Raw genomic sequence first — 230,686 nt, 5'->3', positions numbered from 1 at the left:
TGCGGGTCGATGTCTTCGGGTCGCAGGCCGATGATTTCGCCCAGTTGCCCGGCCAGCCAGGCCTGCGTTCTGGCCTTCAGGGCTGCGGGCTGAATCCCGGCGCCATCCGGTGACGGCAGGGTAGCGGCAGGGGCGCCGCGCTCCGCTTCCGTCGGCGTCTGCAACAGGCGACGCAGCCGCCCGGCTTCGCCGTCGAGCACCAGGACCTGGTCCTGCTCCACCGCCCAGGCCAGATCGAGGGCTTGCATGGCCCGCCCGGTACTGAGCGGCAGCAGCCCGCTGGCGGCGGTCATCGCCTCGATCTGCCCGGCGCTCAGACGCATGCCACCATCCTGCCAATAGGGCCAGTCGATGGCCAGGGTCCGTCCCTGGCGCAAGCCTTGCCGGCAAAGTTCGTTGCGCTGGCTGGCGAAGGCATCGAGCCAGGCGTTGGCGCAGGCGTAGTCGGCTTGCCCGGGATTGCCCAGGGCGCCGGTCGCCGAGGCGAACAGCAGCATGAAGTCGAGGGCGCAGCCGGCACTCGCCTGGTCGAGGTAATGCAGGCCGGCGACCTTGGGCGCCAGCACTTCGCGCATTTCCCCGGCGTTCTTGCGCAGCAGCAGTTTGTCCCGATTCAGGCCGGCCGCATGGACGATGCCGTTGAGCCGGCCGTAGGTTCGCTCGAGTTCGGCAATCAGCCCAGCCACCGCCGCAGCGTCGCCAACATCGACGGCCCGATGGATGACGTGGGCCGGCAAGTTTGACAGGCGGGCCGCCAGGACCTCGTTCGGCGCCTGCCGGCTGACCAGGCAGAGCACCGTGTCGCGCGCCCGGCGGGCAATTTCCTCGGCCAGGAGCAGGCCGACGCCGCCGCTGCCGCCGGTGATCAGGTAAACGCCACCCGCTTTCCAGGGCACACCTGCGCCGCCGGAAGGCAGCACTTCCTGCCATTGCCGCACCCAGCGCTGGCCGGCCGGACGCCGAACCTGGAGATCGTCGCTGCTTGATTCCTGATCCAGTATCCCGAGCAGTTCATCGCCGCTTGCCGAGCAGGCGAGCAGTTGGCAGCGCAACGCCGGGTGCTCCAGTTGGGCGCTGCGCAACAGTCCGGCCAGTCCCTCGAAGAGGCGCCCTTCCCCGCTTTCCGGCACCACCACCTGGAGCAAAGCCCGCGCCGGACGCTCGCGCAACAGATCCTGCAGCAAGCCAAGCAGCGCCACGGCGTAGCCGGTATAGCGCACATCCACCGGCGCCGGGCGTTGATCGAGAAGATGGCAGTCCGCCGGCGCCAGGGCAGCCAGCGCGCCGGCGTCCAATGCCGCCAGCGGTTCGCAAAAGACGAGCCGTCAACGTTCGGCCGGCGGCTGGCTGGCCGAACATGGCCGCGACTGCCAGTGCGGGGCAAACAGCAAGGGCGGCGTCGCCGACCCGCTTTCCGTCTCGGGCAGAATGCTGCGCCTTGCCGCCGGCGGCTCGATCGTGCTGGCCACGGCGCGAGCCGTCGTCGCCTCCGCTGCGCCCGGAATCCAGCAGCGCTGGCGGGCAAAAGGATAGGTCGGCAGGCTGATCTTGGGCGGCCGAGGCCCGGCCGGCCACAATACCGCCCAATCGACCGGCTGCCCCGCCGCCCACTGGCGGGCCAGGGCTGGCGCCGCGCCGGCCTGCGCGAGCGCTGGCGGACAATGGACGCGACCGGCCAGCCCACCGTCGGCGAGCAGTTGGGCATCCAGGCCGGCCAGCAAGTCCTGACGATCAGCGGCCAACAGCACGAGGCGTTGTTCAAAAGCCTCGCGCCCGGCTTGCAGCCCATTGGCCAACGCCGGCAGGGCAGCGTCGTCAAGCCGGGCAAGCGCCTCGCGCATCCGCCGCAGCACTTCCCGCAGCCCCTGCTCATCGCGCGCCGAGAAGGGAAAGACGCCGGGGTTGGCCAGGCTGAAGGTCGGCAACGGCGCGGCAAGCGGCGCGACATATTCCTCGATCAGCAGATGGGCATTGCTGCCGCCGGCGCCGAAGGACGACAAGCCGGCCAGCCGGGCGCCACCGACCGGGCGCGGCCAGGGCGCGAGTTGCTGCTGGACGACGAAAGGCGTGGCGGCGAAATCGATCCCCGGATTAAGCCGGGCGCTGTGCAGCGAAGGCACCAACTGGCCATGCTGCATCTGCAACAGCACCTTGCTCAGGCCGGCGATGCCGGCGGCGCTTTCGGCGTGGCCGATGTTCGATTTGACCGAACCGATGGCGCAATAGCCCCTGGCCTCGGTCCGGCTGCGGAAGGCCCGGGTCAGCGCGGCGATTTCAATCGGATCGCCGAGCCGGGTGCCGGTGCCGTGCGCCTCGATATAACTGATCGCTTCCGGCTCGATCTGGGCCCGGGCCAGCGCCCGCTCGATCACCGCGGTCTGGGCCTGCGGATTGGGCACCGCGTAGCCGTTGGTCTTGCCGCCGTGATTGAGCGCCGAGGCGCGGATCACCCCGTAAATCCGGTCGCCGTCAGCCACCGCCCGCGACAGCGGCTTGAGCAGCGCGGCGCCGACGCCTTCGCCCGGCACATAGCCGTCACCACCTTCACCGAAACTCTCGCAACGCCCCTGGCTCAACGTGAACCGCCCCTGGGCAAGGGCCAGGTATTTGTTCGGATGCAGGGTCAGATTGACCCCACCGGCCAGCGCCACGTCGCAACTGCCGGCGCGCAGGCTTTCGCAGGCCAGGTGGATGGCGGTCAGCGAGGACGAACACATGCTGTCCACGGCCAGACTGGGACCGTGAAAATTGCAGAAGTAGGAGACCCGGTTGGCAATCGACGCGGCGCTGCCGGAAAGGGCCAGCGGCTCGCCGCGCTGCGTGCTCTCGGCGCCGTACAACTGGTATTCCTCGTACATCACGCCGACAAAGACACCGACACTGGCGCCGGCCATCGGCGGCGCAGCGCGGCCCAGGCTGGCGCGGGTATAACCGGCATCCTCGAGGGTTTCCCAGGCACATTGCAGGAACAGGCGCTCCTGCGGATCGAGGTAGCCGGCTTCACGCGGCGCCATGTTGAAGAACAGCGGATCGAAACAGTCGTGATCGGCGATGAAACCGCCCCATTTGCTGTTGGTCTTGCCCGGCGTACCGCGCTGCGGATCGTAATAGCGGCTGTGATCCCAGCGGCTGAGCGGCACTTCGCTGATGGCGTCGTGCCCGGCCGCCAGATTGGCCCAGAATTCCTCGAGGTTGTCGGCGCCCGGGTAACGGCCGGCCAGACCGATGATGGCAATGCCTTCATCGGCGGCAAGGCTGGCCGAAGAACTGGCCGGCGCCGCCGCCCGGGCAATGTCGGTGGCTAGTGTTCCCGGCGGGCTGCCGCACAGCGTCGCCAGGCGTCCGGCATGGTTGGCCAGGAAATATTCAGCCAGCGCCGCCAGCGTCTGGTACTCGAAGAACAGGGTCTTCGGCAGGCTGCCGAAATCCTGCTCCAGACGTTCGGTCAGGCGGGTGATCATGATCGAATCGATGCCATAGGCTTCGAGCGCCGCCTCCGGCTCGATGGCTTCCACCGCCAGCGCCGCTTCGGCCGCCACCAGGCCGGCCAGGTAAGCCTGGGCCGCAGCCGCCAGGGGCGCCCCGGCCGGCACGCTCAGCGGCTGCGGGGCGAGCAGGCGCAGCGAAAAGCCGCGGACTTCGAGACAGATCCGGCCCTCGGCATCCGCCAGATCGAGATCGATCCGGCGAACCGCGCCCTGCCCCGGCAACAGGCGACCATGAACCCACATTTCCGCGCACGTCGGGCAATAGGAATGCAGCTGTTCGAGCACGAAAGGCAAGGCGGCGCGGGCCGCGCCGGGCCCATCGCCGGGCGCCGCGAAAAGCCCCAGGCAGGCCTGGAAGGCGCCATCGAGCAACACCGGGTGGATGCCGAAAATTTCGCTGCTTGCCGCCGCGGCCGGCAATTCGAGGTGGGCGAGGAACTCGTCGGCACCGAGGTGCAGTTCGCTGATCACCCGGAAAGCCGGACCGTAATCGAGACCGAGCGCCGCATAGCGCTCATACAACCAGTCCCGTCCCGCCGGATTCGGACAACGTTGACGCAAGCTGTCGATGGCCAGCGGCTGCGGCGCCGGCGCGCCGGTCAGCGGCCCGATCAGGCCCTGGACATGGACGACACCGCCCGGCGCGCTGCCGGCGCGAAGCTGGAAGCGGCTCGGCGCGCCGTCGCCGGCTGGTTCGTCGAGCAGGTCGAGGCGCATGACCAGCGCCCCGTCCCCCGCCGTCACCGCTTGCTGCCAGACGACCTGGGTCAGCGTCAGCGGCGCCGGGCCGTGTTGCAAAACATGGGCCTGGCGGGCGAGTTCGACGCTCAGCGCGCCCGGCAGGACGCGCTGGCCCTGGACCCGGTGGTCGCGCAGATAGAAAGCCTGGGCATCAAGCGTCACCAGCATCGCCCCCTCCGCCGTCCGGCGCACGAGCGCGGCGCTGGCCGGGAGCTGCGATGGCGTGGACGGGGTCGGGACCGACCCGATCCGGTAGGTATCGCGGGCAAACGGGTAGCTCGGCAGACTGAGTCGGCGGCGCGGCCCCCCGGCCAGCCCCGGCCAATCGACTTCGGCGCCGCGCACCCATTGCGCCGCCACTGCCGGCAAGGACCCGACGGCCGCGGGCAGGCCGCTTTCGACCCGGGCGCTGCATACCGAACACGCCTGCCCTGCCTGCCAGGCCTGCAACTCGGCGGCCAGTTCCGAGAGGCTGGAAACAACGACGGCCAAGCGATATTTCATCGCTTCCCGACCGACTTGCAGGGTCCACGCCAGGTCGGCCAGGTCGGCCTCGCCATGGCGGCCGCTCTGCACGGCGGCCAGCAATTGTTCGACCTGCTCGCCCAGTCGCACCTCATCGCGCGCCGACAGGGGCACGATGAGCGGCCGACCAAACTCGGGCTGGGGCTCGGCGGCGGCCGCCGGCAAATATTCCTCAAGTACGACGTGGGCATTCACCCCACCGAAGCCGAAACTGCTGACCCCGGCGCGGCGCGGCATTTCCTGCCCGGATTCATCGCGCAGCGCCGGCCACGGCTGGTTTTCACCGACGATGAAAAATGGGCTGCCGCCAAGATCGATGTAGGGATTCAGCGGGGTGCAATGCAGGCTGCGCACCAGCGTGCGGTGCCGCATCTGTAGCAGCACCTTGATGATGCCGGCCATGCCGGCCGCCAGTTCGAGATGGCCGATACTGCTCTTGACGGCGCCGATGCCGCAATGCGCGGTCGTCCCGGCCGGCACACCGAGGTCGCGGAAAGCCGACTTCAGGGCGTTGATTTCGACCGGGTCGCCGAGCGGCGTGCCGGTGCCGTGCGCTTCGATGTAGCCGACGCTGGCGGCCGCTACCCCGGCCCGTTGATAGGCCGCCTTGAGCACCGCCGACTGGGCGGCGGTATTCGGCGCGGTCAGCGAATTGGCCCGCCCGCCGTGATTGATGGCCGTCCCCCGGACCAGGCCGTAGATGTGGTCCCCGTCGCGCTGTGCGTCGGCCAGCCGGCGCAGGACGATCATGCCTATCCCCTCGCCCCGCGCGTAACCGTTGGCCTCGGCCGAAAAAGTATGGCAATGACCGTCCGGCGACAGCATGCCGGCCTTGGCGAAATTGATATGGGCTTCCGGCGTGACGATGGTATTGACGCCGCCGACCAGGGCCATTTCGCAATCGCCGTTGCGCATTGCCTGCAGGGCGCGGTGCAGCGCCACCAGGGAACTTGAGCAGGCGGTTTCGACCGGCTCGCTGGGACCGTGCCAATCGAGGAAATAGCTGACCCGGTTGGGGCCGACCGAAGGGACGGCACCGGTCGCGACATAGCCTTCGCCGCCGGTATCGGCACCGATCATTTCGCGGTAGCCGCTCGACGAGGTCGCCACGAACAGCCCGACCGCCCGGCCGGCCAGCGAGCGCGGCGCGTGCCCGGCGTCTTCCAATGCCTTCCAGGCGTGAGTGAGCAGCAGGCGCTGCTGCGGATCCATGAGCTTGGCTTCGCGCGGCGAAATGCCGAAAAACAGCGGATCGAACTCGAACACGCCGTCGATGAAGCCGGCCCAGCGGATGTTGGTCTTGGTCGGCTCCTTTTTCGGGTCGCCGTAGACTTCGCGCCAGTCCCAGCGCTCGGCCGGGATTTCGCTGATGCAGTCGCGGCCGTCCACCAGGTTCTGCCAGAAAGTCTCGAGATCGTCCGCCATCGGCAGGCGGCAACTGATACCAACGATGGCCACCGCAGCATCGGCGGCATCGCTCATCGGCTCGGGCAAGGGCAGCTCGCGCCGGGCCGGCGCCGGCCCGGCCGGGCGCGCGGCCGGCACGGCACGGAGTGGCGCCGGTTTTGCCGCGCTTGCCGCGGCTGGTGAACTGCTGGCGTTCTCCACGGAAACCGCCGCGAAGGCCGGGCTATCGGCGATATGCCGGGCCAGGCGGGCCAGCGTGGCGAATTCGAAAAAGTCCGCCGGGCTCAGGGCAAGGCCCAGTTCGGCATTGGTCCGGCTGGCAAAACCGGTCATGGTGATCGAATCGAAACCGTATTCGCCGAGTTCGGTATCGGCTTCGAGGACAGAAGGATCAACCTCCAGCACGCGGGCGGCGATATCGACCAGCGCGGCGAGCGCCCGGGCGACCCGATCCCGTGAGGCATCCGCGGGAAGTTCGGCAAGCGGCAGCACTGCCGGGGTGACAAGCGGCGCAATTTCAACGACCACCGCCGCCTTCGGCGCCGGCGCCGCGTCCGCCACCGTGCTGCTGGCGGGCTGAGCTGCCCCCTCGCCCGGCCAGTAACGGGTCCGCGCCAAGGGATAACCGGGCAGCGTGAGCCGCGCCGGGCGGCGGGCACCGTTCAGCAGGCTGGGCCAATCGACCAGCAAGCCGCGCACCCAGAGTTGCAGCAGGCTGTCGTGCTTGCCACGGGCCGGCAGGCTGGCCACGGCCCGGCGCATTTCCTCGTCGCCGTCGATGATGGCCAGGGTGTCGCGGTTGGCCTTGACCTGGCCGAGATGCATCCCCGGCTCGCTGCGCCCTTCGGCAAAAGCCAGCAGACGCTGGCGCAACTCGGCGTGACTGCTCGCCGCGAAGGCCAGCCGGTGTTCCATGGCGTTGCGCCCGACCTGCAGGGTCCAGGCGATTTCGGCCAACGCCATGCGGTCGTCGATGCCGGCCGCCAGTTGCCGCGCCGACTGCACCAATTGCTCGGCATTGCGCGCCGACAGCAGGATCAGCGCCGGCGTCACCGGATATTCGGCCGCCGCGGCCGGCGGCGGCAGGTATTCCTCGACCACCAGGTGGGCGTTGCTGCCGCCGAAGCCGAAACTGCTGACCCCGGCCCGGCGCGGCAATTCGCGCCCGGCGGCATCGCGCGGGCGAAGCCAGGGGCGGTTTTCGCGCACCACCTGGAAACGGCCGCCGGCCAGTTTCAGATAGGGATTGAGCGTCGTGCAATGCAGGGTGGACACCAGCGTGCCGTGCGCCATCTGCAGCAGCACCTTGCTCAGGCCGGCGACGCCGGCCGCCAGTTCGAGGTGGCCGATATTCGACTTCACCGAACCGATGCCGCAGGGCACCGTCGGCTGCGGCCCGTACACGGCCTCGGCCTCGCGATCGAGGTCGGCGAAAGCGGCGCCCAGCGCTTCCATCTCGATGGGATCGCCCAACGGCGTACCGGTGCCATGGGCTTCGATATAGCTCACCGTGCGCGGATCGACCCCGGCTCGCCGCCAGGTCTGGCGCAACAGTTCGGCCTGCGCCCGGGGATTGGGCGCGGTCAGCGAAGCGGCCCGGCCGCCATGGTTTTCCAGGCTGGCGCGGATGACGCCGAGGATACGATCGCCGTCGCGCTCGGCGGCGGCCAGCGGCTTCAGGAAAACCAGGCCGACGCCCTCGCCGCGCGCATAGCCATCGGCCTCCGCCGAAAAGGGTTTGCACCGCCCGTCCGGCGCCAGCATGCCGGCCTTGCTGAAACCGACGAAGGCCTCGGCCGACAACAGGGCATTGACGCCGCCGGCAATGGCGGTATCGCAACTGCCGCCGCGGATCGCCTCGATCGCCCGGTGAATGGCGACCAGGGCACTGGAACAGGCGGTTTCGACGGCGACGCTGGGACCGTGAAAGTCAAAGAAATAACTGATCCGGTTGGGCCCCAGCGAGGGCGCCAGACCGGTCATCGAATAGCCTTCGACGCCCATCCCGGCGGCAGCGGCGAGCCGCCCGTAACCGGTATCGGCGGTGCCGATGAAGACCCCGGTGCGCGAGCCGGCCAGGCTGCGCGGCGCGTAGCCGGCACCTTCGAGCAAACGCCAGGTCTGGGTCAGCAACAGGCGCTGCTGCGGGTCCATGGCGCGGGCTTCCGGGCCGGAGAGGCCGAAGAACCCCGGGTCGAATTCCGCCAGGCCGTCGATGAAGCCGCCCCACTTGATCATGCAGCGATTCGCCTGGGTCGCCGGGTCGCCCCACCAGTCGCGCCAGTCCCAACGCTCGGCCGGCACTTCGCTGATGCAGTCGCGACCGGCCAGCAGGTTTTCCCAGAACTGTTCGAGATCGGGCGCCTGCGGGAAGATGCCGCTCAGGCCGATGATGGCGATCGGCTCCGTGACGCCGGGCGGCACTGCCGTCGGCCGTGGCAGATCCGGCGCCGCGGGCGGCGGCGTCTCGAGCCGGGGTGGCAGCGGTGTTTCTGGCGGCGACACTTCCGGCAACGGCATTTGCCGCCCTGGCGCGGCGATCCCCAGACTTGCCGCGATGGCTACCCCGTGATCGGCGATCAGGCAAGCGCCAAGCCCGGCCAGGGTCGGATATTCGAAAAACAGGGTCGGCGTCAGTTCGAGCCCGAAGCGTTCGTTGAGGTCGTTGGCCAACTGGGTGAAGCTGATCGAATCGAAACCGTATTCGGTCAGTTCGACATCGGGGTCGAGATCGCTCTCGGCGACTTTGAGTTGCAGGCTGACACGCTGCATCAGGACGGCGAGCAGCGGCCCGCTCAGGGCCAGCCCGGCCGGCGGCGAAATGGCGGGGGCTGCTGCCGGCTGGTGGAGCGCCGCGACACGTTGGCGAAGCCGCGACGGATCGCCGGCCAGCACCATCCAGCGGGAATTGTCGCCGGCCAGTGCCCGGGCCAGGAGATCGAGGCCGGCAGCGCTATCGAGTTCGCCGAGTCCCGTGCTCTGGCGCATCAGCCGCAGGCTCGCAGCCGGCATGCGCATGCCGCCCTCGCGCCACAGCGGCCAGGCGATGGCGACGCTCCGCCCCTGGCACAAACCCGCCGCCCGGCGCGCTTCGCGGGCTTCGGCAAAACGCTCGAGACCGGCATTGGCCGTGGCGTAACCGGCTTGCCCGGGATTGCCGAAGACGCCGCTGAGCGAACTGAACAGGACCAGGAAATCGAGTTCGTCGTTGCCCAGGGCGCGATCCAGATTCAGCGCCCCTGCCAGTTTCGGCGCCAGGACGCGCGCCAGGTCGGCCTGACTTGTCTGGCGCAGGTTCTCGTCGCAAACGATACCGGCCGCGTGCACGATACCGTGCAGACGACCGTATTGCTGGCGCAAGTCGCCGATCAGCGCGCTCACGGCGGCGCCGTCGGTCAGGTCGGCAAGGCGGTAGTCGAGTTTCGCCCCGGCGGCTTGCCGGGTCGCCAGCCAGTCCGCTCGTTCGCCGGCCAGGGCAGAACGCCCGACCAGAATGACCCGGGCGGTCGGCGCGTGTTGAAGGATGTCGCCGACCAGCAGACGACCGAGGCCGCCCGCCCCGCCGGTGATCAGATAAACGCCATCGGCCCGCCAGGGCTGCGGTGGCGGGCCGGAGTCCGGCCCGGCCAGCGCCAGTTCGCGCCAGGCCGGCCGCAGCAGTCGCCCCGACTGCTGGCGAAACTCGCCGACATCGGGGTAGTCGGCGGCCCGCCGGAGCAGTGCCGCCAGCGCCTCGTTGTCCCCCGTGCTTTCGCTTTCGACAAGCTGGCCGCACAACCATGGATATTCCAGCCGTGCCGTCTGCAGCATGCCGCTCAAGCCACTCAGCAGGTCTTGGCCGGTGGCTTCGACGACGACTTGCAGCAAGATCGGCGACGCCGGGCGCGGCGCGCTGACGAGGTCCTGCAAGACTTGCAGCAGATGCCCGGCGGCGGCACCGAAGCGCTGTTCCGGGCTCGCCCCGGCGGTCGATAAAGCCTGGCATTGCCAGGCCGGCAGCAGGCTCGTCAGCGCCGCTGGATCAGCTGCCGTGCCAAGCAGGGCAAGACGTTGGGCAAAACTCGCCGCTGTCGGGCCGGCCGGCGGCAGTTCCTGCCAGTCGGCGGCGAACGGCAGCGTGCTGTCCGGCACTTCGCTCGCCGGCGCCAGACGGCGTGTGCTGAAGCCGTGCAGGCTGACCCGGCAAAGCCCGGCCGCGTCGAACAAATCGAGATCCAGCGAGCGCACCGGCCCGTGCTCGGTCGATGCTTCAGCATGCCGCACCTCGACCCACATGCGCGCCGTGCACGGGCCATGGATATCGACCCGGTCGAGGGCGAAAGGCAAGGCCGTTTCCGCTGCGGCCTGGCCCAGGCTGAGACCGATGGTCGCCTGGAAAGCGCCATCGAGCAGACTGGGGTGCAGCCCGAACTCGTCCAGGCTGGCGCCCAGGCTGTCGGGCAGGTGCAATTCGCCGAGCAATGTCGGCCGCCCCGCCGCATCGCGGCCGAGGCGCAGCGATTGCAGGACGCGATGGGCCGGCCCGTAGTCGATGCCGATGGCGGAGAAGGCCTGATAGATCTGGCTTGGCTCGAAGAGCTGCGACTCTGCCGGGTGCTGGCTGTCGATGCGGCGCACCGGTCGCTCGGAAATCTCCCGTGCCGCCAGGCGGGCCTGGGCGTGCACCTGGCGCTGACCGGCGGCATCCCGGCTGCTGATCTCGGCCCGCGGCCAGGCATCGCCCTCGGCCGGCAAACGGATTTCCAGGGTGACCGGCGCCGTCACCGCCAACGGCTTTTGCCAGATCATCTGGCGGATGCAGAAATCGCCCAGGCCCTGCGCTTTCGCCGCTCGGCGGACCAGCTCCAGGTAGGCGACGCCGGGCAGGACCGGGACGCCGTTAACCCGGTGGTCGGCGAGAAAGCACTCCTTGCCGGTCAATTCCAGATAATAACTACCGGCCTCGCCCGGGCGCAGATCCAGTCCGCCAGCCTGGGCGACGGGCTGCCCTGCCGGCAGCCAGAAACGCTGGCGCTGGAAGGGATAGGTCGGCAGAGCCAGACGTTGCGGCGGGGTCGGCCAGGCGGCCAGCCAATCGACGGCAGCGCCATCGACCCACTGGCGGGCCAGGTCGAGCGGCGGCAACTGGCCGGCGAGCAGCGTGTCCCGGGCGCTGGCGGTCGCCCGCGCCACCTCACCGAGGACGACCAGGCGCGCATCGCCGGCCAGATAGGCGGCCAGTTGCCCGGCCAGTTCGCCGGCATCGCTCGCCACGCAGGCCAGGCGCTGGCGCAAGGCATCGCGGCCGGTCTGCAACGTGAACACCAGGCTGGCGAATTGTTCCGCGCCCAACTCGGGCTGCTGGCGCAGCCAGGCCAACAGATTGGCCGCCACGGCCCGCAGCCCGGCTTGATTACGGGCCGACAGCGGGATCAGCGCCGGACCGGCGAGGCGCACCGCCGGCCGGCTGGCCGGACGATACTCTTCCAGCACCAGGTGGGCGTTGGCGCCGCCCGCCCCGAAGGAACTGACGGCAGCCCGCCGCGGCAGTTCCTGGCCGTCGATCTGCGGCCGCGGCCACGGCCGGGCCGCCGCCAACAACTCGAAAGGCGTGCCGGCCAGCTCGATCAGGGGATTCGGCTCGGCGCAATGCAGGCTCTGGTAACGCCGGCCATCCCCCATGCCGAGCACGACCTTGATCAGGCCGGCAATGCCGGCCGCCGTTTCGGCATGACCGATGTTCGACTTGACCGAACCGAGGCCGCAATGGGGCTGGCTGGGCGGCGGCAGGCCGCGTTCCCGGTAGAGTTCGGCAAAGGCCATTTTCAGGCCGGCGATTTCGATCGGATCGCCGAGCCGGGTGCCGGTACCGTGGCATTCGATCAAACCGACGCTGCGCGGGTCGATCGCCGCCTGGCGATGGGCCTCGATAATCAGTTCGGCCTGCGCCCGCGGATTCGGCGCGGTCAGCGAACTTGCCGCCCCGCCATGGTTCTCGGCCGAGCCACGGATCACCGCCAGGATGGGGTCGCCATCGCGCTCGGCGAGATCGAGGCGTTTCAACAAGATGGCGCCGACCCCGTCGGCCCGGGCATAACCGTCGGCACTGGCGGCAAAGCTCCGGCAACGCCCGCCCGGACTGAGCATGCCGACCTTGGCGAACATCAGGTGCTGGGTCGCCGTCAGCATCAGGTTGGCGCCGCCGGCGATGGCCATTTCGCAGCCTTCGTGGCGGATGCTCATGAGCGCCCGGTGTACCGCCACCAGGGAGCTTGAACAGGCGGTGTCGATGACCTGGCTGGGACCATGGATGTCGAGCAGGAAGGACAGCCGGTTGGGACAGAAAACATGGCCGAGGCCGGTCATCTGCACCGCCTCCATCAATCCCTGGCGATTCGCCAGATCAACGTAATCCTGCAGGTTGATGCCGAGGAAAACACCGACTTTGCGCCCGGCCAGCGCGCCCGGCGCGTAGCCGGCACTTTCGATCAGTTGCCAGACGCATTCGATGAACAGCCGGTGCTGAGGGTCCATCAGCTCGGCTTCCTTCGGCGAAATATTGAAGAAGGCGGCGTCGAACTGATCGTACCCGGGCACGAAACCGCCGTATTTCACATTGCTGTACGGCCCCTTTTTCGGATCGCCCCAGACGGCTCGCCAATCCCAGCGGCTGGCGGGGATTTCCTCGATACAGTCGCTACCCTGGCGCAGGTGCTCGCGGAAAGTCTCGAGATCGGGACTCATCGGGAATTTCCCGGCCATCGCGATGATCGCCACGGGGGCCGCGATGGGAACCTCCGCAGGAGCCGGCGCGTCGGCCGGCCGGGTATCAAGCGCCGCCTTGGCCGAAACCGCCCGTACCCCGTGACGCTGCAGCCAGGTGTCGATATGCGGCGGGCGCTGCGCCGCCATGGCCGACGGCTCAAGACGCGCTTCGTCCGGCCGGATGCGCGGAACGGGAGCGGCGGTCCCGGCCGCCATGGCCGGCATGGACGGGATGGCCGGCGCCTGGCCATAGTGGGCGGCAATCGCCGGGCCGTAGCGGCGGCGCAGGATGGCGCACAGTTCGTTGAGATGTTTGGCTTCGAAGAAGGTGGTGGGCGCAATCGAGATGCTGAGAAAACGCGAAATCCGGGCCATCAGTTCGGTGATGGCGATCGAATCCACGCCGTAATTGGCCAGGTTCTCCTGTGCATTGAAGCGCTCGGCCGGAACGCCCAGGGCGGCGATGGCCAGGCGCTCGACATCCTGTTCCAGACGCCGGTCGGCCGCCGTTGAACGGGGCAGCGGCAGGCTCGACGGGCGCCGCCGGGACGGCCGGACGCCTGGCCTTGACCTTGGCCCGCAGTTCCTGCTCGATCAGGTTGCGCATACCGTCGCGCAAGTCCTGCCCTGCTTTTTTGTCAGCGTCCATGTTCCAGTTCCAATTTCAATCGTTCAAAACCGCCAGATCGCCCGTCCATTAACGCCGGCAGTTAGGCAAAAACACCAATTGGGGCTTGCGGTCTCTCGTTATCTAAAGGTGGATGTAGGTACTTCTGCAGGGGTTTATCGACCGATGTACCCAAAATATATTCGATTGCGTCCTTGATATTCTTCGCCGCATTTGGCGCATCAGCTAAGCCACTAGTAATTGCAGCAACAATTACTAGTGCGCCAACAATGTTTGACCATGACGGACTCGGCGATAAAATTTCTTTCTTTGCTTCATGCAAATAGCCTTCGATTCGTGCTCGATCAGTCGGGGAGATCGAAGTCAGATTTCCTACGTCGGAGAGGGCGCTATCAATTAAATCGAGAACACGATCTGACTTTATATTTGACGGTTTAAAAACCTCATTGTCAGAATTTTCATGATTTGAAAGAAGTTCCCAGCAAATATTGGTCAGACCACGCAACCTCCCCAGATTAATGATTGTTTTGTGGAGAGATACGGGCTCTTCTCCAAAAAGCCCTTTGCTCTTTATGAGCCTTGAAAAATACGGAAGATAAAAGAGCACCTGGTTCGCTAGCGAAAGAGAGGTAGTCAGCGGCTTCCGAACACCTGCCATTCGTACCCGAAGCGCGATTAATGAAACCTGCTCGATCAGTTTCCCATCTGAATCCAAACGTTCCAAATCATGCCCAATTGCGCTATCCATCCTAAACATATACCTCTTGAGCGTAGCAAAATCTTCATCAAACGTTTTCAACGCTTCAAGTGCTCTTTCAGCAGTTGGCAAGGTCAGTGCACGCTGAAAGCCAAAGGTAAGAAGCTGCTCTTCATTGGCAGCTATCTCGATGAAAAACTGCTCAATATTTTCCAGGCGCTCTTTAAACGTATGAACTGTGTACCAATGCATAAAAATATCCTTAATGTCACTCAAATCAGTCGCGACAAGAAGAGCTTTCTAAAGTCCAAAAACTGTCACAACTGACTTTTCGGGAGTTTTTCGGGCCTCGCCCGATTACTTCTCTTGCCTGCCGGCCGCTTACTGCTCGAGCATGTCCCGATATTTGCGCATCTGGCCAAGCAGTTTCCAGAGATCCGCCTCCCACTGGTGGCGATAGGACTGGACGAAATACGCCTGGCCGATATCCGGCTGGTCGTTTTTCTTGGCCTGCAGGAAAGCCTGCAAACCCGGCGTCCGCCCGGCCAGTGCCCGGGCATAGGCGCGCACGAAGGAGCCCTGGTTCTTCAGGCCATCGCCCAAGCCGGCGGCGGTATTGATGAAGCCCATGAAAAGCAGGTTGTCGTGATTGCGCGGCACCGAGTGCAGGAAGAAATCGGGAATTTCGCCCTTCCATTCGAGCAACTGGCGATCGATGAAACCCAGATCCCGTTCGTAGCCGGTGGCGTAGATGATCATGTCGACCTCGACCGTGCTGCCATCCAGGAAGCGCACCTGCTTGCCCTCAAAAGCGGCGACATCACCCTTGGCGACGATGTCGCCATGGCCGACGTAATACAGCAACTGGGAATTCATCACCGGATGCGCGCCATCGAGCGGATAGTCGGGCTGCGGCAGGCCGTAGTCGGTACCGTCGAAACCGGCCAGCTGGAACACCTGTTCGATGTAGGCCAGGGTTTCTTCCTTGCTGCCGAACTTGCTGCCCAGTTCCATCATCCATTGCGGCGTCGGCTTGCCGGCGATGAACTTGGGCTGATAGTAGTAGCCGCGCCGGGTGCTGTGCCAGACGCCACTGGCGTGATGCACGGCATCGACCGCCAGGTCGCAGCCGGTGTTGCCGCCACCGATCACCAGCACGCGCTTGCCGCGCAACTGGTCGGGCGACTTGTAGGCGCCGGCATGGATGATTTCCCCGGTGAATTCGCCGGGATAGGGAATTTCCGGGTAACGCGGTTTGTTCTGCAAACCGTTGCAGACCACCACCAGCGAATAGCAGGCGCTCTGGCTCTCCCCCCAATACAGGCGCCAGCCACCATCCGCCGGTTCCAGACGGGTGATCTCGGCATTGAAGCGGGCATGCTCATAGACCCCGGCATGGCGCGCGAAGGCGCGGATGTAATCGAGCATCTGGCGGTGATTGGGATAGACCGGGTAGTCCTCGGGCATGGGAAAGTCCGGGACCTGGGTGTTGAACTTGGGCGAAATCAGGTGCAGGGACGGATAGGTCTTGCCGCAGGCGGCCGTGCCGTGCCAGACGCCGCCGAAATCGTCGGCGGCCTCGTAGAGATCGAAGTCGATGCCGCCCTCGATCAATTCACGACCGATACCAATGCCGGTCGGCCCGCCGCCGATGATGGCGATCTTGATGGGTAATGTCATACCGATTCCTCCACTGTGATGAACAAATCCGACAAGGCCTCAAGCTGTTCGCTGATCAGGCCCTCCAGGTACAGGCGCGGCCTGCCTTCCAGATCGACCACCTGGACCTGCACCGCCGGGCTCCCCTGCCCGACGGGTGCCAGCCAGATCCACACCTCATTCGCGGCCGGAGCCGCCAGCGCATGCCGCAAGCGTTCCAGGGCCAGCGGCAGACGCAGCCCGGTCCGGCCCTGTTGCTGATCATGGAAGGAGACCAGTTGCCAGACCGCTGCCAGCAAGCGCGGATCGATCGGCAATGCCGGCTCGCCGCCGGGATGGCGCCAGTGCCCACCGAGCCAGGCACCGCAACGGACCACCTGAAGCAGGCCGGAAGCGGGTACAGCCTGCCGGAAGGCGGCGCTGCAATCCTCCGGCGCACTCATCGCCGGCAGCACCGGCCAGCTTTCCTCGGCCCCGCTCGCCTCGCCGAACAGCAACTCGCCGACCTGACAGAGTTCGTCCCCGGCACCGTCAGCGCAAATCCGGTACAGCCAGTCGCCACCTTCCTGCCTCGGCAATACCGTCAGTTGGCGCGCGGTGCCGTTGAGCCGCAGAGGCCGGCCCCAGACCAGGTGACGCAGGCCGGTCACTGGCCGGCCGCTGGCCAGCTCGCCAGCCGCCCGCGCCATTTCCGGGTAGAAGAATCCCGGCGACAGGCGTTCGCCGGCGACCAGAAGCGGATTCAGCCAGGCCTCATCGCCCTGGAAGCTGCCGCTGAAACCGAATTCCGGCCGCTTCTCCAGCAGCGGATGGCTCGGCTGGGCCAGCGGCGCCGGGGCCGTCGCCTTCACCCAATGCCGGTCGCGGGCAAAGGGATAGCTGGGCAAGCGCAGGCGGCGGCGCTGGCCCGCCTGCGGCAGGCGCGCCCAGTCGATGTTGACGCCCTGGCACCAGACTTCCGCCAGGCGTTCGAGGCGACCGGCGGCCAGCCATTTGTCGAGCAGTTCGCGGGCATCGCCATCGCTGGCGAATACCGTCGCCGCCGGGTTTTCGCTGGCGCTGCGGAACACGCCCGACGCCGGCTCGCCGCTGGCCACCGCCCGCAACTGGCGAAGCAGCGCGGCGCGGTCGGCACAGACAAAGGCGGCCCGGAATTCGAAAGCGCTGCGGCCGAGTTGCAGGGTCGAGCAGAAATCGGCCACATCAAGCTCCGGCGCCGCCTCGACGAAAGCTGCCAGAGAAGCCGCCTGGGCCGCTAACTGGGCCTTGCCGCGGGCCGACAGAAGGCACAGGCTGGCCGTCGGCGAGCCGCTCGGCGGCGGTCGGCGCAGCGGATATTCCTCAAGCACCAGGTGGGCATTGGTGCCGCTGAAGCCGAAGGCGCTGACCGCCGCCCGCCGTGGCGTGCCGGGCGGCGCCGGCCAGGGGCGACGGGCGGTATTGACGTAGAAGGGCGAACCGGCCAGCGCCAGGTGTTCGTTCTGCTGCTGGAAATGGATGCTCGGCGGCAGTTCGCCGTGCTCGAGCGCCAGCATCGCCTTGATCGCCCCGGCCACGCCGGCCGCCGCCAGCAGATGGCCGACATTGCTTTTCACCGAACCGATGGCGACCTGGCCGACAGCTTCGAAGGGCGCGAAACCGGCGCGCAGGCCTTCAATTTCGATCGGATCGCCGAGCGGCGTGCCGGTGCCGTGTGTCTCGACCAGGCCAATGCTGGCCGGCGCAATCGCGAAGCGGCGATAGACGGCCTGCAGCAATTCGCCTTGGGCGACTGGATTGGGCGCCGTGATGCCATTGGTGCGGCCGTCCTGGTTCATGCCCCAGCCGCGGATCACCGCCCGGATCGGGTCGCCGTCGCGCTCGGCGTCGGCCAGCCGCTTGAGCAGCAGGACGCCGACCCCTTCACCGGGGACGAAACCGTTGGCCCGCTGGTCGAAGCTGTAGCAACGCCCGTCCGGCGACAGCATGCCGACCTTGCTGGTATCGATGTGCATTTTCGCGCCGAGCATGACGCAGGCGCCGCCCGCCAGCGCCAGGTCGCTGTTGCCCAGCAGCAGGCTGTTGCAGGCTTCGGCGATGGCGACCAGCGAAGTCGAGCAGGCGGTGTCGAGGGCGATGCAGGGGCCGCGCAGATCGAGCAGGTAGGCGATGCGCGCCGCCAGGATGGAAGAAGCGCTGCCGATCAGGCTATAGGCGTTGGTTTCGCTGATCAGCTCGCCATAGCCGCTATTGCCGCTGCCGACGAAAACGCCGCAACGGACGCCGGCCAGCCGCCGGGGATCGATCGCCGCATCCTCGATGGCCTGCCAGGCATGTTGCAGGAAAAGGCGTTGCTGCGGGTCCATCAACTCCGCTTCGCGGGCGGTGATGTTGAAGAAGGCGGCATCGAACAAGTCAATGTCGTCGATTGCCCCCATCCACTTGCTGTTGCTCTTGCCCGGCGCCTGCGGATCGGCGTCGTAATGGCGCGCGATATCCCAGCGGCTGGGCGGAATTTCACTGATGCAATCGCGCCCGTTGGCGATGTTCTCCCAGAACGCCGGCAGATCGCCGGCCATCGGGAAACGCCCGGCGGCGCCGATGATGGCGATCGCCTCCTGATTTGCCGGCCGGGCGGTTACGGCAATTTCAGGCGCCGCGGCGGGCGCTGGCGCGCTTTGCTCAACAGACGGCGCAGTGACCGGCGGCGTGGCCGGCAACAAAGCGCACACCGCGTCGAGCAAGGCGCCGACCGTCGGCTGGGCGTATACGCAGGTCGCCGGCAAGGCGATGCCGAGTTGCTGATTGAGTTTGCGGACCCAGGTCAGGGCCAGGATGGAATCCAGACCCAGTTCGAGGAAACCGTTGGCGTCACGGATCTCGCTGGCCGGCAGCAGCAGTTCTTCGGCCAGCGTACTCACCATGATCTGGCGCAGCGCCTGCCGTTGCTCGACGATGCTCGCTGCGCCAGGCGGCGGAACAGGCTCCACCAGCGGCGCAACGACGGCCTGCGGATTCGCCTCGCTTGCCGGCGTCGGCAACAGGCTCAGCACCCGTTCGAGCAGGCTGCCGACCGTCGGCTGGGCGTAGACGCTGGTCGCCGGCAGTTCGATGCCCAGTTCCCGGTTGAGCCGGCGGATCCAGGTCAGGGCCAGGATGGAATCGAGCCCCAGTTCGAGGAAGCCGGCAGAATCGCCGATCTCGCCCGGGGCAATCAGCAATTCCTCGGCCAGCGTCGTCACCAGCCGCTGCCGAATCGCCGCCCGATGCTCTGGCGCCTCGGGCGCTGGTCGCGGCGCGCTGGCCCCCGGCACTGCGCCAAAACTGCTGGCAATCCGCTCGAGGACGCGGGGATTGCCGATGAAGGTGGTTTCATGCATGGCCAGTTCCCTTGCCAGAACGGCTTCCAGTAGCTCACGCCAGGCGGCCGTGCTGGCGGCCTTGTCGGCCAGCAGTTGGGCGCGGCTGGCGCGGGCCAGACGGCGGGCCGCGGCCAGGGCCCGGGGCAGCACTTCGGCGGCGGGAAAAACCGGCAATGTCGGCAGGCGTTGGGCGAGCTCGCGGCCCTTGTACTGGCGCGCCGAGAACAGCACCTCGCGCCCCAGGTCGTCGCCCAGCCGCAGAGGAAAGACCAGTGTCGCGCCGGCCCCCGGGGTGAAGCCGTACCACAGGTAATTGCTGTGATAGACGCTGTCGGCCGCATACACGGCGCCATCGCAGAACATCCCGAGCGACCAGCCGGCACCGATGGCATGGCCCTGCATGGCGGCGATCACCGGCAGCGGGCAGGCGAAAGGCAGGCTGTAGATGCGTTGATCGGTAAAGTGGCTGTCGCCGCGCTGCAGGCTTTCCAGACCGTCGCGGGTGCCGCCGCAGGCGAAATAGCCGGCATGACCGGTGAGCACCACGACCTTGCAGGCCGGCGTCCGCTCGATCAGGCTGAAGGCTTCCTGCAGGCCGGCCATGAAGGCCGGGGTGAAGGTGTTCTTGTCCTGGCGCTCCAGCATCTGCAGCACGGCGACGCCGTCGGCGAACAAGTCGAGTTGCATCACCGGCGAGCTCAGGGCCAGGCGCTGCCCCGCCCCGGGCGTGAGCGGCGCGGCCAACTCGGCCGCACTGGCGGCAGTGAAATCGAGCTCCCAGGGCGCGGCTGGCGGCAAATCCCTTGGCGCCTGGGGCCCCTGGCGCATGTGCCGTTTCAGTTCGAGCAGGGCCGGCCGCGGCGCGGCGGCGAGTTGCTGCGCCAATTCCCGGGCCGCCGCCAGCACTTGGTCGGCGGCCAGCCGCAGCGGACCGCCGTTCAATTCGCGACCGCTCGCGCCGCGGCCATCGCCCACCAGCCGGTCGGCCGCCGCCTGGCCGAAGCGTCGGCGCAGCAGGTCCGCCGCCACGGGAGGCGCGGCACCGTAGTGAGCGTTTTCGGCGAGCACGAGGAAATCGGCATGGGCCGCCAGCCCGAGCCCGACACCCTGGGCAGCGGACAGCGCCGCAACCACCGGCAAGGGGCAAGTCAAGGGCGCGCTCAGCGCGGCGCTCACCGTCATCGTCAGCGGCGCCTGCCAGTCGCCACTCAACAAGACGACGCGCAACGTCGGGTCAGCGCCAGCGGCATCGAGTGCTTCGGCCAGTTCGCCGAGCAAACCCTGATTCCAGGGACCGATGATCCGCCAGTGCCGCACGCCGTCCTCCGTCCCCAGGCAAAGCAGAGCGGAAGGAGCGGGCGATGCAATAGGCGCGGGCGTGCCGGCGAGGGGCGCCAGAACCACCCGCGCCGCCGGCCGGGAGGTGGCGCCGTCGCGGCAGGCCAGACTGGCCGGGTCGCCCAGGCGGATTGAGCGGCGCCGGCTGTCGATGGCGTCCGGCGCCGCGGTGGCTGGCGCGGGGATGCGCGGGGCGACTGAGGTTTCGCTGCTGGCCGGCGGCGTCACCCAATAGCGCTGACGGGCAAAAGGATAGGTCGGCAAGGCGACTCGCCGGCCGCGGCCGCTCGGGAATTGTTCGACCAGCAGTTCGTCGCAACCGGCCAGGAAGAGCCGGCCCAGTTCGTCGAGGAGCGTCCGGTAACTTGCCGCAGCCGCCTGCCGGGCGTTGGCCAGGCGCGCCGCCAGCGTCTGCGCCGCGGCCTGTTCGGCGGCGCCCGGTGCCCCGGCCCGCTCGCCGCCGAGCGCACCGGAATCGGCCTGACCAGCCAGCCAGCCGGCCAGACGGGTTTGCAGCTCGGCCGGCTCAGCGGCGACCACGACCAGGCGCTGGGCGAAATGCCGACGGCCGACGCAGAGGGTGTAGGCGATGGCCGCGCAGTCTGCCTTTGGCTCACTCGTCAGGTAAGCCAATAAGGCCTCGGCCTGTTGCCGCAACTGCGTGGCGGAACGCGCGGAAAGTGGCAGCAGCCAGGCCGGGGCGGTATCCGGCACGGCGGCAGGCAGCGGTGCTTCCTCGACCACCAGGTGGGCGTTGGTGCCGCCGAAGCCGAAGGCGCTGATCGCCGCTTGCCGGGGCCGGCCCGGCGCCAGCGGCCAGGGCTGCGGCTGGCGGTTGAGGAAGAAGGGACTGGCGGCCAGCGGCAGTTCCGGATGGGCCGGCTCGGCATGCAGGGTGGGCGGAATCTTCTCGTGCTGCAGGGCGAGCAAGACCTTGATCAGACCGGCCACCCCGGCCGCCGTCGTGGCGTGGCCGAGATTGGATTTGATCGAGCCCAGGGCGCACTGCCCAGGCGGCGGATTTGCGCTCTGGAAGACCCGGCTCAGGGCGGCAAATTCGATCGGGTCGCCGAGCGAGGTGCCCGTGCCGTGGGCTTCGACCAGGCCGATTCGGCTCGGATCGATGCCGTATTGCCGGTAGACGTCGCGGATCAATTGTTCCTGCGACAAGGCGCTGGGCGCCGTAATGCCGTTGGTCGCCCCATCCTGGTTGATGCCGGTTGCCACGATCAGGCCGTGGATGCTGTCGCCGTCGGCCAGCGCCTGCGACAAGGGACGGAGCAGCACGGCACCGACCGCCTCACCGGGAACAATGCCGTCCGCATCGGCACCGAAAGCGGCGCAACGGCCGCTCGGCGAGAGCATCCGGGCCTGGTTGGCGTAGCGATAGAAACGCGGCGACGACTGGATGAAGACGCCGCCCGCCAGGGCCATTTCGGAGTCGCCCTGCCACAGGCTGTGACAGGCCAGGTGCACCGCCACCAGCGAACTCGAGCAGGCGGTATCGACAGCGATGGCCGGCCCTTTGAGATTGAGGTGATAGGCAATGCGGGCCGGAATCAGCGAGCAGGTATTGCCCCAGAACGCCTGGCCCGGCGGCTGGTCCTGGAACAGTTCCTGGTAATCGCCATGGGCGCAGCCGACGAAGACGCCGCAGCGCCGCCCCTCGATCGCCGCCCCGGCATGCCCGGCATGTTCCAGGGTGTGCCAGGCCTCTTCGAGGAAAAGGCGCTGCTGCGGGTCCATGTAGGTGGCTTCGAGGCCGGAGATATTGAAGAAGCGGGCGTCGAACTGCTCGATACCATCGATGAAACTGCCGTGATTGCACCAACTGTCCGGCGCCGCATCGCGGTAGAACGCCGCCAGGTCGAAACGGCTGACCGGGCGCACCAGATCGTCGCCGGCCAGCAGGTGTTGCCACAACTGCTGGGCGTCGTCGGAAGCGGCAAAACGACCGCTGAAGCCGACGATGGCAATCGGCTCGCGGCTGACCGGGGCCGAGTGTTCGAGCCGCGCCGGCGCGGCAGCAATCGGCGGGAGCGGACTGAGCGAACGTCGATCAGCGACCAGCGCGGCGGCCAGTGCCGCGCCGCCCTGGCGCTCGAGAAAGGCGGCCAGTTGCTGCACGCTCGGGTAATCGAAAAGATCGGTTTGCGCCAGGCGCACGCCGAGGCCCTGGCGCAGGCGGTCGACCAGCTCGGCGCCGAGAATCGAATCAAGGCCGTAATCGGCAAAGGGCTGCGTCGCATCGATGCTGCCGGGTGCGACATTGAGGGTCGCCGCCAAGGCTTCGATAATCCAGCGACCCGCGCCTTCGCCGCCGATCTCGGCCGGGCTCGCCGCTACTTGCCGGGGTGCTGACGGTGCCAGCTCGCTGGCGCCCGGCGCCGGCCGGGCAAATGCTGCGCCGGGCCGTTCCGCCGCCAGCACCTGCTGCCCGAGCGCGTGCTCGGCCGCACTGCTGCCGCCGACCCAGCGCAGGCCGACAGTTTCAATCAGGCGCCGCCAACTGGCCGGGGTCAGGGCCGGCGAACCGGAAATGCGCCATTCGGGATCGGTAAACCGCCACCAGCCGTCGAGCAGCCCGAAAGTCAGATGGGTGAACAGGGTCGCGCAACTGGTTTCATTGACCAGCAACAGGCCGCCGGGCGCCAGCAAGTCGCGCACGTTGGCCAGGGTCTGGCGCATCTCGCGGGTCGCGTGCAGGACATTGGCGGCAATCACCAGGTCGTAGGCGCCGGGCTCGACATCCTGGCCGGCCAGCGGTTTTTCGACGTCGAACAGGGCGGTGCGCAGTTCCGGATGGCTCGCCCGGAAATGGCGCTCGCCATGAATCAGGAAGGCCCGCGAAAGGTCGGTGTAACGGTATTCGGCAATCGCTTCCCGGTACGGCGCCAGGGCCGCCAGCACGGCCTGGCTGGTGGCGCCGGTGCCGGCACCGATTTCCAGGAGGCGCAGGCCGCTGCCCGCCTTGGCGGCGCGGCGCTGACTGACGAAAGCCGCCGCGGCCTGGGCCAGGGTCGCGTTGAAGCGGGCAGCGACGGCATTCTGTTTGTAGACCGCTTCGACCCGTTCCATGCGCCCGGCCGGGAACATGACGCTGGTCGCGGCTTGACGGTTGGCGAGGATGTCCGGCAAGGCGCGCAGCACCGTGTCGACCAGGCGAATCTGGGCGAGCGGTCCGCCGGTCGTTGCGACGCGCGCCTGATAGGCGGCCCATTCGGCCCAGGCGGCCGGGGCATCGCCAACCGGAAGCTTGCCGTGCGAGGCCAGCAGCGCATTGAGCGCCGACTGCCAGCGCTGCCAGTCGGTGCCGACCTCGATGCCCGGCAAACAGGCGGCGAGCAGGCGGGCCAGCTGTTGCTCGAGTTCGTCATGCGCCTGCTGCAGCGCTTCCCGGCCGGGCGGCTCGGCAGCCAGGGCGCGGACCAGCGAGGAACCGGCCTCGTCCAGCGACGGCAACCAGTAGCGCTGGCGGGCAAAAGGATAGGTCGGCGCGCTGATGATGCGGCTTGGCCGCGAGCGCGGCAGACGTCGCCAGTCGATATCCAGCCCCTGCACCCAGAGGCCGAGTACGCGTTCGATCTGGCCGGTGGCCAGCCAGCGTTCGATCATCTCGAGCAAACCGGGTTCGCCCGCCAGCAGGCCGAGGGTGGCGCGCTGGGCACTCGCCGATCCCCGGCAGACACCGGCCACCGCTTCGCCCTGCCCGGCCTGCAGCCAGGCTTGCAGGGCGGCGAGCAATTCGGCCGTACTGCTGGCCGGGATCGCCAGACGCTGCTCCATGGCCTCGCGACCGATTTGCAGGGTCCAGGCCAGATCGGCCAGCTCCAGCCCGCTCGCGGCGGCCGGGGTTGGCGCGCGAATCCCGGCCGCCACCGGCTCGTCGAGCGCCTCGGCAATCTGGCCGATGCTCGCCAGGCCGGCAAAGTCGGCGATGCTCAAGGGCTGCCTGAAACGCTGTTCCAGCGCCCGGTACAGGGCATGGCGGTGGATCGGCTCGAAGCCGTAGGCGTCCAGCGCTTCATCGACATCGAGTTCGCTGGCATCGACGGCGAGAATCTCAGCGACCAGGCCCCGGACCTCGTGCCTCGCCGACGACGCCCGGTCCTGCGGCGCTTGACTGGTGGCGAGCAGGAAATCGTGCAGGCCCTGGGCGATTTCCCGCAGGCGCTCGTCGTCGCGGGCCGAAAGAATGATCGCCTGCGGCATCGACGCGGCCGCTGCGAGCGGCTCGGCCGGCTGCGGGAAGGACGGTGTCGGCCATTCCTCGACGATCAGATGCGCGTTGGCGCCGCCCGCCCCGAAGGACGAGACGCCGGCCAGCCGCGGCGCCCCGGCAAGCGGCGGCAGCCAGGCGGAAAGCTCGCGCTGCAGGCGGAACGGCGTCGCGGAGAAATCGAGATTGGGATTGATGGTTTCGGCGTGCAGGCTGGGCACCAACTGCCGATGCCGCATTTGCAGCAGCACCTTGGTCAGGCCGGCGATGCCGGCGGCGGCTTCGAGATGGCCGATCCCCGATTTCACCGAACCGAGCGCGCACTGCCCGGCCGGCAGCCCGGCGCCGAAAGCCTGGACCAGGCCGTTGAACTCGATCGGATCGCCCAGTTCGGTCCCCGTGCCGTGGGCCTCGAGATAGCTGATCGCCCGGCTGTCGACCCCGGCCTGGCGCAGCGCGGCCTGCACCACGGCAGCCTGGGCGAGCGGGTCGGGCACCGTGTAGCCGGCGGTCCGTCCGCCATGGTTGACGGCGCTGCCGCGAATCAGCCCATGGATGCGGTCGCCGTCGGCGAGCGCCCGCGACAGCGGCTTCAAGAGCAGGCAACCGACCCCCTCGCCCGGCACGAAACCCTTGCCGGCCGCGCCGAAACTGCGGCAATGGCCGTCCGGGCTGAGCATGCGCGCGGCACACAGGGCGGCGTAATTGTCCGGGTGCAGATAAAGATTGACGCCGCCGGCCAGCGCCACTTCGCACTCGCCGCGGCGCAGATGGGCGCAGGCCTCGTGAATGGCGGTCAGGGACGAGGAGCACATGGTATCGACCGGCAGGCTGGGGCCCTTCAGGTCCAGGCAATAGGAGACCCGGTTGGCGACGCTGGCGAAGGATGTCGTCGGCCGGACCCGGGCGCCGTTCTCGCTTTCCCAGGCCCCATGCAACTCGTAACCGGTCTTGCTGACACCGACGAAGACACCGACCTTCGACGCATGCTGGCTGGCGAAACGGTGCCGGGTGTAGCCGGCATCCTCGCAAGCCGCCCAGGCCTGCATCAGGAACAGGCGTTCCTGCGGGTCCATGGCCGCCGCCTCGCGTGCCGAGATGCGGAAAAAGGCCGGATCGAAATCGGCAAAGCCGTCGAGGAAGCCGCCCCGCCGGGCATAGCTCAGGCCACGGGCGACTGCGCGGTCCGGGTCGGGATCGTGAAAATCGTCCACCGCCCAGCGCTCGGCCGGTATCTCGCCAATGCTCTCCCGCCCGGCCACCAGGTTGGCCCAGAATTGCGTCAGGGTCGGCGCTTCCGGATAAGCCCCGCTGATGCCGATCACGGCGATGGGTTCAGACGGCCCGAGGCCGGCCACGGCGGTATCCACGGGGACGCTGGCCGGCGCTGGGCTACCCTCTACCAGGGTGTCGACTTCGCTCAGCCCGAGCCAGCGCCGGCAAGCCGCGTCGTGCCGTTCGGCAAGGTGCGCGGCAACCTGGGCCAGGGTCCGGTATTCGAAGAACAGGGTTTTCGACAGGCTGCCGAAATGCTCGCCCAGGGCCTGGTTGAGCTTGTTGATCATGAGCGAGTCGATGCCGTAATTTTCCAGCGGCTCATCCAGCAGGATCTGCGCCGCCGACAAACCGGCGATCTGCCCGAGCAAGCCGCCAAGGGCCACGCCTACGCGATGCCGCAGGAGATCGGCGGCGTGATTTCCGGCTTCCGCTAACCGAGCCGGCGGTGTTGGCACGCTGGCGCCAGCGGCGATCCCGGCAGCCTGCTCGAAAAACGCCCGAATTCGCCGGCCATCCCCGGCCACCACGGCGACTTCGGGCAAGCCGCTGTGCCAGCAGGCGTCGAGCGCCGCCAGGCCGGCCGCCGTGGTCAGCGGCCGTTGCCCCATGCGTTCGAAAAAGGCCTGCTCGCCGGCCGCACTGACGCGCATCCCGCCGTCCCGCCAGAGCGGCCAGTCGATGGCCTGCACCGGGGCGCCGCGCCAGTGGGCGAAGGCATCGAGAAAGCCGTTGGCCGCCGCATAGTCGGTCTGGCCGGCATTACCGACCGCCCCGGCCAGCGAGGAATAAAGGAGAAAACAGTCGAGGCTCAGGCCCCGGCAAGCGCTGTCCAGGGCGAGAACTCCCGCCACCTTGGGCGCCAGGACGGCCGCCAGTTCCTGCGGGGTCTTGCGGATTAAGGCGCTGTCACGGTGAATTCCGGCACAGTGGATGACCCCGTGCAGCGCCCCGTGCTGGTGCAGGATATCCTGCACCACGGCAGCGACCGCCGCGCCATCGCTGATCTCGACTTGCCGGTAATCGACGACCGCGCCGGATTGGCGCAAATCATCCAGCGCCTGTTGGCGGGCGCTATCGAGCCCCCCGCTGCCCAGCAGAATCAAAGTCGCGCCCGGTGCCTGGGTGACGATCTCGGCCGCCAGCAGCCGGCCGAGCGCGCCCAGGCCGCCGCTGATCAGATAGACTCCAGCGGCCCGCCAAGCCCGGCGGCCCGCCAAGCCCGGCGGCAACTCACGCCATCCCCGGACCTCTCGCCGGCCCGCCCGATAGCGAACCTGGCACGCCTGCGCCTGACCGGCTTCGGCCGCCAGATGCGCCAGCACTTCGTTGGCCGCCATGGCGCCGGGCAGCGCGACGACCTGCCCGACCAGGCGCGGATTTTCCGCCGAGGCGCTGGCCAGCAAGGCGCCCAGACCGGCATGAACACTGCGTTCGTCGTCGGCCGGCACGAGCAATTGCAGCAGCAATGGAGCATCCAGGCCGGCCCGCATTTCGCCTTGCAGGGTTTGCAGCAGCAGATTGGCCAGCGCCTGGTAGCGTTCTCCCAGATCGCCGTTCAGGCGTGGCACGGCGATCAGGCCGGGGGTGCCTTCCGGCAACGCGAATTCGCAGGGCATGATCAGGCGCCGGGCGACGGCCGAAGCGGCAGCGCCGACCGGCAAGGGTATTTCCTGCCAGTCGGGCGTCAGCAGCACGGTCTCGTCAGGCGCGGCGGCGGCCGGCTCCGCCCCCATGGGCAACCAATAACGGGTTGCCGCGAAATCTTGCGCCGCCAGGGGCTGACGCCGCGGCGGGAGCGTCCCGGTGACGTATTCCTCGAGCACGACGTGGGCATTGCTGCCGCCGAAACCGAAGCTGCTGACCCCGGCCCGCCGCGGCAGACGCTGGCCCTGCGCGTCGACCGGCGACGGCCAGGGCTGGCGTTCGCGCACCAGGTAGAAGGGACTTCCCGACAACTCGATATAGGGATTGATTTCGGCGCAATGCAGGCTGGGCGGCAAGGTTTCGGCCCGCAGGGCAAGCAGCACCTTGAGGACGCCGGCCAGGCCGGCCGCGGCTTCGAGGTGGCCGATATTCGATTTGACCGAGCCCAGCCCGATATGCGGCGTCGAAACGCCCTCTTCGAGCTGGGCATAGGCCAGGCGCAGGCCGTTGATTTCGACGGGATCGCCGAGGCTGGTGCCCGTGCCATGGGCTTCGATGTAACCGATCGAAGCCGGCGGGATACCGGCCATCGCCTGGCAGATCAGCGCGGCCTGGGCCTTGGTGTTGGGCGCAGTCAGCGAACCGGCATGACCGCCGTGATTCTCGGCGCCGCTGGCCAGCAGGCCGAGAATCCGGTCACCGTCCGCTTCGGCTGCGCTGCGTCCCTTGAGCAGCAACGCGATGACGCCCTCGCCCCGGACATAGCCGTCCGCCTCCCGGGAAAAGGTCTTGCAGCGCCCGCTCGGGCTCAGCATGCCGGCCTGCCAGGGGCCGGTGTAGCCTTCGATGGCCAGCGCCAGATTGACCCCGGCAACCAGCGCCATACGACAACGGCCGCTGCGGATGGCCTCGGCGGCACGCAACAGGGCGACCAGCGAACTGGAACAGGCGGTATCGATCGCCTCGCTCGGGCCATGCAGGTCGAGCTGCCAGGATATCCGGTTGGCGACCATGGCCAGGGAGTTGCCGGTCGCCACATAGCCGTCGCTGTCGACCCCATGGGCCTGCAACAGGCTGCCATAGTCGCGACCGCTGACGCCGACGAAAACGCCGGTTTCCGGCGGCAGTTCGTCAGGCCGGTAACCGGCGTTTTCGAGGGTCCGCCAGACGGTTTCCAGGAGCAGGCGTTGTTGCGGGTCCATGCGCTCGGCCTCGTGCGGCGAGGTCTTGAAAAAGGCCGCATCGAAACAGTCGATATCGCGCAGGAAACCGCCCTGCAGCGGGAAGCCGGCGGCCAGCAGGCGTTGCCGATAAGCCGCGGGATAGCGTTCGAGCGGCAGCTCGCCGACCAGGTCGTCGCCGGCCAGCAAATGCGCGAAGAAATCCGCCGCATCGCGGCAACCCGGCAAGCGCGCCGCCAGACCGATCACGGCAATGCCGGCGGACGGCTGGCTGGGCGAAACCGCCGGAACGGCGAGGCTGGCCGGTAACGATTGCCGGAATGCCGGAGCGGCCGACGGCGAATCCGCAAGCGCGGACGCCGCGCCAGGCGCGACGCCGGCTTCGTCCAAGGGCGGCAGGCGCAGGGCCAGCCAGCCGGCCAGGGCCTCGATATGCTCGCATTCGTAGAAAATCGCCGGAGTCAGGCTGCAGCCGTAGCGGCCATTGATTTCATTGGCCAGGCGAGTCAGCGAAATCGAGTCGAAGCCCAGATCGTAGAAAGGCGAACGGGGGCTGATGTCGTCGATCCCGAATTTCAGCAGTTGCCCGACCAATTGCCGCAGATCGAGGCAATAGCCTGCCTTGGCCACCGCGTTTTTCGCCGAATCTGCAGCAGACTCTGCCGCCATAGTGTCCGATGCCTCGAGCGCCAATGTCCGGCGCGATGCCGGCACCATGACTGCGGCGATGGCCTGGCCGACTGGCGCCTGCGCCGGCTGGCGCCGCTGCAGGCGGCTGGCCGAAGCCAAAGCCAGACCGAGCAAGGCGGCCACCAGCCGGCCGCCGGCATCGAGGAAGAAGGCATCCCACTGGCCGGGCAGCGCCGCCGGTCGCAACAGCAACTGGCTGGCCTCACCCTCGGCCAGATGGAGCCGACCGAGGCCCGCCAGCGTCCCTCGGCTGGCCGACGTTTCGCACAGCAGCAAGGCCTGCCAGAGGGCGCCGAGCAGGCGCGGCGGCAACAGCAGTTCGCGCTTGAACCAGTCCTGCTGCGGATGATGCTCGCGCAACTGGCAGAGCACCCCGCCCTGCGGCAGATGGCGTACCGTTTCCACGACCTCGAGATAAGGCGAGAAGCGCCATTGGGAAGCAGCCAATTGCGCGTAAAACTGTTCGCCGCTCAGTGCCTCGCCGGCCACCCGCAGCGCCTCCGGCCCGGGCCCGGCAGGAAGCGCGCCCCCCGGCGCCTGCACGCGGCAACCGGCAAAAGGCTGACTGAGGCCGGAAGCCAGTTCCACCGTCAGCTCGATTTGCCCTCCTTCTTCCGGCGCCACGAGCGTCGCCGATAGCGTGCTTACCGCCGACCAATCGACCGCCTCGCCGACTTCCAGGTTGACCAGGCAAAAACCCGGCGCGCAACCGGCCAGACGAGCCACCGCCGCCATCATTTCGATCACCGCGGTCGGCAGCAAGCGGGGCTGGCGGGCCTCGGTGTAGACGTAATCGAGCAATTCGTTGAGGTAGATCGGCGTCCGGTAACGCAGCCCCTGCAAGTCGGAATGGTTGCTGCCGACGAAGGGATGCAGTTTCCGGGCGGCGCCGAGCGGATGGACGACCGACGGCGCATCCGGGTACTCCTGGTACCAGCAGCGCTGTTTCTCGAAGGGATAGGCCGGCAGCGACAGGCGACGCGGCCGCTCGGTGCCGTACAGTGCCGGCCAGGCGATGCTGACGCCCTGACTCCACCACGCCGCCAACTGCGCCAACTGAGCCTGGGCCAGGGCTTGTGCGAGTTGCGCCGGCTCGACCTGCGGGTCGCAATCGAGAATGCTCGGCGTATGGAACAGGGGCGCCTCGCTGACACCCGCCTCGGCCGTCAGGAAAGCGCGCAGGCGCTGCAGCAGTTGCGCCTGGTCGGTGGCGACCAGTGCCAGGCGACAGGGCAGTTCGTTGCGCCCGACCTGCAGGGTCCACGCCAGATCGGCCAGCGGCAGGCCCGGCTGCGCTTCGAGATGGGCACAGAAACGCTCGACCACGGCCCGCAGCCGGTCGACATTCATCGCCGAGAAAACGAACAAGGCCGCTTCGCCGGCCCGCGCCGGCGAAGGCGCCGGCCGGTATTCCTCGAGGATGATATGGGCGTTCATGCCGCCCGCGCCAATCGAGGTGACCCCGGCCCGTCGTGGCCATTCCTGCCCGGCGGCATCCTTCTTGCGCGGCCAGTCGCTCAATTCCCGCTGCACGTAGAACGGCGTCCGGGCGAAGGGGATGTTGGGATTCAGGGTCGCCGCGTGCAGCGACGGCACCAGTTTGCCGTGCTGCATCTGCAACAGCACCTTGACGATGCCTGGCAAGGCGGCGGCACCGAGCAGATGGGCGACGTTCGACTTGACGGTACCGAGCGGGCAGACCTGGGGCTGGCTGAAGTAAGGGCCATAGGCCTCGCTCAGGGCCTTGACCTCGATCGGGTCGCCGAGCGCCGTGCCGGAACCATGGCCCTCGATGTAGCCGATGCTGGCCGGCTCGATACCGCTGTCCTGCAGGGCCTTTTCGATGGCCACCGCCTGCTGGCGGGGATTCGGCACGGTGAAGCCGTTGCGCACCCCGGCATTGCTCACGGCGCTGCCCTTGATCACGCCATAGATGTGGTCGCCATCGCGCTCGGCATCGGCCAGCCGCTTCATGACCAGGGCGCCGACGCCTTCGCCGAGAATCGTTCCTTCGGCGCCGACGCCATAACCCCGGATCACTTCCGCGCTCTTGCTGGTGAAATGTTCCTGCGAGGTGGCAATCAGTTTCTGCGGGTGGAGCAGCAGGCTGATGCCGCCGGCCAGCGCCATCCGGCTGCGCCCGCTGCGCAGCATGTGCACGGCTTCATGGACGCAGGTGGCGGCGGCCGAACACATGGTGTCGAGGAAATACGACGGTCCGGTGAAGCCGTAGTAATACGACACCATGTTCGGCACCGTGCCGGTGTAACTGCCGCTGGCCAGCGAACCCCGCTGCAGCATGTTCTGGAAGCCGTACAGGTTGTAGTCGTTGGTCATCGAACCGACGATCACCGCGACATCGCCGCCGTAATCGCGCTGCAGGGTTTCCCGCGAATAGCCGGCATCCTCGAAGGCCTCGACGCAGGATTGCAGGAAAAGCCGGACCTCGGGCGACATCAGTTCGGCTTCGGCCTGGGAAATGCGGAAATAGCGGGGATCGAAGAGATCGATGCCATTCATGAAGGCGCCGGTCTGGACCACCGTCTTGCCCAGCACGTCGCGTTCCGGATGAACCAGCGCCTCGTGGTTCCAGCGTTCCGCCGGGTAGCGCCGGAAGCCGTGCAAGCCCTGCTCCAGCATCTGCCAGAAACTTTCCTGGTCGTCGGCCCCGGCGACATGCAGGGAAAGCCCGACGATGGCGACGTCGTGCTCGCCGAGCGCCGAGGATTCGACCGGGCTGGCGGCGGCGCTTTCGGGGATTTCGTCGATCGTGCCGGCCGGCGCGTCATGCCCGCCGAGCAGCGCGCTGAGCGCCGGACCGTGGCTTTCCAGCAAATGACCGGCGACGCCGTCGAGATCGACATATTCGAAAAACAGGGTTTTCGCCAGCGGACCGAGGGAAGCCTCCATCCGGTTGGTCATTTCGACGATCACGATGGAATCCAGGCCGTACTCCGCCAGTTGGCGATTGGCCCGGATGCGCGCCGGGTCCATCTGGATCAGTTCGCCCAACAGGTCTTTCAGCCAGTCGATGACCTGCGGGCGCAGCGACTCCAGGGCAAGGACCCGACGATCCTGCCCCTCGGCGGTCTGCGCCTTTGCCGCGGGCGCCGGTTCCGGCAAAGCGGCGCCATAGTCGGCAAGAACCTGGTGCAGGCGGGCCGGTAGCCCGTATTGCAGGGTCACCCGGGCCGGCGCCGGCGCATTGAGCAGGCGCCCGAAAGCCGCCAGGGCAAGATCCGTAGGCAAGGGCAAGCTGCCGAAACGGCGCTGCAGGGCCGCGCCCGTCACCGCGTTGACGCTCATTCCGCCTTCCGCCCACAGCGGCCAGGCCACGGCCAGCGTCCGCCCGTGGCCTTGACCGAGCGCGACCTGGCGCTGGCGCCTGGCGGCCCAGGCATCCATCAATGCATTGGCCGCGGCATAGCCGCTCTGTCCGGGGTTGCCGAAGGTGGCGGCGATGGAAGAACAGACGACGAAGAAATCGAGTTGGCAATCCCGGGTGGCCGCATCGATATTGAGCAGGCCCGCCACCTTGGGCGCGAATACCGCATCGACATCCGCTGCCTGCTGCTGCAGCACATAAGCGTCACGCAGGACGCCGGCGGCATGAATGATGCCGCGCAAGGGTCCGATTTCACGCTCGATCCAGTCCACCGTTTGCGCCACCTGTCCGGCCTCGGCGACGTCGCAGCGACGATAATGGACGCTCGCCCCGACCGGCAGTTCCGGCCCGGCTTCCGCCTTTCGGCCGGAAACAACAATCCGGCGCACACCGCGGGCCGCCAGCCAGGCCGCGAAATGCCGACCGAGCCCGCCCTGCCCGCCGCTGATCCAGACGACGCCATCGGCGGCTGGCAGGTGACCAGGCTCTTCCGCTAGCGCGATGGCCTGCGGACGGCAAACGCTGCGCTGGTCGGCGGCGTCGTAACGCAGCTCGCTGAAGCTGTCCGCGCGCCCGGCTTCGCCACCGACGATCCTGGCCAGGCGTTCGGCGGTGAGCGGCCCATCGATACTGAGCACCGCCCCGGAAAATTTCGGCTGCTCGGCGGCCATGCTGCGCAACAGGGCGGCCAGGGCCGCGCCGGGCAATTCGTCGGTCCCGGCCGGCAGGAGCAGCAGCCACTGCTGGCGGGTCTTGCCGCGTTCGGCCAGGCGCGCCTGCAAGTCGTCGTGGAGTACGCCGAACCAGACCCGGGCAGCCTTGCCGGGATCGTCCAGGGCCGGCAGCACGCTGACCGGCAGAGCACTCAGGGCGGCGAGTTGATCGGCCAGCCCGGCCAGGGACGGTGCCAGCAGCAAGCGCGTCTGGCAGGTCGCTCGCGGTGTCGCCGCCGGCAATGGGCAGGCGACCCACTGTGGCGTCGACAGCAGCAGTTCGGGAACATCGGCTTGGGCCGACATCAGGCGCAACGCCAGTTCATGAAAGCGCAGACAGACCTTGCCGGCGCCGTCGCAGAGCGCAATGTCGAAGCGGCGCAGGCTGCCGTCGCCATTTCCGGGAATCGGGGTGAGCAAAGCCCACATCGATTCCGTACATGCCGCGCGCACGTCAACCCGGCGACAGGCAAAGGGCACGGCCGCGCCGGCCAAGACCTGGCCGTCTTCCTCAAGCCCGATCCAGGCCTGGATGGCGCCATCGAGCAGAAGCGGATGCAGCAGGAAACTGCCCAGACTGGCGCGCAACAGGCGCGGCAATTTGAGGCTGACCAGCAGATAGCCGGCACCACGGTAAATGCCGGTGACAGTATGGAAGTTGGGCCCGTGCTGCATGCCGGTGGCCTGCAGACGGGCGTAAAGCGCCTCGGGCGCCAGGCGGCGGCTTGCCCGCTCCCGCCAGTCGGTGAGATCGAGAATCTCGCTTGCGCCCGAGGTCGCCGGCTCGATATGGCCCTGGGCATTGATGCCCGAGCCGCCCTGGTTTTCGATGGCAAAAGCCAGTTGCTCGGGGGCCGATGCCGGCGGCTGCAGACGGATGCCCACTATCACGGGCGATTCGCCAGCCGGCAACGGCCGGCTCCAGACCAGATTGTCGATATGCAGACAACAGGCGCTTTCGCCTTCCCGGCCCGTGGCCAGGGCCCAGGCGGCGCGCGCCATTTCGAGACAGGCCACGCCAGGCAGGATCTGCACGCCGCCGACCCGATGACCGGCCCAGAAAAACTCGCTGCCGGTGAAACTCGCCTGATAGGCCTGGCGGCCCAGTTGCGAGACATTGCGCTGCACCAGCGGATGCATGAAGGGTTCCGGATCCTTGGCGCCGAGCGAGAGATCCATCCAGTGCCGCTCGCGGGCAAAGACATAGCTCGGCGCGTGGATGCGCCGGGGCAAGGCCGCCGCGTAGAGCGAGCGCCAATCCACCGCGGCACCGGCCAACCACTGTTCGGCTAGCGGCTCAGCCGGGGACTCGGCGGCGTCTTCAGTCCTTGCCGTGGCGCGCCAGACCCTGGGGTCACCGATGCCCGCGAGGCAAGCGGCCAGCGCGGCGACCAGATCGGCGCGATCATCGACCCGCAACAGCAGGCGACAAGCCATCGCCTCGCGGGCACTTTGCAAGGTCCAGGCGAGATCGGCCAGACGGACGTCATGGGCGGCGACAAAATCGGCCAAGGCCGCCACATTGGCCAGCAGGCGCGACTCGTCGCGGGCCGACAGTGGCAGCCAGAAGGGACCGTCGAACTCGCCGGATGCGGGAAGCGGCGGCGCTTCTTCGAGCAGGACATGGGCGTTGCTGCCGCCGAAACCGAAAGCGCTGATCCCGGCCCGGCGGGGCTGCGCCGCCTGCTGTGGCCAGGCCCTCAGCGTGCTCTGGATGTGGAAGGGACTGCCGGCCAGATCGATCAGCGAATTCAACCGGGCAAAATTGGCATTGGCCGGCAAGGCCTGATGGCCCAGGGCGGCGATCACCTTGACCAGGCCGGCGACGCCGGCGGCCCCTTCAAGATGGCCGATATTGGTTTTCACCGAGCCGATGCCACAACTGGCGGCGATCGGCGCCCGGCCCGCTTCGCGGTAAAGCTCGGCGAAGGCCTGCTTGAGACCGGCGATTTCGATCGGATCGCCGAGCGGCGTTCCCGTGCCGTGGGCTTCGATATAACTGATGCTGTCCGGCGCCACGCCGGCTTCGCGGATCACCCCGGCAATCAGTTCGGCCTGGGCCTGCGGATTGGTCACGGTCAGGGAGTTGGTCCGCCCGCCGTGATTGACGCCGATACCGCGAATGACGCCGTGAATCGGATCGCCATCGGCCTGGGCTTGCGCCAGGGGCTTGAGCAGCAGCATGGCGCCGCCCTCGCCGCGCACATAGCCGTCCGCTCCCTCGTCGAAGGCCTGGCTCTGACCGCTGCGCGACAACATGCCGTTTTTCGAGAAGGCGACGAAATGGTTGGGCGACCAGATCAGGTTCACCCCGCCGGCCAGGGCCAGCTCGCATTCGCCGCTCTGCAACGCACGTACCGCCTCGTAGACGGAGGTCAGCGAAGCGGCGCAGGCCGTGTCATTGGCGATGCTCGGACCGCGCAGGTCGAAAAAATGGGAAACCCGGTTGGCGATGATCGAGAAGGCAATCCCGGTCGGCGTATAGGCATCGACCTGGGCCAGGTGCTTTTCCAGCAACTCGGCGTAATCCCAGTGGCAGACGCCCATATAGACGCCGGTCCGGGAACCGGCCAGGGCACTGGCTCGGTAGCCGCCATCCTCGATCGCCTGCCAGGCGAGTTCGAGGGCGAAGCGTTGCTGCGGGTCCATCCAGGCGGCTTCGCGCGGCGAGATATTGAAGAAGGCGGCATCGAAGCAATCGGCGTCCTCGACGAAACCGCCCCAGATGCTGCTCGTCTTGTTGCCCTGGGCCGGATTGCCGCGCAGTGCCGCCTTATCCCAGCGCCGGGCCGGCACTTCGCTGATCAGCGAGCGGCCGGCCGCCAGATGCGACCAGAATTCGTCAAGCGATCCGGCGCCCGGCAAGCGTAGCCCGACGCCGATAATGGCGATGGCTTCCCGAGCGACCGCAAGGCTCATGTCTTCACCGCCCGGGCGCCTGCAGCAGGGCGAAACGGCGACGCAACAGGGCGGCCGTCTCGCTCATCAGGTGCTTGGCCAGACGATCGACATGACGCGCCCGCCAGGAGGCCAGTTCGCCGCCGGCCACCCATTGATTGAAGGCGCCGAGCGCCGGGCCGCAATGAATCTGGAAATCGACCTTGTGGGCGAGATCGCCGGTCAGCGCCCAGCGACTGGCGTCGCGGAAGTAACGGCGGAAGATGATCGCCATCCGGTGCTTCGGGCTGCGTTCGGCGCGCTCCAGCTCGGCGGCGGGCGCCTCCGCCCGCCATTCTTCGAAGACCGCTTCCAGGCTGCGCTGGAAATAGCGCTCTTCGAGCTGCTGGCGGGTCCTGGCATCGAGTTCGTCAATCGACTCGTGCTGCCGATAGAGGGCGACCAGCTTGTTGGCGCGGGCGGGAAAGAAAATTCCCTTCTTCAGCACCTGGACCTGGGAGCCCATTTCAAACATTTCGCCGGAGGGCGCGTAATCGGTGTCGTAGACCTGCATGTCCTGCAGCAGATCCTTGACCACCTCGCTGGTCCCTGCCTCGACGGTACATTGGTTGATCGAACCGGTCAGGATGAAATCGACTCCCATGACGAAAGCCGCCGCCGCTGCTTCCGGCGTACCGATGCCGCCGGCGGCGCCAACGTGCAGGGGATGAGCCGGATAATTCGGCTGCAGCGCATCGCGCACCCGCAGAACGGCCGGAATCAGCGTAAACGGCATGCCCTGGTCGGTATGCCCGCCCGAATCCGCCTCGACACAAAGCGCATCGGCCATCGGCACCCGCCCCAGCAAGGCGGCTTCCTCGGGAGTGATGGCGCCGCTGAGCAGCAATTTGTCGACCAGACGCGCTGGGGCCGGCGCGAAGAACAGGGCGCCGACATCGGGCCGGGAAACCTTGGCAATGATCCGGTTGCGCGCCACCACCCGGCCATCGCCCTCGTCCACCAGGCCCTTGGCGCGATAGCGCACGAGCGCCGGCGTCACCTCCATGAAGGCCGAGGCCTCGATGGTGCGCACGCCATGGATCAGCAAGAGCTCGGCCAACTGATCCTCGAGCGCCGGGTAATGGGTGTGGGCGATGAAATTGACGCCATAGGGCGCGCCGGGCGGGATACTTTCCTGGATACGGACGATGGCATCCTCGATGTCGCGCAAGGGCAGGCCACCGACGCCAAAGAAACCGAGCAGGCCGCTGCGGGCCAATGCCACCACCATCTCGACCGAGGAAATGCCGCGGTACATGCCACCGGCCAGGTAGGCATATTTCAGATTGAAACGTTCGCAGAAAGCGGCGGAACCCAGTGAGGCAGCGGTAAATGGCGTTTCCGCCGAGACCGCCGGGATGTCGGGCGAAGCCGGCGCGAGGGCTGCGCCGATCAGTGACGGTGCGTCCCTGTCCTGCGTATCATCGACAGACAACGGCCCACCCTCGCTCAGGGTGCGGCGTACCATCGGTTTGACCACCGCAACGCCGGCCGGTCCGATTTCCTCGAAATCGTTGATCTCCAGGCCCTTGCCGAGCAGGTAGCGCAGACTCGCCGCCCAGCGGACCGGCGCCGTGATCTGCTCGACCATGGCCTCGCGGATCCGGGCCGGGTCATGCGGGCGACCGCTGACATTGGCAATCACCGGAATCTGCGGCGCCGCGAAATCGACGTCGCGGACAAATTCGCGAAATTCCGCCTGGGCCGCTGCCATGAACGGGGTGTGAAAAGCCCCGCTGACCTGCAGGACTTTGTAGAAACCTGCCCCGGCGGCCATGAACAGCGGCTCGGCCTCGACCACCGCCGCCCGCCGTCCGGAAAGCACGATCTGCAAGGGCGTATTGACGTTGGCGGCATAGACATCGGCGATCCCATGCTGCGCCAGGACCGCCTGTACCTGCGCCTCACTGAGGCCAAGCACCGCTGCCATGCCGCCGCCGCTGGCCTCGCTCATCAATTGGCCGCGTTTATTGACCAGGCGCAATGCGCTTTCGAAATCGAGCACGCCGGCCGCGAACAGCGCGACATATTCGGCGACGCTATGACCGAGCAGGAAATCCGGTCGAGTCCCGTCGGCAGTACGCTGCAGATAGCCCAGCGCATTGACCACGAACAGCGCCGGCTGGGTGAATTCGGTCTGGGTCAGGCGTTCGATCGGGCCATTCAGACAAAGCTCGGCCAGCGAATAACCGAGAACCGCATCGGCGCTGCGCAACAGTGCCGGGTAGGCGCCGAACAGTTCGGCCCCCATGCCGATGCGCTGGGCGCCCTGACCGGGGAACATGAAGGCCTTCATGATCTTTCCTCCAGGTCACGGCCCTGGCGTTCCCATTCCACCCGGCCGAGATCGAGCTTGATGACGCGATCCGCCAGGTGCCAGAAACGATCATCGTGGGTCACCGCAACCACGGTTTTCCCCCTCGCCTTCAGTTCGGGCAGGATGCGGGTATAGAAGTAACGGCGGAAATGAATGTCCTGTTCGGCCGACCATTCATCGAAGATGTAAATCGGCCGGTCTTCGAGCAGTGCCGCGATGAGCGCCAGACGCTTGCGCTGGCCGGTCGACAGGTTGAGGTCGGAAAAACGGCCATCGACGTAGCGCACCTTGCCGGCCAGTCCCATTTCCCCGATCAGCCGCTCGACTTCCCCGACATCGACCTGTTCCAGACCATAGAGCCGGTCGAAGAGATGGAAATCGGCAAAGATGGCTGAAAACAGTTCGCGGAAACCGCCTATCGCCTCGCCTTGCAGGGCCACGCCATCGACCAGGATGTCGCCCCGATCAGCCGGGTAGAGCGCGGTCATCAGGCGTAGCGTGGTGGATTTTCCGCTGCCATTGCCTCCCACCAGGAAAAGGATTTCCCCCTGATTGATGGTCATGTCCAGGGGACCGGCGGTAAACACCGGCTGCCCGGCCTTGTCGCGATAACTGAAAGACAAATCGCGGTAAACAATGCGCTGAAAGTCGCGGTATTGGGAAACCAGAGCCTGCGCCCGGCACGGCTCGATGGTCGGTCCGGCATCAAGCTGCTGCTCGATCGCGAAAATGGCGTTCAAGCCGACATCGGCCCGCACGAACATCGGCGACTGAGCGACGATTCTGGTCAGCGGCCCCATGCAGAACAACAGGGTTGGCACCAGTTGGAAAACGATGGTGTTGTGGTGCTCGATGAACATCGGGAAAATGAAACCGACAACCCCAAGCATGAAATAGACGACAAAACCGCCGAGCAGGATCATCTCCGCCCAGTGCTCGCCGGAACGGGTCAGCAGCGCCTGCCCGGCCTGGGATATCTGGCGATAGGCCAGAAAGACCGCATTGCTGCGCCGGTTGTTGAGGCGCAACTCCTTGCTGCCGTCGATGATGTCGACGATGGCGTCGAGCATCTGGGCCTGGCGCCCGGACAAGCGCTTCAAGGTTTGACGGAAATTCTCGTTGATCCGCAAGTAGCCGAAAATCCCCAGCATCACGGCAACACCGAACACCCCCAGGGCAGGCAGCGATAGATAGCCGAGATAGATCAGCGAAACACTCATCAGGACGGCCTGCTGAAAACTCTCGATCAAGAGCGGAAAGGTCACCGACAGATGATTCGTTTCCTGCGACACCATGGTGTACAGATGGCCGCGCCCCAGCTTGTCGATGGTCGGCAGTTCGGTACGCCGCAACTTGGCCACGACACTCAAGCGCAAGTCACGCAACAAGCCTTCGATGATGCCGTTGGAGAGTAGCAGCGAGCGCTTGTCACACAGGTAATAAAGAGCGAATGCCAGGACGAAGGCGACCCACAACCAGATTCCCGGACGTTCGCCGTCGGCCACCAAGCCGGCCACCTGATTGACGACGACAACCAGAAAGGCATTGGCGAAGCCGGCTACCGTGGTCATCAGCGCCATGCGGCGCAAATCCCGATGGCTGGCACGTTTGATGAACTCGACCAAGACCATGCTAGGCCGCCCCTGCCCCGAGATCCGTCGGCATCACCCGGCCCAGGTCAAGACTGACACTACGGTCGCACATGTGCCAGAAACGGTCGTCATGGGTGACCACGACAACCGTTTTGCCACGTTGTTTCAGCTCCGGCAGGATCTCGGTATAGAAGGCGGTGCGGAAGTATGCATCCTGATCGGCAGCCCACTCGTCGAAAAAATAAATTTCCCGGTCCTCAAGCAGGGCGACGATCATCGCCAGACGCTTGCGCTGGCCGGTGGACAGATCCTGGGTGGAAAAACGTCCCGCCTCGTAAGCGACCTTGTCGCTCAATTCCATCCGTTCGATCAAGGCCAGCACCTGCTCGGGAGCGACGTGCTCCATGCCATGCAGACGGTCGAACAGGTGAAAATCGGGAAAAACACAGGCAAACAGTTCGCGGTAAGCCTGCATGGCCGAGGGTTCGACTGGCGTCCCGTCAACCAGAATGCGGCCGCTATCGACCGGATACAGCCCGCACATCAGCTTCAGCGCCGTCGATTTTCCGCTGCCGTTACCGCCGAGTAGAAAAAGCAGTTCCCCCCGCTGCAGTTGCAGATCCCAGGGGCCAGTGCAAAAACTCGCCGCGCCATCGGCATCACGGTAGGCAAAGCCGATGCCGGCGAAGTCGATGCGCTTGAAGCCGCTGAAGCGCGATGGCAAACCGGCTTGCTGGCGGGGCTGGCGAACAATGCTGTTATCCAGCATTTCCTCCAGCCGGAAAGCATGACCGAGCCCGATGCTGGCCCGCGAAAACAGCGGCGCCGCCGAAGTCAGCGCGGTCACCGGACCGACGCAGAAAATCGCGGCAGCGGCAATCTTGTAGATGACATCCGTATACCCGGCAAAAAAGCCGGGCAGCACGAAGATCACCACCCCGAGCAAGCCATACAGGAAGGCGTTGCTGAACAACAGGAGGACCACCCACTTGCCGCCGATACCGACCACCAAATGCCGCAGTTCATCGACGATCTGGGTATAACGGGCAAACAATGCCTCGTTCTTGCTCCCATTGAGCCGGATTTCCTGGAAGCCTTCGGTGAAATGGGTCAGCGATTCGAGCATCGCCCCCTCCTGGGCGTGCACTGAAGTCATCGCCCGATTCAATGCCTCGCGCCGGGTATAGAAAAAAAGCAGGGACATTGCCGTTACCAAACTGACGACAACGAATGAAATCATTGACAGCGTGGCGATATAAAACAGGCAGAAAACCAGCAAGAACAAGCTTTGCGAGGCAGAAACCAGCAAGGGAAAATTCTGCGAAAGATGATTGGTTTCCTGAGCGACAATGGCATATAACTGCCCTCGTCCCAGCCCCTCCAAAGTCCGCAACTCGGAACGCCGGATCTTGTCGGCCAGACGTAGACGCAACTCCCCCAGCCGCTGCTGCATGAAATCGTTGGCCCGGCGCAAGGAAGCACGGTTGGTCAGGGTATAGATGGCAAAAGCAAGCACGTAAAGAATCAGCAGGCGCGCCCCGACGCCCTCGCCAAGAGCGGCCTCCTCGGCTGCCGTATTGATCAGGCCGATCAATGCGGCATTAGCCAAACCGGCCAGGCAGGTTACATAGAGCGCCCCTGTCAGCCCTCCCGGCCGACCCGTCTGAAGCAAACGCAGGATGTTCAGTTTATGTCCTTCTTATATTGGGAACCCGACCAGAACCGAGGAACCGAACGCCACTCGAATTCCGGTCAGAGTATAAATGACTTGGCACGCCAAATTCATACAGTTCGATGAAACGCCAGGCAATCCCAAATCACTGCTGCCAGCCAGGAAATCCGGAAAACATTTCAGGGACAAGTGGAAACGATCTCATGAATTTCCGGCCATCGAGGTAAAGTCGCTCACCTCTCGTTGCCTCCACTGCCCGCATGCTTGCAATGCCCTTCCGATGAACACGCCCCAAACTTCCGAAATTGTCTCCGTCCTGCATCAGAGCACGCTCGCCTGGGAAAAAATCGGGCAAAACGCCCCCCCATTGCTTGCCGGGGAATGCCATGTCTGGTCATTCGCCCTATCCCAGTCTCAAGAACGGCAACAGCAGCTCGAGCAGATACTGTCGGCGGCGGAAAAACAACGGGCGGCGGCCTTCCTTCGCCAGCCGCCACGACAGCAGTTCATCATCTGCCGCAGTGTCTTGCGCCTGTTGCTCGGCGCCTATCTGGCCCAGCCTCCCGCCAACTTTCAGTTCAAGCAGAACCAATTTGGCAAGCCGTCGCTGCAGGAGCCTGGCGCCAACTTGCACTTCAATATCAGCCACTCCGGCGAACGCGGCTTGATTGCCATTGCGCGCAATTTTGAAGTCGGCGTCGACATCGAATGTCAGCGGACGCCACATGATGCCAGCGGAATCGCCCGCATGATTTTTTCGCAGCAGGACTTGGGAGAATGGTTGTGTCTGCCTGAAGAAGCAAAGACAGGGGCCTTCTACCGCGCCTGGACGCGAAAGGAAGCGCTTTCCAAGGCGATGGGCCATGGTCTCGCACTCGACTTCCCCGGCCTTGGCGTCAGCTTTTTGCCGAACCACTCGCCAGCCATACTGGCAATGAACCCGGATCGGGGATCTCTCCAGGACTGGTGCCTGGCAGATATTCCGACAGACCCCGGCTACTTTGCAGCATTGGCCGGAGCGACACGCGAGTTGCGGCTGGCACTCTGGACCTTGGTGGATTGATGACGACTATTTTATGGATTTCATTGAGGGCGAAGAGGATGGCGCCTCAGGAACCGCAGCGCCTGCCGACTCCAGATTCAGCAATAAAGGCAACCCATTCTGCCCCCCCCCCACGAAAATCATTTTCGTATTGGGTGATTTGGCCAATTCCTCCGTCGCTTCGATGCCCCGCCATTTCAGAATCGACATCCTGGCGACCCGCTCGAAATCCTTGATTCCCTGAGCTTCGATCAACTTGCGTTTTTTTTCCTCTTCCTCGCCCTGCAAACGGAAACTGTACGATAACAACTGCTGCTCGTAGAGCTGCTTTTCGACGATTCCCCTGGACATTTCCTCAGGCAATTCAAGTCGCAGCAATAGAATGACCTCGAACAGAATAGGATGAAATAGCTCAACCCTTTCCTTGACCTGTTTATCGATTTCGCTGACTAGCGAAAGCTCGTCCTTGGCATAAATTTGGTCAGCAGAATAGCGACCGAGGACTTTTCGCAACGATGAAACCACCTCCGGCACCACTACCTTATCGGCATATTGCGGCCCCAGATTGCGATGAAGTTCCGGTAAACGTTCTGGATCAACGTGGTAACGCACCGACCAGCCAACACGAACGGGCATGCCATCGATGGTCAATAATTCGGTCGTCCCATGGCTTTCCTGAACCCGGGTGCTGTAGATGAATATTCTGTCCCAGGGAAATTTCAGATGCGTTCCCTCGCCAAGCTTCAAATCCAAAGTGCCACCGAAGAAACGGGACCAATAAACCCCCTGCTCCCCTGCGTGTTTGGACACAAAGATCTCACGCCACATGACGACAAACAGGAAAGTCACGATGAGCAAGCCCAGGACCAACCGGAAGCTGTGCGGCATAAATCTGCCGGCGACGGCTACCCGGCACGCGGTCACCTTGTTCAACAAAACGGTCAACAGCGGTGAGCGCGTGACTTGGTTCATGAATTTCCCGGGGATGCTATAGATTGCTGCAGAGCGCCATGGCAAATGATGAATGAGCGGCGCCCCCCTTCCGGACACCGGCGCAGGCGCAGCCCTCGATCAAGGGATGCTCAGTTGTGGCCATCATCACTTGCCGGAAAAGTATTCTTCAATGTACTTGCGATGTATGGCTTTATCGCGCCCGCTGGAGCGCAAGGCAGCCAGACCGCGATTGAAGGCGTCACGCACTTTGGCATCGATGAAGGCTGCCTTGAAGGAAGTGAGCGGAAAAAGTGGAAATACATCCACCTCGACCGAGCGATCCACTTTACCTTCCGAGATCAGCTTTTCCCGGTAAAAACGAAAAATGTTCTCGTCCATCACGGCCACATCGATCTGCCCCTGCAGCAGCATCAGGACCTGTTTCTCCTGATTGGAAAACTCCTGATAATGCCGGTTTTCATTTGCCACACGGGAAAAACCATCGCCCAGGTACTTATGTGCATTCTGAAAGGCAACGACGCTTTTATCCTTCAGATCATCGACGCTTTTAATTGAAAGTCTGCGATCTTTCAGGGCAAACGCCCGGTTCGGATACAGCATGAAGGTGTCTGAATAATTGGTTACGAGGTGCGAGTCCTCACGAATGATGGTCGTCCCATCCACCCGTTTCTTGGCAAATAGATCGGCCCCCTTCCCCATCGGAAGATAGACCGGGGTGATCTGGTAACCGGCTGGTTCCAGGGCAGCACGAACGATATCGACCACGATCCCCTGACCATTTTCGAAAACATAGGGCGGCGTGTATTGGAAGAAAACAATCTTGAGTTCGCCGGAAAACGCTTGCCCCCAAAACAGGGAAAGGCCGACCAGAGCATAAATACGGAGTAGGTAAGACATCACGTTAGACCTTCGCAAGCAATCAGAAAAAAACACCGACTCTGGCCAAATCGACTATTGAGCTTTCCCGGCGGGCGGTGTCTTCTGCGGCGCAGCAAGTGGCGCCGCTCCATCCCCATTTAACAGCAGCGGCAAACTGTTCTGCCCCGTCCCCATCATGATGATCTTGGCATTTTGAGACTTGGCCAATTCCATGGTGGCGTCAATACCTCGCCATTTCAACATCGAAATCTTGCTGGTTTCTTCAAAATCCCGAATACCCTCAGCCTCGATCAGCTTACGCTTTTTCTCCTGCTCTTCAGCCCTGACACGAAAATTGTAGGAAAGCAGGCGCTGTTCGTAGAGCAATTTCTCGACGATGCCTTTTTGCATTTCACCAGGCAAGTCAAGGCGCAACAGAAGAACGGTTTCGAAGAGGATCGGGTGAAACATCTCGATCCTTGATTTGACCCGGTCTTCGATCTCTTCAATCAGATCAACTTCAGCCTTGGCGTAAATCTGATCGGCCGAATAGCCACCAATCACCTGACGCAAGGCAGAAATCACTTCAGGAACAACGACTCGATCGGCGTAACCAGGTCCCAGGGTTCGATGCAGCTCCGGTAAGCGCGTCGGGTCAACCCGATAACGCACCGCCCATTCGAGATCGATAGCCATCCCATCCTTGGTCAACAGGATGGTTTTCCGAGTGCTCATCATCACCCGGGTGCTATAGATGAAAATCTCATCCCAAGGAAACTTGAGATGCGTCCCCTCACCGAGAACGATATCGGAGGTGCCCCCAAAAAAACGTGACCAGTACACGCCCTGCTCTCCCGGGTACTTGGAAACCAAGATTTCCCGCCAAAATACAACCAGAATGAAGGCGGCAATGAGCAGGGAGAGCGTCAAGCCAAAACGGTAGCCGTGTGGATGTCGCGGACTATCCCCCTCGACAAGCTCGGACTCGGAAACCAGCTCTTCGGGTTCCAACGCGTGATCGGCCTTGATCATGGCAAAACCCAGTACAAGAAGGAAGATCGCTGGCCGTCATGCTGCGAAAAATCAAGCAGACTCACTTTGCCGCGGAAGCTCGCCCGAAAAGGATAACCAACATGAGGGAGACGACCGGGGTCAGGAACACACCAGCCACCAGCACCCCCCAAAACCCAAGCCGGGAGGTTTTCCCCTGGTAGGCGGCAATCACGCACAGCAGAAAATATGCAATCCAGAACACTGCCCCCTCCCTGCTTGGCGATCTATGTCGAAATATCGGCGATCAGGCTGCCGCACCGCTCTTTTCGGAACCGGGGGCGATCGTTGCCTTCGCCACTCTGATACCGTTGGCGAATTCACTGCGAAAATACTCGCGCACCTTGACGGAATCAAAGTCGAGAAGAGAGCCACCAGCCTCGAAATGGGCCACGAATACCTTGCCAATGGCGTAAGTAACAGCTGCCGACAAGGCTGGCACCGAGGCTACCGCCACCGCATGACCAAAAACGGGAATCGCCCGCAGACTACTCATGGCGATCATCTTGCCCAATGTCACGCTACCCAGACTACCGATCAGGGAGAGCACCGCGGCCTTCGCCAGATCCTTGCGGTAACCTGCACCGTAAAGGTCAGCCAGTTCCTTGACCAGTTTGAGTTCTACCGTGGTAATCGCCACCAGCTCAAGCATTGGTATCGGCAAGACACCGGCGCCAGTGGCCCAGAGCATGTTGCGCTTGACGATTTCCGAAGCCTTGGCGAACCTTACCTCGATTGCATAGTTCTCATCGCCTGACTGACAGGAAGCGTTCTCGTTCAAGCCATTCGCATCAACTACGACATCATCACTTTGAGCGGGGAACTGATCAGACATATTTCCTCCAGTAGACAGGGATTATCGCGGCAGACTATATCAACTAACACCAATGCAGGCAACGGAAGTTTGGTTCAATTCCGGCGGCCTGAAATTTCTCAAAAAATGCGCTTGAATTAGCCAAGCGCCAACCAAGAATCCCGCCCCCGATTCAACTGCCATCTGATCGGTGAGCCGCGGAGCTTCTGGGCGCGAGAAGGAACGCACAGTGGTACCTCCAAACCGCCTAGATCTTCAGGTATCCATTTAGTGAGCGGGCGATAAAAGCCATGACCGGTTCGCGACCGAACATGAAATGCTCTTCATCCACGTCGATGGCGACCGGCGAACTACCAAGCAATGCCTCCCAAGCATGGGGCGGGTCGCGCTGAGCGTCGGGCAACGACGGCAAATGCAGAGCAGACTGCCGGGCAATCAGTCCACGCGTATTTCGATAGAGCAGGGTTCTGACTGGCTGTAGCAGAGTGTGCGCCTGGTAGTCAGCGAGCAACTGGGCATGTACGCGCATCATCGTCTGGCAACGGCGCAAATAGGACTGCAGCGGACGAAATCCATGTGGAGCTTTGCAATGCGCCAGCAAATGACGGGCGGCAAATTCGCTGTGCTCGCTGAACGGCACTTTGCCGAACGCATCGGCTGGTAGCAGCATTTCAGCTTGCCACTGCAATGCCAGCAGGTTGGTGACGACCTGCATCAGCAGACCATTACGACTCCAAGTTGCAATATCGGAAAAGCGCTCGCGCGTGGGAGCAAAAGCATCCAACATGATGAGCAGGTCGACCTGCTCATCGGCTCGCTGCAACTGATGGGCCATTTCAAAGGCGACAACCCCACCCATTGAATAACCGCCGAGTCGATAGGGCCCCTGGGGCTGTACTTGGCGCAAATCACGCAAATAGGCTGCCGCCATGCTCTCCAAGCGGAAGAAGAATGGGCCTTCAGCATTGAGGCCCGGCGCGCCGAATCCGTAAAGCGCTTGCTCCGGGCTTAGCGCCTGAGCAAGGTGTTGCAGCCAGGTCAGCTCACCTGCCACGCTATGCACCAAAAACAGGGGAACGTGCTGCCCGGTGCTCCGAATGGGTAGCAGATATCGGTATGGGATGGTCAAGTCTTGGGAAAAATAACGGGAGTCGGTCGATATCTTAGATCGATTCCGATCGAATGACATTCATTTTTCCCGAACCTGGCGTTGGAACCCGTTCTGGACAAACCCGCAGAACCAGGACAAATTCACCAATTGCAAGGCAAAAATGAAAAAGGCCACTCAAAGTGGCCTTTTTCATTGAATCTCATGGTCGGGGCGGCGGGATTCGAACTCGCGACCCCTTGCACCCCATGCAAGTGCGCTACCAGGCTGCGCTACGCCCCGACAAGCTGAGCATTATACCGCAATATCGTTAATTCAAACAGCCAACATGGCGATAATTGCCTGCAATTCTCCGCGCAAACTGCTTGCGGAGCTTGCCGAGGTTTGATTTTCAGTCGTTTCAACCAACTCGACCGGCGCCCCCTCATCCAGGCGATTACGCGCACCACTTATCGTAAACCCCTGGTTATAAAGCAACTCCCGGATGCGTCGAACCAAAAGGACTTCGTGATGCTGGTAATAGCGTCGATTTCCCCGCCGCTTGACCGGCTTGAGTTGATTGAACTCCTGCTCCCAATAGCGCAGCACATGTGGCTTGACGCCGCAAAGTTCGCTGACTTCACCGATGGTGAAATAGCGTTTTGCTGGAATCGGCGGTAGTTCGTCCTTGCCTGACATCTTAGGCGGTAACTCCATCGAAAGCTTCTTCAACATCGGACTTCAGCTTCTGGCTGGCATGGAAGGTAACGACTCGCCGCGCGGTGATCGGAATTTCTTCCCCGGTCTTCGGATTGCGTCCGGGACGCTGCGGCTTGTCGCGCAACTGGAAATTGCCGAAGCCGGAGAGCTTGACCCCGTCACCGGTTTCCAGAGCATTGCGGATTTCTTCGAAAAAGGCCTCGACCATGTCTTTGGCCTCGCGCTTGTTGAGACCCACTTTCTCGAAAAGCAGGTCTGCGAGTTCGGCTTTGGTCAGCGTCATCGTTATCTATTCTTACTCAAGCTCGCAGTTGGGCAGCAAAGTTCTGCTCCAGACTTGCGATCAGTTTCTGCATCGCTGCATCAACGTCCGAATCTTGCAAAGTGCGTTGAGTATCTTGCATAACTATCCGTAACGCAAGACTTTTCTTGTTTTCCGGGACACCCTTTCCGGCGTACACATCGAACAACTGGAGGTCGGTAATCAGGGCCGGAAGATCCTTTTTCACCCCGTCGATCAAGGCCTGTAACGCCAGCTCCCGATCGACGACAACCGCCAGATCGCGGACCACGGCCGGGAACTTGGAAACCTCGGCATAAGCCGGCACGCTTGCCGTCTTCAGAACGTCGAATTCGAGTTCGAAGAGCACCGGTGCTGCCGTCAATTCGTATTTCTGCACCCACTCCGGATGCAACTCGCCCAGACAGCCGATTTCGCGACCATCAATCAGAATACGGGCAGCACGACCGGGATGCAGCGCCGGGTGATCGAGCCGTTCAAAACGCAGCGCGGCGGGCGCCAGCAGTGCTTCAAGGTCGCCCTTGACGTCGAAGAAATCGACCTTGCGCGCGCCACTTGCCCACCCCTCAGGCAAGGCACCGCCGAAAGCGAGGCCGGAGAGACGCCAGGGCTGCCGATAACCGGCGACCGGTTGGGCGGCGGCATCGCGATGGAAGGTGCGACCGACTTCGAACAGGCGAACACGGGTCTGCTTGCGTTTGAGGTTGGTCACCAGATTGGCCACCAGGCCGCCGATCAGGGTCGAACGCATGACCGCCATCTGGCTGGCAATCGGATTGGCCAGGCGGATCAGTTCGGCTTCGCCTCGCTTGCCAGCGAAGTCGGCTTCCCAGGCGGCCTCGACGAAGGCGAAATTGACCACCTCCTGGTAGCCGCGGTCGGCGAGCATCTGCCGGATACGCGCCGCAGGACGAAGGGCTTCCGGCTGGCGCAGCATGGCCATGCGCGCGCGCGGCGCCGGCGACGGAATGTTGTCGTAACCGTAGAGACGAGCGATTTCCTCGATCAGGTCTTCTTCGATTTCCATGTCGAAGCGCCAGGACGGCGGCGTAACGAGGAATTCATCGCCCTGTTGCGTGAAACTCAGGGCCAGCCCCTTGAACAGGGCGGCGATGCGCTCGGCACCAAGCGGCAGGCCAAGCACCTTTTCGGCGCGCGCGGTGCGCAAGCGCACCGGCGGGCGGGCGGGCAGTTCGGCCTTGGCTTCGACCACCGGACCAGCCTGACCGCCGCAGATGTCGAGGATCAGTTGCGTGGCACGCTCGATGGCGCGGCGCGTACCGCCGAAATCGACACCGCGCTCGAAGCGGTGCGAAGCGTCCGACGCGAAACCGTAGCGACGGGCACGACCGGCGATGGCTTCCGGGATGAAGAAGGCGGATTCCAGGAAGAGCTCGCTCGTTTCCAGCGTGATGCCGCTCTCCTCGCCGCCCATGATGCCAGCCATGGCGAGCGGCTTGGCGTCGTCGGCGATCATCAGTATGTCGGCGTCGACGGCAATGGTCTGCTCGTTGAGCAGGAGCAGCTTTTCTTCCGGCAGCGCCATGCGGGCATGCACCGCACCTTCGAGATGGGTGTTGTCGAAGGCGTGCAGCGGCTGGCCGAGTTCGAGCATGACGTAGTTCGTGATGTCGACCAACACGGAAATCGAGCGGATGCCGCTGCGTTCCAGGCGGCGCTTCATCCATTCCGGCGTCGGCGCCTTGGCGTCGACGTCCTTGACGATGCGACCGCAGTAGAGCGGGCAGGCAGCCGGGGCGTCGAGCACGATGGCGCGCGTGTCGGCGATAGTGGACGACACCTCGGCCACTTGCGGCAGCGTCGTCGCGGCGCCGGTGATGGCACCGACCTCGCGCGCCACGCCGAGCAAGGACAGGCAGTCGGCACGATTGGGCGTCAGCTTGATCTCGAAAACCTGTTCGTCGAGATCGAGGTACTGGCGGATCGACTGGCCGACTGGTGCATCGGCGGGCAGGACGAGCAGGCCGGAAGCATCCTCGACGATGCCGAGTTCCCTGGCCGAGCAGAGCATGCCTGAGGATTCGACGCCGCGCACCTTGGCCACCTTGATGCGGAAATCGCCGGGCAGCTCGGCGCCGGGCAGCGCGCACGGCACCTTGAGACCGGCGGCAACATTGGGCGCCCCGCAAACGATCTGCTGCGGCGTAGCGCTACCGATATCCACCTGGCAGACGTTGAGGCGATCAGCATCGGGATGCTTGACGACTTCGAGCACCCGGGCCACGACCACCTGATCGAAGGCTGGCGCAACCGGCGACAGGTCCTCGACCTCGAGGCCGGCCATGGTCAGCAGATGGGAAAGCTCGTCGCTCGACAGCGCCGGATCGACGAAGGTACGCAACCAGGATTCGGAGAATTTCATGGACGTATTCCGAAAAAGGGGATCAGGCGAACTGGCGCAGGAAGCGCAGATCGCCTTCGAAGAACAGACGCAGGTCATTGACGCCGTAGCGCAGCATGGTCAGCCGGTCCGGCCCGAAGCCGAAGGCAAAACCGGTGTACTTTTCCGGGTCGATGCCGGCGTGGCGCAGGACGTTCGGATGGACCATGCCGCAACCGGCGATTTCCAGCCAGCGGCCCTTCAGCGCGCCGCTCATGAAGGCGACGTCGATTTCCGCCGACGGTTCGGTGAACGGGAAGAAGGACGGACGGAAACGCACGGTCAGGTCGTCGGTCTCGAAGAAACTCTTGAGGAAATCGGCAATGACGCCCTTGAGATCGGCGAAGGAAACGTTCTCGCCGACCCACAGGCCTTCGACCTGATGGAACATCGGCGAGTGCGTCGCATCGGAATCGACGCGATAGACGCGGCCCGGCGCGATGATGCGGATTTCCGGCATGGTTTCCAGCTCGCCGTAACGGGCGACGTGCGCCTGCATGTAGCGCGCCTGGATCGGACTGGTATGCGTGCGCAGCAACACCTTGTCGGCCAGCGAGCCGTCCGGGTTCTGCAGATAGAAAGTGTCGTGCATCGAACGCGCCGGGTGATCCTCGGGCGTGTTCAAGGCGGTGAAGTTGAAGAAATCTTCTTCGATCTCCGGACCGTCGGCGACTTCGAAACCGATCGAGGCAAACAGCGATTCGATTCGCTCGAGCGTGCGCGTCACCGGGTGCAAGCCACCGCGCGACTCGCTACGGCCGGGCAAGGTGACGTCGAGCGCTTCCTCGGCCAAGCGGGCGCTGAGCGCGGCCTTGCGAATTGCTTCACGGCGTTCGTTGAGCGCCGTCTCGACGGCAGTCTTGGCGACGTTGATCGCGGCACCGGCGGTCTTCTTGACCTCGGGCGGCAACTTGCCCAGCTCTTTCAGAAGCTCGGTAATCCGCCCGCTCTTGCCAAGGAAACGAGCCTTGACCTGCTCCAGGGCATCCGGGTCGGAAATGGTGGCGAAGGCGGCCTTCGCTTCGCTAACGATCTGTTTGAGGTTGTCCATGGACTTCTACCAACGATTACACCGTGAGGAAACAAAAAAGGAGGCTTGCGCCTCCTTTTTTCTCAAGAGCTTAAGCTCAGGCGCCGAGCTTGGCCTTGGCTTGCGCAGCCAGGGCTGCAAAAGCCGGCTGATCGAAGACGGCCAGATCGGCCAGGACCTTGCGGTCGACTTCGATGTTGGCCTTCTTCAGACCGTTCATGAAGGTGCTGTACTTCATGCCCAGCTCGCGAGCGGCGGCATTGATACGGGCGATCCACAGCGAACGGAACTGACGCTTGCGCTGACGACGGTCACGGTACTGGTACTGACCGGCCTTCATCACCGCCTGCTTGGCGATGCGATAGACGTTCTTGCGACGACCGCGATAGCCCTTGGCCTGGGCCAGGACCTTCTTGTGGCGGGCGCGGGCGGTTACACCACGTTTGACTCGGGACATGTGCTATCTCCTTACGCGTAGGGCATCATGGCGCGAACGGATGCGACATCACGCTCGTTCACCGCTGCGGCACCGCGGAGGTGACGCTTAACTTTGGTGGTCTTCTTCGTCAGGATGTGACGCTTGAAGGCCTGACCACGCTTGATGGAACCACCAGCGCGGACCGAAAAGCGCTTCTTGGCGCTGCTCTTGGTCTTCATCTTGGGCATTTTGATGCTCCTTAATGTCATGCCGTCAGGTGGTTCCCGGCGGGAACGCTTGCACTACCCGAAAGCACTAATAACTGCCTGTTACTGCACTTACTTCTTCTTGGCCGGCGCGATGATCATGATCATCTGCCGCCCTTCCATCTTCGGCATCTGCTCGACCGCACCGATGGCGTCGACGTCTGCCTTGATCCGTTCCAGCTGGCGCATGCCAAATTCCTGGTGCGCCATTTCGCGGCCCCGGAAGCGCAAGGTCACCTTGACCTTATCGCCCTCTTCCAGGAAACGCGTCATGTTCCTGAGCTTGATCTGGTAATCGTTTTCGTCGGTACCCGGGCGCAGTTTGATTTCCTTGACCTGCACCTGCTTCTGCTTCAGCTTGGCTTCGTGGGCGCGCTTCTGTTCCTGGTACTTGAACTTGCCGTAATCCATGATGCGGCAGACCGGCGGTTTCGCCGTCGGCGCGATCTCGACCAAGTCCACGCCAGCCTCTTCGGCCATCTGCAGCGCGGAGCGGATGCTGACGATCCCTAGCTGTTCACCTTCCAAACCCTGGAGACGAATCTCCGGCACCGTAATCTCATCGTTTAAACGATGGGCCTTGTTCTGAGCGATGGTAAAACCCCCGAAATATCAATAATTAAGCCGTGCCACTCCGCGCCGCGACTTCCCCTTGGAGTCGCTCGATCAGAGCCTCGACCGTCATTTGACCGAGATCCTGACCGCCGCGTGTACGCACGGCCACCAGCCCGGCTTCCTTTTCCTTGTCGCCGACGACAAGCTGATAAGGCAGCCGGTTCAAGCTATGTTCGCGGATTTTATAGGTAATTTTCTCGTTGCGCAAATCCGCCTCAGCGCGGAAGCCGGCCTGATGGAGCTTTTGCGCAATTTCGGCAGCGTAATCAGCCTGCTTTTCCGAAATATTGAGCACTGCGGCTTGCACTGGCGCAAGCCACAGCGGCAGCGCGCCGGCATAATTTTCGATCAGGATGCCGATGAAACGTTCGAGCGAACCGAGAATCGCCCGGTGCAACATCACCGGCACCCGGCGCTCGTCGTTGCCAGCGACGTATTCGGCACCGAGTCGGCCAGGCATCGAGAAGTCCACCTGCATCGTGCCACACTGCCAGGAACGACCAATCGCATCCTTGATATGGAATTCGATCTTCGGGCCGTAAAAAGCGCCCTCCCCCGGCAATTCGGTCCACTCCAGCCCGGAAGCGCGCAAGCCCTGGCGCAGCGCATCCTCAGCCTTGTCCCAGACCGCGTCGGAGCCGACCCGGCTATCCGGACGCAGCGCCAACTTGACGGCGACGTCGTTGAAGCCGAAATCGCCATAGACCTTCTTGACCAGCGCATTGAAGGCGGTCACTTCGGACTCGATCTGATCTTCGGTGCAGAAGATGTGTCCGTCATCCTGAACGAAACCGCGCACACGCATCAGGCCATGCAGGGCACCGGTCGGTTCGTTACGATGGCAAGAGCCGAATTCGCCGTAGCGCAGCGGCAGTTCGCGATAGGAACGCAAGTCGGAGTTGAACACCTGCACATGCCCCGGGCAGTTCATCGGCTTGACCGCGTAATCGCGGTTTTCCGACGAGGTCGTGAACATGTTGTCCTTGTAATGCTCCCAGTGCCCCGATTTTTCCCACAGGGACTTATCGAGGATCTGCGGGCAGCGGACCTCCTGGTAGCCGTTGTTGCGATAGACGGCGCGCATGTATTGCTCGATTTCCTGCCAGATCGCCCAGCCCTTCGGGTGCCAGAAGACCAGACCCGGCGCCTCGTCCTGCATGTGGAAAAGGTCGTATTGCTTGCCCAGACGGCGGTGGTCGCGCTTCTCTGCCTCTTCCAGCATGTGCAGGTAGGCATCGAGATCTTCTTTTTTCGCCCAGGCCGTTCCGTAGATGCGCTGCAACTGCTCGTTGCGATGATCGCCGCGCCAGTAGGCGCCGGCCACCTTCATCAGCTTGAAGACCTTGAGCTTGCCGGTCGACGGCACGTGCGGGCCGCGACAGAGGTCAACGAACTCGCCTTCACGGTAGAGCGAAACCTGCTGATCGGCCGGAATTGCCTCAATCAGTTCGGCCTTGTACTTTTCGCCGAGATCGAGGAAAAACTTGACCGCATCGTCGCGCGCCCAGACTTCACGGGTCACCGGAACGTCTTTTTTGGCCAGTTCACCCATGCGCTTCTCGATCGCCACCAGATCTTCCGGGGTAAACGGGCGCTTGTAGGCAAAGTCGTAGTAGAAGCCGTTTTCGATGACCGGACCAATGGTCACCTGCGCTTCCGGGAACAACTCCTTGACCGCATAGGCCAGCAGATGCGCCGTCGAGTGACGGATCAGCTCCAGCCCCTCGGCATCGCGCTCGGTGATGATTGCCAACTCGGCATCGCGCTCGATCAGGAAAGAGGTATCGACCAAACTGCCGTCAACCTTGCCAGCCAGTGCGGCGCGGGCAAGCCCGGCACCGATGCTGGCCGCGACCTCGGCAATCGTCACCGGCTGCGCGAAAGAGCGAATGGAACCATCGGGAAGTTTGATTTCAGGCATGACAGGATTCTCTGGACGAAAAAAAAGTGCGGTCTGAGCCGCACTTTTTTTGAATGAACGAAGCCGACTCGATTAGAGTTTCTGAACTGCAGTGCAAGTTCGGAAAGTGATCAAAACAGCTCCGTCAGGTATTTGGTAGGCGGTATTGGAATCGAACCAACGACCTCCACGATGTCAACGTGGCGCTCTAACCAACTGAGCTAACCGCCTGGAGAAGCGCGCATTATAGACACCCCACGGGATATGTCAACATTTCGCCCGGAGATTTTCGATCCACAGTAACATGCACAGGTCAGCGACCTCACCCTCGACACCATGAACACCGGCTGGATTGTTTTCGGACTCTGCGTTCTGACATTGATCGGCGCTACTCTGCCCCTGCTGCACGAACACCGCCGCTCGCTGCGCAATGGCGCCAGCCCCTCCCCCTTAAAGAATGATGGAACATCGCATGGAATCCCGGATCACCGAACTGGAAATCAAGATCAGCTTCAATGAAGACCAGATCGAGGAATTGAACAAGGTCGTCTACCAACAGCAGCGACAGATCGAACTGCTCGCCGCCGAGCTGCGCAACCTGCGCGAACAGGTCAACAACGCCCAACCGCAGGAAGGGCGCAGCCTGCGCGACGAAATCCCGCCGCATTACTGAGATGGCCACACCTCTCATCGCCTACCATGCCGATTGTCTGGACGGCTTCGGCGCCGCCTGGAGCGCATGGCGCGTGTTCGGCGACGCAGCGCTCTACCGCCCGCTGCACCACGGCGAGCACCTTACCGCCGACGAGATTGCCGGGCGCGACGTATATATCCTCGATTTCTCATTCGCTCCCACCGAACTGGAAGCCATGGCGGAACAGGCACGTTCGCTCACCCAGCTCGACCATCACGCCACCGCCCACGGCGAGTGGCGCGGGCGTTTGCAAGACCAGGACGACGGCCGCGAAATTTTCCGCGACCCGCAGCGCCCCTTGACCGTGATTTTCGCCCTCGACCGCGCGGGTGCGGTGCTCGCCTGGCAGCATTTTCACGGCGCCTTGCCGCCACCGCTGCTGCTGCGCCATGTCGAGGATCTCGACCTGTGGCGCTTCGCCCTGCCCGGTACGCGGAACTTCTGCCGGGCGCTGCGCCTGCAGCCGTTTGCTTTCGCGGCCTGGGAACGCCTGGCCGACGAACTGGCTTCGCCGCAAACCCCCGCTTACCTTGCCTTCCTTGACCGCGGCGCGGCGGTCGAGCAGTTCTATCAGAACGAAGTCGCCCGCCTCGCCGACCCGACACTGAGCATGCCCGCTCATTTGCGCGGCGAACCGGTTGACGCCGTGCAGGCACGCCGGCACGCCATGCCGATTGTTGCCGACGACAGCGGGCACTGGCGAGCCATCGACGGCCTCGCGGTCAATGCCGGCGCCCTCTTCGCGTCCGAACTGGGGCATCGCCTGGCCGAGCGAAGCGGCAGCTTCGGCCTGACCTGGCAATTGGTGGCGGACGGCCAGGTGAAAGTCTCGCTACGTTCGCAGGCGCCGTTCAATGTCGGTGAGATCGCCCGTCGCTACGGGGGTGGCGGACACCCGCAGGCGGCCGGATTCCGCTTGCCGGCGGCGCAGTTTTTTGCCGAAATACTCGGCTTGCCGCAGTAAGACTCAGGTCAGCACGAAGCCCCTGACCGCCGGCGCCTGGCTCAGAGGCGCCAGTCCCGCCAATTCGCAGGTCGTGGTTTCGATGGTGTGGCATAGGGCGTCGAGCGCCAGATCGTTGGCTTCGGTGCCGAAAGGCTCCTCCAGTTGCTCGCCGACCGTTTCCAGCGCCAGGAAGGTATAGGCGACAAAGGTCGCGATCAGCGGCGTCACCCAGCCCAGCGTGGTGGTCAGACCGACCGGCAGCAACAGACAGTAGATGACGATGGTCCGATTCAACAGGACGCGGTAGGTGTAGGGAATCGGCGTATTGGCGATGCGCTCGCCGGCACCGGCCACCTCGCCCAGGCGATCAAGGTCGCCAGCGAGCGCCAGCCACTCCATCTCGGCCAGCGCACCGTCGCGGCGCAGCGCTGCCAGGCGCCGGGCCAGCGCGGCCAGAATCAGTTGCGCCGGGAAACGGCCGGCCAGCGCCGCGTCGCGTAACTCGGGCGACAGCCGTTCGCCCAGGTCGGCTGCCGGATCGCTGCCGCGCAACTGGTGCTTGAGGGCGAAGGCAAAGGCGGCGATGGCCCGCGTCAGCTCGTGGCGCAGCGCTTCATGCTCGCTCCCCAGGAGCAGCGCGCACAGCTTGATGACCAGGTTGCGGGCGACGATCAGCAGCAAGCCCCACTGTTTGCGCGCCTCCCAGAAGCGCTCGTAGCTGACCGAATTGCGGAACCCCAGGAAGATCGCCAGGGCGATCCCCATCAGCGTAAACGGCGGGATGCTCAGTGCCGAATCGGGGTAATGCTGCATCCACCAGTCGCGCCCGAGGACACTGCTGACGGAGACCGCGAAAATCAGCAACAGGCGCCCGGCAATCTGCGGCAGAACCGAACCGCGCCAGACGAAAAGCAGGGGAAACCAATGGAGACGCGGGCGTACGATCATCTTTGACTACCAGCATCCGGCGCGCACGAAGTGCGACCGGCGCATGAAACATGGTGCCCAGGAAGGGACTCGAACCCCCACGCCTTGCGGCGCCAGAACCTAAATCTGGTGCGTCTACCAATTTCGCCACCTGGGCAGGCGGGCCGCATTCTAGCACTTAGTCGCCCCGCCCCCTATACTTGCCGCCCCATGCCCGTCGATCACTACGAAAACTTCCCGGTCGCTTCCTTCCTCGTGCCGGCGCCGCTGCGCCGGCCGATCGAGGTGATCTACCGCTTCGCGCGCAGCGCCGACGACATTGCGGACGAGGGCGAGGCGACGCCGGAACAGCGCCTGGCCGAGCTGGCCGCCTATCAGGCCGAACTCGACCGCATCGCCGCCGGCACGCCGCCGCAGACAGCGCTGTTCGTCGACCTGGCCGAAGTCGTCGCCGCCCACGCCCTGCCGATCCAGTTGTTCCGCGACCTGCTCGACGCCTTCGCCCAGGACGTGGTCAAGACACGCTACGCCGACTATCCGGAGCTGATCGATTACTGCCGGCGCTCGGCCAACCCGGTCGGCCGGCTGGTGCTGGCCTTGTTCAAGCGTACCGGCGACACGCAACTGATGCAGTCCGACTGCATCTGCACCGCGCTGCAGTTGATCAACTTCTGGCAGGACATCGCCATCGACTGGCAGAAGGACCGGATTTACCTGCCGCAGATCGAGATGCAGCGCTTCGGCGTCAGCGAGGACGACATCGCCGCCGGCCGTTGCGGCGAGGCTTGGGAAAAACTGGTCGCTTTCCAGGTCGACCGGGCGCGCACCCTGATGCTGCGCGGCGCGCCGCTGGTCCATGCGCTGCCCGGGCGGATCGGCTGGGAAATCCGCCTCACCGTGCAGGGTGGCCTGCGCATCCTGGAGCGCATAGCACGCGTGCGCGGCGACGTCTTCCGCCACCGGCCCAAGCTGGGCAAGGCCGACTGGTTCGTGCTGCTCGCCCGTTCCATTAGAATGTGAGCCCATGAGCCCCGACCAATACTGCCAGGAGAAGTGCGCCAAGAGCGGCTCCTCCTTCTATTACAGCTTCCTCTTCCTGCCGCCTGAACGCCGCCAGGCGATCATGGCGCTGTACGCCTTCTGCCGCGAGGTCGACGACGTCGTCGACGAATGCTCCGACCTCTCGCTCGCCTCGACCAAGCTGGTCTGGTGGCGGATGGAGGTGCAGCGCATCGCCGAGAAACAGGCCACCCACCCGGTCGGCTTGGCGCTGCAGGCGGTCGCCCCCGGTATCAACCTGCCGAGCGAGCAGTTGCTGGAAATCATTGACGGCATGGAGATGGACCTGCAGCAGTCGCGCTATCTCGACTTCAAGGGGCTGTCGCTCTACTGCTACCGCGTCGCCAGCGTCGTCGGCCTGCTCGCCGCCGAGATCTTCGGCTACCAGGACCGGCAGACGCAGAAGTACGCGCACGACCTGGGCATGGCCTTCCAGCTCACCAACATCATCCGCGACGTCGGCGAGGACGCGCGGCGCGGCCGCATCTACCTGCCGATGGATGAACTCAAGCAGTTCAACGTCCCCGCCGCCGACATCCTCAACGGCAAGTATTCGGACAACTTCACGGCGCTGATGCAGTTCCAGTACGAGCGCGCCCAGCGCTACTACGAACAGGCATTCGCGCTACTGCCGGCCATCGACCGCAAGAACCAGCGCCCCGGCCTGATCATGGCGGCGATCTACCGCACCCTGCTCGAGGAAATCCGCGGCGAGAACTTCCAGGTGCTGCACCAGCGCATTTCGCTGCCGGCGACGCGCAAGCTGTGGCTGGCGGCGAAGACCTGGATCAAGGGCTGAGCGGGTGAAGGTCGCCGTCGTCGGCGCCGGCTGGGCTGGCCTTGCCGCCGCCGTCGACCTGACCCGACGCGGCGCCGCCGTCACCCTCTACGAAGCCGGTCGCGTCGCCGGTGGGCGCGGCCGTTCGGTCAATATCGACGGGCGCACGCTCGACAACGGCCAGCACCTGCTGCTTGGCGCCTACCGTGAAACGCTGGCGCTGATGCGCAGCGTCGGCGCCGATCCGGACGCGCTGTTCGAGCGCCGCCCATTGCAGGTCGTCGACCGCGACGGTTTCCGCCTGGCGCTACCGCGCTGGCCGGCGCCGTTCAACGTCGCCTGGGGGCTGCTCACGGCGGCCACGGTCAACCTGCCGGAAAAGCTGAAAACCGCCCTCTGGATGCAGCGCGTCAAATGGCGCGGCTTTCGCCTGACGCGCGACGAAAGCGTCGCCGACTGGCTCGACGCCGCCGGCCAGACCGGCGTCCTGCGTAAAAAGCTGTGGGAGCCGCTCTGCCTGGCCGCGCTCAACACCCCGGCCGAACGCGCGTCGGCGCAATTGTTTGCGAACGTCCTGCGCGACAGCCTGGGCAGCCCGCGCCGCGCCGACACCGACCTTCTGCTGCCGCGCGTACCCTTCGGCGAACTGCTGCCGGAACCGGCCTGCCGCTGGCTCACGGCAAACGGCGCGACGCTGCGCTTCGGCCAGCGGGTGCGCAGCGTGTCCGATGCCTGCATCGATGGCGAAACCTTCGACGCGGTCGTCGTCGCCGTCGCGCCACAGCACCTACAAGCGCTACTCCCGGAAATCGATGCCCGCTTCGCTTACGAACCGATTGCCACGGTCTACCTGCAATTTGCGCCAACAAGCGCGCTGCCCTTCCCGCTCCTGCACCTCGGCGGCGCCACCGGCGCCTGGGCAATCGACCGCGGCAACGGCCTGTTCGGCTGCGCGATCAGCGGCCACGGCGACTGGGAAGCCCTGTCCGACGAGGCGCTGGCAGGGGAAATCGAAAGCGCGTTGGGCCTCGGAGCGGCCGACTGGCGGCGCGTCATCCGCGAAAAACGGGCGACTTTTTCCTGCCTCCCGCAACAGGCGCGACCGTCCCATATCACCGCCGACCCGCGCCTCATCCTAGCCGGCGACTACACCTGGACCGACTACCCGGCAACGCTCGAAGGCGCCGTCAGGAGCGGCCGGCGGGCGGCCAGCGAAACGCTCGCCTGACCGGCTCAGGCGAGCGGCAGCCGGTTCCCCGACGGGAAGGCGGCGGTCGCCGCAAAGCAATCCAGTGCAGCGCGGGTCGCCTCTTGCATTGGCGCCGCAAACGGATCGTGACCGACACCGGCGATGGCATCCCAGGAAGCGTGCGGCAGACGCGCCAGCAACAAACGCGTCGCCGCTGCCGGACAAACGTCGTCGGCCAGGCCCTGCACGACATGAACCGGCAGCGCCGCCGCAGCCAGCGCCGGGCTCGCGTCCAGAATGCCGTTCTCCGCCAGGAAACAATTCTGGCGAAAATAGTGACACTGCAGCCGATAGCGGCGCCGCAGTCCTTCGCGCTCACGCGCCGATAGCGGGCGCGCCGGCGTGCCGGCAAGCGCGCCTTCCCAGCCATGCCAGGCGGCGACCAGGGCCGCCTGCCGCGCTTCGCTGGCCGCGTGCAGGTCGGCGTCCAGCCACGGCAACATGGCGCCCGGCGCAGCCGGCACGCCCAGTGCCGCCCAGGCAAGCCAGGCCGCCGGATGTTTCGCTTTCGCCCCACCGAAAAACCACTCGAGATCGGCGGCCCGTGCCAGAAAGGGATTGCGCAACAGCAGCCCGCGCACGGATTCAGGGCGCGCCGCCGCATACAGCACCGCCAGCGTCGCCCCCCAGGAGCCACCGACCACCAGCCAGCGCGCAATACCAAGATGGACGCGCAAGCGGTCGAGGTCGGCCAGCAGGTCGGCCGTGGTGTTGTTCTCCAGCCGGCCGGCCGGCTCGCTGCGGCCGGCCCCGCGCTGATCGGCCAGGATGACGCGGTAGCGGTCGGCGGCAAAGAAAGCGGCGTGCGCCGCCGAGTTCCCCGACCCCGGCCCGCCATGCACGACGACGACCGGGATGCCATCGGCCGCCCCGCGCTGCTCGTAGTACAGACGATGCCCGCCGTCGACCGGCAGATAGCCGCTCGCCCAGGGATCGTCGGCCGGTGACAGGTAGCGCATGGCGGCATTCTAACCAGCTTGGGCAAGGCATCCGTCATGAAAATCTGGAGATGCAAATCATGTTTCTCTGGGCGCGCGTCGGGCGACGGCTTGCGATAGTTGATCCCAGCCGGTCACCTGTTTTGACTGGCCAATCGCGACAACAACGTCACCCTATCCACCGACCAAGGAGACCAACTCATGAAATGGGAAACCCCGACCGCCTGTGATTTCCGCTTCGGCTTCGAAATCACCATGTACATCGCCGCCCGCTAAGCGCGCTGCCGTCGCCTGCTCCCGGCGGGCGACGGCTTTTTCCGGACCTCGATCATGAAACTCATCGTTCTCGGCGCCTCGGCCGGCGGCGGCTTTCCGCAGTGGAACTGCAACTGCCGCAACTGTGCCGGCGTGCGCGACGGCAGCATGCGCGCCAAGCCGCGTACCCAGTCGTCGATCTGCGTTGCCGCCGACGACAGTCCGGACTGGGCGCTACTCAACGCCTCGCCAGACATCCTGCAGCAGATCAAGGCGACGCCCGCCCTGCAACCCGCTCGTGCGCTGCGCGATACCGGCATCGGCGGCGTCCTGCTGGTCGATGGCCAGATCGACCACGCCACCGGTCTCTTCATGCTGCGCGAGCAGAAGACGCCGATGGCGCTGTGGTGCACCGACCCGGTCCATGAAGACCTGCGCAGCGGCAACCCGGTGCTGCGCGTGCTCGAACACTATTGCGGCGTCGACCGCCAGCATATCCCGCTCGACGGCACGCCTTTCCGCATGCCCAAGGTGCCGGGCATCGAATTCTCGGCGCTGCCACTCTCCAGCAAGGCAGCGCCCTACTCGCCGCACCGCGAGGCGTCGGTGGCCGGCGACAACGTCGGCGTCACCATCACCGACCTGGGCAGCGGCAGGAAGCTCTTCTACGCCCCGGGCCTCGGCGCCCGCACACCGGAAGTCCACGCCCGCCTGCTGGCAGCCGATTGCGTGATGGTCGACGGCACCTTCTGGACCGACGACGAGATGATCGCTGCCGGCCTGTCGACCCGGACTGCGCGCGACATCGGCCACCTGCCGCAGTCCGGCCCCGGCGGCATGATGGAATGGCTGGACGAACTGCCGCGCCATGTCCGCAAGATCCTCATCCACATCAACAACACCAACCCGATCCTCGACGAAGCTTCCGCCGAACGCGCCGAACTGACGCGCCGTGGCATCGAAGTCGCCGAGGACGGTTGGCTGATCCACATCTGACAACCGGAGAGACGAACCATGATCCGAGCCGACCTTCTGGCCGAACTGCACGACGCCGACGACGGCCGCCCCGCCTGGAGCCGCGAGGAATTCGAACGGCAATTGCGCGAAAACGGCAAGGCCTACCATATCCACCACCCGTTCAACGTCATGCTGAACACCGGCCGCGCGACGCCTGAACAAATCCGCGGCTGGGTAGCCAACCGCTACTATTACCAGATCGCCATTCCGGTCAAGGATGCGGCGATCATGGCCAACTGTCCGGACCGCGAGGTAAGGCGCGGCTGGGTGCAGCGCATCCTCGACCACGACGGTTTCGAGTACGGCCTGCCCGACGGCGAAAAATTGCGCGACGCCGGCGGCATCGAAGCCTGGATCCGCCTCGGCGAAGCCGTCGGCCTCTCCCGCGAGGAAATCACCGACCTGCGCCACGTCCTGCCCGGCGTGCGTTTCGCCGTCAACGCCTACATCAACTTCGCCCGCCGCGCGCCGTGGCAGGAGGCCGTCTGCTCGTCGCTGACCGAGCTGTTCGCCCCGGTGATCCACCGCCAGCGCCTGGCCACCTGGCCGGAGCACTATCCGTGGATCGAATCGTCCGGACTGCAATACTTCCGCAACCGGACCAGCCAGGCACCGCGCGACGTGATCCAGGGGCTCAACGTCACCCTCGACCATTTCCGCAGCCGCGCCCAGCAGGAAAGGGCGATCCAGATTCTCAGGTTCAAGCTCGACATCCTTTGGGTCATGAACGACGTCATGGCCCAGCACTACGGCACCAACGGCGTCACCGACGAACGGCGGGCGGCATGAACGACGGCACGCCCCGCCTCGGCCACGGCTTCCGCTTCCAGTGGGAGCCGGCGCAGGACTGTCATGTGCTGCTCTATCCGGAGGGCATGATCAAACTCAACCGCAGCGCCGGCGAAATCCTCGCCCGCTGCGACGGCACGCGCAGCGTGCGCGGGATCGTCGCCGAACTCGAACAGACTTTCGCCACCGCCGGCCTGGCCGGCGAGGTCGAAAACTTCATCGCCATCGCCGTCGAGAAGCGCTGGCTGCGCCTGGCCCAGGAGACAAGATGAACGCACCGCGCCAACCCGGCCCGCCGATGTGGCTGCTCGCCGAGGTCACCTACCGCTGTCCGCTGCATTGCGTGTTCTGCTACAACCCGGTCAACTTCGCCAGCCACGAGCAAGAGCTATCCACCGACGACTGGCTGCGCGTGCTGCGCGAAGGCCGCGAACTCGGCGCCGTGCAATGCGGTTTCTCCGGCGGCGAGCCGCTGCTCCGCGACGATCTCGAAATCCTCGTCGGCGAGGCCCGCCGGCTCGGCTACTACACCAACCTGATCACCTCCGGCGTCGGCCTCACCGAAGCCCGGCTCGATGCTTTCAAGGCCGCCGGGCTCGACCACATCCAGCTTTCCTTCCAGGATTCGACCCGCGAGATCAACGACTTCCTCAGCCACACCCGCACTTTCGACCTCAAGCAGAAGGTTGCCAGGATGATCCGCGAGCGCGGCTGGCCGATGGTGATGAATGTCGTCATCCACCGCCTGAACATCGGGCAGATCGGCCGCATCATCGAGATGGCCGACGAACTCGGCGCCGAATACCTGGAACTGGCGAACGCCCAGTACTACTCCTGGGCGCTGCTCAACCGCGAGCAACTGATGCCCAGCCGCGAACAGCTCCGGGCGGCCGAGGCCATCACCGACGAATGGAAGGCCAGACTGGCCGACCGCATGCGCATCCTCTTCGTGGTGCCGGATTACCACGAAGGCAAACCGAAGAAATGCATGAACGGCTGGGGCAACGTCTTCCTGACCGTGACCCCGGACGGCACCGCGCTGCCCTGCCACACCGCCCGCATGCTGCCCGGCCTGAGCTTCCCGAACGTCGGCGACAGCAGCCTGCGCGACATCTGGTACGACTCGCCGGGTTTCAACCGCTATCGCGGTACCGGCTGGATGAAACAGCCCTGCCGCGACTGCGAGCACAAGGAAGAAGACCTCGGCGGCTGCCGCTGCCAGGCTTATCTGCTCGCCGGCGATGCCGAGGCCGCCGACCCGGTGTGTCCGAAAAGCCCCAAGCACGAGCGCGTGCTCGAAGCGCTGGCGGCCGCCGAAAGGCCGGGCGCCACGCAACGCCCGCTGATCTTTCGCGACCCGCAGGAAAGCCGGCGCCGCTGCGCCGAGAGCGCCTGAGCAGCGCCGCAAGCGGCGCTCAGTCGGCCAGCCGCCCCGCCTGGATGCGCAGCACGCGACCGCAACGGGCGGCGATCGCCTCGTCGTGGGTGACCAGCACCAGCGTCGTCCCCTGTTTGGCGTTGAGGTCGAACATCAGCTCGATGACCTGCTGGCCGGTCGCCGCGTCGAGGTTGCCGGTCGGCTCGTCGGCCAGCACCAGTCGCGGTGCCGGCGAAAAGGCGCGGGCCAGGGCGACGCGCTGCTGCTCCCCGCCGGAGAGGTGCTTCGGGTAGTGCTTGAGGCGATGGCCGAGGCCGACGCGCTCCAGCCAGTCGGCCGCCTGCGCCGCCGCGTCCTTGCGGCCGGCGAGTTCGAGCGGCAGCATGACGTTCTCCAGCGCGGTCAGCGCCGGCAGCAACTGGAAAGACTGAAAGACGAAACCGAGCAGCCGGCCGCGCTGGACGGCGCGCGCGTCCTCGTCGAGGGCGGCGAGCGAAACGCCGTCAAGATGGATTGCGCCGGCACTGGGAACGTCGAGCCCGGCGAGCAGTCCGAGCAGCGTGGATTTTCCCGAACCGGAGGCGCCGACGATGGCCACCGTTTCGCCCGGCATGACCGTGAAGGAAATATCCTGCAGAATCGTCAGCGGCGCGCCGCCGTTATCGACGGTCTTGCCCAAGCCTGCCACTTCAACCACCGGTTTATCCGCCATGCGTGCTTTCCTGTTCCTGTTGTCGCTGCTCGTCTTCGCCCCGTCGGCGCTGGCCGCCAAGACCATCCTGGTCATGGGCGACTCGCTTTCCGCCGGTTACGGCATCCGCCCGCAGCAGGCCTGGCCATCGCTGCTGCAGGCGCGGCTGCGCGAGCAACGCCTCGATTATAGCGTCGCCAACCTGTCGATCTCCGGCGAAACCAGCGCCGGCGGCCGTTCCCGCTTCGCCGCCGCGATCACGGAACACCAGCCGGCGGTGGTGATTCTGGCTTTGGGCTCCAACGACGGCCTGCGCGGCCTGCCGCTGAAGCAGATGGAAAACAACCTGGAAGCGATGATCGCCGCCGCCAGGAAGGCCGGCGCCCGCGTGCTGCTCGCCGGCATGCGCCTGCCGCCGAACTACGGCCCTTACGCCGAGCAGTTCTTCCAGCGCTTCGACGAGATTGCCAAGGCGGAAAGGACCGCCTACCTGCCCTTCCTGCTCGAACCGGTGGCGACCCGCCCCGAGCTGTTCCAGGCCGACAACCTGCACCCGACGGCCGCCGCCCAGCCGCTGCTGCTCGACCACGTCTGGCCGGCGCTGCGGCCGCTGCTCAGGTAGGCCGACGGGCGGCGATGGCCTGGCGCCGGCAGGGTTTCGGCTCGCCGGCGTAACCCTCGAAGTAAGCGATTTCCTGCAACCCGGCCGCCGCCGCGACGGCGCGCAGCTCACCCGGTCGGAGCAGGAAATCGGGATTCGACGGCTTGCCGTACGCTGCATTGCCGTCCATGAAGGTCTCGTAGATCAACACGCCGCCGGGCTGCAGCGTCGCCAGCAGGTCGGGCAGCCGCGCTCGCCACAGGTAGTTGACGACGACGATGCCGGAAAAACGGCGGCCGGTCAGCGGCCAGGACTCGCCCTCGAGGTCGACACAGACGCTGGCGATGCCCGGTACGCCGGCGAACCTGTCCAGGGCCCCCGCATCGCGGTCGACGGCGCAAACCCGATACCCCATCCCGGCCAGCAGACGGGCATGGCGGCCGCCGCCGCAGGCGAGGTCGAGCACTTCACCGCCTGCCGGCAACAAGGCGCTGTAATGTTCGACCCAGAGCGATGGGCGTATCATGCCCGGCAGTTCATCAGAGGAGGTAAGCATGTCAGGCAACGTCACCGTCAGGGAAAACGGATTGGGAAGATACCAGCAGGAAGTCATCGCCGGCCAGCACCATCTGCTGGCGGGAGAACCGGCGGAACTGGGCGGCGACGACGCCGGTCCGGCCCCCTTCGATTACCTGATGGCGGGCCTCGGGGCCTGCACCTCGATCACCCTGCGCATGTACGCCGAACGCAAGGGCCTGCCGCTGCGCCAGGTCAGCGTCAACCTGTCGCTGCACAAGGTCGAAGTCGATGGCGTCGCCCGCCACTGCATCCACCGCCAGATCACGCTCGACGGCGAGCTGAGCGCGGAACAGCGACAACGCTTGCTGGAGATCGCCAACAAGTGCCCGGTACACCGCGCCCTGTCGCAATCCTTCCTGCTCGATTGCGCATTGAACGACTAAGTGTTTTCCGAGGGTAAATACCAATAGGCCATTCGTGGTATTACCCTGGTAGCCATGCGAGAATACCGCACTGCACCATCCCTAAAATATCATCGCCTTAAGCGAGACCAGCCATGTTGGAACAGCACTATCTCACCGCGCTCTTCGAGCCGAAGTCGGTTGCCGTGATCGGCGCCTCCGACCGCGAGAACTCGGTCGGCAACGTCATCTTCAAGAACATCCTCGGTTCGGGCTACAAGGGTCGGCTGTATGCGATCAATCCCAAGCACGAAACAATTCAGGGCCAGCCGGCCTACAAGTCGATCGAGGAAATCGGCGCCCGCGTCGAGATGGCGGTGATCGCCACCCGGCCGCAGACGGTACCGCAACTCATCGAACAATGCGGGCGCAGCGGCGTACGCAACGTCATCGTCATCGCTTCCGGCTTCTCGGAAGCCGGCCACATCGGTGCCGCGCTCGAGCGCAAGGCGATGGAGATCGCCCGTTCCTACAACGTGCGCGTTCTCGGCCCCAACTGTCTGGGCATCATTCGCCCCGAACTCGGGCTGAACGCCACCTTCACCAAGATTTCCGCCGACCCCGGCAACCTCGCCCTGGTCTCGCAATCGGGCGCCATGTGCTCGGCCGTGCTGGACTGGGCCAAGGCCAACCAGGTCGGCTTCTCCTCGGTGATTTCGCTGGGCATGACCGCCGACGTCGATTTCGGCGAGATCCTCGATTACCTGATCTACGACAATCGTACCCACTACATCCTGATGTACGTGGAAGGCATCCGCAACGCCCGCCGCTTCATGAGCGCCCTGCGTTCGGCGGCACGGATCAAGCCGATCATCCTGTTGAAGGCCGGTCGCCACGAGGCCGGCTCGCACGCCGCCCGCGTCCACTCCGGCATGGCCGCCGTCTCCGACACCGTCTTCGACGCCGCCGTGCGCCGTGCCGGCGTCGTCCGCGTCAAGAACGTCGGCCAGCTGTTCTACGCCGCCAAGGCGCTGGCTTCCAAGTTCCGGCCGCAGGGCGACCGCCTGGCGATCATCACCAACGGCGGCGGACCGGGCGCGATGGCCGCCGACCGCGCCGGCGACCTCGGCATTCCGCTCGCCGAGCTGTCGCCCGAGACGATGGGCAACCTGAACAAGGTGCTGCCGGCCAACTGGTCGCACAGCAACCCGATCGACATCGGCGGCGACGCGACACCGGAACGCTATCGCGATGCCCTGCTGTCGATCGCCCAGGACCCGAACGTGGACAGCACGCTGGTCATGCTCTCGCCGCAGGCGATGACCGACCCGCTCGGCGTCGCCCAGGCCATCATCTCGATCTCCGACAAGCTCAACCGCCGCATCATCTGCTGCTGGATGGGCGAGGCGCAGGTTGCCGAGTCGCGCAAGCTGCTCGAAGACTCGGGCATCCCGGCCTTCCGCATGCCGGAAACGGCGATCGAGCTGTTCCACCACATCTCCAAGTACTACCGCAACCAGAAGCTGCTGCTGCAGACGCCGGAGCCGACGCGCCAGCACAACCGCCCGGAGGCCGAAGGCGCCAAGATGCTGATCGAGGCCCTGCTCGCCGAACGACGCAAGGTGCTGTCGGAAATGGAATCGAAGGCGATCCTGCGCGCCTTCAAGGTGCCGGTCGCCCAGACCATGGTCGCCCGCACCGCCACCGAAGCGCTGCTACTGGCCGAGCAGATCGGTTTCCCGGTGGCGATGAAGGTCGATTCGCCGGACCTGCCGCACAAGTCCGACGCCGGCGGCGTCCGCCTCAACATCCAGAATGCGCCGGCGGTACGCAACGCCTACCACGACATCATCGAAACGGTGCAGAAACGCAACCCGGACGCCAAGATCAACGGCGTCTCGATCGAGCCCTTCCTGTCCCGGCCGCACGGCCGCGAAATCATGATCGGCGTCCTGCGCGACCCGATCTTCGGCCCGGTCATCACCTTCGGCGCCGGCGGTTTCGACAATGAAATCTTCAGCGACCGCTCGGTCGCCCTGCCGCCGCTGAACAAGTTCCTGGCCAAGGACCTGATCGACTCGACGCGCACCGCCAAGATCCTCGACCAGTTCCACAACATGCCGCCGGTCAACCGCGAGGCGCTCAAGGAAGTCCTGCTCTGCATCTCGGAAATGGTCTGCGAACTACCGTGGATCATCGAGATGGACCTCAACCCGCTGATTGTCGACGAGCACGGCGCGATCGCCGCCGACGCCCGCATCGTCATCGACCATGCCAGCAACAACAACGGCGACCGCTACGCGCACATGGCGATCTACCCCTACCCGGTGCATCTGGTCCAGGAATGGACGATGAACGACGGCCAGGTCGTCACCGTCCGCCCGATCCGCCCGGAAGACGCCGACCTGGAACAGGAATTCGTCAAGGCGATGTCCGACGAATCGCGCTACTACCGCTTCATGGATACCCTGCGCGAACTGACCCAGACCATGCTGGTGCGCTTCACGCAGATCGACTACGACCGCGAGATGGCGCTGGTGGCGACCATCACCGATGACGAAACGGGCAAGGAGAAGCAGATCGGCGTCGCCCGTTACGTCCTCAACCCGGACGGTGAATCGGTCGAATTCGCGCTCGCCGTCGGCGACGACTGGCAGAAGCACGGCGTCGGCCGCAAGCTGATGACGGCGCTGATCGACTGCGCCCGCACCAAGGGCTACCGTGCCGTCGTCGGCGACGTGCTGTCGACCAACACCAAGATGTTCCGCCTGATGACCAGCCTCGGCTTCACCATCCACCCGCACCCGGAAGACACCGCGGTCAAACGCGTGGTCAAACCGCTGACCGGCTGACCGGCATCGCGCGCACAAAAAAGCCGGGGTCGCGACCCCGGCTTTTTCATTGGCAGAACGACTGCTGCTTATTCGCCGAAGAAATTGATGTCGTAAGGATAGGCCTTGTGCGCCACCTTCGATTCGGCGTTGCGCGCCGTCGTTTCGACATCCTGCGGCTTGTCCCACCACAGTGCGCGCCCGGCCTTCTGGTCGGCCACCCACTGCGGATTCTTTTCCAGCATCTCGTTCATCCAGCGCGTGTGATCGGAGACGTACACTCTATCGACGACAGCCATGTTGCGAACCTCGGATTCGTTAAAAGAATGGCCGCGATTCTAGCACGTCAGTGATAGATGATCGGTGTTGCGGCACCGCTGCAGTATTCATCGAGAAAGGCGTCGATGGTTTCGACATCGCGCGCCGCTTCGGGAATTCCGTCGATCGCCGCGCGGAAACTCCAAGCCTCGATACCGTGCAGGAACAACATGCGCCGGCTGTCCTTGTCCACCAACTCGAAGCCCTGGCAAGACGGATAGGCCATTACCGAGAAATGTTCGCTGTCGTAGACGATGTTCATGAGGTGACTCCTTAATTGGACTTCACAGCTTCAATTACGGCCGCTCCGGCAAGATTTCAAGCCCTCCAACGAAATTCGGGAAAGATTTATTTCCGGAAATTCATTTCGCATTGGGCAACCATTTCTCTTGCAAAATATTATAATTTACTTATACTAAAAGACTGGCAAGCCTGCGATTGCGGGATGTTCCGGCTTGGGGAGGCCGGCCTCTCGCGCCACCTACAAAGTCCGAGGAATCACATGAAGTTTCATGTGCACTTTGTTGTCGGCGCCTGCCTGTCGTTCTGCGCACTATTTGCGCACGGCACCCAGGAGCCGGCACCGCCAGCCGCCAATGCCGTCAAGGCTCCCGCATCCACGACCGACCACAGCAAGCTCGAAGCACTCAAGGGCCCGTTCGCCTCCGGCCCCGAAGTGACCAAGGCCTGCCTGAGCTGTCACACTGAAGCCGCCAAACAGGTTCACCTGACGAAGCACTGGACCTGGGAGTACAGCAATCCCGAAACCGGCCAGAAGCTCGGCAAGAAAAACCTGATCAACAACTTCTGCACCTCGGCCGACTCCAACTACAACTTCTGCGCTACCTGCCACATCGGCTATGGCACGGAAAACAAGAATTTCGACCTGAGTTCTGAAAACAACGTCAACTGTCTGGTTTGCCACGACCAGACCGGTCGCTACAAGAAACCCTCGGGTTTCTACGGCAACCCGGTGACCAAGGACACCGAGTATCCGCCCGGCTCCGGCAAGATCGTCAAGGGTATCGATCTGAGCAACATCGCCCAGAAAGTCGGCAAAACCCGCCGGCAGAACTGCGGCACCTGCCATTACAACGGCGGCGGCGGCGACGGCGTCAAGCACGGCGACCTCGACAGTTCGCTCGACAGCCCGGAAATGGCACTCGACGTCCACATGTCGCCCGATGGCGGCAATTTCACCTGCGCCACCTGCCACAAGACCGACAGCCACCAGGTTCCCGGCAGCCGCTACACACCGACCGCGATGGACAAGAAGCCCGCCGAGATGCGTGGCAAACATGACCGCGACAATCCGAGCACTTGCCAGTCCTGCCACGGTCAGGCGCCGCACAAGACAATGGCCAAGCTGAACGACCACACCAAGAAGCTGGCCTGTCAGACCTGCCATATCCCGGCCTTTGCCCGAGGTGACGTTCCCACCAAGATGGAATGGGACTGGTCCACCGCCGGCAAGCGTGGCCAGGACGGCAAGCCGCTGGTCGTCAAGAACGACGAAGGGCATACGGTTTACCTGGGCACCAAGGGCGACTTCGTCTACGGCGAAAACGTCAGGCCGGAGTACACCTGGTTCAACGGCACCGTCAAATACACGCTGCCCGACGACAAGTTCGAGAAGAGCGACCAACCGATTTACATCAACAAGTTCGAAGGCAGCGCCAGCGACGGTAAGTCGATGATCTGGCCGGTCAAGCTGTTCAAGGGCAAGCAGCCATACGACGCGGAACGGAAGACGCTGATGGTCACCCATCTGGCCGGCAACGACGACAGCGCGTTCTGGACCAATCTCGACTGGAACAAGGCGTTCACGGCCGGCGCCGCGTCGGTCGGCAGGACTTTCGGTGGCAAGTTCGACTTCGTCGAAACGCGCAGCATGTGGCCGATCACCCACATGGTCGCGCCCAAGGAAAAAGCCGTTCCCTGCGCGGAATGCCATACCCGCGCGAATGACGGCCGGCTGGCGTCGATCACCGGCATCTACATGCCGGGCCGCGACCACAACCCCCTGGTCAACCTGTTCGGCGGCCTGGCCATCGTCGGCGCCATTGGCGGCGGACTGATCCACGGCCTGGTCCGCATCATCACCCGTCGCAAAAAGGAAAACCAATCATGAGCGGTGAACGCATCTACATCTACAAGCGCTACGAGCGCTTCTGGCACTGGTCGCAGGCCTTCCTGATCATCGGCATGCTGATCACCGGCTTCGAGGTGCACGGCACCTACGCCCTGATCGGCTTCCAGAAAGCCGTCCAACTGCATACGCTGGCCGCCTGGACCTTGCTGACCCTGTGGGCCTTCACCATCTTCTGGCAGTTCACCACCGGCGAATGGCGGCAGTACCTGCCTTCGTTGAAGAACGTGCTGGCAATGGTCAACTACTACCTGTTCGGCATTTTCCGGGGCGCCCCGCATCCCTTCCGCAAGACCGCGGCGCAGAAGCACAACCCGTTGCAGCGCCTGGCCTACCTTGCGCTGCTGGCGGCCATCTCGCCGCTGATCTGGATTTCCGGGCTGTTCTACCTGTTCTACGGCAATTGGCAGCAACTGGGCATCGACCGCTACCTGTCGCTGGAATGGATCGCCGTCGCGCACACCGCCGGCGCTTTCCTGATGGCGGCCTTCTTCTTCATCCACGTCTATCTGACCACCACCGGCCACACCGTCTTTGCCCACATCAAGGCAATGATCACCGGCTGGGAAGAGACGCACGAGCACGAAGAAACCCCGGCGGCCAAGGCGAGCCGGTAATTCCATGATGGGGAGAACACATAACATGACAAGCAACATCCTCGGGCGCAAACGGCTGGCGGGCGCAATCGCCAGCCTGTTTCTCCCGTTTGCCGTCCACGCCAGCGAGGCGGAGCTGCTCCAGAAAGTCGAGGCACTGACCCAGCAACTGGCCCAGTTGAAGGCGCAGATCGAGGCCAGCCAGCAAGCCAGCCAGCAGGCGGTTGCCGCGGTCGGCGAAATCAAGGACAAGGTCAAGAAGAACGAGGACCGTTCGCTCGACAAATGGCTGACGGTGGGCGGCGACTACCAGTTCCGCGTCGATCGCCTGAGCGGAAAGACCAAGGCCTACACCTCGCCAGGCGGCGCCGTGCCAAGTTACACGCCGAAGAACAGCTCGATGTACACCAATCGCTTCGGCCTCAACCTGAATGCCAGGGCGACGGAAAACATTTCGGTCAGCGCCCGCCTGCTGATGTACAAGACCTTCGGCAACGACGACGACAGCGGCGCAACCGGCAGCTTCTTCGGCGACCGGATCGGCGTCTTCGATGGCACGATCGGGCACATTCCTTCGAGCAATTACCTGAACGTCGACCGGGTTTACGCCTCGTGGAACAACATCGCCGATCAAGGCATCTGGTTCTCGGTCGGTCGCCGCCCGTCGACCGACGGCACGCCGTCCCATCTGCGCCAGAACAATCCCCGGCCGGGCTCGGGCGGCGCCCCGGCGCTGCTGGTGGATTATGCCTTCGACGGCATGACCCTGGGCTGGGCGCCGGACATCGACGAGTTGCCGGGCGCCTTCGCCAAGATCTGCTACGGTCGCGGCTTCGAAAGCGGCTTCAGCAATCCGGTCGGCAATTCGATCAAGGACTCCGACATGCTCGGTCTGTCCATCGTGCCGATCGATACCGACAAGTTGCGTTTCTGGCTGCAATGGAGCCGCGGCATGAATGTCTTCGACTCGCCGAAGCTCTATGCCTCGGCGTGGAAGATGAACATGAAGCCGGAAACCAATGTCGGCGACATCGACTGGTACGGTACTGGCGCCCTCGGCACGCTGAAGGGCGTCGGCTCGGGCGAACTGAACTGGTTTGCCGATCTGGGGATAAGCCGGACTCACCCCAATGGCAACACGTCGGCGACCATGGCCGGGCTCGGCCTGCTGACCGGCCAACTGGGTGCGGCAGGGGATTCTCGCGACAAGACCGGGGCGGCAATTTACCTGGGCTTGCGTTACGACCTGCCTTCCAAGACCAAGCTGGGCTTCGAGTACAACCGCGGTTCGAAGAACTGGATCACTTTCTCGCCCGCCGCTGCCGATGCCTGGACTTCGAAGCTGGGAACACGCGGCAACGTCTATGAAATCTATGCCATTCAGGAACTCGACGAAAAGCCGTTCTCGTCGCGCTTGGCCAAGGCCTATTTCCGTTTCGGCTTCCAGTACTACGACTTCCATTACACGGGCAGCAACAGTTGGCTGGGTGCTCCTGTCCGGATGTCCGACGTGACCTCGGCAACGCTGTTGCCGATGACTCCGGTTGCCAAGGCCTACAACGCCTACGCAACCTTTGATGTGAAATTCTAACCCCCTCGATACAGGAGAACTTTATGTTTATGCGCAAGAACCTGACCCAACTGTTTGCTTCCATCGTGCTTGGCGCGGCCGTCCTGAGCGTTTCCCCGCTGGCCTCGGCCGACGACGTCAAGATGGTCGGTGTCGTCACCAAGATCAAGATGGCAGCTGACGGCAAGTCGGCGGAAGCGACCTTGAAGGACGTGAAAACCAACGAGTCGGTCGCCATCAACATCAGCGACACGGAAACGCTCGACAAGTTCAAGGACAAGCGCATCCAGGACGGCGACGAAATCCGCGCCAAGTACGACAGCAACGGCAACAAGAGCAAGTCGTTCAAGCGTACCGGCGGCTGCTGATCGCCTGTCGCTGGCGATCAGGCGGCATGCTTGATCGCCAGCTTTTTTCCGTACCTCGTTTTACCCTCGCGCAGCTAAACGCTTCGCTCGCTTCAAGCGCCGGGCAGCTCGCCAAAGACTCACTCCAGCGCCCGCTGCAAGCCCTTCGCATCGCAGGCAAAGGCCGCCTCGCCCACCTTGCCGGCAGCCACCGGCAGCAGCGTCACGCAGTTCTCGCGCTGCGGGAACATCGCCAGTTCGCCAGCCTCGCGTCCGAGAACGATGGCGTAGGGTTTGTCACGCAACTTCGGCAAGGCGAACATCCGGGTCACCAAACCGGGCATCTTGTGGATGTCGGCCAGATAGACGCGCTTCGTGCGCACCAGCCAGTCCGCCGGCTGCTTGTCCAGCCACTCGGTGACCAGCGCCGAACCGGCCTTGTCGGCGGCGAAGATGAGCTGCTGCAGGTCGGCCGGGATCGCTGCCGGCTTGTCGTGCTGGTCGTTGAGCTTGAGCACCGGCACGGGATCGCCGGCGCGCAGGGACGGAACCTGGGCAAGTACCGGCAAGGCAAGGCATGCCAGGGCGAGGGAAAGCAGGAGTTTTTTCATGAAAGCACCGGGTTGAGTTGAAAAACGAACGCCCCCGCGCCGCTGGCGCAGGGGCTTGGCAATACCGCCGGACGGATCAGCTAGCGCTGCGGATCAGGTGATCGAAGGCCGACAACGACGCCGTCGCCCCCGCCCCCATGGCGATGATGATCTGCTTGTAGGGCACCGTCGTACAGTCGCCGGCGGCAAAAACACCGGGCACGCTGGTCTGCCCCCGGGCGTCGATCTCGATTTCGCCGAAACGCGACAGGTTGACCGTCCCCTTCAGCCAGTCGGTCGCCGGCAACAGGCCGATCTGGACGAAGATGCCTTCGAGTTCGACGTGCTTCTCCTCGCCGGACACGCGGTCCTTGTAGGTGATGCCGTTGACCTTCTGGCCGTCGCCGGTGACCTCGGTGGTCTGCGCCGACTTGATCACGGTGACGTTGGGCAGGCTGTACAGCTTCTTCTGCAGCACCGCGTCGGCGCGCAGCGTATCGGCGAACTCGAGCAGCGTGACGTGGGCGACGATGCCGGCCAGGTCGATCGCCGCCTCGACGCCGGAGTTGCCGCCGCCGATCACCGCCACGCGCTTGCCCTTGAACAGCGGGCCGTCGCAGTGCGGGCAGAAGCAGACGCCCTTGGCCTTGTATTCCTTTTCGCCGGGCACGTTCATCTCGCGCCAGCGGGCGCCGGTGGCGATGATCACCGACTTCGACCTGAGTGCCGCACCGTTTTCCAGCTGCACCTCGACCAGCCCGCCCTCCTCGGCGGCCGGCACCAACTTTGCCGCGCGCTGCAGGTTCATGATGTCCACCTCGTAGGCCTTGACGTGTTCTTCCAGCGCCATGGCGAGCTTCGGCCCTTCGGTTTCCTTGACCGAGATGAAGTTCTCGATGCCCAGCGTGTCCATCACCTGGCCGCCGAAGCGCTCGGCGACGACGCCGGTGCGGATGCCCTTGCGTGCCGCGTAGATCGCCGCCGCCGCACCGGCCGGTCCGCCGCCGACGACCAGTACGTCGAACGCCGCCTTGTTGCCGATTTCCTCGGCGGCACGGGCGGCGGCGCCGGTATCGACCTTGGCCAGGATTTCCTCGATCGTCATCCGGCCCTGGCCGAATTCCGCGCCGTTCAGGAAAACGGTCGGCACCGCCATGATCTGCCGCGCATCCACTTCGCCCTGGAACAGCGCGCCGTCGATCATCGTGCTGGTCACATTCGGGTTGAGCGCCGCCATCAGGTTGAGCGCCTGGACGACGTCCGGACAGTTGTGACAGGACAGCGAGATGAAGATTTCGAAGTCGAAGGAACCGGCCAGGCCCTTGATCTGCTCGATCACCGCCTGGTCAACCTTCGGCGGGTAGCCGCCGACCTGCAGCAGGGCCAGTACCAGCGAGGTGAATTCGTGGCCCATCGGCAAGCCGGCAAAACGGACGCGGGCGGCCTCGCCGGGGATGGCAACGCCGAAAGACGGGATGCGGGCATGCGCTTCCTCGCGCAGGCTGACCTTGGCCGAGCATTCGAGGATGTCGTTGAGCAGCGCGCGCATCTCCTGCGATTTCGCGTCGTCGCCGAGGGCGGCGACCAGTTCGATCGGCCGTTGCAAGCGTTCGAGGTAAGCCTTGAGTTGTTCCTTGATGGAGCTGTCGAGCATGGTTTTCTCCCTGTTAGCGGTATTGGATGGCACGGCAATAGCGCGCTGCGACGCGCCATTGCGCTGCCATCCGCCGAGCAGCTAGCCCGGCGGTGGTCAGGATCAGATCTTGCCGACCAGATCGAGCGACGGTTTCAGGGTTTCGGCGCCTTCCGTCCACTTGGCCGGGCAGACTTCGCCCGGGTGCGAGGCGACGTACTGGGCGGCCTTGACCTTGCGCAGCAGCTCGGAAGCGTCACGGCCGATGCCCAGGTCGTGGATTTCGGCGACCTTGATTTCGCCTTCCGGATTGACGACGAAGGTGCCGCGCAGCGCCAGGCCTTCGGATTCGATCATGACGTCGAAGTTACGGGTGACGGTACCGGTCGGATCGCCGAGCATCACGTACTGGATCTTGCGGATCGTGTCGGAAGCGTCGGCCCAGGCCTTGTGCGTGAAGTGGGTGTCGGTGGACACCGAATAGACTTCGACGCCGAGCTTCTGGAATTCAGGATAAACGTCGGCCATGTCGCCGAGTTCGGTCGGGCAGACGAAGGTGAAGTCGGCCGGGTAGAAGAAGAAGATCGACCACTTGCCCTTGAGGTCGGCGTCGGAAACGGTGATGAACTTGCCGTTCTGGTAAGCCTGAACGGTGAAGGGCTTGATCTTGGTATTGATGATGGACATGAGTTTTCTCCTTGAGCGGGTGGGTTGAATTGCTGCGACAGGGAGGATCATAGAAAAGCGCCGCCAATCAATCCAATTGATTAAACAAATAAAATCGATTTTAGAAAACTATCCTTGTACCTTGCGCAAGGCCTGCAATCGCCGATACAAGGTTCGCTCGGAAATGCCGAGCCGCTCGGCCAGTTCCCGGCGATTGCCGGCATGCGCCTGCAGCAGGATTTCCTGCTCGGGCCTCGGCACCGGCTTCGCTGCCTGGGCTGCCAAGGTCGGCAGCGCAAAGCGTGCCTTGTCCAGACCCGGCAGGTGCTCGGCCTGGATCACCTCGCCGTCGCACAACAGACAGGCGCGCTCCAGGATATTGCGCAATTCCCGCACATTGCCGGGGTAGCGATAGCTCGCCAGACAGGCTTTGGCTTCCCCGGACAAACTCAGCGAACGGTCGCCGGCGACCCGCGCCAGCAAGGCCTCGGCAAGCAACAGGATATCCTCGCCGCGCTCGCGCAGCGGCGGCAGGAAAATCGGGAAAACATTGAGCCGAAAATACAGATCCTGGCGGAAACTGCCCTGCTCGACCATTTCGGCAAGCGGGCGGTGCGTCGCCGAAATGACGCGGATTTCCGCCTTGCGCAATTCCGGCGAACCGACCCGGCGATAGGTGCCGGTTTCCAGCAGGCGCAGCAATTTAACCTGGATCGTCAACGGGATATCGCCGACCTCGTCGAGAAACAGAGTCCCGCCGGCAGCCGCCTCGACCAGGCCGGTCTTGCGTGCCGAAGCGCCGGTGAAGGCGCCCCGTTCGTGGCCGAACAGTTCGCTTTCGAACAGCGTTTCCGGCAATCCGGAACAGTCGACCGCGACGAAAGGCCGCTCGGCACGCTTGCTCATCTGGTGGATGGCGCCTGCGACCAACTCCTTGCCGGTTCCCGATTCCCCTTGCAGCAACACGGCGGCCTCGGCAGGCGCCACCCGGGCCAGCATTTCCATCATGTGCAGAAAAGGCGGCGAGCGACCGATCAAACCCTGAACATGGGCCTGGCTGCGCGCGCCGGGTATCGGTTCCAGCTTTTCGATGTAATAGACGATCTCGCCGCCTTCATCGCGAATCGGCGACAGTTCGATATTTTCAAAAACTTCGCCAGCCGGGGTGTGGTGCAGATGCAGCACCCGCTCGCGTTGCCCTGAAAGCAGGCTGCGCTGCAACGGACAAGACTCACCAGCAAGATTGCAGGGCACGTCGAAGCGATGCGAAACCTCGTAGCACTTGCGACCGACCACTTCCTGCTCGCCCACCCAGATCCTCCGGTAGGCATCGTTGGCCGCAATGATGCGGTTCTCCCGGTCGCACAGGATGTGCGGCTCGGGCAGGGTCGTCAGGAAAGAAATCAATTCACTCAACATGCCTTGCCTCCGGGCTCGCTCACTGCCGATCATTCTGCCACAAACTGCCACGTCACTGACACACCACTGCCATATGGCAGACCAACCCCCTGGAAAAACCCTACGGGGTTTTATCGAACCATTTACTTTCAATGACTTGGACAACACCTCCGGAGCAAAAAAAGCTGGCACAACTCTTGATAAGTAAAAGCTGTTAAGCAAACACCGGAGGCCTTTCATGAACCAACGCGAACGACGCCTGCGCCGCGAGTTGATTCTCCTCGTCATCGTCAAGCTGATCGCCCTGACGGCGATCTGGTGGCTGTTTATCCGCGACGTCCGGGTCGCGGTCAACGCATCGACCGCTGCCCGCCATTTCACCACCGCCCCGCAAGGAGACCCCCATGCTCAGTGAGCAGCTCGTCGACCTGTCACGACTACAGTTCGCGATCACCGCCATGTACCACTTCCTGTTCGTGCCGCTCACCCTCGGCATGACCTGGATTCTCGTCATCATGGAATCTTGTTACGTGATGACCGGCAAGACCATCTACAAGGACATGACCCGCTTCTGGGGCAAGCTGTTCGGGATCAACTTCGCGCTCGGCGTCACCACCGGCATCACCATGGAGTTCCAGTTCGGCACCAACTGGGCTTACTACTCGCACTACGTCGGCGACATCTTCGGCGCGCCACTGGCCATTGAAGGGCTGATGGCCTTCTTCCTGGAATCGACGCTGATCGGCCTGTTCTTCTTCGGCTGGGATCGGCTGTCGCGGCGCCAGCATCTGCTGGTTACCCTGTTCATGGGCATCGGCACCAATCTGTCGGCACTGTGGATCCTGATCGCCAACGGCTGGATGCAGAACCCGGTCGGCGCCGAATTCAGCTACGTGACGATGCGCATGGAAATGGTCGATTTCTGGGCCGTGCTGTTCAACCCGGATGCCCAGGCCAAGTTCGTTCATACCGTTTCCGCCGGCTATGTCACCGGCGCCATGTTCGTCCTGTCGATTTCGGCCTTTTACCTGCTGCGCGGCCGCGATACCGAATTTGCCAAGAAGAGCTTCCGCATCGGCGCCGCCTTCGGCCTGGCGTCGATCCTCTCCGTCATCGTGCTCGGCGACGAATCCGGCTACACCGTCGGCGAAGCCCAGCAGACCAAACTCGCCGCGATGGAAGCAATGTGGGAAACCGAGCCGGCCCCGGCTTCGTTCAACCTGATTGCGCTGCCCAACGAAAAGGCCATGAAGAACGACTTCGCGATCGAGATTCCCTGGGTCATGGGCCTGCTGGCGACCCGCTCGGTCGATGAGCAGATTCCCGGCATCAAGGAAATCCGCGAGAAAAACCGCGAACGCATCCTTTCCGGCCAGATTGCCGTCACCGCGCTGGAAGCCCTGCGCAAGAACCCGGCTGACACAGAAACCAAGGCGCTGTTCGAGAAGCACGTCGAGGATCTCGGCTTCGGTCTGCTGTTGAAGAAGTACATCGTCGACGTGCGCCAGGCAACGCCGGAAATGATCGACCGCGCCGTCGCCGACACCATCCCCGCCGTCGCCCCGCTGTTCTGGACCTTCCGCATCATGGTCGCCTTCGGCTTCCTGATGCTGGCGCTGTTCGGCATTGCCATGTGGTCGTCGATCAAGGGCAATTTCGCCAGCAAGCCCTGGCTGCTGCGCTGGGCGCTGTGGATGCTGCCGATTCCCTGGCTGTCCTGCGAGATGGGCTGGTTCGTCGCTGAATACGGCCGGCAACCCTGGACCATCTACGGCGTACTGCCCACCCACCTCTCGGTATCGACCTTGTCGACCGCCAGCCTGTACGGCTCGCTCGCCGGCTTCGTCGGCTTCTACACGCTGCTGCTGGCCGTCGAAATGTACCTGATGGTGCGCTTCGCCAAGCAGGGTCCGGGCAGCCTGGGCACCGGCCGCTATGCCAACGAACCCGTTCACGCCTGAGGAACAGAAATGCTATTTGACTACCCAACCCTGAAACTCATCTGGTGGCTGCTGGTCGGCGTCCTGCTGGTCGGCTTCGCCATCATGGACGGCCACGACATGGGGGTCGGCACGCTGCTGCCCTTCGTCGGCAAGAACGACGTCGAGCGCCGCATCGTCATCAACACCGTCGGCCCGCACTGGGACGGCAACCAGGTCTGGTTCATCACCGGCGGCGGCGCCATCTTCGCCGCCTGGCCGTTGGTCTATGCCACCGCCTTCTCCGGCTTCTACTGGGCCATGCTGGCGGTACTCTGGGCACTGTTCTTCCGCCCGGTCGGCTTCGACTACCGCAGCAAGATCGCCAACCCGACCTGGCGCAACACCTGGGACTGGGGTCTGTTCGTCGGCGGTGCCGTACCGCCGCTGATCTTCGGCGTCGCCTTCGGCAACCTCTTCCAGGGCGTTCCCTTCCACTTTGCCGAAAACCTGATGCCCTACTACACCGGCAGCTTCTGGGCCTTGCTCAACCCCTTCGCCCTGCTCTGCGGCCTGGTATCGACGGCGATGATCACCTTCCACGGCGCGGTCTACCTGATGCACCGCACCGAAGACGCGGTCTATCGGCGGGCGCAACTGTCCATGCTGATCTTTGGCGTGCTCCTGCTGCTCGCCTTCTCGGCTGCCGGCATCTGGCTGTGGCAGGGCATTGACGGCTATGCCATTGTTTCCGCCGCCGACCCGGCCGCGTTGCCCAATCCGCTGGACAAGGAAGTCGTGCGCCAGCCCGGTGCCTGGCTCGCCAACTACGGCAAGTACCCGCTCACCATGGCCCTGCCGGCGCTGGCCTATGCCGGCACGCTGGCCGCCATGCTGCTCGCGGTCAATGGTGCGACGCTCGCCGCCTTCGTCGCCTCGTCGCTGGCCATCGTCGGCGTCATCGGCACCGCCGGTGTCTCGCTGTTCCCCTTCGTGATGCCGTCGTCAACCGACCTGCGTTCCGGCCTTACCGTCTGGGACAGCGTTTCCAGCCATCTGACGCTGAACATCATGCTCTGGGCCACCCTGATCTTCATGCCGATCATCATCGCCTACACCAGCTGGGCGTACAAAGTGATGGCCGGCAAGGTCACGGCGGCCTACATCCGCGAAAACGACCACGCTGCCTACTGAGGAAAACGCCATGACCACCTGTACCTGCCAGGGAACATCCTTCACCGTCTGTGACAGCCCGGCCCGCCGCCAGTGGATGATGGCCACCGCCGGCGTCGGCGGCGCGCTGACGCTGGCGGCAATCGTCCCCTTTGTTTCCAGCCTGATGCCATCGGAACGGGCACTGGCGGCCGGCGCACCGGTGGAAGTTGATATCGGCAAGTTGGCGCCAGGCACGATGATGGTCGTCGAATGGCGCGGCAAGCCGGTATGGATCCTCAACCGCACACCGGAAATGCTGGCCGCGCTGAAAAAGGCCGAGCCGATGCTGGCCGACCCGGCTTCCGGAGTAACAACGCAACAGCCCGCCTACGCCGCTAACGAAACCCGCTCACGGGTTCCGGAAATGCTGGTTGCCATCGGCATCTGCACCCATCTCGGCTGTTCGCCCTCGGCCGCCTTCACGCCGGGCGACCCGGCACTCGGCGCCGATTGGCCGGGGGGATTCCTCTGCCCCTGCCATGGGTCGACCTTCGACTTTGCCGGCCGTGTCTTCAAGAACAAGCCGGCGCCGACCAACCTCGAAATCCCGCCCCACCGGTATCTGACCGACACCCGTCTGATCATCGGCAGCGACGAATTCGACAAAACCTGAAAGGAATCATCATGTGGTATTTCGCCTGGGTACTCGGTATCGGCTTTGCCGTACTGCTCGCCATTCTCAACGCGCTCTGGGGCGACTACGAAGACAGCCGCCAAACGGCGGACGACGCCTCCGATGCCCGCTAACCCCCTGCCCGCCGCCACGCCGGGCATGGCCTGGCTACCGCTTGGCCTCGCCCTGCTGCTGACGGCGGCACTGACCATCTTCCCCGGTCTCGCCACCGACGCTGCCGGCAGGGCCGATCACCCGGCAGCCCTGCTGCTGTTCTGGGCCATGAGCGCCGGCTTCGTGCGCGGGGTCGGCTTCATCCCGCGCCACTGGCTGGCGCACTGGCCGCTTTCCGGTCCTGCCTGCCTGATCGCGCTGCTGCTGGCGCTCGCCCGGCTCAAGGCGATTGGCAACCCGTTTCTATTCCACTGAAGGAAAATCATGCAGATCGCCATCACCAGCCAGAATCGCAAGACCATCACCGAGCACGCCGGCAAGTGCCGGAAGTTCTGGATCTACGAGGTCGAACAGGAACGGGTGGCCAGTCGCCGCCTGGTCGAACTCGATCTCGATCAGAGCTTCCACGCCAGCCAGGAACTGCCCCGGGCGCTCGCCGGGATCGACGTGCTGATCAGCCGCGGCATGGGCGGCAGACTCCAGCAGCGCCTGCTCGCCCTGGGCATCCGCCCCCTGCTCACCGACCTCGACGACCCGGAGCGCGCCGTTGCCGATTTCCTGCGGGGACAGCTACTCAGCCGTTCGCCGGAAGCCGGCTGCGACGCTCACGAACACGCGCACTGAAGGAGGCGCCGGCAGGCGCTGGATGCCGCGTCCGGGCTCTGCTAGAATCGCCGCCTCATGCCATTGGCAACCCCCACCCACCTCCGAACTTCGCCATGAAACAAACCCTGCTCAACGATAAATACCCGGTCTTCGTCGCCGAGATCGCCAAGACGGAAACCACCTTCACCTCGGTTCCCGCGCTGGTCGAGTATTACCAGGCGAAGATCGCCGAGAACCCGAAAGTCCAGTTCCTCGGCGTCTTCGACCACTTCGCTCATACCACCCGGATCGGCGGCGAAATCATGGCCGGCCTGCAGGCCGCCGTCGATATCATCTTCTGCTTCGGTTTTGCCCTGCCCAACCCGCAGATCCTCGCCGTGCGCCCCCGCTCGATCGGCATTGCCGACCTCGGCGACAAATTTGTCATCAGCTTCATGGAAGCCCCCATGGCGCCCGCCAACCAGGCCATGGAGGCCTGGACCCTGGCGCTGCGCAACGCCGGCTGACCCCGAGTACCACCTCCGCAACACGCTTCGCCCGGCCTTGTGCCGGGCTTTTTTTCGCCGGAAAAAAAAGCCAAGCCCCGACCACTGTACAAATAACCAGTCTTGCTTTACGCTAGAGCCACTGTTCGTTTATCCAGTTACCGTATCGGGAGCAATTCATGAAACAGCTGCAAAAATGGTTCGACATCCTCGCCGGCATTTCCGAAGCCGAGCGCCACCGGCAGGCGATCGCCCAAGCCATCTTCAATCACGCGGGACCGGACCTCAACGCGCTGGCGACACCGGCATGCTGGCGTCGTGCCAGCCACGTCCGCCCCGGCAAACGCTGATCCATCCCCGCCCCCAGTGACACCACCGCTTGCAAAGCCGACGGCAAGCTGCGGCATAATGGCGCACCAAAGCGACCCGGCGGTCGCCGTTACCAGGGGGAAAACCACAGATGAAGGCCATCGATATCGACGAAACCATCCGGCTGCATGGCAAATGGCGACGGCAGTTCCTGAACGCCTTCGCCGGTGGCAACTACGTCGATATGCCGCTTTCCGACCATCGCGCCTGCAAGCTGCCGGGCTGCCGGGAAAACGCACTGCCGGCCGAAGTCGAGGCGCTGCACCAGCGCTTCCACGCCCTGGCCGACGAGATCATCGAACTCAGCCAGAACGGACTCGGCGACTCCGCCGATCTGCTGCTGCCCGAACTCAACGAAGCCGCCCACCAGTTCGCGGCGGCGCTCGACCAGCTACGCTAGCCTCAGCCGCCAGGCGGCAAGCAGCATCCAGGCCGCGAACAGGGCGCAGAAGCAAAGCACACCCGCCAGCAGCGGACGTTCGCGCCCAGGCATCAGCGCGGCCATCAGACGGCGCGGGGCGCGGGTGATCAGTTCGAAGAGGCGAAAAATCGGATTGCTCTGACGCCGTTCGCCGGCCAACAACGCCATTGCCGCCATCCCGAGCAGGCTGAGCCCGAGCATCTCGATCACCGCGCGCAGGGCGCCGATCAGGAACGGCAGCACCGGCTATTCTTCCCTGATCTCGTATTCCGCATCGAGAACGCTCATGCGCTGGCTGTAAAACACGATGATGCCGAGATAGCAAAGCAATATCCCTTGCGCCGCGAAGTAAAACCCGAAGGGAAACCCAAAGAACTGGAACTCGTTGAGTTCGCGGGCAAACCAGATGACGACGAAGGTCAGGATCATCCAGATCAGCAGCAGCCAGGCCGTCAGCCGCCGCGTCCTGCGCCAGTAGGGAGAAACCTGGTTCATCTGCCCTCTCCCGGTTCGCGTATCCTGGCCAGGAATTCGGCCGCCTGCGGCGCCGGCCGGGTCAGCAGGCTGACCGCGATATTGGTGGCGAAGCCGGCAACGATGCCGAAGACGCCGGCCGACGTCGATTTCAGATGGAACCAGGGATCGAGCGTGCCGTCGGCAAAACCCAGCCAGGAATAGCCGCCGAATTCGAGGCGCAGGATGTAATAGAGCGTCAGCAGCAGGCCGACGACCATGCCGGCGATGGCGCCGGCACGCGTCGCGCGCGCCCAGAAGATGCCGAGCACCAGCGCCGGGAAGAAGGCGGCGCCGGCAATGGAAAAGGCCCAGGCCACCATCGACAGGATGGTCCCCGGCTTCTGTGCGGCGACGGTCGCCGCCAGCACGGCGACGAGCAGCAGCAGCGACTTGGCAATGACCAGCCGGAACTGGGTTGACGATTGCGGCCGGAAGACCCGGTAATAGACATCGTGCGACAAGGCGCTGGTGATCGTCAGCAGCAGCCCGTCGGCGGTGGACAACGCCGCCGCCAGGCCGCCGGCGGCGACCAGACCGGAAACGACGTAGGGCATGCCGGCGATTTCCGGCGTCGCCAGAACGATCACGTCGGGGTTGAGCGACAGCTCGGCAAACTGCAGGATGCCATCGAAGTTGATGTCCTCGATCGACACCAGGCCAACCTTGCTCCACGCCGCGACCCAGCCCGGCAGCTTGGCGATCGGAATGCCCGCCAGATGGGACAGCACCTCGAACTTGGCGAACACCGCGTAAGCCGGCGCCGTCACGTATAGCGCCATGATGAACAGCAGCGACCAGAACACCGACTGGCGGGCCTGCGCCACCGTCGGCGTCGTGTAATAGCGCATCAGCACATGCGGCAGCGCCGCCGTGCCGACAGTCAGGCAGAAGATCAGCGCCAGGAAATTGATCCGCTGGGCGTTGCGCTCCGCCGCCGTATCCCCCGGGAAGGGCTCGGCGTGGGGGATCGGCGGCTTGCTGCGTTCGAGCGCGAGATACATGTCCTTTTCCCATTGCTCGCGGGCCTGCGCCGGGTCGGGCGGCAACTCGCGGCGCAGGCGTTCGAGGGCGACGATGTCGCGCATCTGTGCATCGGAGGCCTTCAGGGCGTTGATCTCGATCGCCAGCCGTTCGCGCTCCTGGATCAGCGAATGCGGCAACTGCATGATCTTCTGCGCGTAGAGGTCGGCCCGATCGGCATAGAGCGCGCGCACCGCGACCTCGTCCGGCGAATTGAAGAGCTTCTTCTCGAGTTCGCTGACTTCGGCCAGCACCTTGCCGTACACCGCCTGCGGCACCGGCACGCCGGTCACGTTCCAGGACAGGATGGCGACTGGCGTGATGTAGGCGACGATCAGGATCAGGTACTGGGCGACCTGCGTCCAGGTCACCGCCCGCATGCCGCCGAGGAAGGAACAAACCAGGATGCCGGCGAGGCCGACGAAGACGCCGACCTCGAACTGCAGGCTGACGAAGCGGCTGGTGATGACGCCGACGCCGTAGATCTGCGCCACGACATAGACGAAGGAAGCGAGGATCGCCGCGAACACGGCGATCAGCCGGATGGCATTGCCGCCGTAGCGGGCGCACAGGAAATCGGCAATCGTGTATTGCCCGAAGCGGCGCAGGTAGGGCGCCAGCAGCAGGGCGACGAGGACGAAGCCGCCGGTCCAGCCGATGACGTAGGCCAGCCCCTGGAAACCCTGCAGGTAGAGGGTGCCGGCCAGGCCCATGAAGGATGCGGCGCTCATCCAGTCGGCACCGGTCGCCATGCCGTTGAAGAAGGCCGGTACCCGGCGACCGGCGACGTAATACTCGGAAACGTCGGTGGTCCGGCTGAAGACGCCGATCAGCGCGTACATCGACACGGTGAACACCAGGAAGGCGTAACCGACCCAGCGCGGCGGCATGCCGGCGCGTTCGAGCAGCGCCAGGAAAAGGACGAAGCCGAGGAAAATCCCGGTGTAGTAAAGGTAGTAACGCTGCAGCCGGGTCAATGAGGCGAACATGCCGGCGTCAGTGGGTGCGGCGCAGGTGGCTGCTGGCCTTCGATTCGTCGATCAGCGCGGCGACGTCGTCGACTCCCTTGGCATGCGCACGCACCACCAGCATCTGCATCAGGCGCGCCAGCAGCAGACTGTTGGCGATTGGACTGCGCCGCCCCTCGCCGGCCTCGAGCCCGAAAGCGAAGAGCCAGTCATCGAGCGGCAGCGGCGTCACGCTCTTGTCGCCGAACAGCGCCGGCAGCAGCCAGACCAGATCGACCCAGCGCGGCTGGAAGACGACGCCCAGGCGCTTGCGGATCAGTTGCTGCAGGAAAGCCGCGACATAGGCGGCGTGATAAGCGACCAGCGGCGATTTGCCGACGAAGCGCAGGAAGACCGCCAGTTGGCGGTCGAGCAGCGCCGGGTCGTCGCCCGCTGTATCGAGGTCGATGTACAGACTCTGCTCCGGGGCAATCACGCCCTTGTGCAGGACGCTCGCCCCGATGCCGGTCAGCCGATCGCGTTCGGGGTCGAGACCGGTGGTGGCAATGTCGATCACGACGTAGCGGGTCAGGAAATGCGACGACTCGAGCACCTCGCCCTCGCTCGCCGACCATGCGTCGACCGCATCCCGCACATCTTCGGGAAGTGACCCGCTGGTGCCGTCCCCGAACAGGAGTTTCTTGATCCCGAACATGGTCAGTTATTCACCTGGTAGTCGAGTTTCAGGCGCGACTGGATCTTGCGTGCCTGGCGGAAGGATTCCTTGAGGATGCGGCGGTCCAGCTCGTTGAGCTTTTCCGGATCGATCAGGTTGTCGCCCTGACGCCCCGGCTCGCCTTCCAGGTACTGGTGCTGCAGGCGCAGCAGCTGGATGAAGTTGAGGCCGTCGAGGACGGCGTTGATCTCCTCGCCGCGGATGTTCATTTTCTGCGCCGACAGCCGCAGGCGCTGGATCGTGTTGGTGCTGTGCACGCCGGCGGCAAGCGCGTAGATACGCGCGACATCGACGAAGATGCGCGAGCCGACTTTCTTGAGGTCGATCTTGCCCGGGTGATCGGGTTCCAGATCGGTGACGAAATCGCGGATCTTGCCCAGCGGCGGCCCGACATCAAGGGCATTGCGCGCCATCGCCTGCAGGAAGACCGGCGTCGCCGACGCCTGCTCGAGCAGGTGGCGACGCATCGCGTCGGGCAGTTCGACCTTGCCGTAGAGCGGCCGGAAATCGAAGAAAATCGTCGCGTTGAGCAGCGCCACCGGCTCCGGCGTGCGGATCCACTTGCTGAACTGCGCCTTCCATTCGTCCAGCGTCAGGCACCACTGCGGATTGCTGGCCATGATGTTGCCCTTGCACAGCGGGAAACCGACCTGATCCAGGTTCTGGTTGGTGGCCAGCGCGAAAGCGAGGAAACGCTGCTTCAGCGCCTCCTTGTCCTCACCGTCGGGAACGGCAAAGACGATACCGTTGTCCTGGTCGGTGCTGAAGGTCTGCTCGTCGCGCCCTTCCGAACCGAAGGCCAGCCAGCACCAGTCGACACCGGTGAAATCGTGATTTTCCAGGTTGAGCTGGATGACGCGCCGGGTCAGCGCATCGTTGAGCGCCGAAATGAACTGCGTCAGTTGTTCGGCGCCGATCCCCTGGGCCAGCATGTTGAACGACAGCTGGCGGACGTCGGCAGCCGACGCCTTGAGCGCCGCGACATTGGGCGCCGCCTCGATGGCCTGGCGAATCTGACGCAGACCGACGCGCTGCAAGGCGAACAGGTCGCGCTCGGAAACGACGCCGGACAGGCAGCCGGCGTGGTCGGTGACCAGCACGTGGCGGATGCCGTGCGTCGCCATCGCCAGCATCGCGTCGTAGGCGGTCGCGTGCTCGTCGAGGGTCAGCGGCGACGCCGACATCGCCGCGCTGATCGGCGATTCGAGCGGCAAGCTGGCGAGCACGACGCGGTCGAGCAGATCGCTGCGGGTGAAGATGCCAAGCGGCTTGCTCTCCGGATCGACTACCACCATCGAGCCGACACCGGCTTCCGACATCGTTTCCAGCACTTGGCGCAGCGGCGTTTCCGGCTGCACCGCCAGCGGATTGCGGGCACCGATGCCGGCCAGTGGCGAGTTCAGCGTCTGCTGCTCGCTCGCCTTCTGCGCGAACTGCGCCTGCAATTGGCGCCGCGACTGATCGAGCAGGCTGGCGATGTACTGGGTGCAGAAGAGGTTGAATTCCGGGCTGGTCGCCATCAGGACCAGGTAATCCTCGGCCGGCAACTGGTAGCAGAAGCTGTCCTCGACCGCGGTATAGATGTTGGTCGACGGACGGCCGGCGGTCACCGCGCCGATCGGAAAGCTTTCGCCGGGACCGAGGCTGAGGATCGAATATTCAGTCACCGTCACTTCGCCGGCCTGGCGCGCCTGGACCTTGCCGGATTCGATCAGGTAGAAGAAACGGACATTGCCCGAATCGGGACCGACGATCAGGCTGCCGGCCGGATAGAAGGCGATGTGCGCCTTGTCGGCGAAAAGCTGCAGGGCAGCCGGCGCCATCTTGTTGAACGGCGCGTGCCGGACCAGGAAGGCCTGGGTCGTCGCCGCCGCCCGTTGCTGCCCGGCCTGCCTGAGCATCGCCTCGAGCTGTTGAACATCCATGACTTCCCCCGCCTCCGCTGATTCTTGTTTTTGGTTCACGACAATCCCCTGCCGATGGACTTTCAAAGTAGGTAGTTTAACTTGAGTCTTTGCTGCAGACGCCTGGCCTGGCGCAAGGACTCCTTGAGCACGGCGAGGTCGAACTCGTTCAGGTCGCCGGGCCGGAAGGCGCCATCACCGTGACCGGCGGTCGCCATCGCCTGTCGTTCGAGACGCAGACCGAGCAGGCTGGACAAGGCCTTGGCGGCGGCTTCGATTTCCTTCGGCTGCATGCTGCCGGCCGCTCCCGCCTGGCGCAGCCGCTCGAAACTGTTGACCGCCGGGCTGCCGGCTGCCAAGGCCAGGATACGCGCCACGTCGACGAAGATGCGACTGCCGAGCTTCTTGATATCGAGGTTGGCGTCATCGTCGACGACGACATCGCCGAGTATCCCCAGCGGCGGATGGACGACCAGCGCATTGGCCGCCATCAAGTGCAGGAAGGCCGGGTTGTCGCTGCTCAGATCGGCGATGCGCCGACGCAGGCGCCAGCCGAGCGACAACTCGCCGTACAGGGGACGCAGGTCGAAAAAGATGCTCGCGTTGAGCAAGGCGCTGGGCTCGGGACAACGCACCCAGTCGAAGAAACGCTCGCTCCATTCTTCGTAGGACAGGCAGCACTGTGGATTGCCAGCCATGATCTGGCCGGGGCAGAGCGTGAAGCCGCAGGCGGCCAGCTGGTTATTGACCGCCTGCGCGAAGGGCAGGAACAGCTCGCGCAGGGCGCGCGCTTCGGCGGCGCCGTCGGCGACGAAAACCAGGCCGTTGTCCTGGTCGCTGACCAGCGTCTGCTCGTCGCGCCCTTCCGAGCCCATCGCCAGCCAGCACCAGGCGGTCGGCGGCAAACGATGGCTGGCCGCCAGCAGGTTGACGATGCGCCGGGTCAGGCTGTCGTTGAGCCGGGAAATGGTGCGTGTCGCCAATTCGCCGGAAAACCCGAACGCCGGCACCCCGGCGAGGAACTCCCGTAGGCGCGCGGCGAGCGCCGGCGCCTGGTCGATCCGCTCGAGTCCCGCCAGTTCGAGCTCGATGGCGGCGATCGCCGGGCCGGGATCGGTGACATCCATCTCAGTACTTGATGCGGGAGAAATAGGTCTTTTCAGAGGCTTCCAGCGCCTGGCGGACAGTGACGATGCCCTGCTCCTCGAGCAGCGGCAGCAGCTTGAGGAAGACTTCGCCGGTCGCCAGCGCATCGTCGAGCGCATTGTGGCGGGTATTGATGCTGATCCCCAGACGTTCGAGCAAGGCGTCGAGCTTGTGCGACTCCTGGTTCGGGCTGACCACCGCCGACAGCAGCAAGGTATCGAGCACCGGCTGGGTGAAGCGGATGCTGGTGCGCTCCTCCTTCAACTGCAGGAAGCGCATGTCGAAGGCCGCATTGTGCGCGATCAGTACCGTTTCCTCGCAAAAGGCGTGGAAGCCGGGCAGCACGATGTCGATGTTCGGCTGACCGCGCACCATGTCCTCGGTAATGCCGTGGATCGGGATCGACTCCGGTTTCAGCGGCCGTTCGGGATCGACGATCTGGTTGAAGATTTCCTGCTTCAGCAGGCGGTTGTTGACGATGCGCACGGCGCCGATCTGGATGATCTCGTCGCCGTTCGACGGTTCCAGCCCGGTGGTCTCGGTGTCGAACACGGTGTAGGTCAGCTCGGACAGCTTGCGGTCGAGGTCGATCGACTTGTCCTCGAACTTGAAGAGGTCGAAGTCGTAGTATTCCGGCCGCCCCGTGCTGCGCTCGTCGGCAACTTCGGTGACCGGCACCGCCACCGGCAGGACGAAGCGGAAGAAGGCGCGGTGCGCGGCCTTCTCGCGCTGGTACCAGATTTCGCCGCCGTGGCGGTCGATGACGTCGCGCAGCGACAGCGACGAGGTCTCGCCGAGCGCCTGCATGGTCTCCATTTCCCAGGAATAGAAGGTTTCCGAGGAAATCGCCTGGCCGATCCAGATCAGGTCGAGATAGGCGAGCTTGCCCTCGCAGACGGTGCGGAAGCGCAGGTCGCGAATCTGGTAATGGTCCTGCAGCCGTTCGGCGATGAAGATCAGCGCGAACACCAGCGAGAAGCTGTCGGCCTTGATCCACAGCGTGTCGTCGACTTCCTCGGTTTTCGTCGGCAGTTTCAGCTTGTCCTCGATGCGCCGCTGGGCGGCGCTGATGATGTCCATCGCCAGCACGTCCTCGAGCGGCCAGCGGGTCTTCATCGCATCGGTGAACTCGCTCATCGTCTGGTCGAGGCGCTTGCTCATCCGCGACGCCTCGTCGTCGACGACCTTGACGAAGCGCTCGCGCAGTTCCGGGTCCATGTCCGGGTAATCGATCAGGTTGGCGACCGCCGCCCGGATGCTGCCCAACGCGGCGCGGCTACCCTCGGTCAGCGAATGCAAGGCGTTGTCGCGACGAGCTTCCTCTTCCAGAGTGCGGGTGATGTTGTCCACGGTCAGCACGAAGCCGCTCATCGTCGGCTCGCCGCCCTCGCCGCCGACCGACAGCACCGGCACCATCTGCACGCGCAGCAGTTGCCCGCCACGCGTCGTCGTGACGAAATTGGCGATCGCCGATTTGCCCCCGCTCAGGCGCTGACGGATGATTTCCAGCGAATGCTCGATCTGGTTCTTCTCGAGGATCGAGAAGATCGAGCGGCCGAGCCCGATCAGCGCGCCGCCCGCGGCCGACGTCGGTCCCTGCGACAAGGCCTTGAACTGCAGGCGGGCGCGGTTGTTGTAGAGGAGGATGCGACCGTCGAGGTTGCAGACAACGACCGCCTGCGCCAGTTCCGACATCAGCGCGGCCAGCCGGTTCTTTTCCGCCTCGACCGAAGCGTTGGCCTCGGCGATGCGCGCCTCGACGTCGTCGAGCAGCGCGTCGCGCTGTGCCGCCAGGTCGTTGGCGGCCTGCGCCACGCGCTGCACCTCCGGCGGTCCCTGCAGCTTGACGCGGAAGTTGCGGTTGGCGCCCAGCATCAGACGCAACTGCTCGGCCATGCCGCGCAGCCCCTCGACATACTGCTTGAACAGGTAATGCAGGACGGCGATGCCGATGCCGAAACCGAACAGCGTCATCAGCGTGCCGATCGGCAACCGCGACAGCAGCAGGTCGAGCAGCAGCTTGCGCTCGGTCTCCTGCATCTCGACCCAGATCAGGAAGGAAGTGACGACGAACGGACCGGTCATCAACAGACCGAGTACGGCAATGGCAAGCAGGAAGCGGGCTTTGGCCTTCATCTCAACGACCCCGTGAATATTTTCGCCGGTACGCTGGCAAGCGTCTGACAGGCGACCGCCGGCCGGCGGTCGCGCCATGGATTTTCAGGCCAAACCGAGCATCTGCCTGACCCGGGCCACCAGGTCCTTGGTCGAGAACGGTTTGGTCACGTAGGCGTCGGCGCCGATCGCCAACCCCTTCGCCACTTCCGTCTCGCGCCCCTTGGCCGTCAGCATGACGATCAGCAGGCCGCCCTGCGCCGGATCGGCGCGCAGGGCCTCGCAGACTTCGAATCCCGATTTCTTCGGCATCATGACGTCGAGCAGCAGCAGGTCGGGAGAAAAGGCGGCGACCTGGGCCAGCGCCTGTTCGCCATCGGTGGCGGTGGCGACCTCGAAGCCCTCCTTCTTCATCAGGAATTCGAGCGACATGACGATGTTGGGCTCATCGTCAACGATGAGTATTTTCTTGGACATTAGGTTTGTCTCCCTACTTATGCATCCGGTGCCGGCAAGGGCACCGTGAAAACGAAGGTGGCACCGGCACCCGGCGCACTTTCCACCCACAGCTTACCACCAAAATACTCGACGATTTGCCGGCTGATCGGCAGCCCGAGGCCCGTCCCCTGGGGCTTGTCGGTCATCGTGTTGCCGCCCTGGCGGAACTTTTCGAAGACCTGCGTGCATTCCTCGGCGGTCAGTCCCGGCCCGTTGTCGGCAACGGCAACGCGCAAGACAGCATCGTCACGGACGACGCTGACGCGAACCTGACCGCTGCCGCCGGGAACGAACTTGACGGCATTCGAGAGCAGGTTGACGACGACCTGCATCAAGCGGTCGCGGTCGGCCAGCACGGTCGGCAGCCCGCCGGCGATGACCGGCTCGAGGCGCACCTTCTTCTCGCGGAACAGCGGTTCCAGCGCCGCCATCGCCTCGCTCACCACCTGGCCGACGTCAACCTCGCCGGTCGTCCATTCGGCGCGCCCGGATTCCAGCTTGGCCATGTCCAGCACCTGGTTGATCAGCCGGGTCAGGCGCTCGGTCTCGCTGACGATGACGCCGAGGAAGCGCGTCCGCTGTTCGAGTTCGAGGCGCGGATCGTCGTAGAGCATCTCCGACAGCGCGCGGATCGAGGTCAGCGGGGTACGCAGTTCGTGCGTCACCGTCGAGATGAAGTCGTCCTTCATCCGGTCCACCTCGCGCAGGCGCTCGTTGGCCGCGCGCAACTCGTTGGTTGCCGCTTCCAGCGCCCGCTGCTTGCTTTCCAGTTCGCGGCTGTAGGCGCGCACCTGGCTCGCTTCGTCGAGGATGTCGAGCACTTCTTCGAGGCGCAGATCCTCCTCGCGCGTCACGCCCGCCATCAGCGCGCGCGCGCTGGCCGAACCGATCGCCGCCGCCAGTTCGGTCTCGGCAAAATGCACGAAACCGGCATCCGGCGGCAGGCTGCGCCAGTCGGCCAGACCGCGCGTCCGGGCGTGGGCGGCCAGTTGCTGGTGCGCCCGTGCCGGGCCGAGGAAACGTTCGAGCAGGCCGGTGATTTCCGGTACCGAAGCGTCGCCCCGCCACAGCCGCGCATCCGGCGCCCGCTCGCCGTGCCGGAAGACATCGACGAAACGTTCGGCCTGGCTGGCCTCGACGGCATCCGGCGTGGTCGTCAGCGACACCAGGACATAAGCGCCGAGGTTGGCGAACAGGCTCCACCACAGGCAATGCGAAATCTCGTCGAAGCCGCTCAGGCCGAACAGTGCCCGGGCGCGCAGCCATTCGATGCCGAACAGGCCATGCTCGACGAAACCGTTGCCGATCCAGCCGGAACGGGCGAACGAAGGCAGCAGCAGCGTGTAGGCCCAGACGACGAAACCGGCGAGCAGGCCGGCCAGCGCCCCGGCGCGCGTTCCCTGCTTCCAGTACATGCCGCCGAACAGCGCCGGCGCGAACTGGGCGACGGCGGCAAAGGAAATCAGGCCGATGCCAACCAGCGCGTAAGCCTCGCCGGCAGCCCGGAAATAGATATAGCCGAGGAGCAGGATGAGGACGATGGCGACGCGCCGGATGGCGATCAGCGTCCCCGAAAGATCGGTGTTCTGGCGCCGCGCCAGCCAGTTCGAGCGCAGCAGCGCCGGCATCGCCAGATCATTGCAGACCATCGTCGACAGCGCGATGGTCTCGACGATGACCATCCCGGTCGCCGCCGAAAGGCCGCCGACGAAGGCCAGCAGGACCAGCGCCTCGGCGCCGTGGGCGAGCGGCAGGGTAAGGACGAAGGTGTCCGGATTGTGGCCGGTCAGCAGCGGATCGGTGAGCCCGCTGGCGGCCAGCGGCAGGACGAAGATGTTGATCAGCAGCAGGTAGAGCGGGAACAGCCAGACGGCGCGCTTGAGATGCGACTCGTCGACATTCTCGACGACGATGATCTGGAACTGCCGCGGCAACAGCAGGATCGCCAGGCCGGAAAGCAGGATCAGCGCCGTCCAGTTGCCGGCGCGCGCGGCATCCGGCGCGAACAGTCCGGCCAGCGCCGGCTGTGCCGTCGCCCGGGCGAAGACATCGGCAAAGCCGTCATGGATGCCGTAGGTCACGAAAAGACCGACGGCGCAGAAGGCGACCAGTTTGACCACGGATTCGACGGCGATCGCCGCCACCATGCCTTCATGGCGCTCGGTGGCGTCGAGGTGGCGGGTACCGAAGAGGATGGTGAACAAGGCCAGCACCGCCGCCACCAGCAGCGTCGAATCGACGCCGAGCAGACCGGCAGCGCTCCCGGAATCGGGAAACAGGATCTCGAGGCTGGCCGCCACCGCCTTCAACTGCAGCGCAATGTAGGGAACGATGCCGATCACCGCGATCACCGTGACCAGCCCAGCGAGTAGCGGGCTCTTGCCGTAGCGGGCGGCAATGAAATCGGCGATCGAAGTGATGCGCTGCGCCTTGGCGATGCGGATCATCTTGATGACGACGCCGACGCAGAGCAGCATCAGCGTCGGCCCGAGGTAGATGGTCAGGAAGGACAGCCCGCCCGAGGTGGCGCGGCCGACGCTGCCGAAAAAGGTCCACGAGGTGCAATAGACGGCGAGCGACAGCGCATAGACGTTGGCGTTGATGATCGAGCGCCCGGCGTCGGCGCGCGCGTCGCCCCAGCGGGCGACGCCGAACAGGAGGCCGAAATAGGCCACCGTGACCAATGCGACGAAGCCCCCCGACAGCACCTAGCGCCCCTGCCTTTCGGCAACCCAGGCGGCCAGCGCGAGCGCCCCGCCCCAAACCCCGAACAGGTAGACGAGGCCGGCCGGAAAACCGAACCACTCGCCCTGCGGCAGACCGAGCATGGGAAAGGTCAACAACGGCAATGCCGCCAGGGCGACGGCCGTCAATCGTTGCCGGATCGGCCCGCTGCGCTTCATATCGCCCCCGGAAAAAATGGAAAAACGGCCGGCACGCCAAGCGTACCGGCCGTTCTTGGCATGTAGTCTGATGCGACTACACGGGAGGCCACCTTATGGGCGACCATTGTCTCCTCCTTGCCCTTTTTGTCTTGTCGAAGCAGCTTGGCAAGCGTGCTGCCCCGTGATTGCTTCGACCGGCCGTCAAGCCGGTCGCTGATGTTGCTTAGCCCTTCAACAGCTCCAGAATCGCCGGGTTTTGCCTGACGGCGAAACCCGGTGCGATCGCTTTAGCCTTTGAGTTGCTCCAGAATCGCCGGGTTTTCGAGGGTCGAGATGTCCTGCGTCAGTTCCTCGCCCTTCGCCAGACCACGCAGCAGACGACGCATGATCTTGCCGGAACGGGTCTTCGGCAGGTTGTCGCCGAAGCGGATGTCCTTCGGCTTGGCGATCGGACCGATTTCCTTGGCCACCCAGTCGCACAGTTCCTTGACCATCTTCTTGGTCGCTTCCGGATCGCTCGGACGCTGGCCCTTGAGCACGACGAAGGCAACGATCGCTTCACCGGTCAGGTCGTCCGGACGGCCGACGACGGCGGCTTCGGCAACGAGCGGGTTGGCAACCAGCGCCGATTCGATTTCCATCGTGCCCATGCGGTGACCGGAAACGTTCAGCACGTCGTCGATACGGCCGGTGATCGTGAAGTAGCCGGTGTCCTTGTCGCGGATCGCGCCGTCGCCAGCCAGGTACAGCTTGCCCTGGAAGTCGGCCGGGAAGTAGGACTTGACGAAGCGCTCATCGTCGTTCCAGATAGTGCGGATCATCGACGGCCACGGCTTCTTGCAGACGAGGATGCCACCCTGGCCCCACGGCAGTTCGGCGCCGGTCTCGTCGACCACGGCGAACTGGATGCCCGGGAAGGGCAGCGTGCAGGAACCCGGCACCAGCGGCGTCGCGCCCGGCAGCGGGGTGATCATGTGACCGCCGGTTTCGGTCTGCCAGAAGGTATCGACGATCGGGCAGCGCGAGCCGCCGACGTTCTGGTAGTACCACTCCCAGGCGGCCGGGTTGATCGGCTCGCCGACCGAACCCAGGATGCGCAGGCTGGACAGATCGTAGCTCTTCGGATGCACGGCCGGGTTGGCATCGGCAGCCTTGATCAGCGAGCGGATCGCGGTCGGCGCGGTGTAGAAGATGGAAACCTTGTGATCCTGGATCATCTTCCAGAAACGGCCGGCGTCCGGATAGGTCGGCACGCCTTCGAAGACGATTTCGGTGGCGCCGCAGGCGAGCGGACCGTAGGTGATGTAGGTGTGGCCGGTGACCCAGCCGATGTCGGCGGTACACCAGAAGGTATCGCTATCCTTGATGTCGAAGGTGTACTTCATGGTCAGGATGGCGTGCAGCAGGTAGCCGCCGGTGGAGTGCTGGACGCCCTTCGGCTTGCCGGTGGAACCCGAGGTGTAGAGCAGGAACAGCGGGTGTTCGGCGCTGACCCATTCCGGTTCGCAGGTATCCGGCTGGCTGGCCAGACCTTCGTGCAGCCATTCGTCACGGCCGGCAACCATGGTGACATCCATGCCGGTGCGCTTGAAGACGATCACGCCCTTCAGCGTGTCGCAACCGCCGAGGGCGATCGCTTCATCGGCGATGGCCTTGAGCGGCAGCGACTTGCCGCCGCGGAACTGGCCGTCGGCGGTGATCAGCAGGGTGGCGCCGGCATCGTTGATGCGGTCGCGCAGGGCCTGGGCGGAGAAGCCGCCGAAAACGATCGAGTGGGTGGCGCCGATGCGGGCGCAGGCCTGCATGGCGACGACGCCTTCGACGGTCATCGGCAGATAGATGACGACGCGGTCACCCTTCTGGACACCCTTGGCCTTGAGCAGATTGGCCATCTTGCAGACCTTGACCAGCAGTTCCTGGTAGGTGACCTTGGTGACGTCGCCGTTGTCGGCTTCGAAGATGATGGCGACCTTGTCGCCCTTGCCGGCTTCGACCTGACGGTCGAGGCAGTTGTAGGAGACGTTCAGTTTGCCGTCGGCAAACCACTTGTAGAACGGTGCGTTCGACTCATCGAGCACCTGGGTGAAGGGTTCCTTCCAGGTGACCAGTTCGCGGGCACGCTTGGCCCAGAAACCTTCGTAGTCGGCTTCCGCTTCCGCGCACAGCGCCCGGTAGGCGTCCATCCCCGAAACCGCCGCGTTCTTGACGATTTCGTCAGACGGATAGTAAAGCTGCACGGACTCATTCGACATATTCTTCTCCTCTGCGTTACATCGCATTTGTGTTGAAAACAACCGGTCGGGCCTCGGGATGATCCCGGAATGCAGCGAGGCCGTTGACGCTGCAGCCTCCTCATTCCACGGCGCAGCAGCAGGCTCCAATTACACTTCGATAATCTTACAATGGCCTTACGAAATCACGCTGCGGCGCAGCATTCGGCGGTTTCGGGCAAGCCAGCCGCGCCATGCTAAACTTTGCGCCCCCAATCGAATGCCACCCCATAAAACCGAAATGTCCTTGCATAGCGCCCCCACGCCGGCCCGTTTCCTGCAGTCCTTCATCTTCGCCAGCCGCTGGATCCAGGCGCCGCTCTACGTCGGCCTGATCGTCGCCCAGCTAGTCTATGTCTGGCTGTTCATGGTCGAACTCAGCCATCTCGTCTCCGGCGCCTTCGGCCCGCACAAGATGACCGAAGCCGACATCATGCTGATCGTGCTTGGCCTGATCGATGTCGTCATGATCGCCAACCTGCTGATCATGGTCATCGTCGGCGGTTACGAAACCTTCGTCTCGCGCCTCGAACTCGAGGACCACCCGGACCAGCCGGAATGGCTCAGCCACGTCAACGCCGGGGTGCTGAAGATCAAGCTGTCGACGGCGATCATCGGCATTTCGTCGATCCATCTGCTGAAAAGTTTCATCAACGCCGGCAACCTGCCCGAACACACGCTCTACTGGCAGGTGGCGATCCACCTGGTGTTCATCGTCTCGGCCGTCGCCATGGCCCTGGTCAACAAGATCATGACCCAGACCCTCATTCTTCAACACAACAACCACTGACCCGGAGTTGCGCATGACCGCCATCAAGCAGGAAGACCTGATCCAGTCCGTCGCCGATGCCTTCCAGTACATCAGCTACTACCATCCGCTCGATTACATCAAGGCGCTCGGCGAAGCCTACGAGCGCGAGGAAGCCCCCGCCGCCAAGGACGCCATCGCCCAGATCCTGACCAATTCCCGGATGGCCGCCGAAGGCCATCGCCCGATCTGTCAGGACACCGGCATCGGCATGGTCTTCATCAAGGTCGGCATGCAGGTCACCTGGCCGGATGCCACCATGAGCATCCAGGAAATGATCAACGAAGGCGTGCGCCGCGCCTACGCCAATCCGGACAATCCGCTGCGCGCTTCCGTACTGTCCGACCCGGCCGGCGCCCGCAAGAACACCAAGGACAACACCCCGGCCGTGGTGCATTTCGAGATTGTCGAAGGCCATCACGTCGAGGTCATCTGCGCGGCCAAGGGCGGCGGCTCGGAAGCCAAGTCCAAGTTCGCCATGCTCAACCCGTCCGACGATCTGGTCGACTGGGTCTTGAAGAAGATTCCGGAAATGGGCGCCGGCTGGTGTCCGCCCGGCATCATCGGCATCGGCATCGGCGGCACGCCGGAAAAGGCCATGCTGCTGGCCAAGGAATCGATCATGGCGCCGGTGGACATCCATGAACTGAAGGCGCGTGGCCCGAAGAACCGAGCCGAGGAACTGCGCCTCGAACTGTTCGAGAAGATCAACGCGCTCGGCGTCGGCGCCCAGGGTCTCGGCGGCCTGACCACCGTGCTCGACGTCAAGGTGCTCGACTATCCCTGCCACGCCGCCAACCTGCCGGTTGCCCTGGTGCCGAACTGCGCCGCCACCCGCCACTGCCACTTCCACCTCGACGGTAGCGGCCCGGCCAAGCTGGAAGTGCCGAAGCTGGAAGACTGGCCGGCCGTCACCTGGACGCCGGACCTGAAATCGGCCATCCGCGTCAATCTCGACACCCTGACCAAGGAAGAAGTCGCCTCCTGGAAGGTCGGCCAGAAGCTGCTCCTGAACGGCAAGATGCTGACCGGCCGCGACGCCGCGCACAAGCGCATCGCCGACATGCTGGCCGCGGGTGAAAAGCTGCCGGTGGACTTCACCAACCGCATCATCTACTACGTCGGCCCGGTCGATCCGGTGCGCGACGAAGTCGTCGGCCCGGCCGGCCCGACCACTGCCACGCGCATGGACAAGTTCACCCGCATGATGCTGGAGAAGACCGGCCTGATCTCGATGGTCGGCAAGTCCGAGCGCGGCCCGGTCGCCATCGAGGCGATCAAGGACAACAAGTCGGCCTACCTGATGGCCGTCGGCGGCGCCGCCTACCTCGTGGCCAAGGCGATCAAGTCGGCCAAGGTGGTCGGCTTTGCCGACCTCGGCATGGAAGCCATTTACGAATTTGACGTGCAAGACATGCCGGTGACGGTGGCCGTCGATTCGGGCGGCAACAACGTGCACGAGAGCGGTCCCAAGGAATGGCAGGTCAAGATCGGCAAGATTCCGGTCAAGAGCTGATCCGGCGCCATTTCCGACAAAGGCCGTCCGCGTTTCGCGGGCGGCCTTTTTACTTGGCGGATGGCGATCTGGAAAAATTTGGTAACAAATCGTCGCACAAGGACTGATGGAAAAATCGGCGGCGAGCGCAAATATACGGCCCGTATCCATCACCCGAGGAGGACTGCATGTCACTCAACCGCCTGAAGCTCACCGTCGCCGCCATTGCCGTCTCCGCCGCCATCGGCGGTGCCTGGGCCCTGGGCCAGGCACCGGTTGCCGCCACCACGCCGCTGGCGCCGCCTCCGGCCCCCGTCGTCGCTCCGCTCGCCGCGCCCGTTCCCGCAGGCTATCCCGACATGCGCAGCATCGTCGCCGGCAACACGCCGGCGGTCGTCAACATCAGCGTCAGCGGCAACCGCAAGACCGCCGCCACCGCCCCCGGCATGCCGCAGCTCGACCCCGACGATCCCTTCTTCCAGTTCTTCCGCCAGTTCCGCGGCATGGTGCCGCAGGACAACACGCCGGTGCGCGGCCTCGGCTCCGGTTTCATCGTTAGCCCCGACGGTACCGTGCTGACCAACGCCCACGTCGTTGCCGACGCCGACGAAGTGATCGTCAAGCTCAACGACAAGCGCGAATTCAAGGCCAAGATCCTCGGCATGGACCCGGCCAGCGACGTCGCCGTGCTCAAGATCGACGGCAAAAACCTGCCCACGGTGCGCGTCGGCAGCGCCAAGGCGTCGCAGGTCGGCGAATGGGTGCTCGCCATCGGCTCGCCCTACGGTTTCGAATCGAGCGCCAGCGCCGGCATCATCTCCGCCAAGTCGCGCAGCCTGCCGGACGGCAGCTACGTTCCTTTCCTGCAGACCGACGTCGCGGTCAATCCCGGCAATTCCGGCGGTCCGCTGTTCAACATGCGCGGCGAAGTGATCGGCATCAACTCGCAGATCTACTCGCGCAGCGGCGGCTACCAGGGCCTCTCCTTCGCCATCCCGATCGAGGTGGCGATGAACGTCGAGCGACAGATCGTCGCCCACGGCAAGGTCGAGCGCGGCCGCCTCGGCGTCGCCATCCAGGAAATCGACCAGGCGCTGGCCGACAGCTTCGGCCTCGCCCGCCCCGCTGGCGCCCTCGTTTCCTCGGTCAACAAGGACGGTCCCGCTGGCCGTGCCGGCCTCGAAGCCGGCGACGTGATCCTCGGCATCGACGGCCAGGCGGTGGAAATCTCCGGCGAACTGCCGTCCATCATCGCCGCCAAGCGACCGGGTGAAACGGTGCGCCTGCAGGTCTGGCGCCACAAGGCGACACGCGATATCACGGTGAAGGTCGGCGCCTTCCAGGAAGACAAGGTCGCCGCCGCCGAACCGGCCAAGGCCGACAAGGGACGCCTCGGCGTCGCCGTCCGTCCGCTGACCCCGGAAGAACGTCGGCAAAGCGGTATCGCCGGCGGCCTCCTCGTCGAACAGGCGGGTGGTGCCGCCGCCCGTGCCGGTATCCGGCCGGGCGACGTGATCCTGTCGATCAACGGCGAAGCGGTGAACGATACGGAGCAGTTGCGCCAGCTGATCGGCAAATCCGGCAAGAAGGTCGCCCTGCTGATCGAGCGCGGCAAGGCCCGGCTTTTCGTGCCGGTCGAACTGGGATGACGCGGCAGCGCGAAAAATGACACAGGGGCCGGCGCAAGCTGGCCCTTTTTGCTGGGTGGCGGCCATGTCAGCGAGGCATTGCCGTAGAATCACGGCGTCGCCTGCGGCTGCCACGCCCATCATGAACGCGCAAGATCTCGCCCACCTGATCCCTCTCTCGGACCTCTCCAGCGCCGCCCTGACGCAGGCTTGCGCGCTGGCCCGACCCTTCATCGCCGAACCCGGGCAACTCGTTTTCCCGCAAAAAAGCACCGACGCCCACAGCTACTACCTGCTGTCCGGCGAAGTCGCGCTCGACCGCGAGGACGGTTCGGCGCCGACCCGCCTGACCGCCGGCACGCCCGCCGCCCGGCACCCGCTGGCGCGCCAGAAGCCGCGCGCCTTCAGTTGCCGGGCGATGTGCCGCTCGCTGCTGGTGGTGTTCGGCGACGACGACCTCGACCACCTGCTGACCCGAGATCAGGCCACCGCCTACGAAGTCACCGAGTTCGAAGGCGACGATCCGCAATGGATGTTCGACGTGCTCAAGAATCCGGCCTTCAGCAAGGTGCCGCCGGGCAACCTGCATCGCCTGTTCGGCCGCTTCGAACCGCTACCGGTTGCCGCCGGCCAGGTCGTCGTCCGCCAGGGCGAGCCCGGCGACCACTACTACCTGATCCGCTCCGGCAGCGCCCGCGTCACCCGCCGTGCCGGCGATCAGAAGGAAATCGTCCTCGCCGCCCTCACCGCCGGCCAGGGATTCGGCGAGGAGGCGCTGCTGTCAGGCGATCCGCGCAACGCGACGGTGACGATGACCAGTGCCGGCGAACTGATGCGCCTGCCAGCCGCCGATTTCAATGCCCTGCTGCGCGACCCGCTGGTCCGCCAGGTGACGCTGATCGAAGGCGCCCGCCTGATCAAGCAGGGCGCACGCCTGATCGACGTCAGGCTGGAAGCCGAATTCGCCGCCGGCAGCCTGAAGGGAAGCAGCAACATTCCCTTGTACCTGTTGCGCCTGAAAGCCGACAGCCTCGACCGTCGCGTCCCCTGCATCCTGTTCTGCCAGAGCGGTCGCCGCAGCAGCGCCGCCGCTTTCCTGCTCGCCCAGCGCGGTCTCGATGCGCGGGTGCTGACCGGCGGCCTGGACGCCTTGGACGGTCCGGCCTGAGGCCGGAAAAATCTGCTGCAGAACGGCGAAAGCCGGACAAAGTTCGGGTAAAGTTCGCCGCTTTTGCCGCGAGCCCGCTTGCCATGAAATCCGCCAGACGCCGTACCACCTACCCCGCCGTTTCCTTCCCGCCGGCGCTCGACGCTCTCGTCGATGCCGAAGTTCAGGAGAAGGGATACAGCAACCACCCGGAAGCGATGCAGAGTTTCAGCAAATACCTGAAGCGGGCCATCGCCTTCGAGCAGAAACAGCGCACCGGCCGCTGAGCGGCCGTAGCTGGCGAATCAGTTCAGCTTTTCCGGGCTGCCGCAGCACTGCTTGAACTTCTTGCCGCTGCCGCAGGGACAGGGATCGTTGCGGCCGGTCTTGGGTTCCTCGCGCTGGATCGTGGCGCCACCGCGCTTGGCGCGCCAGAAGTTGTACAGGGTCTGCACGATCACCGGCAGGTTTTCCTGAATGTCGGCCACCAGCCGCGCTTCCTCGGCCGGCGGGAACCAGCGTTCGCCGTTCTTCTCGGCGTCTTCCTTGAGCATGCCGTTGAGCACGAACAGCGGTTCGAGCAGTTCGTCGAGATCGTCGGCGTGCTTGCCGGCGAGGTCGTACCAATCGCCACCGAGGCCCGCGCCGTAGATGTAGGCATCGGCCCAGGCCGCGAAATCGTAGTCCTCGGACCCTTCGTCGACCGGGTAAAGCAGCGGCGAAACCATTTCATCGGCGAGCAGCGAGGCGGCGATGTCGTTGTTCAGGCGCATCAGCAGTTCGACGGTTTCGCCGACCAGCGGATCGTCGCCCTTCTCGATGCCGGCACCGAGCACCTCGGGCAACCACTCGCCCGGCGGGATCGGCTGCGGGCAACTGACAACGGCACAGATCAGCGCCTGCGCTTCGTCGAGGCGCATCGCCTCGTCGCCGAAAACTTCTGCCTCGAGCAATTCTTCAAGCCGGTCGAGATCGGCTTCGGTCAATGGATTCGGGTTCATCTGTAGTTCCTTGGGAATGGTTGAATCATAGCCCAGATTGCGCCGCCCCCGGCATCCGCCGCAGCGGCCGGGCAGCCGGCACGACACCCCGGGTTTGCCGCTGAGCGTGCCGCGAGCGGCTGCTTTTCATGTCCCGCGCTGCACACTTATCCGAGGAAAGCGCTGATCGCGGCAATGACCTCGCCAGGCGCGCTGACGTGGGGCAAGTGCCCTGAGGCATCGATCACCCGCAAGGTGCTACCGGGAATATGGGTGTGAATGTAGTGCGCGACATCCATTGGAACGAAACAATCGTCCCGTGACTGGATGATCAGTGTCGGAACGCTGACCTTGGCAAGCTTGGCCCGATGGTCGGTCTGCAGCACCGAGCAGAGGATCGTCAGCATCATGTCCTGCGGGATGCGGGCCAGGGTTTCCCCGAACATTTTTGCCATGGCGGGTCTTTCCGGGCTTGCCATCGCCTTGACGGCAAGTTGTCTTGACCAGGCCACATAGTCATTCTGCAGCGATTCATAGATCGCGTTGACGTCGGCCTTCGAAAACCCGCCGCGATACTCTGCCGAATCGAGATAACGCGGCGAACTGGCAATCAGGATCAGTTTGCCGACCCGTGAGGGCTTCTCGATCGATGCCAACAAGCCCGCCATGGCGCCGACCGAATGGCCAACCAGCACGGTCTCTCCCGGCAGATTCAGCGCGGCGAGAATTTCAAGCAGATCCGCCGCATAGCCGCTGACGTTCAGATAACGACTCTGATTCTGGCGAAAAGTGGCCTGCGTCGTCGGCATCGCCCCGACGTGTTCGAAGAACACCAGCCTGAAATCGTTCTCGAAGAACGCTGCCACGTCCTTCCAGAAACTCTGGTCATAGCCGATGCCGTTGACGAAAATCATCGATTTCGTCGCTTCCAGATTGCCGGCGACAGTAACGTAATTACGGGCTTGCGGATCGGTCACCATCTCGTCCTCATCGCTTCGGGTCTCGGAGGAAATATTACCCGCTCCGGGGCTCTTTGAAATCCGGGTGATCGTTCGCCAGGCGCGTGCGCCGCCACGCTCCGTTCTTCCAGCTCACGCCATCGCGCCATTGCTCCGGGCTCCCCGGCTCCGCATGAAGCGCCCCGGCGGTACGCCGAAGGCGCGCTTGAACATGGCCGAGAAGGCGGCCGGGCTGGCGTAGCCGAGTTCGGCGGCGACTTCGCCGCTCGGGCGGCCGCGGCCGATCAGGTCGAGGGCGCGGGCCAGGCGCAGTTGCTGGCGCCAGGCGCCGAAGCTCATCTTCAGTTCGTCGGCGAAGAGGCGCGCCAGCGTGCGTTCGCTGGCACCGACGCGGGCCGCCCAGTCGGCCAGCGGGCGGTTGTCGGCGGGGTCGTCGAAGAGCGCGCCGCACAGAGCCTGCAGGCGGCGGTCGCGCGGTAGCGGCAGGCCGAGCGAGAGCGGCGGCGCCCGGCCGATTTCGCTGAGCAAGAGCTGGATCATCTGTTCGCGACGGAGCGACTCATCTTCGCTGAGTCCGCTCAGGGCTTCGATCAGCGCCCGCATCAGGTCCGAGACCTCGACCACCGAGCAGGCGTCGAGCGGCAGCGGCGCGGCTTCGGTGGCGATGTAGACGGTGCGCAGCTCGACCTGGCCGAGCATCACCACTTCGTGCTCGATGTGCGGCGGAATCCACACCGCGCGGAAAGCCGGCACCAGCCAGGCCATGCCGGCGGCGGCGATGCGCAGCGCGCCGCGCAGCGGAAAGGCGAGTTGCGCCCAGTCGTGGCTGTGCGCCGGCACATGGACGTCGGCCGGCAGGCGACGCAGGTTGACGGTGAGCGGCTCGGCGGCGGTCGGCGCACGACGTGGGCAGGGATCGAAAGGCAGGGTTGTCAGCATTGCGATAATTTTTGTCGGACTATCGCGTTCGCGTCAATAGGCCGGCTGGTTAAACTCGTCGCATAACAAAAGCCCCACCCCGACCCCGACATGACAACCACCACCCTGCCCCGCCCCACCGCCGGCGACCTCGAGACGATCGCGCTGATCGGCTTCGTCCATGGCGTTTCGCATTTCTTCCACCTCCTGCTGCCGCCGCTGTTCCCGTGGCTGATGGCCGAGTTCGGCCTCAACTTCACCGCCGTCGGCGTGACGATGACGGTCTTCTTCGTGATTTCCGGGATCGGCCAGGCCGCCGCCGGCTTTTTCGTCGACCGTTTCGGCGCTTTCCGCGTGCTGTTCACCGGCATCAGCTGCTTCGTGCTGGCCGGCGTCACGCTGCACTTCGCCAGCGGCCTGCCCTGGCTGATCGCCGCCGCGGCGCTCGCCGGGCTGGGCAACAGCGTCTTCCATCCGGCCGATTTCACGGTGCTCAACCGGCGCGTTTCGCAGCCGCGCCTCGGCCACGCCTTTTCGGTGCATGGGCTGTCGGGCAACCTTGGCTGGGCGGCGGCGCCGGTGTTCATGACCGGCATCGCCGCCGTCGCCGGCTGGCGCGAGGCAGCACTCGGCGCCAGCGTCGTCGCCATCGTCGCCCTCGGCATCCTGAGCTGGCGCCGCCAGGCGATCGCCGACCCGCTCGCCGAACACGCCGCCAAGCAGAGCGGCGAAGCCGTGCCGCCGCTCGCCTTCCTGCGCGTGCCGGCGGTCTGGCTGTGCTTCCTGTTCTTCTTCCTGATCACCGCCGCCTTCGGCGCCATCCAGAATTTCGCCACGCCGATCCTGCAGGCGCTCTACGCCTTCAGCCTGGGCAGCGCGGCGACGGCGCTGTCCACCTACCTGCTCGGCGGCGCCGCCGGCATCGTGCTCGGCGGTTTCCTGGCGCAGAAGAACGCGCACGACGGACTGATCGCCGGCGCCCTCGGCGTCGCCGCGTTGCTCGCGCTGCTGCTGGCCAGCGGCCTGCCGCCGGCCTGGGGCATTCTGCCGTTGATGGGGGCGATCGGTTTCTGCACCGGCGTCGCCGGCCCATCGCGCGACCTGCTGGTGCGCCGTGCGGCGACGGCGCGCTTCGGCCAGGCGGCGTTCGGGCGCATCTACGGCTTCGTCTATTCCGGGCTCGACCTCGGTCTGGCGACGGCGCCGCTGATCTTCGGGCGGCTGATGGACAGCGGCAATTTCAGCGGCGTGCTGCTCGGCATCGCCATCTTCCAGGCGCTCGCCATCTTCACCGCGCTGCGCGTCGGCAAGGCGGGCTGAGTTACAGGCCGCGCGCCCAGGCCGGGCGCAGCGGCGCTTCGCCGGCGATGGCCTGGCGCACCTGGGCGAGCAGGCGTTCCTTGTCGGCGCCGAGCGTGCCCTTGAGGATCAGCCAGTTCGACGCGTGGTCGGAACGAAAGACCGTGCGCTTGAGTTCCAGGCCGCTCAGGAAAGTCTCCATCTCGGCGAACAGTTCCGGCTGGGTCAGCGGTTCCCAACCGGGAAAGCCGGCGCGTAGCCGCTGTTCGCCCTTGGGAAAGCTGACCACCAGCGTCGCCAGGTATTCCGGCTGGGTGGCATTGGCCAGGCGCGCCGAGTTTTCCGCATGCTGGCGCGACAACTCGCGCCCACCGAGGCCGTTGAGGATCATCACCGAACGGCTGATGCCGGCGGCGCCGAGCTTGTTCAGTGCGTCGACGGTCGAGTCGAAGGTTTCGCCCTTGCTGACCGCGGCGAGCACCGCGTCGTCGCCGGATTCGGCGCCGACGTAGACCATGCTCAACCCGGCAGCGGCGAGTTCGTCGATTTCCTGCTGGCTTTTCTTCTTCAGGTTGCGCGGCAGGCAGTAGCTGGAAATCCGCCGCACCGCCGGCAGGTGGCTGCGGATCGCTTCGAGCACGGTGAGCAGCCGGCGCGTCGGCAACACCAGCGCGTCGCCGTCGGCCAGGAAGACGCGGCGGATGTGTTCCGCGTAGCGTTCGCCGGTGGCGCGGATGCTCGCCAGCACCTCGGCCTCGTCGCGAGCGCGGAATTTCTTCTGCGGCGCGGTGTACATCTCGCAGAAGGTGCATTGATTCCACGAACAGCCGTCGGTCAGCGGCAGGATCAGCGATTCGGCTTCCGACGGCGGCCGGAACACCGGCTCGACGTAGCGGATCGGGATCATGCGCCGGCCATCCTTTCGGCGAACACCGCCGGCACCTTGACCTTGCTGCGCGTCGCGTAGTCGAAGAAGACGATGCCGTGCTTGCCGCGCGCCACTTCGCGGCCGCTCGCCTGGTCGTTCAGTTGCCAGACCAGGTCGCAGCCGTAATCGTTGAAATCGGCAGCGGCGAAGCCGATCACCAGCGTCTCGCCGTGGAAGGCTTCGGAACGGTACTGGGCAGCGACGTCGGCGACGATGATGCCGGCGCCGTCGACGTCGAGCTCGCTCCAGCCGAAATGCTTGAAGAAGCGCACCCGCGCCTCGGCGACCAGCATCAGCAGCGCGGCGTTGTCGAGGTGGTGGCCGTAGTTGATGTGCTGGATGTAGATCGGGATTTCGGTACTGAAAACGAACTTCTCGGGCAGGGCGATCTTGATGCGGGGCATGGCGTCAGTCCGGCGGATAAAGGCGGCATTCTAGGCCGGCAGCGCACGCGGCGCACGCCCCCGGACCGGGGTTCAGCGGCCGAACAGGCCCTTGAGCTTGTCGCCGAGTTTTTCTTCCAGCTTCTTGCCGGCCTTTTCCTTCAGTTCGTCCTTCTTCTCGTCGAGTTTGGCTTTCGCCGCGTCCTTGAGCAGTTCGCCGGCTTCCAGCGAATAGGAAAGATTGTCGAAGGGCCCGCGCAGGCGGACCGGTACGGTGACCCCGCGCAGTTCGTCGCGCGCCTTGCCGTCCTGGCCTTTCGAGGTCTCGACGACGCTGACCTTGGCCAGGTAGTCGATACTGCTGTTGCCGATGTCGATGTCGCCGGCACCGGTCAGGCGCAGGAAGGGCGATTTCATCGCCAGATCGTCGTTGTGGGCGACGCCGTTGGCGATCCGGAAAGTAGCGATCAGCTCCGAGAAATCGGTTTTCTCGGCGGCGTCGGGAGCGCTCGCCGCGCTCTTGCCGCCACTCAGGACGGCTTTCGCATCGCGCAACTGCTTGGCCAGGTTGACGCCGCGGATGGCGCCGTCCCGGAGCGCCAGCGAGGCCTGCCCGGCCAGCCCGCGCTTCAGCGCATCGACCGTGGCGCCGCGGGTATTGACGTTGAGCGTCAGCGTGCCGCGACCTTCCAGCGGCTCCTTCTGCATCAGGTCGGCAAGCAGCGGACGGATGTCGATGCCGGAGAGGTTCTGGCGGGCGGTGAACACATTGCCCCGGGCATTGACGCCGAGCGCGCCGTCGAGGCTGCCGCCGTACAGTTTCGCCTGCATCGACGTCACGTCGAGCCGGCCGTCGGCGGCGGCCAGGCGCGCCGTCAGCGCCGAGAGTTTCAGTCCCTTCGCCTGCAACTGGCCGATGTCCAGCTTGCCGCGGAAGTTGAGCGCTTCGAGCGCGCTCAGGTCGATCTTCGCCGCCGGCTTCTCCGCCTTGCCGCTTGCGCCAGCGTCAGCGCCGGCCGCGCCCGGCTTGGCCGGCGGCAGGTAGTGATCGACGTTCAACTGGTCAATGTTGAGGTCGAAATCGAAGAAGAGCGGCGACAGACGTTCGACCGCCAGTTTCAGCGCGATGTTCGAGGCATCGAGCTGGGTGTCGAGCACGAGGTCGGCGGTGGATTTGCCGAGGTCGAGCGCCAGCTTGCCGGACAGCGGCAGCTTGACGCTGCCCATCGGCATGGCCGGGCTGCTCAGCGCGAGCTTGCCGGAAAACGGCGTCGCCAGGCGCTGCTCGGCGAACTTGATGGCGGGCAGTTCGATGCTCGCCTCGAAGCGGTCGTCGCCGCTGCTGCCGCGCAGCGCCAGCTTGAGCTGGTCGATGGCCAGGCTGCCGGCGGCGCCGTCGGCCTGGACGCGGCCGGTGGAGAAATCGAGCGCCGACAGCTTGGTCGTCTTGCCGGCCATTTCGTCGCGCCAGGTGAAGCGGGCGTCGCGCAACGCCAGGCCGGCGATGTCGAGCTGCAGCGGCTGGCTGCCAGCGGCCGGTGCCTTGTCTTCCCGGGTGGCGGGCTTTGCCGCAGCATCGCCGGCCGTCAGGTCGTCGATGTTGAGCTTGCCGTCGCGGCGCTTGACCAGGGTCAGCGCCAGCCCGTCGATGCCGATCTCGCGCGCTTCGACCTTGCCGGCCAGCAGCGGCATCACCGCCACGGCGACGCGCAACGATTCGAGCGCCGCGAACTCGGTCTTGCCGTCGGCTTCCGACAGGCTGACCTGGCCGGCGCTGACCGCCACTTCCGGCCACAGCGAGAGGCTGACCTCGCCGGCAATATCCAGGGTACGACCGGTCTTGGCCGCCACCTGTTCGACCAGGTGACGCTTGATCGCCGTCGCATCGAACAGCGCGTAGGCGACGCCGGCGGCAAGCCCGAGCACGGCGATCAAGGCGGCGAGCGCCAGGGCAAGTTTGCGCAGGACTGACATGTTCACAGCACTCCCCGAAAATCCGACAGGCGACAGCCTAACAAAAGCCGGCATCGATGACTGTTCGGAAGTGTAAGGCAGTCGCCGTCGGGTCATTCGGCAGCGCTAAACTTCCGCCATGCCGCTCAGCCCCGTCCGAGAAATCTTCGTCGCCTTCCTGCGCCTCGGCCTGACCGCCTTCGGCGGCCCGGTCGCCCATCTCGCCTATTTCCGCGAGGAATTCGTATACCGCCGCCGCTGGCTGAGCGACGCCGCCTACGCCGACCTGGTCGCCCTGTGCCAATTCCTGCCCGGCCCGGCGAGCAGCCAGGTCGGACTGGCGCTCGGCCTGCAGCGCGCCGGCTATCGCGGGGCGCTCGCCGCCTGGTGCGGCTTCACGCTGCCGTCGGCGCTGCTGCTCATCGTCTTCGCGCTGGGCCTGGCCGAATTCGGCCAAAGCCTGCCACACGGACTGCTCGGCGGACTGAAGATCGTCGCCGTGGCGGTCGTCGCCCAGGCGGTCTGGGGCATGGGCCGCAGCCTCTGCCCGGACTGGCCGCGACGCCTGCTCGCCCTGCTCGGCGCCGGGCTGCTGCTGACCTGGCCGGGCACCGCCGGACAACTGGCGGTGATCGTCGGCGGCGCGCTGGGCGGGCTGGCGCTCGGCGCCGCCGTCCCGGCCGCCAGCCCGGAGCGGCTCGCCGCCGGCATCGGCCGGCGCGACGCGCTGCTCTGGCTGACGCTCTTTGTCGCCGGCCTGCTCGGCCTGCCCTGGCTCGCCACGACGTTCGCCGCGCCGACGCTGGCCCTGGTCGATGCCTTCTACCGCGCCGGGGCGCTGGTCTTCGGCGGCGGCCACGTCGTCCTGCCCTTGCTGCAGACGGCCATCAGCGACCTCGGCCGGGTCGACAGTGAAACCTTCCTGGCCGGTTACGGCGTCGCCCAGGCGGTGCCTGGTCCGCTGTTCACTTTCGCCGCCTTCCTCGGCGCCGCCGGCAGCGCCACGCCGAACGGCTGGACCGGCGGCCTGCTGGCACTAGCGGCGATCTTCGCCCCGGCCTTCCTGTTGGTCGCCGGCGCCCTGCCCTTCTGGGACGCGCTGCGCGCCAACGCCCGCGCCCGGGCGGCGCTGGCCGGGATCAACGCGGCGGTGGTCGGCATCCTGCTCGCCGCCCTCTACGATCCGCTATGGACCGGCGCCATCCACGGCCCGCGGGAACTGGCGCTGGCCGCCCTCGCGCTGGCCGCGCTGACCCGGGGCAAACAGCCGCCGTGGCGCGTCGTCGCCGGCTGCGCGCTGGCCGGGGTGCTTTTCCTTTAGTTAGCCAAGCTTTTCGCCGCCGCGCCGCAGGCGTGGCAGAAGCGAGCGAAGGCGCTCTTGCGCTCGTTGCAGGCGCTGCAGTGGTCGAACAGGCAGATGCCGCAATGCGGGCAGTAGTCGATCGCCGTGTTGCTCAGATCGACGCTGCGCTCGCAGCCCGGGCAGACCTTCTTGCCCAGGCGCGCCAGGGCGACGTCGTAGGACAGCTCCTTGCGCCGTTCGACGTCGGGCAGCGCCTCGGCCTGCTTCTGCCGCTCAAGGTAGCGGTTCAGCGCGAGGATCGCGTAGCGGCCGACCAGCACGGTGAGGACGATGCCGACGCTGTAGCGGATCCAGCCGCCGTAGCTCGGGATGTAGGGCACCAGCTCGACGAAGAAGGCGAACAGCGCGAAGTAGATGAAGCCCCAGACGAACGGCCACCAGGTGCTCTTGCGCTGCTTGGCGAAGAGCCAGCCGGCGACGCCGAGCAGTGGCAGGGTCAGTGCCAGGCGATAGCCGAAGACGCGCAGTTCCTGACTGCGCATTTCGTCGTGGTAGCGTTCGGCGGCGGCCGCGCGCAGTTCGCCCAGTGCCGACTGGGCGCGCGCTTCCGCCTGTTGCTGGTCGAGCAGCGTTTGCTGCTGCGCCTGCACCGCGGCCAGCGCCTTGCGCTCGAGGGCCTTCAAGGCGTCAAGCGCGGCGGTGCGGACGATCAGTTCGCGATCCTGCTCGGGGCGCTCGGTGGCGCGCCGGGTGGCCAGCCAGTTGCTGAAGGTGTCGCGGGCGGTGGCGGCGTCGGCGCGAGCGACGTTGAGTTTCAGTTCGGCCTGGTCGAGCGCGTCCTGCGCCGCCTGGCGGGCGAGCTGGGCGGCATCGATCTCGGCGCGCAGCTTGCCGGCGGCGGCCGGGTCGAGAAAGTTTTCCAGGCTCAGCGCCGTTTCGACACGCGGCAGGTTTTCGACGATGTTGCCGCCGAGCCCGATCAGGAAACTGCCGAAAGCCAGGGCGACCAGCCACAATCCAAAACGGAACCAGCGTTCCGACCAGCGCAATGCCTTGCTCATCGTTTCTTCTCCCCGCAGGTGGCGACGCGCCGATGATACGCGCATGACGGGGAATTGACTTCGCCCGGCCGCCGCCTACAATCGCGCCAGCCATGAGTCCCACCGCCTTCCGCCTGCGCCCCGCGCGGGCCGCCGACCTTCCCGCCATCCTCGCCGTGCAGCGCCAGTGCTACCTGCCGTCGATGAACGAGGACGACGCCACCTGGGCCGGCCGTCTGGCCGCTGCCGCCGATTTCGTCTGGGTTGGCGAAGTGGCCGGCGCAGTCGGCGCCTATCTCGCCACCTACCCGTCGCATCTCGGCAAGGTGACGCCGCTGGGCGGCGACTTTGCGCCAGCCGCCAACGCCGACTGCCTTTACCTGCACGACCTCGCGGTGGCGCCGGCCGCCGGCGGGCGCGGCCTCGGCGCGCGCCTGGTCGCTTGCGCGCTGGCCGCCGCCCGCCGCCACGGCTGGCAACACGCCGCGCTGGTCTGCGTGCAGGACGCCTACGCCTTCTGGCAGCGCCAGGGCTTCAGCGCAGCGGCGACGCTGGCGCCGGCCGCGCAGGCGGCGCTCGCCAGCTATCCCGGTCCGGCGCGCTACATGACGCGCCCGCTCGGCTGAGGCTCAGATCTCGCTGATCACCGTCGCCGCCGGCAGGCGCGACTTCGGCAGCCTGGCGTTGAAATCGTCGCCACTGCTGTAGCCCAGCGCGGTCAGCACGACGCAGCGCAGCCCCTGGGCTTCCAGGCCGAGCGCGGCGTCGATCGCCGCCGCGTCGATGCCTTCCATCGGGCAGGCGTCGATGCCGAGGGCGCCGGCGCCGAAGAGCAGCGTGCCGAGCGCGATATAGACCTGCTTTTCCATCCACAGCGGCAAGTCCTGCAACTGCTCGCGGTGCAGGTTGGCGTAGAAGCTGCGCGCGTTGTGCTGGGTCGCCTTGGCCTCGGCGGTGGCGAAACGGCCGTCGCCGTCTTCCTGCTCGACCAGCGCCTGCAGGTGGGCGTCGTCGAGATCGCGGCGGACGCAGAGGACGACCACGTGCGACGCATTTCGCACCTTGGGCGCGTTGTATTCGAAGCGGCCGGCCAGCGTGGCGGCGATCGTCTCCTTGCCTTCGGCGGTGCTGGCGACGATGAAGTGCCAGGGCTGCGAGTTGACCGACGACGGGGCGAAGCGCAGCAGCGTCTTCAACTGTTCGATGGCGGCGGGATCGATCTTGCGGGTCGGATCGAAAGCCTTGCAGGTGCGGCGGGTGGTGGCGATTTCGGCAACGTTCATGAAGGGTTCTCCTGTGGGGACGGGACTTGGTCAGCGAGCTTAGCAGGAAGTTCGCCGCTTCAGATCAGGCCCATGTCGCGCGCCAGCACCGCCGCTTCGGCGCGCGACGAAACGTTGAGCTTGCGGTAGAGGTCCTTCACGTAACCGGCCACGGTGTGCTGCGAAATCGCCAGCAGGCGCGCCGTCTCGGCCTGCGTGATGCCCTTGGCGATCAGGCGCAGGACTTCGGTCTCGCGCGCGGTCAGGGCCACCGGCGGCGTCACCGGGCGGTTGAAGAAGGCCAGCATGCGGCGGGCGATGGCCGGCGACAGCGGCGGCTCCCCGGCGGCGATGCCGCGCAGCGCGACGACGATGGCCGACACCGCCTGGTCCTTCAGCAGATAGCCGCGGGCGCCGGCGCGCAGGGCCGGAAAGACGTGGCCATCGTCGTCGTAGATACTGGCGACGACGCACAGCGTCGCCGGCGAGGTCTGCTGGATCAGGTCGATGATCTCGATCCCGGAACCATCGGGCAGGCCGAGGTCGATCAGCGCGATGTCCGGCGCCGGCCCGCCGCGCAGTTGCTGGCGCGCCTCGTGCAGCGTCTCGGCAACGCCGATGGCGATGCCGGGAAAGCTTTCGGCCAGGGCCTGGCGCAGCCAGTCCTGGGATTCGGGCACGTCTTCGAGGATGAAACCGCTGCGCATCGGGATTTCCGGGAGGGGACAGGCAATGATAACCTCGCCGGCGGCGCCCGCGCCCCCATGAACGCGGGGGTGGCGGCGGCTGGCGGACGCGGGAGAATCCGTCTCTTTTACGCCTTTCCGTTGGTGCCGGTGATGACGCGCTTTTCGATCCTGTCCTGTTTCGCTGCCCTGCTCGCCTGCCTGTCCGCCGCCGCCAGCGCCGAACCGGTGCCGACCGCCGCCGGCTTCGGCCTCGACGGCATGGCCCCGGGCGGCCACTGGGCGGCCCGCCTGACCGTCCTGCGCAACGGCTACGACCACCGCTACGACAACCGCGGCCAGCGCGTCGACCTCGACCGCGACTACAACGGCCTCGACCTCGCCCGCCTCAACCCCGGGCTGGCCGGCACCCTGCGCCTCGACACCCGGGCGGTCACCGAATACACCGAACTGCTGCTCGGCTACGGCGTCACCGACGACCTGACGGTCGGCATCATCGTCCCCTACACGCGGACGACGACCCACGTCCGCTTCGGCGTCGATGGCGGCATCGGCAACGCCGGCATGCAGGCGGTACTGGCCGGCCTCGACTACCGGACGCCGCGCACGGTCAGCGTCGCCGGTTTCGCCGACCCGACCGTCGGCGTCCTCTGGCGTTTCCACAAGAGCCCGGTGGACAGCGCCATCCTCGGTTTCGGCGTGCGCTTCGGCATCGCCCGCAACGACGACCCCAACGACCTCTTCGACATCCCGCCCGGCGACGGCAGCACCGACCTGCGCAGCCGCTTCGAGTATTTCCGCGACCTCGGCCGGGGCTTCGACCTCCACCTGCTCGCCGAATACCAGGTGCAACTGCCCGACCACGTCCGCGCCCGCCCCGGCAACCCGCTGACCACCGCCAGCGTCGAGCGCCTGCGCCGCAACCTCGGCGACTACTGGGAATCGGACGTCGAAATCGGCAAGCGTTTCGGCAACTGGCGGCTGTCGGCGACCTGGCACCGCTATCAGGAAAAACCCGACCGCTACCGCTCGCCCTCGGGCGCCGACACCAGCGCCCTGTCGGCGCACACCGACACCCGCGCCGACCAGATGCGGCTGGCGCTCAGCTGGAGCGGCATCGAAGCCTGGCAGGGCGGCCGCCTGCCGCTGCCGCTGGTGGTCAAGCTGGAAGTCCAGGACGCCGTGCGTGGCCAGAATTTCGTCGACGTCCGCGACGTCTACCTGCGGCTGAGCACCGCCTTCTGACCGCGTAATGCGCCGTTTCCTGCTCCTCCTGCTGCTCGTCTGGCTGGCCGGCAGCGTCCGCGCCGGCGAGGCGGCGCCGCTCGAATTCACGCAGGCCGACTTCGTTCTCGCCGACAGCGCCACGCCGCCGCCCGACAGCGCCCCCTGGCAGGCGGTGACGCTGCCCGACCAGTGGCGCCTGACGCGTCCCGGCGTTGCCGGCAACGGCTGGTACCGGTTGCGCTTGCGCATCGACCGGCCGGACCCCGGCCTGCAGGCCGTCTATCTGCCGAAGCTGGTGATGAACGCCGCCGTCTTCCTCAACGGCGAAGCGATCGGCGACGGCGGCAGCTTCAGCGAACCGATCGCCCGCAACTGGAACCGTCCGCTGTTCTTCCCGGTACCCGGCGAGCTGCTGCGCCCCGGCGACAACGTGCTGCACGTCCGGCTGCTCGGCCACGCCTACACGCAGGCGGCGCTGCATCCGCTGCAACTCGGCCCGGAAAACCTGCTGCGCCCGGCCTACGAACGCGCCCTCTTCCTCAACGTCACGCTCAACCAGACGGCCGGCCTGTTGATCGCCGCCATCGGCGTGCTCACCCTCAACCTCTGGCTGCGCCGGCGCCGCGATACCGCCTACGGCTACTTCGGCCTGTCGGCCGTGGTCTGGTCCCTGCAGGCGACCAACCTCTACCTGCGCGAAGTCCCTTTCGACACCGCGCACTGGGAAATCCTGAGCAACGCCGGCTTCCAGATCTTCTCCGGCTTCCTGCTCATCTCGCTGCTGCGCTTCATCGGCCTGCAACAGCGCCGGCTGGTCGGCGCCCTGTGGTTCGGCATCGTCGCCGCGCCGCTCAGCCTGGGGCTGGCGCCCGCCGCCTGGTATCTGCCGCTGACCGCCGGCTGGCACTTCTACACGCTGCTCGCCGCGCTGGCCACCCTCGGCCTGCTGCTGCACGCCGCCTGGCGCGGTCAGAACCGCGATGCCCGCTTCCTGGTCGGCGCGATGGGGCTGGTCGTCCTGTTCGGCCTGCACGACTGGCTGATCCACAGCCAGCACATCTGGCAGGGGCGCACCGCCTGGCCGCTGACCGACGTCTTCCTGCTGCACTACAGCGCGCCGCTCGTCTTCCTCGCCCTCGGCCTCATCATGACCGGGCGCTACGTCAGCGCCCTCAACGAATACGAGGCGCTGGCCGACGAACTGGACCGCCGCGTCCAGGACAAGCACCTGCAGTTGCAGGAGAGTTACGCGCGGATGCGCGAACTGGAAACCGAAAGGGCGGTGACCGAAGAGCGCGAGCGCATCTTCCGCGACCTGCACGACGACGTCGGCGCCAAGCTGCTCTCCCTGGTGCATCGCGCCCACCGTCCGGAAGACGCCGACCTCGCCCGTTCGGCGCTGCGCGACCTGCGCGACGTCGTCTCGCGCACCGGCGCCGCCAGCTATGCGCTCGACGAACTGACCGCCGACTGGCGCTCGGAATGCGAGCAACGTCTGAGCGAGGCCGGTATCCGCCTCGACTGGCAGAGCGACGGCGCCGCCGAGGCGCTGAGCCAGCCGCAGGCACTGAACATCGGCCGCATCCTGCGCGAGGCGATCTCCAACGTCATCCGCCATGCCGGCGCAACGACCGTCCGCATCCGCCTCGAAGCCGGCGAGGCGGCGCTGCTGCTCAGCATCGCCGACGACGGCCGCGGCCTCGCCGACGAGCAGCGGCCGCGCGGCCGCGGCATCCGCAACATGCAGGCGCGTGCCCAGCGCCTGGGCGGCGAACTGCAACACGGCAATGGCGACGGGGGCGGCTGCCGGATCGCCTTGCGCGTCCCGCTCGCCGCCCCCGTCAATTGAACCTCAGCGCGTTTAGAAAGCGACGCGCACCCCGACGCTGCCCGACCACTGCGGATCGTTGCCGTCCGAGGCGACATTGACCGAAGTCGCCAGCGCAGCGCTGCGCGTCAGGCGGTGGTCGATCTCCAGCCCGAGCCGGCCCCAGGTCTCGGTATCGCGCGAACTGCCGGTGTTGAAGGCAAAGCCGCCGGCACCCAGCAACTGGCCGCTGCTACCGCCGCTACGGTTGCGCGCGACGACCAGTTCGCCGCTCGCCCGCAGATCGGTGTTGGCACCCAGCGCCAGGCGACCGACCAGGCCGCCGCGCAACTCGTCGCTGCGCCGGTGCTGGCTGCCGTAGGCAACCGGGAAACCGCCGCCGGTTTCGGTATAGCTGTCGAGCTTGCTGCTGACGTGCGTGTAGGCAACGAACGGGCTCCAGGCCACCTCGCCGGTCCGCCAGGCATCGTAGCGATCGACGCGCAGGCGCAGCGCCCAGCTCGTCGCGTCCGGCGTGCCGGTCGACGCATCGGCGACGCCGGCATTCAGGTAACCGCGGCGCAGCTTCGTATCCATCCGGCCATACAGCCCGGTCACGCTGTACACCCAGTCACGCCGGGTTCCGGGCGCGTAATCGGCCTCGAGCACCAGATAGCTGCCATCGGCCTTGCTACGTCCGGTGAAGGCCTGATCCTGACGATAGTCATTGCGGCCGACACCGACGCCCCAGCGCAGGTTCGGCGTCAGATCGTGATAGACGCCGAATTCGCCGAGCACCTGGCGACCGTCGCCGTCCCGCTCGTGGGCATAGTCGCCGGTCGCCCAGAGACCGAGGCCGCGCTCGCCGCTGACCCCGGAATCCATCAGCGTCCGGTGGTGCGCGCCCCACAGGTTGAGGCCGAAGCGCTGCGAGATGGCGTTCAGCGCCTGCTGCCACAGCGCCAGCGAACGGTTGAAATCGGTCAGGCCGATGACGCCGCTGCCGCCGCCGGTATTTCCGCCGCCGGTATTTCCGCCGCTCGTATTTCCGCCGCTCGTATTTCCGCCGCTCGTATTTCCGCCGCCCGTATTTCCACCGCCCGTATTTCCACCGCCCGTATTTCCACCGCCCGTATTTCCACCGCCCGTATTTCCACCGCCCGTATTTCCACCGCCGGTGTTGCCACCGCTGACGCGCGCCAGGTAGCCCTGGGTTGTGCCGTCAATCTGGCCCTTGCCGAGAACGGCGTTACCGCTGGCGTCGACCGCCACCGCGTCGCTGAAGGTGTTGCTGCCGACGGCGACCCCGTTGGCGGTCAGCCAGTCGCTGACCGTCTGCAGGCCGCCAGCGGCCGTCCAGCGGGTGGCGTAGGCACCGCGGATGCTGGGAATCAAGGGGGTTGGCTGGTCGGCATTGCCGACCACAACCGTGCCGTCGGCATTGACGCCGTTGGCAATGCTGTAGGTTCCGCCGGCCAGGATACCGAGACCGACCATGCCGCCCGCACTGGTCCAGCGGAAGGCTTCGGGAATATCGCCGGCACCGACGCCGCGCGAAATGCCGACCACCGTGCTGCCGTCGGCCGACACCGCGTAGGCGCGGCTGCTCGGGGTCATCGTGCCGACCACCGGATCGTTGTCGGAAGCGAGCACGCCCAGGCCCTGCATGCCACCGCCCGCCGTCCACACGAAGGCCTCTTCGACCAGACCGCTGATATGGACGAGGTTGCTGCCCTGGTAGCCGAGAACCATCGTGCTGCCGTAACCGACGACCGTATCGCCGCTGGCATCGATGCCGCGACCGAAACTGCTGGTGAAGGCGCCGCCGTTGAGATCCTGGACCGACCAGCCGGCGCCGCCGTCGAGCCAGCGCGCGGCGTGGTAGGCGCCGTTGACATAGCTGAAGCCCGCCACCTTGCGGCCGTCGCCGGCAATCGCCCAGGCCTGGCTGGCGATGGTGCCCGGCCCGCTCGCCAGGTCCGGCAACTGGGTCATGGTGGCGCCGTTCCAGACCAGCGCCCGCGCGCTTGGACTGCTGTAGGTGGGCAAGGCCCAGCCGGCGACGACCGAGCCGTCGGTAGACGCCGCCTGGGCGACCACCTGCTCGTAACCGGCCGGACCGTCGAGCTGCGTGTTGCTGCCCGGCGAGAACTTGTAGGCGCGGTAATTGAACGCATCGAGACGCACCGTGCCGACCGCGACATTGCCGTCGCCGGACAACCCCATCACTGCGCTGCCGATGTTGGTCGGCAGGTTGTAATCCAGCCCGTCGACACCGGCCATGGCCGGCCCGTGCAGCAAACTCAGCAGACCGCAAGAGACCAGCGCGGCGACCAGACGTTTCGGCGTAAATGTCATTGCCAACCCCTGAAATATGTAAATTGTTGTAAACCCTGGCAAGTATCTTCAGAAGCCCCCTTGGCCACTACCCCGCAAACGCGGGGGGAGGCGGCATTTTCTGGCGCCGGCAAGCACCAGGCCTGGCCGGCCGAGCTGGCGCCGCGATCAGCAAAATGCAGGATTGCCCTTCCGCCCCCGGGGTATCTTCACGTTCCTGTAAAAGTCCCTCGCACGACAAACCACTAGCACTACGGCATACTTGATGTATATCGTTTTGCATAACCGGAGATCGAAAGTGTCGGCAGCAGAAAATTACGTTCAGGAACTCACCCTCGCCACCGAATTGCTGCCGCTGTCGCCAGCGGAAGAAGCCGGATTTGAGCCGGTAGCCGTCGCGACGCCCCCGGACGAGGCCAGCGACCAGGCCTCGCTCCTCGAATTCGGCATGAACCTGATGGAACGCCGCCAGCCGAAGCCGCCGCGCAAGCCGCCCCCGGCCGTCGACGCCAATGCCTTGCTCTCCTTCGTCGTCGGCGTCACCCCGCAGGAACGCGAGGACGCGCTGTATTCCGTCCAGCTCGCCTCGCGCAGCGCCAGCGCCCTGTTCGACCGTTTCAAGGACACCGAGGCCTGGTACGGCAAGTACATCGAGACCCTGGAAAAACTCGGCTGGACCAGCGAACAGTTCGCCTTCAGCAAGTACGAGCAGGCCGAGGGCGAACTGCGCATGGACCAGGCCGCGCTCGCCGTGATCGCCGCCATCGCCACGCAGAACCAGCTCGCCGTGCTCAACCAGTCGCTCGACGCACTCAAGGCGCTGGCCGAGGAAGACGGCGCGATCCGCCTGTTCGACTTCCACACCACCGCCGAGGCGAGCGGCAACTTCCAGATCGGCGCCGTGCAGAAATCGGAAGATGGCGTCATCTCGATGGCGCTCGGCGCTTTCCACTTCACCTCCGACGACCAGCGCCGCCGCTTCCTGTTCCTCTCCTGGGGCGAACGCAGCGTCGAATTGTGGACCGCCGCGCAGAAGATGACTTTCAACGCCAAGCACTACGCCCGCCTGCGCGATGCGGTGGAAGACAAGCTCGGCGACGCCGCCGAGCTCTACATCGCGGAGCTGGAAATCGCCTGAGCAACTGGCGACGCCCGACGCCTGACGTTAGAATCGGGCGGTTTTGAACATCCCGCGGTCTCTGCCGCGCCTCACCGAAACCGCCCGATGACCGATTACTCCGCCGCCTCGATCCGCGTTCTCAAGGATCTCGAACCCGTCAAGGAACGCCCCGGGATGTACACCCGGACGACCTGCCCGACGCACATCGTCCAGGAAGTCATCGACAACTCGGCCGACGAGGCGCTGGCCGGCTACGCCAAGAAGATCGCGGTGCGCGTCGGTGCCGACGGGGTGATCGAAGTTTCCGACAACGGGCGCGGCATCCCGGTCGAGATTCACCCGGAAGAAGGCCGGCCGGCGGTCGAGCTGGTGTTCTGCAAGCTGCACGCGGGCGGCAAGTTCAACAAGAAGGAAGCCGGCAACGCCTACCGTTTTTCGGGCGGCCTGCACGGCGTCGGCGTCTCGGTGACCAACGCGCTATCGACCCGGCTGGAAGTCGAGATCAAGCGTGGCGGTGGCGTGCATCGCATCGTTTTCGCCGACGGCTTCGTCGTCGAACCGCTGGCGAAAATCGGCGAGGTCGGCCCGCGCACCACCGGCACCACCGTGCGCATTGCGCCGGACCCGAAATATTTCGATTCGCCCAAGGTCAACCTCGGCCAGCTCGAACACCTGCTGCGCTCGAAGGCGGTGCTGATGCCCAATGTCACCGTCGAGCTGGCGGTCGACGGCCAGGAAACCAAGACCTGGTGCTACCGCAACGGTATGGCCGACTACCTGGCCGAGATGATGGCCGGCACGCCGGTAGCGCCGATCTTCGTCGGCGAGAAGTACGTCGAGGTGGAAAACGGCTTCGCCGTCGGCGAAGGCGCGACCTGGGCGCTGGCCTGGTTCGAGGAAGGCGGTGGCAAGCCGGAATCCTACGTCAACCTGATCCCGACGCTCGACGGCGGCACCCACGAAGCCGGGCTGAAAGCCGGCGTCTTCGACGCGGTGAAGGCCTTCGCCGAGCACCACGCGATCCTGCCGGCCAAGGTCAAGCTGGCGCAGGAAGACGTTTGCGGGCGGATGACTTTCCTCCTCTCGGCCAAGGTGCTCGACCCGCAATTCCAGGGCCAGACCAAGGAAAAGCTGACCAGCCGCGACGCCTACAAGCTGGTCTCGCAGATGGTGCGCGACCCCTTCGAACTGTGGCTGAACAGCCACGCCGACCATGGCAAGAAGATCGCCGAGCTGGCGGTCAAGGCGGCGCAGAACCGGATGAAATCGACGCAGAAGGTCGAGAAGAAAAAGTCCTCCGGCATCGCCACCCTACCCGGCAAGCTGACCGACTGCGAATCCGACGACATTTCGCGCAACGAAATCTTCCTGGTCGAGGGCGATTCCGCCGGCGGCTCGGCCAAGCAGGGCCGCGACAAGGAAACCCAGGCGGTGCTGCCCTTGCGCGGCAAGGTGCTCAACACCTGGGAAGTCGACCGCGACCAGTTGTTCAAGAATAACGAAGTACACGACATCTCCGTGGCGGTCGGCGTCGATCCGCACGGCATCGAGAAGATCGACGAGGTCGACCTCTCCGGCCTGCGCTACGGCCGCATCATCGTCATGTCCGACGCCGACGTGGACGGCTCGCACATCCAGGTGCTGCTGTTCACCCTCTTCCTCAAGCACTTCCCGGCGCTGGTCGAGAAGGGCCACATCCACGTCGCCCAGCCGCCGCTGTTCCGCGTCGATGTCGAAGCCAAAGGCCACACGCGCAAGGTCTATTGCCTCGACGAGGCGGAGAAGGAACAGACCCTGCGCAAGCTGCGCGACGAAGGCGTCAATGAAAACAAGATCACCGTCTCGCGCTTCAAGGGCCTCGGCGAAATGAACCCGGACCAGCTCTGGGAAACCACCCTCTGCCCCGACACCCGCCGCCTGGTGCCGTTCCAGGCCGAGCGCGAGACGATCCGCCGCATGCACCAGACCTTCACGCTGCTGATGGGCAAGGGCGAGGCGTCGGGGCGCCGGGCGTGGATGGAGAAGGACGGCGGGCTGGTGGAAACCGACGTCTGAGGCAGGGCAACGCCTGCGTTGCCCTCCTTTCAACCACCCCGATATTCAGTCTCGGCGGCCTCGGACGCCGGCCAGACGGCGCTGCCGGCGACGAACCAGGTCTGCCGCCGCCCGTCCGGGAAAGCTAGCGCCACCCGCCAGGCCAGACGATCCGGGACGCCATCGAAGGAAAGCACCGGCGTTTCCGCCCGCGCTCCGGCACCCGCCGCAGCTTCAGCCCGGGCGGCGATGGTCGCCGGGTCGAGCCAGTCTGCGGCGGCCGGCGCGGCATCGAGCCGACCGCCAGCGAACAGCGAGAAGCGTTGCAGGACCAGTTGCGGCGTCAGCAGGGCGTAGGCCGGCAGACGTCCGGCCTCGACGAAAGGCGCCAGCCAGGCGTGCAAGCCGCCCTGCGCATCGCGCACCGGCAGCAAGTCGCCGGGTGGCACTTCCGGGCAACCGGGCAGGACGAAAGCGCCCGCGGCATACAAGGCCGCGAAGCGCTTCGTCACTGCCTCGATTTCATCTGCCGCTAGTTCAGACGGTGTTGACGTGCGCGGTGAAGGCATAACGATAGGTCTGCGTGTTGAAGTTCTCCCAGCGCGTGATCACGCCGGCATTGGGTGGCCAGGGATCATATACCAGCAGGCCGGTGAACCCGGGGTTGCCGGCCAGTGCGAAGAGGCTGCGGGTATAACCGGCAACGGCGCGCGAATGGCCCGGAATGAAGCTGATCAACGGCCGGTTGGCGCGGATTTCGTTGACATGCAGCGAGAAGGTCGGCGACGCCACCATCGCCGCGCTCAGCGCCGACGAGGTCAGCTTTTCCAGGGTCTCGGGCACCTTGTTCTCGTCGCCGTAAGGCAGGCCGTTGGGATTGGCCAGCGTGCCCAGGCCGAGTTCCTCGGCGAGGCGCGTCTGGTCGTAGTTGTAGCGATAGAAGTCGAGCAGCATCTGCACGCTGGCACCGACGCACCAGACGCTGGTTTCCTGGCCGCGCAGCTCGAAGCACGGCGCATGGTCGCCGGCGCGGTTGGAATAGCGCAGTTGCTGGCTGTCGTTGAAGCGGCTGATGGCGATCGTCGCCGGCAGGAAATCGCGCGAAATGAAGAGGTCGCCACCGCCGGCGCGCTGACCCAGCGCTTTGCGCAGGCCGGCGGCCCGCAGTTCGAAGCGCTTGCCGGCGTCGGTCTTGCTGCGCGCCGGCAGTTCGGCGATCAGCGACCAGCGCTCGAACTGCCCCGGCTCACCGCCCTTGCGCCGCTTTTCGGAAACCGGGATCGCCGCCCAGGTGGCCAGTTCCAGCAGCGCCACTTCCTTGTCGTCGAGCAGGAACTGGACGGCGATCTTGGGATAGCTGTAGGCGACGAAACGCAGCTCGTCGTAATCGGCGATACGGCCGGCCCGGCCCCGGCCGGCAAACACCGACTTGGCCTGCGCCAGCCAGGCGCTGGCGTTCCACTCGGCGTCCGGGGCCAGCGCCAGAATCGATTCGCCGAACAGGCTCTGCGCCGCGATATCGACGTAGCCGCGCTGGCCGTCCGCCTGTTCCAGCGGCACCCGGTAGAACAGGATTTCGCCGTTGAGGTCGAAAATCGGCGTTCCCGGCATCAGCTCGCTCTTTTCCAGATCGACATCGGGCAATGCCCGGGCCGCGTTGAGCAGGTTGAGTTCGGTGATGGCAAATTCATGCGCATCCTGCGCACTGAGGGAAAATGACATGATCGTTTCCTCCGTTGGTTTCCGGTTTTTCCGTGCCTGTCCGCGGCCGACATCCTTTCCTGGGGGCGGCAGGCCATGCCCATGGCGCCCGGCAATGCCATGACATGGTTTTAAACATAGAACAATGGAATCATCAGTCAATAAAAAACTTTCGGGCCGGCAGAGCGCGCCGGAAGAGCATCGTTACCGAATGACACAGCGCAGCTCGTCGTCGCCGGCTATCATCCGCCGCTTCGCCTGGCGCGCAACGCCGGCTCCTAAATACAAAACTTCGTCGATGAATCCCGATACGCCCAAGCTTCCCTTCCGCCGCCTACTGTTGACCGCGACCGCCCTCCTGCTCGCCGCTTGCGTCACCACCCAGCCGGCGCCTTCCCCTGCCCCGCCGACCCCCACCCCGACCGCCCACAAGCCGAAGATCGGCCTCGCCCTCGGCGGCGGCGCGGCGCGCGGCTTCGCGCATATCGGCGTGATCAAGATGCTGGAATCGCAGGGCATCGTCCCCGACCTCGTCGTCGGCACCAGTGCCGGCGCCGTCGTTGGCGCGATGTACGCCGGCGGCTACGACGCCTTTGCCATGCAGAAGCTGGCGATCCAGCTCGACGAGACGCTGTTCGCCGACTGGACGCTGCGCGGCCCCGGCCTGCTCAAGGGCGAGGCGCTGCAATCCTTCGTCAACCAGAACCTGAAACGCCGTCCGCTGGAAAAACTCAAGCTGCCTTTCGGTACCGTCGCCACCGACCTCAACAGCGGCGAGCGCGTCGTTTTCCGGACCGGCGACAGCGGCATGGCGGTACGCGCCTCGGCGGCCGTCCCCGGCGTCTTCCAGCCGGTGACGATCAACGGCCACCAGTACGTCGACGGCGGGCTGACCAGCCCGGTGCCGGTGCGCGCCGCGCGCGAGATGGGCGCCGATTTCGTCATCGCCGTCGACATCTCGGCGGTCGCCGAAGGCCAGCCGGTCGACAGCATGAGCGCCATCCTCTGGCAGACGACGACGATCATGGGCAGCGTCATCGGCAAGACCGAGCTCGCCGAGGCCGACGCGGTGATCCGCCCGCGCCTGCCCTACGTCACATCCTGGGATTTCAACGCCCGCCACGAGGCGATGATCGAGGGCGAGCGGGCGGCGCTCGCCGTCCTGCCGACGATCCGCCGCAAACTGGCGCGCTGAAGCGGGCGATCGTGGGACGGCGCACCATATACATGCCGAAGTACCCGGAGTGCTGGCAAAGCTGCGGCTCCTGCGCCAGCGGCGACGTCTTCATCCTGGAAGTACTGGTCGCGCCGGGCGAGCAGATGCGCCACGACGACAACATCCTGACCCTGGAAACCGGCAAGGTGGCGCTCGACATTCCGACGCCCTACGCCGGCCGCGTCGTCGAAGTCCATGTCGGCGCCGGCGACCATGTCGCGGAAGGCGCGCCGCTGATCACGCTGGAGAGCGATTAAGCGGCTATCATCGAGGCGTCGTTACCGCGGAGTCCACGCCGATGACCGGCACCAAACTGCCCACCCGGATCAACCTCGCCCTGCAGGGCGGCGGTGCCCACGGCGCCTTCACCTGGGGCGTGCTCGACGCGCTGCTCGAAGACGAGTCGATCGATTTCGAAGGCGTCAGCGGCACCAGTGCCGGCGCCATGAACGCCGCCTGTCTCGCCCACGGCCTGCTGCACGGCGGGCGGGACGGCGCGCGGCGGGCGCTGGCCGATTTCTGGCTGGCGATCGCCGACACCCTGCCGGCGCAATTTTCCGGCAACCAGGTGGCGAGCATGGCGCCGGCGCTGAAGATGATGCTGCAATGGACCGACCACCTCAGCCCGGAGCAGTTGAACCCCTTCGACCTCAACCCGCTGCGCGACGTCATCGAACGCCAGATCGACTTCGCCGCCCTGCGCGCCGGCAGCCCGGTCAAGCTGTTCATCGCCACCACCCACGCCAACTCCGGCAAGCTGCGCCTGTTCCAGAACCATGAGCTGTCGGCCGACGTGCTGCTCGCCTCGGCCTGCCTGCCGACCATCCACCGGACCATCGTCATCGACGGCGAACCGTACTGGGACGGCGGCTACAGCGCCAATCCGGCGGTCTTTCCGCTGGTCTACCACTGCCAGTCGGCCGACCTGATGCTGGTCCTGCTGACGCCGCTGCACTATTCGGAAACGCCGGAAAGCGCCAAGGAAATCCGCGAACGCCTGCGCGAACTCGCCTTCAATTCGACCTTCCTGCGCGAGATGCGGATGTTCGCCCACCTGCGCGAGCAGATCGGCGACAGCAATCCGCTCCCCGACTGGCTGCTCGACCGCCTGCCGATCGCCCGCCTGGAGCGCCGCTTCGCCCGCCTGCGCTTCCACGCCATCAGCGCCGACAGCGTGCTCGGCGAACTGCCCGGCGACAGCAAGCTGGCGGTCAATCGCCAGTTTTTCGAAGAACTGCACGCGCTCGGCCGGGCGGTCGCCCGCCGCTGGCTGGACAGCAAGCGCGAAGCGCTCGGCCGCCAGCCGACGCTCGACCTCGGCGCGCTGTTCTACTGAGCCGGCGGCTCCTCGACGACGATGCCCCAGTCGCCGAAGGTATACCAGTCGTCGCCGAGCAGTTCGGCCGGGTGCTGGGTGCGCCCGGAACCGTTGCCGCAGGCCATCTCGCCGGCCGGGCAATAGCGGTCGCAGCCCCAGCAGATACGCTCGGGGTGCTTCGGATGCAGCGGAAACTTCTTGGCCATCAGCCGGTCTGCCCGCCGCTGAGAATCTGCTGCATGCCGCGCATCACCGCCAGGTTGGCCTCTTCCATCCGCGTCAGCGCCTGCAGCGCGCCGTCGGGATCGCCGCAGCGATAGCGGGCGACAGCCTGACGGGCGTGGTCGTGCACCGCCTTGTGCGGGCTTTCCATCTCGCGGTAGCCGGGCAGCCGGGAGAAACCGGCCTTGCCCTCGCCCTCGTAATACCAGCGGCCGAGCCGGCATTCGGTCTCGTCCGGCAGGGCCTCCGGGGCGAGGTCGGAAAGACCGAGCAGGACCTTGTACACCTCGAGCTTGAGCAAAAGCTCCTCGACGTTGGCCAGTTCGGCGTTGGCTAGCTGCGACGACGAGGCGATCGCCACCTGCATCTGCTGCGACATCGCCAGCAGGCGCTGCATGCTGCGCGTCGCCGCCTCGCTTTCGGCGCCGTGGCTGGCCGCCTCGCCGGCACCGAGATCGATGGTCGCCTTGGCCTGGGCGGTTTCGGCCTGGATGCCGACGACCAGCGTGCCAATCTCGGTGGTCGCCCGGGCGGTGCGTTCGGCCAGCTTGCGCACCTCGTCGGCGACCACCGCGAAACCACGCCCGGCCTCGCCGGCGCGGGCTGCCTCGATCGCCGCGTTGAGCGCCAGCAGGTTGGTCTGCTCGGCGATCTCCTGGATCAGCCGGACGATGCCGCCGATTTCGCCAACCCGCCGCGCCAGGTTCTCGACGCTGCTGCCGGCGGCGCTGATGCGCCCGAACATGGCGTGCAGGCTGGCGGCGATCTGCTCGAAGGCGGCGCGGTTGGCATCGGATTCGGCAGCGGCGTCGCGGGCGCTCGCGGCTTCCCCGGCCAACTGCCCGGAAAGACCGGAAAAGGATTGCTGGATGCCGGCAAGCGAACTGCCGAAGCGGGGAATGTTGCCGAGCACGCCATCGAGCAAGGTCTGCCGCGCCTGCAAAACCTGCTTCGCCGCCCGCTCGTCGGCGAACTGGCGGCGCAGTTCGTCGGCGGCGGCCTCGCTGGCCAGCAACTGCGTCCTGATGCGGTGATTCTCGGCCACTGCTGCCGCCAGCTCGCGCCGGGTGCGGATTCCAAACATGCTGCTTCCTGCCTGTGACTCAATCAATGTTGAGCAATTTACTCAGGAATTAGCCGGACGAACTTGATGTCCCTCAAATCCGGGATCAGCCAGCGGCCAACGGCAACGAGCGCCGGCCGCAGCGGTTGATCGCCAGCGACAGCAGGATGACGCTGCCACCGAGCGCGATCTTGGCGAGGTCGGCGTCGCGGTTCCAGATCAGCAGGTTGACCAAGAGGCCGAGCGGCACGTGCAGCTCGTTCATCACCGCCAGCGTGCCGGCATCGACGCGGGTGCTGCCCTTGACCCACCAGAACATGCCGAGCGCCGTGGCGAACAGGCCCATCCACAGCAGCACGCCCCACTGCATCGCCGTCACCGGCAGCTTGTCCGGGTTGCCGAAAAGCAGGAAGGACGGCAGCACGAGGACCAGCGCGCCGAGGAAGAAATGGCCGAAGAAGCGGTACAGCGGCAGTTCGACCGGGTGGCGCAGCAGCAGGTGGCGGCACAGCACCTGGCCGGCGGCGAAGGTCGCGTTGGCGATCTGCAGCAGCACGAAGCCCCACAGGAATTCGCCGGCCAGCGGCTGCCAGCGGATCAGAATGCCGCCACCGACGGCGACCGCGGCAGCGAACAACGCCCAGCGGTTGAAGCGGCGTTCGAGCGCGTCCTCGATCAGGGTCACGTAGATCGGCGTCAGCACCGTGAACAGCAGCACTTCCGGCACCGTCAGCACGCTGAAGCTGCGGTACAGGCAGAGGTAGGTGATGCCGAACTGGAGCGCCCCGGCCAGCCAGAAACCGGCCGCCAGCCGCGCCGGCAGGCCGCGCCAGACGGTGAACGGGAGGAACACCAGCGCCGCCACGGCGACCCGGGCGAGCACCGCGAAATCGCTGTCGACCTGGCCGGCGAGATACTGACCGATCAGGCTGAAGGAAAACGACCAGATCAGGTTGACGATGAGCAGGTAGGACATGAGAACGGCCGGCGGCAAAAGCGCGAATGATAAAGGCTGGCGACGGTCGCCGTTAAAAGAGTTGCAGCTCGGCCTGCAGCGCCACCGGTGCCGGCTTTGCCGCCGGCAGCTGCAGCCCGGCGGCGCGCACGCCGAGCAGGCGGATGCGCTTGCCCAGCGCGATGCGCTTCAGGCACTGCCCGGCCGCCTTGCGGATCGCCTGGGCGTCGGCCAGCGGTTCGGCCAGCGTCAGGTCGCGGGTGACCGTGCTGAAATCGGCGAAGCGCAGCTTGATGCCGATCGTCCGCGCCACCAGGCCCTTGCGCGCGAGGTCGTCGGCGACCCGGGCGCACAGCCCGGTGAAGGCCTCGGACAGCGCCGCGCGGTCGAGGCCGACGTCGAGGTCGCGCTCGAAGGTACTCTCGCGGCTGACCGACTTGGGATCGCGTTCGGTCACCAACGGCCGCTCGTCGATGCCGCGGGCGGCGCGCCACAGCCAGCTACCGGTGCTGGCGCCGAAGCGGCGCACCAGTTCGCTCTCGGCCACCGCCGCCAGATGGCCGACCGTGTCGACGCCCATCGCGCGCAGCCGTTCGGCCGCTTTCGGGCCGATGCCGTTGATCTTGCGCGCCGCCAGCGGCCAGATCCGCGTCGGCACGTCGTCGTGGCCGAGGATGGTGATGCCGTCGGGCTTATCGAGGTCGGAGGCGATCTTGGCCAGCAGCTTGTTCGGGGTGATGCCGATCGAACAGCTCAGCCCGGTCGCCGCGAATACCGCCTGCTTGATCCGCCGGGCCAGCGGCAGGCTGTCCTCGGCGATGCCGCTCAGGTCGATGTAGATCTCGTCGATGCCGCGGTCCTCGATCACCGGCGCGACGCTCGCCACCGCCGCCTTGAAACGCCGCGAGTAGTCGCGATAGGCGTCGAAGTTGGCCGGCAGCAGGATGGCGTCGGGCGCCAGTTGCGCCGCCTTCATCAGCCCCATCCCGGAAAACACGCCGAGCGCCCGTGCCTCGTAGGTCGAGGTGGTGATCACGCCGCGCCCGACATAATCGCGCAGGCGGGCGAAACGCAGGCTGCCGTCGGCCTGCTCGACCGGCCGGTCAACGCGACGGCCGCCGACGACCACCGGCTGGCCGCGCAGCATCGGGTAATGCTGGAGTTCAACCGAGGCGAAAAAGGCGTCCATGTCGAGATGGGCGATGCGGCGACAACTGTTCATATCCACAGTATAAATCGCGAAACGCCGCTCGCGCCAGCCTTCCGCTTATCCCCGAAATCTGTGGATAAGTCTGTGGAAGCACACTGGGCGGGCAATCTAGCCGACTGACGGATAAGCGATTTTGTTACGTCGCTCATTTTTTGCGCACTCGCCGCCAATGGCGTACAGTATAGGTATGTCTGGATCGTTGATCCGGGCCACTGTTATCGCTGAGGTCATCATGTCAACCACCATCAGTTCCAGCACCACGAGCCAGGACACCTACCGCAGCCAGCTCTCCGGCAACCGCACCGACCGCTCGATGAATTCCCTGACCAGCAGTCTGAAAGCCGCCGAGAAAATGGCCACCGCCATCGGCGCCGACACCAGCGGACTGAAAAGCGCGCTGCAGCAGGTTTCCGGCACGACGTCGACCGCCGCCGGCAGTTCGACGAAAGTCTCGCTGAGTAGCGAAGGCGTCGCCCGCCAGCAAGCGGAAAGCACCGGCAGCACGTCGTCCGCGGCAACGACCGCACGCTCTGAACGGCGCCAGTTCGCTTCGGTCGACGAAGCGATCGCCTACGGCACGGCGCGTGCCGCGGCGCAGAAGGGCAGCAGCACGGTCGATACCAGCGAAAAAACCTCGGCAGCGGGCAGCACCACGCGCCGCCAGTTCGCCTCGGTGGACGAAGCCATCGCCTACGGTACCACCCGCGCCGCCGAGCAATCGGGTCGCAGCAACCAGACCACGAGCCAGACCGAGCCGACCACCAATAGCAGCGGCCGCCGTCAGTTTGCCTCGACCGACGAGGCGATCGCCTACGGCACGCAACGCGCACTCGAGCAGTACAACAAGCAGAAAACTGCCCTCGGCTAGGTCAGCGCCAAACGCAATCAGCACCGACACGGGGCGGCCGGTGGGCCGCCCCGTGTCGTTTACCGGCGGCAGCGGGTAAACTGCCGGCGATGACCGCCCTGCCCGCCCGCCCCCGCCTGCTGTCGCTGATCCCGCCGCTGACGCAACTGAACACGCCCTACCCGGCGACGGCCTACCTGACGGGCTTCCTGCGTTCGCGCGGCTTCCACGCCACGCAGGCCGACCTGGCCCTGGCCACCGTCCTCGAACTGCTGTCGCCGGCCGGCCTGGAACAGTTGCGGGCGGCGGCGGAAGCGCTGCCGCGCAAGCAGCGCTCGCCGACGATCAAGACCTTCCTCAACCAGTTCGAGCGCTACCGCGTCGCCACCGGACCGGCGCTGGCGCTGCTGCAGGGGCGTGACGGCTCGCTGGCGCACCGCATCTGCACACGCGCCTTCCTGCCTGAAGGGCCACGTTTCTCGGCGCTCGACCACTACGTCGACGACGGCAGCGGCGACCCGCTCGGCTGGGCCTTCGGCGCGCTCGGCATCCAGGACCGCGCCCGCCATCTGGCGACGCTCTTCCTCAACGACCTCGCCGACGTCATCCGCGAAGCCGCCGACCCGCGCTTCGAATTCGTCCGCTACGCCGAATCGCTGGCCCAGAGCCAGCCCAGTTTCGAGCCGCTGGCGCAGGCGCTGGCGGCGCCGCCGACGCTGGTCGATACAACGCTGACCCGACTGGCGCTGGCCACGGTCGAACTTGAAAATCCGGACATTCTGCTGCTCTCGGTGCCCTTCCCCGGCTCGGTCTATGCCGCCTTCCGTATCGCCCAGGCGGTGAAGGCGAATTACCCGCAGATCGTCATCGTCCTCGGCGGCGGCTGGGTCAACACCGAGTTGCGCGAACTGGCCGAACCGCGTGTCTTCGATTACGTCGACTACATCACGCTTGATGACGGCGAAGCACCGCTACTGGCGCTGATCGAACATCTAGCCGGGCAACGGCCGCGCCTCAACCTGCTGCGCACCTTCACCCGCGTCGACGGCGCCGTGCGCTGGTTCACCAGCGGCGAACCGGATATTCCTTTCGAGGCGGTCGGTACGCCGACCTGGGACGGCCTGCCGCTCGACCGTTACCTGTCGCTGCTCGACATGCTCAATCCGATGCACCGGCTGTGGTCGGACGGCCACTGGAACAAGCTGACCGTCGCCCACGGCTGCTACTGGAAGAAGTGCAGTTTCTGCGACGTCAGCCTCGACTACATCTCGCGCTTCGAGGCGGCCAACGCCAGCACGCTGGTCGACCGCATCGAGCGCATCGTCGACGAGACCGGCCACAGCGGCTTCCATTTCGTCGACGAAGCAGCACCGCCAAAGGCGCTGCGCGCGCTGGCCGAGGAACTGCAGCGGCGCAATCTGGCCATTTCCTGGTGGGGCAACGTCCGCTTCGAGAAGTCGTTCACGCCCGAACTCTGCCTGCAACTCGCCGACAGCGGCTGCATCGCCATTTCCGGCGGCCTGGAGGTCGCTTCCGACCGCCTGCTCGGGCTGATGAAGAAAGGCGTCTCGGTCGACCAGGTGGCACGCGTCACCCGTGCCTTCACGGACGCCGGCATCCTGGTCCATGCCTACCTGATGTACGGCTTCCCGACGCAGACCGTGCAGGACACGGTCGATGCGCTGGAGTACGTGCGCCAGTTGTTCGCCGAAGGCTGCATTCAATCCGGTTTTTTCCACCGCTTCGCGTGCACCGTGCATTCGCCGGTCGGGCGCCATCCGGCGGACTACGGCATCACGCTCAAGCCGCAGCCATTCAAGGGCTTCGCCAGGAACGACGTCGCCTTCGTCGACCCGACCGGTGTTGATCACGCCAGCCTCGGCCGGGGATTGAACAAGGCGCTCTACAACTACATGCACGGCATCTGCGTGGACGACGACATCCGCCGCTGGTTCGACGAGCGCGTGCCCAAACCACGGGTCAAGCGGGATTTCATCGCCCGCGCTCTGGGCGCCGTAAACGGCTGAACGCCGGTCGCTTCCGGATCGGGAAGCGCCGGCGTCCGGCGATGCGGGATGGGAGACGTTGGTGGCGTGGTTTCGAGGATCGCCCGACCGTCGCGCCCTGCAACTGCCTAGTTGACCTGCAGGCTGCCGCCGCGCCCCAAGCCACCGTCGACACTCTGCGCCTTGTAGTTGCGCAGGCCGATCACCATCTTGTTGTAGGCGTCGGAAAATGCCGCCACCGTCGCCTTGCCTTCCGGCGTCTGCGAGAAGCCGCCGAGGCCACCGGCCGCCCGACTACCGAAAGCCCCCAGCGCGGCGCCGAAATTGCTCGCCGTCGCGTTGCCTTCCGCAGCCGCCAACTGGACGCCGGAGCGGATGTCGTACAGGGTCAGCGTAACGACGGAAACCTTGCTTTCCACCCCCGCCGCGATGATCGAGCCACCGTGGCCGATCATGCCGCCCAGCGCGCCGGCAACGCGACCGGCCGGCGATTCGTCGATGACGATCGACGGCTCCATGAAGTAGTCGGCGGCAACCCGCTGCCCTTTCTGCTGGTTGGAACCGACGCGGAATTCGCCGGAATTGCGCTGCTTGTCGGTAATCGACGAAATCTTGCTCTCCGTCCGGTTGTTGCCGATCGAGGTCAGCACGAAGCAGTTAGATTGCTGCACCGCCAGCCGGATCAGCGGATCGATCCGGGTCACCTTGGTGGCGCGACCGAAGCTGCCATACCATTCCTTGCCGCGGCCGTCGTCGAAGGCGAGCGTGCCCAGTGGCTTGGCGCAACGCTCCAGGCCGGCATTGGCACCGGCGCTGGTGGCGCCGCTGGCCGCCCCGCTGACTGCAGTGGCGTCAGGCGACCCGGTACTCACCTTGCCGCCGGCGCAGGCGACGAGCATGCACGACAGCGACGACAGGACCAGGATCGAAAGCAACTTTTGTTTGAACATTTTCAGGACTCCTGCAAGACTCAATAACGATGGGATCTGGGAACTTGGCGCTCGTGCCAGCGATCGTCATCGCGCCATTGCCACTGGTATTCGTACATGCCCAGCCAGAAATTCCGGGATTGCTCGCGCTGGATATCCTTCCAGCGCTGGTAGGCCACTTCGCTCTGCTTGGCCTTTTGCGCATCGACCAGCAGCTTGGCGGCTTCCTTGTCGCCGCGCCCGGCGGCCGCCTGCAACCATTTTTCCGCTTCCGCCGGATCGGAACCCATTTCCTCCAGGCCGCTCAGGTACAGACGACCGACTGCCGTCTGCGCCGGCAGATAGCCGCGCGATGCTGCGTTGCGCATCCACTCCAGCGCCCGATGACTGTCCTGGCTAAGGCCATCGCCGCGAAAATAGCGTAGTCCGAGATCGTAGGCCGCGCGCGGATCCGCCTCGGCCAAGGCAACGAGTTCGGCATATCGGCGCTCCATCGCCGGGTCGCGATTGACCTGGGGACTGAAGGTCACCGTATCCCGCGCTCGCTCGGAACAACCGCTTTCGTCGCAAATCCTGATGGTCTGCGGTGCATCCTGCGCATGTACCGAAAGAACAATCAGACCCAGCAAAAATGGAAACAACCCAACTCTCGGCATCACACCCTCCACAACCGCCAAAAGAGAAAGCCTCAATAAACTTGACATTCAGATATGCCAAAGCGCTTGGATTATCCGCCCCGGAATACCGAACAGCAAGCAGGTAATGGGCATTTTTACCAATCGTTTCAAACCCATCGAAATGATCGCAGCGATCAACCTTGCTGCGCCTTTCATGCCAAAGGAAACGCAGTGAAAACTCGTCGCGGGGGAGCTCACCGGGAGCAGCGTTTGAACGTCGCTACGACAGGAAGATAAGCTGGCGGCGGAATCTTCGAGATTCAGGCGAATATTGCATTTATGAAACTTTTCAAAAATGCAGCATCTCGCGTAAGCTAGGCAGCGCAACGTCCTTGCCCATAGACCCCATGAAACTCAGCGTCATCCCCAGCAGTCTGACCAGCCGCCTGATCCTGCTCGGCATCGCCATGCTGCTGATCGGCGCGCTGGGACGCACCGTGCTGCTCAGCGATTACCTGCGCGACGACTTGCAGAAGCAGACGGCCGACCAGTTGCTGGCGATCGCCAACTACGTCGCCCAGGACATCGAGCGCGATCTCGTCGACCGCGACCGCCTGCTCGAACGGGTCGCCGGCAACCTGGGCGACGCAACGAGCCTGGCCGGCAGGCGTGCCCTGCTCGCCCAGGGCCAGAACCTGAATCCACTGTTCTCGCACGGCATGCTGCTGGTCGATCGGCAGGGTCTGGTCAGCCTCGACTACCCTCCGCTTCCCGGCCGCAGCGGCAGTTCGCTCGCCGACCGCGCCTATTTCCGGACGGCGTTGGCCGGGAAAGCCAGTATCGGCCGGCCTTTCATCGACGATCCGGCGACTGGCGCCATTCTGCCGATGGCGGTGCCGGTGCGTAACGCAGACAACGTGGTGACGGCTGTCCTGGTCGGTTATTCGGCGCTGCATTCGGCCAATTTCATGGCTTCCCTCTACGCCACGCGGATCGGCAACAGCGGCGGCCTGCTCCTGGTTTCGCCGGAACACCGGCTGTTCGTCGCCGCCTCGGACGAAGGCAAGCTGCTCCGCCCGACCCCGACCGACGGCGCCAACCCGATGCACGACCGGGCGATGCGCGGCTTCCGCGGCACCGGCATCACGGTCAACGCCGCCGGCATCGAGGAAATCGCCGCCACCGCCTCGGTGCCCAGCGGCAACTGGTTCGTCGTCGCCCGCCTGCCAACCGAGGAAGCATTTGCGCCGCTGGAGCGATTGCGCGGATTCATCGTGAAGAATACGGCGATCATCCTGCCGGTCTTCATCGTTTTCATGGTCATCGTCATGCGCAGCATGCTGCGTCCGCTGATGGAAACCGCGCGCCGCGCCGACCTGATGACGCTCGGCGAAATCCCGCTGGCGACGCTGCCGGTAGCGCGCAAGGACGAAGTCGGTCATCTCACCGGCGCCTTCAACCGAATGCTCAGCAAGCTGCTCGAAAGCCGCGCCGAACTCGCCCACATGGCGCATCACGACCCGCTCACCGGCCTGCCCAACCGCAAGCTGCTCGCCGACCGGATGACGCTGGCGCTGGCCCGCGCGCAACGCAACCGGACCCGGATCGCCATCCTGTTTCTCGACCTCGACGGTTTCAAACCGATCAACGACCGTTTCGGGCACGAAGCCGGCGATCAGGCACTCGGCGAAGTCGCCCGCCGCCTGAGCGGCATGCTCCGTCAGGAAGACACGCTGGCGCGCATCGGCGGCGACGAATTCGTGATCCTGCTCTCCGATCTAGCCGGCAATGCCGAGCATGTCGTCGCCAAGGTCGCCGAGAAATGCCTGAGCATTTTCGAGCCGGATTTCGTCATCGGCGGCCAAAGCTGCCGGCTCTCCACCTCGATCGGCATCGCCCTCGGCGATGCCGACGGCGACCAGTTGCTGATCGCCGCCGACCAGGCGATGTACCGCGCCAAGGAACAGGGGCGCGGCCGCTACTGCTGGTCGTGAACCTTCCGGCTCAGCCGAGAATGCCGATGACGTTGAGGAAGATCAGGACGATCGCCACTGGCGAAACGTAACGGACCACGCCGTACCAGAGGCGGAAAGCACCGCCGCGAAGACCGACTTCCTCCTCGACATGGGCGCGCTTCATCGTCCAGGCGGCAAACAGCGCGATCAGCAGGCCGGCCAGCGGCATCATGATCTTGGTGGTCAGCGTGTCGAGCAGGTCGAACAGGCCGAGCCCGAACAGGCTGAAAGCGCTCCATTCGTTGAACGAGAGGGCGACGGCAACGCCGAGCAGCCAGACGCCGGATGACAGCAGCGCCACCGCCGCCTTGCGCCCGAGCTCGAAACGCTCGACCAGCAGCGTGACCCCCGGTTCGAGCAGCGAAATCGCCGAAGTCCAGGCGGCGAAGACGACCAGCACGAAGAACACCAGGCCGACGATCTGGCCGCCGGGCATCTGCGAGAAGGCCAGCGGCAGGGTCTGCAGCAGCAGGCCGGGACCGGCGGCCGGTTCCAGCCCCTGGGCAAAGACGATGGCGAAGATCGACAGGCCGGCGAGCAGCGCGACGCCGGTGTCGGCGGCGGCAATCGCCAGGCAGGTACGCGGGATCGACACCTCTCGGCCAAGGTAGGAACCGTAGGTGATGATCGCCCCCATGCCCAGGCTGAGCGTGAAGAAGGCGTGGCCCATGGCGGCGAACAGCACGCCGCGATTGATCGCCGACGGGTCGAAATGGAACAGGAAACGGAAGGCTGCCGGCAGGTCGGCGGCCAGCGCGCCGTAGCCGACCAGGAAGACGAGGATGGCGAACAGCGCCGGCATCATGATCTTGTTGGCGCGCTCGATGCCGCTGGTCACACCGCCGAGGACCACCGCCGCGGTCAGCGCCATGAACACCGTATGCCAGAAGATCAGCCGCCCGGGGCTGGCCAGCAAGGCACTGAAAGCTTCGGCAAAGGCTTCCTTGGGCTGTACCGCGAAACCGGAAGCGGCTTGCCAGGTGTATTCCAGCACCCAGCCGGCAACCACGCTATAAAACGAAAGGATCAGGAAGGCGCCGACGATGCCGATATGGCCGATCGCCTGCCACCAGCGGGTAGCGCCGGCCTCGTCGGCGAGCACCCGCATCGTCGTCACCGGGTTGCCCTGCCCCCGCCGGCCGAGCAGGGTTTCGGCCATCAGCAGCGGCACGCCGATGGCGAGGATGCAGGCCAGATAGACCAGCACGAAGGCGCTGCCGCCGTTGCTGCCGGTCATGTAGGGGAATTTCCAGATATTGCCGAGACCGACCGCCGAGCCGACGGTGACCAGGAAGAAGGCCCAGCGATTGGACCAGTGGGCGCGCGGCCCTTGCGAGGTAGTCATGATGCCGTCCCGAATTTTGAGGGGCGCGATTCTACGCGCAGCGACGCGCGGCCAAACTTGGGGATTTCACTTAGACCGGATCCCGCAGCGTAGCGCCACGCAGCGGGCGCGCGTGATACATTCGCCCCCGACCGGAATCCCTGCAGTCGCCACCATGAACGACCAATTCGACCTCTTCTCCCAAGCCCCCGCCGTGCCGGACGAAACCCCCGTCAGCCAGCCCGAACCGCCTGCTGCCGCCATCGTCGTGGAAGCAACGGAGGCCGCCCCGCCGGCCAGCGACGCCGCCGGCCAGCCGCCGCTGCCGCCGGCCGCCCAGGGCCCGGCCGAGGACATTCCGCCGCCCGCCGACTACGCCGCCCGCCGCTACCTCGAATACGCGATGAGCGTGGTCACCGGCCGCGCCCTGCCGGCCAACGCCGACGGCCAGAAGCCGGTGCAGCGGCGCATCCTCTACGCGATGCACCGCATGGGCCTGTACAAGAGCCCGAAGCACGTCAAATCGGCGCGCGTCGTCGGCGATGTGATCGGTAAATATCACCCACACGGCGACTCGTCGGTGTACGACGCGATGGTGCGCATGGCGCAGGACTGGAGCCTGCGCTACCCGGTGGTCGACGGCCAGGGCAACTTCGGCTCGCGCGACGGCGACAACGCCGCCGCCATGCGCTACACCGAAGCCCGGCTGACGCCGATTGCCGAACTGCTGCTCGGCGAACTCGACGAAGGCACCGTCGACTGGAAACCGAACTACGACGGCGTCAACGACGAACCCTGCCTGCTGCCGGCCCGCCTGCCCTTCTGCCTGCTGAACGGCGCTTCCGGCATCGCCGTCGGCATGGCCACCGAAATCCCCGCCCACAACCTGCGCGAAGTCGCCGCCGCTGCCGTCGCGCTGATCCGCGACCCGCAAACCAGCGAGGACGAAGTCCTGCGCCTGGTGCCCGGCCCCGACTACCCGGGCGGCGCGCAGATCATCTCGAGCCCCGAGGAAATCGCCGCCACCTACCGGAGCGGTCGCGGCAGCCTGCGCGTGCGCGCCAAGTGGAAGATCGAAGCGCTGGCGCGCGGCCAGTGGCGCCTGGTCGTCACCGAACTGCCGCCGGGCGTGTCCACCGCCACCGTGATGTCCGAGATCGAAGCCTGCTCCAACCCGGTGGCCAAGGAAAAGGCCGGCAAGAAGGTATTCACCCCGGAACAGCTCAACCTGAAAGCGGCCTTCCTGTCCGCCATCGGCGAAAGCGGCGTGCGCGACGAATCGGGCAAGGAACACGACGTTCGCCTGGTCATCGAGCCGGCCAGCTCGCGCCAGGGCCAGGACGACCTGGTCCGCCTGCTGCTCGCCCACACCAGCCTGGAAACCAACGCCTCGATCAACCTGACGCTGCTCGGCCTGACCGGCGCGCCGCGCCAGGGCACGCTCTACGACATGATCGCCGAATGGTGCCGCTTCCGGCTGAGCACCGTCGAGCGGCGCACCCGCCACCGGCTGGCCGCCGCCGAACGGCGCATCCACATCCTCGAAGGCCGGCAGGCGATCCTGCTCGACATCGACCGCGTGATCAAGGTGATCCGCGAATCGGACGCCCCCAAGGCCGACCTGATCGCCGCCTTCAAGCTGTCCGAGATCCAGGCCGAGGACATCCTGGAAATTCGCCTGCGCCAGCTGGCCCGCCTCGAAGGCATCAAGATCGCTGATGAACTGGCCAAGCTGCGCGAGGAAGCCGCCGGCCTCAACAAGCTGCTCGACTCCGAAAGCGCGCTGCGCGACTGCGTCGCCGCCGAGATCGAAGCCGACGCCAAGAAGTACGGCGACGACCGCCGCACCCTGATCGAAGCCGCCGAACGGGTCACGCTGTCCGACGCCAAGAACGTCTCGATCCCCGACGAGCCGACCACGCTGATCGTCTCCCGGCATGGCTGGCTGCGCTCGCGCAGCGGCCACAACATCGATCCGGCGCAACTGACTTTCCGCTCCGGCGACAGCCTGCTCGCCTGCCTGCCCTGCCGCACCGTCGACCACCTGATCCTGCTCGACACGCGCGGCCGCGCCTACTCGATTTCCGCCGCCGACCTGCCCGGCGGTAAGGGCGACGGCGTTCCCGCCACCTCGCTCGCCGACTTCCAGGACGGCGGCAAGCTGGTGCTCGCCCTGGCCGTCTCGGCCGACAAGACCTACCTGGTTGCCGGCGAAGGCGGCTACGGCTTCCGCGTCAAGGGCGAGGACCTGCTGTCTCGCGGCAAGGCCGGCAAGGCCTTCCTGACGCTCGACGACGGCGAAGCGCCGGCCATCTTCCAGCCCGCCCCGGCCGACGGCGACATCGCGGTATTCACCAAGGACGGTCGCGCCCTGGTCTTCCCGCTCGAGGAACTCCGCCTGCTCGGCAAAGGACGCGGTCTCAAGCTGATCGACGCGGCGCCCGGCAAAACGGCATTGGAAACCATTGAGCCGGTAGTCGACGGCGTCGCCGGCAAGCTCAAGGGCGAACGCCTGGACAACTGCCGTGGCAACCGCGGCGGCAAGGGCAAGCCGCTGCGCGCGACGCGCAAGTAAGGCACCGCCTCAGCCGCGCGCGTCGCCCCAGCGGTAGGGCGAATCGTCCTCGCCCAGGTAGTGCGCAACGCCATCGCGGCCGACGCAGTATTGCGGCGAGACGATCATCTCGCGCAGGTGCTGCGTGTCGCCGATGCGCGTGTATTCGAAGACGATGCAACGCTCGATGCGCGTTCCCGAGCGGATGTGGCTACCGTGCCCGATCCACGCCGGACCGATGATCGAGACGCCGGGATCGATGCGCACGTTGGACCCGAGGTAGACCGGCCCGACCAGCTTCGCACTCTCCCAGGCCACCGAGGTATTGAGGCCGACCCAGACCCCGGGCGCAACTTCCTCGCCCGGCATCTCCATCTGCTCGACCTCGCCGCGCAGCACGCGCTGCGAAACCTCCCAGTAATCGCTCAAGCGGCCGATGTCGATCCAGTTGAAAGGACGCTGCTGGGCGTAGAAGGGCAAGCCGCGCTCGACCAGCAGCGGGAACAGTTCGCTGCCGATGTCGAAGGGCAAGCCGGGCGGAATCAGGTCGAGCACCGCCGGCTCGAAGAGATAGATGCCGGTGCTGGCCAGGCGCGACTTCGCCTCGGCGGGTTTCGGCTTTTCCTGGAAGGAGAGCACCCGCCCGCTCTCGTCGGCGACCACGACGCCGTAGTTCGGCACCTCGGCCAGCGGCACTTCCAGCGTCACCACGCTGGCCAGCGCGCCCTTCTCCTGATGTTCGTGCAGCGCCGCCGCGATATCGAGATCGACCAGCGCGTCGCCGCAGATGACCAGCGTCGTCTCGTCGAAAAAGCCGCCGAAGTCCTGGATCCTGCGCATGCCGCCGGCCGAGCCCATGGCCTTGGGAACGATTTCCCCGTGTTCGCGGGCGCCTTCGAACGAGTAGCCGAGATTGACGCCCCAGCGCCGGCCGTCGCCGAAGTAGTTTTCGATCTTGCGATGGTTGAAGGCGACGTTCACCATGATGTCGCGCACGCCGTGGCGCGCCATGTGCTCGATCAGGTATTCCATGACCGGCTTGCCGAGGATCGGCACCATCGGTTTCGGCATCGACTTGGTCAGCGGACGCACCCGCGTCCCCTGCCCCGCCGCCAGAATCATTCCCTTGGCCATTGCTGTCTGCTTCCTCCGTCATGCCCGGGCTGGCGGCCGGGCGATCGCTCAATCGCCACCGAACAGGTCGCGGGTATATACCTTGGCCGCCACATCGCGGATTTCATCGCTCATCCGGTTGGCGACGATGAGGTCGGCTTGCTGCTTGAAGGCAGCGAGGTCGCGGACGACGCGCGAGCGGTAGAACTCGTCGTCGCTCAGGCCGGGCTCGAAGACCACCACCTCGATGCCGCGCGCCTTCAGCCGCTTCATGATTCCCTGGATGCTGGAAGCGCGGAAATTGTCGGAGCCGCTCTTCATCACCAGACGATAGATGCCGACCACCCGCGGATTCCTGCGGATGATGTCGAAGGCGACAAAATCCTTGCGCGTCGTGTTGGCATCGACGATGGCGCGGATCAGGTTCTGCGGCACCTCGCGGTAATTGGCGAGTAGTTGCCGGGTGTCCTTGGGCAGGCAGTAACCGCCGTAGCCGAAGGACGGATTGTTGTAATGGCTGCCGATGCGCGGGTCGAGGCAGACGCCTTCGATGATCTGCCGCGTGTCGAGACCGTGCGTCGCGGCGTAGGTATCGAGTTCGTTGAAGTAGGCGACCCGCATCGCCAGATAGGTGTTGGAGAAGAGCTTGACCGCCTCGGCCTCGGTGCTCTCGGTGTAAAGCACCGGAACCTCCGGCTTCAGTGCCCCCTGCTTGAGCAGACCGGCAAACGCCTCGCCGCGCGGACTGCGCTCGCCGACGATGATGCGCGACGGGTGCAGGTTGTCGTACAGGGCCCGCCCCTCGCGCAGGAACTCCGGCGAGAACAGGATCTGCGCCTCGCGCCCGAGGGCCAGGGTGAAGGCCTCGCGTACCTTGCGCGTATAGCCGACGGGGACGGTCAACTTGATCACCATCACGGCATCGGGGTTGATGGCGACGACGTCGCGGATCACCGCCTCGACCGAAGCGGTATTGAAACAATTGCTCTCCGGATCGTAGTCGGTCGGCGTCGCGATGATGACGTAGGCGGCCCCCGCGTAGGCATCGTGCTTGTCCAGCGTGGCGCGCAGGTTCAGCGGCTGATCGGCGAAATGGGCCTCGATGTCGGGATCGGCGATCGGCGACTGGCGCCGGTTGATCATGTCGACCTTCTCGGCAACGATATCGAGCGCGACCACCTCGTTGTGCCGCGCCAGGAGCACGGCGTTGGACAGTCCGACATAACCGGTCCCGGCAATGGCGATTTTCATGCTGGCTCGCTTTGCAATGTTTTTCCTCGAACCTGCCGGCTGGCAGGATGGCAATCAGCGTAGCGAGCGGATGTTGCAGCTAGATGATGGCGCCACTGCAATGAAATTGCCCAGCCCCTACCCAAGCCCGAAAAAGCTGTGCTATAGTTCGCGCCGCGCTGGAGACAGCAACCGGGCAGCAGAAAAATCAAAGCGCCAATACGGTTCGCCGCTCCAGACCAGGTTTTGTTGTAATTCCGGTTCGCGCTGTTCTGGCGTATTGGAAATTGATTCGGCTGTCTCTCTGAACTGGGGGTATAGCTCAGCTGGGAGAGCGCTTGCATGGCATGCAAGAGGTCAGCGGTTCGATCCCGCTTACCTCCACCAGGCACCGAATCACTACAAATCAGTCCGGGTCCCCATCGTCTAGAGGCCTAGGACACCGCCCTTTCACGGCGGTAACCGGGGTTCGAATCCCCGTGGGGACGCCAAGATCAGGCCAAGCACCTGATTCAGGACTATGCTCAGGCACCTTCCATCCGGATGCCGAAAAGAGCCACTTTTCTCAAATCAACGCCAGCGGGCATGACTCGCCGCCAGTGATTTGCGCTCGATTCCGGGATTCCGTGTATCGCACGACGCGAGAAAGTGACAAGCAATGATCCGCCGCTCCCGCGCCCTGACGCGCACGACCGCAGGCCTCACCGCAATGGCCGCCCTGCTCGGCTGGCTGCTCTGGCCGCCCAGTTCACCCAAGCCAGCCCCCGCAGTTAGCGCTGCCGCTCCGGCCACCACGACAACAGCCCCCCAGGCACCGGGGCAGCCCATCAAACTCGGCAACGGCGACACGATGGTCGCCGCCTTGCTGCGCCACGACATCCCGTCCGACGCGGCCTACGAGATTACCGCCGCTCTTGAAGCCGCTGGCGCCAACCTGCGGCACTTGCGGCCGGGCGACAGTTTCCGGTTGCACCGCAGCGACGACGGCCGGCCGAGCATGCTCGTCCATGCACCAAATGCCTGGCTACGCTTCAAGGCGATCAACCGCGACGGGCGCTGGAAAGTCGAACGCAATGAAATCAAACCGGAAATCCGCGTCGAAATGCGCCAGGGTGAAGTCAAGAGCTCGCTCTGGGACGCCGTCGAAAGTGGCGCCATCGCCCCCTCGGCGCTGCTCGACCTGGTGCAGATTTTCGAATCCGAGTTCGACTTCACCGCCGACACGCAGCCCGGCGACCGCTTCCGTATCCTGGTCGAAACGCGCTACGCCGATGGCGCGCCGGTCGATTTCGGGCGCATCCTGGCCGCCCAATACATCAGCGGGGAACAGACGCTGACCGGCATCGGCTTTGCCGCCCCGGGCAGCAACTCTGAAAGGCTGAGCTATTACGACCCGGAAGGCAATTCGCTGAAAAAGATGTTCCTGCGCTCGCCACTGGAGTTCTCGCGCATCAGTTCCGGCTTCACCTATCGCCGCCCGCACCCGGTGCTCGGTGGTGTCAGACCGCATCTGGCGATCGATTACGCGGCACCGAGCGGCACCCCGGTGTGGGCGGTGGCCGATGGCGTGGTGACCTTTGCCGGCCGCAGCGGCGGCAACGGTATTCAGGTTAGTGTGCGCCACCGTGCCGGCTACGAAACCTACTACAACCACCTGTCGCGGCTCGGCAAGGGAATCCGCCGCGGCACGCGGGTCGAGCAGAAGCAGGTCATCGGCCAGGTCGGTTCGACCGGAATCTCGACCGGCCCACATCTCGACTACCGGGTGAAACACGGCGACGACTTCGTCAATCCCCTGAACGAGAAATTCCTCCCCGGCAAGAAGATCGACCCTGCCCATCGTCCGCAATTCAATGAACAGGCCCGCGCCCTGCTTGCGCGACTGGAGCAGGAGCAAACACTGCAACTGACCATCGATCGCAGTTGGCAAGGGAAGCTCTGAGGCACAGCGCCAGAAAATCCAAAAAGTGCCTTGCGCGCTCCGCCCGAGTTCTCTATAATGCGCGGCTTCGGTTGCTGCACGGCGTATCCGAGCCGAAGCCCGGTTTCAGAACCGGCGCATACAGCAAGCCAAGGTTTAGCGCGGAGTGGTAGTTCAGTTGGTTAGAATACCGGCCTGTCACGCCGGGGGTCGCGGGTTCGAGTCCCGTCCACTCCGCCAACATATTCCCAAGTGACTGATTATATTGATATAATCAGTCACCATGGCGAGTAAAAGGGTACAAAGGCAGGCTACAAAGTTCAGTCAGAAGGGACTGGACATGCCACCCTACATGACCCTCAGGAACCATACCTACTATTTCCGGCAGAGCGTCCCGCCAGAGCTGCGCTCGCTCATCGGCAAGCGGGAAATCAAGAAGTCTTTGGGTCGCAATTACCCGGCAGCCGTCAGCCTTTGCAAGAAATTTGCCGTCGAGGCCGACAAGGCCATCTGTGATGCTCGCGCCCAATTCGACAGCATCCCTGTCGATCCCTTCTCCTCCGAGGGAATTCGCCGTACCCGACCGGTTCCCCTGACTGAAGTCACCCCAGAACTCGAAACCCAGTTCGGCAACCTGATTCGCAACGCGCTGCTCGAAACCGATCGGAACAAACGGATTGCGGGCATGGATGCTGAGGAATTTGCCGAGTACGGAACGCACATTGACCAAGCGATCGCCACTCTGCGCAAGCAGTTGGCAATGGGCAACGTCGCGCCAGTGCTCGAGGATTCCAGAATCATCCTGATCGGCCGGGGTTACAACCCGATTTTCTCCGCGGACAGTTGGCGAAAAATCGCCTACACCCTGACCCAGGCATTCCTGGAGGCCTACGAAGGCATCAAGAAACGCCAGGAAGGCGCTGTCGTGGCTGAAACCAGCATGGATATCCTGCCCAGCCAGTTCATCGTCCAGAACACCCGTAAAACCGCACCCGGCGCGGGAAGCGAAATCACCTGGCAAACGTTGTACGACGTCTGGGAAAAAGAGTGCGAGCGCCGACAGAGCACCAAGGACGCCTATCTTGCAGCGATGACGCTGTTCGCCGAATTCAGCCGCAAGGCCCCGCCCCAAACCACGCGCGACGATGCCCTGGCATTCCGCGATTTCCTGCGGGACATCAAAGCCCTCTCCCCCCGGCACGATAGCCAACAAGCTCGGCTTCATCGGCACGTTGTTCAACGCCGGGCGAAATACCGCTCGCCTGGCCACTCATCTACCAGAGAACCCCTTTGCGGATATCACGGTGAAAAACGGGCCAAACGCGGCAGTGGTGACAATAAGCGCCTGCCCAAGGCGGGCCTCCTGAACTACGTCAGTCTCTGCACTGAATCGCCCCGGGTTTCGTAGAGGCTCCGTGGTTTAAGTACAGGCGTGATCGGCCTGTTGGGTGAGTTGCCAATAATACCGTTGCTCAGCCTCGGCGGGCGTGATGTATCCGATGGGCTCCAACAGCCGCTGGTGGTTGAACCAGGTCACCCATTCGAGGGTGGCCAGCTCCAGCGACTCCACCGTTTTCCAGGGCGCCCGCCGATGGATCAGTTCGGCCTTGTACAGGCCGTTAATGGTTTCCGCCAAGGCGTTGTCGTAGCTGTCGCCCTTACTGCCGACAGAAGGTTCGATGCCGGCTTCGGCCAGTCGCTCGGTGTAGCGAATGGAAACATACTGCGATCCCCGGTCGGAATAATGGATCAGGGCGTCATCCCCTTCAGGCTGGCGGGCGTAGAGCGCCTGCTCCAAGGCGTCGAGGACGAAATCGGTTCGCATCGACCGGCTGACCCGCCAACCGACAATGCGGCGTGCAAAGACGTCGATGACGAAGGCAACATAGACGAATCCCTGCCAGGTCGAGACGTAGGGGTGAGTAGACCGCAGGAATTTCACCTGCGGCCCCTCGCAGAACCGGACGTGAGCCTCTCGACTCATCCGGCTCCCATCATCCAGCCTTTGGCACACATCCCAGTTTCCAATGCCAGAAGGCTTCTGGAAACTTCAGCGCAAGTCGCCCGAGGGCTTGCCGGGCTCGCGTTTTATGCCGAGCCAGACGTTTGTACTTGCGCATCAGCCAGCGCGTCAGATAGTCATTCAGGTGCTTCCACACGGCGGACATCGCCGACTCGTAGAATCGGCCGTAATACTGATGCCAGCCACGGAGTATCGGATTGAACATGGCCGATAGGTCAGCCAGGCTCTTGTCACACTTCAGTTGAAGATGCCACCCGCGTATCGTCTGTCGCATTACCTTGAGGGCCTCACGGCTGACTGCAGGTGTGAAATTCACATAGACCCGACCATACTTATCGACTGCTTTGCGCGGACGGAAGGTATAGCCAAGAAAGGTGAATTGCACACATTGGAAATCTCCCTGCCGATTGATGTCCTTGCAGTACACGATCCGGGTTTTATCGGGATGCAATTCAAGTCCGCACTGACGAAACCGCTCACCAATCTTCTCCAAGGCAAACTTGGCCTGCGCCAGACTCCGACAGTGCATAACACCGTCATCGGCATAGCGGCAGAAGCGCACGCTCCGAAGATGACGACCTATCCAGATATCGAACGCATAGTGCAGAAAGAGATTGGCCAGCAAAGGACTGACGACACCTCCTTGCGGGGTGCCCTTCGTCCTTTCCACCAAATCGCCGTCCCGCATTTGCATTGGCGCAGTTAGCCAACGCTCGACGTACAGTAAGACCCATGGCGTCTGGCAGTGCTTTCTGAGCGCACGCATCAGCAGTTCGTGGTCGATGTTGTCAAACAAACCTTTGATATCGAACTCAACCACCCAGTCGTATTCCCAGCTTCGCCGCCGCACCATGGCAATCGCATCGTGCGCCGAGCGCCCGGGACGACAGCCGTACGAGTTGGCATGAAAGACCGGATCAATGACTGGTTCAAGCAGTTGCTTGACCACCGTTTGCGCCACCCTGTCCGACACCGTTGGCACACCCAGCATGCGCACCCCGCCAGATTTCTTCGGGATGGGCACACCTTTCACCGGCGGCGGAAAGTAGCTCCCGGAACACATGCGATTCCAGAGCTTGTACAGGTTGTTGCTCAGATTTTCCTCGAATTGCCCGATGGATTCCTGATCGATTCCTGCTGATCCTCCATTTGCTTTCACACTCAAATAGGCTTCCCAGACAAGCGCCTTGGGAATGTCGTAAGGCTTGGTCATTGAGCGACGCTCCTCCCGCTTTCGCGGTTGACGTCACACAATGCCGGGATGACGCAGCCCCTTCGCTCCACCACCATTACAGCGGCTTCAACACTACTACGAGCTGCTCCGTCCCTTGGTGGCGCATCGCCACTATCGGCCTCGCCTTTTGAGCTTGTGCCTTTCGCTTCACATCGCCACCGAAGGTTCCCGCAGTTCAACGTAAGAGCCCGAATCAGGCTGACGCTGCCTCTATGCCGGACATCGCTTGGCCCGTAAGCAGGTAACGGCCAAACTGATCGCGGGGCAACATCACTGTAAGCGCCCGGCAAACCCATCTGTAAATTGACGCGTTAGACCGCGAAGATCGTGTCCCCTTAAAAACGATGGTGGACACTTTCGATGGAAATCCAGAAGCCAAGTCGGCGCCGGCGGCATCATCCGGAGGAATTCAAACTGGCGGTGATTGAGGCGTGCTGCGAACCTGGCGCCTCGGTCGCCGGCATTGCCATGGCCAATGGCGTTAACGCCAATCAGGTCCGCCGCTGGATGCGTGAGCGCGGTATCGAACCACCGACGCGACGCGTAGCGATGCCTGTGCTCGAAGCGACGCCGGCACCGGCTTTCGTGCAATTGCCGATGGCCCCGGCCATGCCGACATTGGGCGATATCCGAATCGAAGTCCGCCGGGGCAATACCGCGATCAAGGTCGAATGGCCGGTCCAAGCGTCCGGCGATTGCGCCGCCTGGTTGCTCGACTGGCTGCGATGATCCGGGTTGATGCCTTGTGGCTGTCGACCCGGCCGCTGGACATGCGGGCAGGAACGGAAACGGTCCTGGCCCAGGTCGTACGGATCTTCGGCGAGGCGCAGCCGCACCATGCCTATCTCTTTGCCAATCGACGCGGCACCCGGTTGAAGGTGCTGGTGCATGATGGCTACGGTGTCTGGCTGGCCAACCGGCGACTGAACCAGGGGCGGTTTCAGCTTCGGCCGGGCGATGGCAGCGTCGCTCTGACCCGGGGGCAATTCGATGCGCTGATTCTCGGCCTGCCCTGGGAACGTCTGGCCGATGGCGGGGTGATTCGAGTTCTTTGACCGTCCACCATTGGGGAAGTCCACGATAGTCAGTTCGCCTTGCGGACGGCATGATGTCGGCCATGACCTTGCCCGCCAACCTCGATCAACTGACCGCCGACGAACTGCGCGAACTGGTGCGCCAGCAAGCGGCAGCCATCACGCACAAGGATCGGGAACTGAACTGGCGTAAGGTCAAGATCGACAAGCTGACGCATGAGGTGGCGTACTACAAGCGCCACTACTTCGGCATCAAGGCCGAACGCCTGCCGGTTGAACAAGGGCAACTGTTTGAAGAAACCCTCGCCGCCGACATGGCGGCGATCACCGAAGAACTTGAGCAGCTTTCCGAATCGAAACCGAAGGGCCAGGCCAAGCGCCAGCCCTTGCCGCCGGAACTGCCGCGCACCGAAATCCGCCACGAACCGGACTCGACCACCTGTACCTGCGGCTGCCAGATGCAACGCATCGGCGAAGATATCGCCGAGAAGCTGGACTACACGCCCGGCACCTTTACGGTCGAACGCCACATCCGCGGCAAATGGGCCTGCAAACAATGTGAAACGCTGATCCAGGCCCCGGTGCCCGCCCATGTGATCGACAAGGGGATCCCGACCACCGGCTTGCTCGCGCATGTGTTGATTGCCAAGTACCTGGATCACCTGCCGCTGTATCGTCAGGAAGGGATCTTCGGCCGGGCCGGTCTGCCGATTCCGCAATCGACCCTGGCCGAGTGGGTCGGCCAGATGGGCGTCACCCTGCAACCCCTGGTCGATGCCCTGAAGGTCGAGATGCTGACCTACCCGGTACTGCATGCCGACGAAACCCCGGTGGCGATGCTCGACCCCGGCGCCGGCAAGACGCATCGGGCCTACCTGTGGTCCTACAGCATCGGCGCCTTCGAGCCGATCAAGGCCGTCATCTACGATTTCGCCGACAGCCGGGCCGGTAAGCATGCCCAGGAATTCCTCGATACCTGGCGCGGCACACTCGTCTGCGACGACTACGCGGGCTACAAGGCGCTGATCGCCGATGGCGTGACCGAAGCGGGTTGCATGGCGCATGCGCGCCGCAAATTCTTCGAACTGCACGCCAGCAACCAAAGCCAGATCGCCGAACAGGCGCTGGTCTACATCCAGCGGCTCTACCAGGTGGAGCGGGAAGTTGCCGAATTGAGCCCTGACGAACGGCAACGAATCCGTCAGGCGCAGGCCAAACCGATTCTCGATGAATTTCACGATTGGCTGACCCGGCACCGATGCCAGGTACCCAACGGCTCATCGACGGCCAAAGCGATGGATTACAGCCTCAAACGCTGGACGGCGCTCGTCTATTACATCGACGACGGTCAGGTGCCGATCGACAACAACTGGATCGAGAACCGCATCCGCCCGATTGCCACGGGCCGGAAGAACTGGCTATTTGCCGGTAGTCTGCGTGCTGGCAAGCGGGCTGCCGCCATCATGAGCCTGATCCAGTCCGCCAAGCTCAATGGCCACGATCCCTTCCTCTACCTGAAAGACATCCTGTCTCGCCTGCCAACCCAGCCCAACAGCCGGATCGGCGAATTGCTCCCGCATCGCTGGCTGCCAGAATCCGCTGCCTGAGTCAGAAATCAAGCTGGGTTTGCCGGTGGCTTACGGCTGTGCCGGTTTCGGATTCTTCTATTTGCGCAAGATCATCAAGACGCGTGGCCAAGGACTGGAAGGACGCCATGAACCAATTTGCCATCCTCTACGCCGAACGCTTTGAAGCGGCCCGCGGATAAAATGACCACCGACTTTTCCACCGTGCCAAGCGCCAACGGTCTGAACGGACCTTCGGCCCCCGTCACCGTGGAAACGTCTACTCACGCCTCACACACAGAAATTCTGCCCCCGCCCCGGCTTGAACAGGCCGTCCACGCCCTGGCACTTTTCACCAACACGCAGCAGCAGGACCTTGGTCTTGCCACCGTCGCCAGCACCTTGTCCGACGTGATCAGCGGAATGCCGTTATCAACTAGCGCAATCTCATGGAAATTGCAAAAAACATAAGGATAACTTAGTCTGCCGTGCTTAATATTTTCAGGAACAAAAATGCCAAAGGGTTCGGAACAAGCCTCCTACAAAGACACCTTAAGTGACCGCCTTACCAGGCTAGAAATCTATCTTGAAGAAGACCCTGACAATCTCAATCTCCTGGCAGAAATCGGCGACTTGGCACTAGAGTGCGGAGCAATACCTAAGGCCCGAAGCATCATTCAGCGTGCATTGGAGTTGCGGCCTGATGATCCGTATTTTTCCCTACGCCTCTCCTCTGTCGCGATCGCTGAAGCCAACTATGGTGAAGCGCTGGCTATTACCGAACATCGACCACTTTCCGACCACACCGATCCGGCGGTCAGATACAACCGAGCAATCGCCCAAATCGGCCTAGGCACTTATCTCGAGGCCAAGGAAATTCTGATTGGGCTCCACACGGAACTGCAGTACTACCAACAGGTTGTCCGCCTCTTGATCCGTGTTCATCATTATCTTGGCGAACTTTCAGAAGCAGTGGCTCTAGCCAGTGACTATGTGAATCGCCACCCTGAAGCAAGCGACATAGCCGGCATGCTGAGTTTGCTCTATTGCGACTGCGACGACCTCGCATCAGCAGATAAATGGGCGACCCATGCCCTGAAAGCGAATCCAAACAACCTTGATGCATTGCTTGCAGCAGGCAACATCGCGCTTGGATCTGAAGACAGCAAAATAGCCAAAGACATGTTGCACAGAGCAATCGCTGTCCAAGCGACGAATGGGCGCGCATGGGCATCACTAGGCTTAGCCGACCTACTCGATCTCGATATCGATGCAGCCCACGTTAAGCTGCTGCAAGCCGTCAAATATATGCCACAACATATTGGCACCTGGCATATCCTCGCCTGGATTCAGTTGCTGAAAAATGACATTGATGGCGCAGAGGAGAGTTTTAATCAGGCACTAGCACTGGATGAAAATTTTGGCGAAACCCATGGCGGCCTTGCTACCGTTGCAGCAGCACGTGGCAACTTCGATGACGCGGAACGGCTCATCAAAGTTGCCCGCCGCTTGAATCCCAATGCCATGTCTGCTCACTACGCACAAGCTTTAAGGCTACAACGACAGGGAAGCAGCGATGTCGCCGAACGCCTCATCAAATCAGCCCTAAGTCAAGGCAAAGCCCCCTTGGGAGGCAATCTTCTCGACATGGCCAAACGTGTCACAAACCCTCACCGCCGCAAGTAACCCTTCATACCCGAGCAGATTTCAGAGCGTGGCTGCGACGCCATGCATAACAGCTAAACATAAGCACACCTCTCACGATATATTGACACTGATGATAGCCTATCGGTATAGTTTTATCGCATATGATAGAAGCAGTTCGCATGTATGAACTATTGAAAAAAATTTCTTCAATGACTCATCAAATCATGCGAAATATATAGAAAAAACCAGTAGGACTAGGGAGGTAGCAAGTGACAGGGGACGCTGCGCTGCAGTTAGTTTCGCGCATGCTTTGGACCGGTGCGCTGGTTGTGGCGCCACTACTGATCATTACTATGATCGTCGGCATCTTCGTCAGCATCTTTCAGGTGGTGACGCAAATCCAAGAAGTCTCGCTTTCCTTCATTCCAAAAATACTGACAGTCGTCTTCGTCCTCACACTGTTCGGACCTTGGATGCTGAAGAAGCTCGTCAGTTACTCGGCAACGCTCATCGCCAGCATTCCCTCCTATCTTTGACGATGACGCCAAGTCCCCTTACTGCCTGGGCAGCGAGCGTGCTGCTCGTCTCCGTACGCATCGCCATGCTGTTCATCGCCACCCACCCATTTGCAGGCATACCTGTCCCTGCTATAGCCCGCGTGATCTTGATCCTCACATTAGCGGCAGGTCTGGTCGGAGCATCAAACACTGTGGTGCTAAATCTTGACTTGATTTCCTTAGGCTCGTTGATTCTCCATGAATCCATCGTAGGCGCCGCAATCGCCGCAGGGTTGTTTTCTGCTTTTTCCACTTTCCAGTTCGCAGGGCGTTTATTAGATTTCCAAATCGGTTTCGGTATTGCCAGCCTGGTTGACCTTGCTACGCGCAACAACGCCCCTTTACTAGGTACCGCATTGTCGATGCTTGCTGCAGTTTTCTTTTTTGCCATTGACGGGCACTTGGCCTTACTCCGACTTCTCAACCTCTCGATTACAAAATTGCCGCCGGGAACGGGGATCGCAGAACTTCAACTGGATGTCCTTGTTGCTCAGTTCGCAACTTGTTTTTCCTTTGGGATGATCCTTGTTGCCCCCGTTGTGCTTTGTCTTTTTCTTATCGACATCGGGATGGCGTTCATGTCGCGGACAATGCCTCAGATGAATGTCTTCGTAATGTCCCTTGCGCTCAAGGCTCTGGTTGGCACGACAGTATTGGCAATTTCTATACCGTTTGCCGGCAACACCATCCATCGCGTATTCGATTCGATGTTCGACACATGGTCGAGGATGCTGACGTAAATGGCGGATCAAGAACAAAACCGCAACGAGACAGCAACTCCTTTCAAGCTGGAAGAGGCCCGCAAGCGCGGTTCAGTTGCGAAGAGCCTTGATGTCAACTCATTCACGATTCTATGCGCGGGCACCGCAATCCTTCATTTTTTGGGGTCCAGCATCGCAACTGATGAAATGCGCCTGTTCCGCGCAATTTTTTCCAATTCATACCAGGCTTCGTTCGAAATCAATGACATCTCCGCTCTCCTCCTCCAGACGTTTGGCGAAGCCATCATCCTTCTTGCCCCTCTGTTCACAACGTTGATCGTTGTCGCAGTGTTGAGCAACTTCCTACAAACCGGGCCAGTATTCTCTTTCTTTACACTTAAACCTGATTTCGACCGCTTGAATCCCGTTTCTGGTTTCAAACGCATTTTCTCAGTTCGCCTAATCTTTGAATCCATCAAGACCGTACTCAAGTTCTCCGTTCTTGGCGCCATCCTTTACTTCGCACTTCGGGCCGGAATTCCGACATTGCTTCGCAGCATCAACGCCACACCGACAGCATTGGGGCAATTGATCCTGCCACAGGCGAGTGCGATTTTGACGAAGCTTCTCGCTGCCCTGGCGGTAATTACTTCGCTTGACGCCGTATACAGCCGTTGGGATTTTTCCCGGCGCATGCGCATGAGTCGCCGCGAAATCGGTGAAGAACACAAACGCCGCGAGGGCGATCCACGTATCAAGGCACGATTGCGTGAACTGCAACGAGAAGCCGTCAAACGCGCAAAAAGCCTTGGCCGCGTGAAAGATGCCGACGTTCTCATTACCAATCCGACACAGCTTGCCATAGCCATAAAGTACGACCGGGATCGTATCGACGCCCCAGTGGTGGTTGCCAAAGGTGCCGGTTTCTTGGCGGCACGGATGCGAGATATTGCTCGCCAGCACCGGATACCCATGATCGAAAACCGACCGCTGGCCCGAGCACTCTTTCACAAAGTCAGTCTGGAAGAGGCGGTTCCGGTGGAGCACTACAACGCCTTAGCCCGAATCCTTGTCTGGGTCTATTCGCTACGTAACCAGCAGCCAGCAGGAAACCACGCATGATCCGCGCTTTTCGCCAAACCCTTGGCAACAATGCCGACATGCTGCTGATTCTCGGCATGATTGGAATTCTGATCGTACTTTTTTCGCCAATTCCGCCTCGTGCGCTGGATTTCCTATTACTCGTCAATCTCAGTTTCGCGTTGCTGCTGCTGCTGATGACCTTCTATGTCGAAAAACCGGTCGAGTTCTCGACCTTTCCTTCGCTCCTGCTGATCGCCACACTTTTCCGCCTATCCCTCAATATCGCAGCCACCCGCCTTATTCTCAGCAACGGCGATGCAGGACGGGTAATCGGCACGATTGGCGCATTTGTAGTGGAAGGAAACTATGTCATTGGCTTGGTCGTATTCCTGATTCTGGTAGTCGTCCAATATGTCGTCGTGACCAATGGCGCTCAACGCATAGCCGAGGTTGCAGCCCGCTTCACTCTGGATAGCATGCCTGGACAGCAGATGAGCATAGATGCCGATCTCAACATGGGATTCATAGATCAAGCCGAAGCTCAACGCAGACGCAGGAACATAGAGAAGGAAGCCAACTTCTACGGTGCCATGGATGGTGCCAGCAAATTCGTCAAAGGAGATGCCATTGCTGGCATCGTGATCCTGCTGATCGATATATTTGGTGGTTTAACTATCGGCGTCATACAAATGGGCATGTCTTGGCCAGAGGCAGCACAGACTTTCATATTGCTAACGATCGGCGACGGAATCGTTACGCAACTGCCCGCTTTGGTCATCGCCGTGGGTACAGGGATTATCGTCACCCGTTCAGGAACGGACAGCCATCTCAGCCAAGAAATTTTAGGCCAACTGGGTGCCTTTCCCAAAGCCATGCTCTTGGTTGCGATAGCCCTTCTTGGTATCGGCCTCCTGCCGGGCATGCCTTTTTTTCCGGTAATGATCATTGCCTCCACACTGGGTGCTCTCGCGTTCTTCGTCAATCGCGCAACCGGAAGAAGCACCAACAGGACTGCCCCAGAAAAAAACAAAATCGCGGACGATACCGAGAACCTGGAAAGCCTGCTGGAAGTTCCGCCGATTGAAGTCCGTGTCGGGCAAAACTTGATCGATGTCGTCAATAGTGACGACGCGGGGCTCCGCGAGCGCATCGCAGCCTTTCGCAAACAATACGCACTCGAAGCGGGGATCATTCTTCCCAAAATCCGTTTCCGGGACGAGAAACGTCTAACGCCACAGGCTTACGAAATTGCCATTTTCGGCGTCGGATCGGGCAGCGCGGAACTCGTACCAGACCGCTTCCTGGCCATTCATCCATCAGGTATGCGCGGCAAACTGAATGGTATCGAAACGAGGGACCCCACCTACTCTCTACCGGCAGTGTGGATCGACGACAGCCAGAAGGCATCAGCCCGAGCCTCTGGATTCACCCTGGTTGATCCTCTTACGGTATTTGTCACTCATCTGACCGAAATACTACGCCGCAATTCCGCCAGTCTGCTGACCCGAAGTGCCACCAACGCGTTGCTTTCCCGTCTGCGCGAACAGAACGCGGGACTCGTCGAGGAATTGATTCCAGGAGTTCTCTCAGTCGTGGAATTGCAGAAAGTGCTACAAAACCTGCTCCGCGAAAAAGTCTCCGTGCGCCATCTGGAGGCCATTTTGGAAGTTCTAGCCGACGCAGGACGCAGCACAAAAGATGCCGAGCGCCTGACGGAAATCGTTCGGCAACGCCTTGGCCCGGCAATCTGCCAAACATTGCTATCCAGTGCCGGCGATCTACCGGTAATCACTCTGGATCCCGGTATTGAGCAAAAAATCGCTGGCAGCATCCAGAACGCCGACAACAACAGCCGCTTGTTGCTGGAGCCAAAATTCGCCGAGATTGTCGTCGGACGACTCGCTGGCCAAGTTGAGCAGATGATGAAGAGCAACATTGTGCCGGTACTCCTCTGCGCACCCGAATTGCGCCGTCACGTGCGAAGCATTACCGAACGCGTGTTGCCGCACCTGGCGATCCTGTCCATGTCCGAGGTCCCCCCGTCCGTAAATTTACGTTCCTTCGGGGTTGTCAAACTATGAAATTCACCATCCAGAATCGCGAAACCGCATGCTTTTCTGCGAATTTACCGCATGCGCTCAATAAGGAAAGCAAGCAATTAGCCGAAGTTTTGCCTGTTCTTAATCCTTATTTCGCCGACCTCTTTTGCAGCAAAAAAATACTTGGGGAGGAATGGCATGCTTGATCCTATCAACCTGACTGTCGCCAGCATGCAGATTGACATGCGTCGCATGGATGTCATCGCCAACAATGCGGCAAACGCACTGACACCTGGTTTCAAGCGGGAAATACTTGCGGTAACAGGAGGACTCGGTCTGACCGGCAGCAAAACTGATGTCACCGCTCAGCAGGCAGGTGCACAACTTCCAAGGATCACCACAGACCAAAGTCCAGGCACGCCACGGAAGACCGGCACTCCTCTCGATATCGCCATCCTCGGCGAGGGTTACATGGAAGTCCAGACAGACCAGGGCCTCGCCTACACCCGTCATGGCGCCCTCCGGCTCGACGAACGGGGACGACTCGTGACACATGCAGGACACCCTGTTTTTGGCCAGACGGGCGAAATAACGATCTCGAGTCCGACACCAATAATTGAGCAAGACGGAACAGTAATCGACCGAGGCAACACCGTCGGAAAAATCAAGATCGTAACGTTCGAGCGGGCTGAACAGTTGCTCAGTGCAGGAAACGGTCTTCTTGTCCCACGAGACGGAACAACTGCTAACGAAACCTCGCGCCCGCGAATTCTGCAAGGCCACTTGGAAGGGTCGAATGTCGATTCGGCGCGCGAAATGATCACGCTGTTACAGACATTCCGCCATTTCGAGAGCAGCCACCGGTCATTACAGGCTTACGACGAAGTTCGCGACAAAACTTTCCGCAATCTCGGCCAGTTCTGAATTATCAGGGGGACCAAAACATGATGAATTCACTTTATATCGGCGCAACCGGCATGCATGCTCAGCAGCAGAACGTCAACACCATCGCCAATAACCTGGCCAACGTAAACACCACCGGCTTCAAAAAAAATCGGGTCGCTTTCACGGACGCCTATTACAAAATGGCCAACTCAACCGCTCCATACGCCGACGAGACTTCTCCTCCTATTCTCACCGGCATGGGCACCATGTTGTCGAGCAATTCGAAATCGTTTGCGCCCGGCGAAACCAAACGGACCAACGCCCCACTGGACATCGCCATCGTCGGTAACGGCTTTCTCGAAATTCAGCTCCCCGACGGCAGCTCGGCCTACACTCGCCACGGAGCCCTGCAAGTCACCTCCGATGGGATTTTGGGCACCAGTCACGGTTACGCACTCAAGCAGCAAATCCAAATCCCTGCAGAAGCACTTGAGATCATCATTGATGGGACAGGAAAAGTGTCGGCACGAACTCAGGACGAGGATACGCCGATTGAACTTGGGCAAATTGAATTAACGGCATTCGCGAACCCCGACGGTCTGGACCCAATCGGCGAAAACCTCTATGTCGGATCGCAACGCACTGGCCATACGGTCGTCGCGAAACCGGGTGAAAACGGTTTAGGCAATGTCGCTCAGGGATTTCTTGAATCCTCGAACGTCCAGCTCGCTGAAGAAATGGTCAATTTAGTTCTTGCCCAACGCGCATATGAACTAAACGCCAAGGTTATTCAGGCCTCCGATGAGATGCTTTCCATAAGCAACAATCTGAGGCGCTGATCGTGCGGAACTGGATGTTTGTCCTGGCATTTTCCAGCCTCGTGCTTGGCTTGGATTGTCACGCCGGAAACGTCTTCATCAATCTGCGAACTGAAGTAGAGGTCGACCGCGCCGACCTAAACCTCGCTGACATCGCCGAAGTCATTTCGCGTGACCCGGCTAGCGCGAGCAAGCTTGGCGCCACCTTCGTTGCCAGATGCCCCAGTCTGAGTCGTCTGTGCCACATCCAAAAAACTGACATTTCAGAAGCAATCGAGACACTGGCTGCTCAACAGCAGACGAGAGTGATCTGGGGGGCAGCCGAGACTGTTGCGATAAGAGGTCGGAAACGCTCCCTTCCCCTGACATCGGTTATTGACCGTGCAGCGATAGAACTCGTTCAACGACTGGGCAGGGGATCTCCGATGGCCATCAGCATCAGCGAAAGACCTACTTCCGTAGAAGTTCCTCCGGGCAATACAGAATTTCACCCGGAATTTGCGCAGATGCTAAAAGAAGGCTCGACAATCGAGTTACCGATCAACGTACTTGTCGATGGCATCAGTGTCGCAAGACCCGTCGTTCGCTACACGGTCCGACGCATCCCCCACCCGCCAAGAACTGAATCGCAAAGCAATGCGTTTGTCTCGCACACCGAGAACAAAACAGTTCAAGCGACAGTGTTCTCGCCTGAATTACAGGCACAGACACGCGGTTCCGAACGTGCTGTAGAAGCGATGGCAGTCACCAAGAACAAAAAAGTCCGTTTGCTGATCGGATCGGGCCCAGTCCGCATCGAAACTGAAGGAATTGCGCTGGCGGATGCGAGCATCGGCAGCATTGTCGATGTCAAACGCGACAACGGCCTGGCCGCTATCAAGGGGCGCGCCATCGATTACGGAACAGTCGAAATCGAAGACAACTGACATGACTGCCATCATTCGGATTCTCTCCATTGCCGTCATGCTGACGGCACAACACTCCCTGGCAGCGAATCTCTATCGCGCTGAGGACTTCCGGGCACTAACCTCCGACCGACGTGCCCAGCGTGTCGGCGACGTACTGACAGTGCTCGTCGTCGAAAACTCAAGCGCCAGCGCCACGGCCGGAACACGAACTGACAAGGCGACCGACGCTGCCATCAGCCTCACCTCTCCCAGTCGTCAGCGTGGCTACGCCCTAGGCATCGAGAACAACTTTGACGGCAATGGAAAAATCGCCCGAAGTGGCCGATTGCTTGCTCAGTTATCGGTCGTAGTCGTCGGTGTTGAGGCAAATGGTGATCTCAGGGTGAAGGGAGATCAAATGCTTGAACTCAACGGTGAAAAACAGATGATCAATCTAGAAGGACGGGTACGCCCCATCGATATCGGCGAAAGCAATACGGTGCCATCGAACCGTATCGCCGATGCCCGCATTACGTATGTCGGCGACGGAATATTGGCGGAAAGCCAGAACAAGGGATGGCTGACCCGCATGATTACTTTATTCCTCGGGCTCTTCTGAGCCACCCATGACATGACGAAAATCCTGCTCACACTCGCCTGCCTTTTCTTGTGCTCCACAAGCGCGGCAGAATCTGTACGCCTGAAAGACCTCGGCAGAATTGACGGCTGGCGGGAGAATTACCTGGTCGGCCTGGGGGTGGTCACGGGCTTGGCCGGCACTGGCGACTCGGCACGTAGCAAGGCTACCCGGCAGTCAATCGCTAACCTGATGTCAAATTTCGACATAGCTATCGCCTCCGAACAAATCAACAGCCGCAATGTAGCCATTGTCAGCATCATTGCCTCGCTTCCACCGGTAACGCGCCCCGGCGACCGCGTCGATGTCGTCGTAACCTCCCTCGGGGACGCAAGAAGTCTGGTAGGCGGGACTCTATTGCTTTCTCCGCTGAAAGGCCCGGATGGCCAGATATATGCGCTGGCGCAAGGCCCTGTTTCGATCGGTGGCTACCGCTACGATCAAAACGGAAATGTCGCGCAGAAAAACCACCCGACGGTCGGAAACATTCCAGGAGGCGCCCAGATTGAAGCCGAAATCGCTTCCTCGCTGATTCGCCCTGACGGCAGCTTTGATTTCGTGCTCTCCTCCCCGGACTACACCACGGCCCAGCGCATTGCACTCGCCATCAACGCACGATTCAAGGACAACCTGGCCGCCGTAGGAAGTTCCGGCGCAGTACGTATACGTATCCCCGAAGTCGAGAAATCTGGGCCTGCCGGTTTCCTTTCGGCATTGGAGAACATCGAAGTCGTCCCCGACAATCATGCACGTGTCATCATTAACGAACGAACTGGGACCATCGTTGCGGGCGGCGACGTCAAGATCTCCAAAGTCACGATCGCCCATGGCGACCTCAAGGTCTCCATCGTCACTGACTACGCCGTTTCGCAACCTCTGTCTCTAGGCCGTCCGGGTCTTGGCATCCGGACCGAAGTCGTTCCCTATACCCGCATCAATGTGGACGAAGACCCGGGGGGGATAGTCGAGTTTCCCGGGCAAAACACCGTTGCCAATCTCGTGAGGTCACTGAATCGCGCCAAGGCCAACACTCGGGACATCATCGCCATTCTTCAAGGCATCAAAGCCGCCGGCGCACTTCACGCCGATCTGATCATCCAGTAAGCACTCGGAAACGGGAGAAAGCAATGCACTCGAGTTTGACAGGTATCACCGGACTAGCTGTCGGGTACGCGCTCGACGGACTGTCGATGCGACATTCTGCAATTGCCACGAATATCGCAAACGCCAATTCACCCGGGTACCGACCAATGCGCGTCAGTTTCGAAAACCAGTTGGCAGGCATGCTCGCCGAGATAAAGAACGAGTCATCGACGACATCATCCCCAAATCCCCCCCCTCCCCTGGTTTCTTTCGAACCACAGGTCACCGAGCTGTTGCGCAGGAATACCGTGGAAAACGAAATGGTTCAGCTAAACCGTAATGTTCTCCAATACGAAGCACTCATCAAAGGCTTGAATAAATACTCATCGACCATAGCGACCGCCATCAATGAGGGGAGACGCTGATGGATTTCTCGTACGCAGCATCGATCAGTGCCTCTGGAATGGATGTGGAGCGGGCGCGACTTGACGCCTCAGCCATCAATCTCGCCAACGTGCATACCACCCGTACCGCCGACGGGGGGCCGTTCAAGCCGTTGCGCGTGATATCCGGCTTCGGGACGGTTACCCCTTTTTCCGGAACATTCGCCAACGCCGCCCGCACCATTCCGGGGGTACGCTTGGTCAATATCCAGCAAAGCAACGTCGCCCCGCGCGTCGCTTACGAACCGGGCCATCCCGATGCCAATCAGCATGGGTTCGTGGCCTATCCCGGTGTGGACTCAACGGTGGAGATGGTCAATCTGATGACCGCGGTCCGCTCCTACGAAGCGAATCTCATCGCCATGAATGCGGCGAAAGCCATGGCAACCAAGGCACTGGAAATCGGAGGAAATTCATGAACATCGACTTCGTGAGCCAGGCGGCCTTGACCTCCGACGCGAACCTTACCGCGAGCCTTGCCCCGCCGCCATTTTCTCAACGCATTCAGGCCGAAATCGAATCGGTCAATTCCAAATTGACCGCGAGCGAAACCAGCTTGCAGGAATTTGCGGCTGGAAAGCAAAGCAACATTCACCATTTGATGCTGACTCTAGAAGATGCCCGTCTATCGTTCCAGCTTCTGACTCAAGTGCGTAACAAGGCACTGGAGGCCTATCAAGAACTACTGCGGATGCAAATCTGAAACCCGCATGAACAGTCATGAGATTTGACCAGTGTACGAAATGCTAAAACAAAAATGGGATCAACTTTCCTCGCTCGCCAGAGCCGGCCTGATATCCGGTCTGGTCATCATACTGGTGACCCTGGCTCTCGGCTCAATCTGGGTACTGAGAGAGGATTATCAAGTGCTGTTCGCCGATCTCAACGCTCAAGACGCTTCAGCAATGCTGGCGGAACTTGATCGCATGAAGGTTCCCTATCGCCTTGCCGAGGATGGGTCAGCCATTCTGGTAGAACGCGATCTTGTCTACAAGACACGACTCAAATTGATGGGCAAGAGTCTCGATCTTCATGGTGGAGTTGGCTTTGAAATCTTCAACAACGCCGATTTCGGGATGACTGATTTCGCGCAGAAGGTAAATTTTCAGAGAGCACTGCAAGGCGAACTGGCGCGGACGATCATGGGCTTCGACGAAGTCAAGGCTGCGCGCGTTCATCTGGTGCTACCGGAATCCGCCCTGTTCAAACGACAGAACACCAAGCCCAAAGCTTCGATCAGCCTGTTCATGAAAGCAGGCCACCAACTGACACCTGAACAGATATCAGGCATTCAGCGCCTCGTGGCAGCCTCGGTACCGGAAATCGATTCGTCCGCGGTAACCATCGTTGACCAGCACGGTATCGCCGTATCCAAACTGGCGACCGACGAGGACGGCAACGGCAGCGTCTCCGGAAAACTCGATACGAAGCGTCAGATTGAGGAATATCTCACGCGCAAAGTGATCGCTATCCTGGACCGTGCTATCGGCCCCGGGAGATCCATTGTCAGCATCGATGCATCGTTGAACTACGATCAGATCAAGGTCACCAAGGAAGATGTCCTGCCCCTGCCGAATACTTCGGGACAAAACGTCGGTGCCATCACCCGCCGCCGCGAATCGGCTCAGGGAGGCGATTCGTTCAGCGAACTACTGATGACTGGTGGCGGCCCCAAAGGAGAAGGCATGCAAGGTGGCCAACCGACCTCAACATCCTCCGAAGTCGAGTTCATCAATGGCCGACGCGTCGAGCAGGTCGTTTCCCAGCCAGGCAGTCTCCGCAGGTTGAGTGTCGGCGTGATGGTACCGGACATTTCCGATCCGGTTGAACTCGCCAAACTCAAGGAAGTCATCGCCATGGCAGTTGGCGTCAATGCCGCCCGCGGTGATGCAATTGTGGTTTACAACCATAGCCCCGCTGAAACCCCGGAAGACGATCCGCTGCCATCCGGGTTCGAAGACATCAACAAGACAACCGGGTCTGACCCATCGACCGGCCATGGCCTGCAGCTTCCCCCTCCGGCAACCCTTGCTGCCATCGTCCTCGGGATGCTGCTCATCCTCATCCTCGGATTCATCGGCCTCTCGTCGCGGAAGCAACGTAAAGCAAGCGAAACCAAGCCGAAACTTTCTGCGGCACAACGCGAGCAACTGCTACAAGAAATTTCCCTTTGGGCAGCCACGGAAAAAACCTGACGATGTCTGCAAAAATCGAAATTTCACGTCGCTTCGCCTTGCGCCTGCATGCCTTGGATGCGTCGGATCGCACCTGGATTCTGTCTCAACTGGACGACGATACACGCGCCAGACTCGAACCAATGCTTAAAGAGCTGGACAGCCTGGGCTTCTGCATTGATCAGGCGATGCTTGAATCGCTCGCCGACAACGTTCCGGGAACGAAAAGCCAAGCGGACACCTTCCACAGGAATATCGCTTTCCTCGACACGGTGCCCGCAAACTGGATTCTCGGGACGTTGAAGGAAGAACCTCGGGCACTGCGGAACTGCATTGAAAACATTCATCAATGGACTTGGTCAAGCGAATCGACGTTAGCCGCCAACCGCAATTCTCCTCCGCCACATTTTGGCGAGCCTCGGTCCCGGCCTACCCCGCGCGTTCAACAAGCCCTCATTGCTGCGCTTGTCCGGCGATTCGAATCCAACCCTCGGAAATTCAACGAGGCCACACCTGGCCCCCGAAGCTTCAGAACGCCTGCCCCCGCAACAACATCGACAGTTCGAGGCATTTTGAGGTGGCTGCCGTGGAAGCGCTGATCAAATCGCCACAGATCGATAGTCAGGCCGTTAATCTTGACTTGCCGTCCCTCCATCCTGCCCGGGCGCCGCAGCAACCCAGCACAAGCGCATCGACTCAGCACGCCAGTCCAAGGCCTGTTCCCCACCGGCAAGAGACAAGTAGTCCTGCACCTGATATTGCCGAGATTGCGAAAAGTCTGGCAGAGGCCAACGACAGGAAACTGAAAGAGTTGCTCCAGGCAAGACAGGCCTCGCTAGAGGAAGCCGAAGCGAAAGCGGTTGCCGAAGGATACGCCAGAGGTTTGAGCGAAGGACAAGAAGCCGGCAAGCTCGAATATGCAGAAGCAATCCGCACTCTCGCAACCCTTGTCGAATCGGGCAAACATTCCGTCGTCGATCTGTTGAACGAGTCCGAGGCGGTGATCGCCAGCATCGTGTTCGAAGCCGTATGCAAGATCGTCGGCAAGACCATGGCAAGCCCTGAAGCTTGCGCCGCCGTCGTTCGCCAAGTCCTGTCCAGAAGCAGCGAGGGCGAGATTATTTCAGTACTCGTTTCGCCCAGGGAGTATCAGCAACTCAACAACGACGCCGAAGCCAATCCGCTCGGTCCATCGGCAGCGCTGCTCTCCGCGCTATCGCTTGAACCCGACGATCGCATCGAACTGGGTGGCTGCATCCTGACACTCAAGGCAGGAAGTATCGATGGCCGCATCGAAACCCAGTTCCGGACATTCGCGCAGAGCCTGAAAGATGCACTCAAGGGAAAATAGTCGAGCGCGCCTCTGGAACAACTACCTGTCCGCACTCCAGGAGCGCGACTTTTGCTGTGCCATGGGCCGCGTGACCAAGGTCTCGAGTCTGATCGTCGAATCATCCGGGCCGAATGTGTTCGTCGGCGAACTTTGCCGCATTGTCGGACGGGGCAAGCACCCCGCCAATTGCATGGCGGAAGTTGTCGGTTTGCGGGATCGCACCGTCCTGCTGATGCCATTCGGCGAAACCCGCGGCATCGGTCTGGATGGCGAAGTGATCGGCACCGGCCATTCGGTTTCGATCGCTGTCAGCCCATCCCTTCTCGGACGAGTCATCGACCCGTTCGGGCGCCCGCTCGATTCGCAGCCGTTCGAGCAGTCGCATGAACAGATAGCCTTACGCGGCCAGCACCGCAATCCGCTCTCCCGCCGAAAGATTACCGAGGTTTTCGAAACCGGCTTGCGCGCGATCGACACCTTCCTCCCGGTCGGAAAAGGACAGCGGATTGGCATATTCTCGGGCAGTGGCGTCGGGAAAAGCACGTTGCTCGGCATGATCGCGAGAGAATCCCGTTGCGATATCAATGTGATTGCACTGATTGGCGAACGTGGGCGAGAAGTCGGCGATTTCCTGACCAAGACACTGGGGCCGGCCGGGCTCGCGCGCTCGGTCGTGGTCGTAGCGACATCCGACCAACCGGCGCTGGTCCGTGAACTGGCTGCGCACACGGCAACGGCGATCGCCGAATATTTCTGCGCTCAGCGCCGGGATGTCCTCCTGATAATGGACTCGGTAACCCGCTTCGCCATGGCCCATCGCGAAATCGGCCTTTCCGTCGGCGAACCGGCAACCGCCAGAGGCTACACCCCCTCCGCCTTCGCGGCCTTGCCGCGCCTGCTGGAGCGTGCGGGCAGTTTCGAAAACAGCGGCTCGATTACCGGCATCTATACGGTTCTGGTCGAAGGAGACGATCTCCACGAACCCGTGTCGGATCACATGCGCGCCATCCTTGATGGGCACATCGTTCTTTCGCGCGACCTGGCCAACCAAGGCCACTATCCGGCAATCGACCTGCTCAAGAGCGTCAGCCGTCTAGCCAGCGATCTATGGACCAGGCCGCAGCGCGAATCCGTTCGTCAAGCGCTTCGACTCCTCAGTGTGCGCGAACGGTATCGCGACATGATCGACATCGGAGCCTATCGTGCAGGCTCCAACCCCGAGGTCGACGACGCGATCGCCGTCTATCCCGCCCTCGAGAAGTTCCTGGCCCAGGGGCCAGAAGAAAATCCCTTGCGCGACGACGCATTCCTGCAACTGCAAAAACTGCTTGCCCCTCCGCGCCACAAGCCATGAACCGGTTAACCGACGTGAACACGATTGCGCGCCTCACCGCAATCAAGCGAGAAGAGCTGGATCGTTACCGGCAGGATCTTGTTCGCCTCGAAAAGATTGTCGATGGCGAACGCAAGCGCTTCCAAGCCGCTCGCGAAGCCGAGATCGATTTCCTCGACGAGGCCCGACGTGCCGAGGCTGTCCGGCGAACGCTAGACGCTCTGGCAATGATCGAACGGCGACGTTACCTGACGCTTTTGCAGAACAGCAGGGAGAAGCAACAGACCGCACTTGAGCAAGCGATCAAGCAAAGAGATCAAGCGCAACGCTGTCTCGAAGCCGCCTTCACCGAAATCCGCAGCCTGGAACGTCTGGCGGAGCGTCGTCTGGACCGGATCCACTCGGAAAACCAGCGGCTCGAATACAAGCGTGCCGACGATCTGGAACTGACCAACAACATGCACCGGAGAAGCACCCATGCCTAGTGTTCATGCTTCGACCCAAACCGCCCTCACGTCGGATTCGACAGCGCTCCGCGGCTCCGATCATGGCGTGAAGCAACGCTGGCTGAAAACACTCGAAGCGGCCGGGTGGCGCGATGCCTTGCGCGAGGCAAAGACATTCGCGACACCGGATCGTTCCGGCATCGAGGCAGACACCGGCGAACGTGACGCCCCTACCCAGGGAATGTCCGGAGGCGACGACACACCGGAAAATAGCAGGCACACCGGGAATCCGAGAACTTCGTACTGCAAGGCTGAAAACGAGAGCCAGACACCCCCCCCGAATGCGAACACCCAGGGCGCAAGGGGACGCTCAGCCAACCCCGAAGTCTCGGTCGCCGGCTTCGCCCCTCTATCGAGAAAATCGCAGGACGGTAACGGCAAGAACGATTTCCCGATCCAGACGGCACGCCAACAAGCGAGCGAAATGCAGCCCAGGAACTGGCTGGCCAGAAACATTTCCGTGCTGCAATCCGGCCCGGGCCTGGAGCTCTGGATTCGCGACAGCACCATGACCCGTTCGGGGCTGGTCGGCCTGCTCGCCGACCTGCGAGCTTCCATGGCGGAAATGGGCAGCAGCCTCGTGCGCGTTTCGCTGAATGGAAAACCCTTATATCCGCTTCTCTCCGGCAAGCCGGAGAACACCATTTCCAAGGAGGAACAGACATGGCCGTCGATGTAATCGGTGGGGGAACAAGCAGCTCGACGCAAACGGTCGACCTGCAGCAATCCAGCCTGGGGCAGGAACAGTTCCTGCGCATCCTGCTGACGCAACTCCGGTTCCAGGACCCACTCAAGCCAATGGACAACCAGCAGTTCCTAGCGCAGATGGCCCAGTTCTCGGCACTTGCGCAGACCTCTCAATTGAACGACCGGATCGATACGCTGTTGACCATTCAGTCGGCAAGCCAGTCTGTCGGACTGATCGGCAAAAGCGTACAGGTGGAAACCGAGAACGGCGCGCTGATCGGCACCGTCTCCACGCTTACCTTCGCCGACGGACAACCGAACCTCACGGTAACGACTGCCAGCGGCGAAATCCTGACCGGGGTCCGGCTTTCTCAAATTTCGCTTGTGCGCTAGGAGCCTCTCATGCTCGATTCAATTTACATCGGCACCACCGGCCTGACCAGTTTCTCCGAAGGCCTCAGCAACATCAGCAACAACGTGGCCAACCTGAACACGCCGGGATTCAAGGGATCGCAACTGGAGTTTCTCGATCTCTTCTATCGTCACCAGTATTCCGGAACGATGTCCTCCCGGGGAAGCGGCGTAGAAACCGGCGCAACAGTGCTCGACTTCTCCGACGGCGAATTCCGCCAGAACGGGAACGATCTGAACGCGGCCATCGACGGCAACGGCTTTTTCGTTCTCCGCAAGGATGGCGAGATTTATTACACGCGAGCGGGGCAGTTCGAAATCGACGAAGACGGATTCCTGATTGCTAGCACCGATGGCGCGCGCGTCGCCGGGCTGCAAGGTAATGCCCTTGCCGACATCTCAGTTGCCGGCAAGCGGAGCAATCCGCCGAAAGCCACCCAGTTGCTGAACTTCGCCAACACCCTGTCGACCACCTCAAGCACCTTCGATGTCCAGAACATCACGGTATTCGACAGCCTTGGCGTCGAGCATACGCTGATCCTCAAGCTGACCAACGACTCGGCAAACACACCAGGCCGCTGGGCGTTCGAACTGAAGGAAAACGGCAATACCCTGAGCAGCGGAGAAATCAAATACAGCGGCGACGGTTCGCCAATCGCCGGATCGGAAAAGCACAGCTTTTCATACGCTCCGGGAAGCGGAGCGCAGCCGACTCAACTGACCCTCGATTTCTCGGATTCGACGTATTTTTCGGCAGCCGCTTCGACGCTGAAAGTTGCCAAACAAGATGGTTATGCCGCGGGCTTCCTCACCGGTATCGCCCTCGACAGCGAAGGCAAACTCGTCCTCAGCTACTCCAACGGCCAGACGCTCAAGGACGACCGGCTGGCGCTTGCCTGGTTCGACAATCTCGCCGCCCTGCAGAGTCAGGGCGGCAACCGCTACACCGTCTATGGAGAAACTTCGCGCATCCTCGGCCAACCGGGAACGAACGGCATGGGCAAACTCCAGACCGGCGGCATCGAACTCTCTAACGTCGATCTGGCCAAGGAGTTCAGCGAACTGATTCTCCTGCAACGCGGATATCAGGCATCGTCGCAGGTCATCACCACAGCCAATGAAATGATCCAGCAACTGGGCGAAATCCGGGGGCGTCGATGAGCATGGCGCTGCCGTTCCGGCTTATCGGCGATACCGAGCGCGCCGCATTGCGAAAAGCGACGCAGGAAGCCACCCAGGCCTGGGCGGCCGACTGGTTCGCCACCGCACCATCGACGGCAATCGCACTCACCGCCGACTGCGGCCCACAAGCAGCCCCATCAGGCACATGGATGATTACCAGCATCGATGCAAACGCCTGGGTCGCCTGGAAACTCGACGATCAGCCATGTCGGGAATACGCGCAACTCCTGCTCGATGCACCGCTTGGCTCGATTGCCAAGCCCACGCCGCTGCTCCGAATGCTGATCGACGACTGCCTGCACGATCTGGCGGCCCGCTTACTGCTCGCCGCCGGCCTGGGCGATGCGGGCCTCACGGTTGCCAGTGGATCGCTGACGGAGTGGCGTACCGGCTACGGCTCGGGTGCCGTTTCGGGATCTCTGGGCGGTGATCTTCCGCAGCAGGAATTCGTCCTTGGACCTTCCGTCGTTGCCGGCATTTCCGCTCGGCCATCCGCCCCACCGTTGGCAACGCCAGAACTCCTGCCGCGAACCAATGCCATCGGCTCGGCAAAAACCCGGATCGAACTGCTGCTCGGAGAAGCTGAACTCAGTCTGGCCGAGCTTGCGAATATCAGCGTCGGCGACGTCATCCGGCTCAAATCGCCGTTTCGCGAGCCACTCACGGTCAAAACCGTCGATGGCCAGCCCCTGCTCAAGGCCCACCTTGGCACCCGCAACGGCCGCAAGGCATTACAAGTTATCGGAAAAGCGAGCTAGTCCATGCAAGAAAACACACACCATCAAACCACCGCCTCCCCCTCGGCGCAGATCGTCAATTTGCAGGAATTGCCCCAGCAGCAGGCAACCGGTCCCAAACTGCTGGACGGCAACCTGGCGATCATTTCCGGCGTCAGGGTCAAGATCGAAGTCATCGCCGGCACCGCGGAACTCTCCATCGGCGAACTCTTCTCGCTGCAAGCAGGCTCCGTGCTCAATCTGGACCAGTTGAAGGACGCCCCGCTTGCCGTTCGCCTCGACGGACGCATCGTCGCCCAAGGCAACCTGGTGGTGATGGGCGACAGCTTCGGAATCCGTATCTCCGACGTGCTGCCACTCAATCCGGCGCCGACGGAATGAAAGGCATCGCCCGACGCCTGCTGCTCGTGGGGGCGCTGTGCTTCAACGCGGCGCTGGTCAACGCCGAGGAAGGCATCCGGCCGTCCCCCTCGCCCCAGCCGATCCCCTACAAGATCGACACCACACCGATCGAGGAACAAGGAATGCGTGCCACCGCCGTCCTTTTCCTGTTGCTCCTCGCCACCGGGATCGGCCTTTATGCGCTGCGCAAGCGCGTCCCGCGACTCGCCGGGATCGCCCCCGGCGGCAACCGCTTGCGGATCATCGAGCGTACCCGCTTGAATCCGCGCTGTACCCTCTATCTGGTCCAGTACGACAGCCGCGAACTGCTGCTCGCCCAATGTGGCGACCACCTCGTTCGCCTCGACCCACAGGCGACGCCACTCCCGAATGCCGGAACCCCGGAGACGACAGATGCCTGAGGCGCGCTCAAAACCCTGGTGGCGGCGCTCGACACTGGCACTCATACCGGTGTTTCTATTCCTGCTCGTCGTTTCCCCGCTCAGCCTTGCCGCCGGCGACCCAAGCATCCGCGAGTTTTCCGATGCATTGCGCCCCGTCACCGGAAAACCTGGGGAAATCTCCACGGCGATCCGCATTCTCATCCTGCTCACCGCCTTGAGCCTGATTCCGGCGATCCTGATCGCCACAACGTCCTTCCTGCGCATCATCATCGTTCTCTCCATGCTGCGCCACGCAATGGGGATGCAGGACACGCCACCGAACGCCGCGTTGATCAGCATCGCGCTGTTTCTCACGCTGTTTTCCATGATGCCGGTCTGGTCGCAGGTCGACCAGAAAGCCTGGCAACCCTTCCAGCAAAATCGTCTGTCGCCGGAAGCCGCGCTTCAGGAAGGTTTCAAACCAGTCCGCGAATTCATGGTGCGGCAGACGCGTGAACCCGACCTGGCGCTGATGGTCGAGCTTTCCGGCGCCAGCCAACCGGAGACCATGGACGACATCACCGCCCTCCAGCTCATCCCGGCCTTCATGCTGAGCGAACTGCGGACCGCTTTCCAGATCGGTTTCATGATCTTTCTTCCCTTCCTGCTCATCGACCTCATCATCGCCAGCATCCTGACCTCGCTCGGCATGATGATGGTGCCGCCGGTAATGATTTCGCTGCCGTTGAAGATCCTGATGTTCATCCTGATCGACGGCTGGAATCTGGTGGTTCGCTCGCTGATGAGCAGCTTCCATTGAGCAGCTCGGAAATGGATATGGCGCTCCTTGACGAACCGGCACTCTGGCGCCGCTTCGTCAAGGAGCGTGCGGCAACTGATCGCGCGGCACTGATCGCACGCCACGCCGAACTGGCGCGCATCCACGCGGCAAAACTCTTCGCCGCCCGGCAGATCGCGGACATCGAATTCGACGACTTCCACCAATACGCGCTGCTCGGCCTGCTCGAAGCCATCGATCGCTACGACCCGGAACGGGGCGCCAGTTTCCCCACCTACGCCAGCCATCGCATCCGGGGTGCAGTCCTGAGCGGCATCGAGAAATACTGCGAAAAGCAGCAGCAAATTGCCGCCCGCACGCGCATCCGCGAGGAACGTTTCCGGGAACTGCTCACCGAAGTGACCGCCGTCGAAGCGGACCCCTTCCTGCGCCTCGTCGAACTGGCTATCGGCACGGCGATCGGCTACATGTTGGAAGACTCGAGCATGTACCAGGCCAGCGAGGGTTCCTACGAGCACAATATCTACCGCAGCCGCGAACTACAGGATCTGTCCCGCACCCTCGACGGTCTCGTCGATACACTCCCGCCTCAGGAACAAAGCGTGATTCGCCACCATTACTATCAGCATGTACGCTTTGAAGAAATCGCTACCAGGATGGGAGTCAGCAAAGGACGCATATCGCAGATCCACCATCGCGCCCTGCAACGCATGCGCGAACACTACGACGAACTGCGCCAATTACGCACCGACTATTGACCCGAACGCTTTAAGAAAGGACGCGCCATGCCCACAAACAACACTGTTTTCGACCGCGACGAATACCTCCACCTGGCCATCGAAGCTGTCCGCCGCGGCGATCACGGCGCAGCGCTCGGCTACCTGAAGGAAGGTGGCGGACACTATCCGGACGACGCCCGGATTGCCTACATGCTGGGCGCCGAATACGCGCAGATCGGACTGATGGATCGTGCGGAAGCCGAAATGTCGCGCGCCATCGAAGTCGATCCGACACTGTACACGGCGTGTTTCCAGCTCGGCCTGCTGCAACTGACCCAGGCCAAGGTGGACGCAGCAACCGACACCTGGCGCGGCCTAGACGCCCTTCCCGCCGGACACGCCTTGCGCCTCTTCCGCGACGGCCTGCAAGCCCTGGCCGCCGACCGCAACAGCGAAGCCCGCAGCCTGATCCAATCCGGACTGAGCGCCAACGATTTCAGCCCCGATCTCAACCGCGACATGGAAAACCTCCTGGCGCGCATCCCCGACGACAGTGCCGACGACACCGCGGAGCCGCCCGAAGCAAGCGGGCATGTCTGGCTCAACGCCTACCAGAACAACGACCAGCCGAACTGACGCGAAGACGAAAACATGGACCCGATCAACCCCCTCAACGGCCTCGCCGAACTGTTGCGCAAACGCGTCGCCGCCGAGCTTGCCGGCAAAGCGGAAGCCCGGGTTCCAGTGCAGCAAAATGGAACGGAAAGCAGCTCCATCGGCCGCCCCGGCGTTGACACCCTGCGCCGTCGAATCTCCGACGACATCCGGCGCCTCGACCCCGACGACCCGGCGCGCCGAAAGAAAGCCTTGCGGCTTCTCGTCGAAGGCGCGCTGACCTGGCAATTCGGTAGTGCCGTCCTGAACGACCCGAGGTTTGCCGAACTGGTTTCCGAAGTTCAGCAAACCCTTGAAAACGATCCGGGCGTCTCCGACCTGCTGACGGCAGCCATCCACGACAAGCCTCCGCCAGCGGAATGACAAGGCACCAAGGCCTCCAGTGTTTATCAAGCTTCCGCTTTCCATGAACGAATAGCCGCGATCTTCCCATGCTGCCTTTTTACCAAACCAACCTACTTCATCATTTCAAACACGTACAGGCTTGGGTGAGCGAACACCAGGCAACGGCTTCGGTGACGATGCCGGATGGCGTCCTGCGTGTTCAATGCGGCAATCGGACTTTCGATTTCCAGCCGCAATTCCGGGCTCTTGGGCAAGACAACAAGCCGATCATCTGGTTCGAACTGACCCCATCGGCAACCGGCTTTTTCGGCTGGCTCCCCTATTTCAACAAGCAATGGGATGTTGCGCGCAGCAAGCTTGCCTTCAAGAAATTTGCATCTGAGCTTGGCCTCAGAACCACCGCGATATCCCACCTGCGCAACGGTGAACTCCAGGAAGTGCTCATCAAGCGTGACGTATCGTCGTTCAGCGAGGGCATTCGCGGTCCCTACCGCCTGGATTCAGCGGATCCGGCAATTACGCAGCTTGGCGAAGGGGAGTTTTACGAACAGTTCATCAACGGCAGAATACTCAAAGCGCAGTACTGGAACGGTCGGCCCGTGGCAGTGGAGCTTTACGAGCCGGCATGTGTCCGGGGAGATGGGAGACGAACGATCCGCGAACTGGTCGCCGACAAACCGAGAATTACGCCACGACCGGTCAACGAAGCAATTGTGCAGGCGATGGTCGAGTTCATGGGACATACCCTGGAAGACGTTCCGCTCCCTCTTGAGCGCGTGCGCGTCGACTATCGCTACGGTTCGGCGTTGTTCGACATCGCCCTGCACAACACCAACACGCTGGCAACGCTAGACCCGATCATCGGCGATCAGATTGCCCTGGCCGGGCCGCTACTGGAACTCGCCATCCCGGAGCCCATCCGCAAGAACACCGTATTCTCGGCTGACGCCATGGTGGACGATGCGGGAAACGTCTGGTTTCTCGAGATGAACTGCAATCCTCACCTGCATCCCGACATCTATCCAGTGATGCTCGACAGCCTTTTCGCGAACGCAGACGTCATTGACGACAATCTAAAGCCACTGCATCTGCGTCGCCACAATCCATTTACCGCATCGCTTCCGGCAATTACTCAGAAAATGCCGAATGCGACTGGCAAACACTGACCAAAAATCAACCGCAAGGACCACACAAACGGATGCTCGCTGATTTGACCGCGCTGTTTCCATCGAGCGCACGGGCGAGTTCCGCTTGCGATACCTTGCCCGGATTCTTCTTCATGCTGCTTCGCGGTTTATCACCACTAGCGTGCTTCACTTCCGCAGCAGGTTGCATAACTTCAGTGCCGATATCCAGTTTTTTCATTTATCTATCCTTTCGATGGTTAAGCCGTCAAAATCCGCCAAATGGCATGAATTGCAATCCGCATAATAAAACCAGCCAATCTACAACGCAAACTCGAGAACCATTCTGCGAAACAGCAAGCGCTTCAACTCGCAATCGCGGTCGTGGCGAAACAACGATCCAGTTCGCGCATGGGCATCCGCCGCGCAACCGCCGGCGCAATAGGCTTCGATTTCACAACCATGGCATTCCGGTATACGCCCGCTGACACGCGACGCCATCAGCTTGAATGCGTCGCTGCGTAGCGCCGCGCCCAGGTCATGGCCATGCCCGTAGTTCAGACGCAATGCGCTGCATGGCGAAACGTCGCCCTGCGGATTGACGGTCAACTCGTCGCCAACCGCGGCGCAATAGGCATTGCGCCGGGTGCGCCCCAGCAATGAATTCCAGGCATGCAAGACCTTGCTTGGCGAAAGGTCGACCCCCATTGTTTCGCCGTAGCGCACCGCATCCACCAGATATTCGACCTTTTCCTCGTCGGACAGGGCAGACTGCGCCGACAAATCGAGCATCGACAGCCCGTGCACCCCGAGACCAATCTCGGCGGAGAATCGCTCCTGCAGTTTAGCCACCCAGTCCACGACCGCACGCAGTTGCCCGATGTTCGATTCAGTGAGCGTCAATCCGATCGAAACCGGGCATCCCCCGGCCAGTAACCCCTCGATCCCCGATGCCACCCGCTCGAAAGTTCCCTTCCCGTTTTTCAAACGCCGATTGAGATCGTGCGTCGCTCCGACGCCATCCACACTGACGATGACTTCAACACCGGCTGCCGCCAGCACGCGAATGACCTCCGGGCGCAAATTCAGCGCATTGGTGTTGAGCAGTTTGCGCACTGCGATCCCCGTCGCGTGCCGGTCGATGAAAGCCAGGGCACGCTCGATGACCGTCCAATTGAGTAGCGGCTCCCCCCCGAAAAACCGGATGCAAACTTCATCTCGCCGTTCGCGCTGCGCCAGATCCAGAAACTGCTCGATAGCCCGGAGCGCGGTAGCCTCATCCATCGATGCCGATTTTGCGGCAGCGTGATCGACGTAGCAGTACGTGCACCTCATGTTGCACTGTTCAGTGATGTTCAAGCGAAGATTGGCCACGCTACCAGGCGAAGGCGGCTCGGGTACCGCCGTTTCGGCGTCGGCCTCTGCCACCAGTATCCGCTCCGAAAACAAGCGTTCAAGCAACGTGGCCGGCAATTGCACCAACGCCGAGTCGCCGAAACTGGCCGCATCGTCGGCGCCGGCGGCAAAACGCCCCAGCAGGTCGGCAACGGCGGAATCGGTGCGCACGGCACCGCCGTGGCGCCGGTTGAACAGCAGGCAACGCTCGCCTTTCCTGATCACGCCGAGGTGATCGGTCACGCGCGGGGCCACTCGCCGGAAGCCCGAAGCGGCAAGCCACTCCTGCTCCAGCACCTCAAGCGTGGCACCGAAGGCCCCGGCAAACACGGCCCGATAGTCATCGGCGAGAACCGTCCCCTGCAGAAAACGGAAGAAAACCTGCGCACCATGGCGCTCGACCAGATGGCTGACAAAACTCCAGGATTGCCGATAGTAGGGATTATCGGCCGGCGGCGAAGCGTCGAAATCGGTGAGTGGCGCGCCACCGCTTGCGTCCAGAGCGGAGAAACCAATGACCGCCCGCGCCTCGGCGCCCCCGGCGGGGCATGGTCCTTTGGCCAGGTATTCGCAAACCCCTTCCTCAAGCCAGGGCGGTAGCTGGAAGCGGTTCTCGCCGAGAAACACATGCGCCAGTTCGTGACACAAGGCCGGCAAGGCATCGGCATCGTTGGCCAAGGCCGCTGCAGCTTCCCAGCGCACGACAACGATTCTCCTCGCAACGACGAAGACCCTCACCCAAGCGGGAAGCGTCGCCGCCCCCCAGAATGCGGCGAGTTCGGATTCCCGCTCCGCCAAATAAACCAGGACCGGCCGCGTCGGCGAAGGAAGCGGATAGGCTCCCAAGCGCTCGTAACAGGCATGCAACGCCCGCACCAAGGCAATACCGGCATCACGTCGCGACGCCTGGGCAAACACGCAAAAGCGCCCGCTGTCATGCAATGCCAGACTGCCAGCCCCCCGTGCCAGAAGCCACTCCCTTTCCTCGTCGCGGCCTTCCGGCAACAAGACGGATTGTTCCAGATAGCGCGCCATCAACGGGCTCGGCTCGGGCAAGACAGACTGGTCCGCAGGCCAGGCGAACTGGCGAAGCCAGGCCAGTTCATCCCTGGTGACCGGGATCGAATGCCCAAGCAATCGGTGCCTCAGCAGGCGCTGACCGTCAAGCGTCTGTACCTGCAACTGCCGGGAAAGGACGAGGCGTTCCCCGTCCGAAAAAGCCCGCTCGCCGCCATGCGCCAAAGGCAAGGCATCCAGGACGCTCAGTGCAAGCGCGCAGCCGTATTGGAATCCGCCATCGTTCCCCTGGTGGTACATCGCCAAGCCGCGCAGATACCCGCCACAACTCGCATACAGGGAACAGGACTGGCAAGACGACAATTTCGCCGTCCAGTCATCGCACAAGGCCAGACAAGCGGCCGAACCCAGCAAGCTGCGCAGCTTGTCCGAGCGGACGTTTCCCAGCCGGGAATCCGGATAAGGCGACAAAAAGACGTCCCCCGCCGCATCAACGATCAGGGGCGGCAGCGCCAGTTCGCCCGCCGCATCAGGCGGCTGGCACGGCACCGGGGCAAACGCTTCAGTTGACAGAATGGCACGCGCCCACGGCCCGCCAAGCTCGACCCCTCGCGCCCGCCCCAGCGCCCGCGCCGCCAGCAGTATCCGGGCGATCTCGGCGGACGACTTACCGCCGAGACTGGTCCCGCTCGAAATGTCGGGACGGGCCACATAGATGCGATCGACATTGAACTGACAGGCCAGATCGACAAGATCCCCCAGCCGGTCGATGTTGGCCGCGGTCAGACAAGTATTGAACTGCATGCGACAACCGGCAGCGGCAAACCGCTCGATGCCGCGCCGGGCGCTTTGCAGGGTCGCCTTGCCGGTTTGCGTGCAGCGGCTGCCGTTGGCAAGCGCATCCGCCCCGTCGATCCCGACATGAACATCGATGCCGGCCTCGCTGCAGAACCTGGCATGCTCGGCGCGAGCCAGAGTGGCATTGGTATTGAGGATGTAGGAAAGCCGCCCGGCGCCGGGCGCGCGCCCGGCATGCCCGACGGCGGCGGTCAGGGTTTCCCAGTTGGTGAGCGGCTCGCCCCCGTAGAACTCGACCTGCAGGCCGGCCCCGGACGCTTGTCCGAGCGCCGCGAGAGCGGCATCGATGGCTGCGCAAGCAACTTCCGGAGGCATCCGCCCGGAGGGGTTCCCTGGGGGGCCAGCAAAAACATGACAGTAGTCGCACCGCAGGTTACAGAGGCCAGTGGTGAGCAAGCGAAGACGATAGGACATGGCACAAGCAGAAATCATCGTTTGAACAGCGGACCGCTACACCTCGTCGGCCAAGACCGCCGATATTCGCGAACCCAAACCGCGCGCGCGGCGGCACAAAGGCGCCGGGAAGCGGCGCAGGGGCAGAGGGCGCCTTCCATTCACCCCTCGTCGAACAGTTCGCCGGACGCCGGCATCGTCTCCTGGCGCGGCCGTCCCGGTCTACCCGGCAAGGTCCGCCGGCCAAGCACCGCCGCCACCTCTGCCGCGAAACGCTCGCTGCCGAGCACGAAATTGCCGTTGCTCGCCCGCCGAATCCGGTCCACCAATCCAGGTTCCAGTTCGTACCGGAACAGTTCGCGATAAGCCGCCTGGCGAGCCGATGCTTCGCCGCCCAGGGCAAGATAAAGCCGATGCGGCCGGAGCAGCGGGTTCGCATCGCCCTGCGCATTGGCGCAATAGCTGGACCAGGGATAGTCGCCCGGATGCGCCACCATCCCCGCCCGTACCGGATTCAGTTCGATATAACGCTGGCAGGCCAGCAGATAATCCTCTTCCTGAACCGGGCACGAGCGGAAACGCCCCTCCCACAAACTCCCGCTGCGCCGATAGACGCGATTCACATACTGCACGTAACGCTGCCCCAGCGCCTTCATCAACGCCCCCGTCGCCCCCGCGCGATCCGCCGAAACCAGCAGATGAACATGGTTGGTCATCAACACATAGGCATGCAGACAGCACCCCGTCTTGTCGGCATACTCGGCCAACCACGCCAGGTAAGAACGATAGTCCTCGTCGGCAAAAAAACAGGCCTGACGATTATTGCCGCGCTGAATCAGATGCTGGGGAACTCCCGGCAAGAACAGGCGCGAACGGCGTGGCATGAAAGTCTTTCCGGAAGGAACAAGGCAACAAGTTCAGTCAAAAATCGGGGTCTGTCCCCTATTATTGTTCACTCCCCTTATCGTCCAGGGTTAGCGACATCTACTCAGTGCAAGTAGCACGCTCTCGCCTAGATCATGCGTTGACGCCGTCTCAGAGATCAACACGTGATCTTCTTGCTCGACCCCTTTACCGCTCCATGCCTCTAATTTTTCGTGGCACGTTGGCCGGATACTCACAGTTCCTCCTGAACTCTCAACTTGACAGAGCTTCATCTTTTTGAACAGATCCCGCCGTGTTGCATAGCCGAATCTCTGCATCAGGCCAGAAACCCAATCTTCATACCTGCGCTCAATGGCAGTAGCGTCAAAGAACTGACCTATCTCCTCGGGCATCAGCGTTCGACTCTCCGAAAGCGCATCCAGGAGAGCTTGTCCAAGCGCTTGCGATTCAGGTTCCGCTGGCAGAAAGATCAATTGTCCGGCTGGATCACCTGCCGTTCGGCGCAATCCCGAACATGTCCGGACACAAATGAAATTTTCATTTGCGTAGATCGCAGCCCACTTTTTTCGAGTCGCTTCGCTCACTAATTACCTCACTCGAGTAACTATCACTTGTACGTTCTTGGATTGCCCGTACTGAACTGCTTTCTGAATTTGCTGCCATTGGGCTGCAGTCGTTGCTTGCGGTACTGCAACTTGCAATTGCCGTCCAGCGATGTCATTAGCTGACAAGCTCACATCCTTCAGCGTGTATTCCTTAAACCTAAATGCAGCATCAATATTTGCCTTCAATGAAGTATAAATCTGCTCAGGCCTTGCCAGCTTTGCCGCTGTTGTGGTGTCCAGCGTTTTCGCGCTCGTAGCTATGCCTGATACATCATCAAAGAAATCAAAAGTTTTGAAATTTGCCGGCAATCGTGACTCGGCTGGCAGTTGCTTAGCCAAGTAATTTTCCCAAGGCATGCCTTGCCCTTGAATACCGCCTCCCCAACGAATTCCGGCATCAACTCCCCCCTCGAAGGTCAAGCCTTTAATGAGCCCACCTGTTGTTGCTGTGGAGGTGATGCCGAACAACAATCCGCCACGAGCTTCCGCCCCGGCGGGGCTATCGGACATTATCGTCCGATAATTACTTCGCAGTGATTCTATACCGCTCCCAACGGTTCCGAGCGGGTCATTCCAGACCGACGAAGCTAAAGAAGACAATGTGTCAGGCATATTTGAGACGCCAGACACAATATTATCAGCCGAATATAGGTAAGACCGCGTGAATCCGACGGCAACCCTGGCTGTATTGCTAGTCCCAAGGAAATCACTCATGCCATTGAGCAGCCGCTGTCGCAAGGTCGGCTCTGGCGATGCACTCATGGAGGCGTAGTTGCGTCCGTAATTCGACAGATTCCCCACTCCCGTGACTCCGTCCCCGGCCAAGATCGGCGAGAAATCTCGCGAACTATCCTCAGCATTGGTCAACGTTTGTATCATGGCATCCAAAAAGTCGTCAGTGCTTGACGATACTGGCGACAGCCGTGGAGTGCCATTGGCGGTAAGACTACGGTCAGGCGAGATATAGGAAATCAGATCATTCCCACCCCTTAAATTGACCTGGATACCGTCCCCGGTGCGAAGGGTTATCCCGTTACCCCCGCCTCCTGTTGGCGCCGATGCCTCTACGGCCGAGTTCCCACGTGCATTACCAACCGTGCCCAAGTCATATTGGGTGTCTTCCAAGGCCATCTGGGCGTTAGGCTGCTGACTACCCGAACCACCACTACTCAGATAGTCACGGGTCACATTGGAAAGCGCATCTGCGGCAAAGGCGTTCCCAATCAAATTCCCAAACGCATCCGACCGCATAAAGCTGCTCACGGTATCCGCAGCGATCGACGACCACGACATCGGCACGCCGCCGATGGCCTTGTTGGCGACGGCTGAGGTCAGCGCCCCCACGCCTGCGTGGGCCAGAGCGCCCTGCGGTGTTCGGAGGTCGAAGTCCTTGCCCAGCCAGGCGGCAACCGGTGCTGAGACGGCACTGGCCGCCACGCTGCTCCAGTTGAACTCCGCCTGTTGCCCGGTGACAATATTGATGCCTTGCGTGACGACATTGCGGGCGGCCGCATTGATTGCCGCATTTACCGGAGCGATCTCAGTTAGTTTCCAGCCAGCCCCCATCCCGGCCATCGCTGCACTGGAAAGCGCGCCGGCCGCCACCGCCCCCCAACTGAACTTATCCTGTACCCCGAGGGCCATGCCTGTCAGTTGGCTGGCAATCGAGCCCACCGCCCCGCCGATCAAGGCGGCTCCAATACTTGCAGTCCCAACGCCACCAATGCCTAGTGCGCCGAGCCCCACACTCCAAACGCTCGCCGTAATGCTCCCTGCCGGTGCCATGGCGATAACTGCCGCGCCCGCTGTCAACACCGTTGCCACCACCGCCACAATCGCGATGATGACCGCCGCCCCGCCGCACCCGCCGTCCTTGGAGGGCGGCGGCGGGGGCGTTGGCACCGTCGGCGTGGTGTCGCCGACGATGGCGCCCGGGTTGTAGGGCTTGAAGGTCTGGTAGTCGTTGTGGACGTTGCTGATCCGGTTGGGGATGGTGATCGTCTTGCCGACGTAGCTGGCGAGGTTGGACGAGGTCAGCCCGTTGGCGTCGGCGATCAGGTACCAGAGCTTGGCGTCGCCGTAGACGGCCAGCGCGATGCCCTGCAGGGTGTCGCCGGCGTTGACCAGGTAGTTGGTTGGCGAGTTGGCTGGGTAGCTTTCGGTGACCGGCGTGTAGTTGTAGTCGAAATCGGCGGCGGTGCCGCCGGAGGCGCCAACCGGGGCGCCGTTGGCGTAGAAGTAGTATTCGCTGGCGTTGGCCTCGGTTTTCTTGAGGATCTGGCCGCCGGTGTTGACGACGAAATCGCGGGTGGTGTTGGTGCCCAGGCGGTCGACGACGCGCACGAGGTTGCCGTTGACGTCGTAGCTGTTGGTCGTGTCGCCGGTGCTGGTCGTCGTCCCGTTCGGGTAGTAGACGGCCATCGTCCCGTTGATCTTGTCTTCCCGGGCGCTGTCGAATTTCTTGTAGGTCTTGCTGTAGCTGTACTTGTATTTGGTGCCGGTCAGCCCTTCGACGGTGTAGTACGTGACGTTGCCGTAGCTGTCGTAGGAATTGGCGTAGTCGTGGCGGACGCGGGCGATCAGGGTGTTGGCGGCGTCGTAGTTGAGCTGGCTGGTGACCCAGCCGTTGGCGTTGTAGGCCGTGACGCGCCGGTCGCTGATGGTGCCCGGACTGGAGAAGTTGGTGTACTGGGTGACCCGTCCGTTCTTGTCGTAGTTGCGCGACGAGGTGAGCTGACCGCCGCGGTGGGTGTTGGTCAGGCGATTGTCGTCGTCGTAGGTGTAGGTTTCGGTGATCTGCTTGCTGTCTTCGTAGAAGACGGCGGTACGGCGGTTGCCGGCGGCATCGTAGGCGAGCGAGGTGCCCTGGGCGGCAAGCGAATCGGACTCGGCGCGGATTTCGATCTTGCCGGTGGTGGCGTTGCGCACGCCCTGCGAGAGCACGATGCGGTTCATGCCGTCGTAGAGATACCAGTAGTCCGCCGTCTTGGCGGCGCCCGCGGGATCGTAGTAGTTGGAGACGGCATGACGGCGGTTGCCGACGGCGTCGTAGCTGTAGCTCATCGCATAGCGGGTGTCCTTGACGCTGGCGATGCGCCCGAGTTCGTCGTAGGCGATGCGGGTGTCCTGGGCGGTGGCGGTGGCGCCACCGCTGGTGGCACGGTAGCGCTCCCGGGTGCGACGGCCGGCGGCGTCGTATTCGTAGTATGTCTGGCTGGCATTGGCCCAGTCGTCGATTTTCCGGATCAGGCCGTTGTCGTAGTAGGTGTAGACGAGGTGCTGGCCACGGTTGTTGCTCTGGCTGACAAGATTGCCGCTGTAGTCGTAGCTGTAGTCGTAGTCGGCCCCGCCGAGGTCGACATGGTCGATCAGGCGGCCGAAGTAGTCGTAGCGCCAGGTGGCGAATTCGCTCGTACCTCCCTGAATTTCGGTGATCTTGCGGTTCTGCAGGTCGTAGAAGGCGCTGCTCGTCTGGCCGAGCGGCTGCCGAGTCTGGACGAGATTGCCGCGGGTGTCGTAGTCGTAGGTGGTGCTGTTGCCGAGCGCGTCGGTGACCTTGATCTGCCGGCCGGCCTCGTCGTAGGCGTAGCTGGTGTCCTCGGAGAGCGGCGTGCGGACGCGGGTCAGGCGGTCGGCGCGATCGTAGCTATAGCTGGTCTGCTTGCCGTTGGCGTCGATGCTGGCGGTCTTGCGTCCGAAGGCGTCGTAGATCGTCCTGGCCACCCCGCCGTCGGCATGTATCTCGCTGACGGCCTGCCCGGCTTCGTCGTAGCGGATGCCGTTGATCTTGCCGTTGGCGTCGGTGGTGGCGATCAGGCCGCCGCGCGCGTCGTAGGCGTAGCTTGTCGTCGGCCGGTCGTTGGCAACGCCGTCGCTGCGCTGGTTGACGCCGCTTTCGTTCCAGATATCGGTCTCCGGCTTGATTTCGGAGATCATCTGGTTGGCATGGTTGTAGCGGAAATTGGTGATGCGCCCGGCCGCTGCCGGATCGGACAGCGAGAGGACATTGCCCCAGCGATCGACAGTACGATTGACGACGGGGTCCAGCTTGACCAGTTGCGGCGCCGGCGTGCCGACGATGCTTTGGCCGCCGCGCAGAACCGTGAAGGCACCAGAAATCAGCCCCTGGGCAGTGCCGCCCAGCGCAGTCAGATTGAGTAACTGGCCGGCGCTGTCCTTGACGGTCAGCCGGTATTCGTAGTCGCCATTGGCGATGTCGTCGTAGGAGAGGCCGAACCATCCCGTGCCCAACTTGCTGAACGCGGATGCCGGCTTGCTCACGTAAGGACCGTCCTCGCCCTTCGCCCGGTATTCCAGCGAGACGCTCGCCGCTGCAGCCGGCAAAGCGGTGATTTCCAGGCGGGAGCTGTTGGTGTCGGCAGCACTGTTGATCAGGGTGACCCAGGCGCCGTCGATGTACTTTTGTACCTGGACGCTGGTGATGCTCGCAGCCCCAAGAAACAGGGTAACACCATGCGCAGCCTCCGCTGCGCTCAGGTTCTGGGTCAGTGTACCTGTCTGGTTATAGAAGACTGGATAACTAACAATAACCCGAGCAGCGCCATTTCCCCAAACACTCAGGTCATCCCATGAAAGCACGACTTTTCGCGCTGACGTCGCACCAGCATAGCCGCCCTCGCTACCCGTCGTGATCCCGGTCACCACACTTTCGAGCGGTCCGATATCCAGGGTGAGCGCCTTCTCGCCGATCTGCACCCGGCCGGAGACGGCACCGCCCTCCTTGACGAAACTTCCCCCCGCGAGGGATGCCGTGCCTACCGGCTTGTAACTGTAATTCCCGGCTTGCACGTCGGTGATATCGGCGACAAAAACATCCCCAGCAAGCGCTTTCAGCTTGCCGTTTGCCAAACTGCAGGTTGCCACCAATGCGTTATTCGCATCGCGCACCTCCACCGCGCTCAAGCCTGCCGTCTTGCCGCGCAATACCAGTTGCGCCGGTTTGGCGACATCGCTCGCGCCATCGATCACGGTGACCCATGCTCCGTTGATGAACTTCTGGACCTGGACGCTGCTGACCGCGGAGATACCGGTACCAAACGTCAGCGTCATCCCGTGCGCCGCCTCGGCGGCACTCAGGTTTTGCGTCAGGGTCGCCGATTTTGTGGTCAGGAAATATTTGTAGGTGTAGTTCACCACGACCCGGGCATTGCCATTCCCCCAGGCCCCGAGATCGCTCCAGGCAAACGCGACTTTCTGGGTCGCGGCCGCACTCTGGTAGCCCCCCTCGGTACCCGTCGTAATACTGCTCACCACCGTCTCGATCGGGCCGATGTCCAGATAGGGCGTGACGACTTCGCCGACGACATTGCTGCTGTTCGTGCTTGCCCCGCGAGCCACCGCGATCACGCCGCTTCCTTCGGCATAGGCTTTGCTCTCGCCTGGCCGGGTATAGCTCAGCACATACTCGTAACGATCCGCCGGCAAGGCGCTCAGATCGACCCAGCAGCGATCACCCAGCGTGTTGATCGTTGCCGCGCTCCAGGCTCCAGTGCTGCCTTGTGCGCGATAACGCAAAGCCACTTGTGTTCCCTCGACCGCCGGCCGCTCCCAGGCCAGGATGCTGTCGCGCGCCATATCCGCAGCGCTGTCGACTACGGTGACCCAGGTACCGTTGATGAACTTCTGCAACTGGACGCTGTTGATGGCGGTGGTGGTGGCACCGAGCGTCACGCTTACCCCGTGTGCTGCTTCCTGCGCTGATAGTTCCTGAGTCAGCGAAGCCGTCTTGGTCGTGTTTAGAAAGTATTGATAGGTGTAGTTAACAATGACCCGGGTCGCACCCGATCCCCAGACGCCAAGATCGCTCCACGACAACTCCGCCCGCTTGACCGCCGTCGCCCCTTCGTACCCGCCTTCACTCCCCGTCTTGACCTCGCTCACCACGCTTTCGAGGGCACCGATATCCAGGTATTGGGCGCCAACCACCAGCGGAGCAATGATGGCATCGGGACTCTGATCGACGGTCAATGACGGCAAGGCTTGCTTGACCGGTCGCCCCAGCACGTCATAAACCGTATTGGTGCGCACAACGTTCTGGCTCAGTGCGGCAAGCGCGGACGGACTCTTGTAGGCAGCCGCCGAAAGATCGATGGTCGCACTCCGGATGGTTGCGGTTGCCAACCCCTGCAAATCGGAGAGAAATGCCGTGGTCACGCCTTTGTCGCTGTTGCTGCGCAGCACCCGCCCGGCATTGTCGTAGTCGACCAATTCCGAGTACACGCCGTTCAGACCCTTGGCGACAATTTCCCCGAACGCGTTGTACTTCACTTCGCTCGTCGCCAGCGTCTTCGTATCGACAACCTCGGACGTCGCCCGCTGCAGGCCGGAAGCGTCATAGGCGTAGAGGGTGATGGCGTTCCGTGTCGCACCACTGCTGTCGGTCAGCGCCTGCCAGCGCTTGGCCACCCGACCATAGGCATCGTAGGAAAAGTACACGGCGGCGCCCTCGGCATCTACCGATTGCACGAGGTGCCCATGCAGATTGTAAACGTTGTAGGCATGCCGGTCGTTCGCGGCATCCTGCCCGGCAATCGTGTAACCGTCAGCGCTGGCCTGGGCGGCCCCCTTGATATAGGAAGCCTGGTGTATGACATTGCCAAAAACGTCGTTTTCGAAGCGGGTCAACGGCGTGACGATGCTGACGCTACCGGCGGTAACCGAAGGCAGGGCCTGGCCACCGCGCAGGACGCTGAAAGTCCCGGAGACCTGACCTTGGGCGTTACCGCCCAGGGCGGTCAGACTGAGCGGATTGCCGGCACTATCTTTCACCGTCAGCCGGTATTCGTATTCGCCGTTGGCGATGTCATCGTAGGAAAGGGCGAACCACCCCGTCCCTAGTTTGCTGACAACGGCTTCCGGCTTGGCGACGTACGGACCGCTCTCACCCTTTGGCCGGTATTCCAGTTGCACACTGGCTGCCGCAACCGGCAACCCGGCGATTTCGAGGCGATTGGCATTCGTGTCGGCCGCGCTGTCAATCAGCGTTACCCAGGCACCATTGATGTACTTTTGAACTTGGACGCTGTTGATTCCGGTCACATTGCTGCCCAAGGTCAACGCAGTGCCGTGTGCGGCTTCCGCTGCCGACAGGGTTTGAGTGAGCGAGGCAGTTTTGCTGGAGAGGAACGAGGGATAGGCATAATTCACCACCACCCGGACATCACCACTCCCCCAACTGCTCAGATCGCTCCACGCCAGTTCCAGACGGCGCGCCGACGTCGAACTGGCGTATCCCCCTTCGCTGCCGCTCGTCACACCGGTCACCACACTTTCGAGCGGCCCGATATCCAGTGAAAGCGTTTTCTCACCGACTTGAACACGGCTTGCGGCACCTGCGTCACGCACGAAACTGCCGGCCACGAGCGAAACCGTACCGACCGGTTTGTAGCTGTAAGTACCAGCCGCCAGCGCACTGACATCGACCACATAAATGCCCGCGGCGAATGCCTTCAGCTTACCGTTCGCCAGGCTGTAGGTTCCAACCAGCGTATTGCTTGCATCGCGTATCTCGACCGCGCTCAAGCCTGCCGTCTTGCCGCGCAACACCAGTTGCGCCGGTCTGGTGGCATCGCTCGCACCGTCGATCACGGTCACCCAGCTGCCGCCGATCAATTTCTGCAGTTTGACGCTGGTGATGGCGGTCGTGCTGGCCCCCAAAGAAACCGTAATACCGTGAGCCGCTTCCGCTGCCGTCAGGTTCTGGGTCAGCGAGGCTGTCTTGGGTCCGGTAATGTAGGAGTAGGTGTAATCCACCACGACCCGGGCTGCTTCGTTGCCCCAGGCCCCCAGATCGCTCCATGCCAGTTCCACCTTGCGACTGGCGGTCGCTCCCTCGTAACCCGACTCACTCGCCGTAATGGTGTTTACCACGCTCTCCAGCGGGCCGATGTCCAGATAAGGCGAGACGACCTCGGCAACGACATTGCTGCTGTTCGTGCTTGCCCCGCGCGCCACCGCGATCACGCCGCTGCCCTCGGCGTAGGCTTTGCTCTCACCTGGCCGGGTATAGCTCAGCACATACTCGTAACGATCGGCCGGCAAGGCGCTCAGATCGACCCAGCAGCGGTCGCCCAGCGTATTGACCGTCGCCGTGCTCCACGCCCCGGTGCTGCCCTGCGCCCGGTAGCGCAGGACCACTTGCGTCCCCTCGACCGCCGGCCGTTCCCAGACCATGATGCTGTCGCGCGCCGTATCCGCCGTGCTGTCGATCACGCTGACCCAGCTACCGTTGATGAATTTCTGCAACTGGACGCTATTGACGCTTGCTACGCCAACGGCAAGAAGACCGCTAGTCGAACCTCCAAAAACCACCGTGGTTCCATGCGCAGCTTCGGCTTGACTGAGGTTTTGCGTAAGGCTGGTTTTAACTCCAAAGCTACTCGTATAACTAACGACAACCCGTGCGCTTCCCGAGCCCCAGACACTCAGATCACTCCACGACAGATCCATTCTGCGGCTCGTCGTCGAGCTTTCATACCCGCCCTCACTTCCGGTCTTTATTCCGGTTACCACACTTTCGAGCGGACCGATATCCAGGTACTGCGGCGCCACCGTGATCGGCGGCAGGGCTGCGACGGCGCCGCCACTGGTGGTACGGCCCGGTTCGGCAACGGCAAGCGTCCGCCCGAGGGCGTCGTAGTAGGTCCGGGTCGTGGCTCCCGTAGCGTCGGTGCTACTGGTCAAGCGACCGACCGCGTCGTATCCATAACGCGTAATGAGGTCGCCGTACAGATTGTTCGCCGCGGCGCCGCTCGTGGGAGCCGCGTACTGGACGCCCACTTTTGTTTCCGTCGTCTTACGACCGAGAGCATCGTAGGCATAGCGGGTGATGCGGTCGAATCCGATTTCGCTTTCTGCTGTTGCGGGTGCGGCAGGTTTCACCGTTGCCGGCGTCGTCGCAACCGGCGTACCCCGCTGGCTTGTGCTCCAGCTACCGGCCGTCAGCGCCTTGGCATACTCGACCTGCTCGACCAGATTGCCGGCGGTATCGTACTTGTAGCTTGTCAGGTAACCAAGGGCATCGATTTCTGCCGTCTTGTTTCCTCGCGCATCAAAATAGTAGTAGGTGTCGATCCAGGTCGCGGTGAGCGGATTCTTGAGGCTCGACTGGCGGATGGCCTGCCCGAATGCGTCATACGTCGTGCGCGTCGTGGGACTGGCCGTGAAATACTGCTTTCCGGAAGCGGCACTCGAGTCGTGGCTGTATACGGCCGGCTGGCGGGTCTCGACGAGACGACCGAGCACGTCGTAGATCGACGTCAGGGTGCGATCCTCTGCACTTGTGACGATCAATCCTTTGACCTCGGCCTCGGTAAACGCTTGCGGATGACTACCGAAACTGAGTGCCTGGGCATGACGCGTCGTCGTCAAACGGTTGCCGAGGGCATCGTAGGTATAAGCGGTCAGATAACGCGCGGTGTCAATTTCGTAGACTACCCGCCCGGCATCGTCGTAGACCTTGTAGCTGTAGGCGCCCCCGGCGTCACAATTGACCGTGGCCCTGCCCAGAGCATCGTAGACGGTCTGCGTCTTGAGCACGCGCGTACTCTCCGTGCGCGATACGCTGCCTTCGCCAATCCCGTTGGTCAATGGCGTATCCAGAGCGGCGTCATAAACAGCGACCGCCGGATGCGTGACAGAAGTCTGGCGACCTGCTGCGTCGTAGCCATAGGTGGTGGTACGCTGCTCCGCCGCCCCATAGGCTTCGCTGCGGGTCAATACATTGCCTACGCCATCGTAGGTATAGCGGGTCCGTATCGATTCGCTCTTGGTCACCGCCTGCGCCTTGCCAGCAACCCATTGCAGACGGGTTACCGGCACAGGCGGGCTGTACTCATCGCTCAAACGCCCTGCGGCATCGTAAACATAACGCCAGGTATCGCCGTTGGCGTTCGTGAAACTAATCTTGCGCCCTGCTGCATCGTAAGCGTAGGACTCAGTTGTGCCAATGGCATCAATAACCCTGACCAGCTTGCCTGCGGCATCGTACGCATAGGCGGTGCTGCGATCCTGCGAACTGACAAGGATGTAGGCACCACTGGCGGGAGCCGAGGAGACAATCGCCGGTGCGCTCCCAGCGGCCAAGCTTCCCCGCAGCGTGCTGGCGTAGGCAATGCGCTTGATCACCCGCCCGGCAACGTCGTATTGCTGTTCGGTAACACCCCCCGTGGCGTCGATGCTGAAGCGCTCGCGGCCATCCTTGTCGTAAACGTGGCGGGTAACTCGATCCTGGGCGGTATCGCTGGTAACAAGGGCAGCAATGGCAGCAGTCGTCGGCGCGTTTGCCAGCCCGCTGAGCGAGATGACTTTGGCGTAGGCAGTAGTCTGCAACAAGCGGCCGGCCGCATCGTAATCCGCCTTGCTTACCGCACCGAGCGCATCCACCGTATAGACAAGGCGATTGTCGGCATCGAAGCTGTAGCGAGTCAGCCGCTGGGCGGCGGTCCCCGCAGCCTCGACTCGGGTCACGAGGTTGTCGTTCTTGTCGTAGGCGTAAGTAGTGACGAGGTTGAGTCCGCCGGAATCCAGCGTCGTCGAAATACGCCGGTTGAGGCTGTCGTAGGCATGGAGCGTCGTCCGTACCTCCGGGGTACCCACGCCTTCGATCAGGCGAACCGTGTTGCCAGCCAAATCATAGACGTATTGCGTGCGCAGATTCAGCCCGGCGGGGTCGACCGCCACTTCTATGGCACGACCGGCAAGGTCGTAGCTGGTCCGCGTGATCGTGCCCGTGGCATCCTTGACATCGACGGCACGCCCCAGCGCGTCATAGGTATAGGTGCTGGCGAGCGCAAGCCCGTCGGGATCGACAGTGCGGGTCAGCAATCTGCCGGCGGCATCGTAGCTGTAGGCCACGACCCGGCCTGTGCCATCGGTCGTCCGCAAACGCTGGCCCATGGCATCGTAGGTATTGCTTTCGACGGTGGTTTCGAGATTCGCCGCCTTGTCCCAACGCGTCGTTGCCGTCAGATGCCCATCAGGGTCGTAAGCATAGCGAGTCTCGTTGCCGAGCCCGTCGACGATGACCACGGTCTGGCCGTAGCGGTCCGTAACGCTGCGGGTCGTAACACCTTCCGGACTGCTGACGGACAATGTGGTCCTGCCGTTAGCCGAATCTATCGCATAGGTGTAGGTCGTCGTCTGATTGAGCGCATCGGTCTGCGTCAGTACGCGACCGAAGGCATCGTATGCAGCCTTGCTGGTCAGGTTGAGGCTACCGGACGCCCCAACACTCTGGATCACTCGCCCCAACTTGTCGTAGGTGGTCTTCGCAACGATACCGTTGCCGTCCGTCGTGCTGACAACACGCCCAAAAGCGTCATAGGTTGTGTACTCGACTACAGCAGTGGCGGCCGGATTGGAGGTCCAGACAACGTCCTTGCGATATTGCGTGACCAGACCGCGCCGGTCGAAAACGAACTCGGCCTGGCGAGAACGCGCCCCGTCAACGGTGGTGCGATAAGCGTATCGTTCGCCAAATGCATTGATGAAATCGTAGCTGACGGCGCTTTCAGAGGCATTGAGCTTGGTGATCGTCCGGTAACGCTCTCCCGTCAGGTGATAGGCGTAGTCTGAACGGGCGTCTTTGGAACTATCGGCGACGATTACCCCCGCCGCCTTGACCGCAGCATCGGCACCGCCGGTCAATCCTGCCAGCTTGCCGGCTGCGATACGGTTGGCATAGGCGATTTCGGTCGCCACCTGCCCCAGCGCGTTATAGACACGCGCATTGACCTCACCTACCCATTCGGCGGAATTCGCGGGATTTCGCACCCGCATCACCGTATAGGTCAAGCGATTGGCCGTGTCGTAAAAGAATAAGGTCGTGTTTCCGTTGGCATCGACACTTCGTGTTCGCCGACCCGCTGCATCATAGCTATGGGTCACACCATAAGCGACCCAGATTGCTTCAATCTGCGCGCTGCTTGGACTGGCGCCAAGCGCCGCAAGCGCTTTTGCTCCGACTGCGGAAAGGGCTTGAATCAGACGTCCTTGCTTGTCGTAGCGATAGGCAAGTGTACGGCTGTCTGCCGCACCGGCGGCGCTAACTGTACTGAGCAGATTTCCGACGCTGTCGTAGGCGTAACGTGTCAGCGTTCCATCAACCGAAGTTTCGGTCTCGACCTGATTGAAAGCGGTCCAAGTTCTCTGAACTGCCTGATCCTGGGCGCTCGTCAGTACATAACCGCCACTCGGTACGCTGCCGGGAACGATCCCGGTGACGCTGGGTAGAACGCTGGAAACTGCTGTACCAACCAAACGATTGGCATAACGAGTGGTTCTGGTGAGATTGCCGGCACGATCATACTGGTAAGCCGTGTAATAGCCCTCGCCATCTAGCTCACCCACTAGCTGTCCCAAGCCGTTGAACCAAGCATAGCTAGCGATATTCTGTGCTGGTATGGTATTCGCGCTCGAGAGCAGTTTGACTAGCGTACCGGCAGCTCTGTCTGCAACGGCAGTTGGGGCCGCATAGCGCAGCGTCTGTACCTGCCGCCCGCTCGCATCGTACCGATATTCGGTGAGATAACCTTCACCATCCAGCGTACCGACCAGATTTCCGTCAGCATCGTAAAAGTAACGCGTAATGCGGTCGGCGCTGGTATAGCGCTGCAGGCCGATTTGCGTCCCAGCAGGAGCCGTATCGAGAAGCAAGATGTCTTCGGGGCGGGCTTCGCGCCCAAGTCCATCAAGCCCGGCTGCATTGTTCATTGCCAGTGCATAGGTGGCCGAACTGAGAATTCGGCCTGCCCCATCATATCGGGTCTCGGTCACGATACTCCGTGCATCGATGACAAAACGCAAACGACCAGCAGCGTCGTAAATCCTCCGCTCGACTTGGTCACTTGCACTTTCCGCAGGACGCAAGCTGTTCAATTTAACATCGGGGATACGCCCTTGAGCATCTGGCGCGAACAGAGTCGTGAGATTGGCCGTGACCGCAGTGGCATAGGTCCGACTCTTGATTACACTGCCACTCGCATTGTAGAAGTACTCCGTCAGGGAACCCGTTGCATTGACGGTCGCAGCAACCCGATCAGCATCATCGTAAATGGTGTAGGTCTTGTTGCCATTGGGATCGACCACGACCCGCAAACGACCGGCAGCATCGTACTGATAGAGTTGAGTGGAAAGGATGCTCGCCCCATCCTGTTCAATCTGGCTCGCTAGCAACCCGCGCCCGTCATACGTTGAAATCCGCTTCAAACCATTGGCAAGGGTGAATTCAATCCGGTTCAGCGCATCGTTGAAGACCGTGCTACTACGCCGCGTATCGTTACCGGCTGCATCTCTGGAGGTGACGCTGATGGTTCGTCCAAGACCATCATGGGCATAGGCGGTAAGGTAATCGTTCGCAACCCCCGTCGTCGCAACCCCACGCGGGTCGATCTGTTGCAGCAGACGTCCGGCGCTGTCATACACATAGCGCGTCGTGGCTTCATTTCCGTCAGCCACGCCAAGACCGGCAGCATCCGTCCTCGAATAACGCGTCACCGAGGTGATCTGCCCGCGTGCGTCGTATGCGCTATCGGTACGCTGTACCTTCGTTTTGTCCTGTGCCGCCACCCAGGCAACGAGATTGGTTTCGGTCGGGGAAGTAGTACTAACTGCGAAGGTGTTCGCCGAGTAAACCAAGACGGAAACAGTTTGACCGGAAGCGTTATATCGATACTCGCTGATTCGCCCTTCCGGACTTACCGTAAAACGCAGATGCTGCTTGGCGTCACGCACGTAATGAGTGACCTGAGCCCCCCCGGCCTGAGCCGTGCCACTACCGTCGGGATCGGGAACCGCATAAACCGTCTTCTTGATAAGCTGATTAGCGGTGTTATAGCTGTATTCGACAACATTGCCGGCAGCATCCTGCTGACGAATCAAATTCCCGTTGGCGTCATAAGACGAGACCGTCTTGCCACCCCGGCTATCGGTGAGTTGGGTCAGGTCGCCGTTGGCATTGTAAGCATAGCGAATATCCTGAGCACTACCCGTCGGACCTTGCAGGCGAGTCAGATTGCCCGCCACATCATAAGTCAGCGTGCTAACCCGGCCCAACGGATCCGTAACCGTCGTATTTCCCGAGCCATAAGCAAAGGAGCTTACCTGCCCGGCACCGTCGACAACCGTCTTGACCCTTCCATTCGCATCATAGGTAAAGCTGACCCGAGTGCCATCGCTGTTGACGATGGAGGCGATACGCTTGCTGCTGCCGTCATAGGTGTAGCTGGTGGTATAAACCTTACCATCGCTAATACTCCCATCAGCGGGGGTCAAATCGGTCACGACGCTGGCAAGCCGCCCTGCGCTGTCATAGGTATAACGGATACGGGTGGTCGTAACGCTCCCGGAAGTCAGCACCTGAATGTTTTGCAGACGCTTGGCGCTGTCATAGGTGAGTTTGGTGACCTCGCCATTAGCATCAGTAATTTGTGTAATGAGGCCGTTGGCGTCATAGGCGTAAGAAAGAGCGTTTGCATCAAGATCGACCAAACCAGTGATGCGCCATTCTCCAGCGGTCGGGCTTGCAGCGTATGTCTCCTTGATCTGGCTATCGCCGTCCGTCCACGTCCAAAGCTTGCTGGTGCTGTTGTAGACAAGCGTGTCGTAGGTTCCGGAGCCTTCCTTGTTGATGTAACTCCCTAAAGCCGCGTCATAGGAGTAGGTCAGTCGCGCTCCGTCGGCAGCAGTACGGACAACAGTACTGCCTGCCGTATTCAATGTTCCCGTAAGGTTTCCGATTTTCCGGTACAGCGACAGTTGCCAGGAATCGTTGTTGTCGAAGTCGAAAGTGGCGTTGCTGTTGTAGGTGCGAACCACACCAATATCAGGCCCTCTGCCGACGAGAAGTTCATCTTCGTGCTGAACGACAAGCGCTCCGGTGGTAGCGTTCACATAGACCGCCTCCCCCCCTCTCCCCGTCGAGGCTTCTCCCAGTCTTCCGGCCTCGCCCAATACCGCCGCCGACCCGCTTGCCAGTCCAAGCCCTGCTCCCGTCACCACCGCTACCATGCCGCTCTCTCCATCCAACACCGTCAACACGGGAAGTACCCCATTTGACTAATACATCCGCATCATTCGCGAGATGTTTAGCGAGGAGCGACATAAGAAATTGATTCAAGTATCAAATACGCGCGGACCTATCTCGGGGAGAAGAAACGAGATCAAGCAGAGAACTGGCGCGGTTCCCAAGCGAGACAACTGGAGAAAAAACACACCCCGGTCGAATTAGATTTGTCCGCAATCCGGCAACCAGCATCAAATTAAGTTGGCATTGAGGCCGTTGGCTAGGCAATGCTGGACAACGTGGCACCAAACTCACAGCAGACTTCCACCGCCTCCCCCTTCTTTTCGACCAGGCATCAAGGCGAGAGGAAACAAAACCGGCGATCTGTGGTAGATTTCTCGTAGATGCAGCGTAACGGCTGGGTACAAACAAGGTACAAGCTGAAGGCCACAGTTGCGACGCAAGTGAATGAATTTAAACGGAATAACGCCTCGACTGAAGAGCCCCCGTCCACTCCGCCAATTTATTCCCAAGTGACTGATTGCATTGATCGATCGGGCAACTTGGCGAGAAAAGGGTACAAAGGCAGGGTACAAAGCACAGTGAAATAGACTGTCGACACCGCCCCAAGCCCCACCCCGTGAAACAAACGAGCGAGCGTCCCCTTGCTCCGCCCTCCGTCCCGAGACAGCTAGCCCCCCCGAGCGCCGCCATCTGCAGCAGCATCAGGGCGACACCCGCGCTGTACGAAAACGTCAACATCCCCCCTTGAACGAACAAAGTCGTACATCGATCGGCTGCTATTTGCCGATCAGCGCAGCTTCGCGCCCGGTTTCTGCTGGCATCACTCTTGCGTTGATGATGCGGTAACGCCGAAGCTGTTTCGCGCTGCACCTGCGATGCGAGGCAGCAGCCTGGTTGCGTTATATAGTAAAAGATATAATGCATACCTATCCCATCCCAGAGAACGCCATGCCGGATTTTTGCGAGATACATCTGCGCAGTTGCATCACCTTCAAGACGGAAATTGGCGAGCTGCTCAACGAGCCGCGCATCCGCCTGCTGGAAGCGATCGAGAACGAAGGCAGCCTGAGCGGTGCATCGCGCGCCTTGCCGATGTCCTACAAGGCGGCCTGGGATGCCATTCGGCAGATGAACCAGCTCGCCGGTTGCCCGCTGGTGACCCGCACCGTCGGCGGTCGTTGCGGCGGCAGCAGCGTATTGACGGAAAACGGCCGGCGCCTGATCGCTCTTTACCGCTCGGTCGAGATCGAGTGCCAGTTGACGCTGGGCGCGCTGTTCGGACACCTGCAGCGCGGCGGCGCGCCAACCAGTTTCCGCTATCTGTTGCGCCATGCCGGTGATTACCGCCCGCCTTACCCGTCCAATCCGTCGCCGGCGAAACGGAGTACGCGCGAATGCTGATGAACGACCGCCCTCTGGAAGACAGCGCGCCTAACCTCCTACCGGTGATCCGCGAAGAACGCAGCCAGCCACACCTGTGCGAGTTCGATCTCGGCGAATGCCGGACCGATCTGCTGCCGCTGCTCTACGAATTGAGCAGCCTGGCCACCGAGTCCGGTGACCTGACCGATATCCTGAGCGTCCTGCTGCGCCTGATGCGCCGCCACATGAAGGTGGTGCGGGGCATGGTCACGCTGTTCGAACCCGGCTCGGGCAAGATCTACGTGCACCAGAGTTTCGGGCTGACCGACGAAGAAGCCAGCCGCGGCATCTACCATCTCGGCGAAGGCATCGTCGGCCGCGTCGTCGAGAGCGGGCGGGCGATCATCGTCCCCAAGATCAGCGAGGAACCCGGCTTCCTCGACCGCACCGGCAGCCGGCCGCACGCCGCCGACAAGGAAGTCTCCTTCCTCTGCGTGCCGATCATGCGCGGCCGCAAGGTGATGGGCACGATCAGCGCCGAGCGCATCTACGACAACCGGGCGCTGCTCAACCTCGACAGCGAGATCCTCTCCATCCTGGCCGCGACTACCGCCCAGACGATCGAACTCTACCTGCTCGAGAACATCCAGAACGTCGCCCTGGAAAACGAGAACCGGCGGCTCAAGCTGGCGCTCAAATCGCGCTTCAAGCCGGCCAACATCATCGGCAACTCGAAGCCGATGCATGAAGTCTATGGGCTGATCGAGAAGGTCACCCGCTCCAAGACCACCGTCCTCATCCTCGGCGAAAGCGGCGTCGGCAAGGAACTTGTCGCCGGCGCCATCCATGCCAACAGCCCGAACGCCGGCGGCCCCTTCGTCAAGTTCAACTGCGCCGCGCTGCCCGAATCGGTGATCGAAAGCGAACTCTTCGGTCACGAGCGCGGCTCCTTCACCGGCGCCACCAGCCAGCGCCGCGGCCGCTTCGAGGAAGCGGACGGCGGCACCATCTTCCTCGACGAAGTCGGCGAACTGTCGCTCCCCATGCAGGCCAAGCTGTTGCGCGTCCTGCAGGAAAAATCCTTCGAGCGGGTCGGCGGCAACACCACCATCCAGGTCGATATCCGCATCCTCGCCGCCACCAACCGCAAGCTCCTCGACATGGTCGAAAGCGGTGGCTTCCGCGAGGACCTCTACTACCGCCTCAACGTCTTCCCGATCACCATCCCGCCACTACGCGAGCGCGGCAACGACATCATCGCCCTGGCCGACACCTTCGTCTCGAAGTTCTCGGCCGAAACCGGCATCGACGTCCATCGCATCTCGACGCCGGCGATCAACATGCTGATGAGCTACCACTGGCCCGGCAACGTCCGCGAACTGGAAAACGTCATCGAGCGCGCCGTCCTGCTCTGCGAGGATGGCGTCATCCACGGCTACAACCTGCCGCCCTCGCTGCAGGCGCCGGTGGTCGCCGAAGTCAGTTCGGAAGGCGGGCTGGAAGCGCGCCTCAACGCCATCGAATACGAAATGATCGTCGAGGCGCTCAAGCTGCACCACGGCAACATGACCGAAACCGCCGCCCAACTCGGGCTGACCCGGCGCATTCTCGGCCTGCGCATGGCCAAGTACAAACTCGACCACAAGGCCTTCCGCAAATGAAGACACGCGGCATCCAGAACGCCATCAACCGCCTGGCCGGCGCGCGCCGGCTCGGCAGCCCGGCGCTGACCGCGCAGGCCGAACAGGAAGCGCGGCACATCCTGACCCAGGCGCACGCCTGGCTGGCGCGCACGCCGCCGCCCGCCGAAGGCGCCGAAGATCGCCGCACCCCGGTAGCGCAGGCGCTCGAAGTCCTGCAGCAGACCCTGGATCAAGCCTGACGCGCATTCCAGGTGGCCGGCGAGCGCCAGTTTTCCCAGTCCTGGTCGAAAGCCATGCCGTCATCCCCGCGCGGGCCGGCAAATACCCGCCGCAAACGGGCCGCGCCGAGCCGCCGCCCGGGATCGAGTTGCGCGACCTTGGCCAGCACCACCAACGCCGCTTCCTCCTCGCCGAGCCGCGCCAGGTGGTAGGCATACGCCGTCAGCGCCTGCAGCCAGCAGCGCGCATAGGCGTGCCAGGGCGCAAAATCGGCCATTCCGGGATGCACCTCGCGCCAGTCGGCGGGCAGTCCGAGCCGCGTTGACAGCCAATCCAGGCAGGCCAGCGCCCAGTGAGCCGCCTCGCGCGAGCGACGCCGGTAGAAATGGAAACGATAGGCGACGATCCGCGCGCCCAGCGTATCGGGCGCCGCGTCGATGATTTCGCGCAGCAGCGCCTCGCCGCTCTCGCTATCGTTCCAGTGGGCAAAGATCGCCTTCAGCTTGCAACGCATCGCCGGTTCCAGGTGCCTGGCGAACGGGGAAGGTTCCAGGCCGACCACGTTCGAGCTGGCGCGTGACGGCGCGGATGAATCGGCCAATGACATCGGGACTCCATGCCGGAGGAAATGGGAAGTGGCACGGTGCAAGAGGCGGGCCAGCAAAAACCCGGCCGCCAGCGGCAGCGAACGCACCAAAGGGTACACACGGCCCCGCCCGGCGTTCGCGAACGTACAGCCGGCGGCCGTAAGCAGGCCCGCTTGAACGGCAAAACGCGGGTTGGCGCGGATGGAACGAAGCTTGCGTTGTCGAGGACCATGAAATCCCTGACCTGTGGCCTCCTCCCCGGCGAATCGAAGGCGGTTGTCGAACGCAACAACGAGCCCCTGCGCGCCTACCTGCAACACCGCCTCGGCCGGCGCGTCGAACTGGTTGTCGGCAGCAGCTACGTGGCGACCGGCGAAGCGCTGCGCCGGGGCGACCTCGACCTCGCCTACCTCGGGCCGGTGACCTATGTACTGCAGAGCCGCTGCAGCAAGATCATGCCCTTCGTCCGCCCCAACCACGGCGGCGACACCGGGCCGACCTTCAAGGCCGCCATCATCACCGCCATCGACAGCCCGATCACCTGCCTCGAAGAACTGCGCGGTCACGAACTGGCGATGGGCGACCTCGCCTCAACCTCGGCCACCTGGGTACCGCGCCACATGATGCTGGGCGCCGGCCTGCGCCTCGACCGCGACTACCGGCGCGCCGTCCTCGGCACGCACGATGCCGTGGCCGCCGCCGTCGTGGCGCGGCGGGCGGTGGCCGGCACGCTGTCGCTGCCGATCCTGCAGCGCCTGGTCGCGGAAGGCCGGATCGACGGCGGCGCGCTGCGCATCCTCGCCGCGTCGCGGCCGATCCCGGAATACATGTGGACCTTCCGCAGCGGCCTCGACACCGCGCTACGCGAGGAAATCCGCCGCGCCTTCATCAGCCTCGACGATCCCGCCGTGCTCGCCAACTTCCGCGCCGAATCCTTCATTCCGGCGGTCGACGCCGATGTCGACCGGGTCCGTCACTGGATGGAGGAAATCCTGCAGGCCCCCTTGCTGCCGCAGCGCGAACGCAACCACGCGCCGCATGCCGCGAGCCTGTTCGAGTCGAGCGCCGGTCTCGTCACCCATTGAACGGAGCCTTGCCCATGCCCACCACCGCCCAGACCGGCCAGTCGGCCAGCGTGCACGCTTTCGCCGCCCTCGGCGGCGATCCCGGCCTGCGCGAAAGCGCCGACCGCTACTGCGAATGCGGCTTCGGCGAGTGTCGCACCGACTTCCTGCCGCTGCTCTACGAAATGAGCCGGATCGCGACCGAAACCGGCGAACTGAGCAACATCCTGCAAATCCTGCTGCACCTGATGCAACGCCACCTCAAGGTGGTACGCGGCAGCGTCAGCCTCTACGAAGCGGACAGCGGCCAGGTCTTCGTCCATGAGTGCTGCGGCATGACAGCGCCGGAAGCCGAGCAGCAGAACCGGGAGATGGCCGACGTCATCACCCAGGTCGTCGGCGACCGCCAGCCGGTGGTCATTCCCCGCCACGAAACGCTGCCGCTGCCGGGCCAGAAGGCGACGCGCAAGGCGCTCTCCTTCCTCTGCGTTCCCATCCTGCGCGGCAACCGCATCCTCGGCACCATCTGCGCCGAGCGCATCTACGACAACCGCGCCCTGCTCAAGCTCGACGTCGAAATCCTCTCCATCCTCGCCCAGAGCACGGCGCAGGCGGTCGAACTGCACCTCGTCGGCTCGGTCCGGCGTCAGGCGCTGGAAGACGAGAACCGCCGCCTGCGCAACCAGATCGAAGAACGCTTCCGGCCGGCCAACATCATCGGCAACTCGAAGCCGATGCAGGAAGTCTACGCGCTGATCGAAAAGGTCATCCGCTCCAAGACCACCGTCCTCATCCTCGGCGAAAGCGGCGTCGGCAAGGAACTGGTGGCCAGCGCCATCCACTACAGCAGCCCGAACGCCGACGGCCCCTTCGTCAAGTTCAACTGCGCCGCGCTGCCCGAATCGGTGATCGAGAGCGAACTCTTCGGTCACGAGCGCGGTTCCTTCACCGGCGCCACCAACCAGCGCCGCGGCCGTTTCGAAGAAGCCGACGGCGGCACCATCTTCCTCGACGAAGTCGGCGAACTGTCGCTCCCCATGCAGGCCAAGCTATTGCGCGTCCTGCAGGAAAAATCCTTCGAGCGGGTCGGCGGCAACACCACCATCCAGGTCGATATCCGCATCCTCGCCGCCACCAACCGCGACCTCCTCGACATGGTCGCCCAAGGCAGTTTCCGCGAAGACCTCTACTACCGCCTCAACGTCTTCCCGATCACCATCCCGCCGCTGCGCGAACGCGGCAACGACATCGCCGCCCTCGCCCGCGCCTTCGTCAACCGCTTCGTCGCCGACATGGGCATCGACGTGCGCGGCATCGCCACCACCGCCGTCAACCTGCTGATGACCTACCACTGGCCAGGCAACGTGCGCGAACTGGAAAACGTCATCGAGCGCGCGGTGATCCTCGCCGAAGGCAATGAAATCGAAGCCTGCCACCTGCCCCCTTCGCTGCAGACGCCGGTGGTCTCGGAAATCTCCGCCAAGGGCACGCTCGACGCCCGGCTCGCCACCGCCGAATACGAGATGATCGTCGACACCATGAAAGCCAGTCGCGGCAACATGACCGACGCCGCCCGCGCCCTCGGCCTGACGCGCCGCATCCTCGGCCTGCGCATGGCGGAATACAAGCTGAACTACCGCGACTACCGCTGAACCGCTTGGACATCCGGGTAAAACGTACCGCCAGGTCAACGGATTTCCGGAAAGTTCGCAAAAGTACGCCGGCGACGCTCCCGCCGACCGGCGCCAGCCCGCCAAAACCCTCACCAGCCGGCGATCCGCGTCGCCCGACCGGCCATGGCACAGGGCTTGCGATGAAGTGCTCACCCCAGCTTCAACGGAGAACGACAATGACACCGACCGAGATCCAGGCCCTGCAGAACGAACCGGCCTGCAGCCACAACAACCAGGCCAAGTCCGGCTGCGCCCGTCCCACGCCGGGCGCCACGCAAGGCGGTTGCGCCTTCGACGGCGCGCGTAACGCGCTGCTGCCGATCGCCGACGCGGCGCACATCGTGCATGGGCCGATCGGCTGCGCCGGCAGCTCGTGGGACACGCGCGGCACCCGCTCGAGCGGCCCCAACCTGTACCGGGTCGGCATGACCACCGACCTGACCGACGTCGACGTGATCATGGGGCGCGGCGAAAAGCGCCTCTTCCACTCGATCAAGCAGGCCATCGACAGCCACCGCCCGGCGGCGGTCTTCGTCTACACCACCTGCGTCCCGGCGATGCACGGCGACGACGTCGCCGCCACCTGCAAGGCGGCCGCCGAGCGCTGGGGCACGCCGGTGGTACCGGTCGATTGCGCCGGCTTCTACGGCAACAAGAACCTCGGCAACAAGATCGCCGGCGACGTCCTCGTCCGCCACGTCATCGGCAGCCGCGAGCCGGCGCCGGTCAGCCCGGCGGCGCAGCGCCCCGGCATCGTCACGCACGACATCAATCTGATCGGCGAATGGAACGTCGGCGGCGAATTCTGGAACGTCGCGCCACTGTTCGACGAGCTGGGCCTGCGCATTTTGTGCACGCTGTCCGGCGATTCGCGCTTTCGCGAAATCCAGACCATGCACCGCGCCGAAGCCAACATGGTCGTCTGCTCCAAGGCCATGCTGGCGGTCGCCCGGCAGATGCAGGAAAAGTACGGCGCGCCCTTCTTCGAAGGCAGCTTCTACGGCGTTGCCGACACCTCCGAAGCGCTGCGCGGCTTCGCCCGGCTGCTCGGCGACGCCGACCTGAGCGCCCGCACCGAAGCCCTGATCGCCCGCGAGGAAGCCCGCGTCAAGGCCGAAATCACGCGCCTGCGCGACCAGCTGGCCGGCAAGCGGGTGCTGATCTTCACCGGCGGCTACAAATCCTGGTCCTTCGTCTCGGCGATGCAGGAAATGGGCATGACCGTGGTCGCCACCGGCACCGAGAAATCGACCGCGGAAGACAAGGAACGCATCCGCGAACTGATGGGCCCGGACGCCCGCATGATCAGCGACAACGACCAGACCGCGCTGCTCCGCATCTTCCGCGAGACGCGCGCCGACATCCTGCTCGCCGGCGACCGCTACATCTACCCGACGCTCAAATCGCGCGTTCCCTTCCTCGACATCGACCATGTGCGCGACATCGGCTACGCCGGCTACAACGGCATGATCGAACTCGGACGGCGCGTCGCCGGCGCGCTGGCCAGCCCGATCTGGGCGCAGGTGCGCAGCCCCGCCCCGTGGCAGGCGGCACGCGAAGCCGAAGCGCTGGCCGCCTGAGGAGAAGACGATGGCCAAGGTCCGACTCTCCGGCAAGCCGCTCTCGGTCAACCCGCTCAAGGTCAGCCAGCCGGTCGGCGCCTCGCTCGCCTTCCTCGGCCTGGCGCGGACGATGCCGCTGGAACACGGCGCGCGCGGCTGCACCTCGTTCAACAAGCTGTTCTTCATGCGCCACTTCCGCGAGCCGATCCCGCTCCAGACGACGGCGATGGACCACGTCGCCACCGTGCTCGGCGCCGACAGCAACGTCATCGAAGCGCTGACCACGATCGCCGACAAGAACCGGCCGGAAATCATCGGCCTGATCACCACCGGCCTCTCCGAAACCCAGGGCAGCGACATCGACGGCACCCTCAAACTGTTCCGCCGCGACTACCCGGAACTGCGCGAGATGGCTGTCGTCCCCTGCAACGCCACCGACACGCTGGGCTGCCTGGAAACCGGTTTCGCGCTGGCGGTGCGGGCGATGGTCGAACACCTGGTGCCGTTCAGCCATCACCCCGGGCGCCGGCCACGCCAGGTCAACCTGCTCGCCTCGTCGATGCTGACGCCCGGCGACATCGAGGCGATCAAGGAATGGATCGCCGCCTTCGGCCTGACCTGCATCGCCCTGCCCGACATCGCCGATTCGCTCGACGGCCACCTGGTGGACGCCGGCTACCTGACGCTCACCTACGGCGGTACCGCGCTCGACGACATCGGCCACCTCGGCGAATCGGCGGCAACGCTGGTGATCGGCCCCTCGCTCGGCCAGGCCGCCGACCTGCTGCACGAGAAGACCGGCGTTCCAGATTACCGTTTCGACGGGCTGATGGGACTGCACGACTGCGACAACTTCATCCAGACCCTGAGCCGGATTTCCGGCTGGGCGGTACCCTCGACCATCGCCCGCCAGCGCGCCCAATTGCAGGACGCCATGGTCGACTGTCACTTCAGCCTCGCCGACGTGGCGGTGGCGATCGCCGGCGACTGCGACCTGCTGGGCAGCCTCGGCCGCTACCTGCACGACCTCGGGATGCGCCTCGGTACCGTCGTCGCCTCCGCCAACTCGCCGCGCCTTGCCAGCCTGCCGACCGAGGAAGTCATCGTCGGCGACCTCGAGGAACTGGAAAACGGCGCCGCTGCCGGCCAGGCCCGCCTGCTGGTCGCCAACTCGCACGGCGCCGAACTGGCGACGCGCCTCGACCTGCCCCTGCTGCGCGCCGGCTTCCCGCTCTACGACAACGTCGGCGGCCATGCCCGCGTCTGGGTCGGCTATCGCGGCAGCCGGCAGACCATATTCGAGATCACCAACCTCCTGCTCGCCCGGCAACGGGAAATCCCAGCTTACCGTTCCATCTACTGGCAGGGCACGGCGCGTGAATTCGAAACCGCCGGCCCGGCCGCCCCCTGCATCGTCTGACACGGAGCACCAAGCATGTTGCGCATCGCTTTCGCATCCACCGACAACGAACACGTCAATACCCATTTCGGCGCCGCCGAGCGCTTCGTCATCTACGACGTCTCGCCCGGCGAAGCCGAACTGGTCGGCGTCGGCGAATTCGCCGCCGCCGTCATGAAGGGCGAGAACAAGGACAAGGGCCTGCCGCGCGACCAGCAAGGCGTGTCCACCATGTTCATCCCGCAGGCCGAAGACTACCCGCCGCATCCGCCGGAAAAACCGCCCGAAGACAAGGTCGTCGCCAAGCTCGAATTCCTTGCCGGCTGCGCCGCCGTCTACGCCGCCTCGATCGGCGCCTCGTCGATCAAGCGACTGATGGCCGCCAACATCCAGCCGATCATCGTCGACCACGGCCACGAAGTTCTCGACCTGCTCAACGAAGTCAGCCTGGCGCTGGTCTACGGCGGTCTGTCCTGGGTCGACCGCGCCCGGGCGCGCGCCGAAACCCGCTCGCCCGACCGCTTCGACCGGATGGAACAGGAAGGCTGGCCGGGCAACGCGCCCGAGCGGCACAAGCTGATCGCCTCCGAAGACGAACTGGTCTGACGACGCCCCGCCGCCGACTCCCCTTTGCCGAGGAAGCACCATGAACGAAGAACAGCCCCAGCCCGCCGGCACCATGCCCGACCCGGAAACCCTGCGCGCCACCTGCCTGGCCGTGCTGGAACAAATCCGCCCCGGCATCCGCCGCGACGGCGGCGACATCGCCCTGGTCAACATTACCGGCGACCGCATCTTCCTCCGCCTGAGCGGCGCCTGCACCACCTGCAGCCTGGCCGGCCAGACCCTCGGCGGTGTCCGCCGCGAACTGGTCAAAGCCCTCGGCTGGCCCGTCCGCGTCGTGCCGGCAAGCTGAATCCGCTTCCCGGCGGGCGAGGAAAAGCAATTTCAGCGCGGGCAGCCAGCGACGCTTGCGCCCTATGCACTCGTCAATTAATCTGACGCTTCCTTCTTCCCGGCCTCCACCCCATGCCCGCCGGTCATCGAATCAGCAGCGCCGCCATCAAGCGCCTCCCTCCTGGCGCACCGGGCACCAAACGCCTCGTCGAACGCTACGGCGATGCCCTGCTCTGCGTCCGCTACCGCCACGACCCACAGCGCAACCTGCGCCTCACCACCGTCGAACTGCTCGTCGAAGAACGCCCACGCAAACCCGAAAAAACCGCCTGGGTACGCATCGCCTACAGCGAAACCGAACTACGCCAACGCATCAAGGCAGCCGGCGGCACCTGGCATCCGGAACGCAAACTCTGGCAGCTACCGCTCAAGGCAATTAAATCGATGAAGCTCGATATGCGGGTGGTGAGCGATGCCCAGTAACAGATACTCCGTTGCATCCAGTAATGGAAACATCTATCCACATGCGGCCATAAACTGCCGGATATGGATATTTTTGACTGATGTACACCTCTAGTTAGGCATATCAGATGAGCGAATGGAAAAAATTTAAAGTTGGGGTTCCTGCGGAAAAGGGATTTAACCCTGATTGTGTTCGGTTCGACTCAGTGAGCCACACAAGTCACATTGGCTCGGCCATCAGCATAATTGAGGCTGGTGAAATCCGACCGTCCCTTGTATTTGATGAATCAAAACTAAATGACCAACGCATTCTGGTGAGTTGGCTTTCGCCAAATCACTGGTCTACTGGATACAGGTATGGGAACGTCCGTTTCGACTTTTCGTTCCACGACCTCATTGAAGGAAAGCGTTACTACTGGGTTGAGTCCATTGCCTACAAAATTAGTGCATGTCGAATCCTCATCACCGATATAGACCGTGATTCCCAACTTGAGCCTTATGACCCAACATTGAAAAATGGTCCATGGTGGTTCGACTCAGCCAATAATCAGCACTACTTCAACAATAATCATTGCCTCGAATTTATGATTGAGGCACCAATCACACTCGAACACCTGTGCAATTTTGATTTTGTCGACCATCACTCATCATATTGCTCAGTTCACCGGAAGAACCCGAAAAAATGCTTCGAGCTTGGCCTTAACTCATCCAAAGGTGGTGCTCTCTTTATAACCAGAGCTGCGGTTGCAGGAACAGACCTATCACCCATATCTGAATATTTGGTGAGAGAGAACGGAAAACCCACAAACTCGCTTGAATTTGCATTCAACGATTTCGCATTCCGGATTTCAAGAAAGGTCAAATTCTCCGGGGAACTGACTCAGGATTCCGAGTACAGCATAGCGGTCGCTCGGGCAATCATGTCTGCCTTTACATTTGGTTCTACAGAAGAAGCAAAGCTCCTTTGTGGCATGTTTCAGGATGAAGATAGTTTTGCAGCGGCAGTGGCGATGGTCATTGCCGAAACTGTTGGTCTTCCTGACTGGGCGCCTCTAGTTAATGCCTAACATGGCGCTCAACCTCGCTCCCTTCGGTCGCTGGACGCTGCGCGATAATGCCGCGCAGCGCCGGTTAGCTCTACTACAAGGGCTTCCCCGTTTTCCGCAAGCGCAAGCGACGTTCTGAAGTTTTATCGTTTCATTCCTGATCCAGTTTTCCTGCGATTCATTCCTGCCGTGTCGGTGCGAGAAGGTGAAGGACTGCGGTACTACAACCGGTCATGTTGGGCTTTTGCCCGGACCCTGATGAAAGACGCGCGCGGGGGCCTCATTCGTTAGCCGAGAGTGACTTCCTCTCCTGGAGGTAATCAGGCTCTCCCCGCGCGGGTCCAACCCGCTTCACATCAACGCTGGCAGTGCTTCGCTGGTCTTTGGCTGCCAGCGATCAGCCGGTGATTCCTTTCCCGTTTTTCCCTGCAGACGATTTTGTGGTTCAGGCAGTCTCTTCGATGCGTCGGAAATCGTCGCCGTAGTGCAATACCGCCCAGGCGAGCCGCAGGTTCTTGGCGGCGATGGCAACCGCTGCTTTCCAGTAACCCCGTCGTTCGACCAGATTTCTGGCCCAGCGACTGAAGCGATCCTGCTTGTCGCCCAGTCCGGCGAGAACGGCGCGGGCGCCCATGACGAGCAGACTGCGCAGGTAGGCGTCGCCCGCCTTGGTGATCCTGCCCAAGCGGGCCTTGCCGCCACTGCTGCATTGGCCGGGAACGAGCCCGGCCCAGGCGGCGAGTTGCCGACCGTTCTTGAAGTCGTGGCCGCCGCCCAGGCTGGCAACCAGGGCGCTGGCCGTGGTCGGGCCGATGCCGGGGAGTTGCATGAGTTGCCGGCTTCTGGCGTCCTGGCGGGCAGCCTGGGCAATGGCTTTGTCGTATTCCTCGATGCGTTCATTCAGGCGGTCGGCGTGAGCCAGCAGGTCGCCGACACAACGGTTGGCCCAACCGGGGAGTGCTTCGAGATGGGCACCGATTTCCCGGCGCAGGCGTTCGACTTTCTGCGGCAGGACGATGCCGAATTCACTGATCAGGCCGCGCAAGCGGTTGTAGAGCGCGGTGCGTTCTTCGACAAAGCCTTGCCGGGTACGATGCAGGCAGAGGATGGCTTGTTGATCGACGTCCTTGACCGGCACGAAGCGCATGTTGGGCCGGGTGACGGCTTCGCAGATGGCGGCAGCGTCGGCCGCGTCGTTCTTCCCGCGTTTGCCGCTCATCCGGTACGGCGCCACGAACTTCGGGGCCATCAGTTTGACGGTGTGGCCGAAGCGGCTGAACTCCCTTGCCCAGTAATGCGCGCCGGAACAGGCTTCCATGCCGATCAGGCAGGGCGGCAGGTGGGCAACCATTTCCAGCAATTGGCTGCGAGCCACCCTGGGCTTGATGAAAACCGCTTTGCCACTCTGGTCAACGCCATGCAAAGCGAATACATTCTTGGCGAGATCGATGCCGACGGTGACAATATCCATGGACTTCCCCTTTCGAGCGAATGATTTGGTGTGGAAACTTAATCATGGCAGCTACCGCTGCACGCGGCTTCCGCCGCTACCTCGGGACGGGGAAGTCCCTTTCATTCGTTGGACCTCTTAGGCTGAGCGCATATGCAAGAGAAGCTACTTCTACTCACATCGAAACAAGTTGCCCGTCGATTGACCGAGGTATTTGATTTCGTATGGCCCACTGCCACAGCAATCTGGAATCTCCGGTGGCAAGTGGCTGGCTATGTCTCCGCATCTCCTGCTGCCACCGATAGCGAATTGGCTGGGCGCTTTGTCGCTGGGAGCGATATTCGAGGAGCCAATTTGCGCCGGTCTTGCATTGATTCGTCGTGGGAGGATCAACAGCAGGAATTTGCACGCTTTCTACTGTTCGAGTTTTGCTCCCTATACGAAGCTTGGTGCGAAGGTACCCTCAATGAACTCGGCGCTACCGCATCGCTATCGAAACATCTGCAATTTCCAACAACATTTACAAACGGCGCCCCGTCAAAGGGTCTTCGCCATGCTGTCAATTCGATAGTGCAAGGTGGTTCGCCGATCATGGCTGGGGCGATCTATCCTGCTATTGCCACGAACAAGAAGAACTCGCCCCTGCATATCGAGCAACTCTTGGTTTGCTATCGCTATTTCAAAGAGGCGAGAAACTCCCTCGTCCACGCCGGCGGTAGCACATCAAATCACTTTGTTTCGGCAGAAGCAGCATATAACCAGCTTACACCCGCGCAAGTAGGACTCAAGGAAGTGCCGGTTATCAATGGGCACACGGCGGGAAGTCCGATAAAAATCAGCCTTCGCGGTGTTGTCGGCTTCGGGGACATTGTTCTTCGCCTTGTATCAACGCTTGATGCTGAGTTCTCCAAGTCCCCCGGGGCCGAACACGCTTTCTTGCAGCGTTGGCGGGCATGTCACGGAGGCCCACCCATTCAGGTTTCGGCCAATCCGAACTCATGTCGTGATCGAATCAAGCGACTTGTGCGGAAATTGGATCTTCCGACTCCGACGGTTACTGCTCAGTTTGAAACTTGGCTCCGAAACAAACAATGCATCGTCTAATTTCGCGAGGCCCAACCCATCATTCCACCGGACCTGCGCGAAAAGCCGCGCAGGTCCGGTGAATTCAAACGTTAGACCTCACCATGTCTCGCGCCCCACTTTTTGCCATCGATGATCCAGTAGAGCTTCTGGCGCTGTCTCGGCTCATCTTGGATGCCAAGTTTCAAACCGAACTACGCGACCAAGATCTCTGGGGTAGCCCATATGTCCACGCGCTTGCGATGCGCGCCGACGAAGCTCTTCTTCAATCCTATAAGGGCGAGAAGAAAGACAACCTCATCAAGAACCATCTTGAGTGGCGAGCCTCGCTTCCAAAAAATCCCTTTGTCCTTGCTGCCGTTCGATTACGTCTGAAAGAGACCATAAAAAGTACCTGGTGGCACGAGCAGTCGGTGGAAGGTAAGCTTGCCTTTCTAAAAGGCTGCGTCGCACCGTACCAACCTGATGACCAATTTCTTCTTGGGCTTATCAATGAAGCTGAGGTCTAACATTTCGGTCAAAGCGCAGCCTTCGGCTGCTGGGACGTCCCGCAAGCGGGCCGCCCCTTACCTAAAACTACAAGGGCTTCCCCGTTTTCCGCAAGCGACGTTCTGAATTTTTATCGTTTCATTCCTGATCCTGTTTTCCTGCGATTCATCGATTCCCTGCCGTGTCGGTGCGAGAAGGTGAAGGACTGCGGTACTACAACCGGTCATGTTGGGCTTTTGCCCGGACCCTGATGAAAGACGCGCGCGGGGGCCTCATTCGTTAGCCGAGAGTGACTTCCTCTCCTGGAGCTAATCAGGCGTAAGCGCCCGGCAAACCCATCTGTAAATTGACGCGTTAGACCGCGAAGATCGTGTCCCCTTAAAGACGATGGTGGACACTTTCGATGGAAATCCAGAAGCCAAGTCGGCGCAGGCGGCATCACCCGGAGGAATTCAAGCTGGCGGTGATTGAGGCGTGCTGTGAACCTGGCGCCTCGGTCGCCGGCATTGCCATGGCCAATGGCGTTAACGCCAATCAGGTCCGGCGCTGGATGCGTGAGCGCGGTATCGAACCGCCGACACGACGTGTTGCGATGCCTGTGCTCGAAGCGACGCCGGCACCGGCCTTCGTGCAATTGCCGATGGCCCCGGCTATGCCGACATTGGGAGATATCCGGATCGAAGTCCGCCGGGGCAACACCGCGATCAAGCTCGACTGGCCGGCCCAGGCCGCCGGCGATTGTGCCGCCTGGTTGATCGACTGGCTGCGATGATCCGGGTCGATGCCTTGTGGCTGTCGACCCGGCCGCTCGACATGCGGGCAGGAACGGAAACGGTCCTGGCCCAGGTCGTGCGGACCTTCGGCGAGGCGCAGCCACACCATGCCTATCTCTTTGCCAACCGCCGCGGAACCCGTCTGAAGGTGCTGGTGCATGATGGCTACGGCGTCTGGCTGGCCAACCGTCGTCTGAACCAGGGGCGGTTTCAGCTTCGCGCCGGCGATGGCCGCGTCGCCCTGACCCGGGGGCAATTCGATGCGCTGATGCTTGGCCTGCCGTGGGAACGTCTGGCCGATGGCGGGGTGATCCGGGTTTTATGACCGTCCACCATTGGGGAAGTCCACGATAGTCAGTTCGTCTTGCTGGCGGCATGATGTCGGTCATGACCTTGCCCGCCAACCTCGATCAACTGACCGCCGACGAACTGCGCGAACTGGTACGCCAGCAAGCGGCAGCCATCACGCACAAGGATCGCGAACTCAACTGGCGCAAGATCAAGATCGACAAGCTGACGCATGAAGTCGCGTACTACAAGCGCCACTACTTCGGCATCAAGGCCGAACGCATGCCGGTTGAACAAGGGCAACTGTTTGAAGAAACCCTCGCCGCCGACATGGCGGCGATCACCGAAGAACTCGAGCAGCTTTCCGAATCGAAACCGAAGGGCCAGGCCAAGCGCCAGCCCTTGCCGCCGGAACTGCCGCGCACCGAAATCCGCCACGAACCGGACTCGACCACCTGTACCTGCGGCTGCCAGATGCAACGCATCGGCGAAGATATCGCCGAGAAGCTGGACTACACGCCCGGCACCTTTACGGTCGAACGTCACATCCGCGGCAAGTGGGCCTGCAAGCAATGTGAAACGCTGATCCAGGCCCCGGTGCCCGCCCAGGTGATCGACAAGGGCATTCCGACCGCCGGTCTGCTCGCCCATGTGCTGATCGCCAAGTACCTAGATCACCTGCCGTTGTACCGTCAGGAAGGGATCTTCGGCCGGGCCGGTCTGCCGATCCCGCAATCGACCCTGGCCGAGTGGGTCGGCCGGATGGGCATCACCCTGCAACCCCTGGTCGATGCCCTGAAGGCCGAGATGCTGAGCTACCCGGTGCTGCATGCCGACGAAACACCGGTGGCGATGCTCGACCCCGGCGCCGGCAAGACGCATCGGGCCTACCTGTGGTCCTACAGCATCGGCGCCTTCGAACCGATCAAGGCCGTCATCTACGATTTCGCCGACAGCCGGGCCGGCAAGCATGCCCAGGAATTCCTCGGCACCTGGCGCGGCACACTCGTCTGCGACGATTATGCAGGCTACAAGGCGCTGATCGCCGACGGCGTGACCGAAGCCGGCTGCATGGCGCATGCACGCCGCAAATTCTTCGATCTGCACGCCAACAACCAGAGCCAGATTGCCCAGCAGGCGCTGGCCTACATTCAGAAGCTCTACCAGGTGGAGCGGGAAGTTGCTGAACTGAGCCCGGACGAACGGCGACGAATCCGTCAGGCGCAGGCCAAACCGATTCTGGATGAATTCCACGACTGGCTGACCCGGCACCGATTGCAGGTGCCCAACGGATCATCGACCGCCAAAGCGATCGATTACAGCCTCAAACGCTGGACCGCGCTCGTTCATTACGCCGACGACGGTCAGGTGCCGATCGACAACAACTGGATCGAGAACCGCATCCGCCCGATTGCCACGGGCCGGAAGAACTGGCTATTCGCCGGCAGCCTGCGCGCCGGCAAACGGGCGGCGGCCATCATGAGCCTGATCCAGTCCGCCAAGCTCAACGGCCACGATCCCTTCCTCTATCTCAAAGACATCTTGACTCGCCTGCCGACGCAGCCCAACAGTCGGATCGGCGAGTTGCTGCCGCATCGCTGGAAGCCAGAAACCGCCGCCTGAATCAGAAATCAACCTGGGTTCGCCGGGCGCTTACAATCAGGCTCTCCCCGCGCGGGTCCAACCCGCTTCACATCAACGCTGGCAGTGCTTCGCTGGTCTTTGGCTGCCAGCGATCAGCCGGTGATTCCTTTCCCGTTTTTCCCTACAGACGATTTTGTGGTTCAGGCAGTTTCTTCGATGCGTCGGAAATCGTCGCCGTAGTGCAATACCGCCCAGGCGAGCCGCAGGTTCTTGGCGGCGATGGCAACCGCCGCTTTCCAGTAGCCCCGTCGTTCGGCCAGATTTCTGGCCCAGCGACTGAAGCGATCCTGCTTGTCGCCCAGTCCGGCGAGAACGGCGCGGGCGCCCATGACGAGCAGACTGCGCAAGTAGGCGTCGCCCGCCTTGGTGATCCTGCCCAAGCGGGCCTTGCCGCCACTGCTGCATTGGCCGGGAACGAGCCCGGCCCAGGCGGCGAGTTGCCGACCGTTCTTGAAGTCGTGACCGCCGCCCAGGCTGGCGACCAGGGCGCTGGCCGTGGTCGGGCCGATGCCGGGGAGTTGCATGAGTTGTCGGCTTCTGGCGTCCTGGCGGGCAGCCTGGGCAATGGCTTTGTCGTATTCCTCGATGCGTTCGTTGAGCCGGTCGGCGTGAGCCAGCAGGTCGCCGACACAGCGATTGGCCCAACCGGGAAGTGCTTCGAGATGGGCACCGATTTCCCGGCGCAGGCGTTCGACTTTCTGCGGCAGGACGATGCCGAATTCACTGATCAGGCCGCGCAAGCGGTTGTAGAGCGCGGTGCGCTCTTCGACAAAGCCTTGCCGGGTACGGTGCAGGCAGAGGATGGCTTGTTGATCGACATCCTTGACCGGCACGAAGCGCATGTTGGGCCGGGTAACGGCTTCGCAGATGGCGGCAGCGTCGGCCGCGTCGTTCTTGCCGCGTTTGCCGCTCATCCGGTACGGGGCCACGAACTTGGGGGCCATCAGTTTGACGGTGTGGCCGTAGCGGCTGAATTCCCTTGCCCAGTAATGCGCGCCGGAACAGGCTTCCATGCCGATCAGGCAGGGCGGCAGGTGGGCAACCATTTCCAGCAATTGGCTGCGAGCCACCCTGGGCTTGATGAAAACCGCTTTGCCACTCTGGTCAACGCCATGCAAAGCGAATACATTCTTGGCGAGATCGATGCCGACGGTGACAATATCCATGGACTTCCCCTTTCGAGCGAATGATTTGGTGTGGAAACTTAATCATGGCAGCTACCGCTGCACGCGGCTTCCGCCGCTACCTCGGGACGGGGAAGTCCCTTTCATTCGTTATGCATCTTAATTCATGACCCAAGTCTTCTACCCGCGACTAATACGTCGAGTCCGAGCGGTTCTGATCGATTCGGTTCTGGTACCTGTCACCGTATTCGGGGCATTGATCCTAGGTGATGCCATAGGCGTTTCGCATGTCTATGGCAAGGTGGCCCTTGCCCTTGTACCAATATTTGTCCTTGAACCCGGTTTGGTGGCTGTTACCGGTGGCACCATCGGGCATCACTTGCTGAGAATTCGGGTCACCACCATTGATGGGCAGCGCAATATCAATATTTTCGCGGCCATCATTCGCTTTATCGCGAAACTGCTGCTTGGGTGGCTGTCGTTTATATTCGTTCTCACTACAAAAAAGCATCAGGCAGTGCACGATCTGCTGGCCCGATCTGTAGTTGTCCATAAAGATTCGAGCACATTGCCCGCCCACGAGCTGTTGGCTGAGAGAACACCAGACAGCGCCGAGTACGTGTATCCCGCCGCTTGGCGGCGAGTACTGGTCATATGCGGCTATTGGCTTATGGCCACCGTAGCTCTTTCGCTCTTCAGCAACATGGTGGCATCTGACCAATGTCTAGAGGGGCGTCGGTGTGCTACCTGGGAGTATCTGCTTCTGCTGGCCCTAAACATTGCCTGGCTGGTATCGCTCGGGTGGGCCACCGTACGGGGATGGGGCGGGCAATTGTACGGTTGCAGGAGGCTTCCACGTGCCGCTGCATAACAATCCGCTCCACCGGACCGTCAGCCAGCTACGCTGGCTGCCTTCCGGTGAGCTTCGTCGTTAGCCTCAAAACAACACCATGCTCGTTCAAAGAATATTTTGGATACTTCTTTTTTCCGCGACTGTAATTTTGGTCACAATAATTGGCTTTGTATTGTTCCAAAAATCATTTCCGTATTTGGCAATTGCCGCTCCAACCATTTCAGGACTAATACCGATCGCACCCCTAATCAGAGCTTCACGTCGTAAGAACATCAGTCAAATATCCACGTTTCGTCTATGTCTTCTAGTGACACTTCCTCTTGGTATCGCTAGTTCAATGTTCGCTATTCAAGGCATTGCCATGAGCGCCATGTCCGGTATGCGCTGGTAGTTCAATTATGTCTAATCGTGTAGCTAGGGGTTTCTCTCCCCCGGCCCCCACACCACCCACCGTGCTGCTCCGCAGTGGGCGGTTCAACGAGATGGCTCGCTCGACTACGACGAATAGCCCTGTGCCTTGCACCATAACCGCTTGATGCTCGGCCCCCCCCTGGCGCTCAAGCCAGTAACTGTTCAACGCTTGCCGCCCATGAACATCATCCTCCGCAAACACTGGAATAGTCTTAGATCAGCCGCCAACAGCGGTGATGCCAATGCGCAATGGGAACTCGGCTACTGTTACGAGGAGGGGGTAAAGGACAAGTCCGGAAGACTGCTTGCCGCCGCAAACCCAGAGGCGGCCATACAGTGGTACCAAGCATCCGCTTCGCAAGGCAATCGTCAGGCGCAGAACTCGCTGGGCGTAATCCTCAGTTCGGGTGGCGAAGTCCCCAAAGACCTTCCGCGCGCCATTTACTGGTCAAAATTGGCTATCGCGCAAGGCGACTCAACGGCTGCATTCAACCTTGCGACCATCTACCGAGACATGGGAAAGCCAAAGCTGGCGTTTCGCTGCTACCAAAAGTCCGGGGCCATGGGAGACAACGACGCACATCTGCAAATCGGCCTCTGTCATTTCTTCGGCTTCGGTACTCGTCAAGATTTCGCGTCCGCGCGTTCCTCCTTTGAGCGACTCATCGCATGCGACCCGAGCACTTGCTACCAAAGATCAATTGAAAATGCGCGCTACTGGTTGTCCGTCCTCCAACTCATCCGTGGCCCGACGAGGAAAGGCAAGCTTGCACGAGTCCGATCTCTACTTGAAATGGCAAACGCGGACGATGACCATGAACAAGCCAACGAGCTTCTCAACCTCATCGGGAAAACTCGCTATCAAACAGCGGCCTAGTACCTCCCGGGGACTTTCGCTGGTGGCACTGGACGAGGAAATCCATTTCATTTATTAATAACCATGTCGCAATTATTGATATTTAAATCATGATTGAAATAAAACCGAATCAAGCCATAGCGGTTATTTCACCTGCTTCATTTCAGGTCAAAAGCAACCCTGATTGTTTGATCAAGCCCACTCCATCCGAACTGCACAAAAGCTGAGCAAGCCGGTCATGTCACATATTTCATTGGAGACGGTCCACATGTTGCGCAGAACTATCGCGCTGATGCTCCTTGCCTCGATGGCACTTGGCCTTCAAGCCGGGGCTGTAGAGCCTGAAGGCGCAGCGGAGACGGTCAAGAATTTCTACAGGCGATATCTTAGCTATTCCTACTCCAAGAACTGGACGGCCCCGCGCCCCACAATTCCATTCTCCAAAGACTTCGCTGATGAGATTGCGAAAACCGATCGCATGTGCAAGGAACTGGGAGAGGATGGTCCTTGCGGATGGGGTTCGGATATCGACGTCTACTTCGACAGTCAGGAGAGTGACCCGAACCTGACTTACGCCAATTCCGGGATGACAATAGCGGAGGTGGGGCCGGGAATCGTTCTGGCCAGCTTCAATGTTTTACCGTCCGAAAAGAATGCCGGCAGTTATTACGAAAGGCGCGTCACATATAAATTGATCCTCGAAGGTGGGGTTTGGGTCGTTGATGACGTCATGAACACGGCCGGCTTGTCAGCCAGAAAGGAAATGGCTGAGGAGCAGGAATTTCTGTTGGCCCATCCGCGCAAGGGGGATCTCGCGCCAAATGAGGGAAGCTAATCTGCCGGCATGCGACGCACAAGTGCGCATTGCTTTGATCGTCTCCCTTTAATTCGTCACCCTCAAAACGGAGCCGCCCACGCGATGTTTGTGCGATTCGTGATTCACAAGAACGACGGGGACTCTGGTCGTCGCCAAGGCATCTTTCAAGCGATATCTGAGCTCGAATACGAAGGCGTGCTGCAGGAGCACGAACAAAGGCAGTACGACGAAATCTACGAGTGGTTTCGCCATAACCTCAAGAAACCCCGCAGCTTTTCACGCTCATCGAAGCCCCATGCAAAGAACGTTGCTCTCAGCTGGTTCAAGGACACAGCCGTTGCGCACCTCGCTAAGATGCACGCGTTGTCGCAGATCCTCAACGCCCACGGCATCATTGTCGAGGTACTGAGAACGAACCGTCCCGGCTATATCGTCTATGAAGACCAGCTTCAAGTGGCTGCCGAACCATTCAAGGAAACCACGACCTGATGAGTGCGCATCGGTTCGCCAAGGACTTCTCTCTCCCGCTCCCACACTCTCCGCGCAGTTCCGCAACGGGCGGTTCAACGGGACGGCTCGCTCGACCAAGACGTGTCGCCCCTGGATCGCATCTCTCCACGACGAAAATAGCCTCGGGAACGTCGCCGGCACATCCGCGAACATTTGGCCGCGAAACGTTCTTCGCGGAACGCCCAGACCCGGCCGGCAGCTCGGGAATTCTGCCGCGCGCCACTGCTTACCGTTTATTTTCAGTCACTTGAAACAGTGGCACAGGGATTGCTCAAAGGATGGGGTCACAACCTCAATCCCTAGGAGAAATCAACATGGCCAAACTGCGTCAATGCGCCATCTACGGCAAAGGTGGCATCGGCAAGTCCACCACCACCCAAAACCTGGTTGCCGCCCTCGCCGAATCCGGCAAGAAGGTCATGATCGTCGGCTGCGACCCGAAGGCTGACTCGACCCGTCTGATCCTGCACAGCAAGGCCCAGACCACGGTCATGCACCTGGCCGCGGAAGCTGGCTCGGTCGAAGATCTCGAACTGGAAGACGTCCTGTCGATCGGCTTCGGCGGTGTCAAGTGCGTTGAATCCGGCGGTCCGGAACCCGGCGTCGGCTGTGCCGGCCGCGGCGTCATCACCGCCATCAACTTCCTGGAAGAAGAAGGCGCCTACGACGAAAACCTCGACTTCGTCTTCTACGACGTGCTCGGCGACGTCGTCTGCGGTGGCTTCGCCATGCCGATCCGCGAAAACAAGGCGCAGGAAATCTACATCGTCTGCTCCGGCGAAATGATGGCCATGTACGCCGCCAACAACATCGCCAAGGGCATCGTCAAGTACGCCAACTCCGGTGGCGTGCGTCTGGCCGGCCTGATCTGCAACAGCCGCAACACCGACCGCGAAGACGAACTGATCATGGCCCTGGCCGCCCGCCTCGGCACCACCATGATCCACTTCGTGCCGCGCAACAACGTCGTGCAGCACGCCGAAATCCGCCGCATGACCTGCGTTGAATACGATCCGACCCACAAGCAGGCCGACGAGTACCGCGCGCTGGCTTCGAAGATCGTCAACAACACCAACTTCGTCATCCCGACCCCGGTCGAGATGGAAGAGCTGGAAGAGCTGCTGATGGAATTCGGCATCATGGAAGCGGAAGACGAATCCATCGTCGGCAAGACCGCCGCCCAACTCGCCGCCTGATCGGCCAACGGTGGCGCGCGGCGCGCGCCACCCTTTTCCGTCCTGCCAGGAGATTCGCCATGGCCATGAAAATCGACCCGGAAATCTGCACCACCTGCGGCGACTGCAAGCCGGTCTGCCCGACCGGCGCGGTGCTCAGGACCAAGGGCGTCTATTCGATCGACGCCAGCCTCTGCACCGAATGCGACGGCGACCCGGAATGCGTTGCCGTCTGTTCCGCCGACAGCATCCAGCCGCTCTGATCATGGAAAGCCGCCTTTCCCCGGAACTCGCGCTGCGCATCGGCCTGGCCGGGCGCTGCCTGAACACCGTCGGACTGCGCGGCTTGATCGACATCCTGATCGCCATCCGCGGCCTGCCGCTGAGTGCCGACAGGTTGGCCAGTCTCGACCTGGCGGCATTGCGCCGCGCCGGTCTGAACAACGAAAAGCGCGCCGACCTGCGGCTGGCGCTGGCCTACCTGCGGGGCGACGCCGCGATCGAAATCGTCGATTCGCCGCCAGCCGTCCCCGCCGCCGAACTCGACCACTCGCTGCGCCTTGCCGTCGCCACCGACAACGGCGCCTCGATCGACGGCAATTTCGGCAACTGCCGCTCCTTCCTGATCTACCAAGTGTCCGCCGCCGACATCCGCCTCGTCGAGCAACGCTCGCCGGCGCCGCTCAGCCGCCGCGCCGGCCGCGATTCGCAGCGCACCCGGCTGATCGGCGACTGCCGCCTGCTCTATGCGCAGACGCTGAGCAACCAGGCCGCCGCCCGCCTCACCGTCAACGGCATCCACCCGGTCATCTTTCCCGACGGCAACACCGCCGCGGAAAAGCTCGCCGACCTGCAGCGCGTCCTCGCCAGCGACCATCCGCCGCCCTGGCTGGCCAAGGCAGTCGGCCAGCACGGCTCGCCACGCCTGGCGATCGACCGCCCCGTCCTGATCCATTCCCGCTGAAGCGGCGCTTGCCGCCCGACGGCACGCCGGCGTTTCCGCGTTGTCCGGAGCAGCGCCACACGCCTGGGCCGGCAAGAACAGCTTGCGCTCACCAAGCGGCGCGCCCGCACGCGCAGGTACACCTGCGCCCGGGCAACGGTACATCGGCGAACACCGGAGGCGGCAATGGCCGCCGCCGAACGCCACGGCGCCTGACATCGGCGAACAATCTTCGGTGCTTGTTCGGATCGGTCAACAAATGCGCGCCGCGAAGCACTGGCACGCGCCTTGCCATGACAGGGATGAACCTGTTCTCTGGAAGCCATCATGCCCGCCCCTCTCCGCCGCCTTTCCCTCGCTCTCGCCATCGCCGCCATCGGCGGCCCTGCGCTCGCCGCCGACGACCCCGTAGAACTCCCGGAAGTCCGCGTCAGCGGCGCCGCCTATGCCAACGGCGAAGCCAGCCATGGCTACCGCAGCGACCAGGTCCGCCTCGGTCCGCTCGGCAACGGCAGCAGCCAGGACACGCCATTCACCGTCAACAGCGTGTCGGCCGAGTTCATCGCCAACACCCAGGCCGCCAATACCGGCGAAGCGCTGAAGTACGTGGCGACGGTGTACAACAGCACCGGCGCCAGCCAGATCACGCCCTACTTCGCGATCCGCGGCCTGAGCGCCTCGACCTGGACCTACAACATGGCGGTCGACGGGATGCGCAGCTTCGACATCTACCAACCCATGGAAGACAAGGCCGGCATCGAAGTGCTGAGCGGCACCTCGGGCTTTCTCTACGGCATCACCTCGCCCGCCGGCATGATCAACTACAACACCAAGCGGCCGACGCGTGCGCCGCTGGCGGAAATCACCGTCGGTCTCTACGACCGGCAACTGTACGGGGCGATCGACCTGGGCGGACCGCTCGCCGGGCGCGGCGACCTCGCCTACCGTTTCAACCTCGGCCTCGCCAATGCCGGCGACACCGGCACCGAAGACATGAGCCAGGAGCGCTACAGCATCGCCGGCGCGATCGACTGGCAACTCACCGCCGACACCCTGCTGAGCTTCGACGCCGCCCGCGCCAGGCGTGTCGTCGAGCAGCCGCAGGCCCTGTTCGTCCCCAGCCTGGCCAGCGGTATCCCGAAAGCCCCGGACGCGAGCAAGAACTGGGGCCCGCAAGACGGCCACACCCACGACCTCACCAGCCGCCTCGGCCTCGCCGTCGAGAGCCGGCTCAACGAAGTCTTCTCGCTGCGCGGCAGGTTGCGCTACAGCGATGGCGAACGGAGTTACCTGATGGGGCGGCAATACTGGCAGAACACCGACCTCGACTACCGCTGGCGGCTCGACGCCCACGACAAACACCGCCGCAGCGCCTGGCAGACCGCCCTTTTCCTCGACGCAGCCTTCGCCACCGGCCCGCTCCAGCACAAACTGACCTTCGGCGGCACCTACGACGATTTCCACCAGGGCTGGAACGGCTACAGCACGCTATTCAGCGCCGCCGCCCCGGCCAGCTGGTTCGCCGGCAACCTCGGCGGCCCGGCCTGGGCGCCTGCGCTGACCACCAAACCGGGTACCGAACAGCAGCAGGACACGCGCTACACGACCTGGATGCTGGCCGACCGGATCGCCATCGGCGAGCGCTGGGAAGTCCTGCTCGGCGGCACCTGGGCCGAGGTGGATGACCGGGTGAAGAACCGCAGCGCGGCCGGCGTCGTCACCCCGACCATCTACGAGAAGCAGGAATTCACCCCGGCCGTCGCCATCTCGTTCAAACCGCTCCCGGCGCTGACCACCTACTTTTCCTACATGGAAGGACTGGAACAGGGCGTCGTGTCGACGGCACCGGGCAATACCGGCGAGGTCCTGCCGCCTTCGGTCAGCAAGCAGAAGGAAGTCGGCGTCAAGGCGACGCTAGGCGGCATGCTGCTGACCGCCGCCTGGTTCGATATCGACAAGGCGAACGTGATGACCGAAAACGACATCACCTCGCTCGACGGACGGGCGCGCTACAAGGGGCTGGAGTTCTCCGCCAGCGGGCGCCTGACCCGGCGGCTGGTCCTGGTCGGCGGCCTGACCCTGCTCGACGCCGAAGTGAAAAAGGCTGCCAATCCGCTCAGCGAAGGCAAGACGCCGGAAGGCGCCCCGGAAAGGATGGCCAGGCTCTATGCCGAATACGATCTCGCCGCCCTCCCCGGGCTGACGCTGACCGGCGGTCTCAGCCACGTCGGCAAGATTCCGCAGAACGCCACCAATACGCTTGAACTAAAAGCGGTCACCCTGGGCGATCTCGGCCTGCGTTACGAACGGCTGATCGCCGGCCGCAAGACGACCTGGCGCGTCGGCGTCAGCAACATCGCCGACAAGCGTTACTGGACCGGGCGCTCGGTCAATCTCTACCCGGGCGCCCCGCGCACGGTGATGGCATCGGCCACCGTCGCTTTCTGAGCGCCGTCCGCATGCCCGCACTCGCCCGCCCGCGCTTCCTGCTCGCCCTCCTGCTGGTGCTCGCCGGCGGCGCCCTGCTGCTGGCCCGGCTCGCTCCCGGACAAGCCGCCACGCCGGCGACGGCGGCCCTGCGCGTCGGCACCCCCGGCGTTTCGCTGGCGGCGATGATCCTCGTCCTCGGCGGCCGGGAGTCGCTCGCCGCAACCACCGTCGAAGTGCGCAACAACCCGTGGCTGCGCCGGATCATGCCGACGATCGCCGGCGTGCCGGTCACCTTCACCCGCCCCGCCGGCGTCAACCGCGAAGGCCTGCTCGCCGTCCGGCCGGACCTGGTCGTGCTCTGGCGGGGCAACGGCCCGTCGGCGGAAAGCCTGGCCGCCATCGGCATGCCCAGCCTGAGCCTGGCTTACGCGACGCCGGACGAGATGAAGGCGGCCATCGGTCAGCTTGGCCAGGCGCTCGGCCCGGCCGCCGCCGCCCGGGCCAGGGCGCTGATCGCCGCCTACGATGCCAACCTGCGGCGGGTTGCCGCCGGCCTCGCCGGACTGGCGGAAAACCAGCGGCCGCGCGTCTATTACGCCTCGCTGACGCCGCTGCACACGGAAGGCCGTGACTCGATGATCGACGCCTGGATTCGTGCCGCCGGCGGCGTCAATGTCGCCGCCCAGGCCGGCATCCGGGGCGACGCGACGATCCACCTGGAAGACCTGCTGGCCTGGAACCCGCAGATCATCGTCACCCTGGACGCGGCGCAACGCCGGGCGATTCTCGCCGACGCCCGCTGGCGCGAGGTCGAAGCGGTCAGGCAAGGCCGCGTCTACGTCAATCCGCGCGGCGTCAACGCCTGGTGTACGCGCGCGGCGGAAGCGACGCTGCAGGTGCTGTGGGCGGCCCGGACCTTCCACCCGGAACGTTTCGCCGATCTCGACCTGGCGCTCGAAACACGCCGCTTCTACCAGCACTTTTACGACCACGAACTCAGCGACGACGAAGTGGCCCGCGTCTTGCAGGGATCCCCACCAGCAGAGTCGCCCACCCCGACCAGGAGCCGCCCATGATCCGCGAAATCCCCCAGCACCTGCTGAGCCGCGCCGAAAACCCGGCAACCCAGCCCCCACCGGCACCCGACCTCGGTCGCCTGGACCTGCTCGGCCGCCTGCCGATCCCGCTGCGCCGCCCGTTCAAGGCCGGGCTCGACCGTACCATCGCGAACACCCGCGAACGCGACGGTACGGAACTGGCCTGCTGCTTCCTCGGCGGCGCCGAGTGGTACGCCCCGTTCGACGGCCTCTCTGCGGCGGGCGACGCCGTCCCCGGCATGCTGGTGACGACGCTGCACCACGACATCATGAAGCAGTCGCTGCTCGCCCGTTACGCGCCGGCCAGCGCGGCGCCGGACGAAAATCTCCATCCGGCCTGCCGCAGTGCCGAGCTGGCCGACCCCGAGGGGGTTTTCCGGCTGTTCTCGGTGATTCCCTTCGTCTTCCTGGTCAACGCAAAGCGCCTGCGCGGACGGCCGGCGCCGCGTAGCTGGCACGACCTGCTGCATCCGCAATGGGAAGACGACATTGTGATCGGCGGCTGGCGGCCGAACGAGCGCACGCCCTACCTCGATTACAACGCCTACCTGCTGCTTTGCCTGCAGCGCCGTTTCGGCGACGACGGGCTGAGCGCCTACGCCGCCAACGTCAAGCGCCTGCAGCACAACATCCGCACCGCGACGCAGGCCGGCTCGAACAACCGCAGCGTCGGCGCCATCGCCGTGCTGCCCTGGCTGCAGGCCGAACTGTGCCCGCGCCGCGAGCGCACGCAGGTGGTCTGGCCGAAGGACGGCGCGCTGGCCATGCCGATCTGTTCGCTCGTCCGCCCGGCCGCCGAAAAACGCGTGCAGCCGCTGCTCGACTATGTACACGGTCGCGAACTCGGCGCCATCCTGGCGCGCAACTGCTATCCGCCGAGCCGGGGCGACGTCGCCGGCGCCTTTCCGGCCGGCGCCCGCCTGCAATGGCCGGGCTGGGAGTTTTTCCGCAGCCACGACGTGGCCGCCGCGCAGAAACGCGCCGCCAGCGTCTTCTTCGCCACCTGGTACGCCCGTCACGAGGTGCGCGCATGCAGCTAATCACCGTCGCCGGTTCGCCCTCGGTGGGCAAGACCTCGGTCATCCTGCGTCTGGCGGAAATTCTTCGTCAGCAGGGATTGAACGTCGGCGTCGCCAAGTTCGATTCGCTTTCGACCTCGGATGACGCGGCTTACGAAGACAAGGGATTTCCGGTCGCCGTCGGGCTTTCCGGCGCGCTCTGCCCGGACCACTACTTCGTTTCCAACATCGAGGACTGCCTCGCCTGGGGCCAGCGCCAGCGGCTCGACCTGTTGATCAGCGAAAGCGCCGGCCTGTGCAACCGCTGTTCGCCGCACATCGCCGGGGTGATGGCGATCTGCGTCGTCGATGCGCTGGCCGGCGTGCATACGCCGAAGAAGATCGGGCCGATGCTGCGCCTCGCCGACCTCGTCGTCATCACCAAGGGCGACATCGTCTCGCAGGTCGAACGCGAGGTCTTCGCCTACCACGTCCGCCTGGCCAACCCCGGCGCCCGCGCGCTGTTCTGCAACGGCATCACCGGCCAGGGCGTCGCCGAGCTGGCGCGCGCCGTCGGCCAGGCGCCGGCCACCGACACGCTGACCGGCAGCCGCCTGCGTTTTCCGATGCCGGCGGCGGTCTGCCCCTACTGCGTCGGCGAAACGGCAATCGGCGAGACACACCAGCGCGGCAACGTCAAGAAAATGCGCTTCGCCGACCTTGAGGAGACCGCCGCATGACGCCGCTGGCCGAAACCCGCCTCGACGCGCTGCTCACCGAGCACGCCTGCGTTGCCGAATTCCTCGCCGGCCTCGGCCTGGGCGCAGCGCGCCCGGGCCAGACGCTGGGCGCCTGGCTGCAGCATCTGCCCGACGAGGCGATCTTCGACGCCGGCATGGAGCGCGGCCAGATGCTCGCCCACATCGAACGCCTGATCGGCGAGGTGGCGGCGATGGCCGCCGCTGGCGACAAACGCGTCGGCAGCCTGACGCTGCTCGGCGGGCGCGACAAATCCGGGCGGCCGGAAGACTTCCGCCTGACGCTGCGTGCCGGCGACATCGTCTGCATCGTCGGCCCCACCGGTTCGGGCAAGAGCCGCCTCCTGGCCGACATCGAATGCCTGGCCCAGGGCGACACGCCGACCGGCCGCCGCGTCCTGATTGACGGCGCCGAACCCGACGACGCCTGGCGTTACGCGCCCGACCGCAAGCTGGTCGCGCAACTGTCGCAGAACATGAACTTCGTCGTCAACATGCGGGTACGCGAGTTCATCACCATGCACGCGCTGTGCCGCCAGGTCGCCGACCCCGAGGCGATGGCCGAACGCGTCATCGCCTGCGCCAACGACCTGACCGGCGAGAAGTTCTCGCCCGAGGTCTCGGTCACCCAGCTTTCCGGCGGCCAGACGCGGGCGCTGATGATCGCCGATGCGGCGCTGCTCTCGGCGTCGCCGGTGATCCTGATCGACGAAATCGAGAACGCCGGGGTCGACCGCAAGAAAGCGTTGAACCTGCTGGTCGATGGGGACAAGATCGTCCTCATCTCGACGCACGACCCACTGCTCGCGCTGCGCGGCGACCGTCGCCTGGTCATCCGCAACGGCGGCGTCGCCGACATCCTGGAAACCAGCGCCGGGGAACGCGCCAACCTGGCGCGCATCGAAGCCCTGGACGCGCAACTGATGGACATCCGCGAACGCCTGCGCGGCGGTCTGCGCATCGACGAGGAGATTGCCTGGAAATGAACGCCGCCCTCGACCTCCTGCTCAACCGCCGCTCCTGCCATCACCTGCTGGCGCCGGGGCCGGACGACGCGCAGCTCGAGCTGATCCTGCGCGCCGCGCTGCGCTCGCCCGATTTCGGCCACCTGCGCCCGTACCGCTTTCTCGCCGCGCGCGGCGACGGGCTCGACCGCCTCGGCCAGGCCATGCAGCGCGCCGCCATCGCCGCCGGCAAGTCGGAAAAACAGGTCGCCCGCGCGCCAAACATGCCGCACCGCGCGCCGCTGGTCATCGTCGTCATCGCCAGCCCGCGCGCCGACAAGATCGTGCCGCAGTTCGACCAGGTGCTGTGCGCCGCCGGCTGCGTGCTGATGATGCAGTTGGCCGCCCGCGCCTTGGGCCTGGGCGGCATCTGGCGTTCCGGCTGGGCGATGGAAGACCCGGCGATGGCTGCCGAACTGGGTCTTGCCGACGGCGAACTGATCGTCGGCTTCCTCTATCTCGGCACGCCCGCGCACGGCGACGGCGAGGCGCCGCCGGCCGCCGATCCGGCCACTTTCGTGAGTTGGCTATGAGCCTGCGTTTCGGCATCGAATTCGAATACCTGATCGTCGATGGCGACGGCCCGACGCGCGGCCGCATCCGCGACTACAGCAACCTCGATTACACCTGGATCAGCCAGCTGCTCGCCGACAAGCCGGGGCGCGACGACCCGGCGCTGGCCACCGGCGACCTCGGCATCAAGGCCGGCTATTGGTATCTCGAAGGCGACGAGCGCTTCCATGCCGACGGCAGTTTCAGCAAGCTCGAAGTCAAGGGGGTCGAGATCCGGACGCCGCCGGCCACCGACGTCAACTCGGCGCTGACCTATCTGGCGACCATCGAGAAAAAACTGTCCGGCGTCCTCGCCACCGAAAAACTTGGCCTCGGCATTGCCGGCTTCAATCCCCACCACCTCGCCTATGATTTGACGCCGCCGCTCAATCCCTGGGAAATCGCGCTGCGCAACGCCCACCGCGCCTACGACGGCTCGCATATCTCGACGCTGAGCTACGGCCCCGACATCAACCTGTCGCAGCCCGGCTGGAGTGCGCAGGATGGCCTGGAGATGGCGCGCAAGCTGAACTGGTACGCACCGTGGATCGTGCCGTTCAGCTTCAGCAGCCCCTTCCACGCCGACGCGCCCTGGAGCGGCCCGTCCAAGCGCACCTTTGAACGCGCCGCGCTGCGCCCGGCGGTCAAGCTCTTCCTCGACCCGGCGCAGGCCGAAGCCTGGCACGGGATGTCACCCTTCATCCATCCCGCCCGCCTGCCCGGTGAGGCCGGCCGCATCGAATTCAAGGCCTTCGACGCCTTCCTCCATCCGGAACTGCTGCGCGCCGCCTGCCACCTGCTTGCTGGCATTTGCCTGGCTCACGATCTGCCCGGACGCAGCGAAAGCACCGACCTCGCCGCCTACCGCCGCGCCGCCCTCAAGGGCTTCCGCGACGACGACACCCGTGCCCTCGCCGCCGACACCCTGCGCCGGGCGAAAACCGCCCTGCTCACCCACGGCGAAGCCAATGGCGCCGCCGCGCTGGCGCCTTTCGAGGAACTGCTGCAACACCAGCGCACGCCGGCCGACGAATTGCTCGACGCCTGGAAGAACGGCGGCCGCATGTACCGGCCAGGTGGTTTGCTGACGCGTAGCGAAGAGATCGCCCTATCCTTCCTTTGACGCGGCGGCAGAAAATTTTTTAGTCTTTTTGGCCGTCGACCGCAGAATTTTCAATTCCCTTGCCAGCAATGAAAAACGCCACCCTGAGGCGGCGTTGGGGCAGTTCCCGGACTACCGGGATGCGGATCAGGCTAGCTTGGCGCCAGTACGGATGAAGCTACCGACGTGTTCGCCGCGCAGGGCGGCGGTGAGACGGCCGGGGACGAGGCCGTTGACCACTTGCACGCGCTCGATGTGGCGGGCGGTGGCCATCACGTCGAGCATGGCGCGGTCGACCGGCAGCGGGCCGCTGCCCTTGGCCAGTTCGGCGGCACTGGTATCGGGCAGCAACTGGGCGCTGCCGCCTGCCGGGCCGTTGGGGTCGGCAGTGAACACGCCGTCCACATCCTCGACGATGGTCAGGCCGGCGGCGCCGAGGGCGTCGGCGAGCAGGAAGGCGCCGGTGTCGGCACGGTGCATCGGGATGCGCGAATTGGGGAATTCGTGGTGGTGGTACGGCGGGAAGGCACTGCCGACAACGGCGCGAGCAGCCGACAGGTGGATGGCCAGTTGGCTGGCGACGGTGTGGTGCTCGACGTAGGAGACGCCTTCCGGGGCCAGCAGCGAGGCCAGGATGTGGCCGTTCTGGCCGGCTTCGCTGGCCGCCAGCGGGGCGAGCGAACCGACCGGCAGGCCGAGGTCGAGGCCGACGCTGTACAGGTGGCGGGCGCGGATGCCGGCACCGGCCAGGATCAGCAGGCGGTGCTCGGGGAGCAGGCGGCGGATTTCATCGACGATGGGCAGGATGGCGGCAGCGCCGCGGTCCATGAGGCGACCGCCGATCTTGACGACCTGCAGCCAGGGCAGCAGGCGGATCGGTCGCACGCCGGCAACCGGGCGGGTGAGGTCCTTGTCCTGCAGGGTCTGGCGGGCGAGCGCCGAGGCGACGTGCTTGATGGTATTGGTGGTTTCAGCCATGGCGGGTTCCTCAGTTCGCGGTGATGATGGTGCCGACATGCTCGCCGGCAAGGGCGCGGGTCAGGTTGCCCGGGACCAGGCCGTTGATGACCTGCACTTCGCGCACATGGCGCGCCGACTGGATGAGGTCGAGCACGGGGAATTCCAGGATGGAATCGTGCAGGCCCTTGGCCTTCATTTCGTCGATCGAAATCTTCGGGATGAAGGTGGCGTTCTTGTCGGTCTTCGGGTTGCCGGTGTACAGGCCGTTTTCGTCCTTCACGTAGATCATCGCCTGGCAGCCGAACTGCTCGGCCATCAGGAAGCAGCCGGCATCGGTACGGTAAGGCGGGATGACGCCGTCGGCGGACGGGCGCATCCACAATTCGTAGGGCGGCATGCCGCTGAAGATCACGGCATTCACTTCGGCCAGCGACAGCGGCACGGT

187 protein-coding genes, 6 tRNA genes and 1 pseudogene (2 of these 194 cut by a window edge) are annotated in these 230,686 nt (G+C 63.6%); 115 read left to right on the top strand and 79 right to left on the bottom strand.

Annotation, left to right across the window (positions count from 1 at the left end):
- The 8 genes from AC0KWY_RS01970 to AC0KWY_RS01935 form a co-directional block, all read right to left on the bottom strand.
- Positions 1-1,295, bottom strand: partial view of an amino acid adenylation domain-containing protein gene (locus AC0KWY_RS01970; protein WP_474027983.1) — the 5' portion only. It extends 6,115 nt beyond the left edge of the window; the window shows 1,295 of its 7,410 coding nt (coding positions 1-1,295); its start codon is at positions 1,293-1,295; its stop codon lies off the left edge, out of view.
- A gap of 30 nt (positions 1,296-1,325) precedes the next feature.
- Positions 1,326-13,376: an SDR family NAD(P)-dependent oxidoreductase gene (locus AC0KWY_RS01965; protein WP_474029691.1), complete on the bottom strand. Its 12,051-nt coding sequence runs from the start codon at positions 13,374-13,376 to the stop codon at positions 1,326-1,328.
- A 239-nt stretch (positions 13,377-13,615) separates the two neighbouring features.
- A complete protein-coding gene (locus tag AC0KWY_RS01960) occupies positions 13,616-14,482 on the bottom strand; it encodes a hypothetical protein (RefSeq protein ID WP_474027982.1) in 867 nt (288 codons plus the stop codon).
- Between the two features lie 129 nt (positions 14,483-14,611).
- Positions 14,612-15,910, bottom strand: a complete 1,299-nt coding sequence (locus AC0KWY_RS01955) for a flavin-containing monooxygenase (RefSeq protein WP_474027981.1) — start codon at positions 15,908-15,910, stop codon at positions 14,612-14,614.
- Positions 15,907-36,597, bottom strand: coding sequence for an SDR family NAD(P)-dependent oxidoreductase (locus AC0KWY_RS01950; RefSeq protein WP_474027980.1), 20,691 nt, complete (start codon positions 36,595-36,597; stop codon positions 15,907-15,909). Before AC0KWY_RS01950 ends, AC0KWY_RS01955 begins: the two co-directional genes overlap by 4 nt.
- 4 nt (positions 36,598-36,601) lie before the next feature.
- Entirely contained in the window at positions 36,602-38,911 is a 2,310-nt protein-coding gene (fabD, locus tag AC0KWY_RS01945; protein WP_474027979.1) for an ACP S-malonyltransferase, read from the bottom strand.
- Entirely contained in the window at positions 38,908-40,563 is a 1,656-nt protein-coding gene (locus AC0KWY_RS01940; RefSeq protein WP_474027978.1) for a cyclic peptide export ABC transporter, read from the bottom strand. The genes fabD and AC0KWY_RS01940 overlap by 4 nt, the downstream gene beginning before the upstream one ends.
- Position 40,564: 1 nt before the next feature.
- Positions 40,565-42,196: a cyclic peptide export ABC transporter gene (locus tag AC0KWY_RS01935; protein WP_474027977.1), complete on the bottom strand. Its 1,632-nt coding sequence runs from the start codon at positions 42,194-42,196 to the stop codon at positions 40,565-40,567.
- Between the two features lie 91 nt (positions 42,197-42,287).
- On the opposite strand from AC0KWY_RS01935, the gene AC0KWY_RS01930 reads away from it, so the two are divergent.
- Complete coding sequence (locus AC0KWY_RS01930) at positions 42,288-43,259, top strand: 4'-phosphopantetheinyl transferase family protein (protein WP_474027976.1); 972 nt, start codon at positions 42,288-42,290, stop codon at positions 43,257-43,259.
- A 6-nt stretch (positions 43,260-43,265) separates the two neighbouring features.
- Here AC0KWY_RS01930 and AC0KWY_RS01925 read toward each other — a convergent pair whose 3' ends face one another.
- The 15 genes from AC0KWY_RS01925 to AC0KWY_RS01855 form a co-directional block, all read right to left on the bottom strand.
- Positions 43,266-44,210, bottom strand: a complete 945-nt coding sequence (locus tag AC0KWY_RS01925; RefSeq protein ID WP_474027975.1) for a prohibitin family protein — start codon at positions 44,208-44,210, stop codon at positions 43,266-43,268.
- 126 nt (positions 44,211-44,336) lie between these two features.
- The gene (locus AC0KWY_RS01920; protein WP_474027974.1) at positions 44,337-45,089 is read right to left on the bottom strand and encodes a substrate-binding periplasmic protein; all 753 of its coding nucleotides are present in this window, start codon (positions 45,087-45,089) and stop codon (positions 44,337-44,339) included.
- Positions 45,090-45,143: 54 nt separating this feature from the next.
- Entirely contained in the window at positions 45,144-46,082 is a 939-nt protein-coding gene (locus AC0KWY_RS01915) for a prohibitin family protein (protein ID WP_474027973.1), read from the bottom strand.
- A gap of 265 nt (positions 46,083-46,347) precedes the next feature.
- Positions 46,348-46,935: a YcjF family protein gene (locus AC0KWY_RS01910; RefSeq protein ID WP_474027971.1), complete on the bottom strand. Its 588-nt coding sequence runs from the start codon at positions 46,933-46,935 to the stop codon at positions 46,348-46,350.
- Positions 46,936-47,161: 226 nt separating this feature from the next.
- Positions 47,162-48,103, bottom strand: a complete 942-nt coding sequence (locus AC0KWY_RS01905) for a thioesterase domain-containing protein (RefSeq protein WP_474027969.1) — start codon at positions 48,101-48,103, stop codon at positions 47,162-47,164.
- Between the two features lie 124 nt (positions 48,104-48,227).
- Positions 48,228-48,304, bottom strand: a tRNA-Pro gene (locus tag AC0KWY_RS01900).
- Between the two features lie 33 nt (positions 48,305-48,337).
- On the bottom strand, positions 48,338-48,718 hold the full coding sequence (locus AC0KWY_RS01895) for a MerR family transcriptional regulator (RefSeq protein ID WP_474029690.1): 381 nt from the start codon (positions 48,716-48,718) through the stop codon (positions 48,338-48,340).
- On the bottom strand, positions 48,702-49,010 hold the full coding sequence (locus AC0KWY_RS01890) for an integration host factor subunit alpha (protein ID WP_374326492.1): 309 nt from the start codon (positions 49,008-49,010) through the stop codon (positions 48,702-48,704). Before AC0KWY_RS01890 ends, AC0KWY_RS01895 begins: the two co-directional genes overlap by 17 nt.
- A 10-nt stretch (positions 49,011-49,020) precedes the next feature.
- Positions 49,021-51,405: a phenylalanine--tRNA ligase subunit beta gene (gene pheT / locus AC0KWY_RS01885; protein WP_474027968.1), complete on the bottom strand. Its 2,385-nt coding sequence runs from the start codon at positions 51,403-51,405 to the stop codon at positions 49,021-49,023.
- A gap of 22 nt (positions 51,406-51,427) precedes the next feature.
- On the bottom strand, positions 51,428-52,474 hold the full coding sequence (gene pheS, locus AC0KWY_RS01880) for a phenylalanine--tRNA ligase subunit alpha (RefSeq protein ID WP_474027967.1): 1,047 nt from the start codon (positions 52,472-52,474) through the stop codon (positions 51,428-51,430).
- A gap of 76 nt (positions 52,475-52,550) precedes the next feature.
- A complete protein-coding gene (gene rplT / locus AC0KWY_RS01875) occupies positions 52,551-52,910 on the bottom strand; it encodes a 50S ribosomal protein L20 (RefSeq protein WP_121459511.1) in 360 nt (119 codons plus the stop codon).
- Between the two features lie 11 nt (positions 52,911-52,921).
- A complete protein-coding gene (gene rpmI / locus AC0KWY_RS01870) occupies positions 52,922-53,119 on the bottom strand; it encodes a 50S ribosomal protein L35 (protein ID WP_028995804.1) in 198 nt (65 codons plus the stop codon).
- Between the two features lie 90 nt (positions 53,120-53,209).
- Positions 53,210-53,689 (bottom strand): translation initiation factor IF-3, encoded by a 480-nt coding sequence (infC, locus tag AC0KWY_RS01865; protein WP_474027966.1) that lies wholly within the window; start codon positions 53,687-53,689, stop codon positions 53,210-53,212.
- Positions 53,690-53,756: 67 nt separating this feature from the next.
- On the bottom strand, positions 53,757-55,673 hold the full coding sequence (gene thrS / locus AC0KWY_RS01860; protein WP_474027964.1) for a threonine--tRNA ligase: 1,917 nt from the start codon (positions 55,671-55,673) through the stop codon (positions 53,757-53,759).
- 133 nt (positions 55,674-55,806) lie between these two features.
- Positions 55,807-55,883, bottom strand: a tRNA-Val gene (locus tag AC0KWY_RS01855).
- A 241-nt stretch (positions 55,884-56,124) separates the two neighbouring features.
- Here AC0KWY_RS01855 and AC0KWY_RS01850 point away from each other — a divergent pair.
- Together AC0KWY_RS01850 and AC0KWY_RS01845 are read left to right on the top strand one after the other, a co-directional pair.
- Positions 56,125-56,325 (top strand): SlyX family protein, encoded by a 201-nt coding sequence (locus tag AC0KWY_RS01850; protein ID WP_474027963.1) that lies wholly within the window; start codon positions 56,125-56,127, stop codon positions 56,323-56,325.
- Between the two features lies 1 nt (position 56,326).
- Positions 56,327-57,310, top strand: a complete 984-nt coding sequence (locus tag AC0KWY_RS01845) for a DHHA1 domain-containing protein (RefSeq protein ID WP_474027961.1) — start codon at positions 56,327-56,329, stop codon at positions 57,308-57,310.
- 3 nt (positions 57,311-57,313) lie between these two features.
- Here AC0KWY_RS01845 and AC0KWY_RS01840 read toward each other — a convergent pair whose 3' ends face one another.
- Together AC0KWY_RS01840 and AC0KWY_RS01835 are read right to left on the bottom strand one after the other, a co-directional pair.
- Positions 57,314-58,240: a bestrophin family protein gene (locus AC0KWY_RS01840; protein WP_474027959.1), complete on the bottom strand. Its 927-nt coding sequence runs from the start codon at positions 58,238-58,240 to the stop codon at positions 57,314-57,316.
- Between the two features lie 51 nt (positions 58,241-58,291).
- Positions 58,292-58,376 (bottom strand) — tRNA-Leu (locus AC0KWY_RS01835).
- Between the two features lie 53 nt (positions 58,377-58,429).
- Here AC0KWY_RS01835 and hpnC point away from each other — a divergent pair.
- From hpnC to hpnE, 3 genes are read left to right on the top strand one after another with little or no spacing between them, the layout of a single operon-like run.
- A complete protein-coding gene (gene hpnC / locus AC0KWY_RS01830; RefSeq protein WP_474027958.1) occupies positions 58,430-59,239 on the top strand; it encodes a squalene synthase HpnC in 810 nt (269 codons plus the stop codon).
- Between the two features lie 4 nt (positions 59,240-59,243).
- The gene (gene hpnD / locus AC0KWY_RS01825) at positions 59,244-60,077 is read left to right on the top strand and encodes a presqualene diphosphate synthase HpnD (protein ID WP_474027957.1); all 834 of its coding nucleotides are present in this window, start codon (positions 59,244-59,246) and stop codon (positions 60,075-60,077) included.
- Between the two features lie 4 nt (positions 60,078-60,081).
- Entirely contained in the window at positions 60,082-61,284 is a 1,203-nt protein-coding gene (hpnE, locus tag AC0KWY_RS01820; protein ID WP_474027956.1) for a hydroxysqualene dehydroxylase HpnE, read from the top strand.
- A gap of 5 nt (positions 61,285-61,289) precedes the next feature.
- Here hpnE and AC0KWY_RS01815 read toward each other — a convergent pair whose 3' ends face one another.
- Positions 61,290-62,264 carry an alpha/beta fold hydrolase gene (locus AC0KWY_RS01815; RefSeq protein ID WP_474027955.1) on the bottom strand — a complete coding sequence of 325 codons (975 nt, stop codon included), beginning with the start codon at positions 62,262-62,264 and terminating at the stop codon, positions 61,290-61,292.
- Between the two features lie 180 nt (positions 62,265-62,444).
- On the opposite strand from AC0KWY_RS01815, the gene pqqA reads away from it, so the two are divergent.
- From pqqA to pqqE, 5 genes are read left to right on the top strand one after another with little or no spacing between them, the layout of a single operon-like run.
- The gene (gene pqqA / locus AC0KWY_RS01810; protein WP_141353941.1) at positions 62,445-62,519 is read left to right on the top strand and encodes a pyrroloquinoline quinone precursor peptide PqqA; all 75 of its coding nucleotides are present in this window, start codon (positions 62,445-62,447) and stop codon (positions 62,517-62,519) included.
- Between the two features lie 54 nt (positions 62,520-62,573).
- On the top strand, positions 62,574-63,494 hold the full coding sequence (gene pqqB, locus AC0KWY_RS01805) for a pyrroloquinoline quinone biosynthesis protein PqqB (RefSeq protein WP_474027954.1): 921 nt from the start codon (positions 62,574-62,576) through the stop codon (positions 63,492-63,494).
- 18 nt (positions 63,495-63,512) lie between these two features.
- Positions 63,513-64,304: a pyrroloquinoline-quinone synthase PqqC gene (pqqC, locus tag AC0KWY_RS01800; protein WP_474027953.1), complete on the top strand. Its 792-nt coding sequence runs from the start codon at positions 63,513-63,515 to the stop codon at positions 64,302-64,304.
- Positions 64,301-64,576, top strand: a complete 276-nt coding sequence (gene pqqD / locus AC0KWY_RS01795) for a pyrroloquinoline quinone biosynthesis peptide chaperone PqqD (protein ID WP_474027952.1) — start codon at positions 64,301-64,303, stop codon at positions 64,574-64,576. The genes pqqC and pqqD overlap by 4 nt, the downstream gene beginning before the upstream one ends.
- Positions 64,573-65,700: a pyrroloquinoline quinone biosynthesis protein PqqE gene (gene pqqE / locus AC0KWY_RS01790; RefSeq protein WP_474027951.1), complete on the top strand. Its 1,128-nt coding sequence runs from the start codon at positions 64,573-64,575 to the stop codon at positions 65,698-65,700. The genes pqqD and pqqE overlap by 4 nt, the downstream gene beginning before the upstream one ends.
- Positions 65,701-65,719: 19 nt before the next feature.
- Here pqqE and AC0KWY_RS01785 read toward each other — a convergent pair whose 3' ends face one another.
- Entirely contained in the window at positions 65,720-66,394 is a 675-nt protein-coding gene (locus tag AC0KWY_RS01785) for an ABC transporter ATP-binding protein (RefSeq protein ID WP_474027950.1), read from the bottom strand.
- Between AC0KWY_RS01785 and AC0KWY_RS01780 the strand changes: the two genes are divergently transcribed.
- On the top strand, positions 66,393-66,995 hold the full coding sequence (locus AC0KWY_RS01780) for an arylesterase (protein ID WP_474027949.1): 603 nt from the start codon (positions 66,393-66,395) through the stop codon (positions 66,993-66,995). The genes AC0KWY_RS01785 and AC0KWY_RS01780 overlap by 2 nt on opposite strands.
- Here the strand turns inward: AC0KWY_RS01780 and AC0KWY_RS01775 are convergent.
- The gene (locus AC0KWY_RS01775) at positions 66,988-67,530 is read right to left on the bottom strand and encodes a class I SAM-dependent methyltransferase (protein WP_474027948.1); all 543 of its coding nucleotides are present in this window, start codon (positions 67,528-67,530) and stop codon (positions 66,988-66,990) included. The two genes, AC0KWY_RS01780 and AC0KWY_RS01775, sit on opposite strands and share 8 nt — an antisense overlap.
- Here AC0KWY_RS01775 and AC0KWY_RS01770 point away from each other — a divergent pair.
- Both AC0KWY_RS01770 and AC0KWY_RS01765 read left to right on the top strand, forming a co-directional pair.
- A complete protein-coding gene (locus AC0KWY_RS01770; RefSeq protein WP_474027947.1) occupies positions 67,529-67,936 on the top strand; it encodes an OsmC family protein in 408 nt (135 codons plus the stop codon). The two genes, AC0KWY_RS01775 and AC0KWY_RS01770, sit on opposite strands and share 2 nt — an antisense overlap.
- Before the next feature lie 113 nt (positions 67,937-68,049).
- Positions 68,050-70,746 carry a bifunctional acetate--CoA ligase family protein/GNAT family N-acetyltransferase gene (locus AC0KWY_RS01765; protein WP_474027946.1) on the top strand — a complete coding sequence of 899 codons (2,697 nt, stop codon included), beginning with the start codon at positions 68,050-68,052 and terminating at the stop codon, positions 70,744-70,746.
- Between the two features lie 68 nt (positions 70,747-70,814).
- Here AC0KWY_RS01765 and AC0KWY_RS01760 read toward each other — a convergent pair whose 3' ends face one another.
- A complete protein-coding gene (locus AC0KWY_RS01760; RefSeq protein ID WP_474027945.1) occupies positions 70,815-71,024 on the bottom strand; it encodes a DUF3460 family protein in 210 nt (69 codons plus the stop codon).
- A 47-nt stretch (positions 71,025-71,071) separates the two neighbouring features.
- Positions 71,072-71,305 (bottom strand): DUF3567 family protein, encoded by a 234-nt coding sequence (locus AC0KWY_RS01755; RefSeq protein WP_474027944.1) that lies wholly within the window; start codon positions 71,303-71,305, stop codon positions 71,072-71,074.
- A 240-nt stretch (positions 71,306-71,545) separates the two neighbouring features.
- On the opposite strand from AC0KWY_RS01755, the gene AC0KWY_RS01750 reads away from it, so the two are divergent.
- From AC0KWY_RS01750 to AC0KWY_RS01735, 4 genes are read left to right on the top strand one after another with little or no spacing between them, the layout of a single operon-like run.
- On the top strand, positions 71,546-73,174 hold the full coding sequence (locus AC0KWY_RS01750) for a tetrathionate reductase family octaheme c-type cytochrome (RefSeq protein WP_474027943.1): 1,629 nt from the start codon (positions 71,546-71,548) through the stop codon (positions 73,172-73,174).
- Positions 73,171-73,809 (top strand): cytochrome b/b6 domain-containing protein, encoded by a 639-nt coding sequence (locus AC0KWY_RS01745; protein ID WP_474027942.1) that lies wholly within the window; start codon positions 73,171-73,173, stop codon positions 73,807-73,809. The genes AC0KWY_RS01750 and AC0KWY_RS01745 overlap by 4 nt, the downstream gene beginning before the upstream one ends.
- Before the next feature lie 25 nt (positions 73,810-73,834).
- Positions 73,835-75,379: a DUF3373 domain-containing protein gene (locus tag AC0KWY_RS01740; protein ID WP_474027941.1), complete on the top strand. Its 1,545-nt coding sequence runs from the start codon at positions 73,835-73,837 to the stop codon at positions 75,377-75,379.
- 23 nt (positions 75,380-75,402) lie between these two features.
- Positions 75,403-75,726, top strand: a complete 324-nt coding sequence (locus AC0KWY_RS01735) for a hypothetical protein (protein WP_474027940.1) — start codon at positions 75,403-75,405, stop codon at positions 75,724-75,726.
- A gap of 119 nt (positions 75,727-75,845) precedes the next feature.
- On the opposite strand, the gene AC0KWY_RS01730 is transcribed toward AC0KWY_RS01735, so the two are convergent.
- The 4 genes from AC0KWY_RS01730 to AC0KWY_RS01715 all read right to left on the bottom strand — a co-directional run bounded on the left by AC0KWY_RS01730 (position 75,846) and on the right by AC0KWY_RS01715 (position 80,013).
- On the bottom strand, positions 75,846-76,316 hold the full coding sequence (locus tag AC0KWY_RS01730; RefSeq protein ID WP_474027939.1) for a hypothetical protein: 471 nt from the start codon (positions 76,314-76,316) through the stop codon (positions 75,846-75,848).
- 76 nt (positions 76,317-76,392) lie between these two features.
- Entirely contained in the window at positions 76,393-77,949 is a 1,557-nt protein-coding gene (gene ahpF / locus AC0KWY_RS01725) for an alkyl hydroperoxide reductase subunit F (RefSeq protein ID WP_474027938.1), read from the bottom strand.
- 102 nt (positions 77,950-78,051) lie between these two features.
- Positions 78,052-78,615 (bottom strand): alkyl hydroperoxide reductase subunit C, encoded by a 564-nt coding sequence (ahpC, locus tag AC0KWY_RS01720; protein WP_474027937.1) that lies wholly within the window; start codon positions 78,613-78,615, stop codon positions 78,052-78,054.
- Positions 78,616-78,723: 108 nt separating this feature from the next.
- A complete protein-coding gene (locus AC0KWY_RS01715) occupies positions 78,724-80,013 on the bottom strand; it encodes a sigma-54 interaction domain-containing protein (protein ID WP_474027936.1) in 1,290 nt (429 codons plus the stop codon).
- A gap of 217 nt (positions 80,014-80,230) precedes the next feature.
- Between AC0KWY_RS01715 and cydP the strand changes: the two genes are divergently transcribed.
- From cydP to AC0KWY_RS01665, 10 genes are all read left to right on the top strand, one after another.
- Complete coding sequence (cydP, locus tag AC0KWY_RS01710) at positions 80,231-80,407, top strand: cytochrome oxidase putative small subunit CydP (RefSeq protein WP_474027935.1); 177 nt, start codon at positions 80,231-80,233, stop codon at positions 80,405-80,407.
- Positions 80,397-81,953 (top strand): cytochrome ubiquinol oxidase subunit I, encoded by a 1,557-nt coding sequence (locus AC0KWY_RS01705; RefSeq protein ID WP_474027934.1) that lies wholly within the window; start codon positions 80,397-80,399, stop codon positions 81,951-81,953. Before cydP ends, AC0KWY_RS01705 begins: the two co-directional genes overlap by 11 nt.
- A gap of 9 nt (positions 81,954-81,962) precedes the next feature.
- Positions 81,963-83,105: a cytochrome d ubiquinol oxidase subunit II gene (cydB, locus tag AC0KWY_RS01700; protein ID WP_474027933.1), complete on the top strand. Its 1,143-nt coding sequence runs from the start codon at positions 81,963-81,965 to the stop codon at positions 83,103-83,105.
- 10 nt (positions 83,106-83,115) lie between these two features.
- Positions 83,116-83,739, top strand: coding sequence for a ubiquinol-cytochrome c reductase iron-sulfur subunit (gene petA, locus AC0KWY_RS01695; RefSeq protein ID WP_474027932.1), 624 nt, complete (start codon positions 83,116-83,118; stop codon positions 83,737-83,739).
- 11 nt (positions 83,740-83,750) lie between these two features.
- Positions 83,751-83,873, top strand: a complete 123-nt coding sequence (gene cydX, locus AC0KWY_RS01690) for a cytochrome bd-I oxidase subunit CydX (RefSeq protein WP_474027931.1) — start codon at positions 83,751-83,753, stop codon at positions 83,871-83,873.
- Positions 83,863-84,168, top strand: coding sequence for a cyd operon YbgE family protein (locus AC0KWY_RS01685; RefSeq protein WP_474027930.1), 306 nt, complete (start codon positions 83,863-83,865; stop codon positions 84,166-84,168). Before cydX ends, AC0KWY_RS01685 begins: the two co-directional genes overlap by 11 nt.
- A 9-nt stretch (positions 84,169-84,177) precedes the next feature.
- Positions 84,178-84,537, top strand: coding sequence for a NifB/NifX family molybdenum-iron cluster-binding protein (locus tag AC0KWY_RS01680; protein WP_474027929.1), 360 nt, complete (start codon positions 84,178-84,180; stop codon positions 84,535-84,537).
- A gap of 95 nt (positions 84,538-84,632) precedes the next feature.
- Positions 84,633-85,025, top strand: coding sequence for a DUF6858 family protein (locus AC0KWY_RS01675; RefSeq protein ID WP_474027928.1), 393 nt, complete (start codon positions 84,633-84,635; stop codon positions 85,023-85,025).
- Between the two features lie 158 nt (positions 85,026-85,183).
- On the top strand, positions 85,184-85,354 hold the full coding sequence (locus tag AC0KWY_RS01670) for a hypothetical protein (protein ID WP_474027927.1): 171 nt from the start codon (positions 85,184-85,186) through the stop codon (positions 85,352-85,354).
- 110 nt (positions 85,355-85,464) lie between these two features.
- Positions 85,465-85,773, top strand: a complete 309-nt coding sequence (locus tag AC0KWY_RS01665; protein WP_474027926.1) for a CZB domain-containing protein — start codon at positions 85,465-85,467, stop codon at positions 85,771-85,773.
- Here AC0KWY_RS01665 and AC0KWY_RS01660 read toward each other — a convergent pair.
- The 11 genes from AC0KWY_RS01660 to acs all read right to left on the bottom strand — a co-directional run bounded on the left by AC0KWY_RS01660 (position 85,765) and on the right by acs (position 99,813).
- The gene (locus AC0KWY_RS01660; protein ID WP_474027925.1) at positions 85,765-86,037 is read right to left on the bottom strand and encodes a hypothetical protein; all 273 of its coding nucleotides are present in this window, start codon (positions 86,035-86,037) and stop codon (positions 85,765-85,767) included. The genes AC0KWY_RS01665 and AC0KWY_RS01660 overlap by 9 nt on opposite strands.
- 3 nt (positions 86,038-86,040) lie before the next feature.
- Complete coding sequence (locus tag AC0KWY_RS01655) at positions 86,041-86,289, bottom strand: DUF4212 domain-containing protein (protein WP_474027924.1); 249 nt, start codon at positions 86,287-86,289, stop codon at positions 86,041-86,043.
- On the bottom strand, positions 86,286-88,319 hold the full coding sequence (locus AC0KWY_RS01650) for a sodium:solute symporter family protein (RefSeq protein ID WP_474027923.1): 2,034 nt from the start codon (positions 88,317-88,319) through the stop codon (positions 86,286-86,288). Before AC0KWY_RS01650 ends, AC0KWY_RS01655 begins: the two co-directional genes overlap by 4 nt.
- A gap of 7 nt (positions 88,320-88,326) precedes the next feature.
- Positions 88,327-88,992, bottom strand: a complete 666-nt coding sequence (locus tag AC0KWY_RS01645) for a hypothetical protein (protein WP_474027922.1) — start codon at positions 88,990-88,992, stop codon at positions 88,327-88,329.
- 2 nt (positions 88,993-88,994) lie between these two features.
- Complete coding sequence (locus AC0KWY_RS01640; protein WP_474027921.1) at positions 88,995-90,938, bottom strand: DUF294 nucleotidyltransferase-like domain-containing protein; 1,944 nt, start codon at positions 90,936-90,938, stop codon at positions 88,995-88,997.
- Positions 90,939-91,000: 62 nt separating this feature from the next.
- The gene (locus tag AC0KWY_RS01635; RefSeq protein WP_474027920.1) at positions 91,001-92,044 is read right to left on the bottom strand and encodes a DUF294 nucleotidyltransferase-like domain-containing protein; all 1,044 of its coding nucleotides are present in this window, start codon (positions 92,042-92,044) and stop codon (positions 91,001-91,003) included.
- 1 nt (position 92,045) lies between these two features.
- The gene (locus AC0KWY_RS01630; protein WP_474027919.1) at positions 92,046-94,199 is read right to left on the bottom strand and encodes a 3'-5' exonuclease; all 2,154 of its coding nucleotides are present in this window, start codon (positions 94,197-94,199) and stop codon (positions 92,046-92,048) included.
- A gap of 84 nt (positions 94,200-94,283) precedes the next feature.
- Entirely contained in the window at positions 94,284-94,655 is a 372-nt protein-coding gene (locus AC0KWY_RS01625; RefSeq protein ID WP_416690913.1) for a response regulator transcription factor, read from the bottom strand.
- A gap of 17 nt (positions 94,656-94,672) precedes the next feature.
- Positions 94,673-97,384, bottom strand: a complete 2,712-nt coding sequence (locus AC0KWY_RS01620; RefSeq protein WP_474027918.1) for an ATP-binding protein — start codon at positions 97,382-97,384, stop codon at positions 94,673-94,675.
- Positions 97,385-97,579 (bottom strand): hypothetical protein, encoded by a 195-nt coding sequence (locus AC0KWY_RS01615; protein WP_474027917.1) that lies wholly within the window; start codon positions 97,577-97,579, stop codon positions 97,385-97,387.
- A 269-nt stretch (positions 97,580-97,848) separates the two neighbouring features.
- Positions 97,849-99,813, bottom strand: a complete 1,965-nt coding sequence (gene acs / locus AC0KWY_RS01610) for an acetate--CoA ligase (RefSeq protein WP_474027916.1) — start codon at positions 99,811-99,813, stop codon at positions 97,849-97,851.
- A gap of 265 nt (positions 99,814-100,078) precedes the next feature.
- On the opposite strand from acs, the gene AC0KWY_RS01605 reads away from it, so the two are divergent.
- From AC0KWY_RS01605 to AC0KWY_RS01585, 5 genes are all read left to right on the top strand, one after another.
- The gene (locus tag AC0KWY_RS01605) at positions 100,079-100,621 is read left to right on the top strand and encodes a TIGR00645 family protein (protein WP_474027915.1); all 543 of its coding nucleotides are present in this window, start codon (positions 100,079-100,081) and stop codon (positions 100,619-100,621) included.
- A gap of 13 nt (positions 100,622-100,634) precedes the next feature.
- Complete coding sequence (locus tag AC0KWY_RS01600; protein WP_474027914.1) at positions 100,635-102,155, top strand: fumarate hydratase; 1,521 nt, start codon at positions 100,635-100,637, stop codon at positions 102,153-102,155.
- A 167-nt stretch (positions 102,156-102,322) separates the two neighbouring features.
- Complete coding sequence (locus AC0KWY_RS01595) at positions 102,323-103,783, top strand: Do family serine endopeptidase (protein WP_474027913.1); 1,461 nt, start codon at positions 102,323-102,325, stop codon at positions 103,781-103,783.
- A 121-nt stretch (positions 103,784-103,904) separates the two neighbouring features.
- Complete coding sequence (locus AC0KWY_RS01590) at positions 103,905-104,930, top strand: cyclic nucleotide-binding domain-containing protein (RefSeq protein ID WP_474027912.1); 1,026 nt, start codon at positions 103,905-103,907, stop codon at positions 104,928-104,930.
- A gap of 83 nt (positions 104,931-105,013) precedes the next feature.
- Entirely contained in the window at positions 105,014-105,196 is a 183-nt protein-coding gene (locus AC0KWY_RS01585) for a hypothetical protein (protein ID WP_474027911.1), read from the top strand.
- Between the two features lie 18 nt (positions 105,197-105,214).
- Here the strand turns inward: AC0KWY_RS01585 and AC0KWY_RS01580 are convergent, their stop codons facing one another.
- From AC0KWY_RS01580 to AC0KWY_RS01570, 3 genes are all read right to left on the bottom strand, one after another.
- Positions 105,215-105,910, bottom strand: a complete 696-nt coding sequence (locus AC0KWY_RS01580; RefSeq protein ID WP_474027910.1) for a UPF0149 family protein — start codon at positions 105,908-105,910, stop codon at positions 105,215-105,217.
- Positions 105,911-106,056: 146 nt separating this feature from the next.
- Positions 106,057-106,869, bottom strand: coding sequence for an alpha/beta fold hydrolase (locus AC0KWY_RS01575; protein WP_474027909.1), 813 nt, complete (start codon positions 106,867-106,869; stop codon positions 106,057-106,059).
- 111 nt (positions 106,870-106,980) lie between these two features.
- A complete protein-coding gene (locus tag AC0KWY_RS01570) occupies positions 106,981-107,787 on the bottom strand; it encodes an AraC family transcriptional regulator (protein ID WP_474027908.1) in 807 nt (268 codons plus the stop codon).
- 90 nt (positions 107,788-107,877) lie between these two features.
- Between AC0KWY_RS01570 and AC0KWY_RS01565 the strand changes: the two genes are divergently transcribed.
- Positions 107,878-109,086, top strand: coding sequence for an MFS transporter (locus AC0KWY_RS01565; protein WP_474027907.1), 1,209 nt, complete (start codon positions 107,878-107,880; stop codon positions 109,084-109,086).
- A 1-nt stretch (position 109,087) separates the two neighbouring features.
- Here AC0KWY_RS01565 and AC0KWY_RS01560 read toward each other — a convergent pair whose 3' ends face one another.
- The 3 genes from AC0KWY_RS01560 to AC0KWY_RS01550 all read right to left on the bottom strand — a co-directional run bounded on the left by AC0KWY_RS01560 (position 109,088) and on the right by AC0KWY_RS01550 (position 112,350).
- On the bottom strand, positions 109,088-109,972 hold the full coding sequence (locus AC0KWY_RS01560) for a radical SAM protein (RefSeq protein WP_474027906.1): 885 nt from the start codon (positions 109,970-109,972) through the stop codon (positions 109,088-109,090).
- On the bottom strand, positions 109,969-110,397 hold the full coding sequence (locus AC0KWY_RS01555) for an acyl-CoA thioesterase (RefSeq protein WP_474027905.1): 429 nt from the start codon (positions 110,395-110,397) through the stop codon (positions 109,969-109,971). The genes AC0KWY_RS01560 and AC0KWY_RS01555 overlap by 4 nt, the downstream gene beginning before the upstream one ends.
- Before the next feature lie 72 nt (positions 110,398-110,469).
- A complete protein-coding gene (locus AC0KWY_RS01550) occupies positions 110,470-112,350 on the bottom strand; it encodes an AsmA family protein (protein WP_474027904.1) in 1,881 nt (626 codons plus the stop codon).
- Positions 112,351-112,468: 118 nt separating this feature from the next.
- Between AC0KWY_RS01550 and chrA the strand changes: the two genes are divergently transcribed.
- Positions 112,469-113,650, top strand: coding sequence for a chromate efflux transporter (gene chrA, locus AC0KWY_RS01545; RefSeq protein WP_474027903.1), 1,182 nt, complete (start codon positions 112,469-112,471; stop codon positions 113,648-113,650).
- Here the strand turns inward: chrA and AC0KWY_RS01540 are convergent.
- Positions 113,647-114,693 carry a serine endopeptidase gene (locus AC0KWY_RS01540; RefSeq protein WP_474027902.1) on the bottom strand — a complete coding sequence of 349 codons (1,047 nt, stop codon included), beginning with the start codon at positions 114,691-114,693 and terminating at the stop codon, positions 113,647-113,649. The genes chrA and AC0KWY_RS01540 overlap by 4 nt on opposite strands.
- A 92-nt stretch (positions 114,694-114,785) precedes the next feature.
- On the opposite strand from AC0KWY_RS01540, the gene AC0KWY_RS01535 reads away from it, so the two are divergent.
- A complete protein-coding gene (locus AC0KWY_RS01535; protein ID WP_474027901.1) occupies positions 114,786-115,298 on the top strand; it encodes a GNAT family N-acetyltransferase in 513 nt (170 codons plus the stop codon).
- 3 nt (positions 115,299-115,301) lie between these two features.
- Here the strand turns inward: AC0KWY_RS01535 and nfsB are convergent, their stop codons facing one another.
- Complete coding sequence (gene nfsB / locus AC0KWY_RS01530) at positions 115,302-115,955, bottom strand: oxygen-insensitive NAD(P)H nitroreductase (RefSeq protein ID WP_474027900.1); 654 nt, start codon at positions 115,953-115,955, stop codon at positions 115,302-115,304.
- Between the two features lie 59 nt (positions 115,956-116,014).
- Entirely contained in the window at positions 116,015-116,641 is a 627-nt protein-coding gene (locus AC0KWY_RS01525) for a LuxR C-terminal-related transcriptional regulator (RefSeq protein WP_474027898.1), read from the bottom strand.
- A 132-nt stretch (positions 116,642-116,773) separates the two neighbouring features.
- Between AC0KWY_RS01525 and AC0KWY_RS01520 the strand changes: the two genes are divergently transcribed.
- Entirely contained in the window at positions 116,774-117,865 is a 1,092-nt protein-coding gene (locus AC0KWY_RS01520) for a hypothetical protein (protein WP_474027897.1), read from the top strand.
- A 7-nt stretch (positions 117,866-117,872) separates the two neighbouring features.
- Positions 117,873-119,696, top strand: coding sequence for a sensor histidine kinase (locus AC0KWY_RS01515; protein WP_474027896.1), 1,824 nt, complete (start codon positions 117,873-117,875; stop codon positions 119,694-119,696).
- 12 nt (positions 119,697-119,708) lie between these two features.
- On the opposite strand, the gene AC0KWY_RS01510 is transcribed toward AC0KWY_RS01515, so the two are convergent.
- The gene (locus AC0KWY_RS01510) at positions 119,709-122,012 is read right to left on the bottom strand and encodes an autotransporter domain-containing protein (protein WP_474027895.1); all 2,304 of its coding nucleotides are present in this window, start codon (positions 122,010-122,012) and stop codon (positions 119,709-119,711) included.
- Positions 122,013-122,289: 277 nt separating this feature from the next.
- Between AC0KWY_RS01510 and AC0KWY_RS01505 the strand changes: the two genes are divergently transcribed.
- Together AC0KWY_RS01505 and parE are read left to right on the top strand one after the other, a co-directional pair.
- Positions 122,290-123,129: a hypothetical protein gene (locus AC0KWY_RS01505; protein WP_474027894.1), complete on the top strand. Its 840-nt coding sequence runs from the start codon at positions 122,290-122,292 to the stop codon at positions 123,127-123,129.
- An 87-nt stretch (positions 123,130-123,216) separates the two neighbouring features.
- Positions 123,217-125,166, top strand: coding sequence for a DNA topoisomerase IV subunit B (gene parE / locus AC0KWY_RS01500; protein ID WP_474027893.1), 1,950 nt, complete (start codon positions 123,217-123,219; stop codon positions 125,164-125,166).
- Positions 125,167-125,195: 29 nt separating this feature from the next.
- Here the strand turns inward: parE and AC0KWY_RS01495 are convergent, their stop codons facing one another.
- Together AC0KWY_RS01495 and AC0KWY_RS01490 are read right to left on the bottom strand one after the other, a co-directional pair.
- Positions 125,196-125,657, bottom strand: coding sequence for a hypothetical protein (locus AC0KWY_RS01495; RefSeq protein ID WP_474027892.1), 462 nt, complete (start codon positions 125,655-125,657; stop codon positions 125,196-125,198).
- A gap of 25 nt (positions 125,658-125,682) precedes the next feature.
- The gene (locus tag AC0KWY_RS01490; RefSeq protein WP_474027891.1) at positions 125,683-126,867 is read right to left on the bottom strand and encodes a C39 family peptidase; all 1,185 of its coding nucleotides are present in this window, start codon (positions 126,865-126,867) and stop codon (positions 125,683-125,685) included.
- A gap of 190 nt (positions 126,868-127,057) precedes the next feature.
- Between AC0KWY_RS01490 and AC0KWY_RS01485 the strand changes: the two genes are divergently transcribed.
- Genes AC0KWY_RS01485 through AC0KWY_RS01475 form a run of 3 tightly spaced genes read left to right on the top strand, consistent with a single transcriptional unit; the run spans position 127,058 to position 129,398 of the window.
- On the top strand, positions 127,058-128,041 hold the full coding sequence (locus tag AC0KWY_RS01485; RefSeq protein ID WP_474027890.1) for a patatin-like phospholipase family protein: 984 nt from the start codon (positions 127,058-127,060) through the stop codon (positions 128,039-128,041).
- A 32-nt stretch (positions 128,042-128,073) separates the two neighbouring features.
- Positions 128,074-128,319: a biotin/lipoyl-containing protein gene (locus AC0KWY_RS01480; protein WP_474027888.1), complete on the top strand. Its 246-nt coding sequence runs from the start codon at positions 128,074-128,076 to the stop codon at positions 128,317-128,319.
- Positions 128,320-128,360: 41 nt separating this feature from the next.
- Positions 128,361-129,398 carry a patatin-like phospholipase family protein gene (locus AC0KWY_RS01475; RefSeq protein ID WP_474027886.1) on the top strand — a complete coding sequence of 346 codons (1,038 nt, stop codon included), beginning with the start codon at positions 128,361-128,363 and terminating at the stop codon, positions 129,396-129,398.
- Here the strand turns inward: AC0KWY_RS01475 and AC0KWY_RS01470 are convergent.
- The 4 genes from AC0KWY_RS01470 to dinB all read right to left on the bottom strand — a co-directional run bounded on the left by AC0KWY_RS01470 (position 129,392) and on the right by dinB (position 132,842).
- Positions 129,392-129,586, bottom strand: coding sequence for a DUF3079 domain-containing protein (locus tag AC0KWY_RS01470; protein ID WP_374326263.1), 195 nt, complete (start codon positions 129,584-129,586; stop codon positions 129,392-129,394). The two genes, AC0KWY_RS01475 and AC0KWY_RS01470, sit on opposite strands and share 7 nt — an antisense overlap.
- Positions 129,586-130,686: a methyl-accepting chemotaxis protein gene (locus AC0KWY_RS01465; protein WP_474027885.1), complete on the bottom strand. Its 1,101-nt coding sequence runs from the start codon at positions 130,684-130,686 to the stop codon at positions 129,586-129,588. The genes AC0KWY_RS01470 and AC0KWY_RS01465 overlap by 1 nt, the downstream gene beginning before the upstream one ends.
- An 85-nt stretch (positions 130,687-130,771) precedes the next feature.
- Positions 130,772-131,641: an EamA family transporter gene (locus tag AC0KWY_RS01460; protein ID WP_474027884.1), complete on the bottom strand. Its 870-nt coding sequence runs from the start codon at positions 131,639-131,641 to the stop codon at positions 130,772-130,774.
- Positions 131,642-131,693: 52 nt separating this feature from the next.
- Positions 131,694-132,842, bottom strand: a complete 1,149-nt coding sequence (gene dinB, locus AC0KWY_RS01455) for a DNA polymerase IV (RefSeq protein ID WP_474027883.1) — start codon at positions 132,840-132,842, stop codon at positions 131,694-131,696.
- Between the two features lie 220 nt (positions 132,843-133,062).
- Between dinB and AC0KWY_RS01450 the strand changes: the two genes are divergently transcribed.
- Together AC0KWY_RS01450 and AC0KWY_RS01445 are read left to right on the top strand one after the other, a co-directional pair.
- Complete coding sequence (locus AC0KWY_RS01450; RefSeq protein WP_474027881.1) at positions 133,063-133,698, top strand: hypothetical protein; 636 nt, start codon at positions 133,063-133,065, stop codon at positions 133,696-133,698.
- Between the two features lie 89 nt (positions 133,699-133,787).
- Positions 133,788-135,704, top strand: a complete 1,917-nt coding sequence (locus AC0KWY_RS01445; protein WP_474027880.1) for a B12-binding domain-containing radical SAM protein — start codon at positions 133,788-133,790, stop codon at positions 135,702-135,704.
- A 107-nt stretch (positions 135,705-135,811) separates the two neighbouring features.
- Here the strand turns inward: AC0KWY_RS01445 and AC0KWY_RS01440 are convergent, their stop codons facing one another.
- Both AC0KWY_RS01440 and AC0KWY_RS01435 read right to left on the bottom strand, forming a co-directional pair.
- Positions 135,812-136,633, bottom strand: coding sequence for a hypothetical protein (locus AC0KWY_RS01440; RefSeq protein ID WP_474027879.1), 822 nt, complete (start codon positions 136,631-136,633; stop codon positions 135,812-135,814).
- 20 nt (positions 136,634-136,653) lie between these two features.
- Positions 136,654-137,316 (bottom strand): tetratricopeptide repeat protein, encoded by a 663-nt coding sequence (locus tag AC0KWY_RS01435; RefSeq protein ID WP_474027878.1) that lies wholly within the window; start codon positions 137,314-137,316, stop codon positions 136,654-136,656.
- A gap of 320 nt (positions 137,317-137,636) precedes the next feature.
- Here AC0KWY_RS01435 and AC0KWY_RS01430 point away from each other — a divergent pair, with 320 nt between their 5' ends.
- Positions 137,637-139,223 carry a diguanylate cyclase domain-containing protein gene (locus AC0KWY_RS01430; RefSeq protein WP_474027877.1) on the top strand — a complete coding sequence of 529 codons (1,587 nt, stop codon included), beginning with the start codon at positions 137,637-137,639 and terminating at the stop codon, positions 139,221-139,223.
- Between the two features lie 10 nt (positions 139,224-139,233).
- On the opposite strand, the gene AC0KWY_RS01425 is transcribed toward AC0KWY_RS01430, so the two are convergent.
- The gene (locus AC0KWY_RS01425) at positions 139,234-140,589 is read right to left on the bottom strand and encodes a sodium-dependent transporter (RefSeq protein WP_474027876.1); all 1,356 of its coding nucleotides are present in this window, start codon (positions 140,587-140,589) and stop codon (positions 139,234-139,236) included.
- Positions 140,590-140,743: 154 nt separating this feature from the next.
- Between AC0KWY_RS01425 and parC the strand changes: the two genes are divergently transcribed.
- Positions 140,744-143,143, top strand: coding sequence for a DNA topoisomerase IV subunit A (parC, locus tag AC0KWY_RS01420; protein WP_474027875.1), 2,400 nt, complete (start codon positions 140,744-140,746; stop codon positions 143,141-143,143).
- Positions 143,144-143,152: 9 nt separating this feature from the next.
- On the opposite strand, the gene AC0KWY_RS01415 is transcribed toward parC, so the two are convergent.
- A complete protein-coding gene (locus tag AC0KWY_RS01415) occupies positions 143,153-144,256 on the bottom strand; it encodes a sugar phosphate nucleotidyltransferase (RefSeq protein WP_474027874.1) in 1,104 nt (367 codons plus the stop codon).
- Between the two features lie 48 nt (positions 144,257-144,304).
- Complete coding sequence (locus AC0KWY_RS01410) at positions 144,305-145,486, bottom strand: nucleotide sugar dehydrogenase (RefSeq protein ID WP_474027873.1); 1,182 nt, start codon at positions 145,484-145,486, stop codon at positions 144,305-144,307.
- A 290-nt stretch (positions 145,487-145,776) separates the two neighbouring features.
- Here AC0KWY_RS01410 and AC0KWY_RS01405 point away from each other — a divergent pair.
- The 5 genes from AC0KWY_RS01405 (at position 145,777) to AC0KWY_RS01385 (ending at position 148,794) form a co-directional block, all read left to right on the top strand.
- Positions 145,777-145,852 (top strand) — tRNA-Ala (locus tag AC0KWY_RS01405).
- Between the two features lie 28 nt (positions 145,853-145,880).
- A tRNA-Glu gene (locus AC0KWY_RS01400) sits at positions 145,881-145,956 on the top strand.
- A 167-nt stretch (positions 145,957-146,123) separates the two neighbouring features.
- Positions 146,124-147,407 (top strand): M23 family metallopeptidase, encoded by a 1,284-nt coding sequence (locus AC0KWY_RS01395; RefSeq protein WP_474027872.1) that lies wholly within the window; start codon positions 146,124-146,126, stop codon positions 147,405-147,407.
- Between the two features lie 142 nt (positions 147,408-147,549).
- Positions 147,550-147,626 (top strand) — tRNA-Asp (locus AC0KWY_RS01390).
- A gap of 100 nt (positions 147,627-147,726) precedes the next feature.
- Positions 147,727-148,794: a DUF6538 domain-containing protein gene (locus AC0KWY_RS01385; protein WP_474027871.1), complete on the top strand. Its 1,068-nt coding sequence runs from the start codon at positions 147,727-147,729 to the stop codon at positions 148,792-148,794.
- A gap of 12 nt (positions 148,795-148,806) precedes the next feature.
- Here the strand turns inward: AC0KWY_RS01385 and AC0KWY_RS01380 are convergent.
- Both AC0KWY_RS01380 and ltrA read right to left on the bottom strand, forming a co-directional pair.
- A pseudogene (locus tag AC0KWY_RS01380) lies at positions 148,807-149,313 on the bottom strand (IS3 family transposase); the annotation flags it as partial.
- Between the two features lie 67 nt (positions 149,314-149,380).
- Positions 149,381-150,622, bottom strand: a complete 1,242-nt coding sequence (ltrA, locus tag AC0KWY_RS01375; RefSeq protein WP_474027870.1) for a group II intron reverse transcriptase/maturase — start codon at positions 150,620-150,622, stop codon at positions 149,381-149,383.
- A 381-nt stretch (positions 150,623-151,003) separates the two neighbouring features.
- Between ltrA and AC0KWY_RS01370 the strand changes: the two genes are divergently transcribed.
- The 33 genes from AC0KWY_RS01370 to AC0KWY_RS01210 all read left to right on the top strand — a co-directional run bounded on the left by AC0KWY_RS01370 (position 151,004) and on the right by AC0KWY_RS01210 (position 176,853).
- Positions 151,004-151,372: a transposase gene (locus AC0KWY_RS01370; RefSeq protein ID WP_474027869.1), complete on the top strand. Its 369-nt coding sequence runs from the start codon at positions 151,004-151,006 to the stop codon at positions 151,370-151,372.
- On the top strand, positions 151,369-151,698 hold the full coding sequence (gene tnpB, locus AC0KWY_RS01365) for an IS66 family insertion sequence element accessory protein TnpB (protein WP_474027868.1): 330 nt from the start codon (positions 151,369-151,371) through the stop codon (positions 151,696-151,698). The genes AC0KWY_RS01370 and tnpB (AC0KWY_RS01365) overlap by 4 nt, the downstream gene beginning before the upstream one ends.
- A gap of 62 nt (positions 151,699-151,760) precedes the next feature.
- A complete protein-coding gene (tnpC, locus tag AC0KWY_RS01360) occupies positions 151,761-153,284 on the top strand; it encodes an IS66 family transposase (protein WP_474027867.1) in 1,524 nt (507 codons plus the stop codon).
- 162 nt (positions 153,285-153,446) lie between these two features.
- Complete coding sequence (locus tag AC0KWY_RS01355; protein ID WP_474027866.1) at positions 153,447-153,713, top strand: hypothetical protein; 267 nt, start codon at positions 153,447-153,449, stop codon at positions 153,711-153,713.
- Between the two features lie 42 nt (positions 153,714-153,755).
- Positions 153,756-154,928, top strand: coding sequence for a tetratricopeptide repeat protein (locus AC0KWY_RS01350; protein WP_474027865.1), 1,173 nt, complete (start codon positions 153,756-153,758; stop codon positions 154,926-154,928).
- Between the two features lie 230 nt (positions 154,929-155,158).
- Complete coding sequence (fliQ, locus tag AC0KWY_RS01345) at positions 155,159-155,425, top strand: flagellar biosynthesis protein FliQ (protein WP_474027864.1); 267 nt, start codon at positions 155,159-155,161, stop codon at positions 155,423-155,425.
- A gap of 38 nt (positions 155,426-155,463) precedes the next feature.
- Complete coding sequence (locus AC0KWY_RS01340; protein ID WP_474027863.1) at positions 155,464-156,186, top strand: flagellar biosynthetic protein FliR; 723 nt, start codon at positions 155,464-155,466, stop codon at positions 156,184-156,186.
- Positions 156,187-157,269 carry an EscU/YscU/HrcU family type III secretion system export apparatus switch protein gene (locus AC0KWY_RS01335; protein WP_474027862.1) on the top strand — a complete coding sequence of 361 codons (1,083 nt, stop codon included), beginning with the start codon at positions 156,187-156,189 and terminating at the stop codon, positions 157,267-157,269. It abuts the gene before it with no gap.
- Entirely contained in the window at positions 157,266-159,311 is a 2,046-nt protein-coding gene (flhA, locus tag AC0KWY_RS01330; protein ID WP_474027861.1) for a flagellar biosynthesis protein FlhA, read from the top strand. Before AC0KWY_RS01335 ends, flhA begins: the two co-directional genes overlap by 4 nt.
- Positions 159,308-159,475 carry a hypothetical protein gene (locus tag AC0KWY_RS01325; RefSeq protein WP_474027860.1) on the top strand — a complete coding sequence of 56 codons (168 nt, stop codon included), beginning with the start codon at positions 159,308-159,310 and terminating at the stop codon, positions 159,473-159,475. The genes flhA and AC0KWY_RS01325 overlap by 4 nt, the downstream gene beginning before the upstream one ends.
- On the top strand, positions 159,468-160,193 hold the full coding sequence (locus AC0KWY_RS01320; protein ID WP_474027859.1) for a flagellar hook-basal body protein: 726 nt from the start codon (positions 159,468-159,470) through the stop codon (positions 160,191-160,193). Before AC0KWY_RS01325 ends, AC0KWY_RS01320 begins: the two co-directional genes overlap by 8 nt.
- Before the next feature lie 20 nt (positions 160,194-160,213).
- On the top strand, positions 160,214-160,993 hold the full coding sequence (flgG, locus tag AC0KWY_RS01315) for a flagellar basal-body rod protein FlgG (RefSeq protein ID WP_474027858.1): 780 nt from the start codon (positions 160,214-160,216) through the stop codon (positions 160,991-160,993).
- A 404-nt stretch (positions 160,994-161,397) separates the two neighbouring features.
- Positions 161,398-161,898 (top strand): flagella basal body P-ring formation protein FlgA, encoded by a 501-nt coding sequence (locus AC0KWY_RS01310; RefSeq protein WP_474027857.1) that lies wholly within the window; start codon positions 161,398-161,400, stop codon positions 161,896-161,898.
- Between the two features lies 1 nt (position 161,899).
- Positions 161,900-162,478, top strand: coding sequence for a flagellar basal body L-ring protein FlgH (locus AC0KWY_RS01305; protein ID WP_474027856.1), 579 nt, complete (start codon positions 161,900-161,902; stop codon positions 162,476-162,478).
- Between the two features lie 12 nt (positions 162,479-162,490).
- Entirely contained in the window at positions 162,491-163,600 is a 1,110-nt protein-coding gene (locus tag AC0KWY_RS01300) for a flagellar basal body P-ring protein FlgI (protein WP_474027855.1), read from the top strand.
- 403 nt (positions 163,601-164,003) lie between these two features.
- The gene (gene flgC, locus AC0KWY_RS01295; protein ID WP_474027854.1) at positions 164,004-164,441 is read left to right on the top strand and encodes a flagellar basal body rod protein FlgC; all 438 of its coding nucleotides are present in this window, start codon (positions 164,004-164,006) and stop codon (positions 164,439-164,441) included.
- The gene (gene fliE / locus AC0KWY_RS01290; RefSeq protein WP_474027853.1) at positions 164,438-164,725 is read left to right on the top strand and encodes a flagellar hook-basal body complex protein FliE; all 288 of its coding nucleotides are present in this window, start codon (positions 164,438-164,440) and stop codon (positions 164,723-164,725) included. Before flgC ends, fliE begins: the two co-directional genes overlap by 4 nt.
- A 40-nt stretch (positions 164,726-164,765) precedes the next feature.
- Complete coding sequence (fliF, locus tag AC0KWY_RS01285) at positions 164,766-166,217, top strand: flagellar basal-body MS-ring/collar protein FliF (RefSeq protein ID WP_474027852.1); 1,452 nt, start codon at positions 164,766-164,768, stop codon at positions 166,215-166,217.
- Positions 166,218-166,219: 2 nt separating this feature from the next.
- Complete coding sequence (locus tag AC0KWY_RS01280) at positions 166,220-166,795, top strand: hypothetical protein (RefSeq protein ID WP_474027851.1); 576 nt, start codon at positions 166,220-166,222, stop codon at positions 166,793-166,795.
- Positions 166,783-167,547, top strand: a complete 765-nt coding sequence (locus AC0KWY_RS01275) for a FliH/SctL family protein (RefSeq protein WP_474027850.1) — start codon at positions 166,783-166,785, stop codon at positions 167,545-167,547. Before AC0KWY_RS01280 ends, AC0KWY_RS01275 begins: the two co-directional genes overlap by 13 nt.
- A 61-nt stretch (positions 167,548-167,608) precedes the next feature.
- Positions 167,609-168,883: a FliI/YscN family ATPase gene (locus AC0KWY_RS01270; protein WP_474027849.1), complete on the top strand. Its 1,275-nt coding sequence runs from the start codon at positions 167,609-167,611 to the stop codon at positions 168,881-168,883.
- A 14-nt stretch (positions 168,884-168,897) separates the two neighbouring features.
- Positions 168,898-169,347, top strand: a complete 450-nt coding sequence (locus AC0KWY_RS01265; RefSeq protein WP_474027848.1) for a hypothetical protein — start codon at positions 168,898-168,900, stop codon at positions 169,345-169,347.
- Positions 169,348-169,414: 67 nt separating this feature from the next.
- On the top strand, positions 169,415-170,047 hold the full coding sequence (locus AC0KWY_RS01260) for a hypothetical protein (RefSeq protein ID WP_474027847.1): 633 nt from the start codon (positions 169,415-169,417) through the stop codon (positions 170,045-170,047).
- The gene (locus AC0KWY_RS01255) at positions 170,032-170,448 is read left to right on the top strand and encodes a flagellar hook assembly protein FlgD (RefSeq protein ID WP_474027846.1); all 417 of its coding nucleotides are present in this window, start codon (positions 170,032-170,034) and stop codon (positions 170,446-170,448) included. Before AC0KWY_RS01260 ends, AC0KWY_RS01255 begins: the two co-directional genes overlap by 16 nt.
- 9 nt (positions 170,449-170,457) lie before the next feature.
- Positions 170,458-171,627 carry a flagellar hook protein FlgE gene (locus AC0KWY_RS01250; RefSeq protein ID WP_474027845.1) on the top strand — a complete coding sequence of 390 codons (1,170 nt, stop codon included), beginning with the start codon at positions 170,458-170,460 and terminating at the stop codon, positions 171,625-171,627.
- On the top strand, positions 171,624-172,406 hold the full coding sequence (locus AC0KWY_RS01245; protein ID WP_474027844.1) for a FliM/FliN family flagellar motor switch protein: 783 nt from the start codon (positions 171,624-171,626) through the stop codon (positions 172,404-172,406). Before AC0KWY_RS01250 ends, AC0KWY_RS01245 begins: the two co-directional genes overlap by 4 nt.
- 3 nt (positions 172,407-172,409) lie before the next feature.
- The gene (locus tag AC0KWY_RS01240) at positions 172,410-172,766 is read left to right on the top strand and encodes a FliM/FliN family flagellar motor switch protein (RefSeq protein WP_474027843.1); all 357 of its coding nucleotides are present in this window, start codon (positions 172,410-172,412) and stop codon (positions 172,764-172,766) included.
- Positions 172,763-173,188, top strand: coding sequence for a flagellar biosynthetic protein FliO (locus tag AC0KWY_RS01235; protein ID WP_474027842.1), 426 nt, complete (start codon positions 172,763-172,765; stop codon positions 173,186-173,188). The genes AC0KWY_RS01240 and AC0KWY_RS01235 overlap by 4 nt, the downstream gene beginning before the upstream one ends.
- Complete coding sequence (gene fliP / locus AC0KWY_RS01230) at positions 173,181-173,969, top strand: flagellar type III secretion system pore protein FliP (RefSeq protein ID WP_474027841.1); 789 nt, start codon at positions 173,181-173,183, stop codon at positions 173,967-173,969. Before AC0KWY_RS01235 ends, fliP begins: the two co-directional genes overlap by 8 nt.
- A 17-nt stretch (positions 173,970-173,986) precedes the next feature.
- Positions 173,987-174,706 carry a sigma-70 family RNA polymerase sigma factor gene (locus AC0KWY_RS01225; protein WP_474027840.1) on the top strand — a complete coding sequence of 240 codons (720 nt, stop codon included), beginning with the start codon at positions 173,987-173,989 and terminating at the stop codon, positions 174,704-174,706.
- Between the two features lie 27 nt (positions 174,707-174,733).
- Positions 174,734-175,303 carry a tetratricopeptide repeat protein gene (locus tag AC0KWY_RS01220; protein WP_474027839.1) on the top strand — a complete coding sequence of 190 codons (570 nt, stop codon included), beginning with the start codon at positions 174,734-174,736 and terminating at the stop codon, positions 175,301-175,303.
- 15 nt (positions 175,304-175,318) lie between these two features.
- A complete protein-coding gene (locus tag AC0KWY_RS01215; protein WP_474027838.1) occupies positions 175,319-175,705 on the top strand; it encodes a hypothetical protein in 387 nt (128 codons plus the stop codon).
- A gap of 68 nt (positions 175,706-175,773) precedes the next feature.
- Complete coding sequence (locus AC0KWY_RS01210; RefSeq protein ID WP_474027837.1) at positions 175,774-176,853, top strand: hypothetical protein; 1,080 nt, start codon at positions 175,774-175,776, stop codon at positions 176,851-176,853.
- A 7-nt stretch (positions 176,854-176,860) separates the two neighbouring features.
- Here AC0KWY_RS01210 and AC0KWY_RS01205 read toward each other — a convergent pair whose 3' ends face one another.
- The 5 genes from AC0KWY_RS01205 to AC0KWY_RS01185 form a co-directional block, all read right to left on the bottom strand.
- On the bottom strand, positions 176,861-177,052 hold the full coding sequence (locus AC0KWY_RS01205) for a hypothetical protein (RefSeq protein ID WP_474027836.1): 192 nt from the start codon (positions 177,050-177,052) through the stop codon (positions 176,861-176,863).
- Between the two features lie 80 nt (positions 177,053-177,132).
- Positions 177,133-180,495: a radical SAM protein gene (locus AC0KWY_RS01200; RefSeq protein ID WP_474027835.1), complete on the bottom strand. Its 3,363-nt coding sequence runs from the start codon at positions 180,493-180,495 to the stop codon at positions 177,133-177,135.
- Positions 180,496-180,635: 140 nt separating this feature from the next.
- Complete coding sequence (locus AC0KWY_RS01195; RefSeq protein ID WP_474027834.1) at positions 180,636-181,358, bottom strand: transposase; 723 nt, start codon at positions 181,356-181,358, stop codon at positions 180,636-180,638.
- Positions 181,359-181,448: 90 nt separating this feature from the next.
- Positions 181,449-181,943: a contact-dependent growth inhibition system immunity protein gene (locus AC0KWY_RS01190; protein ID WP_474027833.1), complete on the bottom strand. Its 495-nt coding sequence runs from the start codon at positions 181,941-181,943 to the stop codon at positions 181,449-181,451.
- 3 nt (positions 181,944-181,946) lie between these two features.
- Complete coding sequence (locus AC0KWY_RS01185; protein WP_474027832.1) at positions 181,947-196,991, bottom strand: endonuclease toxin domain-containing protein; 15,045 nt, start codon at positions 196,989-196,991, stop codon at positions 181,947-181,949.
- Between the two features lie 967 nt (positions 196,992-197,958).
- On the opposite strand from AC0KWY_RS01185, the gene AC0KWY_RS01180 reads away from it, so the two are divergent.
- From AC0KWY_RS01180 to AC0KWY_RS01170, 3 genes are read left to right on the top strand one after another with little or no spacing between them, the layout of a single operon-like run.
- Entirely contained in the window at positions 197,959-198,411 is a 453-nt protein-coding gene (locus AC0KWY_RS01180) for a winged helix-turn-helix domain-containing protein (RefSeq protein WP_474027831.1), read from the top strand.
- Positions 198,411-200,033 carry a sigma 54-interacting transcriptional regulator gene (locus AC0KWY_RS01175; RefSeq protein ID WP_474027830.1) on the top strand — a complete coding sequence of 541 codons (1,623 nt, stop codon included), beginning with the start codon at positions 198,411-198,413 and terminating at the stop codon, positions 200,031-200,033. The genes AC0KWY_RS01180 and AC0KWY_RS01175 overlap by 1 nt, the downstream gene beginning before the upstream one ends.
- Positions 200,030-200,254: a hypothetical protein gene (locus AC0KWY_RS01170; RefSeq protein WP_474027829.1), complete on the top strand. Its 225-nt coding sequence runs from the start codon at positions 200,030-200,032 to the stop codon at positions 200,252-200,254. Before AC0KWY_RS01175 ends, AC0KWY_RS01170 begins: the two co-directional genes overlap by 4 nt.
- On the opposite strand, the gene AC0KWY_RS01165 is transcribed toward AC0KWY_RS01170, so the two are convergent.
- A complete protein-coding gene (locus AC0KWY_RS01165) occupies positions 200,245-200,841 on the bottom strand; it encodes a hypothetical protein (RefSeq protein ID WP_474027828.1) in 597 nt (198 codons plus the stop codon). The two genes, AC0KWY_RS01170 and AC0KWY_RS01165, sit on opposite strands and share 10 nt — an antisense overlap.
- 210 nt (positions 200,842-201,051) lie before the next feature.
- On the opposite strand from AC0KWY_RS01165, the gene phnD reads away from it, so the two are divergent.
- From phnD to AC0KWY_RS01125, 8 genes are all read left to right on the top strand, one after another.
- Positions 201,052-201,906 carry a phosphate/phosphite/phosphonate ABC transporter substrate-binding protein gene (phnD, locus tag AC0KWY_RS01160; protein WP_474027827.1) on the top strand — a complete coding sequence of 285 codons (855 nt, stop codon included), beginning with the start codon at positions 201,052-201,054 and terminating at the stop codon, positions 201,904-201,906.
- A gap of 14 nt (positions 201,907-201,920) precedes the next feature.
- Positions 201,921-203,537, top strand: coding sequence for a sigma 54-interacting transcriptional regulator (locus tag AC0KWY_RS01155; RefSeq protein WP_474027826.1), 1,617 nt, complete (start codon positions 201,921-201,923; stop codon positions 203,535-203,537).
- 197 nt (positions 203,538-203,734) lie between these two features.
- Positions 203,735-205,138 carry a nitrogenase iron-molybdenum cofactor biosynthesis protein NifE gene (gene nifE / locus AC0KWY_RS01150; RefSeq protein WP_474027825.1) on the top strand — a complete coding sequence of 468 codons (1,404 nt, stop codon included), beginning with the start codon at positions 203,735-203,737 and terminating at the stop codon, positions 205,136-205,138.
- Between the two features lie 10 nt (positions 205,139-205,148).
- Entirely contained in the window at positions 205,149-206,540 is a 1,392-nt protein-coding gene (gene nifN, locus AC0KWY_RS01145; protein WP_474027824.1) for a nitrogenase iron-molybdenum cofactor biosynthesis protein NifN, read from the top strand.
- 15 nt (positions 206,541-206,555) lie between these two features.
- A complete protein-coding gene (locus AC0KWY_RS01140) occupies positions 206,556-207,125 on the top strand; it encodes a NifB/NifX family molybdenum-iron cluster-binding protein (RefSeq protein ID WP_474027823.1) in 570 nt (189 codons plus the stop codon).
- A gap of 40 nt (positions 207,126-207,165) precedes the next feature.
- Complete coding sequence (locus AC0KWY_RS01135; RefSeq protein ID WP_474027822.1) at positions 207,166-207,435, top strand: NifU family protein; 270 nt, start codon at positions 207,166-207,168, stop codon at positions 207,433-207,435.
- A gap of 113 nt (positions 207,436-207,548) precedes the next feature.
- Positions 207,549-207,899 (top strand): hypothetical protein, encoded by a 351-nt coding sequence (locus AC0KWY_RS01130; RefSeq protein ID WP_474027821.1) that lies wholly within the window; start codon positions 207,549-207,551, stop codon positions 207,897-207,899.
- Positions 207,900-208,006: 107 nt separating this feature from the next.
- Entirely contained in the window at positions 208,007-208,945 is a 939-nt protein-coding gene (locus tag AC0KWY_RS01125) for a hypothetical protein (protein WP_474027820.1), read from the top strand.
- 424 nt (positions 208,946-209,369) lie between these two features.
- Here AC0KWY_RS01125 and AC0KWY_RS01120 read toward each other — a convergent pair whose 3' ends face one another.
- Entirely contained in the window at positions 209,370-210,395 is a 1,026-nt protein-coding gene (locus AC0KWY_RS01120) for an IS110 family RNA-guided transposase (protein WP_474027819.1), read from the bottom strand.
- Positions 210,396-210,527: 132 nt separating this feature from the next.
- On the opposite strand from AC0KWY_RS01120, the gene AC0KWY_RS01115 reads away from it, so the two are divergent.
- From AC0KWY_RS01115 to tnpC (AC0KWY_RS01095), 5 genes are all read left to right on the top strand, one after another.
- Positions 210,528-211,478, top strand: coding sequence for a hypothetical protein (locus tag AC0KWY_RS01115; RefSeq protein ID WP_474027818.1), 951 nt, complete (start codon positions 210,528-210,530; stop codon positions 211,476-211,478).
- 83 nt (positions 211,479-211,561) lie between these two features.
- Positions 211,562-211,966 carry a hypothetical protein gene (locus tag AC0KWY_RS01110; RefSeq protein WP_474027817.1) on the top strand — a complete coding sequence of 135 codons (405 nt, stop codon included), beginning with the start codon at positions 211,562-211,564 and terminating at the stop codon, positions 211,964-211,966.
- Positions 211,967-212,349: 383 nt separating this feature from the next.
- A complete protein-coding gene (gene tnpA, locus AC0KWY_RS01105; protein WP_474026109.1) occupies positions 212,350-212,718 on the top strand; it encodes an IS66-like element accessory protein TnpA in 369 nt (122 codons plus the stop codon).
- Positions 212,715-213,044 (top strand): IS66 family insertion sequence element accessory protein TnpB, encoded by a 330-nt coding sequence (gene tnpB, locus AC0KWY_RS01100; protein WP_474027816.1) that lies wholly within the window; start codon positions 212,715-212,717, stop codon positions 213,042-213,044. Before tnpA ends, tnpB (AC0KWY_RS01100) begins: the two co-directional genes overlap by 4 nt.
- Positions 213,045-213,106: 62 nt before the next feature.
- Positions 213,107-214,630 carry an IS66 family transposase gene (gene tnpC, locus AC0KWY_RS01095; protein WP_474027815.1) on the top strand — a complete coding sequence of 508 codons (1,524 nt, stop codon included), beginning with the start codon at positions 213,107-213,109 and terminating at the stop codon, positions 214,628-214,630.
- Positions 214,631-214,791: 161 nt separating this feature from the next.
- On the opposite strand, the gene AC0KWY_RS01090 is transcribed toward tnpC (AC0KWY_RS01095), so the two are convergent.
- Complete coding sequence (locus AC0KWY_RS01090; protein ID WP_474027814.1) at positions 214,792-215,817, bottom strand: IS110 family RNA-guided transposase; 1,026 nt, start codon at positions 215,815-215,817, stop codon at positions 214,792-214,794.
- A 124-nt stretch (positions 215,818-215,941) separates the two neighbouring features.
- Between AC0KWY_RS01090 and AC0KWY_RS01085 the strand changes: the two genes are divergently transcribed.
- A complete protein-coding gene (locus AC0KWY_RS01085; RefSeq protein WP_474027813.1) occupies positions 215,942-216,646 on the top strand; it encodes an RDD family protein in 705 nt (234 codons plus the stop codon).
- Positions 216,647-216,733: 87 nt separating this feature from the next.
- On the opposite strand, the gene AC0KWY_RS01080 is transcribed toward AC0KWY_RS01085, so the two are convergent.
- On the bottom strand, positions 216,734-216,901 hold the full coding sequence (locus AC0KWY_RS01080) for a hypothetical protein (protein WP_474027812.1): 168 nt from the start codon (positions 216,899-216,901) through the stop codon (positions 216,734-216,736).
- A gap of 316 nt (positions 216,902-217,217) precedes the next feature.
- Between AC0KWY_RS01080 and AC0KWY_RS01075 the strand changes: the two genes are divergently transcribed.
- From AC0KWY_RS01075 to AC0KWY_RS01015, 13 genes are all read left to right on the top strand, one after another.
- The gene (locus tag AC0KWY_RS01075) at positions 217,218-217,916 is read left to right on the top strand and encodes a tetratricopeptide repeat protein (RefSeq protein ID WP_474027811.1); all 699 of its coding nucleotides are present in this window, start codon (positions 217,218-217,220) and stop codon (positions 217,914-217,916) included.
- Positions 217,917-218,079: 163 nt separating this feature from the next.
- Entirely contained in the window at positions 218,080-218,730 is a 651-nt protein-coding gene (locus AC0KWY_RS01070) for a YqhG/Tai3 family protein (protein ID WP_474027810.1), read from the top strand.
- A gap of 84 nt (positions 218,731-218,814) precedes the next feature.
- Positions 218,815-219,201 carry a hypothetical protein gene (locus tag AC0KWY_RS01065; protein WP_474027808.1) on the top strand — a complete coding sequence of 129 codons (387 nt, stop codon included), beginning with the start codon at positions 218,815-218,817 and terminating at the stop codon, positions 219,199-219,201.
- Positions 219,202-219,536: 335 nt separating this feature from the next.
- Positions 219,537-220,418, top strand: coding sequence for a nitrogenase iron protein (gene nifH / locus AC0KWY_RS01060; protein ID WP_474027807.1), 882 nt, complete (start codon positions 219,537-219,539; stop codon positions 220,416-220,418).
- A gap of 59 nt (positions 220,419-220,477) precedes the next feature.
- On the top strand, positions 220,478-220,660 hold the full coding sequence (locus AC0KWY_RS01055; protein ID WP_474027806.1) for a DUF362 domain-containing protein: 183 nt from the start codon (positions 220,478-220,480) through the stop codon (positions 220,658-220,660).
- Between the two features lie 2 nt (positions 220,661-220,662).
- A complete protein-coding gene (locus AC0KWY_RS01050; protein WP_474027805.1) occupies positions 220,663-221,361 on the top strand; it encodes a NifB/NifX family molybdenum-iron cluster-binding protein in 699 nt (232 codons plus the stop codon).
- 306 nt (positions 221,362-221,667) lie between these two features.
- The gene (locus AC0KWY_RS01045; protein WP_474027804.1) at positions 221,668-223,788 is read left to right on the top strand and encodes a TonB-dependent receptor; all 2,121 of its coding nucleotides are present in this window, start codon (positions 221,668-221,670) and stop codon (positions 223,786-223,788) included.
- An 11-nt stretch (positions 223,789-223,799) separates the two neighbouring features.
- Positions 223,800-224,846, top strand: a complete 1,047-nt coding sequence (locus AC0KWY_RS01040; RefSeq protein ID WP_474027803.1) for an ABC transporter substrate-binding protein — start codon at positions 223,800-223,802, stop codon at positions 224,844-224,846.
- Positions 224,843-225,907, top strand: a complete 1,065-nt coding sequence (locus AC0KWY_RS01035) for an ABC transporter substrate-binding protein (RefSeq protein ID WP_474027802.1) — start codon at positions 224,843-224,845, stop codon at positions 225,905-225,907. Before AC0KWY_RS01040 ends, AC0KWY_RS01035 begins: the two co-directional genes overlap by 4 nt.
- On the top strand, positions 225,898-226,605 hold the full coding sequence (locus AC0KWY_RS01030) for a GTP-binding protein (protein ID WP_474027801.1): 708 nt from the start codon (positions 225,898-225,900) through the stop codon (positions 226,603-226,605). The genes AC0KWY_RS01035 and AC0KWY_RS01030 overlap by 10 nt, the downstream gene beginning before the upstream one ends.
- Positions 226,602-227,609 (top strand): ATP-binding cassette domain-containing protein, encoded by a 1,008-nt coding sequence (locus AC0KWY_RS01025; RefSeq protein WP_474027800.1) that lies wholly within the window; start codon positions 226,602-226,604, stop codon positions 227,607-227,609. The genes AC0KWY_RS01030 and AC0KWY_RS01025 overlap by 4 nt, the downstream gene beginning before the upstream one ends.
- A complete protein-coding gene (locus AC0KWY_RS01020; protein ID WP_474027799.1) occupies positions 227,606-228,160 on the top strand; it encodes a nitroreductase family protein in 555 nt (184 codons plus the stop codon). The genes AC0KWY_RS01025 and AC0KWY_RS01020 overlap by 4 nt, the downstream gene beginning before the upstream one ends.
- Positions 228,157-229,302 (top strand): hypothetical protein, encoded by a 1,146-nt coding sequence (locus AC0KWY_RS01015; RefSeq protein WP_474027798.1) that lies wholly within the window; start codon positions 228,157-228,159, stop codon positions 229,300-229,302. Before AC0KWY_RS01020 ends, AC0KWY_RS01015 begins: the two co-directional genes overlap by 4 nt.
- Before the next feature lie 126 nt (positions 229,303-229,428).
- On the opposite strand, the gene AC0KWY_RS01010 is transcribed toward AC0KWY_RS01015, so the two are convergent.
- Both AC0KWY_RS01010 and AC0KWY_RS01005 read right to left on the bottom strand, forming a co-directional pair.
- Positions 229,429-230,259 carry an amino acid kinase family protein gene (locus AC0KWY_RS01010; RefSeq protein ID WP_474027797.1) on the bottom strand — a complete coding sequence of 277 codons (831 nt, stop codon included), beginning with the start codon at positions 230,257-230,259 and terminating at the stop codon, positions 229,429-229,431.
- Positions 230,260-230,269: 10 nt separating this feature from the next.
- Positions 230,270-230,686, bottom strand: partial view of an amino acid kinase family protein gene (locus AC0KWY_RS01005; protein ID WP_474027796.1) — the 3' portion only. Its footprint extends 396 nt past the window's final position; only the last 417 of its 813 coding nucleotides appear in the window; its start codon lies off the right edge, out of view; its stop codon occupies positions 230,270-230,272.

Source organism: Azonexus sp. MM2026_4 (assembly GCF_055901855.1).
This window is presented reverse-complemented; position numbering and strand designations above follow the sequence as displayed.

What these genes read in the sequence shown, in the direction of transcription:
- nifH (WP_474027807.1), top strand. Translation starts at nt 219,537, where the DNA reads ATGGCCAAACTGCGTCAATGCGCCATCTACGGCAAAGGTGGCATCGGC.
- tnpC (WP_474027867.1), top strand. Translation starts at nt 151,761, where the DNA reads ATGACCTTGCCCGCCAACCTCGATCAACTGACCGCCGACGAACTGCGC.
- AC0KWY_RS01740 (WP_474027941.1), top strand. Translation starts at nt 73,835, where the DNA reads ATGACAAGCAACATCCTCGGGCGCAAACGGCTGGCGGGCGCAATCGCC.
- AC0KWY_RS01470 (WP_374326263.1), bottom strand. Translation starts at nt 129,586, where the DNA reads ATGGCCAAGAAGTTTCCGCTGCATCCGAAGCACCCCGAGCGTATCTGC.
- AC0KWY_RS01015 (WP_474027798.1), top strand. Translation starts at nt 228,157, where the DNA reads ATGAGCCTGCGTTTCGGCATCGAATTCGAATACCTGATCGTCGATGGC.
- AC0KWY_RS01715 (WP_474027936.1), bottom strand. Translation starts at nt 80,013, where the DNA reads ATGTTGAGTGAATTGATTTCTTTCCTGACGACCCTGCCCGAGCCGCAC.
- AC0KWY_RS01280 (WP_474027851.1), top strand. Translation starts at nt 166,220, where the DNA reads ATGTCTGCAAAAATCGAAATTTCACGTCGCTTCGCCTTGCGCCTGCAT.
- AC0KWY_RS01120 (WP_474027819.1), bottom strand. Translation starts at nt 210,395, where the DNA reads ATGGATATTGTCACCGTCGGCATCGATCTCGCCAAGAATGTATTCGCT.
- AC0KWY_RS01040 (WP_474027803.1), top strand. Translation starts at nt 223,800, where the DNA reads ATGCCCGCACTCGCCCGCCCGCGCTTCCTGCTCGCCCTCCTGCTGGTG.
- AC0KWY_RS01745 (WP_474027942.1), top strand. Translation starts at nt 73,171, where the DNA reads ATGAGCGGTGAACGCATCTACATCTACAAGCGCTACGAGCGCTTCTGG.
- AC0KWY_RS01915 (WP_474027973.1), bottom strand. Translation starts at nt 46,082, where the DNA reads ATGATCAAGGCCGATCACGCGTTGGAACCCGAAGAGCTGGTTTCCGAG.
- cydP (WP_474027935.1), top strand. Translation starts at nt 80,231, where the DNA reads ATGAACCAACGCGAACGACGCCTGCGCCGCGAGTTGATTCTCCTCGTC.
- AC0KWY_RS01895 (WP_474029690.1), bottom strand. Translation starts at nt 48,718, where the DNA reads ATGGAGTTACCGCCTAAGATGTCAGGCAAGGACGAACTACCGCCGATT.
- AC0KWY_RS01925 (WP_474027975.1), bottom strand. Translation starts at nt 44,210, where the DNA reads ATGAACCAAGTCACGCGCTCACCGCTGTTGACCGTTTTGTTGAACAAG.
- AC0KWY_RS01370 (WP_474027869.1), top strand. Translation starts at nt 151,004, where the DNA reads ATGGAAATCCAGAAGCCAAGTCGGCGCCGGCGGCATCATCCGGAGGAA.
- pheT (WP_474027968.1), bottom strand. Translation starts at nt 51,405, where the DNA reads ATGAAATTCTCCGAATCCTGGTTGCGTACCTTCGTCGATCCGGCGCTG.
- AC0KWY_RS01030 (WP_474027801.1), top strand. Translation starts at nt 225,898, where the DNA reads ATGCAGCTAATCACCGTCGCCGGTTCGCCCTCGGTGGGCAAGACCTCG.
- tnpB (WP_474027868.1), top strand. Translation starts at nt 151,369, where the DNA reads ATGATCCGGGTTGATGCCTTGTGGCTGTCGACCCGGCCGCTGGACATG.
- AC0KWY_RS01090 (WP_474027814.1), bottom strand. Translation starts at nt 215,817, where the DNA reads ATGGATATTGTCACCGTCGGCATCGATCTCGCCAAGAATGTATTCGCT.
- AC0KWY_RS01625 (WP_416690913.1), bottom strand. Translation starts at nt 94,655, where the DNA reads ATGTCCAAGAAAATACTCATCGTTGACGATGAGCCCAACATCGTCATG.
- AC0KWY_RS01580 (WP_474027910.1), bottom strand. Translation starts at nt 105,910, where the DNA reads ATGAACCCGAATCCATTGACCGAAGCCGATCTCGACCGGCTTGAAGAA.
- AC0KWY_RS01655 (WP_474027924.1), bottom strand. Translation starts at nt 86,289, where the DNA reads ATGAACCAGGTTTCTCCCTACTGGCGCAGGACGCGGCGGCTGACGGCC.
- cydB (WP_474027933.1), top strand. Translation starts at nt 81,963, where the DNA reads ATGCTATTTGACTACCCAACCCTGAAACTCATCTGGTGGCTGCTGGTC.
- AC0KWY_RS01440 (WP_474027879.1), bottom strand. Translation starts at nt 136,633, where the DNA reads ATGTTCAAACAAAAGTTGCTTTCGATCCTGGTCCTGTCGTCGCTGTCG.
- AC0KWY_RS01640 (WP_474027921.1), bottom strand. Translation starts at nt 90,938, where the DNA reads ATGGATGTTCAACAGCTCGAGGCGATGCTCAGGCAGGCCGGGCAGCAA.
- AC0KWY_RS01385 (WP_474027871.1), top strand. Translation starts at nt 147,727, where the DNA reads ATGCCACCCTACATGACCCTCAGGAACCATACCTACTATTTCCGGCAG.
- AC0KWY_RS01735 (WP_474027940.1), top strand. Translation starts at nt 75,403, where the DNA reads ATGTTTATGCGCAAGAACCTGACCCAACTGTTTGCTTCCATCGTGCTT.
- nifN (WP_474027824.1), top strand. Translation starts at nt 205,149, where the DNA reads ATGGCCAAGGTCCGACTCTCCGGCAAGCCGCTCTCGGTCAACCCGCTC.
- AC0KWY_RS01200 (WP_474027835.1), bottom strand. Translation starts at nt 180,495, where the DNA reads ATGTCCTATCGTCTTCGCTTGCTCACCACTGGCCTCTGTAACCTGCGG.
- pheS (WP_474027967.1), bottom strand. Translation starts at nt 52,474, where the DNA reads ATGGACAACCTCAAACAGATCGTTAGCGAAGCGAAGGCCGCCTTCGCC.
- AC0KWY_RS01065 (WP_474027808.1), top strand. Translation starts at nt 218,815, where the DNA reads ATGTTTGTGCGATTCGTGATTCACAAGAACGACGGGGACTCTGGTCGT.
- AC0KWY_RS01920 (WP_474027974.1), bottom strand. Translation starts at nt 45,089, where the DNA reads ATGTCTTACCTACTCCGTATTTATGCTCTGGTCGGCCTTTCCCTGTTT.
- AC0KWY_RS01240 (WP_474027843.1), top strand. Translation starts at nt 172,410, where the DNA reads ATGCAAGAAAACACACACCATCAAACCACCGCCTCCCCCTCGGCGCAG.
- AC0KWY_RS01565 (WP_474027907.1), top strand. Translation starts at nt 107,878, where the DNA reads ATGACAACCACCACCCTGCCCCGCCCCACCGCCGGCGACCTCGAGACG.
- pqqC (WP_474027953.1), top strand. Translation starts at nt 63,513, where the DNA reads ATGATCCGAGCCGACCTTCTGGCCGAACTGCACGACGCCGACGACGGC.
- AC0KWY_RS01115 (WP_474027818.1), top strand. Translation starts at nt 210,528, where the DNA reads ATGCAAGAGAAGCTACTTCTACTCACATCGAAACAAGTTGCCCGTCGA.
- fliP (WP_474027841.1), top strand. Translation starts at nt 173,181, where the DNA reads ATGCCTGAGGCGCGCTCAAAACCCTGGTGGCGGCGCTCGACACTGGCA.
- AC0KWY_RS01325 (WP_474027860.1), top strand. Translation starts at nt 159,308, where the DNA reads ATGAAATTCACCATCCAGAATCGCGAAACCGCATGCTTTTCTGCGAAT.
- AC0KWY_RS01645 (WP_474027922.1), bottom strand. Translation starts at nt 88,992, where the DNA reads ATGTTCGGGATCAAGAAACTCCTGTTCGGGGACGGCACCAGCGGGTCA.
- ahpC (WP_474027937.1), bottom strand. Translation starts at nt 78,615, where the DNA reads ATGTCCATCATCAATACCAAGATCAAGCCCTTCACCGTTCAGGCTTAC.
- AC0KWY_RS01630 (WP_474027919.1), bottom strand. Translation starts at nt 94,199, where the DNA reads ATGAAGGCCAAAGCCCGCTTCCTGCTTGCCATTGCCGTACTCGGTCTG.
- AC0KWY_RS01770 (WP_474027947.1), top strand. Translation starts at nt 67,529, where the DNA reads ATGTCAGGCAACGTCACCGTCAGGGAAAACGGATTGGGAAGATACCAG.
- AC0KWY_RS01205 (WP_474027836.1), bottom strand. Translation starts at nt 177,052, where the DNA reads ATGAAAAAACTGGATATCGGCACTGAAGTTATGCAACCTGCTGCGGAA.
- AC0KWY_RS01020 (WP_474027799.1), top strand. Translation starts at nt 227,606, where the DNA reads ATGAACGCCGCCCTCGACCTCCTGCTCAACCGCCGCTCCTGCCATCAC.
- AC0KWY_RS01025 (WP_474027800.1), top strand. Translation starts at nt 226,602, where the DNA reads ATGACGCCGCTGGCCGAAACCCGCCTCGACGCGCTGCTCACCGAGCAC.
- AC0KWY_RS01780 (WP_474027949.1), top strand. Translation starts at nt 66,393, where the DNA reads ATGCGTGCTTTCCTGTTCCTGTTGTCGCTGCTCGTCTTCGCCCCGTCG.
- AC0KWY_RS01450 (WP_474027881.1), top strand. Translation starts at nt 133,063, where the DNA reads ATGTCAACCACCATCAGTTCCAGCACCACGAGCCAGGACACCTACCGC.
- AC0KWY_RS01600 (WP_474027914.1), top strand. Translation starts at nt 100,635, where the DNA reads ATGACCGCCATCAAGCAGGAAGACCTGATCCAGTCCGTCGCCGATGCC.
- AC0KWY_RS01050 (WP_474027805.1), top strand. Translation starts at nt 220,663, where the DNA reads ATGGAAAGCCGCCTTTCCCCGGAACTCGCGCTGCGCATCGGCCTGGCC.
- AC0KWY_RS01575 (WP_474027909.1), bottom strand. Translation starts at nt 106,869, where the DNA reads ATGGTGACCGATCCGCAAGCCCGTAATTACGTTACTGTCGCCGGCAAT.
- AC0KWY_RS01475 (WP_474027886.1), top strand. Translation starts at nt 128,361, where the DNA reads ATGACCGGCACCAAACTGCCCACCCGGATCAACCTCGCCCTGCAGGGC.
- AC0KWY_RS01310 (WP_474027857.1), top strand. Translation starts at nt 161,398, where the DNA reads ATGGCCATCAGCATCAGCGAAAGACCTACTTCCGTAGAAGTTCCTCCG.
- AC0KWY_RS01910 (WP_474027971.1), bottom strand. Translation starts at nt 46,935, where the DNA reads ATGTCTGATCAGTTCCCCGCTCAAAGTGATGATGTCGTAGTTGATGCG.
- chrA (WP_474027903.1), top strand. Translation starts at nt 112,469, where the DNA reads ATGCCGCTCAGCCCCGTCCGAGAAATCTTCGTCGCCTTCCTGCGCCTC.
- AC0KWY_RS01235 (WP_474027842.1), top strand. Translation starts at nt 172,763, where the DNA reads ATGAAAGGCATCGCCCGACGCCTGCTGCTCGTGGGGGCGCTGTGCTTC.
- flgC (WP_474027854.1), top strand. Translation starts at nt 164,004, where the DNA reads ATGGATTTCTCGTACGCAGCATCGATCAGTGCCTCTGGAATGGATGTG.
- tnpA (WP_474026109.1), top strand. Translation starts at nt 212,350, where the DNA reads ATGGAAATCCAGAAGCCAAGTCGGCGCAGGCGGCATCACCCGGAGGAA.
- AC0KWY_RS01595 (WP_474027913.1), top strand. Translation starts at nt 102,323, where the DNA reads ATGTCACTCAACCGCCTGAAGCTCACCGTCGCCGCCATTGCCGTCTCC.
- AC0KWY_RS01675 (WP_474027928.1), top strand. Translation starts at nt 84,633, where the DNA reads ATGAAACAAACCCTGCTCAACGATAAATACCCGGTCTTCGTCGCCGAG.
- hpnC (WP_474027958.1), top strand. Translation starts at nt 58,430, where the DNA reads ATGCCCGTCGATCACTACGAAAACTTCCCGGTCGCTTCCTTCCTCGTG.
- thrS (WP_474027964.1), bottom strand. Translation starts at nt 55,673, where the DNA reads ATGCCTGAAATCAAACTTCCCGATGGTTCCATTCGCTCTTTCGCGCAG.
- AC0KWY_RS01560 (WP_474027906.1), bottom strand. Translation starts at nt 109,972, where the DNA reads ATGATCCCGATCCGCTACGTCGAGCCGGTGTTCCGGCCGCCGTCGGAA.
- AC0KWY_RS01410 (WP_474027873.1), bottom strand. Translation starts at nt 145,486, where the DNA reads ATGAAAATCGCCATTGCCGGGACCGGTTATGTCGGACTGTCCAACGCC.
- tnpC (WP_474027815.1), top strand. Translation starts at nt 213,107, where the DNA reads ATGACCTTGCCCGCCAACCTCGATCAACTGACCGCCGACGAACTGCGC.
- dinB (WP_474027883.1), bottom strand. Translation starts at nt 132,842, where the DNA reads ATGAACAGTTGTCGCCGCATCGCCCATCTCGACATGGACGCCTTTTTC.
- AC0KWY_RS01635 (WP_474027920.1), bottom strand. Translation starts at nt 92,044, where the DNA reads ATGGATGTCACCGATCCCGGCCCGGCGATCGCCGCCATCGAGCTCGAA.
- fabD (WP_474027979.1), bottom strand. Translation starts at nt 38,911, where the DNA reads ATGAAGGCCTTCATGTTCCCCGGTCAGGGCGCCCAGCGCATCGGCATG.
- AC0KWY_RS01080 (WP_474027812.1), bottom strand. Translation starts at nt 216,901, where the DNA reads ATGTTCTTACGACGTGAAGCTCTGATTAGGGGTGCGATCGGTATTAGT.
- AC0KWY_RS01480 (WP_474027888.1), top strand. Translation starts at nt 128,074, where the DNA reads ATGCCGAAGTACCCGGAGTGCTGGCAAAGCTGCGGCTCCTGCGCCAGC.
- AC0KWY_RS01765 (WP_474027946.1), top strand. Translation starts at nt 68,050, where the DNA reads ATGTTGGAACAGCACTATCTCACCGCGCTCTTCGAGCCGAAGTCGGTT.
- AC0KWY_RS01585 (WP_474027911.1), top strand. Translation starts at nt 105,014, where the DNA reads ATGAAATCCGCCAGACGCCGTACCACCTACCCCGCCGTTTCCTTCCCG.
- pqqD (WP_474027952.1), top strand. Translation starts at nt 64,301, where the DNA reads ATGAACGACGGCACGCCCCGCCTCGGCCACGGCTTCCGCTTCCAGTGG.
- ltrA (WP_474027870.1), bottom strand. Translation starts at nt 150,622, where the DNA reads ATGACCAAGCCTTACGACATTCCCAAGGCGCTTGTCTGGGAAGCCTAT.
- AC0KWY_RS01305 (WP_474027856.1), top strand. Translation starts at nt 161,900, where the DNA reads ATGACTGCCATCATTCGGATTCTCTCCATTGCCGTCATGCTGACGGCA.
- AC0KWY_RS01010 (WP_474027797.1), bottom strand. Translation starts at nt 230,259, where the DNA reads ATGGCTGAAACCACCAATACCATCAAGCACGTCGCCTCGGCGCTCGCC.
- nifE (WP_474027825.1), top strand. Translation starts at nt 203,735, where the DNA reads ATGACACCGACCGAGATCCAGGCCCTGCAGAACGAACCGGCCTGCAGC.
- AC0KWY_RS01415 (WP_474027874.1), bottom strand. Translation starts at nt 144,256, where the DNA reads ATGGCCAAGGGAATGATTCTGGCGGCGGGGCAGGGGACGCGGGTGCGT.
- AC0KWY_RS01685 (WP_474027930.1), top strand. Translation starts at nt 83,863, where the DNA reads ATGCCCGCTAACCCCCTGCCCGCCGCCACGCCGGGCATGGCCTGGCTA.
- AC0KWY_RS01130 (WP_474027821.1), top strand. Translation starts at nt 207,549, where the DNA reads ATGCCCGCCGGTCATCGAATCAGCAGCGCCGCCATCAAGCGCCTCCCT.
- AC0KWY_RS01395 (WP_474027872.1), top strand. Translation starts at nt 146,124, where the DNA reads ATGATCCGCCGCTCCCGCGCCCTGACGCGCACGACCGCAGGCCTCACC.
- AC0KWY_RS01165 (WP_474027828.1), bottom strand. Translation starts at nt 200,841, where the DNA reads ATGTCATTGGCCGATTCATCCGCGCCGTCACGCGCCAGCTCGAACGTG.
- AC0KWY_RS01955 (WP_474027981.1), bottom strand. Translation starts at nt 15,910, where the DNA reads ATGACATTACCCATCAAGATCGCCATCATCGGCGGCGGGCCGACCGGC.
- AC0KWY_RS01045 (WP_474027804.1), top strand. Translation starts at nt 221,668, where the DNA reads ATGCCCGCCCCTCTCCGCCGCCTTTCCCTCGCTCTCGCCATCGCCGCC.
- AC0KWY_RS01930 (WP_474027976.1), top strand. Translation starts at nt 42,288, where the DNA reads ATGACTTGGCACGCCAAATTCATACAGTTCGATGAAACGCCAGGCAAT.
- AC0KWY_RS01650 (WP_474027923.1), bottom strand. Translation starts at nt 88,319, where the DNA reads ATGTTCGCCTCATTGACCCGGCTGCAGCGTTACTACCTTTACTACACC.
- AC0KWY_RS01665 (WP_474027926.1), top strand. Translation starts at nt 85,465, where the DNA reads ATGAAGGCCATCGATATCGACGAAACCATCCGGCTGCATGGCAAATGG.
- flhA (WP_474027861.1), top strand. Translation starts at nt 157,266, where the DNA reads ATGATCCGCGCTTTTCGCCAAACCCTTGGCAACAATGCCGACATGCTG.
- AC0KWY_RS01135 (WP_474027822.1), top strand. Translation starts at nt 207,166, where the DNA reads ATGAACGAAGAACAGCCCCAGCCCGCCGGCACCATGCCCGACCCGGAA.
- AC0KWY_RS01335 (WP_474027862.1), top strand. Translation starts at nt 156,187, where the DNA reads ATGGCGGATCAAGAACAAAACCGCAACGAGACAGCAACTCCTTTCAAG.
- AC0KWY_RS01425 (WP_474027876.1), bottom strand. Translation starts at nt 140,589, where the DNA reads ATGACTACCTCGCAAGGGCCGCGCGCCCACTGGTCCAATCGCTGGGCC.
- AC0KWY_RS01555 (WP_474027905.1), bottom strand. Translation starts at nt 110,397, where the DNA reads ATGCCCCGCATCAAGATCGCCCTGCCCGAGAAGTTCGTTTTCAGTACC.
- AC0KWY_RS01195 (WP_474027834.1), bottom strand. Translation starts at nt 181,358, where the DNA reads ATGCCACGCCGTTCGCGCCTGTTCTTGCCGGGAGTTCCCCAGCATCTG.
- AC0KWY_RS01515 (WP_474027896.1), top strand. Translation starts at nt 117,873, where the DNA reads ATGCGCCGTTTCCTGCTCCTCCTGCTGCTCGTCTGGCTGGCCGGCAGC.
- pqqB (WP_474027954.1), top strand. Translation starts at nt 62,574, where the DNA reads ATGAAACTCATCGTTCTCGGCGCCTCGGCCGGCGGCGGCTTTCCGCAG.
- AC0KWY_RS01750 (WP_474027943.1), top strand. Translation starts at nt 71,546, where the DNA reads ATGAAGTTTCATGTGCACTTTGTTGTCGGCGCCTGCCTGTCGTTCTGC.
- AC0KWY_RS01850 (WP_474027963.1), top strand. Translation starts at nt 56,125, where the DNA reads ATGGAATCCCGGATCACCGAACTGGAAATCAAGATCAGCTTCAATGAA.
- AC0KWY_RS01525 (WP_474027898.1), bottom strand. Translation starts at nt 116,641, where the DNA reads ATGCGCAGCGGTTTCATCCTCGAAGACGTGCCCGAATCCCAGGACTGG.
- acs (WP_474027916.1), bottom strand. Translation starts at nt 99,813, where the DNA reads ATGTCGAATGAGTCCGTGCAGCTTTACTATCCGTCTGACGAAATCGTC.
- AC0KWY_RS01430 (WP_474027877.1), top strand. Translation starts at nt 137,637, where the DNA reads ATGAAACTCAGCGTCATCCCCAGCAGTCTGACCAGCCGCCTGATCCTG.
- parC (WP_474027875.1), top strand. Translation starts at nt 140,744, where the DNA reads ATGAACGACCAATTCGACCTCTTCTCCCAAGCCCCCGCCGTGCCGGAC.
- AC0KWY_RS01815 (WP_474027955.1), bottom strand. Translation starts at nt 62,264, where the DNA reads ATGCGCTACCTGTCACCGGCCGACGATCCCTGGGCGAGCGGCTATCTG.
- AC0KWY_RS01210 (WP_474027837.1), top strand. Translation starts at nt 175,774, where the DNA reads ATGCTGCCTTTTTACCAAACCAACCTACTTCATCATTTCAAACACGTA.
- AC0KWY_RS01035 (WP_474027802.1), top strand. Translation starts at nt 224,843, where the DNA reads ATGATCCGCGAAATCCCCCAGCACCTGCTGAGCCGCGCCGAAAACCCG.
- AC0KWY_RS01220 (WP_474027839.1), top strand. Translation starts at nt 174,734, where the DNA reads ATGCCCACAAACAACACTGTTTTCGACCGCGACGAATACCTCCACCTG.
- fliF (WP_474027852.1), top strand. Translation starts at nt 164,766, where the DNA reads ATGCTAAAACAAAAATGGGATCAACTTTCCTCGCTCGCCAGAGCCGGC.
- AC0KWY_RS01905 (WP_474027969.1), bottom strand. Translation starts at nt 48,103, where the DNA reads ATGTCATTCGATCGGAATCGATCTAAGATATCGACCGACTCCCGTTAT.
- AC0KWY_RS01350 (WP_474027865.1), top strand. Translation starts at nt 153,756, where the DNA reads ATGCCAAAGGGTTCGGAACAAGCCTCCTACAAAGACACCTTAAGTGAC.
- phnD (WP_474027827.1), top strand. Translation starts at nt 201,052, where the DNA reads ATGAAATCCCTGACCTGTGGCCTCCTCCCCGGCGAATCGAAGGCGGTT.
- AC0KWY_RS01075 (WP_474027811.1), top strand. Translation starts at nt 217,218, where the DNA reads ATGAACATCATCCTCCGCAAACACTGGAATAGTCTTAGATCAGCCGCC.
- parE (WP_474027893.1), top strand. Translation starts at nt 123,217, where the DNA reads ATGACCGATTACTCCGCCGCCTCGATCCGCGTTCTCAAGGATCTCGAA.
- AC0KWY_RS01535 (WP_474027901.1), top strand. Translation starts at nt 114,786, where the DNA reads ATGAGTCCCACCGCCTTCCGCCTGCGCCCCGCGCGGGCCGCCGACCTT.
- AC0KWY_RS01760 (WP_474027945.1), bottom strand. Translation starts at nt 71,024, where the DNA reads ATGGCTGTCGTCGATAGAGTGTACGTCTCCGATCACACGCGCTGGATG.
- AC0KWY_RS01755 (WP_474027944.1), bottom strand. Translation starts at nt 71,305, where the DNA reads ATGAACATCGTCTACGACAGCGAACATTTCTCGGTAATGGCCTATCCG.
- pqqE (WP_474027951.1), top strand. Translation starts at nt 64,573, where the DNA reads ATGAACGCACCGCGCCAACCCGGCCCGCCGATGTGGCTGCTCGCCGAG.
- cydX (WP_474027931.1), top strand. Translation starts at nt 83,751, where the DNA reads ATGTGGTATTTCGCCTGGGTACTCGGTATCGGCTTTGCCGTACTGCTC.
- AC0KWY_RS01215 (WP_474027838.1), top strand. Translation starts at nt 175,319, where the DNA reads ATGGACCCGATCAACCCCCTCAACGGCCTCGCCGAACTGTTGCGCAAA.
- AC0KWY_RS01490 (WP_474027891.1), bottom strand. Translation starts at nt 126,867, where the DNA reads ATGTCATTTTCCCTCAGTGCGCAGGATGCGCATGAATTTGCCATCACC.
- AC0KWY_RS01180 (WP_474027831.1), top strand. Translation starts at nt 197,959, where the DNA reads ATGCCGGATTTTTGCGAGATACATCTGCGCAGTTGCATCACCTTCAAG.
- AC0KWY_RS01960 (WP_474027982.1), bottom strand. Translation starts at nt 14,482, where the DNA reads ATGCATTGGTACACAGTTCATACGTTTAAAGAGCGCCTGGAAAATATT.
- AC0KWY_RS01550 (WP_474027904.1), bottom strand. Translation starts at nt 112,350, where the DNA reads ATGTCAGTCCTGCGCAAACTTGCCCTGGCGCTCGCCGCCTTGATCGCC.
- AC0KWY_RS01125 (WP_474027820.1), top strand. Translation starts at nt 208,007, where the DNA reads ATGAGCGAATGGAAAAAATTTAAAGTTGGGGTTCCTGCGGAAAAGGGA.
- AC0KWY_RS01270 (WP_474027849.1), top strand. Translation starts at nt 167,609, where the DNA reads ATGGGCCGCGTGACCAAGGTCTCGAGTCTGATCGTCGAATCATCCGGG.
- AC0KWY_RS01705 (WP_474027934.1), top strand. Translation starts at nt 80,397, where the DNA reads ATGCTCAGTGAGCAGCTCGTCGACCTGTCACGACTACAGTTCGCGATC.
- AC0KWY_RS01225 (WP_474027840.1), top strand. Translation starts at nt 173,987, where the DNA reads ATGGCGCTCCTTGACGAACCGGCACTCTGGCGCCGCTTCGTCAAGGAG.
- ahpF (WP_474027938.1), bottom strand. Translation starts at nt 77,949, where the DNA reads ATGCTCGACAGCTCCATCAAGGAACAACTCAAGGCTTACCTCGAACGC.
- AC0KWY_RS01055 (WP_474027806.1), top strand. Translation starts at nt 220,478, where the DNA reads ATGGCCATGAAAATCGACCCGGAAATCTGCACCACCTGCGGCGACTGC.
- AC0KWY_RS01950 (WP_474027980.1), bottom strand. Translation starts at nt 36,597, where the DNA reads ATGAGCCTTGCGGTCGCTCGGGAAGCCATCGCCATTATCGGCGTCGGG.
- AC0KWY_RS01255 (WP_474027846.1), top strand. Translation starts at nt 170,032, where the DNA reads ATGGCCGTCGATGTAATCGGTGGGGGAACAAGCAGCTCGACGCAAACG.
- AC0KWY_RS01250 (WP_474027845.1), top strand. Translation starts at nt 170,458, where the DNA reads ATGCTCGATTCAATTTACATCGGCACCACCGGCCTGACCAGTTTCTCC.
- nfsB (WP_474027900.1), bottom strand. Translation starts at nt 115,955, where the DNA reads ATGAACGTTGCCGAAATCGCCACCACCCGCCGCACCTGCAAGGCTTTC.
- AC0KWY_RS01460 (WP_474027884.1), bottom strand. Translation starts at nt 131,641, where the DNA reads ATGTCCTACCTGCTCATCGTCAACCTGATCTGGTCGTTTTCCTTCAGC.
- AC0KWY_RS01485 (WP_474027890.1), top strand. Translation starts at nt 127,058, where the DNA reads ATGACACAGCGCAGCTCGTCGTCGCCGGCTATCATCCGCCGCTTCGCC.
- AC0KWY_RS01320 (WP_474027859.1), top strand. Translation starts at nt 159,468, where the DNA reads ATGCTTGATCCTATCAACCTGACTGTCGCCAGCATGCAGATTGACATG.
- AC0KWY_RS01245 (WP_474027844.1), top strand. Translation starts at nt 171,624, where the DNA reads ATGAGCATGGCGCTGCCGTTCCGGCTTATCGGCGATACCGAGCGCGCC.
- AC0KWY_RS01570 (WP_474027908.1), bottom strand. Translation starts at nt 107,787, where the DNA reads ATGCTGACAACCCTGCCTTTCGATCCCTGCCCACGTCGTGCGCCGACC.
- fliE (WP_474027853.1), top strand. Translation starts at nt 164,438, where the DNA reads ATGAACATCGACTTCGTGAGCCAGGCGGCCTTGACCTCCGACGCGAAC.
- AC0KWY_RS01785 (WP_474027950.1), bottom strand. Translation starts at nt 66,394, where the DNA reads ATGGCGGATAAACCGGTGGTTGAAGTGGCAGGCTTGGGCAAGACCGTC.
- AC0KWY_RS01840 (WP_474027959.1), bottom strand. Translation starts at nt 58,240, where the DNA reads ATGATCGTACGCCCGCGTCTCCATTGGTTTCCCCTGCTTTTCGTCTGG.
- tnpB (WP_474027816.1), top strand. Translation starts at nt 212,715, where the DNA reads ATGATCCGGGTCGATGCCTTGTGGCTGTCGACCCGGCCGCTCGACATG.
- AC0KWY_RS01140 (WP_474027823.1), top strand. Translation starts at nt 206,556, where the DNA reads ATGTTGCGCATCGCTTTCGCATCCACCGACAACGAACACGTCAATACC.
- AC0KWY_RS01615 (WP_474027917.1), bottom strand. Translation starts at nt 97,579, where the DNA reads ATGAAGCGCAGCGGGCCGATCCGGCAACGATTGACGGCCGTCGCCCTG.
- AC0KWY_RS01540 (WP_474027902.1), bottom strand. Translation starts at nt 114,693, where the DNA reads ATGAGCAAGGCATTGCGCTGGTCGGAACGCTGGTTCCGTTTTGGATTG.
- rpmI (WP_028995804.1), bottom strand. Translation starts at nt 53,119, where the DNA reads ATGCCCAAGATGAAGACCAAGAGCAGCGCCAAGAAGCGCTTTTCGGTC.
- petA (WP_474027932.1), top strand. Translation starts at nt 83,116, where the DNA reads ATGACCACCTGTACCTGCCAGGGAACATCCTTCACCGTCTGTGACAGC.
- AC0KWY_RS01510 (WP_474027895.1), bottom strand. Translation starts at nt 122,012, where the DNA reads ATGACATTTACGCCGAAACGTCTGGTCGCCGCGCTGGTCTCTTGCGGT.
- rplT (WP_121459511.1), bottom strand. Translation starts at nt 52,910, where the DNA reads ATGTCCCGAGTCAAACGTGGTGTAACCGCCCGCGCCCGCCACAAGAAG.
- AC0KWY_RS01670 (WP_474027927.1), top strand. Translation starts at nt 85,184, where the DNA reads ATGAAACAGCTGCAAAAATGGTTCGACATCCTCGCCGGCATTTCCGAA.
- AC0KWY_RS01300 (WP_474027855.1), top strand. Translation starts at nt 162,491, where the DNA reads ATGACGAAAATCCTGCTCACACTCGCCTGCCTTTTCTTGTGCTCCACA.
- hpnD (WP_474027957.1), top strand. Translation starts at nt 59,244, where the DNA reads ATGAGCCCCGACCAATACTGCCAGGAGAAGTGCGCCAAGAGCGGCTCC.
- AC0KWY_RS01185 (WP_474027832.1), bottom strand. Translation starts at nt 196,991, where the DNA reads ATGGTAGCGGTGGTGACGGGAGCAGGGCTTGGACTGGCAAGCGGGTCG.
- flgG (WP_474027858.1), top strand. Translation starts at nt 160,214, where the DNA reads ATGATGAATTCACTTTATATCGGCGCAACCGGCATGCATGCTCAGCAG.
- AC0KWY_RS01170 (WP_474027829.1), top strand. Translation starts at nt 200,030, where the DNA reads ATGAAGACACGCGGCATCCAGAACGCCATCAACCGCCTGGCCGGCGCG.
- AC0KWY_RS01730 (WP_474027939.1), bottom strand. Translation starts at nt 76,316, where the DNA reads ATGAAAAAACTCCTGCTTTCCCTCGCCCTGGCATGCCTTGCCTTGCCG.
- AC0KWY_RS01155 (WP_474027826.1), top strand. Translation starts at nt 201,921, where the DNA reads ATGCCCACCACCGCCCAGACCGGCCAGTCGGCCAGCGTGCACGCTTTC.
- AC0KWY_RS01445 (WP_474027880.1), top strand. Translation starts at nt 133,788, where the DNA reads ATGACCGCCCTGCCCGCCCGCCCCCGCCTGCTGTCGCTGATCCCGCCG.
- AC0KWY_RS01465 (WP_474027885.1), bottom strand. Translation starts at nt 130,686, where the DNA reads ATGTTTGGAATCCGCACCCGGCGCGAGCTGGCGGCAGCAGTGGCCGAG.
- AC0KWY_RS01085 (WP_474027813.1), top strand. Translation starts at nt 215,942, where the DNA reads ATGACCCAAGTCTTCTACCCGCGACTAATACGTCGAGTCCGAGCGGTT.
- AC0KWY_RS01175 (WP_474027830.1), top strand. Translation starts at nt 198,411, where the DNA reads ATGAACGACCGCCCTCTGGAAGACAGCGCGCCTAACCTCCTACCGGTG.
- AC0KWY_RS01680 (WP_474027929.1), top strand. Translation starts at nt 84,178, where the DNA reads ATGCAGATCGCCATCACCAGCCAGAATCGCAAGACCATCACCGAGCAC.
- AC0KWY_RS01775 (WP_474027948.1), bottom strand. Translation starts at nt 67,530, where the DNA reads ATGCTTACCTCCTCTGATGAACTGCCGGGCATGATACGCCCATCGCTC.
- AC0KWY_RS01355 (WP_474027866.1), top strand. Translation starts at nt 153,447, where the DNA reads ATGACCACCGACTTTTCCACCGTGCCAAGCGCCAACGGTCTGAACGGA.
- AC0KWY_RS01110 (WP_474027817.1), top strand. Translation starts at nt 211,562, where the DNA reads ATGTCTCGCGCCCCACTTTTTGCCATCGATGATCCAGTAGAGCTTCTG.
- AC0KWY_RS01590 (WP_474027912.1), top strand. Translation starts at nt 103,905, where the DNA reads ATGAACGCGCAAGATCTCGCCCACCTGATCCCTCTCTCGGACCTCTCC.
- AC0KWY_RS01435 (WP_474027878.1), bottom strand. Translation starts at nt 137,316, where the DNA reads ATGTCAAGTTTATTGAGGCTTTCTCTTTTGGCGGTTGTGGAGGGTGTG.
- AC0KWY_RS01845 (WP_474027961.1), top strand. Translation starts at nt 56,327, where the DNA reads ATGGCCACACCTCTCATCGCCTACCATGCCGATTGTCTGGACGGCTTC.
- AC0KWY_RS01940 (WP_474027978.1), bottom strand. Translation starts at nt 40,563, where the DNA reads ATGGTCTTGGTCGAGTTCATCAAACGTGCCAGCCATCGGGATTTGCGC.
- AC0KWY_RS01520 (WP_474027897.1), top strand. Translation starts at nt 116,774, where the DNA reads ATGACGCGCTTTTCGATCCTGTCCTGTTTCGCTGCCCTGCTCGCCTGC.